Consider the following 230,686-nt stretch of genomic DNA (forward strand, 5'->3'; position numbering starts at 1 on the left):
GCCGTCGTTCCGTGGCGCCATGCTGCGCGAGTCGAACATGTGGGGGCTGACACCTGTGGACCAGATGATGTGCCGCATCATGTTCAAGCAGGCGCGCTACGAGGGAACACTGACGCCGCCGACGCCCGGGCGCTCCATCATCCTGGACCCGGGATATGGCGGTGGGATCAACTGGGGCAGTGTATCGGTCGATATCGACCAGAACGTCATGATCGTCAACTGGATGCGGATGCCGACCCGTATCGAACTGATGCCGCGCGCCGAGGCAACCGCGAGGGGTTTCCGCCGTTTCGATGGTAGTACCGGTCAAGGTACCCCACAGGCGCCAATGGAAAACACGCCGTATGCCGCGACCGTCAAGCCATTCGTGTCACCGCTGAGCATCCCATGCGTGAATCCGCCATGGGGGCTCATCACTGCCGTGAACCTGAAAACGGGCCAGGCCATCTGGAGCAAGCCATTGGGAACCGGCCGGGACAGTGGCCCATTCGGGATACGCTCCCGTTTGCCTGTCACGATGGGCGTACCCGGCAGTGGCGGTTCGGTGACGACGCGGGGGGGGGATCGTTTTTACCGGCTTTGCCGTCGACAGCATGTTCCGCGCCTTCGATACCGCAACGGGGGAACTGCTCTGGCAAGCAGATCTGCCCGGGTCGGGCATGGCGACGCCGATGTCCTATACGTCGCCGCGCAGCGGCCGGCAGTTCGTCGTGATCGCCGCCGGCGGCAGACCTGGCATGAGCGCAAGGCTCAGCACGAAAATCGTCGCCTATGCGCTCCCGAGGTAGCGCAAATTCCCTATTTGCCCTTCCGCCGCCCGAACACCCAGGCATAGACGAGCACATTGAAAACGATGACCGTACCGGCCAGTGCATACTGCGTATCCCGCGTCAGTCCTTCAGGATAGATCACCGACAGCAGCCAATGCTCGATGAAGCCGCCTTCATAGCGCGCCATGCCGGCCCGCGCGCGCAAGGCATTCTCCAGCGGCGTCAGCGGGCAGCCAGTACCTGTTGCCTCGACCGCGAAGCCCCATGCAGCGGCCGGGAGGTGGATGGCGATAGCCCAGCGGCGCCACGTGGCCAGCAGGCCGCCGAACAGCACGAAGACGATGAAGCCGAGGTGAACGACCAGTACCGCCGTGGCTGCGAACCCGTAGAACATGGCGCGATGCCGCTGCCGTCAGCGCTTTCCGGCCTGCCGCAGGATCCACCGCTGCTGCGTCGTGCCGTGGGCGGCGGACGTCAGGTGCACCTGTTCCGGCTCGATCACGATCTCGCGCGGCGCAGGAATCACGTTATAGACGGCGAACGTGGAAGTAGGCGGCGTGACGGTGTCGTTGTAGCCGGCGTAGAACAGCACCGGGGCGCGCAGCCGTTTCGCGAAATTCACGGTGTCGTAGTAGCCCGTGGTCTTCACTTTCGGCGCCAGGGGCTGGTCCTTCGCGTTGCCGGCATCGTCTTTCCGGAACAACCCCGGCCAGCCGCCTGCCCGGCCAGCCAGGTAGCCGGTGACATCCGCGTACGCGGGATATGAGGCGACCGTGGCCGTGACGCGCCGGTCCAGCGCGGCGGTCACGATGGCCAGCTGGCCGCCCTGGCTGCCCCCTTGCGTGACGAGCGTTGCACCGTCCCACTTCGGGTGCTGCGCGAGGTAATCGAGCCCGCGCAGCGCGCCCAGGTACACGCGGCGATAGTAATACGTGTCGCGGTCGTCCAGGTTGTAGCGGTTGTAGCTCTCCAGCGCGCCGTAGCGCAGCTGTTCATACAGTTCGTCCGGCAGGTTGACGGGGATGCCGTGGATGCCGATCTGCAGGGTGATCGCACCCTGTTCGGCCAGGTCGACGGCGCCCTTGTAGCCGCGCACGCCGGCGCCCGGCACGTGCAGCACGGCCGGATACCTGCCCTCGGCGCGCGGTACGGCCAGCACGCCATAGATCCGGGTTGGCCGGCCGCCCTGGCCCACGTTCTGGTAGTGGAGGTACGAGACTTCGACGGTCGCGGTCGACAGGTCCGGGGCGGGGGCCAGCGTCCACTGCGGATCGACCTTGGCCAGCTGTTCCTTCTGCGCGGCCCAGAAGGCGTCGAAGTCGGCTGGCTCGGCCTGCACGGGGCGGATGTCCAGCGGGCTGAATGCCGCGGTGGCGCTGGCTTTCACCTGCTTGCCGTCGACCGTCGCTTCGACGATCGCCCGCACGAAGCCAGGCTGCGCCTGGGCAGGCACAGGCAACGACACACCTTCCTTCGGCACCAGGATCGTGCGCTCCGGTCCTTCCAGCATGTCCGGGCCCAGGCGGTAGCGAACCGGGATGCCTTCTGCGGGGTACGGCTGCACGTCCAGGCGGATACGCACAGTGGCGCGGTCGCCGGTCTTGTAGGTCCAGTCGGGGCGGTCCAGCGTGACAGCCAGGGGGCTTGCGGCGGGTGCCGCGTTCAGCAGGCGGACTTCGGACGACGCCGCGGCGACGGTGACGGGAACGTGGCATGCCGCGACCAGTGCGGCGATGGCGAGCAGGCGGAAGGAATGACGGGTCATGGATCACCTTGGGGAATCGGAACGGTGATCGTAGAAGCGGAGTCCTGCAGCGTCAATCCCGGGCCCTGAAATAGTCAGGCCGCTGCGCATGGGGCGGCTCGATCAGGATCGTTGGCTTAAAAAAAACCGGTGTCTGACACCATTTCTGGGTGAATCTTCCAGAAATGGTGTCAGACACCGGTGTTCGGCGGCCGCGTGTTACAGCTGCGGCCATCAGTGAGAAGGGAGACCTGAACCCGTCAGCCCGCAGCCACCCGCTTCGCGATGTGCGCGAGCGCTTCTTCGACCTGGTCGATCAGCACGAGGCACAGGTCGCCCTCGCCCAGCCGGTCCAGCGCCGTGTCGATCGCGACGAACTCGCCGTTGATCTCGTCGACATTGCGGGTGCGCGGGGCGCCGTTCAGGCCCTGGCGCAGCAGCGCGATCACTTCGCCGCTGGCGCGGCCGCGCTGGCACTGGTCTTCATACAGCACCACATCGTCGAACGCCCTGCCGAGGATTTCCGTCTGCTGGCTGATGTCCTCGTCGCGCCGGTCGCCGGCACCGGAGATCACCACGGAGCGGCGTTTCGCCGGCATCGATTCGACCGCCTGCACGAGGGCGAGCATCGCATCGGGGTTGTGGCCATAGTCGGCGATCACGGTGGCGCCGCGGAAGTCGAATACGTTGAAACGGCCCGGTGCATTGTGGCTGTCGGTCGTGAAGGTCTTCAGGCCCAGGCGGATCGATTGCCAGTCGATCCCGGCGCCCCATGCCGCCGCCACGGCCGCCATGGTGTTCTCGACCTGGAAGCCGATGGTGCCGTTGCGGGTCAGCGGGACGTCGGCAAGCGCGATGCGCTGCACGGACTTGCCTTCCACGGCCACCAGGTCGCCCTTGTCGACATACACGGTGCGGCGGCCCTGGGCCACGTGCGTGGCCACGACCGGATGGTAGCGGTCGGCGCCGAAGAAGATGACCTTGCCCTTCGATGCGCCGGCCATGGCCGCCACGATCGGATCCGTGGCGTTCAGCACCGCCCAGCCGTTTTCATCGACGTTCTGCACGATCACGCGCTTGAGGACCGCGAGATCCTCGACCGTGGTGATGTAGTTCAGGCCCAGGTGGTCGCCGGCGCCGATATTGGTGACGACGGCCACCTTGCAGCGGTCGAACGCGAGGCCCTCGCGCAGGATGCCGCCACGCGCCGTTTCAAAGACGGCGGCATCCACGTCCGGATGCTGCAGCACGTTGCGCGCGCTGCGCGGACCGGAACAATCGCCGCTGTCGATCTGGCGGCCGTTGACGTACACGCCATCGGTGTTGGTCATGCCCACGCGCAGGCCGGACGAAGCGATCAGGTGCGCGATCAGGCGCACGGTCGTGGTCTTGCCGTTCGTGCCGGTCACGGCGACGACGGGAATGCGGCCATCTTCGCCCTCGGCGAACATCGTGCCGACGATGGCCTCGCCGATGGGCCGGCCCTTGCCGTACGACGGCGACAGGTGCATGCGCAGGCCCGGCGCGGCATTGACTTCGACCACGCCACCGTTCTGTTCCTCGATCGGGCGCAGCACGGAATCGACGACGACGTCGACGCCGCAGATATCGAGGCCGATCATCTGCGCCGCTTCCACGGCGCGGGCCGCCACCTCGGGGTGCACGTCGTCCGTCACGTCGGTGGCCGTGCCGCCGGTGGACAGGTTGGCGTTGTTGCGCAGGATGACGCGCTGGCCCTGTGCCGGTACCGAGTCGGCGTCGAGATCCTGCAGTTTCAGGCGTGCCAGCGCGATATCGTCGAAGCGGATCTTCGTCAGCGACGTCGAATGGCCGCTGCCGCGGCGCGGGTCGGCGTTGACGATGTCGACCAGTTCGCGCACCGAGTGCACGCCATCGCCCACGACGTGCGGCGGGTCGCGCCGCGCCGCGGCGATAAGCTTGTTGCCGATGACGAGCAGGCGGTAATCGTGGCCGGGCAGGAAACGCTCGACCATGATGTCGTCGCGGAATTCGCGCGCCGTATTGAATGCCGCGCGGGTCTGTTCCTCGGTGGTGATGTTGACGGTGACGCCCTTGCCTTGGTTGCCATCCTTCGGCTTGATCACCACGGGCAGGCCAATCAGCTGGGCCACCTGCCATGCTTCGTCGGCGCTGTCGACCGTGCGGCCTACCGGCACGGGCACGCCGGCGGCATCGAGCAGTTTCTTCGTCAGCTCCTTGTCCTGCGCAATGTTCTCGGCGATCGCGCTGGTGGTATCGATCTCGGCGGCCTGGATACGGCGCTGCTTGCTGCCCCAGCCGAAGGCCACCATGGAGCCCGACGTCATGCGGCGGTAAGGGATCTTGCGTGCCACGGCGGCGTAGACGATCGCCCCGGTGCTCGGGCCCAGGCGCACGTCCTCGTCGAGGTCGCGCAGCGCCGTCAGCGCGGCGTTCAGGTCGAACGGCGTGTCCTGCAAGGCGGCGTTGACCAGTTTTTCGGCCAGTTCCACGGCCAGCCTGCCGACTTCTTCCTCGGTGTACTCGACCACCATCTGGAAAATGCCTTGCTCGACCGTGGCCGTGGTCCGGCTGAACGTGACGGGGCACCCGGCTTCAGCCTGCAGTGCGAGCGCCGTCAGTTCCAGCACGTGCGCCAGCGGCACTGCGTCGGCATGCCCATGCGGCTGGAACTGGCCGATGCCGGGAAAGCGCGCGCGCAGTTTCACTTCGAAGCCGGGCAGCCTGTCGACCGCCAGCTCTTCCGGCGTGCACGAAACGATGGCTTCGATCGCGGTATGGTGGCTCCAGAGGTTCGGGCCGCGCAGCGCGCGGGTGCGGATCACTTCCATGTACTGATTCCTGTGTGGTGTTCTTCTTAGCGGGCACGCTTACGCGGCGGCCCGGTTCTTCCATTCGAACGTGCGCAGCGCCGCGGCGATCAGGTCCGGCGACAGGCCGAGGGCCCAGCCGGTGCCGATTGCGGCCAGCACGGCTTCGCGGCATTCGTCCGCGTCGTTCGGCAGGCAGCTGGCCGGCAGTTCCGCCACTTCGTCCGCGCCGATCGCCATTACGAACGAGCCGCCGCGGCCGAATACCACATGGCCGCCCTCGTTACGGTGCGCAACAAGCGCCGGCGCATCCTCATGCACGGCGTAGAACAGCACGCCGCCATCGCACAGCCGGGCCATGTCGGCAACCTGCTCGTCCCCGGCGTTCAGCACGGCCATGCCATCGGGAAGCACCACGTCGACCTGCGTGCGCAGCACGCGGAACATCTGCTCGGGATCGCTGATATAGAACTCGCCCAGCCTGTCGTGACCGCGCGTGTCGGTGACGACGCCGACCGTGCAGCGGTCATAGGCCAGGCCTTCGCCGAGGACCATGCGGTTGCCGTTGGCGAATACCGCAGATTCCACGTTCTTGTTCAGCAGCAGGCGCTGGCCGGATTCCCACTCGCTCAGCGGGCCGCGCGCGATCTTGCGCCCGTTCAGGTAGACGCCTTCCTCGCATGCCACGCCCACGTAGCGGCCGGAGACCTGCAATTGCCATGCCGTGAGCCGTGCGATCAGCGCCGTGTGGCACGTGCCGGCCACGCCGATGATCGGGATACGCCCCGTTTCGCCCGGGGCGAACATTTCGTCGACGATCGCCGCCCCCACGGGCCGCGGCGTGCCGCCCGGCGCCGGCTTCAGGTGGGCCAGCAGGCCCGGGCTGGCGTTGACTTCGATGATCGCGCCGCCTTGCTCTTCGAGGGGGCGGGAAATATCCTGCGCCACCAGGTCGATGCCGGCAATGTCCAGGCCCACGGCGCGCGCCGCCAGCGCCGCCATCTCGGCGACGGCTGGATGCACGAGGTCGGTCACGTCGTTGGCGACGTTGCCGTTGATGGCGATGAGCACCTTGCGGCCCGCGTCCGGCACCGAGTCATGCGCGAGACCCTGGCCCTGCAGGACCAGCTGCACTTCCGGCGACGTTTCCGGTTCCACCGGATTCAGCGGATGTTCCTCGTTCGGCCCGCGGCGCGGGTCGGAATTGATCTGCGCGTCGACCAGCTGCGTGATCGTCGACTGGCCGTCGGCCGTGATCCACACGGACTCGCCGCGCGAGGCGGCCACGACCTTGCGGCCGACGACGAGCAGCCGGTGTTCGTCGCCGAGCACGTAACGTTCGACGATCACCGACGAGCTGTCGCCCCGTTCAAGGGCGATTTGGAAGGCCTTGCGGACATCGGCCTCGTTGGTGAGGTTCAGCGTCACGCCGCGGCCATGGTTGGCGTCGGACGGCTTGACCACCACGGGCAAGCCGATGTCCTGCGCCTCTTCCCAGGCTTCGTCTTCGTTGTCGACCAGCGCGCCCTCGGGCACGGGAACGCCGCACGAAGCCAGGATGCTCTTGGTCATGTCCTTGTCGCTGGCGATGCCTTCGGCGATCGCGCTGGTATTGTCCGTTTCCGCCGTCCAGATGCGGCGCTGGCGGGCGCCATGGCCCAGCTGGACCAGGTTGCCGTCGGTCAGGCGGATGTGCGGCACGCCGCGGTCGGTCGCGGCATCGACGATGCTGTTCGTCGACGGACCGAGGCACAGGCGCTCGACCATATCGGTCAGCCGGTCGACCGTGGCCTGCAGGTCGTAGGGACGGTCTTCGATACAGGCCATCAGCAGGTCGCGGCCGGCGGCCAGCGCGGCGCGGCCGACGTTTTCCTGGCGGGTGCGGAAGGCCATCTTGTAGATGCCGCTGCCCTCGGCTGTCTGGCGCGTCTGGCCGAAGCCCGTGCGCATGCCGGCAAGGTTCTGCAGTTCCAGCACGACGTGTTCGAGGATGTGGCCGGCGTAGGTGCCGTCGCGCAGGCGTTCAAAGAAACCGCCATGTTCGCCGACGCCGCAACGGTGCTCGACCATGCCGGGCAACATCGTGGTCAATCTTTCGTACAAACCAGGGATTGTATTGGAAGGGAAGTTCTCAAGCTCGCCGATATCGAGCCAGGCTTCGATGACTGGGCGGTAGGTCCAGATGTTCGGGCCGCGCAGGTAAGTTACACGGAGAACGTCGATATCTTTCTTTTTTGTCATGTTTTTGCTCTAGTACCTCTTACGGTATACTCAACCCCACTCGAATGCATCGCCACCCACCAGGGTGTTCACGATAAGCGGCTTCCTCTTCCGAATCGTTCCCGAAGAATACAATAAATAAAATCCGGGTCCACTCTTCCGTGCGCTAATCGTGTCAGCGCACTGTTAGCCTGAACCGTTACATCCTGATATTTTCCCATCTATTTTACTTTCTTGCCAAACGGCAAAGCCGCAGGCAGGAATTCACGGAGCAATCCAGACAATGACAAGAACCGATCTTCCCCGTGGGCTGGCCCGCATCGAACTACCGGAACACTGGCGTTCGGACACGCAACTGCAGCTTGCCTCTGGGGAAAACGTGCAAAGTGCCCTGGAGGTTGACCTCGATTACAAACTGCATTTCGCCAAGGGCATCGTCGTACTGACGGATCGCCGCATCCTGGCCCGTGCGCCGAACGAAGGCTGGCAAGCCTGGCCTTACCGGCAAGGCATGACGCTGAAGCTGCATGACCATGCCGGCGTGGGCCACCTCGAACTGTTCGACGAGCATGGCCGGCTGGCCGCGTGGCGCTTCACGCTGGGCCAGAACCTGCACGCCATCAAGCTTTCCGAGCAGTTTGCGCCGCTGCTCGACGCGGCGCTCACGGGCCAGCCCGTGGTGCGCGCCGAGGAACATGCCTGCCCCACGTGCAAGGCGCCGCTCGAGCCGGACCAGGACGAATGCCCGATCTGCACGAAAGTCGTGCACACGCCGCCCTCGACCTGGACCCTGTTCCGGCTGTGGCGGTTTGCGCACCCGTACCGCTGGCCCCTGGCAGGCGGTTTCACGCTGATGCTGCTGTCCACGGCCGCGCACATGATTCCGCCTTACATCAGCATGCCGCTGATGGACAATGTGCTGATTCCCTACCAGAACGGCCAGCCGGTCGACACCAGCCTCGTGACGATGTACATGTCCGCGCTGTTCGGCGCCGCGATCCTGGCCTGGCTGCTCGGCTGGGGCAAGACCTATGTGCTGGCGCTCGTGTCCGAACGCATCGGCGCGGACCTGCGCACGTCCACGTATGAACACCTGCTGCGGCTGTCGCTCGAATACTTCGGCGGCAAGCGCACCGGCGACCTGATGGCGCGGATCGGCAGCGAGAGCGATCGCATCTGCGTGTTCCTGTCCCTGCACCTGCTCGATTTCGCCTCCGACTGCCTGATGATCATCATGACGGGCGTGATCCTGTTCACGATCGACCCGTGGCTGGCCATGGTCACGCTGGTACCGCTGCCATTCATTGCATGGCTGATCCACCTGGTGCGCGACCGCCTGCGCACGGGCTTTGAAAAGATCGACCGCGTATGGGGCGAGGTGACGAACGTGCTGGCCGATACGATTCCCGGTATCCGCGTCGTCAAGGCCTTTGCGCAGGAGACGCGCGAAGCGCACCGTTTCCGCATCGCCAACAAGCACAACCTGGCCGTCAACGACAAGCTGAACAAGGTGTGGTCGCTGTTCTCGCCCACCGTGTCGTTCCTGACCGAGATCGGCCTGCTGGTCATCTACGTGTTCGGCATCTGGCAGGTCTCGCAGTCGCACGTGACCGTCGGCGTGCTGACGGCGTTCCTCACGTATTCGACGCGCTTCTACAGCCGCCTCGATTCGATGAGCCGTATCGTTTCCGTCACGCAGAAATCGGCGTCGGCGGCCAAGCGCATCTTCGACATCCTCGACCATGTGTCTTCCGTGCCGGAGCCGGCCAACCCCGTCAAGCTGCCCAGGGTGGAAGGCAATATCACGCTGCGCGAAGTCGGCTTCCGCTACGGTAACCGGGCCGTCAACCGCGGCGTGAACCTGGAGATCAAGGCGGGCGAGATGATCGGTCTGGTCGGCCATTCGGGCTCCGGCAAGTCGACGCTGGTGAACCTGATCTGCCGCTTCTACGACGTGGCCGAAGGCGCGATCCTGCTCGACGGGGTGGATATCCGCTCGCTGGCCGTCTCCGACTACCGCCGCAATATCGGCCTGGTGCTGCAGGAGCCCTTCCTGTTCTTCGGCACCATCGCCGAGAACATTGCCTACGGCAAGCCCGATGCGACGCGTGCCGAGATCATGGCCGCGGCCCGCGCGGCCCATGCGCACGACTTCATCCTGCGCCTGCCGCAAGGCTACGATTCGATGGTGGGCGAACGGGGCCAGGGCCTGTCGGGCGGCGAACGGCAGCGCATCTCGATCGCCCGCGCGCTGCTGATCGATCCGCGCATCCTGATCCTGGACGAGGCAACGGCATCGGTGGACTCCGAGACCGAGAAGGAAATCCAGAAAGCGCTGGACAACCTGGTGGCCGGCCGCACCACGATCGCCATCGCGCACCGCCTGTCGACGCTGCAGCGTGCGAACCGGCTGGTGGTGATGGACCGCGGCAAGGTGGTCGAGGAAGGCCCGCACGAAGAACTGATGGCGCAGGAAGGCGCCTATTACCGCCTGTATCAGGCGCAGGCCCGCAACGTCGATACGGACCTGGATGACAAGGGAGCAGAACGCGATGACGACAACTGACTTTACGCTCCGGCGCGACCCGTTCGGCCGCCTGACCCTGACCGATGCGAACGGCACGGTGCACGACAACGTGGCGCCTGTGCGCGCCTTTCCGATCCAGGCGCCGGACGAAGGCCTGGCACTGGTGAACACGGATGGCAAGGAAGTGATCTGGATCGACCGGGTCGAGGACCTGCCGGCGGAAACGGCCGCCCTGATCCGGGAGGAACTGTCGGGTCGGGAATTCATGCCGGAAATCCGGCGCATCATCGATGTGACAAGCTTTGCCACGCCGTGCACGTGGACGGTCGACACGGACCGGGGCGCCGCCGATTTCGTGCTGCGTGGCGAAGAGGACATCCGGCGCATTGGCGCCGAAGCCCTCCTCATCTCGGATACGCACGGCATCCAGTTCCTGGTGCGGAATCAGTACACGCTGGACAAGCACAGCAAGAAGATTCTCGACCGGTTCATGTAAGGTGCCCGACTGCACCTACCTCGTTACTTCAAGGCGCCTGATCGCGCCTTGCCTCGTTACTTCAGATAGGGCGCACAGGCGGACAGCTTCTTCGCCGCGCCATCGCACACGGCGCGGCGGCATTCGACCGCGCCTGACTGGCCGGGGCCCGGGCAGCGCTTGAACACGGCACCGTAACCCTCGGAGCGGGCCGGTCGCGCGGGCGCCTGCTGCATCGCCTGGACAGGCACGGCCGCGGTGGCGATTGCCGGGGAAGCCGGCGGCGCAGCAGACTCGTCGCCGGAACCGCCCGACGTTTCCACCGTTCCCATTTCCGCAGCCACCCATTCCGGCAGGTCGCGCAGCACTGCCGCCGGCACGGGCTGGCCGGGCAGGACCAGGGCGGGCAGGCGATCCGCGGACACCGCGGCGGGCGCCGCCACCACGTCGGGCGCACGATCGGATGGCACCGCAGTTGCGTCATTACCCGACACGGCGGGCAGCGACCTCGCGGCAAGCGAGCTCTCCACATTGGCCAGGGTGCGGTTCGTCTGCCATGCCTTGGCGGCCCAGACAGCTGCGCCAACGGTGGCGGCCAGCAGCAGCACCGCGCCTGTCCACGCGAGCTTGCGGGAGAGGGAAGATTGTGCGAAGCCCTCAGATCCTTTCGGCGGGATCGGCTGGTCGAATTCGCTTGGGGGCTGTCCGCCATCGTATCCGCCATCGTGGTGGCTGTCGCGGCCCGCTTCGCGGGGGGTATCGGGTCGGGTATCGGATTGCATCGCGCGAGGATACCTCAACTTCGACGAGTTGGCACGTGGTGGCTTGGTCATTGTGCGGCTGCGCACCGACCGCCCGGCAGTGCCGCGCTACCGTTCGGCATCATCGAGGAGATACCATGAGCGAAAACGTCAAGGTGGAACCGGCGAACATGCCTGCGGGTGGCTGGGGATCGGTCAAGGAAGTCACCAATATCCTGTTCCATGAGCACGTGCCGCTGAAGGACAGCCGCCTGCTGCTCAAGCAAAACAAGCCGGATGGCTACGCCTGCGTGAGCTGCGCATGGGCCAAGCCCGCCAACCCGCACCCTTTTGAATTCTGCGAGAGCGGTGCCAAGGCGACCGCGTGGGAAACCACCAGCAAGGCTATCGGCGCCGAGTTCTTCGACCGCCATACGGTCACGGAGCTGGAAAGCTGGAGCGACCATGCGCTCGAAGACCTGGGCCGGCTCACGGTACCGCTGCGCTGGGACGCCGCCAGCGACAAGTACCGGCCCATCGACTGGGACACGGCCTTTGCCGAGATCGGCACGGCCCTGCAAGCCTGCGATCGCGACGGCGTGGTTTTCTACTCGTCGGGCAGAGCCTCGCTGGAGACCTCGTACATGTACCAGCTGTTCGCACGCATGTATGGCAACAACAACTTGCCTGACAGCTCGAACATGTGCCACGAAAGCACCTCGGTCGGGTTGCAGAAGACAATCGGCGTGGCTGTCGGCACGGTCGGCCTGAACGATTTCGAACATACCGACTGCATCTTCTTCTTTGGCCAGAACGTGGGCGTGAACAGCCCGCGCATGCTGCACCAGCTGCAGGAAGCGCGCAAGCGCGGCGTGCAGATCATCACGTTCAACCCGCTGCGCGAACGCGGGCTCGTCAGTTTTACCAACCCGCAATCGCCGCTCGAGATGCTGACCGGGCAGGAAACGCCGATCAGCACCCAGTATCACCAGTTGAAGCCCGGTGGCGATACGGCCGCCCTGATGGGCCTGTGCAAGGCCGTGCTGGCACAGGACGACGAAGCCCGGGCCGGCGGCGCGCAGCGCGTGCTGGACATGCCGTTCCTGCAGGAGCACACACACGGCTTCGCGGCATTCGAGCAGGCCGTACGCGACTGTTCCTGGGCGTCGATCGAGGCCGAAGCGGGGCTGACCCGCGCCGCGATCGAGGCGGCGGCCGACGTGTACTGCAAATCGGCGGCCGTGATGGGCGTCTACGGCATGGGCCTGACCCAGCACCGCCATGGTGTGCAGAACGTGACGATGCTGGTGAACTTCCTGCTGATGCGCGGGAATATCGGCAAGCCTGGTGCCGGCATCTGCCCTGTGCGCGGGCATTCGAACGTGCAGGGCCAGCGCACGGTGGGCATCACGGAAAAGCCGGAGCTGGCGCCGCTCGACAAGCTGAAGGAACAATACGACTTCGAACCGCCCCGCAAGCCCGGCATGAACACGGTGGAAGCCTGCGAAGCGATCCTGGCCGGCAAGGTGCCCGCTTTCGTGGCACTCGGCGGCAATTTCATCCGCGCGGTGCCGGATACGGTGCGGATGGAGGCGGCCTGGCGCCAGTTGCCGCTGACGGTACAGGTCTCCACGAAACTCAACCGCAACCACGTTATCCACGGCAAGGCATCGTATGTGCTGCCCTGCCTGGGCCGTATCGAAATCGACCGCCAGCGCGGCATTCCACAGTCCGTGTCGGTGGAAGACAGCACCGCGTGCATGCACGGTTCGCGCGGAATGGCCGAGCCCGCCGCCACCACCCTGCTCTCCGAGCCTGCCATCGTGGCGGAGCTGGCGAAGGCGACGCTGGCGCCGAATCCCAAAGTGGATTGGGATGCGTGGGTTGCCGACTACAGCCGGGTCCGGAACGCGATCGAAACCACCTACCCTGCCATCTTCAAGGATTTCAACGAGCGCATGTGGACACCCGGCGGTTTTCGCAAGCCGCTCGGTGCCGCGGAGCGCGTGTGGGATACGCCCAGCAAGCGCGCCGAATTCACGGTGCCGCAAACGCTGCAGGTCGACGCGGATACCGACAGCCGCGACCCGGCCGCGCTGCGCCTGTTCACGGTGCGCAGCGATGGCCAGTTCAACACGACCATCTACAGCAACGAGGATCGTTTCCGCGGGATCAGCGGCAGCCGCATGGTGCTGTTCATGTCGCGCGCCGACATGGCGCGCCAGGGGTTCGCGGAAGGCGATGTGGTGGACCTGGCCACCGCCGTCAGCGACGACGCGCCACGCCAGGTGCGAGGACTGTGCGTGGTGGGGTACGACATTCCGGAGGGCAGCGTGGCGGGATACTACCCGGAGTGCAACCCGCTGGTCCCTCTCTGGCACCATGCGCTGGAAAGCAAGGTGCCGGCCGTGAAATCGGTCGACGTGCTGGTGCGCAAGGCGGCAGCGCATTGATGGGCGTCCACCCGACAATGCGTGACCGTTGAGGTTCCACAGAAAAGCCGCAGGTTTGCCAGGTTGACAAATGATGCGCGGGGTCTAGTCTGGAGTGTAGCGTGGCGTGACTATCAGATCGGGTCGGCGCTTAGTTTGAGCCTGGGTTGATCCTGGGTTGATCCCGAGCTGATCCTGAGCAGGTTCGGTCCCAAGCAGGTTCGGTCCCGAACGTGCCAGGTCGTCCTGTCCAGGCTTTCATCGTCCGACTTCCCCCTGACAACCTGGAGTGATCATGCTTGCACCTGTGATGACTGGATTCTTCACGCGACGGCTCGCAACAAGGGCCGGGCCACGGCGCTTGCCGCGCTGCTGGCCGGACCGGCGTTCGCCGAAACCCAATCCGTTTTCTACGGCAACCTGATGGGTAGTGCCGTCGTCGCGCAGCCGCTCGGGCCCGGCGACAACCTGTTCATCGACACCTTCGTCAGCAGCCAGGGGCTTCTGACCCAGAGCACAACCTTTACACTCAGCGACTATGCCGACTTCAACGGCCTCGCCGGCTGGATCATCGATACTGCCGATGGCCAGGGCCCGCGGCTGGTCGGCGTCAATATCGATATTCTCGACAATTCGTCGACCGTGGTCGCCAGCGATGATTTCGCCGGCGTATTGGGCGGTTTTGCGCACTCGAGCTTCCTGGGCAGCCTGGGCCCGGGCACCTACACACTGATCGCAACCGGCAACGCGGTGCGCGATGCTTCGCTCGACATATCGCTGTCGTTCACCCAACCGGTTCCGGAGCCGGCAACGTACGGGATGCTGATCGGCGGCCTGGGCGTGTTGGGCTTGCTGGCACGACGGCGGCCCTGAGGCGCCTGGCGGCCTCCGGCCGATGAGGCGTTCCGGCATGTGCAAGGTGCGGAACCTTGGCTGACGGCGGCAGCATCCAGACAGCGAAATCTGCGGTATGGCGTTAGGGCGTCATGGCTCCGTGGCGGCAGGACGTCATGGCCTGCGCTCGAGGTAAGGCCGGCATGCGGGTTCCTTGCCGGCGCCACCGTTACAGATGTGCCAACGGCACATCACGGCGCCCTTCCTGCCCAGCGGCGGGCAACGCTTGAAGGTGCCGCTCGAGCGGGCCGTGCGCTTTCCACCGGCACGGTGCTCGGAAGACGCGTTCTGTTTGCTTGCCCGCGCAGTGCCTTTGCGCTTTTCAGCTTTCGCGCGCGCCGGCGTCGCGGCAACGTCGCCCTGCGTCGCGCCGGCGGTAAGTTCTTTCGGGTCGTCGCTTTGTATCTGCCCGGGTACGGCGCCCGCGACTTCGCCCGCCGAGCCGGCGCCTCCCTTGACTGCGGAAGCGGTTGCCGCATCGTTGAGGTTCGCCTGGGAAGCCATGCCCGGGCCTGCGGGAATACCCGCGCTCGCCATCGACTGTTGAACGCTCGGCTGACTCCCTGGGAGCACTGCGGGAGTACCGGCCGGCGTCGCCGGCGTTACCGGCGTTCCCGGCGGCAGGGACGCAAGATCGCGAGCCGGCATTACCGCTTGCTCCTGCTTTGAGACGGAGGCCGTGGCCACGCGTGCGACGGCATGCAATGCCTGGGAAGCACGGAAGTCGCGCACGAACGCGGCCCCGGCCACGGCTACCAGAACGGCCACCAGTCCAATGAACAAGCAGAGAAGGCCTTGCCGCAATCGTGCGGGCGAAATGATGTGGTCGGCGGCATCCGCGGGCGCCTGTGCACCGGCGCCAGGAATGCCGGGTGCATCCGGGCTGCCGAAATTGGGGTTGGTAAAGGCACCCGAATTTGTCGCCGCGTCGCTGCCAGGCGCGGGCGGGAAAGCGGTTGCGGATGGGTCGGCAGGTGGAATATTTTCACGCATACTGAAGAGTACGACGTTTGCGGGAAAAAGGGCGCAGCTTGCACAAGCAGGCGGACGATGCCGGCACCTCGGCAAGCCACGCGGGCTCGTCTATTGCTGCGGCGTGCGCGATGGTATCGGCGTTTCCGGCGGTATCAGGCCTTCGGCCAGCAGTTCTCGCCAGAAGCCTTCCGGTATCTCGATGGACAACAGGCTGGCATTGCGCCGCAAGTGCTCCGGGCTGCTCGCGCCGGGAATGGTGGCGACCACGACCGGGTGAGCCAGCCCGAATTGCAGCGCCGCCGCGGCCAGGTCGACCTGGTGGCGCGCCGCCACCTGCCGGAGGCGGTCGCGGTGCTCGTTCTGCGCCTGGTTGGCCGGACCATAATCATAGTTCGTGCCACCGGCAAGGAAGCCTGAATTGAAGGGCCCGCCCTGCACCACTTGCGCACCGCGCTCCGCGCACAGGGGAAACAACGCCTGCAGCGGCGTGGTTTCCATCAGCGTGTAGCGCCCTGCCAGCAGGAAAATATCCGGATCGGAATCCCGGAGTGCGCGCATGCATGGCTCGATCGTGTTGACGCCCAGCCCCCACCCTTTGATCAAGCCTTCTTGGCGCATCTTCACCAGGCCTTCGAACGCGCCGCCTGGGCCGGCGGCAATCCGGTAGTAGTGATCGAACTCGCCACCGAGGGCGTCGGGCGACAGGTCGTGCACGTACACGATATCGATGCTGCCGATGGCAAGTCGCTGCAGGCTGTCCTCGACGGAGCGACGCGCGCCGTCCGCCGTGTAGTCCAGCACCCGCCGGAACGGCAGGGAAGAAACAAAGGGGCTCTGCATGTCGCCAGCCACGTCGGGAACCAGCACGCGGCCGACTTTCGTCGACAGCGTGTAGTCGGCGCGCGAGCGCCGCCGCAGCGCGTGGCCGAAGCGCAGCTCGGACAGGCCGGTGCCATAGTGCGGCGCCGTATCGAAGTAGCGGATGCCTGCCTCCCAGGCCGCATCGACAGTGGCATTGGCCGCTTCATCGCTGGTGGCGTGGTACATGTCGCCGAGCCCGGTGCCACCCAGGCCGAGGCGCGTGATCGGTCGATAACGCTGGTTCACGTTGCGTCCCTTCTTTGGTTGATGGAGTAACGGCGACACTGCCGCGCGCTCATGCTACACCGCCGCCTTGGGCGCACGATTCAAGTGGCAGCGCGCAATGGGGAGCGCAGTGCGCGACGCTGTGATGCTGTGCGCTGACACAGCGCTGGCTACCGACGCAGGCTATCCGCGCTGCTTGCGGGCGGCGCTCAGATACGATTGCAGTGCGTGCGCCCGCGCCAGGCCGAGCCGCTTGCGCATCGCCTCTTCCGGCACACCGGCGTTCAGTTCTCCCACCGCGAAGCCATTGCGCAAGGTGCGCCCACCCACATGGGTAATTGCCACGCCCGCTTCCTTCATCGCGTTGCGGGCCTGGCGGTAGACCGTGCTCTTATGCAGCGGCCCGCCCTCCCCGTCCGCCGGGAACAGCAGCTCGCCGGGAATGCCGAGCTGCTCGCGGGTGGCGAGCCAGGCCAGGATTTCGTCCACGGCCGGTCCCTGGAGGAATGTTTCGTGTGGCCAGCTGGTGGGCTGCTTGCTCGCGGGCGTCAGCGTGATGCGCAGGGTACCGTCCTCCTCCGGGCGGGCGGCCACTTCGCCAACGAGCAGCCCGATCGCTTCCGCCACGCGCAAGCCGGCGCACAGCATCACGAGTTGCATGGCACGGTCCCGCTGGCGTTTCCACGACGTCTGTTCCGGCTTGCTGGCAATGAGACGGCCGGCCTGCTCCGGCGACAGGGCCACCATTTCACGGTCGTGCGCAGGCCGGTCCGCCGCCAGCATGGCGATGGCGGCACTGGCCGGATTGGGCAGGCGCCCGAGGTGGTCGTAGCAGCGCTCGAGCAGCCGCAGGTACCGGTAGGCGATCTTGCTGTGCAACGGGCGACCCCGGGCATCGCGCGTGGCCAGGAATTCCAGCAGTTCCGCCGGCTGCAGCCTGCTCAGCGAAGAGCCGCGCTCGCGCAGCCATTTGGCGAACCGGCCGAACATGAACATGTAGACCTCCGCCGAGGCAGTGGACAACGGCGGCGCCGCGCGCTTTGCCGTTCGCGCGAAGTCGGCACTGTGCAGGAACTGCTCGAAGGAAGCGACGGGATTGCGGTCCCAGGCTGAGATGGTCATGGTGCTGTGATTTTATCACCGCCCCGCTTCGTTTCTGGCTGCGCTGTGCCTCTGTTTTGCGTGCGTTTTGCGCTGTAGACGGAAGCTTGAGTGGCCTGAGCGTTTGATGTTGGTGTGTGTATGTTACGTTCGGTTAGTTGCATTTATATGAGATGAGTGAGAACGTGACCGGATCCTTGTGATGGTTATGATAGGGATCAATTTCCCGTTAATCTCATGTGTAGCACTGGAACGTTAACGGCGATGCGGGCGGGAGGCTATTTGCCCATGATGTGATCGAGTTTGCCAGTTCGGGCGCTGTATTCGATGCACGTGCACTTCGCGAACCATCAGCGCTGTGACCCCGAGGACGGCAGCGCCAAGCAGACTGTCCTGCCCTGCCCTGACTTTGGCCATGCCTGCCTTCCTCTGCCCGCCACGGTCAGATGGCGGTCCAGTTTCAACGTCACCACCCCGTGCCATATGGCGCCACGAGCGTGCGCCATTCCGAGCCATCAAAACTCATGACCCGGTGCAGGTCGGCGATCACGAGTATGCCGTTGTGCGCGTCCATGTGACCGCACATGGGAACGATGCCGCCGTCATGCGTCACACGCTCGATTCCCCCACTCGTGAAGTGGCAGAAATCGTCATCCGACGCCAGCCAGAGTTTGTCCTGGAACCATAAAACATCGTTCCACGACACGTTCGAATTGCCCTTGCACACGGGTTTCCACCTGGATTTAGCGCCGACCCACAGGCTGCCGCCCTCACCCGAAATGTAGACATTCCCATCGCCCGCGCAGGTCACGGTGGCCAGGCGGGCCTTATCCTGGAAATGCATCCGTTTCCAGCTCGTGCCATCGAAATGCCATACGTCCCCTTCGCCACCGACGGCATACATGTCATCGTCAGAGAACGCGTCGATATCCTGAAAGCCCATCTTGGGAGACTCCCCACTCTTCGGGAGCCCCGCATCGAATGGCACCCACCGGCCCAGGTCCACGCGCTTGTACAGCCCCCGTCCGCGAACCGCGGCGTAAGTAAAGCCGTTGATACACTTGAGGCGCTCGGTAATACATGGTTTGCGCGGGGCGATCTGCTCCAGGGGGCCTTCGATCCCGCCGCCACGCGGATACACGTCGCCGCCCCAACCCCTTGCCGCTACCAGTCCACTGGGGCGCGGGAACGGCGGACGCGAAACGCCAACCCGTGGTGACGTCATTCCGTCGATTTTTATGGAGCCACAGTTCTTGCCTGCCGGCCGGTCGGTGTACAGGACGACCAGCCGCGTCGGGATATCGGCATCGGACAACATCGATGCTTCCTCGAGGGGAATGGCCTGCTTCAGGCAGAAATGCAGCGAACGGTGATCGAGAACGGCTACATCGACAATGTCGTATCCCTTGAAAATGTCCCGCCAACACTCCTCATCCAGAAATATGTCCACAAACTTCCTTGGTGTATTTTGCGCGGCTGCAGCCATTCGCGGTCATTGTCATTGATAGTGCACTGTCAATCATTGTACGGATCCACCAGCCAGCGCCATGTCGAGCCATCGAAGCTCATTACCGAGTACAGGCTCGCGATCACCAGAATTCCGTCGTGCACGTCCATGTGCCCGGAAATCGGAACGGTTTCTCCTTCGTGCATGACGCGTTCCACATTACCACCGTTCAGCTGGCAGAACTGGTAATCGGATGCCAGCCAGAGCTTGTCCTGGAACCACAGCACATCGTTCCACAGCACGCTGGAGCCACCTTTATAAATCTGCTTCCAGCTGGATTTTTCCCCTAGCCACAGGCTGCCGCCTTCACCCGAGATGTAGACATTGCCGTCACCGGCACAGGTGACGGTGGCGAGCTGGTCTTTGCTCGGGAAGCGCATCTGCTTCCATGACTGGCCATCGAAGTGCCACACGTCACCGTGGCCGCCCACCGCGTACATATCGGTTTCCGAAAAGGCGTCGATGTCGCGGAAGCCCATTTTAGTGGTGACGTTCTCGGAGCCGGGGATGCCGTTGTTGAATGGCATCCACTTGCCGACGCCAATACGTTTGTATATCGCCCTTCCAACTCCAGGAGCATAGGTAAAGCCATTGATGCACTTGAGGCGCTCCGTTCCGGGCTGGCGGTTAGGATCAATCTGCTCCATCGGACCGTCGACACCGCCACCCCGCGGATACACGTCGCCATGTCTGTTCGCTGCAGCGACTAAACCGCTAGGACGTGGGAACGGAGGTCGCGATACGCCAACCATCGGATATCCCATTCCCGTCAATTCTGTGTAGCCACAGTTGGCTCCCTCCGGTAGATCTGTATAGAGCACTATCAGACGCGTGAGAATATCCGTGTCAAACAACATCGATGCCTCGTCGCTTGATACGCTCTTCTTAGCTACTATATGCAACGACCGCTTATCCAGAATAGCGATGTCTGCAATCTGGAAACCTTCGAAAACGTCCTGCCAGCATTCCTTATCTAAAAACACACTCATCATTGATTCCTGTTTCGTCAGTGACAGCGGTTCCCCCTGCTCACTTGACCCAATCGTGCTGCAGCAGACGGGCCCGGATACCAGGATCCGCCGCCTCGCCTTTCTCCTCGCTAGACGACATCACGTCAAGCGACGCGTGGACATGCAGGCAGCTCTGGAACCGAGCGCCACGGTACGAAACCAGCATCGGAAGATTGTCCGGAACGTAGTCGCCGATAAAATCCACGTGATCTTCCAAATCGAGCCACAACCACACGTCCGAGGGGTCGGCGCGTTTGGCCAGCTCATCGAATTGCGGTCGCAGCTCGCGGCACTTTGCGCACCAGCTTTCCGCACCAATTATCACGAACAGGTTGGCGTTCGGATTCGACAAGCGGTCGGCAAGAATGCTTGCATCGTCCCAAGGGTCGAGTTGCTTCGTCATTGGGCTCCCTCATCATCAGCGTGGCGCAATATTGAAAGTCGTTGGGTTATGCCGCACGAACGCACGCTTATGCGTTCCCCATCCGAGACGCGCAAGTGACCGGCGGCAATGCTGCGTACCGCCTGCGGCGCATCCATCAGCAAAGCCAGCGCATGTTTCCTGTTACGTGGTTGGCCGGCCAGGTAGCGGCGGCCTGGTTCGAGCCAGTCGACCGGATAGCGGGCAATGGCGTCGGCGTCAGGGACCGCCAGCGATGCCTCCCCGCCGGGGCCTGTCACAACGGGCGTGCCTGCTTTGCCCTCCGGTGGCTGTTCAGGCTCCGCCAATCCTGCTACTGCGATATCGACACCCGTAATGGTCTGCCAGACCCATCCCGCGTACCGGTCGACTTCCGGATGACGCATCAGCTCTACAACGTCGGACAGCAAGCCTGGATCCCCGTGCCAGGCGAAATACGTCAGCCTGGATTCCGGTGGCAATTCGTCGAGCGCGCGTGCCGTCCCGGGAAGATCCATCAGGGCCAGGTGCCGAACCCAGCGGGCTAACCGCCGATGCGCCTTTTTGGCAAACCAGCCAGTCGCCGTTTGTGTAATTGACGACTGCGACGCGACGCAATCCCACAACACTGCCACGCCATGGCCATGGTCGACACTGCCGGCGAGTGCCAGTGCGATAGCCGCTTCGGCGCGTACGGCAAGCGCCGGATCGGCAAGCATCGGTTCGAGGATCGCAATTGCGTCGTCCGCGTGGGCGGCGACGCGGCAGGCGGCAGCACGCACGTGTTCATCTGTAGACGCGAGAAGTACGGCAAGCGGTTGCGCTATCGCGTCGTTCACCTCGGCCCCGATCACAGCGGCTGCTCGTAGAGCGGCAACCTGCTCTACATTGTCGCTTTCCGGTTTCGTCCATTGCGCGACACGTTCGCGCGCGGCTGCAGGCGGTAGCCAAGCAAATGCGCTGATGACTCCGCGCAGCAGTTCCTGTGGCCGGGCCCGAACGTTTTTCATCAGGGCTTCCACCTGCGCAGGCTCGTCACTGGAGAGCGCAACCCAGGCAGACACGAAGGCTTCGGCAGGCTTTTTCCAGCGCACCAGCGCCTCATAGCAGTGCGGCCACGCATGCGCGCCAGCGCCACCAAGGGCCTCCAGGTGGGCACGCAGCAGGTGACTGAATCTCGTCAGCGCAGCGAGGCCGGCATGCGTCGACTGGGCTGACGTATCGTGCTGCGCCCAATAGAAGGCGGCATCTTCGACATAACGACGGACTAGAGGTTCAACGAATGCGGGCAATGACTGCTTCATCACGCGGATGTGGCCATCAGTCATCGTAAGATTCGATCAACCTGCGCCAGGTCGAACCATCGAAACTTCTTACCGAATAGAGCGTTGCAATAACAAGTAATCCGTCGTGCACGTCCATGTGACCGGACATCGGCACGGTTTCCCCTTCATGGATGACCCGTTCCACCTTGCCATCGTTCAGCTGGCAAAATTGATAATCGGAAGAGAGCCAGAGTTTGTCTTGGAACCAAAGCGCATCATTCCACAATACGCTCGACGTGCCCTTGTAGACTGATCTCCAAGTAGACTTACCGCCCACCCATAGACTGCCGCCTTCACCCGAGATATAGACATTGCCGTCACCGGCGCAGGTTACCGTGGCTAGCTGTACGTTGCTTGGGAAACCCATTTGTTTCCAACTCTGGCCATCGAAGTGCCATACGTCGCCATGGCCGCCGACCGCATACATGTCAGTATCGGAAAACGCATCAATATCGAGGAAGCCCATTTTCGTAGTGACTTCTTTGATCTTGGGGATACCTTCATCAAAAGGCACCCATTTGCCTACATCGACGCGCTTGTAAAGCGCTCTACCGATGCCAGGAGCATATGTGAATCCATTTATACATTTGAGACGCTCTATCCCGGGCGAGCGGCCTGATGGATCAATTTGCTCCATTGGACCTGATACCCCTCCGCCACGGGGATAGACATCCCCACGCCGATTCCGCGAAACCGCCATGCCGCTGGGGCGCGGGAATGGATGACGAGACACCCCGACTGAAGGATATGCCATACCGTCGAGTTCTATAAATCCGCAATTAACGCCCGCTGCCCGATCTGTATATAATACCACCAAACGGGTGGGAATATCACCGTCATACATTTGCGAAGCATCATCAGATGAAATGCTCTTCTTTGCAACGAATTGCAAGGAGTTCTTATCCAAAAGAGCGACGTCGACAATTTCGTAACCATCAAACACCTGTTGCCACCGTTTCTTATCCAAAAACACACTCATTTATTGACTCCTGTAGTTAATCGGGACCGTCCTCCGAAGCAACTGGCTTAGCTTGGGCATCAAGCATTATCGGTCTAGCGCTTGTGCTACAAATAGCGTTATAGTAATTAGCCAACTGAGTCCGTATGCATTTTTGAGAACATCTCGACAGTGAGAACGCCCGCTGATGTGAACGGGTGCCAGCATCTATAGCGTCACTCATCGACATTGTGGAATTTGCATCGACGCGTCCCGCGCGGTTCAGTGCTTCGTGCTCCCGTGCAAGCGCCACGTGCGCACGTTGATGACTACCATGGTTCTGGCTGACCCCTTCCACGCAGACGGTTGGCGCCGTGCCATGGTTGTACTTGGGGCACGTGCCTTCCAAAGACTTCTCAGGTAATAGATGGTGGCCGGTCTGGCCCTCGCAGCAACCACCTTTATCGCCAGTTGCGGGCTCCGTCCTAATATTCTTGTTCGGTGGCGCTTGAGTCTCTGAAGTATAGGGAACCAGATTGCACTTTCTCGCCCTAACGCAGTCATTAAGCGTGGCCAACGTGTCCTGAGCGTCTGCAGCCAGCTTCGTTAACTCTTTTTCCTGCTCCTTTGCGCTCAGGTTATCGAAATTCGCAAAGCGTTCACGAAGCGCATTAATCTCTGGCAGCCTCGACCTTAGAATATCCAGCTTCACCAGGGTTTCTGCAGCGACTTTCCTGATCTCGTAAACGTCCGCAATCGATGTCCCCGCATCGTAGATGGACCACAGCCCCATCGCAATGTTTCCGGCAAGCGGAACGGCACTGCCGCCAAGCTGCTTCGCACCAGCTTTCAAAGCCCACTTACCGCCAGCACGCATTGCAGCATGTTTAACCATATCCTCCAACTCAGCCTTCATTGCATCAAGGACTTTCAATTCTTTCGGAATCTCGCTAACAGCATGCTTCATGTCTTCGATATACTTTTTCGCGTCCACCTTCTTACCAACCGACATCTCCAGGCCATCGCAATGTTCCTTTGTCCAGTGTTCCTTTTTACCATCTGGCCTACGCTTACTTCGCAGCAGTCTCGCCAAGCTGCTCTTGCTCTTGATTTCCTTCTTGCTCTCCGAATGCTCCGACTCAGGGGCGCAAGCACGTTTTATCGCAGCTTCTTCCTTCTTACACGGGAACGAAGAAAAAAAACTACGCGAAATATACGGAAACAGCGGCGTATTCCCAGGCTGCGACCCATGATTGTGACTTACAAGGTCATCATTGCGCGGCACGCCAAAGCCCTCGAAGACCACGTCGAACGACCACTGCGTGAAATAGGCTTTGCCGGTAATGACCCCGGTTGCAACGCCCTTCCTGAATGCCCGGGTTGCCGGCTCATTGCCAGTACTGGTTGAAAAATACGACTGGTCCTCGATGGCGACCTCCTTACCGCAGACGAACACGGTGCTGGTACCGTTCGTGATGCTGTCCGCAAAGCAGGTGTTCGGGTACGGGATGACGATCGGACCGGCGGGCGGGCCCGGAGGGCTCCAGCATGGATCGGGAAAGGCTTGCGGAGAAACCCCGTCCGAGCCCGCCGCCTTGCATGCGATTTCCTGGTCATTGGCATACACATGAGTCTGCATTAATGCTCCTCTCAGTCAAATGGCCTGCTGCTCGCGCAGGCGGACCACCATGGCCGTACGCCCGCCATCATCGCCGGCGAAATGCAGCAGCGCAGATTTCCCGGGGCTAAAGAACGGATGGGCCATCAGCGAAGCGAGCCATGCAAGTGTCAGCACGGGACTGGCAGCGCCCGTCTCCCCAACGTTACGTGCCACCATCAGATGGGGGAACGCTTCCTTCTTGTGTTCCATGCAGCGCGCCAGCGCCATGCTCACTTCTTTGGCATACCAGCTCTCCCCCGTCATGCCGCTGGCGTGGAAGTCGAGCGACGCGAGCTGGCAATGGGCCGCTTCCGTGGCGTTACGGATCGCCTGCGTCAGCGCCGTGGCCCGCAGGGGCAGGTCCGAATCGAGTCGCCATGCTTCCTGTGTGACGGCGACTGACTCGATCCACAACGCCGGTGTCGGCTGCGCGGAGCTGGCGCGTTCGAGCAGGATGGCTGCGGCACCTTCTGCAGGGATGAAGCCGTCGGGATTGTTTGTGGTCGCGATGCGTTCCTGTTCCAGGAAGCTCTCGATGGCCCCGGCATCGAGCAGCGAATCGACCGCCACCAGCAGTACCTGCTCCGGACCGTCCGCGCCGGCGAGAAGCGAGGCTGCCTGGACCAGTGCCTTGCCCACGCCGCCCTTACCATCGGCCCGGTAACCGGAGTGCACGTGAAACTCGCCTCCCTCTTCCCGCAGTTCGGCCAGCAACTCACCGACGATGGCGGCCACGCGTTCGCTGTCCATGCCGGGCCGCTCCGCTTCCGCGCCCAGCACCAGAAGCGCCACCTTGCCCGTATCCATCCCCGGCTGACTGGTTATGATCTCGGCGATGGCGGCCCGCAGCATGAGGCCGAGGCGCTCGGCGCCCCAGGCGTCGACGCGATACAGGGCGGCGCCAACGATCCGCGAACCGCCCTCCATGAAATCTGTTTCCCTGAAATGATTGACGCGCGCATTGATGGCGGCGCTGGCCGCGGCCGCGTTGTGGCCCACTGCGCAGCACATCGCCCGTGCCGCAATGCGCAGCGGTGCCCAGCTGGCAACCTGCGGGGCCGTGCTGTCGTCCTTGGTGGAACGTAAACCCCAGATCATGCGCTCACCTCGTCGAGCTCGCCCTGGTCGCCGCCGCAGCCCGCACAGCCCGCGCCCTGCCCCAGTGTCTTCGCCTTCCACCAGCTGGCGCTGACGGGGCCGATGGCGACCGTGTCGAATTCCTGCTGCCGGCGCTTGATCGGTGTGCTGATCCGCCAGACGACGGAGAAGCGGTTTTCGTCGGGCTCGAAATACAGGGTGTCCGGCACGGCCTCCAGTACCTCGTTCGTGTAATCCGTGCGCAGGATCCGCACCGTTTGCCGCTTGATGGGCGGCAGGGAGAAGCGAACGTCGGGGCGGCCGGGCATCATGTTGCGCAGAATGACCGGCTCGCCGCCTTGCGGGTAATCCATCTGCTGGTCTTCCGGCGCGCACTGGTGGTAACGCTCGTCGAAATCCTCGGGCAGCAATGGGAACACGTCGCGCCGCCAGGTGTCATCGTAGGTGCCCGCATGGGCCTTGCGCGGCATCCAGTGCCGGCCAATGGCGGAAAAGGCGGCGGGGGCGTGCTTGCCCAGGGCGTTGCGGATCGGGTCGTCGAGTGCTTCCAGCCGCGGCGCCGGCGCGTCCCGCAGTTGCTTGCGCGTCGCGGGCCCCGCCCAGCCAATACCAGCCGGGTTTTCCAGGTAACTTTCGTACAGCTTCTCGCCATCGCCATCCTCGTGCGTGCGGGTGCCGCCAAAGGCGAATCCGTGGTGCAGCGGGAGCGTTGTGAAGGGTTCGGGCTTGCTCATTGTCAGGATGCCGATGTGACTGCGCCACACACGGGGGCCCAGCACGCGCAGCCCCTTGCGCACGGCACCCACCTGCCAGGCCACGACGATCTCGGGCACCGGCTCGCCATCGGGCGCGTGGGCGCTGGCGTTGAACAGGATGTCGCAGCGGGGCTTGAACCGGGCGAAGTCGGCGCCGTACAGCATCGCGCTCTGGCCCGGATCTCCCGCGTAAATATCGGACTGGACCAGCGGCTGCGGTATCTGGGGACGGGGCCGCTGACCGCTTGCGGGGATCGACCACGTGGCCTTGGCCACGACGACGAGGTGCTCCCGGCCGGCGGCATCGAGCGCGACAGCGGTATCCGCGGCCAGGTACTTGGAATCGATGACAACGTTCATGTTGGCGTTCAGAATGTCCGGGCCCATTTACCGGCACTGCGGATCGGTTCGCAACATGACCCGTGACCGTCGGGCGACCCCAGCCCATCCGCGATCGTAGCATATATGATAACTTTGCGGGCGCTCAATGCCGAGTTGGCGAATACAAGTTCACGTAGTGCCGGTCGAGCGGGGCACTGGACCATTCAGCCAGGCTAAAGCTGCATGCAAAAACAAAAAAGGCCTGCAACCGAACGTTGCAAGCCTTTGATATTCCTACGAATCCTGGTGGGAAGTGCAAGTTTCGAACTTGCGACCCCTGCAGTGTGAATGCAGTGCTCTACCCCTGAGCTAACCTCCCGAAGAAGCGCTATTATAGGTTCCGCCTTGCGCCAGGTCAAGGCCGAGTTCCGCTACGCCGGCGTGCGCCAGACGCACGTGCCCTTCACGGCCTTGTCCAGGCCATTGAGCAAGTCTTCATGCGCGGCCACTTCGTCCGCCGCTGCGCGCACGACGAGGATTTCGGCCAGGGCCACCTGCGCCAGGTCGACGCCGGACGTGACTTCTTCCACCTCGATGTCCATGCCCAGGCTGTTCTGCCCACGGGTCATGGCCAGGTACACGTCGGCCAGCAATTCGGCGTCCAGCAGTGCGCCGTGCAGCTTGCGGTGTGCATTCGAGATGCCGTAGAAGTCGCACAGGGCGTCCAGCGAGTTGCGTTTGCCGGGGCGCAGTTCTTTTGCCTGCACAAGCGTGTCGATGACGCCGCCGATGTGTTCGTCGAACGCCGGCAGGTTCAGCATCCGGAATTCATGGTTCAGGAAGCCCAGGTCGAACGGCGCGTTATGGATGATGACTTCGGCACCGCGGATATACTCGCGCAGCTCGTCGGCGATTTCACGGAAGCGCGGCTTGTCGGCCAGGAATTCGGTCGTCAGTCCGTGCACGGCGAGCGCGCCCTCTTCCGAGTCGCGGTCCGGGTTGAGGTAGCGGTGGAAGTTGTTGCCGGTCAGTTTGCGGTTGACGAGCTCGACGCAACCGATCTCGATGACACGGTTGCCCAGCTTGGGGTTAATACCGGTGGTTTCGGTATCGAGGACGATCTGGCGCATGGTTCAGGAAGCTTCTAGAAGACAGCCGCGCAGTATACAAGATCAACGACAAGACTTGCACTGCGCGGCAGGTTGAGGTTACTTGCGGCGCACGGCATCCACGCCGCGGTTGGCCAGCATGTCGGCCCGTTCGTTGCCGGGGTGGCCGTTATGGCCGCGCACCCAGCGCCAGTCGACCTTGTGTACCGACTGGGCCAGGTCGAGTGCCTGCCACAGGTCGGCGTTTTTCACGGGCTCCTTCGTCGATGTTTTCCAGCCGCGCATTTTCCAGCCGTGGATCCATTCGCTGATACCCTTCTGCACGTACTGGCTGTCCGTGTGAAGCACCACCTCGCAGGGCCGCTTCAATGCGTTCAGCGATTCGATGACGGCTTGCAGCTCCATCCGGTTGTTCGTGGTGTTCAGCTCGCCACCGAACAATTCCTTTTGCGCTTCGCCCGCCACCATCAGCGCGCCCCATCCGCCGGTGCCGGGATTTCCCTTGCAAGCCCCGTCCGTAAAAATCTCGACTTTATCCATGTTCCTTGTGTTTGTTCGTTGCAGGCACCGCCACGGGCGACTTTGCCTTTTTCCTGCTCCATGCGGGCCCGATCAGCCGCATGCCCTTGACCCGCTTGATCGCCTGGACGAGATACACGGCGCCGAAATACGGCCACCAGCGCTCGCCTGCGCGATCCATGAAGGCATACCGCGCCAGCCAGTGCTCGGTGCGGCAGGCCGGAGCATAACAGCCGAAGTGGCTGTGGCTGACACTCATGTTCAGCAATTTTAACCAGTCCTTCATGCGCGGCATGGAAATCTGCTCGCCGCGCGGCAGGTAACGCGTGCCGGTGACCCTGCCCCGCAGCTGCCGCAAGCCCCACAGGCTCGCCGGGTTGAAGCCGCAAATGATCAGCTGGCCTTCCGGGATCAGCACCCGCTCCACTTCGCGCAGCACCTGGTGCGGTTCGGTCGCATATTCCAGCACGTGCGGCAGCACGACCAGGTCGAGGCTTTGCGACGGAAACGGCAATTCGATCGGGTCGAGTGTCAGCGCAACGGGCCACGCAGGCGTTTCGATGGTGCGGCCTGGCAGCGTATCGGCCAGCCACTTGTGCGGCATGCGGCTGGCCGCCAGCGTATCGATCTGCGGCATGCCGATCTGCAGCGCGTTGTAGCCGAAAATGTCGGCCGTCAACGCATCGAGCCGGCTTCGCTCCCATGCGAGCACATAGCGGCCGGCCGGCGTTTGAAGCCAGCTGTCCAGCGCTATAATGGATTTTTCGGATGCGGCGCTATCCATGCGGTTCCTTGGCTGTACGTTCGCTTCGCTTCTTGCTCGCTTCTTGCTCGCTTATTGCTCGCTGATCGTTCTTGCGCTGCGTATTCTCTTTACTGTACTACATCGAATTCAACCAATGATTCCAGCTACTTCGCGACCCGGATCAACCGCTGCATCGCTGCAGGTGCTACCCGTGCCGGCCTTTCACGACAATTACCTGTGGCTGGTGCATGATGAACGCTACGCCGCCGTGGTCGATCCCGGCGATGCCGGGCCGATCCTGGCGATGCTGAGCGACCGTGGCCTGGTGCTTACCGCCATTTTACTCACCCACCACCATCGTGACCACATTGGCGGTGTGCCTGAATTGCTGCGCGAGTTCGATGTGCCGGTATTCGGCCCGCGTGCCGATGGCATCGCCGCCGTCACGCAACCGCTCGGCGAAGGTGACCGGATCACGGTGCCGGGCATCGACCTGGCGCTGCAAGTGCTCGATGTGCCGGGCCACACGCACGGCCATATCGCGTATGTCAGCGACGGTGCGGCAAGCGATGGGCGGCACTGGCTGTTTTGTGGTGACACATTGTTTGCGGGCGGTTGTGGCCGTCTTTTCGAGGGAACGCCGGCGCAGATGGCGGCATCGCTGGACAAGCTGGCGGCCTTGCCGCCCGAGACACAGGTTTTTTGCGCACACGAGTACACGCTGTCGAACCTGCGGTTCGCGCTGGCGGTCGAACCCGGAAACGGCGCGCTGCGGGCACGCATGGAAGTGGAAAGCGGCAAACGGGAGCGCGGTGAACCTACCGTGCCCAGCACGATTGCCATCGAACGCGCAACGAATCCCTTCCTGCGCTACCGCGAAGCGACCATTGCCCAGCATCTCGCGGCGGAAGGCAAGGCGCCGGACAGCGCCGCGCCGCTGACCGTGTTTGCAGCGCTGCGCGAATGGAAGAATACTTTTTGACGGAAATAACCATCACAGGAAAGCTCATGGAGAAAGTCCGCTTTTATTACGACCCGATCAGCCCTTATGCGTGGCTGGCAACGAAACAGATTGCCCGTATCGAAGCTGCGGGTGTGCATCTCGAAATGGAACCCGTGCTGCTGGCCGGGCTGCTGAAGGCCCATGGCACGAAAGGGCCGGCCGAAGTGCCGGCCAAGCGGGAATTCCTGTTTCGCGACGTGATGCGCATCGCCGATGCGCACGGTTTGCCGTTTCGCGGGCCGCCGGGCCACCCGTTCAACCCGCTGCTAGCCTTGCGGATGTGCCTGGCGATCGGTTCGCTGACGAGCCGGCGCCGCTTCACGTTCATGCTGTCGCAGGCGTGCTGGGAACGCGGGCTGGATATTTCCAGTCCCGCCGTATTGAAGGCATTGGCGGCCGAGTGCGACCTGAATGGCGAAGCCCTGGTGGCCAACGCGGCAGAACCGGCCATCAAGCAGGCGCTGATCGATGCCACGGAAAACGCCGCGGCGGCCGGTGTGTTCGGCGTGCCCACGTTCAGCTATATGGGCGAGCTGTTCTGGGGTGGCGACCGCATCGATCTGTTGCTGCGGCGGATCGCCGGACACCGGATCGACGAGGCGCAGCTGAAGAACTTCCTGGCCCGACCCGCGCTGGCCGTGCGGGAGGCCTAGCGGGTCATCGGGGAATGGCGTGGTGGTCGCCGATGAATCAATCGCGACATCTCGCGAAGCGATACGAAAATGCCCGGCAAAGCTGGCGCCTTGCCGGGCATTTCAACGCAGCCTCAGGGCCGCAGCATTGCTTGACTTCGCCGGATCATTCGACGCCCCCTGATGCAGGGCATCAGGCGGGGAATCGGATCTCAGATCTCTTCGTACAGCGGCAGCGTGAGGAACTCGGCGAACGATTCGGAGGTCGACATTTCTTCGAAGATCTGCGCGGCCCGTTCATAGTTCGGGCTTGCGCCGTCCGGTGCCGACTCCTTGATCTTCGGCAATTCCTCGGTGATCATCGTGCGCACGATCTCGGCCGTGACCTTGCGGCCATCGTCGAGCACGCCCTTCGGCGAGCGGATCCATTGCCACACCTGCGAGCGGCTGATCTCGGCCGTGGCCGCATCTTCCATCAGGTTGTGGATCGGCACGCAGCCGTTGCCGCCCAGCCAGCTGCCCAGGTAATGGATGCCCACGTTGATGTTATAGCGCAGGCCCGCCTCGGTGATCGGCGCTTCCGGCTGGAAGTTCAGCAGGTCGGCCGCCGTCACTTCCACGTCCGGGCGCTGCTTGCCGATCTGGTTCGGCGCGTCGCCCAGCACTTTGACGAATTCCGCCATGGCCGGTGCCACCAGGCCCGGGTGGGCAACCCAGCCGCCGTCGTAGCCGTCCGTCGCATCGCGGGACTTGTCGCCGATCACGCCGGCCATTGCCACGGCATTTTTCTCGGCATCGTTCTTGATTGGAATCAGGGCCGACATGCCGCCGATCGCCGGCGCATTGCGCTTGTGGCAGGTCTTCAGCAGCAGCAGCGCGTAGGAGCGCATGAACGGTGCCGTCATCGTCACCTTCGGGCGATCGGCCAGGCAGAAATCCTTGTCCATCTTGAACTTCTTGATGCAGCTGAAGATATAGTCCCAGCGGCCCGCGTTCAGGCCGGCGCTGTGTTCACGCAGTTCGTACAGGATCTCGTCCATCTCGAAGGCGGCAACGATCGTTTCGATCAGCACCGTTGCCTTGATCGTGCCCTGCGGCAGGCCCAGTTCGTCCTGCGTCATCACGAAGATGTCGTTCCACAGGCGCGCTTCCAGGTGCGATTCCATCTTCGGCAGGTAGAAATACGGGCCGGCACCGCGGGCCAGCTGTTCGCGGGCGTTATGGAACATGAACAGCGCAAAGTCGAAGATGCCGCCGGAGATGCGATTGCCGTCGACCAGCACGTGCTTTTCATCGAGGTGCCAGCCGCGCGGACGGACGACCAGCGTGGCCGTCTTGTCGTTCAGCTTGTACGACTTGCCGTTCTGCTCCAGCGCGATCGTCTTGCGCACGGCATCGATCATGTTGAGCTGGCCGGTGATCTGGTTGTTCCAGTTCGGCGTGTTGGAGTCTTCGAAGTCGGTCATGTAACTGTCGGCGCCCGAGTTCAGCGCGTTGATGACCATCTTGCGATCGACCGGGCCCGTGATTTCCACGCGGCGGCACTGCAGCGCCTGCGGGATCGGTGCAATGGTCCAGTCGCCGGCGCGGATGTGCGCGGTTTCTGCCAGGAAGTCCGGGCGTTCACCAGCATCCAGGCGCTTGGCGCGTTCCACGCGGGCAGCCAGCAGTTCCTGGCGCCGCGGCTCGAAGGCGCGCGACAGTTTTGCCACCAGGGCCAGCGCTTCCGGCGTCAGAACGTTTTCAAAACCGGGCGTGATGTCGCCCGTGATTTCCATACCTGCCGGTAACGTGATGCTCATGTCGATCTCCTTGTGCTCTGGTGAAATTGGATGCCTTGCAGTATATTGACTGCAAACTTATCTAAACAAGACAAATAATCACTTCATCTGTGCGAATTTGTCATAAATCGAAAGTATGGCTCAGTTCAAACAGATCTCCACTTTCGTGGAAGTGGTGGCACGTGGCAGCCTGTCCGCCGCGGCCCGCGCCGAAGGTATCGCACCGGCCGTGATCGGCCGCCGCCTCGATGCGCTGGAACAGCGCCTGGGGGTGAAGCTGCTACAGCGTACCACGCGCAAGCTCGCGCTCACGGACGAAGGCGCAGCGTTCCTCGAGGATTGCCAGCGCATCCTGGCGGATTTGGAAAGCGCCGAGGCGGCCGCGGCAGAACGTAGCGCACGCGCTACGGGCCACCTGCTCATTTCAGCCCCCGCCGGGTTCGGCCGGCGCCACGTGGCGCCGCTGATTCCGTCATTCGTGGCCGAACATCGCGACGTGACCGTAACGCTGAACCTGAACGACCGCGTGGTCGACCTGATCGGCGAAGGCGTGGACGTGGCGATCCGTATCGCCACGCTGGAAGATTCGAACCTCGTCAGCTTGAAACTGGCGGACAACCGGCGCGTCGTCGTCGGCGCCCCGGCCTACTTCCAGCGCCACGGTGTGCCCAAGACGCTCGATGACCTGACGCGCCACAACTGCATGGCGATCAGCAGCGCCGGCAGCCAGCGCGGCTGGACTTTTCGCGACGGCAGCAAGAATGTGACGTTGCGCGTGACCGGAAAAATGAGCTGCAACGACGGCGCCGTGCTGCACGACTGGGTCCTGGCCGGCAAAGGGCTGGGCTGGCGCTCGCTGTGGGAAGTTGGTGCCGACATCGATGCCGGCAGGCTCGTCACGGTGCTGGACGACTACACGGCGCCGGGTAATGACGATATCTACGCCGTGTTTGCCCAGCGGCGGCACCTGCCGCTCAGGATCCGTGCCTTCGTCGACTTCTTGCGGCGCACCTATTCGCAGCCCGGCTACTGGCCCAAGGGGTAAGGTTGCAACAAGTCAGCTTGTAACAGCTCAGGGTCGACGGGTTAAGGCAACCAGCAGAGGGGTAAGGCAACGAGGTGCGACGAGGCTTGGTGTGAGGAGGAAACGTGCATCATGCCGACGCGTTGCGCCTCGGAATCCGTGCGTTGCGTCCCGAATGCAGATTCGCTCGCAATGCGCGATGGACCTGCTATCTGCCGGGGGCACGCACCGGCTGCCACTCCGCATGCCCGCGACAGCCTGCGCTCCGAGCAGGTTCATCGGACGAGACGGACATCCACACTCCCCGGCGCTGAGGCTCTGCAGCACGTTCTAGATATTACCAACAAGACCCAGCCGATTCCAAACGTCAATATTACTTACCACTAGAGCCACTCAAAACAGGACGCCACAGCAAAATTCGGGCAAAAAAAAATCCTCGGAAACCGAGGATTTTTTGTGTCGTTAGATTCAGCGTATTACAGAGGCTGAATGTTCGATGCTTGCTTGCCCTTAGGGCCGGCGGTCACATCGAAGGATACGCGCTGGTTCTCTTGCAGCGATTTGAAGCCAGCGGATTGGATCGCCGAGAAGTGAGCGAACAGATCTTCGCCGCCTTCGTCAGGGGTGATGAAGCCAAAACCCTTCGAATCATTGAACCATTTTACGATACCAGTTGCCATTACAATTCCTATTACAGTTAAATGAGCTTGCGCCCGTGATATCGTTTGAAGCAAGTATGCAATGGCAGACAAACTGCACTACCCTTGAATCTAAACGATCCCGCATTATACCGAATACAGCGACAAAAGCACGTCGTGAGGCACGATTTCGCGAAAATATTCGCTACTGTCGAGTGAAAAGTGACGAGAATCACAGGAACCGCAGCAAAAAAGCCGTCAAATCGGGCTGAGAATGCTGCTGATCAATGAATCTCGACGCTTTCCCGACTCGGGAGACGACAAATCAAGAGACGACAATTCGAGGAACGATCCCCCTCAAAATGGCTGCCTCGCAAGAGTGCCCTCGCGTCGTACGGCATATGTGTAACTATAGACAATATCAGCCGTGACTGTTTGACTAAAATCAATCGTGCGCGGGAAAAGCCGTATTGCGGGCATCATTTCGCGCCCAATCGAGATAGTGTTGGATTTCCGGCACCAGTAGCTGCCAGCCGGGCCCGCCATCCATCACGCCACGCACCGCCTGTTCCAGCCGCCGGGCCTGTTCCCCAAGTACCGTGAAGCCAAAAGAGCCGGCCGAGCCGGCCACGGTATGCAGCGCATGGTGCAGCGTTTCCAGCTTCGCGCGGTCCGGCGACATGCCGGCGGCGGCCAGCGCATCGGCGATTGCCGCCATTCGCGTGGGAATGCTCGCAGCAAACATGTCGCCAAGCGCCTGCAGGCGGGCCCGGTAGTTCGGATCGAGCGGCGTGGCCATTCTTACTTGGTACCGAAGATGCGGTCGCCGGCATCGCCCAGGCCCGGAACGATGTAGGCGTGGTCGTTCAGGTGGGAATCGAGCGAGGCGCAATAGATCTTCACGCCCGGGTGCGCCTTCTGCACGACCTCGATGCCCTCTGGTGCCGCTACCAGCGCGAGGAAAATGATCTGGTCGTCGCCCACGCCGCGGTTCTTCAGCACATCGATGGCATGCACGGCCGAGTTTCCGGTGGCAACCATCGGGTCGCACAGGATGAACGTGCGGTCGACCAGATCCGGCAGGCGCACCAGGTATTCGACCGGGTGATGCGTTTCCGGGTCCCGGAATACACCGATGTGGCCGACACGCGCCGACGGCACGAGGTTCAGCAGGCCATCGCTCATGCCAATGCCGGCACGCAGGATCGGCACCACGGCAAGTTTCTTGCCGGCGATGACAGGCGCATCGACCGTCATCAAGGGCGTTTCGATCTCGCGCGTGGTCAGTGGCAGGTCGCGGGTGATTTCATAGCCCATCAGCAGCGTGATTTCCTTCAGCAGCTCGCGGAACGTGCGGGTCGACGTCGCCTTGTCACGCATGTGGCTCAGCTTGTGCTGGATCAGCGGGTGATCGGTAATGAAAAGGTTCGGGAAGCGCGGATCTTGTTTCATGTTGGCAGAAATACAGGCGGTTTGTGTCCCGCATTATCCCAGTCCCCGATGCGCGCTGTCCATGCCGGGCCGGAAAAAACTCCGGCGGGGGCGGTCCCCTCCCCCTTCGCGCCCCTGGTGCCTGCCCGAAGCAGCAGCATTTCCCCGGCTGGCTTGCACGCCCGCGTCCCGGTGATGTCAAACAGACTCGCCTGGCGCATCGGCGGCAGGCCGTTGCGCGTCTCGTCCGCACCGGCGCATTTGGTGTGCGCTGCCGTTGACGAACCAGCCCCCTTCGCCACCACGGCGGACATCGGTGCGGCACAAGAACGGCTGCCTGGCCATGTCGCAACATAAAAGCTGTACTGATTTTCAGTCGATAAAGCAACGTTTTTCCTGAAATGCCGCAAAATGTTGCCCTACCACATGAAAATCACGCCGCAAAGTGATACATTCACGGAAACATACCGGCGCCGCCATGGCATTCAGTCGCCCTATGTCCGTTTTGATCACGCCACTCCACGAATCACCAGACAGCCGACCGCCCTCCATGCTTTCCAGTTTACCAATGCCCCTGCCGAAAAACACCCGGCACGCTGTCGACGGCATGCTCGAGGAAGCCGGCGACATCGTGTTCCGGCTCGCCCCTGACGGCCATGTCCTGTTTGCCAGCCGTCGTGCCGCCACCCTGCTGGGTGCCGCGCGCCCCCTGGCCGGGCAATTGCTGGAAGTCTTCGTGTCCGACCTGGACCGGGCCGCCTTGAAAACCGCGCTCGCCACATTGCCGAGCAGCGGCGTCACCCGGCTGGACCTGCGCGTGCAGGCGGCGGACAACGAGGTATGGTACGACCTGCGCTTTTCCACGTTCGGCAACGCCGATGACGCGACGGAAGTGCTGGTGGTCGGGCGCGACCTGTCGGCGCAGCAAGCCACCGAGGAGCGCCTGCGGCACATGGCAACGCACGACGCGCTGACCGGCCTGCCCAACCGCCTGCTGCTGTCGGACCGGATCAGGATGACGATCGCGCAGGCGCGCCGCTCCGGCCAGGGATTCACCGTCGCGACGATCGGGTTGGACAGTTTCAAGAAGGTCAACGACGCCCTCGGTCACCCGGTCGGCGATACCGTGCTGCGTATGGCGGCCGCACGGCTGCGCAAGACACTGCGCGACAGCGATACGCTGGCACGCGTGGGCGGCGATGAATTCGTGGCGGTATTGCCGGGCACGTTCAACGAACAACAGGTGCGTCTCGTGACGGGTCGGCTGCAGGCCACCTTGCAGGCGCCGTTTGAAATCGATGCGCACACCATCTACGTGGGCGCTTCGCTCGGCGTGGCCGTCTACCCGCAGCACGCGGAGGACGAAGTGCGACTGGTCGCGCTGGCCGACGCTGCGCTGTCGCGCGCCAAGCAGACGGGCAAGGCCCGCTGCGTCGTCTACAACCCGCGCCACGACAGCTTGTCCGAGCACGATATCTCGCTGGAAGCGGCCATGTTCCAGGCGGTGCGCGACGGCGAGTTCATGCTGCACTACCAGCCGATCGTCGATGCGCGCACGCGCGCGATCGAAGGCTTTGAAACGCTGATGCGCTGGAAGCACCCCACGCTGGGCATGGTATCGCCGGCCAAGTTCATTCCGATCGCCGAGACCAACGGCCTGATCAACCTGCTGGGGGCGTGGGCGCTGAAGGCGGCCTGCGTGCAGCTGAAGCAATTCCAGGAGGCGGCCAAACGACCGTTGTACATGTCTGTTAATATCAGCCCCCGCCAATTTCGCAACGACAAGTTTCTCGACGTGCTAGACGATGCCATCTCCTATTCCGGTGTGTCCGGCGAACACCTCGTGCTGGAAATTACCGAAGGCACGCTGATGATCGACCCCACCCATGCCGAAACGATCCTCGGCAAGATGGCCGAGCGCCGGGCGCGGATCGCGATCGACGATTTCGGCACCGGCTATTCCTCGCTTGCCTACCTGAAGCGCTTCCCGATCTCGGTGCTGAAGATCGACCGCGCCTTCATCCGCGACTTGCCGGCATCGCAGAAGGATGGCGCGATCTGCAATGCGGTACTGGACCTGGCGCGCCACCTGTCGCTGTCCGTCGTCGCCGAAGGCGTGGAAACGGAGGAGCAGATGGCCTATATGAATGATCGGGGCTGCCGCTATGTGCAGGGCTACCTCACCGGCAAGCCGATGGCCGCGAACGTGGCGATCGCCGCGCTCACCGAAAGCCACTACGCCGACGTGGCAAGGGCCGTGCAATGAGCGCCGACAGCCATGTCACCGCCCTGGGCGAGCAGACGCTGGCCCTGCTGTGGGAACGCACGCGGCGCCAGGGCGACATGCCCGGGTTCGCGAAAGCGATTGGCGCCGTGCTCGGCGCGATGCGCGGCGAGGAGGACGGCGAATTCTGCATGACCGAAACGGTGCTGTCGGACCCCGTGCTCACCAACAAGGTGCTGCGCCTGGCGAACAGCAGCATGTATTCGGCATTCGGCCAGCATGTCAACACCGTCAGCAAGGCCGTACTCGTGCTGGGCACGGAAGCGATCGGGCACCTGGCCCTGGGGCTGAAGCTCGTCGAAGAGCTTTCCACCGGCGGCGCCGAGTCCACGCACGCGCACATCGAGATGGAAAAGGCCGTGCTGGCCGGCCTGGTCGCGCGCGAAATCGCCGCCACCGTGCACAGCCCGCAAACGGAACAGGCCGTCGTGTGCTCGATGCTGCACACGCTCGGCCGCATGATGGTCACCTTCTATCTCCCCGAGCACTGGGTCAAGCTGCAACAGTGCGGCGGTCCCGGCGGCGAGGATGCCGCGGCGCCGGCACTGCTAGGCCTCACGCTATCGGACATCGGCATGGCCGCCGCCGGCCGCTGGAACCTGCCTCGCAACCTCGTGGCGGGCATGCGCATCGTCGAAGCGGCCGGGCCGGACGAGGCGCCCGAACCGCTGGGCGCCGCCGACTGGGTAGCGGGCATTGCCACGCTGGCGCGGCACTGCGCCGCTTCGATGTGGCACGATGATGAAGCGGGCGCGGCCGAAATCGAACACGTCTGCGCCGCGTTTGCACCGCTGCTGGGCCTGGACCTGGAACAGGTGCGCGGCGCCATCGCCCAGGCGCGTGAAACGGCGGCCGAGGAGCTGGCCATCGCGCCACTGTCGAAACCGCTGGAACGCCGCGCCCGGACACTGGCCAGGACGCGCCAGCGCGCCGCCGGCAACCGCTTGCTGCAAAGCGGCCTGGCGGACATGCAGGACATGGTCGCCACCGCCAGCCCGGGCCAGATGGTGTCCGCGGCGCTGGAGACGGTCTACAAGGGACTCGATTTTTCGCGCGCCGTGGCCTTCGTGCGCAACCGCCGCGAAAACCGCTATGCGGCGCGCATGTGCTTTGGCCCCGTGCCGAAGGACCGGCTGGCGGCCATGGCGTTCGACGATGCCTACGAACCAAACGTGTTCCACGCGGCGCTGAACAGCGACCGCGTGATCTTCATCGAAAACGCCCGGGATCCGAAATTCGCGGCCAAGCTGCCGCAGTGGTGGAAGGCCGGCCTTGCCGAAGCGCGCAGCTTCGTCATCCTGCCGTTGTCGGCGAACGGCCAGCCGGCCGGATTCCTGTATGGGGACTGGGATGAGACATTCCCGCCGATCCAGTTGTCGCAAACGGAATTCGCACTGCTGAACGATTTGCGCGCGCTCGTGGTGAAGGCCATCGAACGGCGACACCAGCTTGAAATGATGAACAGCCGCGCCGCTTGACGGCGCGTCCTTTGCCTTGCCTCAGTGCTTGCCGGCGATATCCGGCGTGGCCACCCGCACGTCGCCGCACTGGGCGCGGTGCATCAGCGCGTGGTCCATCAACACCAGCGCCAGCATGGCTTCGGCGATCGGCGTGGCGCGAATGCCCACGCAGGGGTCGTGGCGGCCGAAGGTTTCCACCGTCACCGGGTTGCCCGCCTTGTCGATGGAACGACGCGGCGTGCGGATCGACGACGTGGGCTTGATCGCGATCGATACCGTGATGTCCTGTCCCGTCGAGATCCCGCCCAGCACGCCGCCGGCATGGTTGCCGACGAAGCCCTGCGGGGTCAGCTCGTCGCCATGCTCGGAACCGCGCTGCGCAACCGAGGCGAAGCCGGCACCGATTTCCACGCCCTTCACCGCGTTAATGCCCATCATCGCATAGGCGATATCGGCATCGAGCTTGTCGTAGATCGGCTGGCCCAGGCCCACCGGCACGTTCCTTGCCACCACGTCGATGCGCGCACCGATCGAATCGCCGGCCTTGCGCAGTTCGTCCATATACGTTTCCATCTGCGCGATCAGCGCCGCATCGGCGGTCGCCGCAAAGAACGGATTGGCGGACACGTGCGCGAAATCCTGGAACGGCACCGCGATATCGCCCAGCTGGCGCATGCAGCCGGCAAACTCGGTGCCGTACTGCTCCTTCAACCATTTCTTGGCGATCGCCGCGGCGCCCACCACGGGTGCCGTAAGCCGCGCCGACGAGCGGCCGCCGCCACGCGGATCGCGCACGCCATACTTGTGCCAATACGTGTAGTCGGCGTGGCCGGGACGGAAGCTTTCCACGATATTGCCGTAGTCCTTGCTGCGCTGGTCCTCGTTGCGGATCAGCAGTGCGATCGGCGTGCCGGTCGTGAAGCCTTCATACACGCCGGACAGGATCTGTACCGCATCGGGCTCCTGGCGCTGGGTCACGTGGCGCGACGTGCCGGGCTTGCGCCGGTCCAGTTCCGGCTGGATATCGGCTTCGGTCAGGGCCAGGCCCGGCGGGCAGCCATCGATCACGCAGCCGATCGCTGGTCCGTGAGATTCGCCAAAAGTGGTTACCGTGAACAGCTTGCCAAAGGAATTGCCGGACATGAGATCAATCTGAGTGAGCGGAGGAACTGGCAATTTTACCGCTTTAGCATCGGCTGATCCAGCCAATCGGCGAATAGCGCCTATCACGCCACAAATGTAACAATTTCTAGTCGGCAATTCCTATGCAGCTTATAATGCGGAAGTTGCGCCGGCATCCCGCCCAATCCGCTATAAAGGGACCGGACGACACGATCTGGAGAAGGACGCATGCCCCCTACGAGCACTCCCATCGGCACCGTCCAGGACGAACTGGTCTTCCTGGACGAGCCGCCCCAGCAGCCGGCCGCGGCGCCACGCCGCGCATGGCGGGTGATGATCGTCGATGACAATGCGGATGTGCATTCGACCACGACCTTTGCATTGGGTAACCTGGACATCCAGGGCCGCCCGCTCGAGTTCGTGCACGCCTACTCGGCTGCCGAAGCGCGCGACGTGCTGGCACGCGAGCCCGACATCGCCGTCATCCTGCTTGACGTGGTGATGGAACAGGATGATGCCGGCCTGCACCTCGTGCGCCACATCCGCGAGACGCTGAAACTGGCGGACGTGCGCATCATCCTGCGCACGGGGCAGCCCGGTTATGCGCCGGAGATCGACGCGATCCGCGATTTCGACATCAACGACTACAAGACCAAGTCCGAACTCACCCGCATCAAGCTGTACACGACGGTGACGGCGGCGCTGCGTTCCTACGAACAGATCCGCCGCATCGACGACAGCCGCCGCGGCCTCAACCGCATCGTCGATGCCGGCACCGCGCTGATGGCGCTGCATGGCGTGCGCAACTTTGCCGCCGGCGTTCTCGCCCAGGGCGCGGCCCTGCTCGGCCAGCCGGCCAGCGGCCTGGTGTGCGTGCAGGATGAAAGAGGCATGACGCAGGTGGTGGCCGCCTGCGGCGCGTGGCAAGCCTGCGAGGGCCGCCAGCTCGGGCCGGAGACCGATCCGCCGCTGCCGCCCGCCGTGGCCAGCGCGCTGGCCGGGCGGCGCAACGAGTATGGCGACGGCGTGGTGGCCCTGCACCTGGCCGGCAAGGCTTGCCGCGTGTTCGTCGCGTTGCTCGAGGTGGCGCGGCAACCGGACGAGCTTGAACGCAGGCTGCTCGACGTGTTCGCCGCCAATGTCGCCGTCGGCCTCGACAATGTCGAACTGATGTGGCACCTGCACGAGGCGGCGTTCTACGACACGCTGTCGAAACTGCCGAACCGGACCCGCCTGATCGAAATTCTCGACAGCACGCTGGCCAGCGCGGCGCGCGACACCACCACGCTGTGCCTCGTCGACCTCGACCATTTCGCCGAAACGAACGACGCACTGGGCCATGCCTTCGGCGACGGCCTGCTGGCTGCCGTGGCGGCCCGGCTGCAGGACAGCCTGGGCCGCCATCTGACCGTGGCAAGGATCGGCGGCGACATCTTCTGCGTCCTCGGCGATGCTGCCCAGGTGCATCCGGGCGGCATCCTGCCGCTGTTCCAGCAGCCCTTCGAGATCGACGGGCAAACCGTGCAGGTATCGGCCACGCTCGGCCTGGTGCGCCTGGCCGAGCACGACGGCAGCGGCACCGATGCCCTGAAGGATGCGGACATCGCGCTCAAGCGCGCCAAGTCGCAGCAACGCGCTGGCCATTTCTATTTCACCCGCAACATGGGCGTGGAAATCCGAGAACGGGTGCGCATGATGCATGCGCTGCGCACCGCGTTCAGCACGCATGAACTGTTCCTCGCCTACCAGCCGCAGATCGACCTGGCCACGCGCCGTGCCGTCGGCGCCGAGGCACTGCTGCGCTGGCGCACAGCGGACGGCAAGTTCGTGCCGCCGGACCGCTTCATTCCGATCGCCGAGTATTCGGGCCTGATCATCGATATCGGCGAATGGGTACTGCGCACGGCCTGCGTCGAGCTCGTCAACCTGCATGCCGCGGGGCACACCGACTTCACGATGTCCGTCAATGTGTCCCAGGTGCAGTTCCGCCACCCGCAGTTCCTGCAGATGCTGCGCCAGGCGCTGGCCGACACGGGCGCCCCGCCCTGCCACGTCGAACTGGAGATCACGGAATCGATGGCGATGGAGGAGCCCGAAACTTTCATTGAAATGCTGGCGCAAGTCAAGGAAACCGGCGTGCAGATCGCCATCGACGACTTCGGCACGGGCTTTTCATCGCTGTCCCACCTGCAGCGCCTGCAGGTCGACCGCCTGAAGATCGACCGCGCGTTCGTGACCGAGATCACCGGCGCCACGCGGGGCAGCAGCATTGCGGAAATGGTGATCCAGCTGGGCCGCAACCTCGGCCTGTCCGTCGTTGCCGAAGGCGTCGAGGACGAGCTGCAGGCCCGGGTGCTGCAACAGCTGGGCTGCCCGCTCGCGCAGGGCTTCCTGTTTGCCCGGCCGATGGCCGCCGACGACCTGTCCGGCTGGCTGGCCGGCGAGGCCCTGCAGCGGGCGTGACGGCCAGCGCAAGACGCCGTCCTGAAAATCTTCCCTATTTGATATTTAATCTAGCAGCAGGCCGATGTTGACTGAGGTCTGCTGCTGGCCGAACTCGGCCGTAGAGTGTACGACGGTTTCCGACCCAAACCGGCCTGTCACAACCGGTTGATTGTCTAGTGTACGACGGCTTTCGCCTCAACGCGGACGTTTTCAGTGCCTGTGATCAAGCCAGCTATTACTCATCAGTTTCCTGAGTGACGAGAAACCCCGCGTCTACGAGGCCAGGCAGTGTCTCTGCTCGTCGGAGTTCTGCGACCAATCCGAAATTGAACGATCGATTACCGGAGAAGATATTCATAAGATCGACGAGGCTCATCGCCTTGGCAAGGGGCGAAAGTTCGCGTAAGACTTTCAGTGCTTGCAGCGTGGGCTTGCCTTTGAATCTGACACTGAAGCGATAGCTGGAAGGACCCTCCTGTGAACCCGCTATCATGCACCCCTCGGCTACCCAAGTATTCAGGTCGGGCGCAATGACATCGAAGTCATCTGGATGCATTGATCCCTGGTCTACAAGATATACGGCACCAGGAGCCTTGCCAACTGCGATCACAATCGCTTGCCCGCCGCTGTCGTCTCCTATCGCGATGAAACCGGGACAATATTTTTTTGCCTCATTGGTTTCGTTTCTTTCGATGAGTTCATCGGAAGAATACAAACGAACTAGGTCGTTACAGAATTCGCCTCCGCGCATTCTTAGAAGGTCGAGATAATCGTCTGGAAGTTCCGCATCCGCCCATTTCATGAATGCGCAGACTGAAGCTGCCTTTGACATCAAAATCCTTTGTAAATATGGTTTCAGCGTCTGCTTCTGGCCGAACTCGTCCCTTCGCCGAAGCATAGCAGGTTGCCGAACCGGAAAGTCCCAGACTTTCACGACTGTCAGCTACCGCCCCGAAGCAGACGTCGCTGATTCATTAGGTAATCCTTTAGCTCCGCCGTGAGCAGGACAACGTTGCACGACAGAGCCACTCATCAAGCGTCCGCAGCAGGCGGGCTCTATTGTGCTTCACGACAGCTTGCTTTGGTATTCTGGCGAGAAAGTAGTGCAAATATCCGTTGGAAGCTGCTAGCTGTCGCTCCAGGACCCTGTCGCCAGCGACTCGGGCTCGCAAAGCCGTTAAGTATGTCGTGTTCCACGCCCACACGGTTCCGCCGTGAACCTCAACAGAAAAGTATGCGTCCTGGGGCCACTGGATAGCAGAAAAGCTATTACTACATACGGTGCAGGCTCCCTTGCCAAGTACATTTCCTTCAATCGGTATTTGCAGCAGGCTGTAACCGCCGGACTGCTCGTCTTTAGCAAACGTCTCCCGTGGTGTTATATAGAACTCGCATCTGCTCCGACATTTAGGGCAACGGACATCAGCAAGCGATGGGAGTGGATAAAGGCGGTACCGATGATCTAACGGCGTTCTAAAGCGGTGCTGACTACGCCACACTGCGTACATAAATTCTCCAAATAAGGTTCAGGACAGGTTTTACCTGCCGATCGCGCGACGTCCGCGTCTGGCCGAAATCTGCCTGTCACCTGAGGATAGCAGTTTGCCAGTGAGGAAAATCCGCAGATTGTCACGCAGGGCGGCATCCGACCTGAGCCGGACATTCCAAAGCCGATTTAGTCTTCGATTTCTCTGATGCAGTCAGCTACCCACGCCGAGAAGTTTAGATAAGCGTCGTACTCGGCTGCTTTTATTACTCCACGCGCGAACGCACTGACCGCATGTGCATCGACCCATGCAACCGCGCCTGAGGCGGTGTCCAAGAAAACGGTTCCAGCATCGTTTCGATCATCCAGAACACAAAGTGATTGGGCAAACCTACCGCTTTTCGATACCGAAGCACCGCCGATGACATGAATCGCCGCCGCCGAACTGGAAAAGTGTTTGCTCCGGAAACAGTCATGACGTCCTCTTGCCCAGGATGAGTAGCACCCGATAGTAAGCGAGCTGCCGAAAGACCATCCGCAACCGGCCCTGCCGACGCGCCATGGAAAAGATACCCAGGCCGTCGCAGCGTAAAAGCTAAGGCGAGATCAGGCAACAAAAAACGCTGCCGAGGCAGCGTTCTTGTTGTCTACGCATTTAAACCGCTCAGCTCGTGGTCTCGTCCTGCTCGGCCGGCCAGTCGCGGATATAGGCCTTCAGCATGCGGTTCTCGAAGCTCTGCGCCTCCAGCACGGCACGCGCCACGTCGTAGAACGAGATCACGCCCAGCAGCGTCTTGGCGTTCATCACGGGCAGGTAGCGCGCGTGCTTTTCCAGCATGATGCGGCGCACTTCGTTGACTTCGGTATCCGGCGTGACCGTGATCGGGTGGTCGTCCATGTGCTTACGCACCGTTCCGCCACCCACGGAACCTTCGTTCGCATGCAGCGCCTTGAGCACTTCGCGGAAGGTCAGCATGCCCACCAGGTCGCCATACTCCATCACGACGAGCGAACCGATGTCCTTCTCGGCCATCGTGGTCGCCGCGTCCACCAGCGGCTGGTCCGGTGTGATCGTGTAGAGAATGTTGCCCTTGACTTGGAGGATTTCTGAGACTTTCATGGTGGCCGTCCTGTCCGTGATTGGTGGTTTTTATCCTGTGCCTTCTGGCGCAATGTAGCGTATGCCCGGGAAAAAATCCAGCGCACGCGGGAATCGTCCTGGTATTTACTGCCGGAATGCCGCGTTACGACAGCGCGACCGGCACGTCGGCACGGTCGACCGCCGGGCCGAAGTGGTCCGCCAGCGACAGGCCGAGCCCCGCCTCGACGGCATCTTCGACATGGCGCGCCAGCCGGGCCGCGTCGCGCCGCGCCGCCACGTCGCGCGGGTCGTCCGACTCCTGGGCCACGCCGGCATTGACGGGCATGCCACCGAACACGAACAGCCGGTACACCTCGGCCAGGGTCAGCGTTTCCGGATTGGCCAGCAACACCCAGTTGTCGCCCGTATCGTTGACGTGCTTGCCGAACTGCACGCGGGGCGCCGGGTCCGTGCGTACTCTTCCCACCCATCCCTTGTCCTGCATCTGCTCCAGCAGCGTATCGAGCTCGTCTATACCCAGCCGCGTGCGGGTGCGGATCGCGCTCGACGAAACGAGGGCCGTGTCGCCGTAGCGGCTGGCACCATGCAGCACCTTCAGCACGGCCAGCGCGTCGACGAAAGCGCCGCCCGGCACCGGCTCGTACCACCAGCGCTCGTACTTGATCACCGGCAGTGCCGCGGCCAGCAGCGCGCCGAACAGCGTGATCAGCCACGACAGGTACACCCACAGCAGGAACAGCGGCAGCGCAGCCAGCGCGCCATAGATGCGTGAATAGGAGGGGAATTCCGTGATGAACACGGCAAAGCCGCGCTTGGCCAGTTCGAACGCGAGCCCGGCCAGCACGCCGCCGGCCACGGCGTCGCGCCAGTCCACCACCCTGGCCGGCACGACCATGTAGAGGAACGTGAAGCCGGCCGATGTCAGCACGATCGAAAGGATCGAATAGGCCAACGCGCCGAACACGTTGCCGACCAGGCTGGACGTGGCCGAGAAGAAGTCCGTGGACAGCGAGATCGACACACCGATCAGCAGCGGGCCCAGCGTGATCAGCGCCCAGTAGACGAGGATCCGGCGTGTCCAGCGCCGCTCGGCCTTCACGCGCCAGATGCGGTTGAACACGCGCTCGATCATGCCCATCATCGCCACCGACGTGGCCACCAGCGTGACCGCGCCCACCGCCGAGAGCCCCGTGGCCTGCGCCGCGAACGTGGTGAGATAGGAAAGGATGGTGTTCGAGATCGCCTTCGGCATCACGCTCTGGATGAAATACGCCTCCAGCGCCGTGCGGAATGCCATGAACATGGGGAACGTGGTGAAGATGGCCAGCGCGATCGTCAGCACCGGCACGAGCGCGAACACGGTGGTGAACGTGAGGCCGCCCGCGACCTGCGGCAGGCTCTCCTCGCGCAGACGGCGCCGCGCAAACAGGAACAGGTCGCGCACTTCGGCCCACGACAGCGAGCGCAGTTCAGCCACGCCGTCGCCGCAGCGATTGGCTACATAGTGGTATAGAGTCTTTATACGTTGCTTCAAATGATTCCGGCCCGTGGCCACCCTGTAAAGCGTTCTATAATACCAACGATGAACGCGCCCAACCTGACTATCCTTGTTTTGTTCTATTCCCGGCATGGCGCCACGCGCCGCCTGGCCGAGCTGATCGCCCAGGGCATCGAGAGCGTGCCGGGGTGCGATGCCCGGTTGCGCACCGTGCCCGCGGTCTCCACCGTGACCGAAGCCACCGAACCGGACGTCCCCCTCGACGGCGCGCCCTACGTGGAATTGTCCGACCTCGACGAATGCGCCGGCATCGCCGTCGGTTCGCCGACCCGCTTCGGCAACATGGCCTCGGCAATGAAGTATTTCTGGGATGGCACATCGAGCCAGTGGCTGTCCGGCAGCCTGGCCGGCAAGCCGGCCTGCGTGTTCACGTCCACCGGCAGCCTGCATGGCGGCCAGGAATCCACGCTGCTGTCGATGATGATCCCGCTGCTGCACCACGGCCTGATGGTCATCGGGCTGCCGTACACGCATCCGGACCTGATGACCACGTCGTCCGGCGGCACACCGTATGGCGCCAGCCACTGGGCCGGCGTCGATGGCCGCAAGCCGGTCACCGATGAAGAAAAGCGCATTGCCGTTGCCCTCGGCAAGCGCCTGGCCGAAACGGCCGTCAAGCTGCGGGGCAGGTAATGTACGGCGCGCGCCAGCAGGTGCTGTGGTGGGGGGCGCTGGCCAGCGTGGCTGCGCTGATCGTCTGGTGCCTGTTGTGGGAGACGGTGCTGGCGCCGCTCAAGCCGGGCGGGTCCTGGTTGGCCTTGAAAGCCGTGCCGCTGCTGTTTCCGCTGATCGGGGTGCTCAAGCGCGACCTGTACACGCTGCAGTGGTCGTCGATGATGATCCTGGCCTACCTGGCCGAAGGCGTGGTGCGCGGCTACAGCGACACCGTCATGCCCTGGCTCGGCTGGGGCGAGGCGGCGCTCGTGTTCGTGTTCTTCTGCTGCGCGCTGCTCTACGTGCACCCGTACAAGCGCGCCGCGAAGAAGGCCGCGCAGGAATTGCTGGACAAGGTCGCCCGCAGCCGCAACGGCCACAAGTAAGTGATGGATACAAGCAAGCCCATGGATACAAGCAAGCCCATGGATACAAGCAAGCCCATGGCCTCAAGCATGCCAATGGCCCCAAGCAGGCATCATCGGCCATGACGGCTTTCCTCGACCGGTGCCGCGCCATCGTCGGCGCCGCACGCATGCCCGATAACGTGCTCGATGCGCCGGCCGCCATGGCACCCTACCTGCGCGACTGGCGCGGCCGCTTTACCGGCAGCGCCCGTGCCGTGCTGCGGCCCGGTTCCGTCGACGAAGTGGCGCAGCTGGTGCGCCTGTGCGCGCAGGAGCGGGTGCCGATCGTGCCGCAGGGCGGCAACACGGGCCTCGTGCTGGGCAGCGTGCCCGATGCCAGCGGCGACGCCGTCGTGCTGTCGGTGGCGCGGCTGAACCGCATCCGCGCGCTCGATCCCGTGAACCGCACCGTCACCGTCGATGCGGGCGCCATCCTCCAGCACGTGCAGGAAGCCGCCGCGGCCGCAGGCTGCCTGTTCCCGCTGTCGCTGGCCGCCGAAGGCAGCTGCACGATCGGTGGCAACCTGGCCACCAACGCGGGCGGCACGGGCGTGCTGCGCTACGGGAACACACGCGAACTGTGCCTCGGCCTCGAAGTCGTCACGCCGCAGGGCGAGATCTGGTCCGGCCTGCGCGGCCTGCGCAAGGACAATACCGGCTACGACCTGCGCGACCTCTACATCGGCGCCGAAGGCACGCTCGGCATCATCACCGGTGCCGTCATGAAGCTGTACCCGGCGCCCAGGGCCTCGATCACCGCGCTGGCCGCGCTGGCGTCACCCGACCACGCGCTGCGCCTGCTGTCACTCATGCAGGACCGCGCCGGCGCCAGCCTGACCGGTTTTGAATTGATGTCGGCCTTCTGCCTCGGCCTGGTGGCGAAGCACTTTCCGCAACTGCCGCGCCCTTTCGCGGCGACGTACCCCTACTACGCACTGCTGGAAATCTCGAGCAGCGAATCGGAAGCCCATGCCGTGGCCTTGCTGGAAGGCGCAACGTCGGCCGCCTTCGATGCCGGCATCGTGCTCGACGCGGCCGTGGCCGCGTCGGTCGCCCAGTCGCGGGCGCTGTGGCAGCTGCGCGAGCACATCCCGCTGGCCCAGGCGGCCGATGGCAAGAACATCAAGCACGACATCTCGCTGCCCGTGTCCTCCATCGCCCGCTTCATCGCGCATACGGAGCCGTTGCTGCAGCAGGCATTCCCCGGCTTCCAGCTGGTGTGCTTCGGCCATCTGGGCGACGGCAACCTGCACTTCAATGTGGCGCCGCCGCCCGGCATCGGCAACGAAGCCTTCCTTGCCAACCAGGCAGCGGTCAACCGCGTGGTGCACGATGCCGTCGATGCCTTCGGCGGCTCGATCTCGGCCGAACACGGCATCGGCGCGCTCAAGCGCGACGAGCTAGCCCGCTACAAGTCGCCCGTGGAACTGAACCTGATGCGGGCCATCAAGGCCGCGCTCGACCCGCTCGGCATCATGAACCCGGGGAAGATCCTGTGATCCGCGCCGCCGCCTTCATGGTGTTTCCCCTGCTGGCCGCCCTGCCCGCACAGGCGCAAATGTACAAGTGCACGCACGGCAACCAGACCTCGTACAGCGAAGCACCGTGCGAGCGTGGCGAACAAACCGTGCTGCCGGCCCCCGATGCCCCCGCCGGTCAACGCAAGCCCGCGGATTTGACACGCCTGCAGGCGGAATCGGCGAAACTGCAACGCGAACGGCAGCATCGCGACGCGCAGCAGGACCGCGCCGATGCCCTGCACGACCGCCAGGCCGCGCGCCGCCGCGAACAGTGCGCGAAGCTGGAACTGGCGCATCGATGGGCCGAGGACGACGTGCGCCGCGCAACCCACGGCGCCGCCGAGGCGGCCCGGCTGAAAGCCCGGCGCGCGGCCGAACGCCATGCGGTCCAGTGCAAGTGACGCCGCTTCGCTCCCCGTCCCTGCGTACCCTTTCCCGGTGGCTGCTACTCGGTGAATGGCGCGCCCACCCGGTGCGCGCACTGACCGCCATCGCCGCGATCGCCATCGGCGTCGCCCTCGGCTTCGCGATCCATCTGATCAACGCCGCCGCGTTCAACGAATTCTCGGCCGCCGTGCAGAGTTTGTCGGGCCAGGCCGACGTGCAGGTCTCGGGCGCCGAACCGCTGTTCGATGAAGCCATCTATTCCCGGCTCGCCGAACGGCCCGAGGTGGCGGTGGCCTCGCCAGTCCTGGAAATCAACGCTTCGCTGCCGGGCGGCCAGGAGCCCCTGAAGATCGTCGGCCTGGACGTGTTCCGGGTCGGCTACATCACCCCCGACCTGATCGGCGCACCGGCCAGCGGCGAGCCCGGCGACACGCTGGCAAGCGATGCGCTGTTCCTGTCCCCCGCCGCACAGCAGTGGTTGCAGACGAAACCCGGCGCCCGCATCGAGTTCATGACCGGTACGGAAACGCTCGCGCTGCGCGTCGCGGGCTCCCTGCAGCGCGCCCGCGTGGGCCAGCGCCTGGGCGTGATGGACATCGGCGCCGCCCAGTGGCGCTTCGGCCGCCTCGGCAAGCTGTCGCGCGTGGACATCAAGCTGCGCGACGGCGTCGACCGCAACGCGTTCCAGGCAACGCTGGCCCGTGAACTGGCGCGCGACTACCCTGGCCGCCTCCGGGTCGGCCAGCCGAACGACGCGGACCAGGAAAGCCGCACAAGCAACATGAGCCGCGCGTATCGCGTGAACCTCAGCGTGCTGGCCCTCGTTGCGCTGTTCACCGGCGCCTTCCTCGTGTTTTCCACGCAGGCCTTGTCGGTGATGCGGCGCCGCAGCCAGTTCGCGCTGCTGCGCGTGCTGGGCTTCGAACGCCGCCACCTGTTGCGCCAGGTACTGCTCGAAGGCGCGGCCCTGGGCGTCACCGGCGCCCTGCTCGGCATCGCCGGCGGCTACGGCATCGCGGCCGCCGCGTTGCGCTTCTTCGGTGGCGACCTGGGCGCCGGGTACTTCGCCGGTGTGCAGCCGCAGGTGCAATTCACGCCGGTGGCCGCCATCGTGTATTTCAGCCTCGGTATCGGCGTCGCGCTGCTCGGCTGCGCCACGCCGGCATGGGAAGCCGCCCGCGCGGCACCCGCCGTGGCCCTGAAGTCGGGCGCCGATGAAGTGGCGCTGGGCCGTCTGTCCCGCCCGTGGCCGGCCATCGCCTGCCTCGTGCTGGCCGGGGTGCTGTCGCAACTGCCGCCCGTCACCGAACTGCCGGTCTTCGGCTACCTGTCGATTGCCCTGATGCTGGTCGGCGGCATCGCCCTGATGCCACGCATCGCCGCGCTGGCGTTCCGCTTCGCCCACGCGCGCTGGACCGCCACCACCGCGCACCGCACCGAGATCCCGGCAGTGCCGACACTGACGCTGGCACGCCTGGCCAACGCTTCCGGCCAGGCCGGCATCGCGCTGGGCGGCGTGCTGTCGAGCTTTTCGCTGATGGTGGCGATGGCGATCATGGTGGCCAGCTTCCGCGTCTCGGTCGACAACTGGATCCTGCAGGTGCTGCCCGCCGACCTGTATGCGCGCATCGCCAGCGCCGGCGGCACGGCCGGCCTCACGCCGCGCGAACAGGCGGCGATCCGCGGCGCGCCCGGCATCGCCCGCGCCGAGTTCCTGCGGCTGCGCTCCGTATCGCTCGCGCCGGACCGCCCGAACGTGGCACTGCTGGCCCGGGATATCGACCCGGCGCACCCGGAGAAATCGATGGTGCCCGTCGGCGAACAGGTCGCGCAGTCGCAGGACAGACTGCCGCGCGCGTGGGTTTCCGAAGCGATGGCCGACCTGTACCGCATCGCCCCCGGAGAAACGCTGCGGCTGCCGCTGGCCGGCACCGCCGTACCGTTCTTCGTGGCCGGCGTGTGGCGCGACTATGCCCGCGTCTCCGGCGCGGTGATGATCGAGCGCGCCGACTATGTGCGCCTGACGGGCGATGCCGACGTCAGCGACGCCGCGCTGTGGCTGGCGAAAGATGTCAGCACCGCCGATGCGACGGACGCCCTGAAACGCCTGCCGTTCGGCGCCACGCTGGGCATCGAGGCGCCGTCGGCGATCCGCGCACTGTCGCTGCGCATCTTCGACCGGAGTTTCGCCGTGACCTACCTGCTCGAAGCGATCGCCATCGTCATCGGCCTGTTCGGCGTGGCCGCCACGTTTTCCGCGCAAACGCTGGCGCGCGCCCGTGAATTCGGCATGCTGCGCCACATCGGCGTCACGCGTGGCCAGATCCTCGGTATCCTGGCCTTCGAAGGCGGCGCATTGACGGCGCTCGGCATCGCCACCGGCTTCGTGCTGGGCTGGGCGATCAGCCTGATCCTCGTGCACGTCGTCAATCCGCAATCGTTCCACTGGACCATGCAGATGCACTATCCTTGGCCGCTGCTGGGCGCCGTGGCGGTCGCGCTGCTGGTGGCCAGCATGCTGACCGCGCTGGTATCCGGCCGCCAGGCGCTGTCCGGCGGGCCGATCCGTGCCGTGCGGGAGGACTGGTGATGCGCATCCTCCTTCTCCTGCTGCTGGCGCTGTGCACGTCGCTGTTTGCCGCGCCGCCCGTCTTTTCGCCGGCCGTGCCGCTGGCAGACGGCAAGGCCCTGGTCTTCCCGCGCGACTTTGGCGCGCATCCGTCGTTCCGCACCGAGTGGTGGTATGCGACCGGCTGGCTGACGACGGCCGAGGGCAAGCCCGTCGGCTACCAGGTCACGTTCTTCCGCAGCCGCACGGATACGGACGACGCCAATCCCAGCCAATTCGCCCCAAAACAGCTGGTCATCGGCCACGCCGCGCTGTCCGACGCGGCGAACGGGAAGCTCCTGCACGACGAGCGCAGCGCCCGCGCCGGCTTCGGCCTGGCCTTCGCCAGCGAAACCGATACCGACATCAAGCTCCACGACTGGCGCATGACCCGCGGCGCGGACGGTCGCTACAAGATGACGATTCCGGCATCAGGCTTCACGCTGGAACTCGTGCTGGCGCCCACGCAGCCCGTGCTGCTGCAAGGCCGCGGCGGCTATTCGCGCAAGGGCCCGCAGCCGGACCAGGCCAGCTACTATTACAGCAAGCCGCAGTTGAAGACGAGCGGCACGATCGTCGGCGCCGACGGCAAGCGCACGGCCGTCACGGGCGTCACCTGGCTCGACCACGAATGGTCCAGCCTCGTGCTCGGCACCGAGGGCGTGGGCTGGGATTGGGTGGGCGCCAATCTCGACGATGGCGGTGCGCTGATGGCCTTCCGCGTCCGCGACCGGCAAAATGGTAAACTGTGGGCCCACGCGACGTGGCGCGACGCATCCGGTAAGATCACGCAGTTCGGGCCGCAGGACGTGACGTTCACGCCGCGCACGCGCTGGCGTTCGCCCCGCACGGGCGCCGAGTACCCGGTGGCCGTCACGCTCGACACGGGCGGCACGCGCTGGCAGCTCGACCCGCTGCAGCCCGACCAGGAACTCGATTCGCGCCGCTCGACCGGCGCCGTATATTGGGAAGGCGCCGTGACCGTCCGGCGCGATGGCCGGCAGGTCGGCCGCGCCTACCTCGAACTGACCGGCTATGTCCGGCCGATGAAACTATAAAAACCAACCATCCTCAGTATGAGCAACAGCACCACCAGCAGCGCCCGCGACACCGTGTCCGGCAAACAGCCCCGTGAACTGAAAAAAGGCAGCCTTGCGGCGTTACGCGGCCTGCTGCCTTTCCTGAAACCCTATCGCCCGCGGTTCGCCATGGCGGGCGTGGCGCTCGTGGTGGCGGCCGGCGCCACGCTGGCCATCCCGTATGCCTTCAAGCAGATGATCGACCTGGGCTTTGGCGCGAATGCCGGCGTGCACAGCGCCGCCCACGTCAATGCGGTGTTCCTTGCCCTGTTCGCCGTGGCGGCGGTGCTCGCGCTGGCCACGGCGGCGCGTTTCTATACCGTGTCATGGCTGGGCGAGCGCGTGGTGGCCGATATCAGGAGCGCCGTCTACGGTCACGTGGTGCGCCAGAGCCCCGCGTTTTTCGAGACCACCCAGACCGGTGAAGTGCTGTCGCGCATCACGACGGACACCACGCTGATCCAGGCAGTCGTCGGCACCAGCATCTCGATGGCGCTGCGCAACGCGCTGCTGTTCGTTGGCGGCCTCGTGATGCTGTTCGTGACGAGCCCGAAACTCACGGGCATCATCATCGGCCTGCTGGTCTTGACCGTGCTGCCGATCGTGATGTTCGGCCGCCGCGTGCGCAAGCTGTCGCGCGATTCGCAGGACCGCATCGCCGACGCCTCGGCCGTGGCCGGCGAGATCCTGAACGCGATGCCCACCGTGCAGGCGTTTACGCATGAAGACATCGAAACGCGCCGCTTCGGCTCGTCGGTCGAAGGTGCGTTCGCCACGGCGATGCGGCGCATCCGCGCCCGCGCCCTGCTGACGATGCTGGCCATCGTGCTGGTGTTCGGCACGATCGTGTTCGTGCTGTGGCTGGGCGCGCATGCGGTGCTGGCCGGCACGATGACCGGTGGCGACCTGGGACAGTTCATCCTGTATGCGTCGATCGTGGCGGGCGCCGTGGGCGCACTGTCGGAGGTGATGGGCGAGGCGCAGCGCGCTGCCGGCGCCACCGAGCGCCTGCTCGAACTGCTGTCCACGCAATCCGATATCCGCGAGCCGGCCCAGCCGCTGGCACTGCCGCCGCGGGCCGCCAACGGCGCCGCGCTGTCCCTGGCCGGCGTGACGTTCTCCTACCCGTCGCGCCCCGACACTGCCGCGCTGTCCCATCTCGACCTCGATATCCGCCCGGGTGAAACGGTGGCCGTCGTCGGCCCGTCCGGTGCCGGCAAGACCACGCTGTTCCAGATGTTCCTGCGCTTCTACGATCCGCAGCAGGGTACCATCCGCCTCGATGGCGTCGATATCCGCCACCTCGCGCTGCACGACCTGCGCGGCGCGATCGGCATCGTTCCGCAGGATACGGTGATCTTCTCGGCCGATGCGATGGAAAACATCCGCTATGGCCGCGCCGATGCGACGAACGAGGAAGTGATCCGCGCCGCGAAATTGGCCGCGGCGCATGAATTCATCGAACGCCTGCCGAACGGCTACCAGTCGTTCCTCGGCGAGCGCGGCGTGCGCCTTTCCGGCGGCCAGCGCCAGCGCATCGCGATCGCCCGCGCACTGCTGAAGAATCCGCCGCTGCTGCTGCTCGACGAAGCCACCAGTGCGCTGGACGCGGAATCCGAGCGCCTCGTGCAATCGGCGCTGGAGGCGGCAATGGTGGGCCGCACCACCGTCATCATCGCCCACCGCCTCGCCACCGTGCAGCGCGCCGACCGCATCATCGTGATGGAAGACGGCCGCATCGTTGAAACAGGCACGCACCGTTCGCTGGTGGCGCAAGGGGGCATCTATGCCAACCTGGCGGCGCTGCAATTCCACAATGTCCAGGTCGAGCACCGCCATGACTAACGTCGTTACCGAATCCGTTGCCGGAGCCGCTGCGGAAGCACACGGCAGTGAGGCGGCGCTGCGCCAGCAATGCACGGTCGTGTTGCCGGGCCACCGCCAGCAGACGCCCGCGCAAACCTTCGCGGCGATGGCCGCCTGGTGCGAGGAACAGGGCATCGCCCACGACGTGTATGGCGATGGAGAGCTGATTCAGTGCCTGGAGCGCAAGGTCGCCGCGCTGCTGGGCAAGGAAGCGGCCACGTTCTGCATCACGGGCACGATGGCGCAGGCCACCGCGCTGCGCCTGGCCTGCGCCGACCGGGGCAGCCGCCTCGTGGCGCTGCATGCCACCGCGCACATCCTGAAGCACGAGCGGGGCAATCACCAGTTGCTGGACCATTTCCACGCGCTGCAGGTCGGCAGTCCCCACCGCCCGTTCACGGCAGAAGACCTGGCCGCCATCCCCGACCACCTGGGCGCCGTGTCGGTGGAACTGCCGGCCCGCGAGATCGGCGGCCAGCTGCCAGCGTGGGACGAGCTCGAGGCAATCAAGGCCTGGTGCCGCGCCCATGATACGCACCTGCACATGGACGGCGCGCGGCTGTGGGAAGCGGCCGCCGGCATGGAGCGCACGCTGGCCGACGTGGCGGCCGGCTTCGATACCGTCTACGTGTCGCTGTACAAGGGCATCGGCGGCATCGGCGGCGCGCTGCTCGCCGGCAGCGCCGCATTCGTCGCGCGCGCCCAGGAGTGGTACCGCCGCCAGGGCGGCAGCGTCATCCACCGCACGCCCTATGTGGTGGCCGCGGCCATGCAGATCGATGCGCGGCTGGCCGCCATGCCCGCCTGTTTCCGCCGCACGCAATGGCTCGTCGACGCGCTGAGTGCCTACCCGCTGCTGCGCGTGAATCCGTCGCGACCGCACGCCAGCATCTTCCATGTGCACCTGCCGGTGGACCGCGACCGTGCGCTGGAGATCCGCAACCTGATCGCCCGCGAACACCGGATCTGGCTGCACAATGCCGCGCACCATGCACAGCTCGATGGCACGAGCTACGTGGAATGGTATGTGGGCGACAATCTGCTGGACCTGCCGAACGAACAGGTGCACGCGGCGCTGGCGGCCTGGCACGGTGCGCTGGCAAAGGCGGTCGCATGACGTTCCGTTCGCTGAAACTGATTGACCCGCTGCTGCGCGCGCTCGACGAGCTGGGCTACGACGACCCGACACCCGTGCAGCGCCAGGCGATTCCGGCCGTGCTGGCCGGCCGCGACCTGATGGCGGCGGCGCAGACCGGCACCGGCAAGACGGCCGGCTTCGCGCTGCCGCTGCTGCACCGCCTCACGCTGGAAGGCGCCGTGGCACCGCTCGGCGTGCGTTGCCTCGTGCTGGCGCCGACCCGCGAGCTGGCCGAGCAGGTCTATGCCAGCTTCCGCAAGTATGGTGCGCACGTGCCGCTGCGCTACGGCGTGGCCTATGGCGGCGTGCCGATCGAGCCGCAGATCAACAAGCTGAAAAAGGGGCTCGACGTGCTGGTGGCAACCCCGGGCCGCCTGCTCGACCTGCTGCGCCAGGGCACCCTCACCTTCACCCAGTTGCAGACGCTGGTGCTGGACGAGGCGGACCGCATGCTTGACCTGGGATTCGCCGCCGACCTCGACACCGTGTTCGCGGCGCTGCCGCCCGGGCGCCAGACCCTGCTGTTCTCGGCCACGTTCCCGGAGGCGATTCGCACGCTGGCCGGGCGGCTGCTGCGCGACCCGCTGTCCGTCCAGGCCAGCCCGGCCAATGCGGCGGCGAAGACCGTGCGCCAGCTCGTCATCACCACCGACAAGAAATCCAAGCCGGAACTGTTCCTGCACCTGCTTCGCGAGCGCGGCTGGCAGCAGGTGCTGGTCTTCGCCAAGACCCGCAAGGGCGTCGACCAGCTGGTCGGCGTACTGCAGCAGCAAGGCATCCGCGCCGACGCCATCCACGGCGACAAGCCGCAACCGGCACGCCTGCGCGCGCTGGCCCGCTTCAAGGCGCGCGACGTGGACGTGCTGGTCGCCACCGACGTGGCCGCGCGGGGCCTGGACATCGCCGGCCTGCCGCTCGTCGTTAACCACGACCTGCCCACCGTGGCGGAGGACTACGTGCACCGCATCGGCCGCACGGGCCGCGCCGGCGCCACGGGCGAGGCGATCTCGCTGGTGGCCGCCGATGAAGTGGACCTGCTCAAGGCCATCGAGACACTGATCAGGCAAGTGCTGCCGCGCGAGGAAATACCCGGCTTCGAAGCCGACCACCGCGTGCCGTCCACGGGGACGCCGGCCAGCGCGGCGCAGCCGGGTGCACGCAAGAGCGCGGCCAAGCCGAAAGGAGCGAAAGCGCCCGTGTCGCCGGCGGCACCGCGCCCGGCCGGCGGCTTCGGCCCCACCGCGCCGGACCGCGCCAGGCCCGCGAAACGCATCCCGCAGGGCAGCGTCGTCGTGGCGGCGGGCCGCGGCGCGAAGTCCACCGCCAAGACGGCGGCCAAGACCGTTGCAAAGACGACGGCCAGGCCATCGCCCCGCCCAACGAAGAAAAAATAGTGTTCCTGATAAAATTGCCAGTTTATAGCCGGAGAATCGCATGCAGCAGTACCAGCAACTGATCGAAACCGTTCTTGCCCAGGGCACCTGGCAGGACAACCGCACGGGCATCCGCACGCTGTCCGTGCCGGGCGCGATGATGCGCTTCGATCTGGCGCAGGGCTTTCCGGCGGTGACGACTAAGCGGCTTGCGTTCAAGTCGGTCGTCGGCGAACTGTGCGCCTTCCTGCGCGCATCGCGCAGCGCGGCCGACTTCCGCGCGCTCGGTTGCAAGGTATGGGACCAGAACGCGAATGAAAACGCGCAGTGGCTGGCCAACCCGTACCGCGAAGGCACCGACGACCTGGGGCCCGTCTACGGCGTGCAATGGCGCCAGTGGCCCGGCTACAAGCTGGTCGATGCGGCGAACACGGCGCAGCGCGAGGATGCCCACCGCAACGGCTTCACGGAAGTGGCCCCGCTCGTGGAAAACGGCGTCGAGAAAGTGCTGCTCTACAAGGCGATCGACCAGTTGCGCGAGTGCCTGGACACGATCGTCAACAACCCCGGCAGCCGCCGCATCCTGTTCCACGGCTGGAATCCGGCCGTGCTGGACCAGGTCGCCCTGCCCGCCTGCCACCTGCTGTACCAGTTCATTCCGAACGCCACCACGAAAGAGATCTCGCTGTGTCTTTACGTGCGCAGCAACGACATCGGCCTGGGCACCCCATTCAACATTGCTGAAGGTGCCGCGCTGCTGCACCTGGTGGGCCGGCTGACGGGCTACACGCCGCGCTGGTTCACCTACTTCATCGGCGACGCGCACATCTACGAGAACCATCTGGAGATGGTGCAGGAACAATTGAAGCGCGAGCCGTACGAAGCACCGCGCCTCGTCATCGCGGACCGCGTGCCCGACTTCGCACAGACCGGCACCTATGCGCCGGAATGGCTGGAAAAGATCGAACCGTCCGACTTCAGCCTCGAGGGCTACCGGCACCACCCGCCGCTGACGGCGCCGATGGCGGTGTAAGCCATCGCCGACGTCAGCTGTTTTTGCCGCCGGAAAATTCCCATCTCCTTCGCGATCCCAGCCCAAGCCGAGCATTGGGCTGGGATGTCGCATTCCGCGCATAATGCATCAAATATTTCCACGAAGCATTTACCGCAACACTGAACTCCGGGTATGCTAGTCGGTTCTGACCATCAGGAACGGATGGTCAACCGGGTTGACGCACCGCTTGGCGCACTCGGCGATGATCTGGCGTTCCGCGCATCGTTTATTCATCTAGATTTATTGATATGAAGTTGCAGAGAAACCATTTCAAAACCGTGCATGCCGAAGGCTTCACGCTCATCGAACTGATCGTTGTAATCGTCTTGATCGGGATACTGTCGGCGATCGCGCTGCCACGGTTCATGGACATGGGCCCGGCAGCACGGGCCGCATCGATTCAAGCCCTTGCTGGCTCCGTCAGGACCTCGATGACCATGTTCAGAGGTCAAACCCTGGTTTCAGGGGTGGGCACACCGGGCACGCAAGCCAATATCACGTATATCACCCTGAGCGATGGCTCGCGCGTCAGGCTCTGGTTCGGCTATCCGGATCGGTGGTGCGATGGCATCGCTGCAACCCAGCAAGACATGCCCGTGCCATCGGGCGGATGTTATCTCTCAACCGCCGCCTTTCGACAGGGAAGCTATACCTTCTACGGCTACGGCAACGACAAGCTTCCCGCCAGATCCGCGGGGTGGCGGATCGAAGAGGCGCCGACACCGATGCTGTGCTCCGTTCAATATATCTTCGATGGCACCGGCGTTCCGGTCGTCAAAGCCAATGTGGAAGGATGCTGAGGTTGAACTGGATTCGAATGCGATACGAATCAGATCCAGATAAATGCAGCCTGCCCGGATAAAGCGGTATGGTCCGCGTTCCGCTTAGTGCAGACAAGAGCCGGCAACGGCACTGATCAGGTACGCCGCGGCATGCCGGCGCACGCCGTCATCAAGTAAATTTCTCGGACTTCTGGCGTCGCGCATACGAGCCGATCACCGCCAATCCGGCCACCAGCAGGATGGCCCCCGCCGGCTCCGGCACGGCAAGCGCGACATCGAGCACGAGCCGCGAATCGGGATTGAACTGCACGCTGGCGCTGTTGATCATTACCGCATCGTGCAGGAACGTGACCCCGACCGGCGCGTAATTACTCAGCGGATTGATCGACACGCCCACGATGGCCGGCGCGCCCGTGAAGCGAAGGATATGCCCATTGAACGCGGCATTGCCGGCGATCTCGTTCGTGGAGTAACGCAGTTCGATCGTCGTGGCGCCGATATCGACGTCGACCGGGATCGGGTCGTAGAAGGCGCTGAGCGGCAGGAGAGTGCCGACAGGGAACTCCACGTCGTCACCAACGACGGCCATGCCGATCGTGGAAATCCTGCTCAACTCGTCAGGCGACGTGCAACAATACACCGCGGCCGTCACATCGGCGCCGGTGAGCACCAAGGGCGCCCCCACCCCTGGCGCACATGCCGCAACCAGGGCGGCGGTCAGCAGAAATCTCTTCATCACACTATTCCAGTCGGGTCAGTTGATTCCGAATTTCGCTGCCCCGGTGCATGCATCCGAAAAGATTTCCCGATGTTAGGCAAGGCGGGGCCCTGCAAGCTTACGCTCATCCCGCCTTGAAATGACATTATTTTTTTGATATCGGTCTGTCGTCGTCCGCCGTGTGGCGTATTCGCGTCAGGCCGGCGTGCGGCAGCAGCCGGTGCTCAGCGGCCGGCCGCCCCGAACGTCACCCGGTCGAGGTTCATCAGGCTGTCTTGCGAACTGCCGTGGAAGCGCAGGATCACGTTGTGCACGCCCGTGACTTTCCTGACCGGCGTGGTGACGGTGGCCCAGGCCTTGCCATCCGGCGCAGCGGGCATGACCAGTGATCCGATGACGTCACCGGCAACGTCGTCCAGCACGATTTCGATCCCCGCGCCGGGCACCGCCCCCATGACCGTCGCCGAAAAGCTCGTGGCGCCGGCGCTGCCGAAATCGACCCGGGAAAATTGCAGCCAGTCGAAATTGTTGATCGATGCGACATACGAGCGGCCCGTCGTGTCCACTTCGACCGACGTGCCGGCCGCCTTGCTTGCCTTCGATGCCTGCACCGGCTTGTAGGGATCGATCCTGGCGAGACTCTTCGAGTCGACCGGCTCCGGCCGCGTGGATTTCGCCGGCAATGGCGGCGGCGCGGCGCCCGGCGCGCCGGCCACCGTCACTTTCAGCCCTTCCTTGTCCACGGTGCCGTTCCAGTCCACCTGCAATTCGCGCGCATAGCCGCTGCCGGTGCGGCGGACCGGCAGCTTGCGCCCGTTCACCGTTACGGCGACTTCGTCGCCAAAGTCATCCGCCAGGTGCAGGGTACCCACGTGCAGCGGCGTGTCGGGCCTGAAGACGAGTTCCTTGTTCTGACCATGCCGCCCGCTGGTGGTGACGCTGACGGTGCCATAGCCCTCAGGCGACGCATACAGCGCATCGCGCATGCGACCGTTCATTTCCGGCAGCACGACGGGCTTCAGCCACAGCGCCTTGCTGCGTGCATCGCGGTGGTAGCCGACGATGTCATAGTAGTTGCGCCACAACGCCGGCATGCTGATGTACTGCTTCTTGCTGCGGATCTCGGTGGCGACCGGCACCGGCGTCTTCACCCGCGGCAGGATGTTCAGCGGGTGGTTGAACACGTGGTTGCGATCGAGGTACTGGCGCTCGTATGCATCCTTCTGCAGCACCGCCCATTCATTGGCGCGGCGCGTGTTGAGCAGCAGGCCACCGTAGTGCGTGACGAGGTATGGCGTCCACTCGTCATAGGTGCCGTCCGCGTAGCCCACGCCGCGGTAGAACGGCTGGTAATAATCGTTCAGCTTGCCCAGCACGAAATCCGTGTCGGCGGCGGACCAGATCTCGCCCAGCTTCATGTTCAGCGCCAGCCATTGGCCGCCGAAATATCCCTCGCTGTGCTTGCCCAGCTTGAAGCCGGCATCGGTCAGGTAGCGGGCACGGAACGACGCCACCACCGTGTCGTAGGCAAGCTGGTAGCGTGCCGCGAGCGCCTTGTCGCCCTGTTCCGTGGCCAGCCGCACCATCAGCTTGTAGGCCACGGCCGACAGGCTGGCATTGAACGGATTCGGGTCGCCGCCGGCATCGTAGGAGTTTTCGGAGTGGTCGAACGTGTACGGATACTCCTTGCTCCCGTACAGGTCCGCCTGGTCGAGGATACGTTGGGCGGCGCGCCGCACGTTCGGCCAGATCGCGTCGAAGCGGGCCCGGTCGTTTGTCGCCGCGTATGTCTCGTAGGCCGAGATGATGAAACCGGCGTTCAGGTCGACCCACTTGACGATGTTGCGGTAGTCGGCATGCTCGGTATCGTCCCAGCCGACCATGACGGAACGCAGCGCGCGGTCGGCGCCCACGTCCATCTTGTTCGTATCGTGGTGGATCTGGCCGCTCTTCATCTGCGTGCGCGCCCAGTACCGCAGTTCTTCCCACGCAAAGAACGGCAGCAGCTGGCCCACGATCTGGCGCGCATGCCACATCTGGTCCATCGTGCCGAAGCATGTCCATTGCCCCTCGGCAAACGCAACCCGGCCATCCTTCTTGTACATCGAATTCGTCGACAGGTTCACCAGCGTGTTCAGGGTCTGGTTCTTCAACCAGTCCGGCAGGTTCGACGCACGCATGCGGTCCACCAGTTCCACGGCATTGGCCTTGAGCGCATCGAAGTGCGCCAGGCCCGCTTCCGCGACCGTGGAAGAGTCTCGATGCTGGCCCAGGTACCACGAGCGCTCGGGATCGGAATCCTCGTACCACGCCAGCACGAACCGCACGCGCCGGCTCTCTCCCGGCGCCAGCGTCACCGTGACAACCGAACTGGCCGTTCCGCCGCGCTTGTCATGATTGTCCGCCTTGTCCGTGCCGGTCACCAGAGCCGGCTTGCCGTCCGCCGCGGCATACACCGACCAGGCCCGCGTGCTGAAACCTTTTCCGGCGATGTTCGTCACCGGCGCATTGCCCACGTCGATCCGCAGCGCCAGCGCGGTTTCCGCTACACCGCCGGCCACGTTGGTGACGGTGAACTCATAGAACGCATAGGGAAGGCTCATGCGGCCGGGATCGCTCCGGTCGAACGGGGCAAAGGCCGTCATGCTGACCGAGATGCCGTCGGCGGCGCCGAAATTGACGTGATGCAGCGGCCAGATTGCATCGTCATCCGGCTTGCCGCCGACCATCCTGACCTTCAGCACGGGCACGGTGGATACCTTGCCGCCCCGCCGCGTGGAGAGCGCGAATCCGGCGTTCTTCAGGCGTTCGAAATCGAACGCGTCGGCGGGCGGGCGCAGCATGGCCGCAAAGGTGCCGGTATTGGCATCGAACTTGACGGCGCCCGCACCGAAGCCGCCCAGCGGTGCGCCGGTGGTGCCGTTGACGGCATGGACGGGGATGGCCGCCGTGGCCGCATCCTGTGCAAGCAATGGGAATGAAAGGACAACGGCAACGAGCGCGCAACACGATTTCACGACAAGTGGCTTCATGGCGATCCAGTGATGGTGGCAGCACGCCGGCATGGCGCGCCGCACCGATTCTGCAATGTCGCCTGCGCGCGGGCAATTACGAAATTCGCCAATCGCCCGACAAAATTTGGCTAGTCGCCAGCCCCGCCCTGCTGCTGCGCTGGTGCCATCGACGCCACCAGCGCGTGGTACCACCGCTCCTTGCGTGTCTTGTGCAACTGGTACCACGCGCGGATGGTCTCCGGCCGCCACACCTTCAGCATCTTGAGCACCTCGGCCGTGAATTCCAGCGGCGCCAGGCCGGTGGCCGTCAGCAGGTTGTCGCCCCGCACGGCCGGCTCGTTGCGGTACAGCTTCTCGCCGCGATACGCGGGGCAGGATTGCTTGAGGAAACCCAGGTCGTTGCTGGTGTGCCGGCGCGCATCGAGCGCGCCCACGCTGGCCAGGCCATCGGCGGCGCCGCAAATGGCCGCCACATTGTGGCCCGCGTCCAGCGCATCGCGCGCGAATTCCAGGATCGGGCGCAGCTCGGACTGGTCCCAGCGTTCGCTGCCCGGCAAGATCAGCACGTCGCCTGATGCCAGCGCGAGGTCGGCCAGCGCCAGGTCGGGCACGTGCGTCACGCCGCCCATGCTCGTCACCTCGGCCGTAGTCAGCCCCACCTTGCGAAAACTGAAATCGGCCAGCGGGTTCGCGAAGAAACGGCGGCTGTGCAGCTCCGCCGTCAGATAGCCGATTTCCCAATCGGCCAGCGTATCGACCACCACCAGGTAAGCGTTCATGGCTCCTCCGTCAAGTTGGGCTTGCCAGTATAGCCGTTACGCCGCGCCCGGTCAGCGTGGCGGCACATTCTCCAGCACGCCGATCGGGGCGTTGACCAGCTTGCCATCGATCTTTTTCACTTCGCGGATATACATGTTCTGCACGATGTCGCGGGTGGCGGGGTCGATGCTGATCGGGCCACGGGGGCTGTTCCACTTCATGCCCGCCAGCGTCTTGATCGCCGCGTCACCGGTCACCTTGCCATCGAGCCGCCGCACCGTTTCAGCGATCATGCCCATGGTGTCGTAGGCCGCGACGGTAACGAAGGTCGCCGCCGGCCGCTGCGGGTTCGCCGCCGCGTAAGCCTTCAGGAAGGCGCGGTTGGCATCGTTATCCAGCGCCGTCGAGTAGTTCAGTACCGTCACGGCGCCCAGCGCGCGCTCGCCCAGCGCCGCCAGTGTCGGCGTGTCGCTGGTCATGTCGCCCACGCCCAGGAACTTGATGCCGGCCTTGTCCAGGCCCTTGTCCGTGAAGGCCTTCAGCAGCGCGGTGCCGTCTTCGGCGCCCGGCGCAAAGAAGAACAGCGCATCGGGCTTCTGGTCCTTGGCGCGCTGCACGAACGGCGAATAGTCGGGATTGGCCAGCGGCACGCGCGCCGAGCCCACCACCTTGCCGCCAGCCTCGTTGAACCCCTTGATGAACTTCGTTTCGGCATCGGCGCCGGTGCTGTAGTCGCTCACAAGGGTATAGACCTTGCCGATCTTGCTCTTGCCGGTCCAGGTGCCGAACGGTTCCGTCATCTGGTGCATCGTCATCGACGTGCGCACCATGTACGGCGATTTGTCCGTGATGCCGGTGGTCACGGCGTTCATCACGATCATCGGCGTCTTCGCGCGGGTGGCCAGCGGCGCCACGGCCAGCGCGCTCGGCGTGAGCGAAAAGCCGATCAGGAAATCGACCTTCTCGCGGGCAATCAGCTCTTGCGCGGCGCGCTTCGAATGGTCGGCGTTCGAGCCGCCGTCGTCGCGGTAGATCACTTCGATCTTCTTGCCGGCCACCTTGTCGCCATGCTGGTGCAGATACGTGCGGATGCCATCCTCGAACGGCTTGCCGATATTGGCGAACGGGCCGGTCAGGGCGGCGATCACGCCGACCTTGATCGTGTCCTGGGCCTGGGCCGCCAGCGGCAGACAGGCGATGGCAACGGCGCAGGCGATGGTGCGGGCACCTTTGCAGGCGCTTTTGCTGGCTTTGGTCCGAATATTCATGGTGTCTCCTCCATTTGTTTTATTCACTGCGCCCTGATCGTGGCGCCGTCGTCGTTGCCGTCTTCGTACATCGCCTGCACCTGCGCCGCCCTTCGGGCCAGCACGGCCGCCTGGTTCACGGAACCCTTGTCCGTCAGTTCCCGGTGGTCGATCGAGGGCGGCGCCTCCTGCAGCCGCAGCATCGCCACCGCGTTCGACGAGCCGGTTGCGTCGGCGTTCAGGCGCCGCAGCAGTCCCGCAAAGAAGTCGCGCACCGGTGCACTGGCCAGCACCTGCGCGGGCGTGACACCGGCGCCCAGGCCGGACAGCACCTGGCAGTGCTCCAACCGCGGGAACACAAGCAGGCCGATGGCATGCCGGTCGATGCCGGTGACGACCACATCGAGCACATACGGTGCGCCCATGCTGATCACTTTCGCCCGCAGCGGCCCCACGCTGACGAACGTGCCCGTGGCCAGCTTGAAATCCTCGGCGATACGGCCGTCGAACATGAACCCCAGTTCCGGCTGCGCGTCATCGGCAAAGCGCAGCGCGTCGCCCGTACGGTAATATCCTTCGTCGTCGAAAGCCTCGGCGGTGAGCTCGGGCATGCGCCAGTAGCCGGGCATCACGTGCGGGCCCTTGAAGCGCGCCTCGAGCTTGCCACCAACGGGCGCCAGCTTGACCTGGCAGCCCGGCGCCGGCACGCCCACGTAGCCGGCGCGCACGATCGGCCCGGTGCCGAACGTGCACGAGGGCGACGTTTCCGTCATGCCCAGCCCCGTCATGATGCGGATCGATTCGCCGCAATGGCGCACCGCGATCGCATCGAGCCGGTCCCATGCCGCCTGCGACAGGCCGGCCCCGGCGCAAAAGAACAGTTTTACACGCGAGAAGAAGGTGTCACGCAGCTGCGCATCCGACTCCAGCGCATCGGTCAGCATTTCCCAGCCCTTCGGGATATTGAAATAGACGGTGGGTGCGATCTCGCGCAGGTTGTCCAGCGTGCGCCGGAAATCCTGCGGCGTGGGGCGGCCATCGTCGAGATACAGCGTGCCGCCGTTGTACAGGGCGATGCCCACGTTGTGGCTGCCGCCGAACGTGTGGTTCCAAGGCAGCCAGTCCACCAGCACCGGCGGCGCCTCGCCGAAGAACGGGAACGTCTGCAGCAGCATCTGCTGGTTGCTGCTCCACATGCCGTGCGTGGTGACCACGGCCTTGGGTTTTTTCGTCGAGCCCGACGTGAACAGGAATTTGGCGATCGTGTCCGGCCCGACTGCGGCGTTGGCCGCGTCGACCGTGGTCGGCACCGTTTCCAGCAGCGTCGCGAAGCGCGTCGCCGTGACACCGCCAACGTCGCCGCCATCGAGGATCAGTTCCGCGCCTGGCGGCAATACGGCGGCGATGGCCCGACCGAACGCGCCGCCATCGGAAGCATAGACCGCGCCCGGCGTGAGATGGGCCACGAGTTCGTTCAGCCTGCCGTAATCCGTCGCCACCAGCGAGTACGCTGGCGACACCGGCACGTAGGGCACCCCGGCATACATGGCGCCCAGCGCCAGCTGGTAGTGCTGCAGGTCGTTCCCGGACAGGATCACGAGCGGCCGCTCGGCGGACAGCCCGCGGTCCAGCAGCGCCTGGCCGATGCGGCGGGCACGGTCCAGCATGGCGGCGTAACCAAGCCGTAGCCATTCGCCATCAGCGCCGCGCCGGGCGACCAGCGTGCGCTCCGGCCAGTCGCGAGCGCCGCGCACGAGGCAATCCGTGAACCGGCGTGGCACGTCGCCCAGCGGCGTTTGCGCATCCATGTACCACGTGTCTCCCGCGCGGCGAACGGCAACCTGCGGGCGGCCGATGGCGACGGGACGGCACCGCCCCGGCATCTGCGATGGGATCATGGGCCCTCCTCAGATCGGATAGTGGCGGGGGGTGGTCTGCACGGTGATCCAGCGCAGATCCGTGAACTCGGCGATCGCGGCCTTGCCGCCGAAACGGCCATGACCGCTCGCCTTGACACCGCCGAACGGCATCTGCGCCTCGTCGTGCACGGTGGGCCCGTTGATGTGGCAGATGCCCGATTCGATGCGCCGTGCCACGGCCATCGCCCGGCCGATGTCGCGACTGAACACCGCGGCGGACAAGCCATATTCGCTGTCGTTGGCAAGGCGGATGCCTTCCTCGTCGCCATCGAAGCGAAGGATCGATACGACCGGGCCGAAGGCTTCCTCGCGGTAGGCGGCCATCTCCGGCGTCACGCCATCGATGATCGCCGGCTGCAACAGGTTGCCGCTGGCGCTGGGCACTGCCGGCAGCACCGTCGCGCCGCGTTCGACGGCGTCGCGGATCAGTGCCTCCACGCGCTGCGCTGCGGCCGGGTCGACCATGCCGGCCAGCGGCGCATCCGCATGCGCCGCCTTCAGGCTCGCGGTCTTGGCCGCGAACTTTTCCAGGAACGCCGGGGCGATCTTGCGGTCGACGAGGATGCGGTCGGCCGACATGCAGATCTGGCCCTGGTTGAAGTACGACGAGAATGCCGCCGCTTCCACGGCGGCATCGATGTCTGCGTCGTCCAGCACCAGGATCGGGTTCTTGCCGCCCAGTTCCAGCAGCACCGGTTTCAGGTGCTTCGCCGCCTGCTGCGCGATGATGCGGCCCACATGGGTGGACCCGGTGAAATTGATGCGTCGCACCGCCGGGTGCGCAACCAGCGTTTCCACGACAGCCGCCGCATCCTGTGGCGCGTTGGTGATCACGTTGACCACGCCGGCCGGAAAGCCCGCTTCCTCGAACACGGTGCCGATCAGCCGGTGCAGCGCGGGGCACTGTTCCGAAGCTTTCAGGATGACGGTGTTGCCGCAGGCGAGCGGCATCGCCACGGCGCGAGTGGCCAGGATCACTGGCGCATTCCACGGCGCGATACCCAGCACCACGCCGCAGGGCTGGCGCACGCCCATGGCCAGCGAGCCTGGCACGTCGGACGGAATCACTTCGCCGGCGATCTGGGTGGTCATGCCGGCCGCTTCGCGCAGCATGTTGGCGGCCAGCGTGACATTGAACCCGTACCAGATCGGGCTGCCTCCGGCTTCCAGCACGCCGCGCGCAACGAATTCAGCCCGGTATTTCTCCATCGTGTCGGCCGCCTTCAGCAACAGGCCCCGTCGTTCGGTCGGCAGCATCGCCGCCCAGGCCGGGAAGGCGCGTCGGGCGGCATCGGCGGCGCGCTGCGCATCCTCGACGGTGGCCGCGGCGGCGCGCGTGGCGGTATCGCCGGTGGCGGGATTGCGGCGCTCGAACGTGGCGCCGTTCGAGGCGGCGGCCGCATGGCCGTCCACCAGCAAATCGGTGTCAAACATGGTGTCTCCTCTGCGTTCTCGGGGCCGGCGCATCGCTTGCGCTCTGTGGCCCCGCACTATAAGGGAAATGTGGCGCGGCGACGAAAACTCAGCCGCGCTTGTAGGCTTGCAGTCCCGGCTTGATCGTCTTGTCGTCCAGGAACTGCTTCAACCCTTCCTTGCGGCCCTTCTCGGGATCACGGTAGTTCGACTGGTCGGTCTTCGCATACAGGTAATCCTCGCCCTGCTCCCAGGTCAGCTCGCGCGCGCGCTTGAAGCCCTGCTTCGCGTAGCGCAGCACCACGGGGTTCTTCTCCAGCAGGTTGCGCGCCAGTGCCACCACCGCGTCGCGCAGTTCTTCCTTCGGTACGCTGCGGTTGACGAGGCCCATTTCCGCCGCCTGCCGGCCCGTAAACGTTTCGCCCGTCATGATGTAGTGCAGCGCCTGGCGGTGGCCCATCGTGTCCGCCACGGCCTTGCTTACCAGGTTCCCCGGCGGGATGCCCCAGTTCACTTCGGAGAGGCCGAACACCGCGTCATCGGCGGCGATGGCGAGGTCGCAGGCCACCAGCGGCGAGAACGCGCCGCCGAAGCACCAGCCGTTCACCATCGCGATCGTGGCCTTGCTGTACATGCGCAGCAGCTTCCACTGCCATTGCGAGCAGTCGCGGCGGATCCGTTCCTGGGTGATCTCCGGCTTGCCGTCGGTCTCGCGGAAGTACTCCTTCAAGTCCATGCCGGCGGACCAGGATTCGCCGGCCCCCGTCAGCACGATCACCTGGGCGTCATCGTCCAGCTCCAGCGTTTCCAGCACGTCGATCATCTCGCGGTTCAGCGTGGGGCTCATCGCATTGCGTTTTTCCGGACGGTTCAGCGTAATCCAGCCGATACCGTCCGCCACGTCGACCTTCACCGTCTGCCAGCGCGCTTCATATTTGGACATACATGTCTCCTCGATTCGTTGTATCAGGCTTCCTGATATAAGTTTCATACTAGACTGAATCAGGCAGCCTGACAACCTGTTTTTTGACTTTATTTCATCGGCACGCGAAACTGGCCGCGTCGTCGACGTTGCCGCCCGTATAAGTAGCCACTTTCGGCCAGCTGCACAGCGGTCGCGAGCGCCCGGCGGGGATGTTGCCCAGGCCCGGGTTGACGCTCGCGGTACGTGCCGTGGCGCGGATCGCTTCCGGTTCGACACCCTTCTCCACCCAGTCCACCAGTGCGCCCATCATGTCGAACTGGTCGGTCGCGGGGCCGCCGGAACAGTGGTTCATGCCCGGCACGGCGAACACGCGGGCGAACGACGCAGCATCGGCATAATTCGCCTTCAGCGCATCGAGCCACTTCACCGTGTCGTCGAACGAGAACACGGGATCGCTCACGCCGTGGAAGACCAGCACCTTGCCGCCGCGGCCACGCAGCGTGTCGAGCCGGCCCGGCGTCGCCGGCGTCATGAACGACATCGACGATTCGGTAAACCGGTCTGTCGTCGCGTAGATCTTGCGAGCATCGGTGTCGAAGTTGAAATGGAGCGCGTAGTCGAGCAAGGCCGTGCCGCCTGCCGTCAGCGCTGCCGGATCGGCCGGGGGCGTGGAAAAGATCAGCGCCATCGACGGCGCGCCCAGCGTGGCCGTCAGACCCGGCGCCGTCGCGCTGCCGAGCTTCCAGGCGCGCCAGCCGGGCGCGGCCAGGCCCGGGTCCCAGGACCAGCGCGCGTACAGCGCCGTGCCGGCCGAGTTCTTTGGGCCGTCATAGACCTTTTGCAGCGCGGCTTTCTGCACCGTGGTGAGGCACGAGCCGTCGGCCGCGCCCGTGCACGTCGGCACGTCCTTCTCCAGCGAGAACGTGGCCTGGCAGCGCGCCGTATCGGCCACCATGCCGTCGGTCGCGCCATCAAGCGCGTCGCACCGGGCCAGCACCCGGTTCGCCACCAAAGCCAGGTCGGGATTCGAGAAGCCGGCGCCGATGTTCGGGCGCCCGTCGGGGCCACGCGGCGCGGCGCTGGCCAGCGCCTGGGCGTCCCACATCTGCGTGACCGCCGCCTGTGGCAGGTTGTACCCCGCCGCGCCGGCCAGCACGCCGTCGTACTGGTCGCCGTAGCGGCTGGCCGCCACGAGCCCATGGCGGCCGCCGTTCGAGCAGCCGACGATGTACGAGCGGTCCGGCCCCTTGCCGTAGGCAGCCTTGATCAGGTTCTTCGCCATCGGCGTCAGCTGGCCCACCGCGTTGTAGCCGTAATCCAGGCGCGCCTGCGGATCGAGGCCATACACCTGGCCGGCGATCGCGCCGGGCCGTGTCGCGTCAGGCACGTGGCCCGCGTCGGAACTGATGACGGCATACCCCTGCAGCAGGGCGTTGCTCACCGGCCCGCCACCCGGCAGGTTGCCGAAGGCCGCGTTGCCACCGGTGATGCTGCCATCGTTGCCGCCATTGGCCTGGTAGAAGAAGCGGCCATTCCAGTCGCGTGGCAGGCGCATTTCAAAGCCGATCGCATATGGCCGGCCATCCACGCCCGTGCGCTCGTTCATCTTGCCCAGCACCACGCAGTGCTCGGGCATCGGCGTGGCCACGCCGTTGAGCGTTTGCGTCACGCTGCCCGCCGGCGCCAGCGTGGCCGAGGTGATCGAGGTATTGGCGAACGTCGCGCTGCCGGCGAGCTCGGTGCAGCTTGCAAGCCTGGCGCCGCTGGCTGGCCCGAGGTGGGTGGACACGGCGTTTGGCGTGCCGCTGCCGCCGCAGGCGGTCAGTGCGGCGGCAAGCGCGGCGGCTGTCAGCGCGGGGCGGAAGGATGGATCGTGCATGCGGGTCTCCGGTTATTATGAGGTTAATATCAGGCGTCCTGATATTAACCTCATGGTAACGCCTGAGATGGTGTCGTGACAAGCGGGACTTCGACAACACCGGGATCCGTGCCTGCCATACCGTATGCGATACTTTTGGAGAGGATTCGCGGCGGGGTCGCGTGCTAGCATCGCCCTGTCATGCACAACGGAGCAGACCGGCAATGATCCCCATGCGCGCTGGACCCGGCAACCTGTCAGCCGTTCTCTCCGGCGTCGCCGCCAACCTGTTCCTCGGCTTTTCCTCGCTCTTCTGGTGGGAACTGGCGGCGCTGCCGCCCGCCACGCTGCTGGGCTACCGCATCCTGCTGTCCCTGGCCACGCTGGCCGTCGTCATGGCGATGCTGGATCGCTTCCGGGGCCTGGGGGCACGGCTGACGGGGCGCGTGCTGGCCATCCATGCGGCGGCAGCCGGCCTTGTCGTGATCAATTGGGGCACATTCATCTGGGCCTCCATCCACGGGCACGTCGTCGAGAGCGGGCTGGGGTACCTGATCGCTCCCTTCGTTGCCATCGCCGTGGGCGCCGTCGCCGTTGGCGATCCGACGAGCTGGATACGCAAGGGCGCACTGGCCGTCATCGTCGCCGCCGTCTGCGTAATGGTCCAGCGCAGCGGCGAGTTGCAGCACTGGGTGTACCTGGTCATCGGCGCCACGTGGGGTGCTTACGCATGCCTGAAGAAGCTCACCACGCTCGATGCCTTCAGCGGCTTGCTGTGCGAGACTGTGGTGCTGGCCGCCCTGCTGGCCTTGTCGCTGGCGGTATCGGCCACGTCACTGCGCCTGCCCGCACCCATGGCCGACCCGGGCCTGTTGGTGTTGCTGGCCCTGTGCGGCGTGGTATCGGTATTGCCGCTCTGGCTGTTTTCACTGGCCGCGGCGCGCCTGCGGCTGTCGGTGATGGGGCTTTTCCAGTTCGTGCTGCCCACCACGCAGTTGTTCGTGGCGCTGGTCTTCTACCGCCAGGCCGTGTCGCCCAATACCTTGCTGTGTTTTGCCGTGATCTGGATTGCGCTCGGTGTGCTCGTTGCCGAGCCGGTGGTCAGCCGCGCCCTTGGCGCTCGCCCGGCGGCCTAGCCAGCGGGGTCGCCACCGCCATCGCGCGCGTAATGCCCTGTTCGAGCCCATGTAGCGTGCTCGCATCGGCATCGCCATGCCGCCCGGCGGAACCGCTCGCACAGGCGCGGCCGGCGAATGCCGCGATTGGTTCTACAATACCGCCCAGTCCGACATTTTCCGTTCTCCCATCCATGCCACTGCAAAACGATACGCCCGGCCGACCGTCCGGACTTGCCTACCTCGTGGGCCGCCTCGACCACGTGCTGAGCCGCCGCCTGCGCGAGAGCCTCGCACCGCTCGGTCTCACCGTCACCCAGTACACCGCCCTGTCGGTGTTTCGCGCCCAGGGTTCGCTGTCGAACGCACAGCTGGCTGAACGCACGATGGTGTCGCCGCAATCGGCGAACGAAATGGTCAAGGCGATGGAAGGACAAGGCTGGATCGAACGCCGCCCGGACCCGTCGCACGGCCGCATCATCCAGATCAGCCTGACGATCGCCGGCCACGCGGTGATGGAACGCTGCGATGCCGAGGTGGTGAAGCTGGAGGCGCGCATGTTCGCCGGTCTCACGGCCGAGGAGCGCGGCGCCCTGCATGGGGCATTGCGCGGGGCGGTGCGGGCGCTGAACGACAACTGAGCGCTCCCGTCTCGCGCGTCACACGGCTGAAGCAAAAATCGCCGATAATGGCGGCCTTTCAGAATGCATAATATGACGCAACTTTCCATCATCGTCGCGATCGACCGCCAGCGCGGCATCGGCGTGCGCAATACGCTGCCGTGGCACCTGCCGGAAGACCTGGCCCATTTCAAGCGGCTGACGACCGGCCACCCGATCATCATGGGCCGCAAGACCTTCGATTCGATCGGCCGGCCGTTGCCGAACCGGCGCTCCATCGTCATTACGCGCGATGCGCGATGGCGGCGCGACGGCGTCGAGGCGGTGCACTCGCTCGACGAAGCGGTGGCCCTCGTCGGCGACGCGCCCGCGTTCATCATCGGCGGCGCCCAGGTATTCGACGCATCGCTGGCCATCGCGGACCAGCTGATCGTCACCGAGATCGATGGCGAGTTCGAATGCGACACGTTCTTCCCGCCGATCGACGCCGCCACCTGGAACGAGGCGGAACGCACGCGGCACCAGTCCGCAAGCGGCGTGGCGTTCGATATCGTGCGCTACCGGCGCGCCGGCCGATGAGCATTTTCCTCCCCGCTCAGGGTGGCGCCGCCGCCCATGCACATTGAGTAAGATTTTTCCACCTGAGCGGTGCAATTTCTGCGAGAATCGCGGACTTTTATCGACTCGCACCCAGACCGCCCCGGTTCTCAGCTACCCCGGGCGGTTCTTCTTTTTGGAGACATCATGAAATTTCGTTTCCCCATCGTCATCATCGACGAGGACTTCCGTTCCGAGAACTCTTCCGGCCTGGGTATCCGCGCCCTCGCCGCGGCGATGGAAAAGGAAGGCATGGAAGTGCTGGGTGTGACCAGCTACGGCGACCTGTCGCAGTTCGCCCAGCAGCAGTCGCGCGCTTCCGCCTTCGTGCTGTCGATCGACGACGAGGAGTTTGGCGCCGGTTCGAAGGAAGAAACGGACCACGCGCTGAAATCGCTGCGCGCGTTCGTCGAAGAGATCCGCTACAAGAACGCGGACATCCCAATTTATCTGTACGGTGAAACGCGCACCTCGCGCCATATCCCGAACGACATCCTGCGCGAACTGCACGGCTTCATCCACATGTTCGAGGACACGCCGGAATTCGTGGCGCGCCACATCGTCCGCGAAGCCAAGAGCTACCTGGACGGGCTGTCGCCGCCCTTCTTCCGCGCGCTGGTGCACTACGCGAACGACGGCTCGTATTCCTGGCACTGCCCCGGCCACTCGGGCGGCGTGGCCTTCCTGAAGTCGCCGATCGGCCAGATGTTCCACCAGTTCTTCGGCGAGAACATGCTGCGCGCCGACGTGTGCAACGCCGTCGAGGAACTGGGCCAGCTACTCGACCACACGGGCCCCGTGGCCGCTTCCGAACGCAACGCCGCGCGCATCTACAACGCCGACCACTGCTACTTCGTCACGAACGGCACGTCCACGTCGAACAAGATGGTATGGCATTCGACCGTGGCGCCGGGCGACATCGTCGTCGTCGACCGCAACTGCCACAAATCGATCCTGCACTCGATCATCATGTGCGGTGCGATCCCCGTGTTCCTGATGCCGACCCGGAACCACCTGGGCATCATCGGTCCGATCCCGCTGGAAGAGTTCACGATGGAATCCATCCAGCGCAAGATCGACAACAACCCGTTCGCCCGCGAGGCCAAGAACAAGAAGCCGCGCATCCTGACGATCACGCAATCGACCTACGACGGCGTGGTGTACAACGTCGAGCTGCTGCGCGAAATGCTGGACGGGAAGATCGACACGCTGCATTTCGACGAAGCCTGGCTGCCGCACGCCACGTTCCACGACTTCTACAAGAACATGCACGCGATCGGCAAGGACCGCCCGCGCGCCAAGGAGTCGCTGATCTTCTCCACGCAGTCCACCCACAAGCTGCTGGCGGGCCTGTCGCAGGCGTCGCAGGTGCTGGTGCGCGATTCCGAGACCGTGAAGCTGGACAAGGACATGTTTAACGAGGCGTACCTGATGCACACGTCGACGTCGCCGCAGTATTCGATCATCGCCTCGTGCGACGTGGCCGCGGCCATGATGGAAGCGCCCGGCGGCACCGCGCTGGTCGAGGAATCGATCCTGGAAGCGCTCGACTTCCGCCGCGCGATGAAGAAGATCGACGAGGAATGGGGCAGCGACTGGTGGTTCAAAGTCTGGGGCCCGGACACGTTCGCCGAGGAAGGCATCGGCACGCAGGACGACTGGATCTTCAAGGAAGAAAGCCAGGAGTGGCACGGCTTCGGCAAGCTGGCGCCCGGCTTCAACATGCTCGACCCGATCAAGGCCACGATCGTCAACCCGGGCCTGTCGCTGCAGGGCCAGTTCGCCGAGACCGGCATTCCCGCATCGATCGTCACCAAGTACCTGGCCGAACACGGCGTGATCGTCGAGAAGTGCGGCCTGTACTCGTTCTTCATCATGTTCACCATCGGCATCACGAAGGGCCGCTGGAACACGCTGCTGACCGCGCTGCAGCAATTCAAGGATGACTACGACAAGAACGCGCCGCTGTGGCGCATCCTGCCGGAGTTCTCGGCGAACAACCCGCGCTACGAACAGATGGGCCTGCGCGACCTGTGCCAGCAGATCCACGATTTCTACAAGGCCTATGACGTGGCGCGCCTGACGACGGAGATGTACACGTCGAGCATGGTGCCGGCGATGAAGCCGTCCGACGCATTCGCCAAGATGGCGCACCGCGAAATCGAGCGCGTGGCCATCGACGAACTCGAAGGCCGCATCACGTCGATCCTGCTGACGCCCTACCCGCCGGGCATCCCGCTGCTGATCCCGGGCGAACAGTTCAACCGCACGATCGTCGACTACCTGCGCTTTGCGCGCGATTTCAACGAGCGCTTCCCGGGCTTTGAAACGGACGTGCACGGCCTCGTCAAGCGCGAGGTGAATGGCAAACGCGATTACTTCGTGGACTGCGTGAAGGAATAAGCTGGAGAACCCGGCAGTGAAGCGGCCCGTGTGGCCGCTTTTTTTACAAGCGGCCGCGGTTTCCGGCCGTGGCCGCGATCAGCCTGGCGGATACAGGCGCCGTACCAGCTGCCGGTCGCTTTCCGAGAGATCGGTCGCACCGCCGATCGCCACGCCGCCCGTCTGACTGGCAGGAAAGGCGAACGTCATGATCGATCGTGGATCGAAGTCGCGGTACTCGCCCACCTCGCGCAGCGGCACTTTCCTGAATACCTTCTCCTCGATCTGCGCGACCGACCAGAAATTGGGCGGCCCCGTAAGCTCTTTCATGATCTCGTCCTTGTTCCAGCGAATCGTGGCGCGCGGATTCTGGTGCTCCTCGATCAGGCCGATGGCATGCCCGAACTCGTGCAGGACATTCTCCCGCCTAACCCAGCCCAGATTCATGGTCGGCGCGGTCTTCGCCACGCCCAGGGCGTCGGTCCCGACGAAGGACCAGGAACCGGCAGAGGATTCAAACGCGATCCGCACATCGGCGTCGCCCGATTCCACGAACTGGAAATGCAGGTTGGCATGTTTCGTCCAGTCGACGGCGGCCTGTTTCACGATCTCGCGCTGCTTGGCCGAACCACCGATAAAGGCAATCCGGATCGTGGCGCCAATCGCCCAGTACTTGCCGGTGCCGCGTGCCTTGTTCGTCTCGGTGGCCTTGGCCTGGCTCAGCACCTGTTCCTGGACCGGGTTGAGCTTTCGGATCGATACGACCGCCGCGATCGCGTCATCGTGCTGCGCATGGATTTCGCCGAGCGTCTTCTTGGCTTCGGCGAGCACCAGCTGCACATTCGTTTCCAACGTTGCCACCGTCGTCTTCGCCGCCAGCAATTCCACCTGCGATTTCTTGAGCTCTTCTGAGGCTTTCTCGACCTCGGTTTGTAGCGCACCGAGCTTTTCAACCGATGCTTCGAGCTTGAATCCGAAAAAATAGGCGCCGACCACGATGAAAACGGCCAGTACGGCCGCAGTGAACTTGGCGAACCGGATCAGGTCCCTGTCTACGACGTAGGTCACATGCCTGCCGTCTTCCGGCGCGGGAGCCGGTGGCTGGACAGACAACAGGTTCGCCTGGCAGTACCGGCAGCGTATTGCATCGCCGTGCACTTCTTCCCTGCAGAACGGACACGTTTTCATCATGGCCTGGCAATGGTTTCCCATGCGATCGACGCGTCTCGGCGGCGGCTGAACGGATACCGCATCGCTTGACAGTCGCAGGCATGCGGCGACGCTGCGCAACCGTGCGTGCACGGCCTTTCGTGCAGGGCAAGCTCACCGCAGTCTACGCCTGCGCAAGCAGCCTGGTAGACTTTCTTTCTGCAGGTTGCGAAAGCGCTACGGCCGGGGCGTCAGGCCACCACGGCCACCGTCAGCGTCGCCACGTAGCCATCGGTGGCATTGCCCGTCACCGTCGCCAGTTGCAACGCGTAGCCATCGCTGAAGATGTTGTCGGTCGCAAAACTGATCTGCGACAGGTTGCGCACGCTGGCGCTGTAGCCGGACGTCGCATACACCTGGTTGCAGATATCGGTCGGGAACGCGAACTGCGACGTCTTGATGCGGTTCGATGCGATTGCCGCCTTCGCCAGCGTGGCATACACCTCGAAGTGCACATGCGGCATGCGGCCCGCGTAGCATCCGGGGAAGACCGTGGTGAACGTGATGTCGCCGTTCGCATCCGCCTGCTGGACGCCGCGCAGGTAGTTCTGGTTCGTCACGCCGCCCGAGTACAGCGAGTAATTGCCTTCGCGGTCGCAATGCCACAGGTACACCGCAAAGTTGCCCGCCGCCGCGCAGCTGTTGTTGGCGTTGACGATGTGCAGCCTGATCGTCAACGGCACACCGGCCGCCGTGCCGCTCATCGTGCCGAAGCTGCCGCGGATATCGCTGCGCACGACACCGCTCTGCGTCAGGACGTTGACGACGCCGCTCCCGTTGCTGTTGGTGCCATCGGCTGGGTAAGGGCCGCCGGTTTCCTCGGGAATCACCGAGCAGCTGCCGCTCGTGGTCGTCGTCCCCGTCGTGCCGGTGGAGGTGGTGATGCCCGTGCTCGTGGTCCCGGTCGTGGTCGTACCGGTGTCCGCGCTGGTGCTGGTGCTGCCTTCGGTATCGGAAGAACCGCCGCACCCGAGGATGGGCAACGTTGCCGCGCCGGCCAGCAGCCAGCGCAGCGACTGGCGCCGTCCGGCCGTGGTATTCAGCATCGTTTGCAGGTCTTCTTCCAGGCTGTGCCCGTGATATGCCATCGCTTGCTCCTGTGGTGATGGGGTTACTGGGCGCCGGGGTGGCCGGGCTCGCGGTCGCCATCCTGGCGTGGCGAACGCACGGTCTTGCGCTCGTCCAGTGACTTGCGCTGCTCGGCGGTCAGCACGCCCAGCACTTTCTGCTCGGTGCGCAGGTGCGACAGCGTGACGTTGGCGTCCGCCTGCGCCGCGGCCTGGGCCAGTTTCACCGCGGCGGCATCGTCGAACTTCGCGGCACCGTGCAGCGCGAACAGCGCACGGTCGGCTTTCTCGCGCGCCTTCGCCTGTTCGCGCAGGTACGGCACTTGGCCATGCACGATGGCGAAGATCTTGTCCCGCTGGGCTTCGCTCAGGTCGATGCCGCGCAGGTAAGGCGGCACGTTGTCGAAGCCGGGGCCTGGACCGAAGCCGGCCCCCTCCCCACGCGGGCCACGCGGGCCGTCGTCATCCTGCAGGGCCGGGCCCGGGCCGCGGCGCTCGTCCATCCGCGCGCTGTCCGCGTGGCCGCCGCGCGGCCCATCATTGCGCTCTTCGTCGCCGTTGCCTTGCGCGAGCGCCGCCAGCGGCAGCGCCAGTGCGGTGGCAAGGAGGAGTCGTTGCAAGTTTTGTATTGTGTTGTTCATCAGCGGTCCTTCAGTGACAGGGGAGCCGCCATTTTCTTGCCGGGCCGTGTAAAGCGCGGTTAGACGGGGGTAAATCCGTGTAAAGGGCGCCGCTGTAAAAGCGGGTAAAAGACCGTGCGGCAAAGGCCAATGCCCTACAGGCGGCTGCTATCATGGCCCTTTGCCGACTGATGATGAAGTGATGAGCAAGGTTCTGTTGATCGACGACGATGTCGAACTGGTAAGCATGTTCCAGGAATACCTGGAGCAGGAGGGTTTCGAAGTAAAGACGGCGCACGACGGCGAAGCCGGCGCCGCCACGGCGCTGACGGGCCAGTACGCGATCGCGATCCTCGACGTGATGATGCCGCGGATGAATGGCCTGGAAACGCTGCGGCGCATCCGCGCGGCCAGCCGCATGCCGATCCTGATGCTGACCGCCCGCGGCGACGACACCGACCGCATCGTGGGCCTGGAACTGGGGGCGGACGATTACGTGACCAAGCCCTGCACGCCGCGCGAGCTGACGGCGCGCATCCGCGCGATCCTGCGCCGCACGGCCGGCACGCCGATGGACCAGCTGGCCTCGGCGCCGCTCGTCGTCGGCCAGTTGACGATGTGGCCGGAACAGCGGCGCGCCGCCTGGGCCGGCGCCACCGTGGAACTGACGAGCACTGAATTCAACCTGCTCGAAGTGCTTGCGCGGCACGCGGGCAAGCCGGTCAGCAAGAACACGCTGTCCGAGCAGGGCCTGGGCCGGCCCATGGCGCGCTTCGACCGCAACATCGACGTGCACCTGTCCAGCCTGCGCCACAAGCTTGGCACGCTGGCCGATGGCCGCTCCTGCCTGCAAACCGTGTACCGGATGGGTTACCAGCTGATCAAGGATTGACGTGGGCCGCCTGTTCTGGAAATTCTTCCTGTCGATCCTGCTGGCGCAGGTCGCCGCCACGGTGGGCATCGGCGGCGCCCTCTGGCTGAAGAGCCGTGCCGCCGAACAGGAACAACGCCCCGCCATCGATTTCAGCCCGCCGGCCGCGATGGCGATCGAATCGGCCGCCGCCACGCTGGAATTCGGCGGCCCGCAGGCGTTGAAGCGCCTGCTGGAGAACATGGACCGTCATCGCGTGTTTGCCGTGGACGACCTGGGCAAGGAATTGCTGGGCCGGATCGTCAACCCCGTGCAGGTTGCGGCGGCCCGCGCCGTGCTCGACAGGGGCGATATGCGCGTGGTCCGCCGCATGACCCTGCCGAACGGCCGCCGCTACCTGCTGTTCCTGCCCGCGCAAGACCGGCTGACGCCGATGAATACCGCCGATGCCCGCCTGCTGCTGGCCGGCGCCGGCATGCCGATGGCGGACATGGGGCCGCGCGGGCCCGGCTTTCAGCCAAACCTTCAGCCGAACTTTCAGCCCTATTTCCAGCCCGGCCTGCAGCCTGATTTGCCACCCGGCCCCGCCGGCCGGGCCGAAGCACGCATGGGGCCCGGCCCCGGCCCCATGGAGCCGAACGGCCCGCGCGGCCGCTTCCAGCCACTGACACCGTTCATTCCGCTGGCCGCCGCGCTGGTGGCGAGCCTGTTGTTCGCCGCCCTGCTTGCCTGGTATTTCTCGCGCCCGATCCGCTCGCTGCGGCAGGCATTCGAAGCCGCATCGGTTGGCGACCTGGCGCCGCGCTTCGCCGGTGCCGGCAAGCGCGGCGACGAACTGACGGACCTGGGCCGCGATTTCGACCGCATGACGGCGCGGCTGCGCAACCTGATGGATGGCCAGCGCCGCCTGCTGCACGACGTGTCGCACGAGCTGCGCTCGCCGCTGGCGCGGCTGCAGGCCGCGATCGGCCTGGCGCACCAGAATCCGGCCCGCATGGCGGCCTCGTTCCAGCGCATTGAACGCGAAAGCGTGCGCATGGACAAGCTGGTCGATGAGTTGCTGACGCTGTCGCGACTGGAAGCGGGCGCGCTGGCTGGCGCGCGCGAGGAGATCGACGTGGGCGAGCTGCTGCACGGGATCGTCGGCGATGCGCAGTTCGAGGCCACGGCACAGGGGCGCACTGTTGCCGCGCGCGGCAGTGTCGACGTGCTGCTGCTCGGCCAGCCGGACCTGCTGGCGCGCGCCATCGAGAACGTCGTGCGCAACGCCATCAAGCACAGCCCGGAAGGGGAAACGATCGTCGTCGACAGCGCCGTCGATGCGGCCACGCTGCGCATCCGGGTACTCGACCGCGGGCCCGGCGTGGCGGCGCAGGACCTGCAGGCGATCTTCGAGCCGTTCTTCCGCAGCAGCGGCACGGAGAAGGACGTGGAGGGGCATGGCCTGGGCCTGGCCATCGCGCGGCAGGTGGTGCAGCAGCACGGCGGCACCATCGGCGCCGTCAACCGCGACGGCGGTGGCCTGTGCGTGGAGATCGCGCTGCCGCTCGATTGAGCGCCTCAGGCACTCTGCGGCGTCATCGGTGATGATTGCAAAAACAACAAAATGCCTGATAATCGTGGTTGAACCCAACCGCGAACCGACCAATGCCAACGTCCCCGCTGCCCGCTCTTCTCGTCGCGCTGTCGTGCTGCCTGCTCAACGCATGCAGCCTGGTCAAGGTCAACGGCGATGCGCGCACGTTTTACTCCTCGACCGTGCTGGTCGGCCGCGTGGCCAGTGCGGCACCCCCGCATGTTCCCCTCGTGGTTGCCGCCTTCAGCCGTGACCATGGTGCGCTCGTTCCTGTCCACCACGCGGTACTGCACGAGGCCGGGGGATACGAACTGCTGGTGCCAAAGGGCGACTACATCGTCGCCGGATTTGCCGATGCCAACGGCAACCTGCGGCTCGACGAGGGCGAAGCGGCCGGCCAGTTCCGCCCCGGGCCGGTCGTGGCAAACGGTACCGGCACCGTCGTCGAGCTCAATTTTTCGGTGGGCGGCCAGCCGACCGATCTCCCTGTCGGCACCGCTGTCGGCGCCGCACCGCCCGGCACGCTGCACAGCACCCAGGCCGGCGCCATCGCCGACCTCGATGCCCCGGTGTTTTCCGCGCAGTTCGCCCGCACCGGGTACTGGACGCCCACCGAATTCTTCCGCACCGCCGGCGGCAATGTCTACTTCCTGGACAAGTACGACCCGGCCAGGATTCCGGTGCTGTTCGTGCATGGCGTCGGCGGTTCGCCGCAGGAATGGCGCTACTTCGTCGAGCACCTCGACCGCAAGCGCTATCAGCCATGGTTCTTCTACTACCCATCCGGCGCTTCGCTCGATTCCATGTCCTACCTGCTGTACTGGAAGCTGATCAACCTGCAGCGCACGCACCACTTCCGGCGCATCGTCTTCACCGCGCACAGCATGGGCGGTCTCGTCGTGCGCAATTTCCTGTCGAACTACGGCGCGCAGCTGCCGGCGGAAAAGACGTTCGTGTCGCTGTCCACGCCCTGGGGCGGCGATGCCATGGCCGACCGGGGCGTGGCGCATTCCCCGGCCGTGGTGCCGTCGTGGAACGACATGCAGGCGGGCGGCCGCTTCATCCAGTCGCTGTACCAGCGCCCTCTGCCCGGCAACACGGACTACTACCTGTTCTTCGGCCATGCGGGCGGCTACAGCTTCCTGCATTCGGCCAATACCGACGGCGCTGTCACGCTGGCCAGCGAGCTGCGACCGCAAGCCCAGGCGGAGGCGCGCATGATCTACGGCTTCGACGAGGACCACACCAGCATCCTGCACTCGCCGCAGGCCTTCGCGCGTTATGCGGCAGTGCTCGACACCGCCACGGCCGGCGCCGGCGGTGCGCCGGCCGCGCCAGGCGGCCATGTGCGCGTGGCCCTGCACTATGGCGGCGCCGGCGGACTGGCACCGGCCGAGCCCCTGCTCGTGCTCACGCCCGCCGACGGCGCGCAGGGGCGCATCGTGGTGCCCATCCTTGCGGGCGACCGCGAGCGCCAGCTGGGCCCCTTTGCCGCGGGTGTGTATGAGGTCGCGGTCATCTCGCACGGCTTCACCGCGCTGCCGGCACGGCGGACGGTAACGATCGCCGCGGGGCAGGTGCCGGATCTGGACATCGCGCTGTCCCCGGTCGGCACGCTGTTCGGTTACATCGGGGCGGAAGTGACGGCGGGAGAAAACCCCGCGGGGAGCTTCCGCAAGCCGCACCCCGGCATCGACATCGATGCCATCACCCTGTCCAATGGCCACGTCCGACGCACCCTCGTGCCCGATCGAAGCCGCACGGAATTGGGCATCGACAGCCACCTGGCAGGCAGGGATGACGCGGCCAGGGCCATGTTTTCCTTTGTGGGCCTGGCCGATGGCGACTACGAACTGGCGATCACCGCCGAAGGGTACCTGCCCTATCGTGCGACGCGTACCGTGGTCGCTGGCAGGACCGGCAAGGTCGAACCGATCGTGCTGACGCGGCAGTAGCCCGCGCGCCGGCCTGCACCCGCGCCGGAGAACCCCGGAAGTGGCGGCGTCGACAAACGGCGCTGCGCAAACGGCGAGGCCCCCCGCGCCGGAACGCGGGAGGCCTCGCTGCCAAGCTCGTTGCAACGCCCGGCTACAGCCTGGCGCCGCGCCGCTTCGTCGTCACGCCTTCGGCAGCGTGACGCCGTGCTGGCCCTGGTACTTGCCGTTGCGGTCCTTGTACGACGTTTCGCATTCCTCGTCGCTCTGGAAGAACAGCACCTGCGCGCAGCCTTCGCCGGCATAGATCTTGGCGGGAAGCGGCGTCGTGTTCGAGAACTCCAGCGTCACGTAGCCTTCCCATTCCGGTTCGAACGGGGTGACATTGACGATGATGCCGCAGCGCGCATAGGTGGACTTGCCGAGGCAGACGGTCAGCACGTCGCGCGGGATGCGGAAATATTCGATGGTGCGGGCCAGCGCGAACGAGTTCGGCGGGATGATGCAGACGTCGCTCTTGACGTCCACGAACGAGTTGGAATCGAAGTTCTTCGGGTCGACGATCGTGCTGTTGATGTTCGTGAAGATCTTGAATTCGTCCGCGCAGCGGATATCGTAGCCGTACGACGACGTGCCGAACGAAATGACCTTGCGGCCGTCCACTGTCCTGACCTGCCCCGGTTCAAAGGGTTCGATCATTCCGGTCGATTCCGCCATCCGGCGGATCCATTTGTCGCTTTTAATCGTCATCGCAAAGGCTTTAGAAAGTCTGTTGGTGGGTGGTGCGGCTGCGCCGCGTGGGCGCGATTCTACGCGAACTCGCCTTTCCCCTGAAGCATTTTGCGCGATTTCACGCCGGCTGGGCTTCCTTGCACAGCGCCAGTTCGCTACCGGTGAGCTCGCAGACCATGTCGCGCACCGCCTGCGCCGTCAGCACGGGAAACTCCATCGGGAACAGGTGCCCGCCCGGCATCAGCCGGAAGTTGCGGCCCACCAGCGCCTTGGTCGCGGCCAGGCCGGCCTGCCGGTTTTCGATCGAGATGCGGCCGGCCAGGTAACCGACCGGCACCGGGAACTCGCCGGCCACGAGGTGCCCGATATGGTGCGGCAGCGTCCGGTAAACCGCGGTCTCGACGTCGCGCGAGAAGCGCAGCTGCACGCCTTCGGGATGCGGCACCAGCCCCGCGTGCAGGTAATCCTGCAGCACGCCCGGCGCCCACGCGGCAAACAGTTCCTTGCTGGCGAAATGGCGCAGCGCATCGGCTTCGGTGGGCCACACATTCCTGCGCCGCACCGACAGGCGCGAGGGCGAATAGCGGTCCTCGGCATTGAAGCGCTTGACCAGCCGCCACGCGAACGCGCGCCAGCCCGCCACGACCGGCGAGTCGAGCAGCACCACGCAGCGCGCCAGCTCGGGGCGCCGGGCGGCCGCCATCAGGCTCAGCATCCCGCCCAGCGAATGACCGACGAGGATCACCGGCTCGCCGCGATAGCGCGCCACCAGCTCGGCGATCAGCTCATCGACCAGTTCATGCCAGCCGTCGCGCACGGGAAATGCCGGATTGTGGGCATGCATGTCGAGCGCCTGCACATCGAAGTCCTTGTCGAGCTGTTCGAACAATTGGCGGTACGTGCCGGCGGGATAGCTGTTGGCGTGCGAGAAGTGCAGGATGGGTTTCATTGTGAGGGGCGCCAGGGCACCGGAATTTCGGGCGTGGCGATGTTAGCGGGTGAATCTTAGGTTGGCCTTACTTCAATAATATTAACATACGGAAAAGCCTGTCCTGCCGCGAGGGGATCGGCGGCGCCCCCCCATATCCTTCATACGGACAGCCCATACCGCCACCGACGTGACGACCGGCGCGTTGCCTGCTACGCTGGCGTCATGGACAGACTCTCGACACCCGGCCAGGTGGCCCTCGCCCGCCCAGGCATCACTTCTCCCGCCGAATGGCAAACCCGCGTCGATCTCGCCGCCTGCTACCAGCTGTGCGCGCTGTATGGCTGGGACGACGGCATCTACACCCACATCTCGGCAGCCGTGCCGGGCGAACCGGGCCACTACCTGATCAACCCGTTCGGCATGCGCTTCAACGAAGTGCGGGCGTCGAACCTGGTCAAGGTGGACGGCGATGGTCACGTTGTGGGCCCGTCGCAGTACACGGCGAACCGGTCCGGCTTCCGCCTGCACGGCGCCGTGCACAAGGCGCGCCCCGATGCGGCGTGCGTCATGCACCTGCATAACCTCGCCGGCATCGCCGTCGGCATGCAGGAAACCGGCCTGCTGCCCCTGTCGCCCTACGCGCTGCGCTTCTACAACGAGCTGGCGTATCACGACTATGAAGGCATCGCCATGGAGGAAGACGAGCAGCGGCGCCTGGTCCACGACCTGGGTTCGCGCCACGCCATGCTGCTGCGTAACCACGGCAGCCTGACGGTGGGCCGCACGATTCCCGAAGCGTTCGTGCTGATGGAAACGCTGGACCGCGCCTGCGACGCGCAACTGCGCGCCCAGGCGGCCATGGTGCCGCTGCGCCAGCCGCCTGAAGCCATGTGCCGGAAAGTCCATGAGCAGTTGCTGGGCGATCATTCGCCGGAAGGCGCGCTCGAGTGGCCGTCCCTGCTGCGCCGCCTGGATGCGGAAAGCCCGCAGTACCGCAGCTGATACCGTACCGTTTCACTTTTTCGAGGAGATGCAAAGCATGCCGACCATTAATGTCCAGCTGTTCGAAGGCCGTACCCCGGAACAAAAGCGCGCCTTCGTGCAGGCCGTCACCCAAGCCACCGTCGAGACGCTGGGCTCGTCCCCTGAATCCGTGGACATCATCCTCCACGAGGTCAAGCGCGAGCACTGGGCCACGGGCGGCAAGCTGTGGTCCGAGGAATGAACACCGCCGCCTGAGCGGCCCCGCCTTACTTCACCGTCCCTTGCCGAACATCCTTGATTCGGCCGCCAGCGCGAGCAGATTCGGATCGCGCTCGCGCGTCTTCGGCAGCAATAGCGTGATGACCTGGTGCGACGCATACGGCCCGGCGAGGGCGATCAGCTCGATGCGCGCGCTGTACTCGGCCACCCGGGCTGGCAGCAGGCTGTAGCCCATGCCGCTGCCGACCAGATTGATGAGCGAAAAGATGTCGCTGACCTGCATGGTGGTTTCCGGCACGAAGCCGGCTTGCCGGAACGCGTGATTGAAACTGTCGGATGTCACGAACCCGCCGCCCAGCGTGATGAACTGTTCGTTGCGCAAATCCTTCAGGTCCACGGCGGCCTTGCCCGCGTAGGGCGACCCCAGCGGCGCGGCGAGGCGCACCTCATCCTCGAACAGCGGCACGGCCACCAGGTTCGTGTTATCGGACGGCGCCTGCAAGCCGATGACGACCGCGTCGAGCCGGCCGTCCGCCAGGCCCTGCAACAGATCCTTGTTCGAGCCCAGCGTCAGGTCGACGTGCAGGTCGGGCCGGCGCAATTTCAGCCCCATCAGCAGGTGCGGAATGCAGCGCAGCGTCAGCGAATACAGCGAACCGATGCGCAGCCGGTTGCTGTTGAAGCCAGCCAGTTCGCGCACCTTGCGGATGCCCTCCTCCGTTTCCGCCACCGCCCGCTGCGCATGGCTGGCAAACGCGAACGCGGCCGGCAGCGCCGTCAGCTTGCGGCCTTCGCGCTGGAACAACTGGCAGCGCAAGCCTTCTTCCAGCGAATGCAGCGCGCGGTGCACGCTGACGATGCTCTGCCCCACTTCCTCGGACACGCGCGCCAGGCTGGACAGGCGCATGAACGCCAGGAAGATTTCCAGCTTCTTCAAGGTGATTTCTTCGTCGATCATGGTGCCAGAATACTGCAATATTTAACTTCATAGTAAACATCGGCACCCTCCGGTTGATTGAATGGCCCTCCTGGCAGGCCTATGCTTGGCCTTACCCGACAAGCAACAAGCTAGGAGACAGCATGAACGGCACTCCCCCGCTCCAGGGGCAAACACGGCAGGCGCAACCTCGTCAATGGGATACACGGCGCCAGGAAAAGCGCCGGCGCATCGATGCGGTCCGCCACCTGAGCGACGGCCGCGTTCTCGGCACGGATGCCATCGTCGACGCGTTACAGCTGCTGGTGGCCAGCGGCGACCGCGTCGTCCTCGAGGGGAACAACCAGAAACAGGCCGACTTCCTGGCCCGGGCCCTGGTCCGGCTCGATCCCGACAAGGTCAACGGGCTGCACCTGATCATGCCCAGCGTGAGCCTGCCCCAGCACCTGGACCTGTTCGAGCAAGGCATCGCGAGCAAGCTCGATTTCGCGTTCGCCGGCGCGCAAAGCCTGCGCATCTCGCAGCTGCTGCAGGATGGCGTGCTGCAGGTGGGCGCGCTGCACACCTATGTCGAACTGTATGCGCGCCTGTATGTCGATCTCGTGCCGAACGTGGTGCTGGTGGCCGGCTACAAGGCCGACCGCGACGGCAACCTGTACACGGGCCCGAGCACCGAGGACACGCCGGCCCTGGTGGAGGCGGCCGCGTTCCGCGATGGCATCGTCATTGCCCAGGTCAACGAGATCGTCGACGATCCGGCCGGCCTGCCGCGCGTGGACATTCCCGGCTCGTGGATCGACTTCGTGGTGCAGGCCGACAAGCCGTTTTATATCGAACCGCTGTTTACCCGCGACCCGCGCCTGATCAAGCCCGTGCACGTGCTGATGGGGATGATGGCGATCCGCGGCGTCTACGAGCGCCACAACGTCCAGTCGCTGAACCACGGTATCGGCTTCAACACGGCCGCGATCGAACTGCTGCTGCCGACCTACGGCGAGCAGCTCGGGCTGAAGGGCAAGATCTGCCGCAACTGGACACTGAATCCCCACCCCACGCTGATCCCGGCGATCGAAAGCGGCTGGGTCGACAGCGTGCACTGCTTCGGCGCGGAACTGGGCATGGAAGCCTACACGGCGGCCCGGCCGGACATCTTCTTCACGGGCCGCGACGGCTCGATGCGCTCGAACCGCCTGCTGTGCCAGATGGCCGGCCAATACGCGGTCGACCTGTTCATCGGCGCCACCTTGCAGATGGATGGCGCGGGCAACTCGTCGACCGTCACGCACGGGCGCCTGACGGGGTTCGGCGGCGCCCCGAACATGGGCCACGATCCGCACGGCCGCCGCCACGCCACGCCGGCGTGGCTCGACCTCATCGAAGGCGACGACCCGCTGTCACGGGGCCGCAAGCTGGTGGTGCAGATGGTCGAGACTTTCCAGGACGGCAGCCAGCCGACCATCGTGGAATCGCTCGACGCGGTCGAAGTGGGCAAGGCATCGGGCATGCCGCTGGCGCCCGTGATGATCTATGGCGACGACGTCACGCACGTGCTGACCGAAGAAGGCATCGCCTACCTGTACAAGGCCCGCTCGCTCGAAGAGCGCAAGGCCATGCTGGCCGCCGTGGCGGGCGTCACGCCGGTCGGCCTGCGCCACGATCCGAAGCAGACGGCGAAGATGCGCCAGGAGGGCCTGATCGCGCTGCCGGAGGATATCGGCGTGCAGCGTTCGCAGGCCACGCGCTCGCTGCTGGCGGCGAAAAGCATCGCCGACCTGGTGGACTGGTCGGATGGGCTGTATGACCCGCCCGCGAAATTCAGGAGCTGGTGATGACGACACTGAACCCACTGCAGCACATTCGCATTTCACCCCCCTCCTGCGCGCGGCAACTGGCCGGCCTGGCCGTGGCCGCGCTGGTCGACGAGGCGATGCTCACGCCGAAGCCCGGCCTCGTCGACATGCGCGGCAGCGGTGCCCACCGCGACCTGAGCTGGCTGCTGATGTGCCACTCCGCGCACGCGCTGCGGCCGGCTTTCGAAGCCATGGCCCATGCCGGCGCGACAATCCATGACCTGCCGGCGCTGCGGCGCCGCATCGGTGCCATCGGCCGCGACGCGGAAGCAACCATGATGGCGGCGACGGGCGGCGTGAACACGCACCGCGGCGCCATCTGGGCACTGGGCCTGCTCGTGACCGCCGCGGGCCAGGTGGCTGGTGGCGCCACGCCGGCGGCGATCGCGTCCCGGGCCGGCACGCTGGCCCGGCTGGCCGATGCCGGCGCGCCGGCCTGCACGGGGAATAAGGGGGAAACGGCGCGCTGGCAATATGGCGTTGGCGGCGCGCGCGGCCAGGCCGAAGCGGGCTTCCCGCACGTGACGCGTGTCGCGCTGCCGATGCTGCATGCCGCGCGCGGGCGTGGCGATCCGGAAAGCGCGGCGCGCCTGCAGGCGCTGCTGGCCATCGTTGCCGATCTCGACGATACATGCCTGCTGGCGCGCGGCGGCCGGTCCGCGCTGCTGGCCGCGCAGGCCGGCGCACAGGCCGTGCTCGATGCCGGCGGCGTGGCCACCGGGCCGGGCCAGGCCGCCTTGCGCGCACTGGAGGCGGACATGCTGGCACGGGGCACCTCGCCAGGCGGCGCGGCGGACCTACTGGCGGCAACGCTGCTGCTGGACAGCATCGCCCAAGAACAACGACAGGAAATGGAGGGACACGATGGAACGACTGCAGTTTGAATTCGCCGCCGGCCAACCCGCCGCATCGCGCACGGTGACGGGCGTGGTGGCCTCCGGCGACCTGGAAGTGCTGCTGGAGCCGCAGTCGGGCGGGCGCACGAACGTGGCCGTGCAGACGTCGGTCGACGGCTACGGCGGCACCTGGACGGCATTGCTGGAGCGCGTGTTCGCCGACCCGGCGCTGCCGGCCGCGAAGATCGAGATCAATGACAACGGCGCCACGCCCGGCGTGGTGCGCATGCGCATCGAGCAGGCATTCGAGGAAGCGGCGCTGGGAGGCCGGCCATGAACATCGAACAGCTTCTCCAGCGCGACAGCTTCATCGAACGCAATGCCCGCAACCGTGCCCGCGGCCTGCTCGACGCCGGCTCCATGCGCGAGCTGGTCGGTCCGTTCGACCGCGTCACGTCGCCGTGGCTTGCACGGCAGCACATCGTCACGCAGGCCGACGACGGCGTGGTGGTGGCCAAAGGCACGCTGGACGGCGTGGCCACCGTCATCCTTGCCATCGAGGGCGCGTTCCAGGGCGGCAGCATGGGCGAAGTGGGCGGCGCGAAGATTGCCGGCGCGCTGGAACTGGCGGCACGCGACAACCGCAACGGCACGCCCACGCAGGCCGTGATCCTGTTCGAGACGGGTGGCGTGCGGCTGCAGGAAGCCAACCTGGGCCTGGCCGCCATCGCGGAAATCCAGTCCGCCATCGTCGACCTGCGGCGCTACCGGCCCGTGATCGGCGTCAGCGCCGGCACCGTAGGCTGCTATGGCGGCATGTCGATCGCCGCCGGCCTGTGTTCGTACCTGGTGCTCACCCGTGAAGCCCGCCTGGGCCTGAACGGGCCCCAGGTGATCGAACAGGAGGCCGGGCTGGCCGAATTCGATTCGCGCAACCGTGCACTGATCTGGGGCCTGACGGGCGGCGAGCAACGCTGCGCCACGCACCTGGCCGACGTGCTCGTGGACGACGACACCGTGCAGGTGCGCACCGCGGTGGCCGGCCTGTTCCACGCCGGACCGCCGGCCATCCACCGCAGCGAACGCTACGCGGACTTCCTGGCAAGCCTCGCGCAAGTCGATACCGCGCAGCAGCCGGCACCGGCCGACGTGCGCGCGCTCTATGGAAAGGGACTGGGATGAACACGACTCCAACGCGCTCGAACGGCGCGACATGGCTGGAATCCCTGGCCGGATCGGCCGCCGTGCACGACTGGCCCGCCGTGCGGGTCGTCGACGCCATGCTGGCGGGCGCCCCGGCCCGCTTCATCGCCGTGGTGCCGGACGCGGACAACCGCTTTCCCCGCGCCCGCAACGGCGAAGTGGGCCTCGTCGAAGGCTGGCAGCTGGCCCAGGCCGTGCAGGAAACCATCGAGGCCGACCGCGATGCCCCACACAAGCGCCCGATCGTCGCCGTCATCGACGTGACGAGCCAGGCCTACGGACGCCGGGAAGAAGCGTTCGGCATCCACCAGGCGCTGGCCGGCGCCGCCGGCGCCTATGCCCAGGCCCGCCTGGCCGGCCACCCCGTCATCGGCCTGATCGTCGGGCTGGCGATGTCCGGCGCCTTCCTCGCCCATGGCTACCAGGCCAACCGGCTGATCGCACTGGAAGACCCGGGCGTGATGGTGCACGCGATGGGCAAGGCCTCCGCCGCGCGCATCACGCTGCGCTCCGTCGAGGCGCTGGAAGCGCTTGCGCAAAGCGTGCCACCGATGGCCTACGACATCGGCAGCTATGCCTCGCTCGGCCTGCTGTGGAAGGTCTTGCGGCCATCGAGTGCCGCGACACCGTCGGCGGACGACGTGGCGCTGGTGCGGACCACGCTGGAAGCGGCGCTGGCCGATATCGCGGCCGAGCCGGAGCGCGACCTGTCGGGAAGGTTCGATGGCGAGCACCGCGCCGCGTCGCGGCGTGTCCGCGAACTGCTGCGAACGCAATGGGATGGACATTGATGGCATTGCATTGCTGGCCGTGCGCCACCTGCCCGGGCCCTCGCGGCCGTCGTTCGCCGCCCACCCGCGCGTGGCGCAAGCGATGAAAACGCCGCCCTACCGCCCCCATGACCTGCTGTTCCTGCGGCTGCCGGACCGCTTCGATGCGGGCGGCCCGTGGCCGGCGTGGCTCGATGCCGCCTGGCTGGCCGGCGCGCCGCTGGTGGTGCGGCGCGAGGCGGCGCCGGGCAGCCTGGTGCCCGTGGGCGCCCGCGGCACCAGCCGCAGCCAGCGCTGCAAGGGTTATGTGCAGCGCGCCGCCGTGGCCCGCCGCGTCACGCCGGAAATGCTGGCCCAAACGCCCTTGGCGGAAGACGCCACGCTGCCGCCGCTGCGCGCACTGGCCAGCCTCGCGCCCGCGCTCGATGCGCTGGGCCTGGCGTGGGGCCCCACGGGCGGCACCGGGTTCTACCTGGCCAGCGGCTTGCCCGTGCTGCGTCCCGACAGCGATCTCGACCTGCTGGTGCGCGCACCGGCCCCGCTGGCCAGCCGTATCGTGGAGGAGCTGATGCGCCTGCAGCATGGCGCGCCCTGCCGTGTCGACATCCAGGTCGATACGGGCAGCGGCGGGTTTGCACTGGCCGACTACGCGCGCGGCGGACGTGTGCTACTGAAGACCGCGCATGGCCCGCTGCTGGTTCCCGACCCGTGGCGCCCGCACACCGAGGCGGCATGACGATCCTGTTCACGTTTCCCGGCCAGGGTGCGCAAAAGCCCGGCATGCTGCACGCGCTGGCGCCGCATCCCGAGACGGCGCGTACCCTCGACGAGGCCGCCACCGTGCTGGGCACCGATCCGCTGGCGCTCGACACGGCGCAGGCGCTGCGGTCCACGGTGGCGGTGCAGCTTTGCCTGCTGGTGGCCGGCGTCGCCACGGCGCGCCACCTGGCCGCGCTCGATGCCCGGCCCGACATGGTGGCGGGCCTGTCGATCGGCGCCTACCCCGCCGCCGTGACGGCCGGCGTGCTGGCATTCGCCGACGCCGTGCGGCTGGTGGCGCAACGCGCGCGGTCAATGGAACAAGCCTACCCGTCCGGTTACGGCATGACGGCCGTGACGGGCCTCACGGCGGCGCGACTGGCGCCGCTGATCGCGCAGGTGCACGGCGATGCGCACCCCGTCTATCTCGCCAACCTGAACGGGCCACGCCAGCTGGTGCTTGCCGGTGCCGATGCCGCCATGGCGGCCGTCGCCGATCTGGTGCATGGCACAGGCACGGGCGCGAAGGCCGAGCGGCTGGCCGTGGCCGTGCCGTCGCACTGCGCCTTGTATGCCCCCCAGGCGCAGGCGCTGGCCGGGGCGATGGCGACCGTGCCGCTGGCCCGGCCCCGTGTCACGTACATCAGTGGCAGCGTGGCCCGCGCGCTGTTCGACGGTGCCGCCATCGGCGCCGACCTTGCCCACAACATGGCGCGGCAGGTGCGCTGGCACGACACGATCCGGCATGCCTGGGAACGGGGCGCCCGGCTCGCCGTGGAGATGCCGAGTGGCAGCGTGCTGACGAAGCTCGCGCAACCTGTGTTCACGGACGGTGTGGCCGTCACCTGCGCCACCGCGTCGCCGGATGACATTGCCCGGCTGGCCACCCGCTTCCGGCAAGGCTCATGAAAGGCGCCGTGGGCTGACTTCGCCGAGTGCGGCAACGAGCTTGGCGACATCGACGGGCTTGACGAAATACAGGTCGAAGCCCGAGGCGACCGCCGCCGCGCGGTCGGCTGCCTGGCCGTAGCCCGACAGGGCGATGAGGCGCGTCTCGCGCGTGCGGGGATCGGCCCGCAGCTGCCGGGCGAGCTCGAGACCATCGATGTCCGGCAGGCCGATATCGAGCAGGCACACGTCTGGCTGCAACTGCACGGCGCAGCGCACCGCGTCGCGCGAACTGGCCAGGCTGACGACCCGGTGCCCCAGCGACGACAGCAGCATCTCCACCATCGCCAGCGCATCCTCGTTGTCGTCCACCGCCAGCACGCGCAGGGACGTGGCGCCGTGCGCCGGTTCCCAGGAACGGGGGGCCACGGCGTCGTCCGCGTTGTCGGCAAGCGGCAGGCACACGGTGAAGCGCGTTCCCTTTCCCTGCCCCGCACTGTGCGCGTGCACCGTGCCGCCGTGCAGTTCCACGAGGCTGCGCACCAGCGCCAGGCCAATGCCCAGGCCGCCCTGCTTGCGGTCCGGGCTGCGCTCGCCCTGCACGAACATGCCGAACACGGGTTCGAGCATGTCGGGGGCGAGGCCGATGCCGTTGTCCGACACGCAGGTGCGCACGTAATGGGTGTCGATCGCCAGGTCGATCCCGATCGAGCCGCCCTCCGGTGTGAACTTCGCAGCGTTGCTGAGCAGGTTGGCGAGTACCTGGACCAGCCGCTTTTCGTCGCCCGCCACGGGCGCCGGCGAGGGCGGCTGGGTCACGTGCAGCATGTGGCCGCGCACCTCGAGCGCCGGGCGTGCCTGCTCGACGGCCTGGGCAACGACGCGCTTCATGTCCAGCGGTGCCTTGTCGAGGGTGATCAACCCGCGCGTCACGCGCGCCACGTCCAGCAACTCGTCGATCAGGCCGCTCATGTGCGCGACTTGCCGGTGGATCACGGCCAGCGTCTGTTTTACCTGCTTTTCGTCGCGCTGGCCCATCGACAGCAGGGCGGCCGCCGCACTGATCGGTGCCAGCGGATTGCGGAGTTCATGCGCCAGCATGGCCAGGAACTCGTCCTTGCGGCGGTCGGCCACGATCAGCGCCTTCTCTGCTTCGACGCGGTCCGCGATGTCCATGGCGATCGCCGCGGCGCCGGCCGGCTTGCCCGCGCCGTTCACGACAGGCGCCGCCGACACCAGCACGGTGCGGCGCGGATGGCCCGGGTCGAACGATTCCACCTCGAGCAGGCACTTGTCGACCGTCTCCCCGGCCAGCGCCCGGTACAGGGGCCAGTCGTCCGGCCCCAGCTTGATGCCCTCGCCACCGGGGCTGGAGGTCCAGCCCTGCCACGCCGAGAAGTCCAGCTTGCCGTCGATGCACGGGATCGACGCACCGAACAGCGCCTCGTTGGCCGGGTTGGCGTGCAGCAGCCTGCCCTGCTCGTCGAGCATCATGATGCCCACCGGCGCCGAGCGCAGCACGGCGGCGAGGTAGGCACGGCTGGCTTCCGCGCTCCTGGCGCTGCGCACGGCATCTTCGCGCGCGCCCCGAAGGGCCCGCTGCGCCAGCACCTCGGCCGTCACGTTGATCGCCGTGTGCGAGATGCACACGAGCTGCCCCGCGTCGTCGAAGATCGGCGTATTGGTCGAGGTCCAGTACATGTCCTCGAACCAGGTCTTGCCATCCTTCGTCATGCGGACCGGGTAGCGCTGGGCCGGCATCATCTGCGGCGTGCGCGTCGCGATCGCCGTGGCGATGGAACGCCCCAACGGGCCCACACCCGTATCGCCCATGTCAGCGGGGTCCTCGGCGAATGCCTCGAACAGCGGCAAGCCCAGTACCTCTTTGCGGCTGCGGGCAACGGTTTTCAGGAACGCGTCGTTGACCGCGATGATTTCCAGCCTGTCGGTCGGCGCAAGCAGGTACTGGCCGATCGGCGAGGTGTGAAATGCGGCGGTGAAGAGCGCGTCCATCAGGCGATTCCGGCGAATGAAAAGCCCGATTGTGTCATCGCTCGCCCGCGCACGGCGCCCGGAACGGTCGCGCACGCACGCAAACGGCCCCGGCGGGCTATCATGGCGCACGGTACTGCCGGCTCCCGGGCCGACACGCCGTCTTTTAACAAATTAACCAGGAGAAACGCCAATGGCCTATACCTTGCCTCCCTTGCCTTACGCTTACGATGCGCTCGAACCGCATTTCGATGCGCGCACGATGGAAATCCACCACACGAAGCATCACCAGGCCTACATCACCAACCTGAACAACGCGCTTGCCGAAGCGGGTGTCGACGCGGGGCCGGTGGAAGAACTGATCACGGCGATCGACAAACTGCCGGCGCACATCCAGACGGTGGTGCGCAACAATGGTGGCGGACACGCCAACCACGCACTGTTCTGGACCGTGCTCACGCCTGCCGGGTCCTCGCCATCGGGCAAGCTGGCGCAGGCGATCGATGCGGACCTGGGCGGCTTTGAAAAATTCCGCGAAGCCTTCACGAAAGCCGCGCAAACCCGTTTCGGCAGCGGCTGGGCATGGCTCACGGTCGATGCGAACGGCAAGCTGCTGGTTGAAAGCAGCGCGAACCAGGACAGCCCGCTGATGGGGCAGTTCGCCGGCATGTCGGGCGGTACGCCAATCCTCGGCCTGGACGTGTGGGAGCATGCCTATTACCTGAACTACCAGAACCGCCGCCCCGACTACATCGCGGCCTTCTTCAACATTATCGACTGGGATGAAGTGGCGCGCCGCTACGCAGCCGCCGTGAAGTAAGCTCCGCCAGCCCCGCAGTTCTTTCTTACCCGGACCAAGTCAGCCGACTGCCAGCCCGTTCCGGTTTCCCTTCCCTGCCATCCACGAAGCTCCCGCAGCGCGCCACAGCCGCCCGCTATTGCATTCGCGCATCCGTTCGGTGCAGGCCGCGCATGTTATTGGGGCACTTCCGCCACGCCGATTGTCGACAATCCTGCGCAAAGGTGTGGACACTGACGCTGCGTCCGGCAACGTCATCATCGCCTGAAACCCGCATTCCAGGCGCTTTGTGTGGCTGTAACCCATCCGCATTGTCGACATTCCGCTTGCGTGGCATGCCGCTTGCTTAGCAATGGATGAGCCAACCAGACATCCGCCCCATGCCCGCTGCACCATCCTCTGTTCCATCGATCGCCACCGCTCCGGAAGAGCGCATGTATGTCGACGTGTACGACGCCATCATGGCGCACCGCCTGCACGCCGGGACGAAGCTTACCGAGCAGGGGTTGGGCGACATCTACGGCCTGGCGCGCCATCACGTGCGCCGCGTGCTGGTTCGCCTGGCCGCGGACGGCCTCGTCGATCTCGAGCGCAACCGCGGCGCCCGCATCGCCAGCCCCGGTGCGCGCGAGGCGCAGGACATGTTCGAGCTGCGCCAGGTGCTCGAAGCAAAAGTGATGGACAAGCTGGCCGGCCATCTCACCAACGCCGACGGCGCCGCCCTGCGCGACATGATCGCGCGTGAACGCGACGCCTGGATGCGCGGCGACCGGCCGCTGTGGGTCCGTCTCTCCGCCGACTTCCACATCGAACTGGCGAAACTGGCCGGCAACGCATTGATCGTCGATGCGCTGCGCCGGCTGGTTTCACGCACCACGCTGCTCATCTCCAACCTGGACACCGCCGGCCGGCAACCGTGCTCGTTCGACGAACACGCGGCCGTGATCGATGCGCTGCGGGAGCCGGACAGCCGCCACGCCCGGGCGCAAATGGCGCAGCACCTCGACCAGTGTGCCTGTCGCCTGCTGGCCCCCGCTCCCGCGCACTTCGACCTGCGCAGTGCCCTGGGCAAGGCATGACCATTTTCACGGCGGCCGCCCCGCCGCTTACACCACCGAAAGGAAGCACCATGCGTTCTCCCACCCTCTCCTTGTTCTCTCGCCGCTTTTCGCGGATCGCCGCCGCCCTGGCGATGGGCGTGTTTGCCCTGCCCGCGCTGGCCCAGGACACCAAGATCAAGTTCCAGCTGGACTGGCGCTTCGAAGGCCCGTCCGCGCTGTTCCTCGTGGCGAAGAGCCGCGGCTACTTCGCGCAGGAAAAGCTGGACGTGACGATCGACGCGGGCAGCGGCTCGGGCAACGCCGTGAACCGCGTGGCTTCGGGCGCCTACGACATGGGTTTCGCCGACATGGCGGCGCTGATGGAATTCACGGCCAACAACCCGACCGCGCCCGGCAAGCCGGTCGGCGTGATGATGGTGTATAACGACACTCCGGCCGCCATCATGGCGTTGAAAAAGTCCGGCATCAAGTCGCCGGCCGACCTGGCCGGCAAGACCCTGGGTGCCCCCGTCTTCGACGCGGGGCGCCGCGCCTGGCCGCTGCTGGCCAAGGCCAACGGCCTCGATCCGGCAAAATCGAGCTGGACGAGCATGGAGCCGGCGCTGCGCGAAACGATGCTGGTGCGGGGCGACGTGCAGGCCATCGCCGGCTTTTCGTTCACGTCGGTGCTCAACCTGAATGCGCGCGGCGTCAAGGATGCCGATATCGTCGTGATGCCGTATCCGCAGTATGGCGTGCGGCTGTACGGCAATGCGATCATCGCCTCGGATGCGCTGATCAAGCAGAAGCCCGAAGCGGTAAAAGGCTTCCTGCGCGCCTTTGCGAAAGCGGCCCGCGACGTGATTGCCGATCCGGAACGCGCAATCAAGAGCGTGAAGGAACGCGATGGCCTGATCGATGAGAAGCTCGAACTGCGCCGCCTGAAGCTGGCCATCGCCAGCGCGATCGCCACGCCGAGCGCCAGGGCGGAAGGCTTTGGCCAGGTCTCCGCGCCGCGCCTGTCGCTGATGGCCTCGCAAGTATCGGACGTGTATGCCACGAAGACGCGCGTCGACCCGAAGGCCGTCTGGGTTTCCACCTTCCTGCCCTCGGCGGCCGAACTGAACGTGTTCCCGAAATGAGCGCCGTGCCAGACACCTTCGCCGGCGATACTTTCGTCGACTTCCGTGAAGTCTTCCTCGCCTACGACAATTCCAGCGAATGCGCGGTGGAAGACATCACGCTGCAAACGCAGCCTGGCGAATTCATCGCCATCGTCGGCCCTTCGGGCTGCGGCAAGTCGACGTTCATGAAGCTGGCCACGGGGCTGAAGGCCCCCACGCGCGGCACGATCCACATCGGTGGCGAACCGGTGACCGGTCCGCTGAAGTTCGTCGGCATGGCATTCCAGGCGCCCACGCTGCTGCCCTGGCGCACCACGCTGGACAACGTGCTGCTGCCGCTGGAAATCGTCGAACCTTATCGCAATACGTTCAGGAAAGACCGGCCGAAGCATGTGGAGCGCGCGCTGGCGCTGCTGAAGACCGTGGGCCTGGACGGCTATGCGGACAAGTATCCATGGGAGCTCTCCGGCGGCATGCAGCAGCGCGCGTCGATCTGCCGCGCGCTGATCCACGAACCAAAAATGCTGTTGCTGGACGAGCCGTTCGGCGCGCTCGACGCCTTCACGCGCGAGGAACTGTGGTGCGTGCTGCGCGATCTGTGGACTGAGCGCCGCTTCAACGTCATCCTCGTCACGCACGACCTGCGCGAAGCCGCCTTCCTGGCCGACACGATCTACGTGATGAGCAAGCGGCCGGGCCGGATCGTGGCCCGTCGCGCCAACCCGCTGCCGCGGCCACGCGACCTCGATACCACGTACACCGAGCCGTTCAGCGCCCTCGTGCACGAATTACGCGAGCACATCGGCCGCGTCCGCAGTACCTGAATGACATTGGCAACTGAAGGATTCACCATGAACAGCAAGACCATCAAGACCTTCGCACCGTGGCTGCTGCTGCTCGCGATCCTGCTGCTGTGGCAGCTTATCTGCAGCGCGTTCGACGTTTCGGAGTTCATCTTCCCCAGCCCCGCCGCGATCGGCGCCGCGCTGGTTGAATTCGCCGGCCCGATCGCGGGGCACGCATGGCACACGTTCTGGGTGACGATGACCGGCTTCGCCATCGCCGTCGCCGTCGGCGTGTCGCTCGGCGTACTGGTCGGCTCGTCGCCGGTGATGTACGCGGCCGCGTATCCGCTGATGACGGCGTTCAACGCGCTGCCCAAAGCGGCGTTCGTGCCCATCCTCGTCGTCTGGTTCGGCATCGGCGCCGGCCCGGCGATCCTGACCGCGTTCCTCATCTCGTTCTTCCCCATCATGGTCAACATCGCCACGGGCCTGGCCACGCTGGAACCGGAACTGGAAGACGTGCTGCGGGTACTGGGCGCGCGCCGGCTGGACGTGCTGCTGAAGGTTGGCCTGCCGCGCTCGCTGCCGTATTTCTTTGCTTCGCTGAAAGTGGCGATCACGCTGGCGTTCGTCGGCTCCACGGTGTCCGAAATGAACGCGGCGAACGAAGGCATCGGCTACCTGCTCGTCTCGGCCGGCTCCTCGATGAAGATGCCGCTGGCGTTCGCGGGGCTGGGCGTGATCGGCGCCATGGCGATGGCGATGTACGAACTGTTCGCCGTGGTCGAGCGGCGTTCCACGGCCTGGGCGCACCGGGGAGCGCGCTAGTCTCTATAACGTTTCGCTCATCGGATTGATCGCTTCCGTCTTGACAGCGCCGGCCGGGCCGCATCTACTGGCTGGCAGCGGTTCACGACAATACGGAGACAACGATGAGCACGATGCGTACCCTGATGGCACTTTTGGGGGGATGTTGCGCGGCGATGCCCGCGCAGGCGGAAGCACCAGCGCAGCATGTAGTGGTGCGGCACATACCGGCGCAGCAATACCGGAACCCGATCCTGCATGCCGATTATTCCGACCCGGACGTCATCCGGGTCGGCGAGGATTATTATCTCGTCGCCTCCAGCTTCCACTTCTCACCAGGCTTGCCCGTGCTGCACTCGAAGGACCTGGTGCACTGGAAGATCGCCGGCCATGTGCTGCCAAGGCTGGACTTCCACCCTTCCTACGACATGGGGCAGCCGTACACGCTCACCGACAGCATCTCGAAACCGGTCGGCCCGGGCCTGCGCTATGCCGGCGGCGTGTGGGCGCCGGCCATCCGCCATCGCAACGGCACCTTCTACGTGTACTGGGCCACGCCGGACGAAGGCATCTTCATGAGCACCGCCACCTCCCCGGCCGGGCCATGGTCGCCACCGGTGACCGTGCTGGCCGGGGCCGGCTACGAAGACCCGTGTCCGTTCTGGGACGACGATGGGAAAGCATGGCTGGTGCATTCAAAGGTCGGCGCCGGCCCGATCATCCTGCACGCGATGACGCCGGACGGCACCAGGCTGCTCGACGCGGGCAAGACGATCATCGAGGACAAGGTCAACCTGCCGGTGCTCGAAGGCCCGAAAGTCACCAAGCGCGACGGCTGGTACTACATCTTCGCGCCGATTGGCGGCGTGGGTACCGGCCCGCAGGCCGTGCTGCGCTCACGCACGATCCAGGGGCCGTACGAACACCGCACCGTGCTCCATCCGGGCAATGGCCTGAAAGGTCCGCACCAGGGCGGCTATGTGGAAACGCCGAACGGCGAAGGCTGGTTCATCCACTTCAACAGTACCGGCGCGTTCGGCCGCATCGCGCACCTGCAACCCGTCACGTGGCAGGATGGCTGGCCGATGATGGGGCACGGCGGCCTGCCGGCGCTGGAGCATGCCGTGCCGATCACCGCTGCCCGGTCGCCCGATTACCGCCTGCAGGACTCCGATGAATTCTCCGGTACCACGCTCGGCCTGCAATGGTCGTGGAACCACAATCCCGACCCGGCGCGGTGGAGCCTTTCACAGCGTCCCGGCTTCCTGCGCATCGAGGCCAGCCGGGCCAGGTATCTGGTGGGCGCGCGCAATACGCTGACGCAGATCCTGCAGGGGCCCGCCGCCGAGATCACCACGCGCATCGAACTGGGCGGCCTTGCGGAAGGCCAGCGCGCCGGGCTCACGCTGTTCGGCGTGAAGGTGCCGTGGATCGGCGTCGCGCGCGAAGGCGGCATCAACTACGTCACCTATGCCAACGCGGGCGCCGAAACGCGCGGCCCGAGGATTACAGGCAACGCCATCGTGCTGCGCGCCAGCGTACGCGACGACCAGACCGTGCAGTTTGCCTGGGCGGTGCGCGAGGGCGAGGCGTTCACGGATCTCGGCCCGGTGACGGAGCTGGCAAAGTTCTCGTGGTGGAAAGGCAGCCGGCCATCGGTGTTCACGTACATCCGCTCCGAAACCGATGAGGCCAGGGTGGAACGGCCGCTCGACCAGATCGGGGGCAACCACCTCGACGTGGACTGGTTCAGGGTGCGGGTGTTGAGATAGAAAGCTGGCTGCTGTTTTTTCATACTGGAAAGTAGCATATATTGATCCTTTCTCTTTGAAAGGATTCATAATGAATGTGGTTCTTCGTGCGGTCTTGACGCTGCTGTTCTGGAGCGCCGGTATGTTCGGGCTGTTCAATTTCGACGCCGTGGCGACGGAAGTCCGCGAGCTCGGCTTGCCGCAGCCCGCATTGCTCGCCGGCGCGACGATCCTGCTGCAGTTGGGAGGCTCCCTGCTGGTCATCACGAATTTCAGGAAACTTGGCTGGATGGGGGCGTTCGCCCTGGCAGGCTTCACGCTGTTGACGATCCCGCTCGGCCATGCGTTCTGGACTTTCCCTGAGCCGCGCCGGACGGCCGAACTGCATATCGCGCTGGAGCACATCACCGTCATCGGTGGACTCTTGCTGGCTGCATACCATTCGAGGCGCCATGACTGAACCCAGGCGCGGCCGCGGAAGGCCCAGGAAGCTGGAGGCTGCGGATGCCCTCCTGGACGCCGGGCGTGACCTGTTGCTCACCCACGGCATGCGCGTGACGGTGGACGCGATCGTGGCAAGGGCCGGCGTGGCGAAGACCACGTTCTATACGTACTTCGCCGACAAGGAAGCGTTCATCGAAGCCGTCATGCTGCGGGAATCCGCCCGGACCATCTCGGACCAGCAATTTCGCGATGCACTGGACGGCGAAGTGCGGGAGACGCTGGTGCGGTTCGGCAGCCAGTACCTGGCTTTCGCGAACGAAGTACGCTTGAGCGCCTGGGACCGGCTGATCGCATCGGCCAACGACATTTATCCCGAACTCGCACGTCGCCTGTACGACGCCGGCCCCGGTCGCGGTTACAGGCTGCTCACCGACATCCTTCGCGAGGCCGACAGGAAAGGCGTCCTGCTGATACCGGATCCTGTTGCCGCCGCCGAGGAATTGACGGGGATCTGGTATGGAACCACCATTTTGCGCGTCAATCTGAAGGTCATGCCCCCAATGACGCCGGAGGAGATCCAGCGACGCGCGGTGCGGGGCGTCGAGGTGCTGTACCGCCTGTATGGTTCGGCGCAATAGCGTGACCGCACTGCCGCATGATCCGTAATCCGGTCACTCCGCCGGAGCGGCGTCGCGGAAGGCCGCTGCGGAAGCATTACCGCCGCGGCGCCGGCGCCTACAGGCGCACGTTCAGCGTGGCAAAGAACGTCCGCCCCAGCGCATCGTAGCTGGCCGACACCGAATTGTTCGATGGCAGCTGGGTGGAGCCCAGCACCGGTGGATCGCGGTCGGTGGCGTTGCGGATGCCGGCCGTGACATTGACTGACTTGCTGACGTCGTAGCCGGCCGTGAGGTCGAGATACGTGTACGACCCGATGCGCGGATTGGTCAGCGATTCATACGCGGGTGGCGTCACGCCCCGGCGCTGCGGGACCAGGTAGGCATCCGTCGTCACGCTGCCGCTGTAGCGCGCCCGCGCGGACAGCATCAGCTTCCCGCTGTTCATCGTCACGCGCGCCGTGCCCTTCCACTTCGACACCGGCTGGCCGCACGTGCCGCCCCACGTGCCCACGCATTCGTTCGTCACGTCGGGAATGTCCTGGATCGGCGTAAACGTCAGCTCGTCGACATAGGTCCAGTTCGTGTCCAGGTTCCAGCGCGTGCCGGCGCCAAAGAGACCCCTGGCGGTGTTGAAACCGTAGTGCGCCGCCAGGTCCACGCCGCGGGTCTTGATGCCGCCGATGTTCGCGGCCGTCGTCATCACGTAGGTCGGCGCGGCGATCTGGCCGGTGACGGGATCGCGGTTGATCGCCCGGCAGTACACGCTGTCCACGTTCTGGATCGTCAGGTAGCACAGGTCCAGCACGGACTGGATGCCGCCGCCGCCCAGTGTGGAGATGGCGTTGTCGAGCGTGATCTTGTAGTAGTCGAGGCTCACCTGCAAACCGCGCACCGCCGTGGGGGCGAAGACGGCACCGATGGTGGTGGTATGCGACGTTTCCGCCGTCAGGTCTGGGTTGCCACCGAGGATCTGCGTGAGGAACTGGGTCGGCTGCACGGATGCATCGAACACGAGGCCGCCGGGCACGCCGGTGGCTTCGCAAAGCGCGCGCACGGCGGCGGTCTGCTGGCCCGCCGGGGCGCGGCTGGAGCACGGGTCGATCGCGGTCGGTCCGTTACGGCCCTGGCCGCCGAACAGTTCGCCCACGTTCGGCGCGCGGATCGATTTCTGTTTCTGCACGCGGAACGTCAGGCTGTCCACGGGTGCCCATTCCGTGCCGATCGAGTTCGTCCATACCTTGCCAACGGATTCCACATCGTAATCGGAACGGCGGAACGCGCCGCTCACGCTGAGGCTCTTCGCGAATGCACGGTCCTTCAGCAGCGGCACGCGCGCCTCGCCGAAGAACTCCTTCACGGTCGCCTCGCCCTCGGTCGGCCGCGCCGCGTTCCAGCCCGACACGTCGCCCGAGGCCAGGAAGGCATCCGGCGTGTACTTGCTGTACGAATGGCGCCGCTCGAAGCCCGCCGAGAAGTCCACCGGCCCGGAAGGCAGCTCGACGAGCTTGCCCGTCACATTGCCCGCCACGACCTGCTGTTCGGCGACGATGTCCGAGTTCGACGAAATCAGGATCGCGTCGCGCGCCGTGGGGCTCAGGTTCTGGCCGAAAGGATTGAGCACCGGCGCCGCGCCGTTCTGCGACAGCAGCGCATTCTGGAAGCGGCTCAGCGAGATCGAGCCGGCCTGGTACTGCGATTCCGTGGTGCGCGCGTTCGTGTAGTACACGTCGTATTTCATGTCGCTCAGGTAATTCTCCGACACGCCCGGCAGCTCGCCCTTCAGCCCGATGGCGACGCGGACCACGGAATGGTCGGTCTCGGCAAAGCGCGTGCCCAGGTCGGACAGGCGGCGGTTCAGGTTGACGAGCGCCAGGCCGTCGCCCGCCACGGTGCTCAAGGTCTGCGACCCGTTCGTCGCGCGCAGCGTGCCGCTTTCACGCAGGTCGAGCTGGCGCAGGACTTCCTGCATCGGCCCGCCCAGGTAGGGATTGTTCGTGTTGACGAGGAAGTTGCCGCTGGCGCTCGTCGGCCCGATCTGCACCTGGGCGACGTTGCTGCTGTAATGCATCTCCAGGTAGCCAGTGGCGCGTTCGCTGAAATCATAGTGGGCAAACGCGTTGCCCATCCAGCGCTTCTGCGGCGTGACGACATACGACAGCGGGCCGATGTCGAAGGCATCGTCGGGTGCCACGTATGGCCGCACTGCCCTGCCGCTCGCATCGAAGATGGCGCCGAGGGTGCCCATGCCTTGCAGGCCGGCGGCCCGAAGCGCCGCATCGAGCGCCGGGTTCGATGCGGCCGAGCCGATCACCGGCAGGTTGCCGATGCGCCCGGTGGGCACGGTGGACGAACCGCTGTAGATGAGGCCCGGACGACCGCCGGCGGACAGGCACGTCTGCCCTGCCGGTACCGGCAACGGTGTGCCGGGCCTGGTGGCCGACCACGAGGCGGGCGTCACGCAGCCGTCGCCCATGGAGGGCAGCGCGTAGCCGCCCAGCTCGGCGCGCGTCATGCCTTCGCGGTTCATGTAGTTCAGCGACAGCACGGCATTGCCCCGGTTGTTGGCGAAATTGCCGCCGACCGTGAGGTCGACGCTGTTCGTCGGCGTGCCGGTCGGCTGGTCGCGCGTGTGCTGGGCGTTGATTTCCACGCCTTCGAAATTGTCGCGCAGGATGAAATTGACGACGCCGGAAATGGCGTCCGACCCATACACGGCCGACGAACCGCCCGTCACGGTTTCGATGCGCTGTACCAGCGCGGCGGGGATGGCATTGATGTCGCTCGTGAAATCGGGGCCGGTGATCGCGAAGCGGCGGCCGTTTACCAGCACGAGGTTGCGCGTGGGCCCCAGGTTGCGCAGGTTCAGCGTGGCCGTGCCGGATGGCTGGCCGGCCTGCATGGTGTTCGCGGTGGGACTGCTCAACTGGTTGGCCGTGAACTGCGGCGTATCCGTGAGCAACGTTTCCAGGTTCTGCGTGCCGGTGACTTTCAGCTCCTGCGCATCGAGCACGGTGACGGGCGTGGGCGCGAGAAAGCCGCGATTGACCAGGCGGGTACCGGTGATGACGACCTTGGTTTCCTCGGCCGCGGGGGCTACCGCCTCCTGCGCCCCGGCGATGCCGGTCGTGAAAGTGGACCAGGTGGCGATGAGTGCCACCGAAATCGAACGCCGTTGCCGGACTTGTTTCCTCTTGCCGCGCTGCTGATGTGCCATCCTGTCGCCCCCAGATCGAAAATGAAAGTTTCGCCATCCGATATCCCGGCAGTTCCTGGAAAGTGCCTTGCTGCCGTGAACGTAACTGATGGTATGAACCTTCGTTCGAAGGCGTCAATGCGCGAACTGCTCAAGGAAATGACCAATGTTGGCGCAGTCACGAAACTGCGCCGACCGGCCGGATGCGTTCCGAATCCGGTCTTGCCGATCACACGTAATGATTGCCAGGCCGGGTGATCTGAGCGAATGCCGGTACCGTACGCAGGATGTTGACCAGCCGGTCGGGCGATCGATCGTGGCAGTGGCGCGGACGCGACAGGCGATCTCGGGGCATCAGGGCGCGCCCCGCCCGCCTGCGGGGTTACTCGTGTGGGCCAGCACCAGCCAAAACGCGTACGGATCGCGGCGATCGGTCAATAGCCGTGCCCTGAGGCGGTGCAGCGGCCGAAGCATCGCTCGCGCGAGTCACCTCAGCCTGTAGAATATTGCCTTTTTCGCATTCCATGACCGTACATCCCTTCGCTGACCTCGAACAGGCTGGCATTATCGACGCGGCCCAGCACATGCAGGCGCTGGCACATCCGCAGTACCGCTTGCTGCCTACCACGGCCAGCGCAACCGAACAGGTCAGCTGGCTGGTCGAGCACGACATCATCGACGACGAGGACCTGGAACGTGCCAGGGCCCATATCGTTGCAACGCAAACCGGGGAGGACCAGTCGCGTTATACCGCCGCGATCGACGCCGGCCTCGCGATGTTTGTCGACGACCTGAAGGAACTGAACAGCCCCGGCTTCGACGTGCTGGTGGAGGAAGGCTTGATCACGCCCGGGGAGCGCGAAGCTGCGATGGCGCACCTTGGACAGCACGCGCTGCTGGCCATGTCCCCGGCAGGCCTGGTGTTGTGGATGAGGGCCGAGGGCATCATCGACAATGCCCGGCTGGCCGCCATCGGAAAGACGCCCGGCGGCGGCAGCGTGCGCGGCGCGGCCATTCTTGCCGAGCTGGACGAATTGACAGCGGCCGGCTCGATGATCGTTGTCGACACCACTGCGCCGCGACCGTCATCGTCGCTGCCATGGCTGTTCGGTACGCTCGCGGTGTGCGGGATGGCGGCCGGGCTGGTGGGCTGGCTGGTGCTGCGCGAGCCGGCGCCGCCCGCAGCGCCGCCGAAGCTCGCTGCTCGCGCAGTAGCGCCGGAATGCACCGACAAGGATCTGGCGGCCAGACTGAATGCACGCCTGGTATCGAACTACCTGCTTGAACTGGGCGCCGCGCCCGCCGGGGTGAGGCCCGACCGCGCCACGCTCGAGGATATCCGGGAGGTCGGATACGAACGCGCGCGCGATGTGCGCGCATGCGCAGGCAAGCTGCGCTCCAGCTACGGGGAACAGGACTACGCCTTTACGCTGGAACCCGACGGCGAGAATGACTACATGAGTATCCCGGTGCACCCTGTGCTGCTGCATGAGCGCTATCGGCAGGACGTAGCCGACCGTGGCAGCCCGTTGGGACGAACGGCGCTGGACGAGGCATTCCGCGCCGGCATCGAACGCTGGCGTGAAAGCGGTGGCGGCGGAATGGCCTGGAGCGTGCGGCCGTCCCGTGACAAGCCGCAGCCCCCGAATCCAGATGTAAAAGCGCGTCGCACCTGGGAGCGCAGTCGCACCATCGCGGAGATCGAACCGCTCGCGCCCTGCGTGGCGCTCAAGCCGGGCAAGACCTATCGCTGCACGTTGATGATCGAACGCCACAACGGCATGGGCTTCGCCTCCGACGATGGCCCCACCCGCATCATGCAGGGCGAATTCACGTTCGAGCGCGCAGGCGAGGACCAACCATGGCAGACGACGGCCAAGTTTCCCTCGGAGTATGGCGATGCCGTGCTTGCGGGAATGCAGGCCGAACAGGCCGGCAACTGACTGCTGCACGGAACAGTTACGCCGTTACTCATGCCAGTAGCGTGGACGCGACAGCCGATACCGGTCCACGCGCAGCGGCGCGGCCAGGTCGATACGGATGGCGCCCACGGCATCGGTGCGCAGCATCGCGACATCACGCTTCTCGTACCGTTCCACGACTTCACGCTTCGGATGCCGGTAGCGGTTGCGATATCCGACCTGGAACACGGCAATCGCCGGCTGCACGGCATCGAGGAAGGCGTCGGTGGACGACGTGCCGCTGCCATGGTGCGGCACCAGCAGCACGTCCGACCGCAACGCACCCGCCGAGCGGCCGAGCAGTTCCGCCTCCTGGCGCGCCTCGATATCGCCGGCCAGCAGCACGGCCTTGCCGTCGGCGACGATGCGCAGCGTGCAGCTGCGGCCATTGGTTTTCAGCGACGCATCGGCATAGCTGGCGGCGGTCGGGTGCAGCATCTCGAAGCGCACGCCATCCCATTCCCAACGCTGGCCGGCAACGCACTGGCGGTGCATGGATGATGCCATTGCCACGGGGTGCGTTCGCGGCAGCGACGACAGCGTCCACCCGTCCCGGATTTCCTTCAGCACGGCCAGCGCACCGCCCACGTGGTCGGCATCGCCGTGGCTGACGACGATGCCGTCCAGCCGGCCGATGCCGCGCGCCCGCAGGTAGGGCACGATCACGCGGCTGCCGGCGTTTGCGTCGATACCGTAAGCGGGTCCCGTGTCGTACAACAGCCGGTGGGTCGCCGTTTCGATGAGCACCGCCATGCCCTGCCCGACGTCGAACGCGGTAATGCGCGCCGTGCCGTGCGGCGGCGCGTCGGGTTGCGCTGCCAGTAGCGGCAGCCACGTGAACGCGCCCAGCCAGCGGATTGGCCAGCCGCGTGGCGCCAGCAGCCACAGGGTGCCGAACAAGGCAAATGCGAACAGCCACCATGGCGGCATCGGCGCATGCCACACGGCCAGCGGCGCCGCGCTGAGCCATTCCAGCACCAGGGCGAGCCAGCGCATCAATGCATGGGCCAGGAGCAGCAGTGGCGTCGCCAGCGGTTCCGGCAGCAGGCCGCCCGCCAGCGCCAGCGGCGTGACAAGCAGGCTGACGACGGGAATGGCGATTGCGTTGGCGAACGGGCTGATGACGGACACCTGCGCGAACAGCAGCATGGTCAGCGGCACCAGCCCGAGTGTGACGGCGTATTGCGTGTTGACCGCGGCCAGGAGCGCCGCAACGATCCGCTGACGCCGGGTCAGCGGCGACGCCCGTCGGGCATCGGGGTCGATGGCTCCGGCATCCCCGGGATTCTTGTGGACCGCCGTGCGACCCACCGTCGCATACAGGATGATGGCCACCGCACCGAACGACAGCCAGAACCCGGGCCACATCACGGCCCATGGATCGAGCAGCACGACCAGCCCCGCCGCCAATGCGAGCACGTGCGATACGCAGGCGATGCGGTTCATCCACAACGCCACCGCCACCACGCACAGCATGTACAGCGTGCGCTGCGCAGGCACGCCGAAGCCGGCCAGCAGCACGTACAGCAAGGCCGCCACGATGCCCGCCAGCGCCCCCACCTTTTGCGCCGGCAACAGCAGCGGCAACTGCGCACGGCGCAGGAAGAACGAGCGCCGCCACAGCGCCGACGCCGCCCATGCAACCAGCCCTGCAATCATCGTGATGTGCAGCCCGGAAATGGACACAAGGTGACTGATGCCCGTGCGGCTGAACACTTGCCAGTCATCCTGGTCGATGCCGCGCTGGTCGCCGACCACGAGGGCGACGATGACTTCGGCGTACTGGCGGCCGTCGAGCGCGCGCCGGATCTTGTCGCGCAAGCCGTGGCGCAGGCGTTCTACGGCATTGCGCCCGCTGAACACGAATTCGTCCAGCCGTTCGTGCGGCCCATCGGCGCGCACGTAGCCGGTGGCGCGGATGCCCTGCTCCAGCAACCACAACTCATAGTCGAAACCGTGCGGGTTGGCATTGCCGTGCGGCCGCTGCAGCCGCACCTTCAGGCGCCACCGTTCGCCTGGCCGCAGGTCCGGCAAGGCTTGTGTCTCGCCGCGAAAGCCGGCATACCACGACAGGGCGATACGAGGCGGTACCGGCCCCCCTTCCGATCGTTCGACCGCGAAGAAAAAGCGGGTGAACTGGGCGGTGCGATTCGGCAAGTTGTCGACCGTGCCGGTAACGATGACGTCGCGGCCTTCGTCGGCTTTCGCCAGTTGCGGCGCGAGCGCCTGCGCCGCCATCGCTGCCGCCCAATAAAAGCCGAGGCCGGCGCCGCATGCCATGCCGGCGACCAGCCGCATCCTGCCACGCATGCGCCAAGATGCGAGCACCGCCACCATGGCCAGCGCGGCCAACAGCAAGTACGGATGGGAAGGAAGCGACGCCTGGGTTTGCAACACCGCCGCACCGCCGACGAAGCCGAGAATCGCGCTGCGCATGCCACCTCCTCGCGAGAGCGGCACGCGCGGCGTACCGGAACGCTACAGGCCTGTCAGGGCCCGCAGCCGAGGCATTACGATATGCGCGTTCGCCGTCGTGGCATCTTGAAGTTCGTCAACGGATATGCCGCGCAGCTGCGCCAGTACTGCGGCAATACCGGGAACCTGGTCCGGCGTATTGACGCCCGGATGCAGCCAGTGCGGCGCGATATCCGGCGCATCGGTTTCCATCACGATGGCCGACATCGGCAATTGTTCCGCCAGCCGCCGGATCTGCAATGCCCGTGTAAACGTGAGGTTGCCGCCGAAGCCCAGTTTGAAACCGATGTCGATATAGCCCTGCGCCTGCTGGAAACTGCCGTTGAACGCATGGGCGATGCCGCCGGCCGGCGGGATCTGCCGCACGTGTTTCAATACCTGGTCCTGCGACTTGCGAACGTGGGTCAGCACGGGCAAGCCGAACTCCCGGGCGATTTTCAATTGTTCGCGGAAGAACAGCACCTGCTTGTCGCGCATTTCCGGCGTGCACAGCTGGGGAAGGAAGAAGTCCAGCCCCACCTCGCCGATGGCCACGAAGTTCGGATCGTCGAGCGCAGCGCGCACCGTGTCGCGCATGGCCGCGAGATCGCCCTCGGTGGCGTTGGGCACGCAGATCGGGTGGATGCCGATCGCATACGACGCATTGCCGGCGGCGGCGCCGAGCGCACGTACCGCATCCCAGTTGCTGCGGTCGATCGCCGGGATCACGATCATGCCGACGCCCGCCTCCAGCGCACGGGCGGCCACGCCGAGCGAGTCTCCGCCGAATTCGCGCGCATCGAGGTGGCAGTGGGTATCGATCCACATGGTGTTATTCCGGCCGCAGGCCTTCATCCGTCAGCCGCAGCACGCGGTCGCAGCGGCGCGCCAGCTCCGGATCGTGGGTGACGATCACGAAGGCCGTGCCCAGCGTGCGCGACAGCTCCAGCATCAGGTCGAAGATCGCTTCGGCTGTGGTGTGATCGAGGTTGCCGGTCGGCTCGTCGGCCAGCACGCACGCCGGTTGCGTGACAAGAGCCCGCGCCAGCGCCACGCGCTGCCGTTCGCCGCCGGACAGTTCGCCCGGCACGTGCGTGACGCGCTTGGCCAGGTTCACGCGGGCCAGCATGGCCTGCGCCGCTTCCTCGGCCTGCGCGCGTTTCATGCGGCGGATCAGCAGCGGCATCGCCACGTTGTCCAGCGCCGAGAATTCCGGCAGCAGGTGGTGGAACTGGTAGACGAAGCCCAGCGCGCTGTTGCGCAGGTCGCCCCGCGCCGCCTCGGACAGTGTGGCGAAATCCTTGCCCTGCAAGGTTACGCTGCCGGTGGTGGGCGTGTCGAGCCCGCCCAGCAGGTGTAGCAGCGTCGACTTGCCGGAACCGGAGGCGCCGATGATGGCCACGCGCTCGCCGCGCCGCACCTCGAAGTCGATGCCCTTCAACACGGGCACCGCATAGCTCCCCTGCGTAAACGTCTTGCCGAGGTTGCGGCAGGAAAGGACGGGGGGTTCATTCATGGCGTGCAGGGTTTCACTCATAGCGCAGCGCCTCCGCCGGTTTCACTTGCGAGGCCCAGCGGCTCGGCCAGATCGTGGCCACAAAGGCCAGCAGCACGGCGATCGTGCCGATCGTGGCGACGTCCGGCCAGCGCATGTCCGATGGCACGGTGGTGATGTAATAGATATCCTTCGACAAGAACTGCACTCCCAATATTTGTTCGATGAATGGCACGATGACGTCGATGTTCGATGCCACCAGCACGCCGCCGCCCACGCCCAGCACGGTGCCGAGCAGCCCGACCAGCGCGCCCTGGATGACGAAGATCTTCATGATCGACCGGGGCGACGCGCCCAGTGTGCGCAGGATCGCGATGTCCGGCTGCTTGTCGGTCACCGTCATCACCAGCGTGGACACGAGGTTGAACGCGGCCACGGCCACGATCAGCGTAAGGATGATGAACATCATGCGCTTTTCCGTCTGCACGGCGGCGAACCAGTTGGCGTTCAGCTTCGACCAGTCGCGCACTTCGAGGTTGGCCGGCATGAGTTGCTTGAGTTCCTCGGCCACTTGCGGCGCGCGGTGCATGTCGGCCAGGCGCAGGCGCAGGCCGGCGGGGGCCGCCATGCGCAGCATGCGCTGCGCATCTTCCAGGTGGATGAAGGCCATGCCTGCATCGAATTCCTGGTGCTGCGCGGCGAAGATGCCGACCACCCTGAACGAACGCATGCGCGGCACCAGGCCGGCCGGTGTGACCGTGCCCTGCGGCAGTACCATCGTCACCTTTTCGCCGATGCCCGCATTCAGCGAGCGGGCCAGGTCGATGCCCAGCACGATGTTGAATTCGCCGGGCCGCAGCGCCGTGAAGCTGCCCATCCGGATGTGCTTCGTCACGTCGGACACGGCCGGCTCCTGCTCCGGCAACACGCCGCGCACCATGGCCGGGCGCAAGGCTTCGCCGCCATGCATGAGGCCCGCCTGCGTTTCCGAGAACGGTGCGGCGCCTTTCACTTCCGGATGGCGCAGCGCGTTCTTCGCCTGCTGCTGCCAGTCGGGCATGCCGCCGGCCTTGTCGAACACTTCCACGTGCGCCAGCACCGACAGCATGCGGTTCGTCACATCCTTCTGGAAGCCGTTCATCACGGAGAGGATGATGATCAGCGCGGCCACGCCGAGCGCAATACCGGCCATCGAGATCAGCGAGATGAAGGAGATGAAGCGGTTGCGCCCGCCGCGCTTGCCCGCGCGGGTATAGCGCAGGCCGACCTGCCATTCATACGGAAGATTTTTAACGAAGCTCATCGCTCACCATGCATCGAGGGAGCCGAAGTGTGCCACAAAGCGGGCCTGCTCATGGACGTCTTCATGCGATTACTCATACCGCAGCGCCTCCGCGGGTTTCACCCGTGCCGCCCACCAGCTGGGATACAGCGTGGCCACGAACGCCAGGCCCACGGCCGTGCCGCCGATGGCCGCCACGTCGCCCCAGCGCAGGTCCGAAGGCACGGCGCTGATGAAATAGATATCCTTCGACAGGAACTTCAGGCCAAGCACGCTTTCGATGGCGGGCACGATCACGTCCACGTTCAGTGCCAGCAGCACGCCGCCGGCCACGCCCAGCGCGGTGCCGATCACGCCGACCAGCGCACCCTGCACCATGAACACCTGCATGATCGAACGGGGTGATGCGCCGAGCGTGCGCAGGATGGCGATGTCGGCCTGCTTGTCCGTGACCGTCATGACCAGGGTGGCGACGAGGTTGAACGCCGCCACGGCGATGATCAGCGTGAGGATGATGAACATCATGCGCTTCTGGGTCTGCACGGCGGCGAACCAGTTGGCGTTCAGCTTCGACCAGTCGCGCACGAGCAGGTCGCCCGGCATCGACTGCTTCAGCTGGAACGCCACCTCGGGCGCCTGGTTCATGTCTTCGATCTTCAGGCGCAGGCCATAGGGGCCGGGAAGATTCAGCAATTGCTGGCCATCGGCCAGGTGCACGTAGGCCAGCGAGGAATCGAATTCGTTGTGGCCCGCCTCGAAGATGCCGACCACGGTGAAGGTGCGCATCGCCGGCGCACCGCCGGACAGGCCGCCTTCGGACAGCGCCATGGCCACCTTGCCGCCCACCTTCACTTCGAGTGCCTTGGCCAGCTCCACGCCGAGCACGATGCCTTGTTCGCCCGGCTTCAGGCCCGCCAGGCTGCCCGCCTTCACCTGGCGCGGAATGTCCGACACCTTGCCTTCTTCCTCCGGCAGGATGCCGCGCACGATCGCCGGGCGCAGCACGTCGCCGCCATGCGCCAGCAGCGCCTGCAGCTCGACGAAGGGCGCGGCGCCCTTCACTTCCGGATTGGCGAATGCGCTGCGGGCCGTGGCGTGCCAGTCGGTCATCGGGCCACCCATCTGGTAGACCTCGATATGCCCCAGCACGGAGAGCATGCGTGTGGTGACCTCTTTCTGGAAGCCGTTGTACACGGAGAGGACGATGATCAGCGCGGCCACGCCCAGGCCGATCCCCGCCATCGAGATCGCGGAAATGAACGAGATGAAGCTGTTGCGGCCGCTGCGCCGGCCGGCGCGCGTGTAGCGCAGGCCGACTTGCCATTCGAACGGCAACTTGTGCGTGAAACTCATGGAGAAGGATGGCTCGTGGTGCAAAGTGCGCAGTTTGCCATATAAACAGCATTGCCGGAGATACAGCTGAGCAGCGCAGGTGGGTGGCCAGGCGGCCCGGGGCGTGGCGCGCGCCGATCTTCTATAATGTCGCATGGCTTCCACGACCCTTGTTTTACCCTTCGGCCTACCGCAGGCCGAAATGGCGCCGGACCTGGTCCGCGCCCTGCAGGCCCCGGCCCTGGCGACTTTACTTTCTCGCAACTCCACGCACACCGTCCACGCGTTCGACGCCGACACGCGCTTGCTGCCGCACGAGGCGTGGCTGGCGCACGCGCTGGGCCTGGCCGGCGATCCCTCCGACCGGCCGGCCGCGCCATTCGCGCCGGCCGTGATGCGCGGCCTCGGCCTGGCGCCCGATGCGGGCCACTGGTTCCTGTTCCACCCCGTGCACGTGGTCGTGGGCACGCACCTGATGATGCCGGACCTGCGCGGCCTGCGCATCACCGATGACGAGTCGCGCGCGCTGTTCGCCGCCGCGCTGCCGCTGTTCGAGGAGCTGGGCAAGACGCTCGTCTACGGCAACGCCACGACGTGGTTCCTGCGCGCCGACGACTGGGCCGGGCTGGCAACGGCCTCGCCGGACGCCGCTACGGGCGACAACCTGCACCCGTGGCTGCCCGCGGGCGACGCGGCGCGCGACTTCCGCCGCCTGCTCAATGAAGTGCAGATGCTCTGGCATGCGCACCCGGTGAACGAAGCGCGCCGGCAACCCGTCAATTCGTTCTGGCTGTGGGGCGGCGGCCCGGGCTCCCAGCCGCGCCCGGAACTGGCGCTGGCCACCAGCGCCTCGCCCGCCTGGGTGAACGCGCTGGCCACGCCGGAACTGCGCGACGCCACCTGTGTCCAATGGCTGACAACGAAAGACCACGAGCGCACCGCCGTGCTGGGCCACCTGACGGCGGCCGGGCTGGCCGAAGACTGGCCGGGCTGGCTGGAATCGATGCGGCAGCTGGAAGACCAGTGGTTCGCGCCCCTGCTGGGCGCGCTGCGCTCGGGGCAAACGTCGGCCGTGCGCCTCGTGCTGGCGAACCGGCGCGGCTGGAGCGATACCACCACCACGAAACTGGCGCTGAACAAGTTCTGGCGCCATGAAAATTTCAAGAATCTGCTGACATGATTCCTCACCCGAATCCATTCGCCCGAATTTTTCACCCGCAACTGCTCACCTGCCTGGACCAAGCCGACTCATGACCCGTATCACCCACCGCCCCTGCCCGTTCCGCGAATCGGAAATGCTGCGCCAGGGGGGCATTCATCCCGTGCTGGCACGCCTGTTCGCGGCGCGCGGCCTGACCGATCCGAAGGAGCTGTCGTCCGAACTGTCGGCGTTGATCCTGCCCTCGGGCCTGCTGCACATCGATGCCGCGGCCGTCTTCCTGGCGGATGCGATCGCCGCGAACAAGCGCATGGTGATCGTGGCCGACTATGATTGCGACGGCGCCACGGCCTGCGCCACCGCGCTGCGCGGCCTGCGCGCGATGGGCGCGAATGTCGACTTCATCGTGCCGAACCGTTTCGAGTATGGCTATGGCCTGACGCCCGAGATCGTGGCGCTCACGGCGCGCGAGAAGTCGCCGGACATCATCCTCACCGTCGACAACGGCATCGCCAGCATCGATGGCGTGGAAGAAGCCAAGCGGCGCGGCATCGAAGTCGTCGTCACCGATCACCACCTGCCGGGCGACCGGCTGCCCGATGCGCGCGTGATCGTCAACCCGAACCAGCCGGCGTGCGGCTTCCCGTCGAAGAACCTGGCCGGCGTGGGCGTGGTGTTCTACGTGCTGCTGGCGCTGCGCGCGGAACTGCGCCGGCGCGGCGTGTTCGATGCGCAAACCCAGCCCAAGCTCGACTCGCTGCTCGACCTGGTGGCACTGGGCACGGTGGCGGACGTGGTGAAGCTCGACTCCAACAACCGCATCCTCGTGGCGCAGGGCCTGAAACGCATGCGCGCCGGGCGCATGCACGCGGGCGTGGCCGCCCTGTTCCGCGTGGCCGGCCGCCAGGCGCGCAGTGCCACGCCGTTCGACCTCGGCTTCGCGCTCGGGCCGCGCCTGAACGCGGCGGGCCGGCTGGAAGACATGTCGCTGGGGATCGAATGCCTCGTCACGGACGATGAAGGCCGCGCCTGGGCATTGGCCCAGCAGCTCAATGAGATCAACCTGAAGCGGCGCGAGATCGAGGCGGAAATGCAGGACACGGCGCTGCTGCACCTGGACGATTTCCAGCCTTCGCAGAGTTCCACGATCAGCGTGTTCGACGAATCGTGGCACCAGGGCGTGATCGGCATCGTGGCCTCGCGCCTGAAGGAAAAATTCTACCGGCCCACGATCACGTTCGCGCCGGCCGGCGATGGCTGGATCAAGGGTTCGGGCCGCTCGATCGCGGGCTTTCACATGCGCGATGCGCTGGACCTGGTGTCGAAACGGGCGCCGAGCCTGATCGACAAGTTCGGCGGGCACGCCATGGCGGCCGGCCTGTCGATCCGTGCGGATGCGTTCGAGGCGTTTTCAGAGGCGTTCGAGACGGTCGGCCGCGCGTGGCTCACGGAGCAGCAGCTCGAACGGATCGTGGAAACGGACGGCCCGCTGGAAGATGGCTATTTCACCACGGACTTCATCGAATTGATGGATGGCATCGTGTGGGGCCAGGGCTTCGCGCCACCCGTGTTCTGCGACGAATTCCGCGTGATCAGCCAGCGCATCCTGAAGGATCGCCACCTGAAGCTGCTGCTGGAACGAAACGGCGCGCGCTACGATGCTATCTGGTTCGGCCGCACCGATGCGCTCGGCGACCGCGCCCGCATCGCTTTCCGGCTCGACGCCAATGAATACAACGGCACCACCCGTGTGCAGTTGATGGTCGAGCACGCGGAGCCGGCCTGAAGAACCTAGCAAAGCCGGCCATTGTCCTGAGAGCAGAAGGCCATTGAGGACACCCCCCAGATCGAAATAGACGTCTACATCCCTGGTTTCCGCGCCTTTGCAGGAAATGGTGGTGGCGAGATCCTCGCGGTCGATCCAGCCGGCGCCATGTACATTATTCCGTCGATAGGATTGGCGGCAGAACATGCCATCGGAATTGCTGGCCCGCTCGCCGGATGCGCGCACAAACGTTTGAACTGGACACTGATGACGGGATTGGGGTGTGAGCGGCCCAGCCACATAAATCTCATTACCGCTTGACGTTGACGTTACGTCAGCCAATACAATGAAATTATGGCTGATCTACTTGACATCACTGAAGTCACCCGCATGACGGGCCTGACAGCGCGGGCGCTCAGATTCTATGAGGCCCGAGGGCTTTTGCAACCTGTGCGAGATTCCTCCGGACGCCGACAGTACGGGACAGCGCAGCTCGAAGCGCTACACCGCATCATGGCAATGAAACGTGCCGGGTTAACGCTGGCGCAAATTCAATCCATGACTGCAGGCCCGCGCCCCGACTTGCATTCGATCGTGGCTGCCCAAATCCAGGTACTCGAGGCGCGCGAGCGCGAAGTCGCGGCCGCAAGAGAGTTGCTTGCATCCATTTTGTCCCGCATCGAGCGTAACGAGCCAATCGATGTCGCGACATTCTGCTCGCTGATACGACAAGGAGAAAACGCGATGTCTCAAGTAAAACTCGATGCATTGGCTTCCCAATACATGAGCGCCGAGCAAAACCTGGCGTTCAAGGAAGCAGTGCAAGCGCTGCCGGCCGACTTCGATGCCGAAGTCCATGACAGGAAATGGCAGGCGCTCAGTGCGCGGATCAAGTCAGCGCTTCCACTCGATCCAGGAAGCCCTGCTGCCCAGGCCTTCCTTGATGAATGGAATGAATTGGCGGCGCCCTACATCGCAGCGTGTTCAGCAGAGGCGTTAAAGGGCGTCAGCAACATGCATGAGCACATCGAGGAATGGGACCGCGAAGTCGACGGGCCATTCGATGCGGAAGTGTTCAGGTTTCATCAGGCGGCGCAAAGGGCACGTGACGCCATGCACGGACCTGCGGATCGGTAGGGGCCCAAAATGCGTAATACATTAAGCAGCCTTGTAGCAGGCCTGATAGCCTTATGTTTCCGTTCCAACGTCCGCTTTGGGGCGGGCGCTGCCTGTCTGGACAGTCTGTAACTTTTCCAGTTCGGCAACCTGCTATGCTGGAGCGAACGGTCTGGTTCGGCCAGGAGCAGCCATCGGAGAGATGATGAATTGGGAACCAATTTCAGAAGCATGCTTGTGCGACGAAATCAGAAGTGCAGAAGGCCGAATGAGTCCCCGGGTCCTCCGCCTACGGGAAGCCATCAAAATTCCTCCTGAAAAGTGGGTTGAACCAACATATGGCACCGTTGGCGGAGGCTTTTGGGTTGTGGCCATCATCGGCAACAGGGTTATTTGGTTCAACGATATCGAAGTTGGTTTTAACTGTTCTTTATACGTGGCCGCCGGTCAGCTTGCCGAGTATTTTTGCAACCAGGATCAGCTTGAGATAGCCGTTCAAAATGTCCTGGCGATCATCGAAACGGGCAAAGATTCGATCGCGCGGTGCTCCGCCCCCGTTCCAAGAGAATGGCAGTAAAAGTCAAATATCGAAGGTCCGGTGTGGGGCGGAACCGACGTCATCATGAGGGTTCCGGACAGTGGTGATCCTGCCCCGGATTTCAACAGCCGATATACCCGCAGGTAGACTCGCGTGGGATCAGGCAGTGGGAGACAATTGCGCCAGCGATTCCGGCACCGGTGCCGGGCTGGAATGGGCAGCGATCCAATCGCTTAGTTCGCGGCCAAAAACACGCAGGCGGGCAGTCTCGACCTGCCGGCGCTTGTAGGCCTCGTGGCTGGACGGACCGGACATGCTGCGCTGATGGCTTTCCTTGTCCATCAGTTGCAGCTCATAGTCGAAGAAAAAGCCAACGTCATACTCCTGGCCCGCCGTTTCAGGATAGCCTTGTTCGGCCTGCAAATGGATCATCTTGCGCACGGTCACTTGAATGCTGCTGAAATCATCGCCGCTGTGGGGATTGTCGGCGCGAGTCTGGCGCTTGGCGACGGCCAGCAGTTCCGCGTCCATCCTTTGCAAAAGCTCTGTCGGATAATCGTGGCTGCGCTCAAGCATCAAGCGGTATTTCACGAAAATTTCCTTGGCAGCTTCCAGGTCGAGCAATGTATTGCGGGTGCGGTTGGACTCGATGTTGGTGATCGAAAGGATGTGCGCGCGCTGCAGGGTCTCCAATGCGAGCAAGCATTCAAAACGGGTACCGAACACGAGGCGCACGCCCAGGTGGTCGTAAATGTCCTGCGCGAGATAAGCGGCCTTTTGTAGAAGCTTGAGCAGGATACTGTTGCGGCCCTTGTTTCGCTTGCGTTCAAGATGGTGCAGTGGCAGGCATAGTTCGCCGTCGGACAGGAAATAATGACCCGTGTCGTCTTCGTGGATCACCTCATCCAGCGTTGCAAAGACTTGATCGCGAATCGTATTGAAGTGGCGCAGCTCCAGGTTGTTGTCGATGTAGAAAATCGCATGCATCACCTTCAGAATGGCACACGACCACATGCGCTGTTCGCAATTATGCTGTGCGTGGTGGGATGCGTAGACCAGCAGCTGGACTGGATCGTCCGGCGCGTACACATCGCGCGGAATGAGCTTTTCCTGGCCCGGTTGCAAAAAAGTGCTTCTGATGAAATCGACTGCCTCGCTGTGGCAGTTGCGGATGATGTCGCGGGCGACCGGCTGGTTCAGGTCATAGCCGTATTCGCGCACGAATTCGCGCGCGTCATGCAAGTTGCGCAACGCGAGTGATCCCAGATCGATCGCCGAGCGGCCACTGGCCATGGCCCCCAGATAGCCCCAATTCAACGAAAACTTGCGCTTGCTCTCGAGCGTAGGCCGAAATTCGCTCATGTCTACTGCCTTGATTTGCTGTCTTCGATCAAGTATCCGGCTGTTCGGTATCGAGGTCAATCAATATCTGATGCATCGGTGTATCAAATCTGGCCGCTGGCCAAGTATTTCCGACACCCTGCGTATCTTCATTTCCGTGAATTGCGCACTGTTACACGCAAACAGCCAGCATAGGTTCGTTCGCATCTTCCTGCATGCCTCTGCCGTGCGCGGTGCCAATCATGCAGCACTTGCAGGCGATCCGGAAACGGAGTATAACGACTCCAGATACGGAGGAATTATGCATTTACCCCTTGCCCAACACAACGGTTTTCCCTATATCTATCCAACATCGCGCTACGAGCCCGTTGCGCCCGTCGACCTGAATGACCGGGAACAGCGCGAGCGCCTCTCGCAGTCGGCCCTGAAGGGCTTCTTCAAGCTGAAGGATGCATGGAACGTGCGCGACGACGATGCCCGCGAGCTGCTGGGCGGCCCGTCCAGCAGTGCCTTCTATGAATGGAAGCGCAATCCCGCCCGCGTCCTCGAAGTGGACCGCATCACCCGCATTTCCTACCTGCTCGGCATCTACAAATCCCTGCACATCATCTACGGCGACAAGCTCGCCGACGAATGGGTGCACCTGCCCAACAAGAACGCCATTTTCAAGGGCAGCACGCCACTGGCCTACATGCTGGCCGGTGGGCTGCTGGCGATGCAGACCGTCCGCAAGCTCGTCGACGCGCGCCGGGGAGGCCTGTAATTGCCGGCCACCACGGTGTTGCCCGTGCCGCCGCTGCGGCAGTTGCGCCAGTTCGATACCTGCCGGCTGATTCCGTCGCGTTTCGCGGACGTGGAAGATTCCGTGCTGGCGCCGCTGGCCGACAACGAAGGCGAACTGGCCGACCTGTTCGAACTCGATAACGCCACGAATGCCCGGCTGCTGGCCGAACACGGCGGCGCACCCGGCATCGGCGTCGATGAACTGCTGTCCCGCGTGCCGAATTTCCGGATCGTCAATGCCGCGTTCACGTACCCCCGGCCGGAAGGCAGCCGCTTCAACGATGGCGAGCGTGGTGCCTGGTACTGCGCGTTCGAGCCCGAGACGGCGCTGGCCGAGGTCATCTTCCACAAGACGGTCGAGTACGCTGAGATCGACCGTTTCGACGACAGCGTGAGCTACCAGGCCATGCTGGCCGATTTCACGGCCCCGTTCCACGACATTCGCGGCTTGCCGGAGTTCGCGCCCTGCCTCGCGCCCGACAGTTATGAAACGTCGCAACTGCTGGCCGAGCGACTGCTGGTGGCCGGCGCGACCGGCATCATCTACCCCAGCGTGCGCCGTCCCGCCGGCACCTGCCTCGCGTGCTTCCGGCCCGCGCTGGTCGGCAATGTTCGCAAAGGGCTGGCCTATCGGTTAACATGGCAAGGTAGCCCGGTGCCCGTCGTCGAGCCGCGCACCCCCTGAAATCCCAACAAATTCCAGCAAATTCCAGAAATCCGGCAGAACCCGGCAAACCCAGCATGCAATTGAATCCTGACAAAGATATCGAACTCCGCCAGAAGGTAAACCGCGAAACGGGCCGCCTGCCGTGGACCGAACTGATGCGCCACTTCGCTTCCGGCAACGTGGTGTGGATCGCGGACGAGATGGACCTCGTGGAAGTGGCCGTGCGCATCGCCCATGACGACAAGGCCAGCGTGGGCCAGTGGATGGCCGCCGGCCAGATCGCCAAGGTATCGGACCGGCAGGCACAGGAATGGCTGGAGGCAGATGCCTCGCTGTGGGCCTGCGTCATCAGCCCGTTCATCCTCGTCCAGCAGCAAAAAAAGCCGCACTGACGGGCCGGGCGCACCGATGCTCGCTCCGCTCGACGCCCACCTGACCGATGCCCGGCCGCGCCAACTCCGGCCGGTCCTCCGACCGCTCGTCGAGTTCCTGTACTTCGGCATCAAGGAAGCCCGCGCGTGCCTGTTCGCAGGCCTGTTCTTCCTCGCCATGTTCTGCATGCCGCGCGCCGGCCTGTTCGGCATTCCCCGCTACGATGCGCTGCTGGTCGTGGCCCTCGCCATCCAGGCGTGGATGCTGGTCACGCGCCTGGAGACATGGGATGAAGTGAAGGCCATCGGCCTGTTCCACGTGGTCGGTTTCGCGCTCGAAGTGTTCAAGACCCAGGTCGGCTCCTGGACCTATCCGGACTTCGGCTACACGAAACTGTTCGGCGTGCCGCTGTTCTCCGGCTTCATGTACGCGGCCATCGGCAGCTACATCATCCAGGCCTGGCGCCTGCTCGACCTGCGCATCCGGCACCACCCGCCGTATCCGATGGCGGCCGCGATCGCCATCCTGATCTACGTGAATTTCTGGACGCATCACTACATCGGCGACTATCGCTGGTACCTGGCCGCCTGCGCGCTGGGGCTGTACGCGCGCACCACGGTGATCTTCCGCCCGCTCGATCGCGACCGCAGGATGCCGCTGCTGCTGGGCTTCATGCTGACCGGCTTCTTCATCTGGGTGGCCGAGAATCTGGGCACGTTCATGGGCGTGTGGCGTTATCCGAACCAGCTGGGCGCCTGGTCCGTCGTCCACGTGAGCAAATGGAGCGCCTGGTCGCTGCTCGTCATCATGACGTTTACCATCGTGGCCAACCTGAAGCACGTGAAGGCGCGGGTGCACGTGCCGGAATAAGCAGCCCGAGGGCGCCCCGCAATCACCCGCCGGCTGCGGAGGCGACAGGCAGGCGCGCCTCCGACTGCTTCGGCGGATACCAGCGCGACCGCAGCCGCATGCACGGCGACTCCACCGCCCGATACAGCAGCCAGCCTCCGAACATGCCTGCCGCCATGACGCCGACAATCGTCGCGGGCGCCTCCGTGTCGATGCCCCTCGATACCAGTTCGGGGCGCAACGCCATGAACACGGGCTTGTGCATCAGGTAGATCGCGTACGACCACAAGGCCAGGCTGGCCGCACCGGGAACACGCAGGCGGTACAGCAGCGACGCGGGGCTGAGCGCCGCACAGGTCAGCAAGGCAAAGCTGGCGGCGAGCAGCGAGAACCCGAAGGTGGAGGCCAGAAAAGCATTCGGCGTCTCGTTCATCGCACCATACAGCACGCCGCCTGCTGCAGACAGGCCGGCAGCCAGCAACGCATTCCCGTACCGAAGCACGCGCGCAAACGACGCGGGATGGAAATTCTTCAGCATCGCGATGGCGACACCCGGCAACAGTTCATCGAAGCGGCACAGCGTCGCGTAATACACGGGCGCCGCGAACATGTCCTTGCCGTCCATGAAGGCCATGCCACGCACCGCCATGCCGGCGGCGATCGCGGCAAGCAGCGCACACCACAGCAGGCGCGGCGACCGGCTGGTGCCGACCAGCGCCAGTACCGCAAGCGGCAGCGCCACATAGAACTGCTCCTCGATGCACAGCGACCAGGAGTGCGTAAACGTCTGGCCATACTCCAGGCCGATGTTCTGCGTGAAGGTCAGATACCGCCACAGCGGCGCCATGGTGCTGCCGGCGATCGGGCTGTGCGGCAGCAGCACATACATGGCCAACACCACGTAATAGTTCGGCAGCGTGCGCAGCAGGCGACGCGCGAAAAATGTCTTCAGCGCCAGTGTCTCCCCGCGGCTCGCCGGCGCCAGCAACTGATTGCCGATCAGGTAGCCGCTCAGCACGAAGAACAGGTCGACCCCGGCCCAGCCGATGCGGCCGGCGACGCCGAAGGTCGGCGCGTGGCTCACAAAGCCGTGATAGTGGGACATCAGCACCAGCACGATGGCCATGGCGCGCAGGGTATCGAGCCCGGCCAGCCGGGGATTCGGGGCGAGATGGGTCATGCGGTAAGTGGTGCCAAGACTACGGCGAGGCGGAAGGGATCGAGGCGTGGCAGGCGCATGGGAAGTCGCTGGGGAAAGCCAGCACTCTATGCGGCGATCGGCTGGCGGTCCAGCGCCATGCGGCAGGCCGTGCATGCCCGGCGGTGGAGCGGTACGGCAAGGCGCTGGTTCTGCTCGACGCAGAGAGCGCGATGGTGCTTGCAGCCGTGACGCGTGCAAGGCACCTGTAGCGGAATCAGTCTCCCGTAGGCTTACCAGCGGCCTTCCGGATCAGCGCGCCGTTCAGGCGGAATGCCCTCCTCGAAGCCGGCGACGAACAGCATGAGCAAGTCGTTGGCAACTTTCTCGTTTCCGGCTTCCAGCAAATTGTTCGCGATCCTCGTCACCTCGACCGGGGTGGCCTTGGCGTCCATGTTGTCGATTGCATGCCTCGTTACCTTGCCAAGCTGGAACGCCAACTCGGCAACCATCGTTTTTTCAGCGGAACTCATGTCTATCCTTCGTTTGGCGCGCGGTGATCCACGCATGCTGCTGTCGCTGGCCGAATCGGGCCGTTCGCCGCAGGATAGCATGTTGCTGTTTCGGGACGTCACGCGTCCCCGACGGCGGTACACGCCCGCTTCCCGCCAGCTGCCGTTGTCCATGACATTCATGCGTTGTGAACAAAGCAGGCGGCTCATAGATCAGGCGCACTCCGGCGCCGCATTTTCCTTCCGCCAACCGGCTTGAAGCCATGCTGCTGGTAGAAGTGCAGACTGCGTGCAAACTCTGGCAGCGGCGGCGTGCATAATTCCATGCACACCCACCCCTTTTGCGGCGCCAGCGTAAAGGCCGCGTTCAGCAAGGCACTGCCGACCGCGCCGTTGCGCCAGGCCGGCACGACATAGCATTCCTGGATGACCCCGATCTTTCCTTCGGCATACAGCGCATGGGTCTGCGCGATGGCTGCCACGCCGACGGGCAGCTTCTCGCCGTCCACGTAAGCCAGAAGCACGGTATAGATCCCCTCTTCGATCCATCGCCGACACAGCGCCTCCGTCATCGTGACGTCGTGATTGAACTGGGTATCATCCTTCAATACGGCGCAGATTTCCCGTGTGAGCGCCTCGACCATTGACGCAACTGTCGCAGCATCTCTCGGTGTTGCCGGAACGATTCGAATGTTCAATGCTTCTCTTGATGATGTCGATGCCTCAAGCTGACGAGCTATTCCGACAGGCTTCACAGCACTATCTCCGCCACCATCTCGCCAAGCGCATCGATACCAGTTTCGGCAAACCCCAGTGAGGCATAAAACCGGCGTGCAGTGGCATTCTCGGGCTTGTAGCAGATCGTAATCCGACGGGCATCCGCGCAAGCGCGTATCTCCGACAGTATTAGCGCCATTGCCCGGCGCCCTATTCCCTGGTTTTGGCGAGGATAATCCACCATCAACCTGTAGATTGCGTAATGTCCCGGCTCGTCATTGCCTGTCACATCGTATAAAGCGAACCTGGCCGGGATGCCGTCACAATAGATTGCGCGTGGCCGCCAATCGGCATAGTAGTGCGCCTGTGCGATCGAGTAAGCATTGCTGGCAAGGTAGCGCGCCTGCTCCGGCGGCAGCTCCATGTCCATCAGGACTTCAAAATTATCGATCGTTACCGATTCCAGCGTGACATGCATGGACTTTCCTTCGATGGTTTGATTGCCGAAACTGTTGAAGACGCTGGTCGATTTGACTGGACAAAAGATTCGCCGTGTCGCTGTCAGACATCGTCGATATTTCCCGCATCCCGACCCGCAGGAGTTCTCGCTGTCGCGATGACGGCATTGGCAAGTGGCGGCGCTCCCGTCCGGAATATGCTTGGCCAGCAAGCCATCCGCCAATTGGCCCCGCTGTCATCGCCCATGTTTCAGCGCATGCGCCGAGGTCTTCAGCAATGCGCTGGCACGTTCGCCGTCCCCGGCCTCGTGCGACATCTGCGCAAGCTGTTGCAGCGCGCCCGGGTGTTCACGCGCGGCGGCACGCTCGAGCCACGCATGGCCGCCAACCGGGTCGGCCGCGCCGCCCTCGCCCGCGATCAGCATATTGGCCAGCACGAACATGGCGTCGGGCACGCCGCCTTGGGCGGCCTGGGTCAACCAGCCGAGGGCGGCGGCGCTGTCCGGCGCCGTGCCTTTGCCATTGCGGGCCATCAGCCCGGCCCAGTACGCGGCGCCAGCGTCACCGGCCCGCGCGGCGCCCTGGAACGTCGCCAGTGCCGGTGCCCAGGCGGAAGGCGGCCCGGCCAGCGCCGCGCGCGCCGCCGCCAGGTCGGCCGCGAACGCCGGTGCGGTGAATAGCAGCAGTGCAGCCGCCGCGAGAACGCAACGCTTCATCGGGCCAGGTCGATCGCATACAGCGCGAAACCCTTGCCCCCGCCGTCGTCGGCACGCAGTTCGCGCACATTGCCCAGGCCTGCTTCCCGCGCCAGCGCCAGTTTTCCGGGCGCGGAATGGAATACCACGGCCCCCTGCGTGGCCGCGCGGGCGAAGCGCCAGCTGCGGTGGCTGCCGTGCGCGGCGCGCGTCAGCGCACCCTGTTTGCGGATGTATTCGATCAGCACGTCGCGGTTGTTGTCCGGCGCGGCCACGACCGTGCTGCTGCCATCGAGCCCCGGGAAGGCACCGCCGCCGCTGGCGCGGTAGTTGTTCGTCGCCACCAGGAATTCCTGGGCCGGACCCACCGGGGCGCCGCGGAACCGCAGGTTTTTCACGCGCTGGCCCGGCGGCCGGGTGATGTCGATTTCGTATTGCAGCTCGGCGCTGGACGGCATGTCGAAGTTATAGCCGGGAAAGCCGGTATTCACCAGTTCCTGCGGCTCCGTGCGCCGCGGGTCGATCGTGTTGAACCGTTCCGCCGCCTTCTCCAGCCACGCTTGCAGGCCCGTGCCGGTCACTTTCACGCCATACAGCGCGTTCGGATACAGGTACAGGTCGGCCGCGTTGTTCAGCGCGATCGCGCCGGCCTGCACGTCCGTGTAGTCCGTCACGCCGGCCGAGCCGGACTTGAACGGCGACGAGACGGACAGCACGGGCAACTGCGCGAACTGCGGCAGGTTCGCCTTCACGTAATCGCGCAGGTAATCGGCCTGCGCCTCGTTGACGACCTGGATCGCGCTGACGTCGCCCGCATCGGCGAAATACGTCGACATGCGGAAGCCGGTCTTGCCGATCGGCGTTTTCACGTAGCGGATCGTGGCCTCATGCTCGGCCTGCACCAGTGGCGCGATGGCGGGATCGCCGGCCACGGCCTTGCGGCCAGCGGCGATCGGCCGCGCTTCGACCGTGGTCCGTGCCTTGTCGATCACCCAGGCCTTGCCGTTCCACGCCATGTTCAAGCCGATCACGCCGAGGTGCGTGCCCCACAGGCCCGCCATCACGGTCGGCACGCCGTGCACGAGGCCTTTCGCCTTGTCGACACCCGGCAGGTCGAACTGCGACACCGTGCTGGCCGCGTTCGGGAACACCTGGTGCGAATGGCCGATCAGCATCGCGTCGATGCCCGGCACCTGCGCCAGGTGCCAGCTGCCGTTCTCCATCGTCGGCGAATAGGGTGCCGCATCGAGGCCGCCGTGCGAGATCGCCACCACGATGTCCGCCCCCTTCGCGCGCATCTCGGGAACGTAGCGCTGCGCGGTCTCGCGCAGGCCTTCCGTGTAGACCCTGCCTTCCAGCCAGCGCTTGTCCCACGTGAGGATCGTCGGCGGCGCGAACCCGATGATGCCGACCCGCAGCGTGGCCGGCACCTTCGTGCCGTCCGGCGCGCTGGCGACGATGCGCTTGTCGATGATCGCGTATGGCGCGAACAGCGGCTGGCGCGACTTCGCGCTATACACGTTGGCCAGCACCTGCGGGAACTTCGGGCCGGCGCATGGCTGCGTGGCTGTGACGCCGTCGACGTCGAAGCGGCTGCCCGACACCTGGTTCAGGTAGGCAAGGCCGTAGTTGAAGTCGTGGTTGCCGATGCCCGTGCCATCGTAGCCCAGCGCATTGAACACCTTGTAGATGGCCAGCGTTTCGCTGCAATCGAGCGGCTGCACGATGGCCTGGTAGTCGGCCAGCGCGGTGCCCTGGATCGTGTCGCCGTTATCGAGCAGCACGTTGTTCGGAAACTGGCCACGTGCCTGGCCGATCAGCGTGGCCGTGCGCTCCAGGCCCAGCGACGGTTCGGGCGACAGCTTGTAGTAGTCGTAGCTGACCACGTTGCCGTGCAGGTCCGTCGTTTCAAGGATGGCGACCGTCGCCTGGGTGCCGACGGGTACGCCGTGGGGAATGCTCGCGCAGCCGGCCAGCACGAGCGGAAGGGAAATCAGGACCGATTTTTTCATTACTGAAGCAGGAAAGGAAACGGCCATGATACGCAAGGGATGGGGACGCGGACAAGAGGCGGCAGCGAAGACGTGCCGGTCAAGCCATGTTCCGTGTTCATGACGAAAAAACAGCAAACTGAGCAAGAAAATAGTGGCAACGTGATAACCTGAATATTGCTCTACCAGGGCAGCATGTCGACAACTACCAACTCACGGGCACACAATGAAACTGAAGCAATTCCTGGGCACCACCGCGGTCGCAACGGCACTTCTGTTCACGGGCGCAGCAAACGCCGAGCTGTACCAGTTCACCGTCACGGGTGACTATTCCGCGACCTGGCAACTCGATACGGACGTGGAACCCGACGTGGTGATCGAACAGCTTGGCCTTACCTACTATGACGTGGCCGGCTCGTACGACGGCGCAGCCTCCGGTTACGCCCACGTATCGTTCTTCTACGGTGGCTTCGGCGGCGGCCTCAGCCTGGAAGACAGCGCCACTGGCGAATACCTGGTGGTAGCGGATGGCCCGCAAATCTATGCCGGCAACGGGCTCACCCCGTCGTACACGGTCGGCACGTATGCGCTGACCGAGTATGAGGGAGGCGGCGCCTACACATTGACGATCTCGGCGGTACCCGAACCGGCAACGTACGGCATGCTGCTGGCCGGCATGGGCATGCTGGGCATCGCGCTGCGCCGCCGGCAGCATTGACGAACGGCGCCGTTCGCCCGGATGGCGCCGGCTTGCGCCCCTGTCAATAGCCGACGCGTTCGGCGTAGGCAAGGATCCGGTCTCCGTAATTCCCGCCCCACTGGTACGTGTACCGGCTCTCCGCCCCGATCTTCATGATGTCGTACTGCTTGCCCGCGCCCGGCGGCTTGTCGGTCGGCTGGCGGCCGCAGAAGAAGCCCGTATCCGTGGCTAGGTCATAGAAGCGGTACCAGGTCGTCGATCCAGGCCGGCGCACGAACGGGTCTGCGCCCGTGGGCCGCGTGGCACGCGGGTCGAACGCCGTGTCGCGCATCTGCACCGCGCCGCGGCGGTACCAGGCCACGCCGGCCTTTGCGGCGGCTGCCACGGCGGGGGTCTGCGGGCGGCTCATGAGGAAGGCGATCACGAGCACGGATTCCAGGCCGCTCTTCGACGGCAGTTCGAACGAGCGGCCGGTGACCGGCGCGTGTGTGACAGGGTCATGCTGGGCGCACCACACGGTCTTCACGCCATCCTGCACGATCTGCGCTTTCAGGATGAAGTCTTCGGCGCGGCCGATGGCTTGCTCCATCCGCGTGCGCTGCTGGGCCGTGAAGACGTCGCCCGCGAACGGCGGTCGTTGCCTGGCCGCGTCGTCCAGCAGTTTCAATACGCGGACCATCGCATTGTCGTTGAAGGTGGCGTTGTTCGAATAGACCGTGCCGGTGCGTGCCGGGTAGACCTGCGGGTAGCCGCCGGACGGGTATTGCATCCGCAACAGGAAGTCCATTGCCCTCCGCGCGGCGTCGCGGTGGACCGTATTGCCGCCGCGCCCGTACACGTCGGCCAGCACGCAGATCTCGGAAACGGTGGCGCCATTGTCGATCGTGCCCAGCTCGGTGCCGCCAGCGCCAAACCAGCCCGAACGTGGCGCCGTGCCGTTCCACGCAGCGGCATACCACTTTGTCTCCTTGTAGAAACCGCCGTGCGCCATCTGCCAGGAAACGATGTGGTCGGCCAGGCGCCGGTCAGCGGCCAATGCCGTGGCGGCGTCGGCGTTGCCGCTTAGCCAGCGGCGATAGGACGCCAGTTCGCCGTTGAGTGGATTGCCTTCCTGCGACAGCATGGGCGCCGCTTGCGCGCCACCCGGCGCACTAGCACAACCGGCGGCCGACATAGCCAGCGTGGACAAGGTGATGAGGCAGGTTCTTCGCTGCATGGGCGCCCTCGTAAGGTTGCCGTTGATTCTAGTTAATAGTTTAACTCCGGTAAACAGTTGCGGGCCGATTCGCAAATTTCGCACGCCATGGTGGTGATTTTGGTGACGGTCATGCCGGCGGTATCCATGCAGCAACCTTCGTTGCAAGAATATGATGCCGCGCAGTGCCTGGGCGCCTGGACGCCCGCATACTCGCCCTCCCCGCCGGCACTGCCGGTCACTGCATGGAGGCCGTATGTTTGTTCGCCAATGGTGCGCCCCGTTGACCGGCGCGATCACGCTTCTCTATTTTCTCCTCGTCTATGTCGTCACGACGAACCCGAGCCCGGGCGCGTTGATGAAGGCGCTCGCCATGCCGGGGGTGCTTGCCATCATCCTCGGCACGCCGCTGATGAAACAGTTTGGCCTGGCCGAATGGGGCTGGATGGGCTACATGCCGACGGATGCGGGGTGTGTTGTTCTCGTCGTGCTGTACACGTTCGCGCTGTCGTCCCTGGCCGGATTCCTGGCCACGTTCACGCGGCGCTGACGGGCCGGGCGACGTACCCGGGCATGGGTGGCCCGGGCGCGTCGCCTCCTAAGGTATAATCGGAGGTTTGATCGCCCTCAAGAGACATAAAAATCATGGAAGCAGAACGCATCAATTCCCTCGCCGCCCAGCTCGCTGACCTGACGGCCCGCGAGAACGAACTTCGGAGGTATCTTTGACTTCGATGTGAAGTCGGAGAAACTGGAACAACTGAACGCCGAACTCGAAGATCCGGCGGTCTGGAACGACCCGAAGAAAGCCCAGGACATGGGCCGCGAAAAGAAAGCCCTGGAAGCCATCGTCGACACGCTGACGAAGGCGAAAAGCGACCTGGCCGACATGGCCGAGCTGTTCGCGATGGGCAAGGAAGAAAACGATGACGACACGCTGGAATCCGTCATCGGCGATACGGCGGAAATCGCCAAGGTCATCGAAGGCCTGGAATTCCGCCGCATGTTCAACAACCCGATGGACCCGAACAACTGCTTCGTCGACATCCAGGCCGGCGCCGGCGGTACCGAGGCCCAGGACTGGGCGTCGATGCTGCTGCGCCAGTACGTGCGCTATTGCGAGCGCAAGGGCTTCAAGGTCGAGGTGATGGAACAGTCGGACGGTGAAGTCGCCGGCATCAAGACGGCCACGCTGAAGGTCGAAGGCGACTACGCCTACGGCCACCTGCGCACCGAGACGGGCGTGCACCGCCTGGTGCGCAAGTCGCCGTTCGACAGCGCCAACGGCCGCCACACGTCGTTCACGTCGCTGTTCGTCTACCCCGAGGTCGATGATTCGATCGAGATCGAGATCAATCCGGCGGACCTGCGCATCGACACGTACCGCGCATCCGGCGCCGGTGGCCAGCACATCAACAAGACCGACTCCGCGGTGCGCCTGACGCACGCGCCGTCCGGCATCGTCGTGCAGTGCCAGAACGACCGCTCGCAGCACCGCAACAAGGCCGAGGCGATGGAAATGCTGAAGGCCAAGCTGTTCGAGCAGGAACTGCGCAAGCGCATGAGCGAGCAGCAAAAGCTGGAAGACTCCAAGACCGACGTGGGCTGGGGCCACCAGATCCGTTCCTACGTGCTGGACCAGTCCCGCATCAAGGACTTGCGCACCGGCTTCGAAACGGGCAACACGAAGAACGTGCTGGACGGCGACCTGGACGACTTCATTGCCGCCTCGCTAAAGCAAGGGGTCTGACGCATGGGCCACCACGCTCCCCGCGCCTTCATCTTCGACATGGATGGCACGATCGTCGACAACATGGCCTTCCACACGAAATCGTGGGTGGCCTTTTTCGAGCGGCGCGGCCATGCGATCGACGCGGACGATTTTTTCCGCGCCACCGCCGGCCGCCAGGGCCATGAAATCATGCGCAGCTATCTCGGCGCGGACCTGACGAACGAAGACACGGTGCTGCTCGACGCGGAAAAGGAAGAGCTGTACCGCGAACTGTACGCGCCGCACCTGGAAACGGTGGCGGGCTTCGAGCAGTTCATCGAAGCGGCGCAGGAGCAGGACGTGCGCCTGGCCGTGGCCACGGCCGCGCCGCCGGCCAACATCGTGTTCACGCTCGATGGCCTGGACCTGCGCCGCCACTTCGACGCGGTGGTAGGTGCGGCCGACGTGGCGCGGGGCAAGCCGAATCCGGACGTGTTCCTGCTGGCGGCCGAGCGCTGCGGTGCGGCACCCGAGCACTGCATCGTGTTCGAGGATGCGCCGCTGGGCGTGGAAGCCGCGCGCCGCGCCGGCATGCGGGCCGTGGTGCTGACCACCACGCTGCCGGCCGAGGCGTTTGCCGAATTCGACAACGTCATCTGCGTTGCGCGCGACTTCTCGGAGCTGGACATCGCCACGCTGTTCGACACGACCAACAACATTCAACAAGCACAGTAATCATGACGACCGAAAACCAAGCGGAACCCCAGGACCAGGCGCCGGGCCTCGACGACAACAAGATCATCGCCGAGCGCCGCGCCAAGCTGGCCGCCATTCGCGAACAGGGCATCGCCTTCCCGAACGATTTCCGCCCCGAGCACAAGGCGGCCGACCTGCAGGCGCAATACGCCGGCAAGTCGCGCGAGGAACTGGAAGCCGAACCCGTGCCCGTGGTACTGGCCGGCCGCATGATGCTCAAGCGCGAAGCCGGCAAGAAGGCCGCGTTCGCGACGCTGCAGGATTCGTCCGGCAAGGCCTGCGACGGCCGCATCCAGATCTACGCGACCCTGGACGCGACGGGCGAAGCGGCGATGGAAGCATTGCGCACCTATGACCTGGGCGACATCCTGGGCGTGAAAGGCACGCTGTTCAAGACCAAGACGGATGAATTGACCGTCAAGGTGAGCGAGCTGCGCCTCATCACCAAGTCGCTGCGCCCGCTGCCGGACAAGTTCCACGGCCTGGCCGACCAGGAAACGAAATACCGCCAGCGCTACGTGGACCTGATCATGAACGAGGACACGCGCCGCACGTTCAAGGCCCGCACCGCCGCCATCTCGTCGATCCGCCGCTTCATGCAGGAAAACGAGTTCATGGAAGTGGAAACGCCGATGCTGCACACGATCCCGGGCGGCGCGGCGGCCAAGCCGTTCATCACGCACCACAACGCGCTGGACATGCAGATGTTCCTGCGCATCGCGCCCGAGCTGTACCTGAAGCGCCTCGTGGTGGGCGGCTTCGACCGCGTGTTCGAGATCAACCGCAACTTCCGCAACGAAGGCGTGTCGATCCGTCACAACCCCGAGTTCACGATGATGGAGTTCTACGCGGCGTACACGGACTACCAGTGGATCATGAACTTCACGGAAGCCGTGATCCGCCAGGCAGCGGTCGATGCACATGGCTCCGCGGTGCTGACGTACGGCGGCCGCGAGCTGGACCTGTCGAAACCGTTCCACCGCCTGACGATCGTGGGCGCGATCAACAAGTTCGCGCCGCACTACACGAACGAACAGCTCGACGACGCGGAATTCATCAAGGCCGAACTGAAGAAGTTCGGTGTGAAGCCGCATGCCCATTCGGGCCTGGGCGCGCTGCAACTGGCGCTGTTCGAGGAAACCGCCGAAGCGCAGCTGTGGGAGCCGACGTTCATCATCGACTACCCGGAAGAAGTATCGCCGCTGGCGCGCGCATCGGACACCCGCAAGGGCATCACCGAGCGCTTCGAGCTGTTCATGGTAGGCCGCGAGATCGCCAACGGCTTCTCGGAGCTGAACGACGCGGAAGACCAGTCGGCCCGCTTCCTGGCCCAGGTGGCCGCCAAGGAAGCCGGCGACGACGAAGCGATGTTCTACGACGCAGACTATATCCGCGCGCTGGAATACGGCATGCCGCCGGCCGGCGGCTGCGGTATCGGCATCGACCGTCTCATCATGCTGCTGACCGATTCGCCGAACATCCGCGACGTGCTGCTGTTCCCGCACCTGCGCAAGGAAGACTGACGTCTCCCTGCCCTCCCCTGAAAAACGCGCGGCTTCCACCGCGCGTTTTTTTATTCCGCGGCTTTCGAAGCTACGGTGTCAGACACCATTTTCCGAACGATTCACCGGAAAATGGTGTCTGACACCGGTTTTCCTCTGCGCTCGCCACTGTCAAAAACCATACCTCTCTTTCCCCGTTTTCGCATTGTCGCTGAAATCGTTTTCAGCTAGCCTGCCACAGCCTCGACAATAATGATCCGGAGACAGCACGTGACCAATCAATCCCGCCGCAACGCCTTTAAAACCATCCTCGCCAGCACCGCCGCCCTGCCCGCCGCGCAAGTGCTCGGCCAGCCGGCGGTTGCGCCGCAATGTGCGCCGGCGGCCCCAAGGTGGGCCCGCGGCATCGAAGGCCAGCGCAAGGCCGACCGGGGCGACGGCACATACATCAACCCGATCATCCCAGGCGACCATCCGGATCCCACGATCCTGAAGGACGGCGACGATTACTACATGACGTTCTCGTCGTTCTATTCGTACCCCGGCATCGTGATCTGGCATTCGACCGACCTGGTGAACTGGGCGCCCGTCGGGCCCGCACTGAAAAAGCCGCTGGGCACGATCTGGGCGCTCGACCTGTGCAAGCACGACGGCCGCTACTTCATCTACATACCCGCCGCACCGGACGGCAACGCCTGGTCGATCTACGCCATCTGGGCCGACCGCATCGAAGGTCCGTGGAGCGATCCGGTCGACCTGAGTATCGCCGGCTGCATCGATCCCGGCCACATCGTGGGCGAGGATGGCAAGCGCTACCTGTTCGTCAACGGCATCCGCAAGATCCGGCTCACCGACGACGGCCTGGCCACGGACGGCAAGCTGGAGGAAGCCTACAAGCCATGGCGCTATCCGGAAGACTGGGTGGTGGAAAACTTCGCGCCGGAGGGCCCGAAACTGCTGCGCCACGGCGACTGGTTCTACCTGGTCACCGCCGTGGGCGGCACGGCTGGACCGGTCACCGGCCACATGGTCATCGCGGCGCGCGCGAAATCGATCCACGGCCCGTGGGAGCATTGCCCTCGAAATCCGCTGGTGCGGACCGTCAGCACGCAGGAGCCATGGTGGTCGCGTGGTCACGCCACGCTGGTCGAAGGCCCGGCAGGCGACTGGTGGATGGTCTACCACGGCTACGAGAACGGCTACCGGACGCTGGGCCGCCAGACCTTGCTGGAACCGATCGAATGGACGGCCGACGGCTGGTTCCGCGCGAAAGGCGGCGACCTGTCGAAGCCGCTGGCGAAACCGCGCGGCAAGGGTGGCCGGCACATCATGTTAGGCCCGAACGGCCAGATGCTGTCGGACGATTTCACGCGCGACCGCTTCGGCGTCCAGTGGAGCTTCCACGACCCGAAGCCGGACGAAATGGATCGCGTGCGCTACCTGAAGCCGGGCTTGCGCATCCAGGGCAAGGGCATGTCGCCCGCCGACAGCGCGCCACTGACGTGCGGTGTCGGCGACCGCTCATACCAGGCCGAGGTGACGCTGGAACTCGACGGCCAAGCCGAGGCGGGCCTGCTGCTGTTCTACAACCACAAGGCGTTCGTCGGCGTGGGCTTCACGCCCGACGTCATCAAGACGTGGGAATACGCGGAAGAACAGCAATGGATGCGCGTCGCGCGCACGACACGGCGCGTGCGCGTGCGGCTGACCAACGTCGACAACGTGGTCACGTTCCATTACTCGTACGACGATGGAAAAAGCTGGCTGCTGCACGGGCTGCGGATGGAAGTCTCGGGCATCCACCACAATGTGTTCGGCGGCTTCCTCAGCCTGAAGGTGGGCGTGTACTGCGCCGGCGAGGGATCGGTCACGCTGCGCGATTTCCGCTATCGGGCGTTATGAACGCTTTTACGGTCTCGCCAGTGCCGTCAAGTCAGCACTCGGCCGGCACGTCGATCCGCATGGAGAATCCCAAAGCCAAGGGCTGGGGTCAGACCCGGCGGGTCTGACCCCGGATCTTGCGCCTGGGGTATGCCTGAATGACGCCGGTTCGGACACCGGCTCAGAGGAGAACGACTACATCACCACCCGGTAGCAAGGCACATACGCCTTGCCCGGCAACTTCATCCGGCTCTGCGCCACGAACGATGCCAGCAGCCGGTCCATCGGTTCCATGATCGCCGCGTCGCCGTGGATCTCGAAGTTGCCGTGCGCCTCGATGGCGCGGATGCCATCGGCCTTCACGTTGCCGGCCACCACGCCTGAGAAGGCGCGCCGCAGGTGCGCGGCCAGCAGGTGCACCGGCTGGTTCCGGTGCAGCTTCAGGTTGCGCATGTTTTCATGGGTGGGCGCGAACGGCCGCTGGAATTCCTCGTCGATGTGCAGAGCCCAGTTGAAGTAATACGCATCGCTGCGCGCCTTGCGGTATTCGCGCACCTGCTTGATCCCTTCCTGCATCTCGCGCGCGACCGATTCCGGATCGTCGACGATGATCTTGTAGCGCTTCTGCGCTTCCTCGCCCAGCGTGACGCCGATGAACTCGTTGATCTGCGCGAAGTAGTCGCGCGACGATTCCGGCCCGTGAAGATCAGCGGGAACGGGATCTCGGCATTTTCCGGATGGAGCAGGATGCCGAGGATGTACAGGATCTCTTCCGCGGTTCCCGCGCCGCCGGGGAACACGATGATGCCGTGGCCGGTGCGCACGAATGCCTCCAGGCGCTTCTCGATGTCCGGCATGATCACCAGGTCGTTGACGATCGGGTTCGGCGATTCGGCGGCGATGATGCCCGGCTCGGTGATGCCGAGGTAGCGGCCATTGGTGAAGCGCTGCTTGGCGTGGCCGATCGTGGCGCCCTTCATCGGGCCCTTCATCGCGCCGGGGCCGCAGCCCGTGCAGATATCGAGCGCGCGCAGGCCCAGTTGATAACCCACTTCCTTGGAATAGTTGTATTCGGCGCGGTTGATCGAGTGGCCACCCCAGCACACCACCAGGTTCGGATTGGTCTGCGGGCGCAGCACGTTGGCGTTGCGCAGGATATGGAAGACCGCGTCGGTAATGCCTTCGGTGCTGGCAAGGTCGAACTTTGGATTGTCGGTGACTTCGTTGCTGACGAAAACGATATCGCGCAGCACCGCGAACAGGTGCTCGTGGATACCCTTGATCATCTTGCCGTCGACGAAGGCGATCGCGGGCGCGCCCTTGATCTCGAGCTTGATGCCGCGCTCGCGCTGCATGATATTGATGTCGAACGACTCGTAACGATCCAGCAGTTCCTTGCCGTCGTCGATGGTGCTGCCGCAATTGAGCACGGCCAGCGCGCATTGGCGGAAGGTTTTATACAGGCCGCCTTTGCCGCTATCGAGCAGTTTTACCACTTCCGCTTTCGACAGCACTTCGAGCTTGCCTTCGGGTGAAATCAGGGTATCGACAAAGCCTTGTTCCATGGTGCGTACATCCTTTATTAAGTGAATACGTATTGCCCCCGCATAGCTGTCAATATACGACATCGGCGTCGTAAAAGGATGGCAATCTTTTCAAACGAACCATATTGCTGCGCCGCACCACATGAATCCGTCGACAATTTTTGTCGCTCCATTACAATGGCGGATTTTTTTCAGGAGATGCCGCATGAGCGGTTCAAGCAAGGCAGTAGACACGGCCATCCCCGAATTCAAACAGATTTTGGGCATCCCGCTCCACTGTGGATGTTGTTCATGACGGAGTTCTGGGAGCGCTTCGCGTTCTACGGCATCCGTTGGGCGCTCGTGCTGTATATCGTCGCCCAATTCCACGGTGGTGCGGCTTCCGGTGAGGCCGACGCAAACCTCACCTATGGTTCGTATCTCGCGCTCGTCTATGCGGCGGCGCTTTTCGGCGGCTATGTAGCCGACCGAGTGCTCGGCTACCAGCGTTCCATCCTCGTCGGCGCAGCTTTCATGGCGGCCGGCCTGTTCATGATCGCACTGCCCGATCCCACCATCTTCAAGGTGGGCCTGGCCACCATCATCACGGGTAACGGCCTGTTCAAGCCGAACATCTCGACGATGGTCGGCAAGCTGTATGCCGCGGCGGATTCGCGGCGCGACAGTGGCTTCACGATTTTCTACATGGGCATCAATGCCGGCGCGTTCATCGCACCGATCCTGACCCAGCACCTGGCCCAGTATGTATTCAACACGGGCGACATGCCCGAGTACAAGGTGGTGTTCATCGCCTCGGGCATCGGCATGCTGATCTCGCTGGTGTGGTTCTTCATCGGCCGCAAGGAGCTGAAAGGCATCGGCATGCCGGAACAGCACGCCGCGAGCCCTGCCCGCATCCTGTACGTGATCGCGGGCTGCCTGGCCACCATCCCCGTGGTGTTCGCGCTGCTGGCAGTTGGCGCGCAGCAGCTGCAGGGCGTGCTGACCGTGCTGTTCATCCTGCTGGCGGTGATGCTGCTGGTCGAAGGCTACCGCAATGGCCCCGTGGCGCGCGATAAAGTTTGGGCGATGATGATCATCTTCGCCTTCAACATCCTGTTCTGGATGTTCTTCGAACAGGCCGGCAGTTCGTTCACGTTCCTGGCCGAGAACATCGTCAACCGCGCCTTCGGCGGCTGGATCTTCCCCACCGCCTGGTTCCAGAGCGTGAACTCGATCGCCATCATCACGTGCGCGCCGATCATCGCGGCCATCTGGATCTACACGGCGCGGCGCAACGTCGAACCGTCGATCCCTCGCAAGTTCGGCCTGGGCCTGATCTTCAACGGCCTGGCGTTCCTGCTGCTGGTGTTCGCGCTGAAGACGATGGTCGTCGATGGCAAGATCCCGTTCTGGACGCTGTTCATGGTGTACGTGATTCAGTCCATCGGTGAGCTGTGCCTGTCGCCGATCGGCCTGTCGATGGTGACGAAGCTGGCGCCAACGCGCCTGGTCGGCCTGGGCATGGGCGGCTGGTTCCTGTCGACCGGCATCGGCAACAACCTGTCCGGCATCTTCGCCTCGCACGTGTCCGGCGAATCGGGCATGTCGGTGGAATCGGCGCTGTCCGGCTACAACTTCGGGTTCTGGTCGCTGGTGATCGGCGGCGTGCTGCTGTTCCTGCTGGCACCGCTGATCCAGAAGCTGATGCATGGCGTGAAGTGATCGCGCAGCGCACCTGATAAACGGCAGCCCGCGGGCTGCCGTTTTTATTTGGACGCCGCTTTCGCCGGGAGCGGATGCGCGCCCAGCCAGGCATCCAGCACGGCCGGCGCATCGGGCGGCAAATGCAGGCCCAGCTTGGTGCGCCGCCACAGGATATCGTCCGCCGTCACCGCCCATTCGTGCCGGCGCAGGTAATCGAGTTCGGCCTCGTACAGCCCGGGCAGCACCTGTTCTCCCATGTCGACCATCGCCGCACGGCCCTGCAGCAGCGTGTGGATGCGCGTGCCGTAAGCCCTGGCGTAGCGGGCGATCAGCGGGCAATCGAGCCAGCCATACTGCACTTGCAGGCGCGAGCGCCAGCCATCGAATTCCAGCACCGAGCGGCTGTCCGGCACGGCGCCGAACAGGTCGCCTCCGGGCAGGCAGGCACCGGCCGTCCATGCCCCGGCGCGGTGGCCGAGGGCCTTGCAGACGAGATCCGCGGCCCCCTCCGCCAGCTTGCGGTAGGTGGTCAGCTTGCCGCCGAAGACAGTCAGCAGCGGCGCCCCTTCGTCATCCATTTGCAGCCGGTAGTCGCGCGTGACGGCGCTGGCCTTCGCCGATGCGTCGTCGAGCAGCGGGCGCACGCCGGCAAAGCTCCACACCACGTCCGCCGGTGTGACGGGCGCCTGGAAATAATGGCTGGCCACGCCGCACAGGTAGCGGATCTCGCCTTCGTCGATCGCCACCGCCGCGGGATCGCCCACGTACTCCACGTCGGTGGTGCCGATCAGCGTGAAGTCCCGTTCGTACGGAATGGCAAAGACGATGCGGCCATCGTCGTGCTGGAACAGGTAGGCATCGTCGTGATCGAAGATGCGCCGCACCACGATATGGCTGCCTTTCACGAGCCGCAGCTTGGTTGGTGCCCGTGCAGCGCCTGTCGCGTGTACCGCGCCGTCCAGGAACGCCGCTGCCCAGGGCCCGGCCGCATTGACGATGGCGCGCACGGCGATCTGCTTGTGCGTGCCGTCCGCCTTGCGCAGCGTGACGCGCCAGGCACCGTTCTCGCGGCGCGCTTCGGTGCACGCCGTGCGGGTCAGGATGCAGGCGCCCTTCTGCGCCGCATCCACTGCGTTCAATACGACGAGGCGCGCGTCGTCGACCCATGCGTCCGAATACACGAACGCCTGCCGGAACGCGGGCCGCAACGCGCGGCCGGCCGGGTGTGCCGGCAGTTGCACGCTTTCGGAACCCGGCAGCAGCTCGCGGCGCGCCAGGCGGTCATACAGGAACAAGCCGGCACGGATCAGCGCCGCCGGGCGTTGCCCCGTGTGCGGCATCACGAACCGCAGCGGCCGCACCACGTGCGGCGCGGCGCGCAGCAGCACTTCGCGCTCGGCCAGTGCCTTGCGCACGAGGCCGAACTCGTAATGCTCGAGATAGCGCAGCCCGCCATGGATCAGTTTTGTCGAGGCCGACGACGTGTGCGACGCCAGGTCGTCGCGCTCGCACAGCGCCACGCACAAGCCGCGGCCCGCCACGTCGCGGGCGATTCCCGCGCCATTGATGCCGCCCCCTACCACTAATACGTCGCAATCGACGTCCTGCCTTGCCGCTGCCATCGGATCCCCGGCTCTTTCATTTTCCTTGAAGATACGACAGTTACGGCCCACAGTGCAAGCACCGGCCACCTTCATTCGTCTTCGGAGCGCCTGTCGACCTGCTCGTCCGGATTTTCCATCCACGCTTCATTGCGCTTCCTGTTCCGCTTCTTCACCGTGTCGGACTGTTCCTGCGCCGGCTTCGTCGCGGGCGGCGGCGCCACCGGCATCGGAAAGCCGAGGAACACCATCACGAGGAAGATGGGCAACAGCAGGTAGAACAGCGGTCGTTTCCAGTTGAGTTTGGTCTTGAACATGCGTCCAAGCTCGGCGCGGCGATGCCGTTTTCAAGTATGCAAGCGATGTTTTTTCAATAGCGTGGCAACGGAACGACAGCCGGCCGCCAGGGTGCGCTGTTCTATAATGGCCCGCGCTTTTGCAACCCCGACACCATGGAATCCACGTCTTGAGCAAGCTCCCACACTGGCTGAATCGCCGCACCGTCGCCATCGGGGCGATCGTCGCCGGCGGCCTCGCCCTCCTCTGCGCCTTTGCCCTGCTGGGCTACCTGTTCCTGGTGGTGCGGCCACGGCTGCCGGAGCTCGACGCCGTCATCGACTACAAGCCGAAGATCCCGCTGCGGGTGTATACGGCGGACAAGGTGCTGATCGGCGAATTCGGCGAGGAGCACCGCGACTTCGTGCCGGTCAACAAGATGCCGGACATGATGAAAAAGGCCGTGCTGGCGATCGAGGACACGCGCTTCTACGAGCACGGCGGCGTCGACTGGGTGCGCACGCTGGGCGCCGTGAAAGCCAACGCGACCGGCGGTTTCCGCCAGGGCGCGTCGACCATTTCGATGCAGGTGGCCCGCAATTTCTATCTCACCCGCGAGAAAGTCATCTCGCGCAAGCTCAACGAGGTAATGCTGACCTATAAGATCGAAGCGGCGCTGACGAAGGACGAGATCCTCGAGCTGTACATGAACCAGATCTACCTGGGCCAGCGCTCGTTCGGCTTTGCCGCGGCCGCGCAGACCTACTTCGGCAAGTCGCTGGGCGAGCTGTCCGTCGCCGAGATCGCGATGCTGGCCGGCCTGCCGAAGAATCCCGCGCGCCACAATCCGGTCACCAATTTCAAGCGCGCCAAGGCACGCCAGCAGGTGGTGCTGCGCCGGCTGCACGACCTGAACTACATCACCGACGCCCAGTACGAAGAAGCGGTGGACGAGCCCCTGCACGTCAACCGCAAGGGTCAGTCGTTCGACACCCATGCGGAGTATGTGGCCGAACTCGCACGCCAGGCGGCCTATGCGCAATACCAGGAGGCGGCCTACACGCGCGGCATCGTGGTCCGCACGACGATCTTCAGCAAGGACCAGGAAGCCGCCTATGAAGCCGTGCGCCGCAACGTCATCGCCTACGACCAGCGGCACGGCTACCGCGGCCCCGAGGCGTTCATCGCGCTGCCGGCGGACGAGGAGGAACGCGAGGAGGAAATCGACCGCGCCCTGTCGCGCCGCCCCGGCAGCGACGGCCTGATCGCCGCCGTCGTGCTGGCCGCGAGCCCGCGCGAAGTGCGCGCCGAAACGGCTGACGGCATCGACGTGACGATCAGTGGCGACGGCCTGAAGCTGGCCACGGCCGCGCTGTCGTCGAAAGCCAGGGACACGCTGCGTATCCGCCCCGGCGCCATCATCCGCGTGGCGCACGACAGCCGGAAAGGCTGGGCGATCACGCAGGTGCCGGCGGTGGCCGCGGCCTTCGCCTCGATCGATCCGGCCACCGGCGCCTACCGCTCGATGGTCGGCGGCTTCGACTACAACCTGCAGAAATTCAATCACGTCACCCAGGCGTGGCGCCAGCCCGGTTCGGCGATCAAGCCCTTTGTCTACTCGGCGGCGGTGGACAAGGGCTATGGCCCGGCCACGCTGATCGACGACGTGCCGCTGGAACTGCCCGGCGGCGCGAACGGCGAACCGTGGCGGCCGCAAAACGACGACTTCGTGTTCGACGGCCCCATCTCCATGCGCATCTCGCTGGCCAAGTCGAAGAACGTGCCGTCCGTGCGCATCCTGCGCGCCGTCACCGTGCCCTATGCGCACGGCTTCCTGGAACGCTTCGGCCTGGACCTGTCGAAGCACCCGCAGAACCTGACGATGGCGCTGGGCACCGGTGCCGTGACCCCGGAACAGATGGCCGGTGCCTATGCGGTCTTCGCCAATGGCGGCTACCGCGTGCAGCCATGGCTGATCGCCAGCATCGAAGATGCCGACGGCAAGGTGCTGCATGCCGCAAAACATGCGTCTCAGCCCGACGAGTCGGCCCGCGTGCTCGATCCGCGCAACGCCTTCATCATGGACAGCATGCTGCACGAAGTGGCGCGCACCGGCACCGGCGCGGCGGCCGTGCAGCGCATCGGCCGCCCCGACATCGCCGGCAAGACAGGCACCACGAGCGACGCGTTCGACGGCTGGTTCGGCGGCTACGGCGGCGGCATCGTGGCCGTGGCGTGGATGGGCTACGACGAGCCGAAATCGCTGGGCGGCCGCGAATTCGGCTCCACGCTGGCGCTGCCGATCTGGATCGACTACATGCGCACCGCGCTGGCTGGCCGGCCCATCGTCGAGCGGCCGGTGCCGGAAGGCGTGGTGCAGGTCGACGACGACTGGATGCTCGAGGAATACGCGAACGATCCTACCGTGCGCACGATCGACATGGAGCCGGGTCTGCTGGAAGGCGCCGAACCCGGCTTGCCGGAAGATGGCGCAGAGTCCCCTCCAGGCCCCGCGCCTGCCCCCGCTCCCGTTCCTGCCCAGCCGGAGCCCATGCCGTCGCCCTATGTAAATTGAGCGGCCGGCGCGCACGGCGGTCGTTCCCGATGGAGCCATTGTGCTAACCTGCACGAGGGCCAGCATGCGGCCCGCGGCTCCGGCTCGCCGGCCGCACCAACTCACCGCGGGAGGCATCTTGGGCAGCTGGAAGCAGTTATCGCCATCGCAGTACCATGCGCTCGGCCTCGGCACGGCGTTCGGCGTCACCGACGTGGGCAAGGTGCGCACATCGAACCAGGACAATTTCCACATCTCGCCCGAACTGGGCCTGCTGGTGGTGGCGGACGGCATGGGCGGCCACGAAGGCGGTGAAATCGCCAGCACCGAAGCGATCGGACAGCTTTGCTGCTTCATTGCCGCCGCGCGTGGCCAGGCGTCGACCGCGCCCTACGATGCCGATGCCACCGCCGCGGTGTTCCGCGCCAGCGCGTTCGATCCGGTCGCCGCCGATCCGGACGCGACCTGGACCGACGCGACGATGAAGGCGATGATCACGCTGCACGACGCGGTGGAATTCGCCAATGCCCGCGTGTATGCGGAGAACATCGCGCGGCACCATGCCGATGGTACCGGCATGGGCACGACCCTGACGGGCATGTGGCAACCCGCGCCGCGCGGTCCCGTGTTTCTCTTCCACGTCGGCGACAGCAGGCTGTATTGCTGGCGCGGCGGCCGCCTGGAACAACTCACGCGCGACCAGACCCTGTACCAGCAGGCGCTCGATCTCGGCATGCCGGGGCCGCTGCCGCCACGCAACCTGCTGCTGCAGGCGCTCGGCCCCACCGCCACCGTCAAGCCGGAACTGCTGACGCGCACCGTGGCGCCCGGCGACGTGTACCTGCTCTGCAGCGACGGCCTGTACGGCGATGCCGCGCCGGACGCCATCGCCGCAATCCTTGCCCGCGCGCGCGACGACAACCTGGATGCCTGCTGCGCCGACCTGGTCGCGATGGCCACGCAGAACGGCGGGCGCGACAACATTACCGCTGTGCTTTTGCGCTGTCCGGACTGACCGCCACCGGGCTGCGGCCGCTGCGGCTGGCGCACAACACGCGCCGTGACACGGGGTGGCGCGGCACGTACACTGGCTCATGGCCCGGCACCGACTGGACGCGGCACCCATTTCCTTGGCGAACGTTGTGTTGCATCGCGCCGCTGCAACGCGCTCCAATAACGCGCGGTGATAGCGCGCTGTTTCGAAGAACCGTTACGCCATCCATACGTCGATCGAACCGGACAGGAGATTCGATGGCAACCAGGCAAACGCATCATGGCTGCGCGGCACTGCATGAGCGGGGTCGCAGGAGCGGGGCGCCATGAGCGGCCCGCGCGGTAACAGGGGCGCTTCCTTCGCCCGCAAGGCTGGCCCCGCATCGCTCGACAATGCGCTTGTCGATGCGCTGCGGCGTGCCATCGACGTGCATCGCCAGGGCAATCCCGTGCAGGCGGCGCAGCGCTACGAAGCGATCCTGAAGGCGGCCCCGGAGCACCCGGATGCGCTGCACTACCTGGGCGTGGCCCGTCACCAGCTGGGCCAGCACGAACAAGCGCTGGCGCTGATCGGCCACGCGCTGGACGTGGCCCCGGGCTATGTCGATGCGCGCAACAACCTCGGCAACGTGCAGAAGGAACTGGGCTGCACGCCGAGGCGGAACGGTCGTACCGCGCCGTGCTGGCGGCCCGCCCGGGCTTTGCCGCCGGCCACAACAACCTGGGCGTCGTGCTGAAGGAACAGCGGCGTTACGACGAAGCGGCCGCCTGCTATCGCCGCGCGCTGGACTGCGCACCCGATTTCGCCGATGCCTGGATCAACCTGGGCCACATGCAACGAAAGCTGGGCGACATGGACGCCGCGTTGACCGCCTACCGCAATGCGCTGCTGCTGCGCAAGGACGACATCGAAGCCTGCCGGTACCTGGCGCGGGCGCTGGTCGCGTATGGCCGGCCCGCGGAAGCCCTGGACGTTTACCGGCAATGGGAAAGGATCGCGCCGGACGATCCCACGGTCCGGCACCACATCGCCGCTTGCGAGGGCGCCGCGCCGGCGCGCGCGTCGGATGCCTACGTGCAGGCCACCTTCGACCGTTTTGCCGGCAGCTTCGACGATGTGCTGGCGCGGCTGGAATACCGCGCCCCCGCCCTGTGCGCCGGGCTACTGGCGGAACTGCTGCCGGCGCCGGGCGCGGCGCGCGACGTGCTGGATGCCGGCTGCGGCACCGGCCTGTGCGGCCCGCTGCTGAAACCCCACGCGCGCACGCTGGCGGGCGTCGACCTGTCGCCGGGCATGCTGGCCAAGGCAGCCGAACGTGGCCACTACGATACGCTGCACGAGGCCGAACTGACCGCGTGGCTGGCCTCCCACCCCGCTTCATACGACCTGATCGTTTCCGCCGATACGCTGTGCTATTTCGGCGCGCTCGATGGAGTGATGCAAGCCGCTGCCGGCGCACTCCGCCCCGGCGGGTATCTTGTCTTTACAGTCGAAGGCGCCGGCGCGCCCGCCAATGCGGAAGGCGGCGCGCCGTTTCCTCCCTATGTACTCCACCCGCATGGCCGCTACAGCCACGCCGAACCCTACGTGCGTGCCATGCTGGGCGAAGCCGGCCTGGCCGTGATCGAGGTCCGGCCCGTCACCTTGCGGCAGGAAGCACAGCAACCGGTCGCCGGCCTGCTCGTGGCAGCCGTCCGAGCGCCACTTGCCGGGCCGGCGGTGGCAAACCCGTCCTTGTCCTGAGGAGCGACGGCGGGAAGATGCTTCGACTATAATGTTGCCTTGCCGCCCAGCGGCTTCCCGGTCAGCCTTATCAGTCCGCAGTCACGTCAGCCTTCCTGCCGCATGCCCTTCGACTTCACACGAGCACTTCCCAAACCCGGCAACCGCTTCGCGCTGCCCGCGCTGTACGGTTCCGCCGATTCCTATGCGCTGGCACAGGCGGCGCTGCAACTGAAGAGCCAGGGCCGCATGCTGGCCATCGTGGTGGCGCAGGCCAGCGACGGCCAGCGGCTGCTGGACGAGATCCCGTGGTTCGCCCCCGCCCTGCGCTGTCACCTGCTGCCGGACTGGGAAACGCTGCCGTACGACGCGTTCTCGCCGCACCAGGACCTGGTTTCCGAGCGCCTGGCCACGCTGCACGAAATCCGCAGCGGCGAGTGCGACGTGATGCTGGTGCCGGCAACGTCGGCGCTCGTGCGCATGGCGCCGCCATCGTTCCTGGCCGCCTACACGTTCTTCTTCAAGAAGGGCGAGTCGCTCGACGAGGCGAAGCTGAAGGCGCAACTGACGCTGGCCGGCTACACCCACGTGACGCAGGTGATGTCGCCTGGCGAATACTCGGTGCGCGGCGGCCTGATCGACCTGTTCCCGATGGGGTCCGCGCTGCCATACCGCCTCGACCTGTTCGGCGATACCATCGAAACGATCCGCACGTTCGACGCCGACACGCAGCGTTCGCTGTATCCGGTCAACGAGGTGCGGCTGCTGCCGGGCCGCGAATTCCCGATGGACGAGGCGGCGCGCACCACGTTCCGCAGCCGCTGGCGCGAAACGTTCGAAGGCGATCCTTCGCGCGCCGTCGTCTACAAGGACATCAAGAGCGGCATCGCCTCGGCCGGCATCGAATACTACCTGCCGCTGTTCTTCGAAGATACTTCCACGCTGTTCGATTACCTGCCCGAAGGCGCCGCGCTGGCGCTCGTCGGCGACATCGATGGCGCGATCCGCCGCTTCTGGGCCGACACCGAGAGCCGCTACAAATTCCTGAAGGCGGACCGCGAACGCCCGATCCTGCCGCCCGAGGCGATCTTCCTGCGCGACGAGGCGTTCTTCACGTGCGCCAAGCAGCATGCCCGCATCACGATCGGCAAGAGCCTCGATGGCGAGCCTTCCGAACTATCGGCCCCGATCCCGAACATCGCTGTCAACCGCCACCAGGACGATCCGCTGACGAACCTGCGCGCCTACGTGCTGCGCCCGGACCTGCGCGTGATGATCTGCGCCGACTCGGCGGGCCGCCGCGAAACGCTGCAGCAGTACTTCGCCGAGTTCGACCTGCACCCGGCCCTCGTCGACGGCTTCGGCGGCTTCCTGGCTTCGCACGACCGCATCGTGCTGGGCGTGGCGCCGCTGCAGGCCGGCTTCGAGCTCCATGCTGGCGACGAGACCCTGGTATTCATCACCGAAACCGAGATCTATGCCGGCTCGGGCCGGCGCGTCGGCAAGAAAAAGCAGGAAGCCGTCACGCAGGTCGAATCGATGGTGCGCGACCTGTCCGAGCTGAAGATCGGCGACCCGGTGGTGCACATCAACCACGGCATCGGCCGCTACATGGGCCTGGTGAGCATGGACCTGGGCGAAGGCGAGACGGAATTCCTGCACCTAGAATACGCCAAGGACACGAAGCTGTACGTGCCCGTGTCGCAGCTGCACGTGATTTCCCGCTACTCGGGCGGTGCGCCGGAAGATGCGCCGCTGCACGCGCTGGGCTCGGGCCAGTGGGACAAGGCCAAGCGCAAGGCAGCCGAGCAGGTGCGCGACACGGCCGCCGAGCTGCTGAACCTGTATGCGCGCCGCGCCGCGCGGCAGGGCCACGCATTCGAATATTCGTCGCACGACTACGAGCGTTTCGCCGAGAGCTTCGGCTTCGATGAAACGCCCGACCAGGCCGCGGCCATCCTGAACGTGATCCGCGACATGACGTCGGGCAAGCCGATGGACCGGCTCGTGTGCGGCGACGTGGGCTTCGGCAAGACCGAGGTCGCACTGCGCGCCGCCTTCATCGCCGTCATGGGCGGCAAGCAGGTGGCGATCCTGGCACCCACCACGCTGCTGGCCGAACAGCACGCGCAAACGTTCGCCGACCGCTTCGCCGACTGGCCCGTGAAGATCGCGGAAATGTCGCGCTTCCGCACCGGCAAGGAAATCGCCAGCGCCATGAAAGGCATGGCCGACGGCACGCTCGATATCGTGATCGGCACGCACAAGCTGCTGTCGAGCGACGTGAACTTCACGCGACTGGGTCTCGTCATCATCGACGAGGAACACCGCTTCGGCGTGCGCCAGAAGGAAGCATTGAAATCGCTGCGCGCCGAAGTGGACGTGCTGACATTGACCGCCACGCCGATCCCGCGCACGCTGGGCATGGCGCTCGAAGGCCTGCGCGACTTTTCCGTGATCGCCACGGCGCCGCAGAAGCGCCTCGCCATCAAGACCTTCGTGCGCAGCGAGGATGGCTCGATCATCCGCGAAGCGATCCTGCGCGAACTCAAGCGCGGCGGCCAGGTGTACTTTTTGCACAACGAGGTGGAAACGATCCAGAACCGGCTGGCGCAGCTCGTCGAGCTGGTGCCGGAGGCGCGCATCGCCGTCGCCCACGGCCAGATGCACGAGCGCGACCTGGAAAAGGTGATGCGCGACTTCGTGGCGCAGCGCTACAACATCCTGCTGTGCACGACGATCATCGAGACCGGCATCGACGTGCCCACGGCGAACACGATCATCATGCACCGCGCCGACAAGTTCGGCCTGGCCCAGCTGCACCAGCTGCGCGGGCGCGTGGGCCGCTCGCACCACCAGGCGTATGCCTACCTGCTGGTGAGCGACCTGCAATCGCTGTCGAAGCAGGCGCAGCGCCGGCTCGACGCGATCCAGCAGATGGAAGAACTGGGCAGCGGCTTCTACCTGGCCATGCACGACCTGGAAATCCGCGGCGCAGGCGAGGTGTTGGGCGAAAGCCAGTCCGGCGAAATGCTCGAAGTGGGCTTCCAGCTGTACACCGACATGCTGAACGAAGCCGTGCGCGCGCTGAAGGCCGGCAAGGAGCCGGACCTGGCAGCGCCGCTGTCCACCACCACCGAGATCAACCTGCACGTGCCGGCGCTGCTGCCGGCCGATTTCTGCGGCGACGTGCACGAGCGCCTGTCGATCTACAAGCGCCTGGCCAACTGCACCTCGCAGGAAGCGATCGACGGCCTGCAGGAAGAACTGATCGACCGTTTTGGCAAATTGCCCGAACCGACGAAGGCGCTGATCGAAACGCACCGGCTGCGGATTGCCGCAAAGACCGTCGGCATTGTTAAAATCGATGCCCATGGTGAAGCAGCGAACCTGCAATTCATGCCACAACCGCCCATCGACCCGATGCGCATCATCACCCTGATCCAGAAGCACAAGCACATCAAGCTGAACGGGCAGGACAAACTGAAGATCACCGCGAGCATGCCCGACCTGGCCGCACGCGTCGCGCAGATCAAGACCGCCATCAAACAACTGACTTCCGCGTGATGCCACGCCTGACGAATTAAGCAGATGAATCAAGTACAAGACATGACCATGAACCTCGTCCTGCAGGGCCTGGACGATTGCCAGCCACGCCTGGAGCGCATCGCCGCGCTGGCGGCCCCGCAGCGCACCGTGCGCATCAGCGATACGGCCCTGCGCTGCGAAGGCATCAGTTTCTCGCCGGCGCTGCGCCAGACCATCGAGGTGGCCGCCCATGCGGCCGAGCTGGATGCCACCTACATGATGGGTTCCCAGCAACTGGCCGACTACCGGCTGGTGGCGATGGACATGGATTCCACGCTGATCACCATCGAATGCATCGACGAGATCGCCGACATGCAGGGCCTGAAACCGCAGGTGGCCGCGATCACCGAGGCGGCCATGCGCGGCGAACTGGATTTTTCCGAAAGCCTGCGCCGGCGCGTCGCCCTGCTCGAAGGGCTCGAGGCCTCCGCGCTGGAACGCGTGTATGAAGAGCGCCTGCGCCTGTCGCCCGGCGCCGAGCGCATGCTGCAGGCCGTGCAGGCGGCCGGCCTGAAAACGCTGCTCGTGTCCGGCGGCTTCACCTATTTCACCGACCGGCTGAAAGCACGCCTCGGCCTGGACTTCACGCGCGCGAATGAACTTGAGATCGTCGAAGGCAAGCTGACCGGCAAGGTGGTGGGCGACATCGTCGACGCCGAAGCCAAGCGCGCCACCGTCGAACAGGTGTGCGCCACGCTGAGCATCACGCCGGACCAGGCCATCGTGATGGGCGATGGCGCCAATGACCTCAAGATGATGGGCATCGCCGGCATGTCGGTGGCGTTCCGCGCCAAGCCGGTCGTGCGCGAACAGGCCACCGTGGCGCTCAACTTCGTCGGGCTGGACGGCATCCTGAATCTGCTGAACTGAGCTGCCTCTCTACTGCACCGCGCCGTCCGCGCGCAGCCGGGCGATATCGGCCGCCGTCATGCCCAGCTGCGCCAGCACGGCATCGGTATGTTCGCCCAGTGCCGGCCCCTGCCAGCGCACCGCGCCCGGCGTATCCGACAGTTTCGGCACGATGCCCGGCATCGCCACCTCGACACCATCGGGCAGCGTGTGGCGCAGGATCATGTCGCGCGCCTGGTAGTGCGGGTCGGCGACGATGTCGGCCACCGAATAGATGCGGCCGGCCGGCACGTCGGCCGCCTCCAGCTCCGCCAGCACGTGCTCGATCGGGTGGCGCGACGTCCAGCCGGCGATCGCGGCGTCGATCAGCGCGGCTTGCGCGGCGCGGCCGTCGTTCTGCGCGAACTGCGGGTCGTCGGCCAGGTCCTGCCGGCCGATCACGGCCATCAGGCGCTTGTAGATCGGGTTGCTGTTGCCGGCGATGACGACATAGGCACCGTCGCGCGTGGGGTAGGTGTTCGATGGCGCAATGCCCGGCAGCGCGCCGCCGCTGCGCTCGCGCACATGGCCCAGCAGATCGTATTCCGGCACAAGGCTTTCCATCAGGTTGAACACGCTTTCGACGAGCGACACGTCGACGACCTGGCCATCGCCCTGCCCCGTCTTCACGCGCAGCACCGACATCAGCGCCCCCATCACCGCGTGCAGCGATGCCAGCGAATCGCCCAGGCTGACGCCCACGCGGGCCGGCACGCCGCCCGCCTCGCCGGTGGTATAGCGGATGCCGCCCATCGCCTCGCCGATGGCGCCGAAGCCCGGCCGGTCCTTGTAAGGTCCCGTCTGGCCATAGCCGGAGATGCGCACCATCGTCAGCTTTGGATTCAGCGCGTGCAGCACGTCCCAGCCCAGGCCCAGCTTTTCCAGCGCGCCCGGCTTCATGTTCTCGATGAGGACGTCGGCATCCTCGAGCAGGCGCTTGACGATGGCGATGCCGTCCGCGCTCTTCAGGTTCAGCGCGATCGAGCGCTTGTTGCGCGACTGCAGATACCACCACAGCGACGTGCCGTTGTGCAGCTTGCGCCATTTGCGGATCGGGTCGCCGTCGCCGGGCGCCTCGACCTTGATGACGTCGGCGCCGAATTCGGCCATCAGCCGCGCCGCGAACGGCGCCGCGATCAACGCGCCGATTTCAATGACCTTGATGCCAGCAAGTGGTCCGCTCATAGTGCCTCCTCCAATGCAATCCGATGAATCCGGGGAGCATAGACAAGCGCGGGGCTGCCGTCCAGGGAAGCGGTCGAATAAACAGCGCTTTCTTAACCCAGCAGGTGATGATTGCGCTGCCAGCAGGCGAATGTAAGCGCGCTGGCGAACGTGACCCATGCCAGGTAGGGCAGCAGCATCAGGCCGGCGATACGGCGCGCCTTCCAGAACGCGACCGTGGTGGCCAGCACCAGCGCCCACAGGATGAGCACTTCGGCGAACGCGGCGGCACCCAGGTGCCAGCCGAAGAACAGCCAGCTCCACAGCGCATTCGCGGCCAGTTGCACGAGATAGAGCCAGAGGGTGCGCGGCGCCGTGGAAAACCCGCGCGTGCGCCAGACCAGGAAGGCGGCAAGCGCCATCATCAGGTACAGCACCGTCCACACGGGCCCGAACACGCCCGCTGGCGGCGCCCAATCGGGCTTGTTCAGCTGCGCATAGAACTGCGGCGCGTCCTGCGATGCCCAGGCGCCGAGCGCCGCGGCGGCGAAGGTGACCAGCAGCCAGCCGGCGAGGTGTTTGACGTTGTCGGCGAGACGGCGAGTGTCCATGAAGCAAGCGCATTGTTGGAGGAATGCCAACTGTAGCAGGCGCGCCCGGTGGACGGCGCACGAGCGGCCGCGACGGGTCTATAATCGGCGCATGAGACGATCCGGGCCTGCCTTGACTTTAACGCTGCTGATACCGATGCTGCTCGCCATTCACCCCACCGCGCATGCCAACGCCGCTGCAAAAGCGGCTGCCAGCGCGCCTGCCAGCACCGTGGTCGGCGACCCGAAGGCCGGCGCGGCCGCCTTCCGGGTATGCGCCTCGTGCCACCAGGTGGGCCCCGGGGCCCGCAACGCATTCGGCCCGCACCTGAACGGCCTGTTCGGCCGCCGGGCCGGTGCCATGCAATATGCCTATTCCGCCGCGATGAAGAAATCGCCGGTCATCTGGAACGACAAGACCCTGGCCGCGTTCCTGCGCGACCCGGACGACGTCGTGCCGGGAACGAAGATGCGCTTGTGGGGCTTTTCCGACGAGCGCAAGATCGCCAACCTGCTTGCCTACTTGCGCCAATACCAATAGCCATGTCCACCACGATCACGCACCGCCGCACACGCATCGTCACCCTCGACGCCGGCGAGGAACCCGGTACCCTTTGCCGCCCGGCGACATCGCCATCCAGCAGGTCGAAGGCGGCTGGACGCTGTGGTTCATCGGCGACGACGGCAGCATCGAAGGCTACGATGAACCGTACCCCTCGCAGAAGGAAGCGATGTGGTCCGCCAAGGCTGCCGCGGAGTATGCCGGCAGCGATCAATCCTGAACCCGGAGGAACCATGCTGTACAAGGGAAGCTGCCACTGCGGCAACGTGGCGTTCGAAGTCGAGGGCGCGATCGACGGCGCATTGTCGTGCAACTGCTCGATGTGCCAGCGCCGCGGCTCGCTGCTGTGGTTCGTGCCGCGCGCCCGCCTCGCGCTGGCCACGCCGGAAGAGAACGCAGCCACGTACATGTTCAACAAACACGTGATCAAGCACCGCTTCTGCCCCGCCTGCGGCATCCATCCGTATGGTGAAGGCGTCGATCCGGCTGGGAATGCGATGGCCGCGGTGAATCTGCGCTGCATCGACGGCATCGATCTCGACGCCATTCCGGTGCAGCACTATGACGGTCGCAGCCACTGAGCTGGGCGGTATCCGGACACCGGGCTTGGCAAATTTGCTATAGACTGGGCCTTCCTTTCATTTCAAGACAGGGAGTGCAAATGGTCCAGGACCTGGTTCACGATCCCCGCACCGACTCGGCCAAAAGCTGGGCGCAGGGGCTGTACATCGCGCATGGGGTGTGCCTGCTGTTCACGCTTGGCACGCTGTCGTTCATTCCGCTGATCTTCAACTACGTGAAGCGGCCCGAAGCCGCGGGCACGTTCGTGCACACCCACCACGACTGGCAGATCCGCTCGTTCTGGTGGTACGTGGTGTGGGTGGTCGTGGGCTGGATGCTGGTGTTCACCTTCATCGGCATCCTGGTCGCGTGGATACCGTTCCTTGGCGCGTGGCTCTGGAAGGCCTACCGGATCATCCGGGGCTTCATTGCACTGAACAATAACGAACCGATTCCCTGATACGCCGGTGCCGGGCCGCGCCCTGGCCCGGCACCCGTCGGCCCTACAGGACCCGCAGGAACGCCACCAGGTCGGCCTTCTCGCCGTCCGTCAGCTTTGTCTCCAGCACGAGGTTGAAGAATTCCACCGTATCTTCCAGCGTGATCAGCCGGCCATCGTGCAGGTACGGTGGCGACTCCTTGATGCCGCGCAGCGGGAAGGTCTTGATCTTGCCATCGCCGACCGCCTTCATGCCGTTCACCATTTGCGTCTTATAGAACCGCTCCGTCTTCAGGTCATGCATCAGGTTGTCCGTGTAGTACGGCGCCGCATGGCACGTCACGCACTGGCCCTTGCCGTTGAAGACCGCCTCGCCGCGCAACTCCTGCGCGCTGGCCTTTTTCGGATCGAGCTTGCCCAGCACGTTCAGCTTCGGCGCCGGCGGAAAGTCCATCAGCGCCTGGAACTCGGCCATGAAATGCACCTGGCTGCCCCGCTCGAGCACATTGACACCCTTCTTCGTGGCGATCACCGGATCGCCGTCGAAGTACGCGGCACGCTGTTCGAACTGGGTGAAATCCTCGACGGTCTTCAGCGCCCGCTGGGAACCGAACAGGCGCTGCACGTTCAGGCCACGCAAGGTGGGCGTTTCGATGCGGTGTCGCAGTTCCTGCGGGCGGATATCGCCGACCAGGTGCGTGGAGCCATTCGTATGGCCATTCGAGTGGCAGTCGAAGCACGATACGCCCATGCTGGGCCGCGCCGAGCGCCGGTCTTCCGTCTGGTTGAACTGCTGCTGCGGGAAGGGCGTGAGCAGCAGGCGCAGGCCCTCGATCTGCTTCGGGTTCAGCAGCCCGTTGAAGAGTTCGTAGTAGTTATCGATCGTCAGCAGCCGGCCCTTCGACACGTCGCCCATCTCAGGGTGCGTGGTCAAAAAGATCGGTGCCGGAAACTCCGGCAGGATGTGATCGGGCAGGTCGAACGACAGGTCGAAGCGGTTCAGGTCGCGCCGTTCCTGGCGCAGGATCTCGTCGATGTGGAACTGCGGGAACAGCATGCCGCCTTCCGGATGGTTCGGGTGCGACAGCGGCAGGAAGCCGGCCGGGTACAGGCCTTTCGCCTTCACGTCGTCGGGGCTCATGCCGGCCAGTTGCTGCCACGTGACGCCCCTGGGCAGCTTCACGCGCACGCCCTCCTGCACCGGCTTCCCGCGGAACATCGTCACGCCTTGCGCGGGACGGTTCGCCAGGTCGTAGCGCTGCGCCAGCAATTCCTGCTGGCGGCGCTCGATCGCGGGCCGGGCCGCCTTCATCCGGTCCATCGTGACCTGGAACGGCTCCGTGATGTCGACCTTCATGTAGCTCGTGGGCGTTTGCGGCGGCGGCTTGGGCTTGCCGTCCTGCGTCCACACCAGCGCCGGGGATACGGCGAACGCGGCGGCGACCGCGGTCCTGGCAAACACCGTCGAAGCTTTCATGACTCTTCCTTGTCGTTATTGATGAAGGGCTGGCAAGACTTCTCCCTTCATTAAAGCAGCCGGAGTCATGTATTGAAAGGCCGGACTCGATTGTATTGATTGATCGGCCGGATAGGCAGCGACTAAGACTGCAGCAACGCTAGCGCCGCCTCGATATCGGCAATCAGGTCGTCCGGGTCTTCGAGGCCGATGTTGAAGCGCACGAGGATGCCGGCATCGGGCCAGCCGCGGCGCATGGCCTGGATGCGATACGGCACGCACAGGCTGTTCGGGCCACCCCAGCTGAAGCCGATCTTGAAGAGCTTCAGGGCATCGACAAAGCGGTCGGTCTGTTCCTCCGAGTAGCGCGCGTCGAACAGCACCGAGAACAAGCCGCCAGCGCCAGTGAAGTCGCGCTTCCACGTGTCGTGTCCCGGACAATCCTCGAAGGCCGGATGCAGTACCTTCGTGATCTCGGGCCGCGCCTTCAGCCAGGCGGCGACCTTGCGTGCGCCGGCGTCGTGCGCATCGAAGCGCAGTTTCAGCGTCGGCAGGCCGCGCATCACGAGGTAGGCATCGTCGGCGCCGACACCGTAGCCGAGCCGCATGTGCGACAGCGCCAACCTGTCGTGGAGAGACTTGTCCTGTGTGATGACGGCGCCCATCAGCACGTCGGCGCCGCCGGACTGGTACTTCGTCAGCGCCTGTACGACGATGTCGACGCCCAGGTCGAATGCCCGAAGCGCGATGCCGGCCGACCACGTGTTGTCCAGGGCAACCACGACGCCCTTGTCTTTCGCGGCGGCGCAGATGGCTGGCAGGTCCGGCACTTCCATTGATACCGAGCCGGGTGCCTCGGCCCAGATGAGCCGCGTGTTCGGCCGGATCAGCTGGGCGATGCCGGCACCGATGAGCGGATCGTAGTAGCGCGCCGTGATGCCCATCGTGTCCTGCAGCCAGTTGCCCAGCACGCGGTTCGGGTTGTAGATGTTGTCTGGAAGGAGGATGTCGTCGCCCGTCTTCAGCAGCGCGAAGTCGACCATCGCGATCGCCGCCAGCCCTGACGGCGCCAGCAGGCAGTCGCTGCCGCCTTCGATTTCCGCAAGCCGCGCCTCCAGCGTGAACGTGGTCGGCGTGCCGTGCAGGCCGTAGGTATAGGCACTCTTGTCCTTCCAGTCGCCCGAGCGCAGCGCGGCCACGTTCGGGAACAGCACGGTCGACGCGTGGTGGATGGCCGGCGGGAAGGCGCCGAAGCCGGCGGGCGGGGTGTAGTCGGAGTGGATCAGCGAGGTCTGCGGGGATTTTTTGGTCGTCATGTTCGTCAACACTGCGCGAAATAAAAAAGGCGGACCATCATGGTCCGCCTTGTATTGTAGCCGTGACGCGCCTTACTGCGCCTCGCCCCATAAGTCATGCGCGTCGGAGCGCGTGATCTCGACGTCGAAGAACTGGCCCACGGCCAGCTTCTTGTGCGGATCGAACGGCTTCTTCACGTGCACGACACCGTCGATCTCGGGGCATCGGCAGCCGAGCGGCCGATCGCACCGGACGGGGTCAGCTCGTCGACCAGCACCTTGATGGTCTTGCCGACCTTGGCCTTCAGGCGCGCCTTGGAGATCTCTTCCTGCAGCAGCATCACGCGGCCGCGGCGCTCTTCGCGCAGTTCGGCCGGCACCGGATTGGCGATGTCGTTGGCGGTCGCACCTTCCACCGGCGAATACGCGAAGCAGCCGAGGCGGTCGATCTGCGCTTCCTTCAGGAAGTCCAGCAGGTATTCGAACTCGGCTTCCGTTTCGCCGGGGAAGCCAGCGATGAACGTGGAGCGGATCGTCAGGTCCGGGTTCATCTGGCGCCATTTCAGGATGCGCTCCAGGTTCTTTTCGCCGGACGCCGGGCGCTTCATGCGCTTGAGCACTTCAGGATGGGCGTGCTGCATCGGGATGTCGAGGTAAGGCAGCACATGGCCGCCGCTCATCATCGGGATGATTTCGTCCACGTGCGGGTACGGGTACACGTAGTGCAGGCGCACCCAGGCACCGTACTGCTTCGCCAGCTGACCCAGCGCGTCGGTCAGTTGCGTCATGTGCGTCTTGACCGGGCGGCCGTTCCAGAAGCCGGAGCGGAACTTCACGTCGATGCCATAGGCCGACGTGTCCTGCGAGATCACCAGCAGTTCCTTGACGCCGGCCTTGAACAGGTTTTCCGCTTCCATCATCAGCTCGCCGATCGGGCGCGACACGAGGTCGCCGCGCATCGACGGGATGATGCAGAACGAGCAGCGGTGGTTGCAGCCTTCCGAGATCTTCAGGTAGGCGTAGTGCTTCGGCGTGAGCTTCACGCCCTGCGGCGGCACGAGGTCGATGAACGGCTCGTGCGGTTTCGGCAGGTGCGTGTGCACTTGCGACATGACTTCGCCCACGGCGTGCGGGCCGGTCACGGCCAGCACCTTCGGGTGCACCTTCTGGATCAGGTCACTGCCGTCGGCATCCTTCTTCGCACCGAGGCAGCCGGTGACGATGACCTTGCCGTTCTCGGCCAGCGCCTCGCCGATCGCATCGAGCGATTCCTGCACGGCCGCATCGATGAAGCCGCACGTGTTGACGATGACGAGATCGGCGCCCGCGTACGACTTGGCGGTCTCGTACCCTTCCGCGCGCAGCTGGGTCAGGATCTGTTCGGAATCGACGAGCGCCTTCGGGCAGCCGAGCGAGACAAAGCCCACCTTGGGTGGTGCCGAACCTTGTGCTGGCGAACCAGGTGCTGGCGTTCCATCGGCGGGCTTGGTAAGACGGGAAAGTGGCTGAGATTGCATGTTCAAGTGTCAACGAAAGTTCGGACCAATCGATTATTTTACCTGAATGCACAAGTCGGCGACAGTCATACTTTCTCAAAACAAAAACTGGGGACAGACCCTGGTTTCCAGGAAATTTCCTGAAAACCAGGGTCTGTCCCCAGTTTCATGTTTCCGGATTCAGGTCAGAGCCGAGTAGTGGTGGCAGCGTCGAACAGCGATACCTTGTCCGGCCGCAGCGCGAAGGCGCCGCCGGGGCGGTCGTCGGGGACGATGGCGGCCACTTCCCGGCCGTGGAAGCGGTGCCACAGCACCCGGTGGGCGCCCATCGCCTCGACCAGCGTGACGGGTGCCCGGCAGGGGCCGTCCGGGCGGACGTCGACATCTTCCGGCCGCACGCCCAGCACGACGCGCTGGCCGTGCACGGGCGGCTGGCGGAACGGGTAGCCCGACACGTCGAGCGCGAGGTGCTCGTTGCGGAAGGCGATGCCGCTGGTGGTGTCGAGCTGGCCGTCGAACAGGTTCATGCCCGGGGAGCCGAGGAAGGTGGCGACGAACAGGTTTTCCGGTGCGCGGTAGATCGCATCCGGCGTGTCGAACTGCTGGATCGCCCCGCCCTGCATCACGGCCATGCGATCGGCCAGCGTCATCGCCTCGACCTGGTCGTGCGTCACGTAGATCATCGTGGCGCCCAGCCGCCCGTGCAGGTGTTTCAGTTCGCGCCGCAGTTCGGTGCGCAGCTTGGCGTCCAGGTTCGACAGCGGTTCGTCGAACAGGAACACGTCGGCCTCGCGCACGATCGCGCGGCCGATCGCCACGCGCTGGCGCTGTCCGCCCGACAGTTGCCCGGGCTTGCGCCGCAACAGCGGTTCCAGTTGCAGCATTTCGGCCGCGCGCGCCACCCGCCGCGCGATCTCCGCCTTCGGCGTGCCGTTGATGCGCAGGCCGAACGACATGTTCGCTTCCACGTTCATCGTTGGATACAGCGCATACGACTGGAACACGAGCGCGATGCCGCGGTCCTTCGGGTCGGCATAGGTCATGTCATGCCCGCCGATACGGATGCTGCCGGCGGCCGCGTCGTTCAGCCCCGCGATACTGTGCAACAGCGTCGACTTGCCGCAGCCCGATGGCCCCAGCAGCACGATGAACTCGCCGGCCCGCACGTCGAGGTCCAGGGCGTCGATGATGGTATTCGCGCCCATTTCAATGCGCAGGTCGCGGATGGATACACTGGCCATGACTACCCTTTCACTGCGCCGTTGGCGATGCCGCGCACAAACCAGCGGCCGGAGAAGAAATACAGCGCCAGCGGCACCAGCGACGTGAGCAGCGTGGCCGCCATGTTCACGTTGTACTGCCGCTCGCCGGTGGTGGTGTTGATGATGTTGTTCAGCTGGACCGTCATCGGCAGGTTGTCCGACCCGGCAAAGACGAGGCCCAGCAGGAAATCGTTCCAGATGTTCGTCACCTGCATGATCGCGGCGACGACGATCACCGGCAGCGACATCGGCAGCATCAGTTCGAAAAAGATGCGCCAGAAGCCGCCGCCGTCGATGCGCGCCGCCTTGAACAGCTCCTGCGGCAGCGATGCATAGTAGTTCCGGAACAGCAGCGTCATCATCGGCATGCCGAAGATCACATGCACGATGACGATGCCCGGCACCGAGCTGTAGAGGTCCAGCGCCGCCAGCGCCCGCACCAGCGGGTACAGCATCACCTGGCCGGGGATGAACGCGCCCACCATCAGCACCGCGAACAGCATGTTGGCACCGCGTGGCCGCCAGAACGACAGCGCATAACCGTTCACGGCGCCCAGCGCGATCGACAGCAGCACGCTCGGCACGGTGATCTTCACGGAATTCCAGAAGCCGCCACGGATGCCTTCGCATTCCAGCCCCGTGCACGCCGCCTGCCACGCGTTGTGCCACGGCGCGAGCGTGGGCGCGAGCGGCAGCGCGAAGATATTTCCGAGGCGGATTTCGGCCATCGGTTTCACGGACGTCACGAGCATCACGTACAGCGGCACGAGGAAGAACAGCGCCGCCGTCAGCAGGAACGCATAGATGCCGAGGCGCCCGGGCGTGACCCATGGCTTGCGGCGGCGGGCACGGACGCTGGATGACGACGCGGCCGGCAGTACAGCCACTGCACAGTCGCGCTTCATGCCCGGCTCCTTTCCAGCGCCCGGCTGCGCGCATAGTACAGCGGCGCCACGATCGCCAGCACCGTCAGCAGCAGCACGATCGACGCGGCCGAGGCCAGGCCCACGTTGGCGCGGCCGAACAGGTAATCCATGATGAACTTCGCCGGCACTTCGCTGGCCGTGCCGGGGCCGCCCTGCGTCATCGCCACCACCGCGTCGAACAGCTTCACCACCATCACGAACAGCAGGATCAGCGCCGTGGACACGGATGGCCACAGCATCGGCAGCACGATCGACACGTAGACGCGCCATTTCGGGATGCCGTCGATGCGCGTGGCCTTCCACAGTTCCTCGTCGATGCCGCGCAGGCCGGACAGCAGCAGCGCCATCACCAGCCCGGATGCCTGCCACACGGTGGCGATCACGATCGTGTACAGCACCGTGTCCTGCTGCACGATCCAGTCGAACGTGAAATCGTCGAAGCCGAGGTTCCGCGCCACCTGCTGGATGCCGAGCCCGGGGTTCAGGATCCACTGCCAGACGAGCCCCGTGGCCACGAACGACATCGCATACGGGTACAGGAATATCGTGCGCAGCATGCCCTCCCCCGCCACCTGCTGGTCGATGAATACGGCCAGCAGGAAGCCGAGCACGAGGCAGAGCGCAATGAACAGCACGCCGTAGACGGCCAGGTTTTCCAGCGACAGCAGCCAGCGCGCGTTGCGGAACAGGCGCTCGTACTGGCCAAGGCCCACGAAATCGCCGGTGGGGAAGATGCGCGCCGAGGACAGCGACACGCGCGCCGTCCACAGCATCGTCAGCACATAGGCGCCGAGCGCGACGAGCGCCATCGGCACCAGCGCAAGGTAGGCGGGAATGCTGACGGCCAGCCGTGTCGGGCGCCGCGCCGCTACCACGTGTTGTCCTTCATCGCCTGCGCGAATGCCTGCTGCGCCCGTTCCGGCGTCTCGTTGCGGTTCCAGTAGTTGGTCAGCACATCCTGCAGCGCGCCGTTCAGGTCCGGGTCGAGCAGCATTTCCGTGTTCGGCAACTGCCGCGTCTTGTCGGCCATGATCTCGATGCCCATGCGCGCGCACAGGTCCAGCTTCGATACGTCGACATCCGGCCGGATCGGGATCGATCCCTTGCGGGCACTGAACTCCACCTGGGGGCCCGGCGCCGTCATCACGGTGGCGAGCAGTTTCTGCGCCTTGACCACGTGCGGCTTGCCTGTTTTCGGGAACACAAAGGCGTCGCCGGCCACCACATAGGGCGCCTTCGGGCCAAAGCCGGGGAAGCAGCCGAATTCGCGGCCGGCCACCTGCCCGGCCGTCGTGAATTCGCCCTTGGCCCAGTCGCCCATGATCTGCACCCCGGCCCGGCCGGACACCACCAGCGCCGTGGCGTCGTTCCAGTTGCGTCCCGGCGCGCCGGGATCGGTATAGGCCCGCAGCCGCTTGAATTTCACGAGCACGTCGCGAAACGCCGGCGAATGCACGGCCTTCACGTCGCGGTCGCGGTAGATCCTGAGATACAGGTCCGGCCCGCCGACGAGCGCGAACACGGCGTCAAAAAGGATCTTCTCCTGCCATACCTGGCCACCGAATGCGAGCGGTATCAGGCCAGCGCGTTTCAAGCGGTCGAGGTGGCCCATGAATTCGTCGAACGATGCCGGCTCGGCCTTGATGCCGGCCTTCGCGTAAGCCGCCTTCGAGTAGAAGAACCAGGCGGGCATGTGGATGTCCACGGGCGCCGCGTAATAGTGGCCGTTGATCTTGATGGCGTCGATGATCGTCTGCGGCAGGATGCGGTCCCAGTTGCCACGCGCCGCCACGTCGTCGACATCGTTCAGCAAGCCCTGGTCGACGATGTCGCGAAACTGTTTCGACGTGTTGAACTGGGCCGCCACGGGCGCATTGCCACCGACGATGCGGTTGATCGTGGAGGCGCGCGACTGGTCGGCGCCCGCCACCGCCTGGTCGATCCACTGGCCACCCGCGCGCGTGAAGGCGTCGGCAAACTGGCGGATCGCCGCCGACTCGCCACCCGATGTCCACCAGTGCGAGACGGTGGCCTTCAGCGGCGCCGCCGGTGGCGTGCCGTGCGCGGGCACGGCCAGCGCCAGCGCCAGCGCGACGGCGACCGCCCTGCCGGCCGCGCCTGTCATAGCGTTGCTCATCTTGTCTCCGTGGCACCTGTGGTGCCTTATTGGTATGCGCTTATGATAAGTGAAACGGCCTCCTCCGTAGAAGGCTTTGCCATCGCCGCCAGCACAGCGTGGAATGGAATCGATTCCACATCGACATCCATACTATCAGTGCGGTAAAAGCGGCGTCAACTGCATCATGGGCGTATTACACGGGCGGCCGTGAGACCGTGCATGAGGAAGGCGGCAAGAAAGATGCTGGAAAGGCTGCGCGGGAGCGATGCGCGAGAAAGGTGGTGGAGCAAGGGAACGGGCAGCACAGCCGAAAGAACCGGTGCCAGCGCGGTGCCCTGGACAGGGTACCGGCACCCGGGGTTGGCACATCGGTGCGCGACATGCGGCTGCGGGTGGCGCAGCCGCGAACGGCTTATTTCTTGTCGGTGGGCGTGGTCACCGGCGGCACGGCGAACGGGAACGCGCCGAACAGGTTCTTGCTCTGGTTTTGCATCTGTTCCTGCATCTGCACGAACAGGCTCTTGCTCTGGTCGATGTAGTTGTTCATCATGCCCTGCATGATCGGCGCCTGCACGTTCATGAACTGGGTCCACATCTCCGGGCTGAACGTCTTGCCGTCGAAGTTCACGGCGCCGGTGGTGAGACGGCGCTGGATGTCGGTGAACGCCTGGATGTTCTTTTCCAGGTAGGAACCCATCATGCCCTGCATCGCGTGGCCGTAGTAGCGGATGATCTGCGACAGCGCGTCGGTGGAAAACATCGGTACGCCGCTGGCCTCTTCCTCGAGAATGATCTGCAACAGGATGCTGCGCGTCAGGTCCTCGTTCGATTTCGCATCCACCACGGTGAACGGTTCGTTGTCCAGCACAAGCTGCTTCACGTCGGTCAGCGTGATGTAGGAACTGGTCTGCGTATCGTAGAGTCGGCGGTTGGGATACTTCTTGATCAGGCGTTCGGCAGTTTTCTTTACACTACTCATCACAAGTTCCGTTTTTTGCGCCGCAGCGCATTCCTCATAAACTTCAAAAAAAGGCCGCGAAAAAAAAGCGAACGTAGAGTTCGCTTTCACTAGCCCTGCTCACCCTATTATAGAGTGAAAGATTCACGGAATGTATGCCTCGTTATGAGAAACCGTGATGAATCGGGCAAGTCGGCAGGAATTGAACTGGCACAAACGGGACAGAAACCGGGCAAGAACGGGGCTTAGTGCATTGCAACGAAAGCCTGCGATCCGCAGGCTCGCACGATGGCAGAACTCAAACCGCCTTTTCCTTGACGTAACGCCCCGGCGCCGGCTCGACCGGCTGGTAGGTCGCGCTGCCCAGTTTCACGCGCGCCTCGACATCCTTGCCGCCATGCTCGGCCAGGAACGCGGCCCACAGCGGCCACCAGCTGCCCGGGTGTTCGACGGCATCGGCCATCCACGCTTCCGCCTGTTCGGGCCGCCCGTCGTTGACCCAGTAGCTGCGCTTGTTCTTCGATGGCGGGTTGATGACGCCGGCAATATGGCCCGAAGCGCCCAGCACGAAGCGGTTGGCCTCGCGCTGCGCCGGGTTCAGGATATTCATCGAACCATAGGCGGACGTCCAGGGCACGATATGGTCTTCGCGCGAGCCGTAGATGAACGCAGGCGCGTGGATCGCCGTCAGGTCGACTTTTTCCCCGGCGACCGTCAGGCGGCCCGGCTCCTTCAGCTTGTTCTCCAGGTACGTGTTGCGCAGGTACCAGCAGAACATCGGCCCCGGCAGGTTCGTGGCATCGGAATTCCAGTACAGCAGGTCGAACGCGGCCGGGTCGTTGCCCTTCAGGTAGTTCGACTGCACGTAGTTCCAGACGAGGTCGTTGGGACGCAGGCTGGAGAACGTGCTGGCCAGGTCACGCCCCGGCATCAGGCCGCCGTGGGCCAGCGCCTGCTCGCGCAACTTCACCTGCGGTTCGTCGATGAATACGCTCAGCACGCCGGTATCGGAAAAGTCCAGGAACGTCGTCAGCAGCGTGAGGCTGGCCGCCGGTTGCTCGCCCCGCGCGGCCAGCACGGCCAGCGCGGTCGACAGCAGCGTGCCGCCCACGCAGAAGCCGAACAGGTTCAGCGTGTCTTCGTTTGTGATCTCCTGCACGGCGTGGATCGCCCGGATCACGCCCTGCTCGGTGTAGTCGTCCCACGACGTTTTCGCCAGCGACGCATCCGGATTGCGCCATGAAACGAGGAACACGGTATTGCCCTGCTCGACCGCGTAGCGCACGAGCGAATTGCTTGCTTGCAGGTCGAGGATGTAGTACTTGTTGATGCATGGTGGCACCATCAACAGCGGCCGCTGCCGGACGGTGTCCGTCAGCGGCTTGTACTGGATCAGCTGGAACAGCGGCGTTTCCAGCACGATCTCGCCTTCGGTCGTGGCCAGGTTGCGGCCCACTTCGAACGCCTTGTCGTCGGACAGCGAGATCTGGCCCTTCTGCATGTCGGCCAGCATGTTCTTCAGGCCGCGGGTCAGGCTTTCGCCTTTCGATTCGAGCAGCGCCTGCTGCGCCTCGGGATTGGTGGCCAGGAAGTTCGCCGGCGACATCGCATCCACTACCTGCTGGATGGCGAAACGGATCTTCTGCTTTTGCTGCGTCGATGCCTCGACGGCGTCCGCCATCGCCAGCAGGAATTTCGCGTTCAACAGGTAAGCGGCCGCGCTGAACGCGGTCACGGGATTGGCGGTCCATGCCGGATTGGCGAAGCGCCGGTCGCGGATCGCGGGCGTCTTGCCTTCCAGGAGCTGCTGCCACAGCGCTCCGAACTCGGCCATGTATTCGTTCTTGAGGGTTTCCAGGACGTCGGGCTTCACCGTGGCGCCGGCTTCGCGCAGCAGCGCGGCACCGGGCAAGGGAATGTTCGCCAAAGCGTCAGGGTTGGGCATCCAGGATTTCCACTGGCTGGGGTCCATCCAGCCGGCCAGTGTCTGCGCGTCGGGCATATTCATGTATAGTCCATTGAGAATTGTTTGTGATTCCAACCGAAACTACCGATGCTGATCGTTGCTCTTGCCTGGATTTACGTCGTGCTGCTGATGTCGCTGACGGAGCCGACGGTCGTCGCAGGCATCATGACCTTCCTGCTGTACTGCGTTATTCCTCTTGCAATTTTACTCTATGTGACGGGCGGCTTCCGGCGCATCGGCCGGCGCCGGCGCGAAGAACGCGAACGGCAGGAAGAACGCGAGCGGCAGCGCGCCGAAGCGGCTGCGCGCGAGCCCTGATCCATCCACCCGCGACTACTTCAACCAGATCAGGCTGGCCTGCCGCCCCGTGACGCCATCGCGCCGGTACGAGTAGAAGCGACCGGAATTGGACACGGTGCAGAAATCGCCGCCCCACACCCGGCGCACGCCGACGCCGACCAGCGCGATGCGGGCCAGCGCATACAGGTCGGCAAAATATTTGCCTGGTTTCAGGCCGAAAGGCGCGAACGCGCTGCGGATGGCCGCCTCATCCACGCCGGGGCGGCGCAGGAAAGCATCCAGCACCTCCGGCCCCACTTCGAACCGGTTGGGGCCGATCGCGGCACCCAGCCAGGCCATCAGTTCCCCGGCGCCCGCGTCGCGCATCGCCGTCACCGTCTGTTCCATCACGCCATCGGCCAGGCCGCGCCAGCCCGCATGCACGGCAGCCACCATGCGCCCTTCGGCGTCGCACAGCAGCACCGGCAGGCAATCGGCCGTGAGGACCGCGCAGACCACGCCGCGTTCGCGGGTAAAGCTGGCATCCGCGATCGGTGGTTCCGCATCGTGGTGGACCACCCCGGCGTCGAGCACGCGGGTACCATGCACCTGCGTCAGCCACACCGGTTCGGCCGGCAGTTCGGCGCGCAGGATATCGCGGTTGCGTTCGACGCATTTGGGCGCGTCGCCCACGTGCGTGCCCAGGTTCAGGCCGCCCTTGCCCTGGCCATCGTCATAGGGCGCGGGGCTGACGCCACCGCGACGCGTCGTGCACAGCACGCCGACGCCCGCAGGCAGGTCGGGCCAGTCGGGAACCAGCCATTGGGTCACGTTCGGTGCGTTCATTCGTCGTCGTAGTCGTCGTCATCGTCGAACGCGCCGTCTTCCGGCTCCTTCTGCAGCGATGCCTCGTCGATGCCGCATTGCTCGAGCAGTGCGCGGAAATCGTCGGCCAGCGGGATTTCCCATTCGCAGGGTTCCCCGGTGGCCGGATGCACGAGGCCCAGGCGGCGTGCCTGCAGCGCCTGGCGGTGGAACACGCCGGTGAGGTGCGGCTTGCCATACACATAGTCGCCCACCAGCGGATAGCCCAGGTGCGCCATGTGCACGCGGATCTGGTGCGTGCGGCCCGTTTCGAGGCGGCATTGCACGAGGCTGACGGGCCGGCGATCGAGCTCGCCCGCTGCCAGTCGCTCGTAATGGGTGATCGCCGGCTTCGCGCCGAAGCCGGTCGACACGGCCATCTTCACGCGGTCGCGCTGGTGGCGGCCCATCGGCGCATCGATCGTGCCGGACAGCCGCGGCGTGCCCCATGCCAGTGCCCAGTATTCGCGCTTGACGGTGCGCGCCTGCAGCTGGCGCACGAGATCCGTTTGCGTCGGCAAATCCTTGCCGATGACCATCAGGCCACTCGTATCCTTGTCCAGGCGGTGGACGATGCCGGCGCGCGGCACGCCGCCCAGTTGCGGCCAGCGGTGCAGCAGGCCGTTCAGCAGCGTGCCGGACCAGTTGCCGGCACCCGGATGCACGACGAGGCCGGCCGGTTTGTTGATGACGATGAGGTGCTCGTCCTCGAACACCACGTCGACATCGATCGGTTCCGGCGCGAAGGCAACGTCTTCGGGCGCGGCCTGCGGCAGCACGACGATCTTTTCGTCGCCATACACGGTGGCGCGCACCTTGGCCGGCTTGCCATCCACGGTGACGAAGCCCTCCTCGATCCAGCTCTGCAGGCGGCCGCGCGAGAACTGCGGCACCAGCTTGGCGATCACCTTGTCGAGGCGGTCGCCGCACACGTCGGGGGTGAGGTGCAGTTCGATCGGAGCGAGCGGGTTGGCGAAGCCTGCGGCTTCGACGACTTCGTCGCCGTCGTCGGCGAGCAGGTCGCCGTCCAGGTCGGTCTCGAGATCGTGGTCAAGGGGTTGTTCGGCCGGATTCGGCTCAGGATTCAATATCACAGCATTCCCATCGGCTATAATCAGCCAGGTCGTATCTTGTTTAAACGTCTTCTTGCACGAGAACATGCAAAAAAAATTGAAGGTAGTCGCAGCATCCTTGCTATTGGCCAGTGTCTCGGCTTGCAGCCTGTTACCAGAGCAGTCGGATGAGACCAAAGGCTGGTCCGCTTCGAAATTATACTCGGAGGCCAAGGAAGAATTGGCCGGACAGCATTACGAGCGGGCGATCCAGCTGTTCAACCGCCTGGAAGCAAGCTACCCGTTCGGTGTCTACGCGCAGCAGGCGCAGCTGGAAGTGGCTTATGCCTATTACAAGGCGCAGGACCAGGCCCAGGCGCTGGCCGCCGTCGAACGCTTCATCAAGCTGCACCCGAACCACCCGAACGTCGACTACATGTACTACCTGCGCGGCCTGATCAACTTCAATGACCAGATCGGCCTGCTGAACTTCGTCTACGAACAGGATCCGGCCGAGCGCGACCCGAAAGCCACGCGCGAAGCATTTGCCGCCTTCAAGGCGCTGGTCGACAAGTTCCCGGAAAGCCGCTACACGCCGGACGCGATCGACCGCATGAAATACCTGATCAACGCGATGGCGGCGTATGAGGTCTATGTGGCGCGCTATTACTATCGCCGCGGCGCCTACCTGGCCGCCGCGAATCGCGCGATGGATGCCGTGCGCGAGTACGCCGATTCGCCGGCGATCGAGGAAGCGCTGTGGATCATGGTGCGCAGCTACGACAAGCTCGGCAACGTAGCCCTGCGCGACGATGCGATGCGCGTCTTCAAGCGCAATTTCCCGTCCAGCAAATTCCTCGACGAAGGTGCGCCGAAGCCCGAACGCAAGTGGTGGAAATTCTGGGGCGCCACTTCGTAACCCACCACGCTTAGAGCCGAGCCCGTGTCCACCGTAGGGCCAGGCCCGTTTTCGGACACGAGCTCAGCCCTGAAGCGGCATTAATGGCTCAGTTCGTGTCCGATTTCGGGGTTGAAAGGGATAATGCCTTGCATGGCATTATCCCTACGCAGGCAAGGAGCGATGCTCCTCGAAACCCCTGCTGCGCCCCCATGGTGGACACGAGCTGGACTGTATTGCGTCAGGCCGCTTTCCGCCTGAATACCCATCGCGCGTCGTTCGACGCGTCGGGCGCGAACGCGTAGCCGTCCGCGTCGAAGTCCTTCAACCGTTCCGGGTCGGTGATGCCGTTCACGGCCGCGTAGCGGGCCAGCATGCCGCGTGCGCGCTTGGCGTAGAACGAGATGATTTTGTACTGGCCGTTCTTGTACTCCTCGAACACGGGCGTGATGACGGGAACGTCGAGCTTTGCCGCCCGGACCGACTTGAAATACTCTTCCGACGCGCAATTGACGAGCCACCGGGCGCCCTGCTCCCTGGCGGCGCCGTTCAGTTCCTGCGTGATCAGGTCGCCCCAGAACGCGTACAGATCCTTGCCGCGCGGGTTTTTCAGCCGCGTGCCCATTTCCAGCCGGTGCGGGTGGATCAGGTCCAGCGGGCGCAGCAGGCCGTACAGGCCCGACAGGATGCGCACGCGCCCCTGCGTGTAGTCGAGCTGTGGCGCGGAGAGGGTGCGCGCATCGAGGCCGTCGTAGACGTCGCCGTTGAATGTCATCACGGCCTGGCGCGCATGCGTGGTGTCCATCGTCCAGGAAGCATAGCGGCCCACGTTCAGCGCGGACAGCGCATCGGACAGGTCCATCAGTTCGGCCAGCTCGTGCGGCGAGAACTCGCGCATCCGCGCGATCAGTTGCGCCGAATGGTCGAGGAAGGCGGGGCGGGTGGCGATGTCGGTGGTGGGAGGGGTGTCGAGGTCGAGACTCTTTGCGGGGGAAAGCACTATCAGCATATGATTCGAAACTGGTTCACTCAAAAATATTTTCCCGCATGATACCTGCAATTCTCGAAGTAAAGTCCGCTGAAGCAACGTCCACTGGGGCAACGTCCCCTGTTGCAACGGGTGCGCTGCAGCGCATCGTCATCGACACCAATGTGTGCCTGGACCTGTTCGTCTTCCGCGACCCGCGCTGGGCCGGCCTGCTGGCGGCCATCGAGAGCGGTGCCGTCGAAGCCGTCACGCGCGCCGACTGCCGCGACGAATACCGCATCGTGCTGCACTACCCGCACCTGCCGCTGGACGACACCACGCGCCCGGCCAGCGCGGAGCGCTTCGATGCGCTGATCAAGGTGATTTCTCCGCCGGAATCGGGCGTGCGCCTGCCGGTCTGCACCGACCCCGATGACCAGAAATTCCTGGAACTGGCGCGCGACGCGGGCGCCCACGTGCTGATCACGAAGGACAAGGCGCTGCTCAAGCTGGCCCGCCGCCTGCGCAATGCCGGCATGTTCGCCGTGATCCCGCCGGAACAATGGGCGCTCCCCACGCCGGCCGGTGCCGCGCTAGAATAAACCGTGTCCAACCCGACCGCCCGCGAGGCCTCGATGACCAGTTCCTTCCCGCATGCCGTCACGCCCGCGCTGACGACCCGCCTGCCCGCCGTCGGCACCACTGTCTTCACGCGCATGTCGGCGCTGGCGGCGCAGCACGATGCCGTCAACCTCGGCCAGGGGTTTCCCGATTTCGCCTGCGATCCGCGGCTGGTCGACCTGGTCGCCGAAGCGATGCGGGCCGGTCATAACCAGTATCCGCCGATGACGGGCGTGCCGGCGCTGCGCCAGGCAATCGCCGGCAAGATCCGCGCGGTGTACGGCCACGCCTACGATGCCGATACCGAGATCACCGTGACCGCCGGCGCCACCCAGGCGCTGACCACGGCCATCCTCGCTGTCGTCCATCCGGGCGACGAGGTGATCGTCATCGAACCGGCCTACGACAGCTACATGCCGGCCATCGAGCTGGCCGGCGGCACCGTGGTGCCCGTGCAGATGGCGCTCGACGATGCCGGCTACCACGTGCCGTGGGAGCGGATCCAGGCCGCCGTGTCCACGAAAACGCGCCTCATCGTCATCAACACGCCGCACAACCCCACCGGCAGCGTGCTGCGCGACAGCGACCTCGAGGCGCTGGCGGGCATCGTGCGCGGCACGGAAATCCTCGTGCTGTCCGACGAAGTCTACGAACACATGGTGTACGACGGCCAGCAGCACGCGTCGATGAGCCGCCACCCGGTGCTGTCGGCGCGCACGTTCGTGGTGTCCAGCTTCGGCAAGACGTATCACACCACCGGCTGGAAGATCGGCTACGTGGCCGCGCCCGCGTCGTTGATGGTGGAGTTCCGCAAGGTCCACCAGTACAACGTGTTTTCCGTGAACGCACCCATGCAGCACGCCATCGCGGGCTACCTGGCCGATCCGGCGCCCTACGTACAACTGCCGGCGTTCTACCAGAAAAAGCGCGACCTGTTCCGCGCCGGCCTGGCCGGCAGCCGCTTCGAACTGCTGCCGGCGGACGGCACGTATTTCCAGTGCGTGCGCTATGGCGCCATTTCCGCCATGCCCGAGGCCGCCTTCGCGGAATGGCTGACGAGCGAAATCAAGGTGGCGGCGATCCCCGTGTCGCCGTTCTACCGGCAGGCGAAGGAATCGGGCATCGTGCGCTTCTGCTTCGCCAAGCGCGATGAAACGCTGGCGCTGGCGCTCGAGCGGCTGGCCCGCATCTGACCCGGGCCGCCCATGCTTCCCCACGAATCCCCCCGCGACGTGCAGGACACCGGCGAGTCCGAGGCGCCGCCCACATTGCCATCCGTGCTGCGCGCACTCAATGCCGTGCAGCAGCGCCTGGAAAACGCCGCGCACGCACGCGGACACGGCGACCCGGCCGACCTGCGCGCCACCGCGCGCGAACTGCTGCATGCAATCGACCTGTCCGCGGACGTGGCACTGGCCTGCGTGCTGCGCAACCAGGTCGCCGGCAGCTACGCGATGCGGCACAGCATCGAGACCGCCGTTATCGCCGCGCTCGTGGGGCGCCACCTGAACATGCGGCCGTCCCACCTGTTGTCGCTCGTGACGGCCGCGCTGGCGCTGCATGCGACGGGGCGCCACGCGGAAGGCAACCGCCCTGCCGACGCGCAGGTGCTGCACGTTCCCCGCGGCCCCGAGCCGGATTGGGCCGCCAGCCTGCTGCAGGACCACGCACCGGACGCCATTGCCGGTGGCGGCACGCATGCCTGCATCCACCTGCTGAAAATGGCCGACCGGTACTGCGCCGGCGTCTCGCCACGCAACTACCGCCGTGCCCTCCTGCCGGACGATGCGCTGGCGCGCGCGCTGGAAATGTCGCCCGACGCCGAACTGACCGCCGCATTCCACCTTGAAATCGGCGCCTATCCGCCGGGTACCGTGGTGCGCCTGGCCAGCGGCGAGATCGGGGTCATGGCGCACCGCGACGACGGCCAGCCGGAAGTGCTTTGCCTGCGCGATGCGGAGGGACGCCTGTTGACGATGCCGCTGCCGCGCCGCGTGGGCCAGGCCGGCTGCGCGATCGCCAGCGCGCTGGGCGAGGACGACATCGACATGCCCGTGTCGATGAAGCAGGTATGGGGCCCGCTGGCCAGCCTGTAAGATCACGGCAGCAACCCGGGACAGTTCCTGGTGCCGCGTAGATAAGGCGAGGTCGAACGTGCATGCTGCGCTCGAGCCGCTGGTGTCGGACACCTTCAGGTGTCGGACACCGGTTTTCCCCGCAAAACGCGCTACAGCTAATTGAGTTGCGCCAGCCGGCGCTCGACGAAGGCCTGCAGTTCGGGCGACAGCCCGGCATCCCTGGCTTTCTCGAATGCCTCGCGCGCAGGCGTGCGCAGGTTTTCCGCCTGGCGTGAGATGCCGAGCCCCATCCACCAGACGCCGTTATCGGGTCGCAGGCGCAGCGCCGCTTCGTACTGCGCCGCCGCGTCCGCATGCCGGCCCTGCTTTTGCAGCACCGCGGCCAGGAACCCCAGGTAATCGGCATTGCCGCCCGCGTGCGGCAGCGTGCGGAGCAGCGTTACGTCGGCGGATCCGCCCCGCTCCAGCTGCAGCCGTGCCAGCACCATTGCCAGTTGTGGCTGGTTGGCCTCCAGCGCCAGCCCCAGTTGCGCGTGGCGCATCGCCTGCTCCGCGTGGCCGTTCTCGACCAGCAGGCCCACCAGCGTTTGCCGCGCCGCTTCATGGCGGGGATAGACCAGCACCGCGTCTTCCAGCGCCGCGATGCCTTCGTTGACGCGGCCCACCTGCAGCGCGGCCAGCGCGCGGCGGTAGGCGTTCTCGCCCTGCTGGCGCGATGTCAGCGTGGCGCCTTGCCCGGCCGGCACTTCGGCTGCCCGCTCCGGTACTGGCACGGCCGCTGAAGCGGGTTCCGTGCGCGGCGGCCGGGGCCTGGCGGGGCGCGGTGCCGGCGGAGCGTCGGCGCGCGGCCCTGCCGCGGCAGGCGCTGCCTGGACGGGGACGAGCACGGCTGGGGCGGGCGCCGGCGCCGCCTCTTCCGCTACCGATGCGGGCGGCGGAGGCGCGGGCTGGGGCGCAGCCGGCGCCACGGGCACGGGAGCGGGCGGCGCGGGCGGTGTGACAGCGGCCGGCGCGGGCGCGGCCACGACGGCCACAGGGGCGGCCGGCACCCGGTTCAGCGCATACCAGGCACCCGCGCCGGCGGCGACGATCAGCACGCCCACGCCGGCGCCGACCGCGATCGACGTGCGCGCCGTGCGTGCCGTGCCTGCGGCCCCGACCGGCCGCACGTCGGCACCGGCCGCCGGGGCCCGGGTGCCGCCGCGTGCATCGAGATCCTGCAGCATCTTGTTAATCAGGCTCATCTGTCAGGCTCACCTTGTCAACGCGAGGGCAATGCCGCCCGCGGCGGCCAGCGCGGCGGCGCAGGCCAGCCATGCCCAGCGCAGGCCGCGCGCGGGCCGGGTGCCGATCGTGTCGCCGGCGGCCAGCGCCACGTGGCGCTGCTCCACCATGTGGCGCCCCTCGCCATACGCCAGCATCAGCGCCTTGTGCGCCACGATGTTCACGAGGCGCGGAATGCCGCCCGTGGCGCGGAACATGCGCCGCACGGCACGCGCGCTGAACAGCCGCGCCCCCGTAAACCCGGCCACGCGCAGCCGGTGCGCCAGGTAGTAATCGAGATCGTCGCGCTGCAGCGCGCCCAGGTGGTAATGGAACGTGATGCGCTGCGCGAGCTGGCGTATCTTCGGACTGGCCAGGTGGGCATTCAGTTCCGGCTGGCCGAACAGCACGATCTGCAGCAGTTTGCGCTTCTCCGTTTCCAGGTTGGTCAGCAGCCGCAGGGCTTCCAGGCTTTCCAGCGGCAGCGCCTGCGCCTCATCGAGGCACAGCACCACGTGCTGGCCGCGCACCGCCAGTTCCAGCAGCCGCATCGTCAGCGATTTCACGAGCTGGTGCTGGTCCACGTCGCGCGGCAGCACGATTTCCAGTTCGTCGGCCAGCGCCATCATCAGCGCGCGCGGCTCGAGGTACGGGTTCGGCACGTAAGCCGTGACGAAGCCATCGCCCAGCATGGCCATGAACTTGCGGCACAGCAGGGTCTTGCCGGTGCCCACTTCACCGGTGATCTTGATGAACCCCTCGCCGCTGCGGGCCGCCACCAGCAGCGTGTTCAGTCCCTCCTGCGAATGCGGGCTGCCGAAGAAGAAGCTGGTGTCCGGCGTGATGGAAAACGGCAGCTCGGACAGGCCGAAATGGGATTCGTACATGGTCAGCGCCGCTGGAAGGCGTCGTTCGGCGCGATCGCCCGCATGCGGCGTTCGACACCCTGCAGGTCCTCGTTCCAGCCGCCGGCGGCGTCGACGATGGTCGGCCTGATCAGCACCACCAGTTCGCGCTTGTCGATCACATCGGCCGTGTTGCGGAACAGCGCGCCCAGCACGGGAAGGCTGCCGGCACCGGGTACCTGCGAGCGGTCCGACGACGTGGCTTGACGCATCAGGCCGCCGATCGCGACGACCTGGCCATCCTGCCCGCGCACGATACTGTCCATTTCGGACGTGACGGAGGCCGCCAGCGGCAGGTTCAGCGACCCGGCGCTGCCCAGGTTGATGCTCTTCGTCACGGTCGAGACCTGGCTCACGGACGGATGCACGTGCAGCGTGATATTGCCCGCGTCGTCGATCTGCGGGGTCACGTCGAGCACGACGCCGCTGAAGAAAGGCTGCAGCGTGACGTTCGGCGTCACGGTGCCGCCACCGCCGGAGTTCGTCGTCGTGGTGGTGCTGACGCCGGTCACGAAGAATTCGTCGGTGCCAACCTTCAGCACGGCTTTCTGGTTGTTCATGGTGGCGATGCGCGGGCTGGACAGCACGTGCACGGTGCCCTGCTCCTCCAGGAAGGAAATCAGCGCGGCAAAATTACTGGTCTGGAACGCCAGCCCGAACAGCGAGCCGGCCGCCTCGGCCGCGGCACCGAGCGCGTGGCCGCTCTGCGCCACGATCCCGGCGGGGCCCGTCGTGCTGATCTGTGGTGGCGCCACGCCGGGCGTGCTGCCGGCCGGCAATCGCCCCAGCGTCGTGCCCGGCTGCAGCATGCCGGCCGACAGCCTGCTGTTGGCGTTGCGGGCAAATGCGGCCCAGTTGATGCCGCTCTGGTAATTGCGGTTGAGCTGGACTTCGAGGATTTTCGCTTCCAGGATCACCTGCCGTTCCACCGCCAGCTGCGTGGCCTTCAGGTAGCGCTCCACGTTGCGCAATTCCTCGGGCATCGCGCGCACGAGAATGACGCCCGACTGCGGCGTGATGATCACGTTGCGCCCGCCCTCCTTGCTGCCGACGATCGCTTCCAGCGATTGCCGCAGGTCGGTCCAGAAGTCGTTATGCGATACCGTGGTCACGCTGGAGGAATCACGCAGGCGGCCGCCGCTGCCATCCTGCGAGTCGCTGCCCTGCCCGCCGTTGTTGCCGCTATTGCCGTTGCTGCCAGTCTGGTTGCCGCTGCCACTTCCGTTGCCGCTGCCGTTGCCGCCATTACTCTGGTTGTTGACCTGGTCGGCCACCGATGTCGACGATACGCGCAGATTCGACATGCCCATCCGCTGCGCGGTCAGGTAGTTCACCTGGAACATGCGGGTCTGGATCGTCAGCGGCCGGATCGAGATCCGCGTGCCCTCCACCCGGTAGTCATAGCCGTACAGCTCGCGCACGGCGTCGAGCGCCTCGAACAGCGTCACATCCTTCAGGTTGGCCGAGATCGTGCCGACCACTTCGGGCGACACCAGCATGTTGTAGCGGGTGCCCGTCACGAGGGCGGTGAAGAACTGCTGCGCCGGCACGTTGTTGAACGCCACGTTGAAGCGTTCCTCCAGCACCGTGCGCGCCTTCGGCATCTGGCCGGCAAGCTGGCTGGCAGGCGGCAGCAAGGCGTCGGCCACGGCCTGCGGTGCCGCCGGCGCCGCGGCCTGCGGCTTGCGCACCGCGGCAAGTTCGGCATTGATCGCGTCGTAGGTGTCGCGCCGCGGCACGCTGCAGGCGGCCAGCGAGATCGACAAGCCGGCAACGATCGCGGCCTTCAGGGTGTTGTGCATGGTTGTTCTCACGGATGCTTCGCCGGCGGCTTGCCGGCCTGCGGATACAGTTTCAATTCGGTCGTGCGGCGGCCTTCGCGCAGGATGACCCGGTCGCCCCGTATATCGGCCAGTATGGCACGGCCGACACGTTCGCCGCGTCGCACGATACGGCCGTCGATCACGGCCACTTCGCGGCCGCTGCCCGGGCCGACCAGGACGGACTGCAGCGTGGGCTGGCGCGGCGCAGCCGGGGCCTGCACCGCTTCAGCCGGCAGCAGCAGCGAAGCGGCCGGCGGCCGGGTCGGGTCCTGCAGCGCCTGCGCCCAGCTTGGCAGGGCCACGAACAGCATAGCGTAAGGCAACAGTCTCATAGTGTCATCCACCGCTCGTCGAGGCTCAGCGTGTACAGCGTCAGCGTCAGTTGTGCCTGCGGATACGCCAGCGCGGCAAGTTCGACGCGGCCCCAGAGCAATTGCGTGGGCAGCGCATGCACGGCGTCCATGTAGTCGATCATGTGCAGGTAACTGCCCTGCAGGACGAGTTCGACGCCGTGGCGGTACAGCACTTCGCGCGGCGCACCGGCCGGGCGCGCTGGTGCTGGTGAAGGCGCGAGTGCCGTGCCTGGCGCGACGGGTTCGACGGCCGGCGTGGGCCGGACCGCTTCGCTGAGCCCGCTGACGGGCAGCGATCTCAACGAGACCAGCTTCAGGTTGCGGTTCGCCGCCACGAGGCGCTGCAACGTCGGCACCATCTCTTCCGAACTCACGAGGCCGGTACGCAAGGACTGCAGATCGCTGCGCAACCGGTCGCGATCCGTGCGCAGTGCGGCAAGCCGTGTCAGCGCAGCCGCGTTCGGGTCGGTCTGGTGGGCACGCAGCTTCGCCGCGAGCTCTGCTTCCATGGCCTGCATCTCGGCCTGCTGCGCCGCCAGTTCGGCACGCAAGCGTTCCTGCCGCGCCGCGATCGGCGCCAGCAACAACCACGAGGCATATGCCAGCAGTGCCACCGCCGCCAGGAACACCATCAGGCGCTCGCGCAGCGCCAGCGCATCCATGCGTGCCGCCAGTTTCAGCCATTGCTGTTTCATGGCGCTTGCTCCACACGGGACTGCAGGGTGAACTCGACGAAGCGCGGCGACGCGGGCGGCTCGCCGGGCGTGCCCACGGGCGTGCCGGCGGGCGGCACATCGGGCGCAGCGGGCGGCGCGATGGACAGTGCCGCGAAGGTCTTGCCCCGGAAGGCCGGCCTGTCCTGCAATTGCGCGATATAGCCGGGAATGGCTGCCGCCTGCAGCGCACGGCCGCGTACCTCGATGTCATGGCCGGCACCGGCAATACGCAGGCCCGTCAGCCATACCCCTGGCACGGTCTGCTGGGCAAAGGCGCGGAAATAGCCGGCATAGCCCGCATGGTTGCCGATCTGGCCGGCACGCAGGATACTGTCCGCCTCGCGCAACGACGCAATCTCGGCCTGCATCTGGACAAGCTGGGCATCGAGCCCCGGGTCCTTCTGCCGCGGGGCGAGCCCTGCAATCGTCTCGGCCTGCGCGGCCTGCTGCTGGTCGAGCAGGGCCTTGCCGCTGGCGACGCTGCGCTCGAGTTTTGCCACGCCACGATGGCCGATGACCGCCGCAATGCAGATGGTCACCACAATGGCGCCCAGCAGAGTGGCCAGCAGTTGCGCCGTAAACTGCTTTCTCGTTGTCCGGAAGGCCGGATTGAACAGGTTGATCTGCTGGCTCAACGCTTCACCTCCTCCACCCGCAATGCCGCGCCCAGCGCCAGGAAGCACTGTTGCTGCTGCACGGGATCCTGCGCATCGGCCAGGCCGGTCAGGTCGAACAGTTCGGTCAGGTCGAGCTGGTCGACCGGGATATACAGGTTTTCGGCGAGGCATTCGAACAGCCCCGCGACGCCGGTCGGCGCGAGCGTCAGCCGTGCCGTCGTAATGAAATGGAACTGCCGCTCGAAGTTATCGAGTGAACGCTGCAACTCGAGCGTGATGCGGTCATAGGTCGCCTGGCGCCGCTCTTCGGGCGCATCGCGCAACTGTTCCAGCGTGATGTCGATGCGGCGCGCCAGGTAGAGTTCGCCCTGGTAACTGATCGTCAGCAGGCCGCCCTGGCTGTCGAACGACAGCATGGCCTGCCCCCGCCCCTCGCGCTCCAGCAACGCCGACACGTTACGCTGTGCCAGCTCGGGAATGTCGATGACCGCCAGCCGGAAGCCGGCACGGTGAAAGAGCCGTTGCCGTTCACTGACCAGGCTGTTGCGCGCCGCGACCGCGAACAGGGAAAGCGTCTGCGCGGTCGCCGCACGGTCCACCGGGATATCCAGGAAATCGACCGTCGCTTCGTCGATGGGAAAGTCGATCATGTCTTTCAGGCGCCAGCGCACTGCCGTCCTGACTTCCTCCTGCGGCACGTTGGGCGCCTCCACCGACAGCAGCTGGTATTCACCCGGCAAGAGCAGCGTCGTGCCGCGGTAGCGCGAAGCCCCGAGCTCCTTGCCGAGTTTTTCCAGCGCCGCCGGCCGTTCCGCCGGCTCGGCGGCGGCGAACTTCACCATTGCGGCCGGCTTGTCCAGCACGGGCGTGCGGACAACGACGGCCTGGATGCCGTCGCTCGACAACGTGACGACCAGAACGCCTTCTTGTTTTCGTGCCCTGGAGAATAATCCCATTCCTGCGAGCTTCAACTGCATCAGTTGAGCCATTGGTTGTGAAGACGGGCCATCTTAGCCGCTATAGGGGAAATTCGCCATTCCGCAGGCGGAAATCCCCTGATGTGTGCAGGCATGTGTCGCATACTGGATGCGCACCAATATTTCCTTACGGCATTGTCTTGACAATTTCAGAGCGCGCATGCTTTGATTTGGCATGTATCTACTGCACCGTTACCGTTCCTGGCTGCTTCTGCTTTGCATGACCGGCTGGGCCCTCGCTGTCCAAGGCGTGACGCCCACTCCCACCGCACAGGCGAAGATATTCAACCTGCCTGCGGATATCAATAAAGTCTTCAGCAACCTGCAATATCCGTGCACTGCCTCGGGCTCCACCTACACGTGCCAGGGCAACCCCGCGATCCACAACGAAAGCATCCTGAACATCACTGCGCCGATCACCTTGCGCATCGCCGGCACGCTCAGTGTCAACGCCGCCCTGTTCATCAGGGTGCCGTCCCAGGCGAAACCCTTTTATTTCCAGGTCGACGGCAACGTCAACACGAACGCGCCGATGGACATCAGCGCCGAGTACTTCGACGTGGGCGGCACGTTCTCGACGGACCGGGATGTGACCATCACGGCCAATATTCGGGTCGGCGCCCAGATGGCGATCCGGTCCGGAACGATCGTCTACGGCAACGTCACAGCCGGCAGCGAGATCAACATCGAAGGGGACTCGATCGTCTACGGCACTTGTACCGCGCCGTACGGCAATTACCGGCCACGATGCACGGGTGGCCCCGCGCCACCGGCAAGCGGGCTGCACCACGTGCGCCTGGTGCACACCGGCAGCGCGGCCACCTGCGCCCCCGCGGTCATCACCGTGCGGGCCTGCTCCGGCGCCGACACGAGTGGCAGTTGCACGGCCTTTACCGGCGGCGTCAGCGGCACGGTCACCGGCGGCGGCGTATCGGCGCCCTTCACCATTGCCTCGGGCTCGTCATCCGCCACGGCATCGCTTGCCATCACCTCGCCGACCACCGTCACACTGGCCGCCACCGGCTTCACGGCATCGTCGTCGCCTGTGTATACGTGCTGGAACGGCAGTGCGGCCAGTTGTTCGATGGCATTCGCGGACAGCGCACTGCTGGTGACGATCCCCGACCACAAGGCTGGCACGACCGTCGAATTCACCATCAAGGCGGTCAGGAAAAGCGACAAGGCCGGCGTGTGTGCGCCGGCCTTCAAGGGCGAGCGCCAGATCACCTTCAGCTGTGCCTACAGCAATCCCAGGACCGGCACGAAACCGCTGACGGGGGGGCCGAGGGGCGGCCCCACGGGGCCCCTCGCATGCGGTACCGGCACATCGCCGGCGGTCGACGTGGACTTCGACGACACGGGCAGTGCGCCGGTAACGCTGAGCTACGCCGACGTCGGGGCCCTCACGGTCACCGTCACGGATGCCAAGCTGGGCATTTCGGGCACCGATACCTTCGTTGTGGCGCCCTACAAGTTCGCCTTCACGAAGACACCCGCGACCACCGTCCCGGTCCTGGCGGGTACGCCGTTCGCGGTGAACGTGGCGGCGCAGACCAGCGGCGGTGTCGCCACGCCGAACTTCGGCAAGGAGACCCCGGCCGAAACCGTGACCATCCGGACCGTCGTGGCCAAGCCCACCGGCGGCGCTGCGGGCGAGACGCTCAATGCCGTCAGCACCAGCGTGGCCACGGGAGTCGCCACGGCAGCCCCCTCGTGGACCGAGACCGGTATCGCCACACTGACGGCGGCGCTGACATCGGCCAACTACCTGCAGTCGGCCCAGGTTCCCGCCGGCGCCACCACCGGCGAAGTGCTGTATTCGATTCCCGACCACTATGACGTGGCGGTCGCGCCAACCGAGGACCGCAACGCCGCCGTGCCGAAGGATGCGGCGACCACGCTGCCCTGGTGGTACGCGCGACAGCCGATCGCGAACGTGACGATCACGGCACTGGAACGCGGTGGCCGGATCACGACCAACTTCGGCAAAACGGTCAAGACGGGCTCGGAGGGCGTGGTCACGCTGACCGCCGCGCCCGCCGCCACGCTGGCGGGCCACACCGTGGACGCCAGCCGGTTCGCCGCCGGCACCGTCCCCGGCGTCGCCACGCTGACGCCCACGTACACGTTTGCCGCGGCGCAGACCGCACCCGCCATTGTCGTGTTCGGTGCCGAGGGCACCGGGGCACTCGACACGAATATCGCGGGGGCCACCGGCCGCGTCAACATCCGCAGCGGACGCCTGCTGTTCTCGCGCGCCACCGCCGGTTCCCTGGCGACCAGCGCGAGCATGCCCGTCACGGCGCAGTACTGGAGCGGCACGTCCTGGGTGAAGAACGACGACGACAGCTTTACCCGCCTACCGGCCGGATCCGCCGCCGTGTCGCAGAACGGCGCCGCGCTGGCCGGCGCGGGCAACAGCAACCTGCTGCTGGCCGACGGCAGCGGCTATCTCACGGTCACCAGGCAGGCCACCGGCAAGGCCGTGCTGAACGTCGCGCTGAACCTGGGCACGGGGGCGGGAACGGCCGACGTGTCCTGCCTCGCCATCCACCCCGGCAGCAACGGCGCCGGCCTGCCGTGGCTGCGCAGCGTGTATGGCGACTGCGGGGCGCAGGCGGACCCGTGGGCGGCCGTGGTCTTCGGTACCGCCAGGCCGGAAAGCCAGGCCGTGGTGCACGTGCGGGAGGTCTACAATTGAACGCCCGCGCCCAGGGCTTCACACTGGTCGAACTCGTCACCGTGATGATACTGATCGGCGTGCTTGCGGCCGTGGCCGTACCGCGGCTCATCGGAAGCGGCGGCGTTGCCAGCACGGGATTTCGCGCCGACGTCGTCAGCGCGCTGCGCTATGCGCAAAAAACCGCGGTCAGCCACCGCCGCACGGTGTGCGCGACGGTCTCCGCCAGTGCCGTGACGCTGCGGATCGCCAGCACCAACCCGCCCGCCGCCGGCAACCCAACCCTGACGTGCGATACCGACCTGCCCAGCCCGGACGGCACGCCATACGCGAGCCGTAATGCCAACGTGACCGCGGGGGACTGCTGGGCACGCTGTATTTCCAGCCGAACGGCACCGTCATCAACGCCGGCGGCACCATTGCCGGCACCATCACCATCACCAGCGAGGCGGCAGTGCGGATCGACGGCCTGACCGGACATGTGGAATAGGCAGGCACAGGGCATGACCCTGGTCGAACTGATCGTCGCGATCGTCATCATCGGCATCGGCGTGGGTGGCGTGATGATCGCGTTCACGTCGGCCGTGCGCAGCAGCAGCGACCCCGTGGTGCGCAAGCAGATGATGGCGGTCGCCGAAGGCCTGTCGGAAGAAATCCGCCGCATGCCCTTTGCCATCGAGGCACCGGCACCGGCCGCCGGCTGCGCGCGCAAGGCGTTTAACGACATCCGCGACTACAACGGCTATGCCTCGACCGGCATCTGCGATATCAACGGCACGGTGGTCCTGACGGGCATGAACGTGCGTGTCACCGTGGCCGATGCCGCGGAATTGACCGGGATCGGCACGACCGACAGGCTGAAGTTCACGGTGACCGTGACACGCGGCCAGGACACGGTCAGCCTGGTTGGCTGGCGCACCAACTTCGGGAAGCTCCAGCAATGAGACAGCGCGGATTCACCCTTGTCGAGCTGGTCGTGGTCATGGTGGTCACCGGTGTGCTGGCCGCCGGCCTCGTGGTTTTTTTCCGGCCGGCGCTCGAGAATTACGCCATGGCGACGCGCCGCGGCACGCTGACCGACCTGGCCGACGGCGCGATGCGCACCATGATGCGGGACGTGCGTTCCGCCGTGCCCAATTCCATCCGCCAGCCCAATGCCCAGTGCTTCGAGGTGGTGCCCACGTCGGACGGTGGCCGCCTGCGCATCGCCCCCGACATCCAGTCCGGCGGCGCCAGCAAGCCGCTCGACACCTACCAGCCGACCACGCAGTTCGACGTCATCTCGCCGCTGCTGGCTGCCCCGGTGATCGGCGACTGGATCGTGATCGGCAACCAGGTACCGGAAAACATGTACAGCCTGGCCAGCGCCAGCCGCATCTCATCGGTCGCAGCGCCGCCGGCATCGACCTCGCCCTACGCGCTCGGCACCTGGCGCATTGGCATCCAGACCAAGCAGTTCCCGCCAGGCTACGAAGGCGGCCGGTTCGTGGTGGTGCCCGATGCGCAGAAGGCCGTGTTCTATACCTGCCAGAATGCCGGGGTCGATGCGAACGGCACCGGCACGGGCACCTTGTACCGTTTTTCCGGCTACGGCTTCGACGCCGCCGCGCCAACGGCGTGCAAGGTGCCGCAGGCCGATACCGCCGTGCTCGCCAGCCGGATCGCCCGCTGCGAATTCACGTACGACCCGAACCCGGGCTCGGAGCAGGCAGCCGGCTACCTGCAGATGCGCCTGCGCCTGTCCGAGGGCGGCGACGACGTCGACCTGCTCTACGGCGCCTATGCCGACAACCTGCCATGACCCCACCACGTTTTCAGTCACGTTTCCGCCCGCCCGCCCGCCAACGCGGCTTCGGCTATATCGCGGCGCTCCTCATCGTCGTCGCGCTGGGTGGCCTGTCCCTGGCGGTCATGCGCATCAACAATACCCAGCAGGTCACCGGCATGATGGACCTGCAATCGGCGCATGCCGACCAGGCCGCGCGCGCGGGCATCGAATGGGGCCTGTACCGGGCGCTGGTCAGTGACACCTGCGCGGCGGGCGTGATCGACCTGACCGGCGTGGCGGGGTTCCGCGCCGCCGTGACGTGCGAGCGCAGGGTCTTCAGCGAAGGGGAAACGGCGGCCGGCGAGCCAATCTTGAAGAACCTGTACCGGATCACGGCGACGGCCTGCAACGCCGCTACCTGTCCGGGCAACGCGGCGGCCGTGGCGACACCGGGCTACGTGGAACGAAAAAGGTCCGCCGCGGCATGTGCCGTGGCGGACCCCGTCAGGAGTGCCTGCTATTGAGCAGGCGTTTGCAATCAGCAGCCGGTGGCGGCCGGAACTGCCGTGATGACCGGCGGGGCAGACGTCGTCGCCGCCGTGTACTTGATGAAGCACGTTGCCGCGGTGGCGGTGCCCTGCACGCTCTTCGGCACGACAGCGATCTCGGTGCTGCTGGTGACAGGGCCGGTCGTACCGGCGGTACTATTGCCTGGGTTGACCACGACGAAATCCTCGTTCAGGCCGGCCGCGGTGATGAAAGCCGTGCTGGCGGCGGGGTAGCCGTTTTCAATGCCGACAGTCGTATTCTCGGCTGCATAGGTAGTGCCGCCCTTCACCAGGAACTGGCCGCGACCCAGCGAACTGGCCGCGGCGATCGCGCCACGTGCGCCGCCCAGTGCAGCAACCCGCGCATCCGCGCCCATGCTGACGAACTTCGGCAGCGCGGTCGCTGCGAGAATGCCGAGGATGACGATCACGACGATCAGTTCGATCAGCGTGAAACCACCCTGGCGTTGTTGGGAAATGCGGGCGTAGGACTGCTTGTTCATAGACTTTCTCCGTGTTGCGCCGGGCTGGCGGTGCGAATTGATAAATGTCAGGCAGTTCGCTGCCCGGCGGCTTTGATGTATCCCCAAAGCAAGTTAATTGTACTGCGAAAGCTCAAACACTTTCCACACTGCACGATAAATTTCACGAATTTCGCGTGATTTTTCGCCGTTTCGCAACGCGACAGTAAGAGTCTTTGCACAACGTCATCGCCCCGGCGAATCTCCCCGACTGCGTGCCGTTTCAGCGCCGGCTCAGCGCCGCGTCGCGACCTGCCCGAGGTCCCAGATTGGCAGGAAGATGCCCAGCGCCAGCATCAGCACCATCGCGCCCAGGAAGACGATGAGGATCGGCTCGATCTGCGCGGACAGTGTCTTGAGTTCATAGTCGACCTCGCGCTCGTACATCTGCGCGATCTCGTCCATCAGGTCGTCGAGCGCCCCCGTTTCCTCGCCCACGGCGATCATCTGCAGCACCACGGGCGTGAACACGTTGGCGGCCACGGCGGTGCGGAAGATGCTGTCGCCCCGCTCCACGCCATCGCGCATCTGCTCGATGCGGTATGCCAGATAGGCGTTGTCGGCTGTCTGCGACACCACGGTCAGCGTCTGCACGATCGGCACGCCGCTGCGCGCGGACAGGGCGAAACCGCGCGCGAAACGGGCCATCGTTGCCTTCAAAATGATCTTGCCGGCGATGGGGATGCGCAATTTGAAGCGGTCCCAGTCGAAACGCCCTTTCGTGGTCTTCAGCCAGGACCGGAATCCCAGTGCGGCCAGCACGACGGCGCCGGCCATCGTCGGCCAGTGCGTCACCGTGAAGTTCGACGTGCCGAGCAGGATGCGTGTCATCAATGGCAATTCGGCGTGCAGGCTGGCAAAGACCTGGGCAAACGACGGGATCACGAACAGGTTCACCACCGCCATGGCGACCACGATCGCCACGACCACGAAGGTCGGGTAGCGCAGCGCCGCCTTGACGCGCTGGCGCATGTCGCGGTCGAACTCGAGATGGTCGAACAGGCGCAGGAAGACGGCATCGAGCCGGCCCGTCATTTCCCCCACGCGCACCATCGACAGGTAGAAGTTGTTGAAGACACCCGGATGGCGCCGCATCGCGGCCGACAGTTCGCGCCCGGCGTCGAGCGATTCGCGCAGGTCGCGGATGATCTGCGCGAACGACCGGTTCACGGCCGACTCTTCGAGCCCGGCCAGGCCGCGCATGATCGGCACGCCGGACTTCAGCAAGGTATACAACTGCCGGCTGAAGAGCTGCACGTCCATGTCCGTCACTTTTGGCCGTGTCAGGCGGGTCCACAGCCCGTCACTGCCGCCGCCTTCCTTGGCGGGCGCACGGGTGGCCGTGATCTCGACCGGAGTGACACCCGAACCCATCAGTTGGTCGGCCACGGCGGCCGAATCGGCGCCTTCCAGCACGCCCTGCATCAGCTGGCCCTTCAGGTCACGCGCCTTGTACGCAAAATAAGGCATCAATCCTCTTGCTGGTTACTGATCCGCATCGCCTCGGCGATCGTGGTGCGGCCCTGCACCACCAGCTGCACGCCATGGCGGCGCAGCGTGTGCCCCGCCATCTCCTTTGCCGCCACCTTCAGGAAATGCGCCGGATCGGGGTCGTTGGCGGCATCGACGACGGCGTTCGTCATTTCCAGCAATTCATACACGCCCGTCCGGCCCCGGTACCCCATGCCGTTGCAATGCGAACATCCCTTGCCGTGGAAATACTTGGCCATGTCCACCTTGTCGTTCAGCTCCAGGCTCAGCCATTCGCGCTCCGTGGGCGTCGGCGTGTAGGGTTCCGTGCAGCTTTCGCAGATCACCCGCACGAGGCGCTGCGCGAGCACGGCCTGCAGCGAGCTGGCGACCATGTAGCGCGGCACGCCCATGTCCATCAGCCGCAGCGGCGTGCTGGCCGCGTCGTTCGTGTGCAAGGTCGACAGTACCAGGTGGCCCGTCATTGCGGCGCGCAGGCCGATCTGCGCCGTTTCCTGGTCGCGCATCTCGCCGACCAGCACCACGTCGGGATCCTGGCGCAGCGCGGAACGCAGCACGCGGGCAAAGCTCAGCTCGATTTTTTCGTTGACCTGCACCTGGTTGATGCCCGGCAGACGGTACTCGACGGGGTCCTCCACGGTGATGAGCTTTTTTTCCACCGAGTTCAGTTCGGCCAGCGCGCTGTAGAGCGTGGTCGTCTTGCCGGAACCCGTGGGCCCCGTCACCAGCACCAGGCCGTTCGGCCGCTGCACGATGGCGCGGAACTTTTCCATCAGCGGGCGCGGCATGCCGATCGCATCGAGCCGCAGGCTGGTACTGCCCTGCGACAGCAGACGCATGACGATCGATTCGCCGTACTGCGTCGGCATCGTCGAGATACGCACGTCGATCCGGGTGTTTTTCACTCGCACGGCGAAGCGGCCGTCCTGCGGCAGGCGTTTTTCCGAGATGTCGAGCTCGGACATCAGCTTCAGGCGCAGCGCCAGCGCGGCGGCGATCTTGATGTCGGCCTGGGTCTGCAGGTGCAGCACGCCGTCGATCCGGAAGCGGATGTGCAGGCGGGCCTCCTGCGGTTCGATGTGGATGTCCGACGCGCGCACCTGGGCGGCATCGTCGAACACGGATTGCAGCAGTTTCACGACCGGCGCTTCCTCGAGCCCCGGGTTGACCGCCAGCGCGCCGAAGTCGACGGACACGTCCCCCATCTCCTGTTCGAGCTCGCGGGCCAGGTCCGTGATGTCCTCGGTGCGGCGATAGATGCGGTCGATGGCGGCCATCACCTCGGTCTCGTTGACCACGGCCAGCTCGACGTTCTGCCGGACGATGCGGGCGATCTCGTCGTAGGCGAACAGGTCGGTCGGGTCGGAAATACCGATCAGCATGCCCGTGTCTCGCTGCTCGAGCACGAGCGCGCGGAACCGTCGCGCCTGCGTTTCGGGCAGCAGGCGCACGAGTTCCGGATTGATGTTGTAGAACTTGAGGTTGATGTACGGAATGTTCAGCTGGCGCGCCAGCGCGCCGGCGATCTGCTCTTCCGTCACGTAGCCGCTGTCGATGAACACGCGGCCCAGCTTGCGCCCGCTGCGCTTCTGTTCCGTCAGTGCCAGGCCGAGCTGCTCCTCGGACAACAGCTTCTGCTGCACCAGGATTTCCCCAAGCCTTACTTTTTCCGGCCTTGCCATAAGCGCGCTTCTCCCATTCTGCGATCCATCAACGATTGCGACCCGACTGCGACCCAACCCGTGATTGTAGATCGAAATATTGCCCGTGGGCTAGAAAATACCCTCCCAGCACTGGCGTGCGGCGTCGGTTCTTTGCTACAGTGGCGGATCATCCATGTCGAATCGCCAACGAATGCCCGAACCCGCCTTGTGTTTCCGCCTCGTTGCCAGACGCCAGGGTGGCCGCGTCGTGCTCGACGGCGTCGACCTGGCGCTGGCGCCCGGCGAAATCCTGGGCCTGGCCGGCGTGAACGGCGCCGGCAAGACCACGTTGCTGCGCTGCCTGCTCGACTTCTGCACGCCCGACAGTGGCGACATCGCCATCTTCGGCGTGCCCCACGCGCGGCCGGCCGCCCGCCGGCCGCTGGCCTACCTGCCGGAACGCTTCCATCCGCCCGCCCACCTGACCGGCGCCGAATTCCTCGCCCAGGTGCTGGCCCTGCACGGCCAGCGGCCCGCGCCGGCGGCAACGGCTGCCATGCTCGAGGCGCTGGAACTCGACGCCGCCGCGCTGCGCCGCACCGCCCGCCACTATTCCAAGGGCATGACCCAGAAACTGGGCCTTGCCGCCACGCTGCTGCTCGACAAGCGCCTGTATGTGCTCGACGAGCCGGCCAGCGGCCTCGATCCGAAGGCGCGCGCCCTGTTCAAGCGGGCCGTGCTGGCAAGGCGCGCGGCCGGCGCGGCCGTACTGCTCACCTCGCATGCGCTGGCCGACATCGGCGAACTGTGCGACCGCATCGCCATCCTGCATGGCGGGCGCATCCGTTTTGACGGCACGCCGGCGCAGTGCATCGCGCGGTTTGCCGCCCCTGCCGCCGCTGCCGGGGCCACGACATCCGACGCCACGGCTGCCGGCGCCGCCCGTCCCGGCGCGCCCGGCGATCTCGAGCAAGCCTTCCTGAGTGTGGTCGCCTGACATGTACTTTACCCACTTCGGCCTGCGCCAGGCGCCGTTCTCGATCACGCCGGATCCCCTGTTCTTTTACGGGGCAATACGCGCGGCGACATGCTGGCGGCCCTGCTGTATGCGGTGGCCCAGGGCGAAGGCATCGTCAAGGTCACGGGCGAAGTCGGCAGCGGCAAGACGATGCTGTGCCGGATGCTGGAGCGCCGCCTGCCGCCGCATGTCGATGTGCTGTGGCTCGTCAACCCCACGCTGGCGCCGCACGAGGTGCCGTACGCGATCGCCGCCGAGCTGGGGCTCGATGCGTCGGGCCGGCGCGGCGACCAGGTGCTGCGGCAGTTGAACGACGAGCTGATCGCCCGGCATGCGGCTGGGCGGCAGGTGGTGCTGCTCGTGGAAGAAGCGCAGGCCATGCCGCTGGACTCGCTGGAAGCGGTGCGCCTGCTGACGAACCTGGAAACGGCGCGCCACAAGCTGCTGCAGATCGTGCTGTTCGGCCAGCCGGAGCTCGACGCCCACCTGGCCTTGCCACGCATGCGCCAGCTGGCCGAGCGCATCACGCACAGCTTTTTCGTGCCCGCCCTGCCGCCGGACCAGGTGGGGGCGTTCCTCGCATTCCGCCTGCGCGCCGCGGGCCATGCCGGGGGCGCGTTATTTACCGCCGCGGCAACGCGGCGCATCGCGCGCGCCTCACGCGGTATCATTCGTCGTATCAACATCCTCGCGGACAAGGCGCTGCTGGCGGCTTACGCGGACGACGCGCCGGCCGTGCTGGCGCGCCATGTGCGCCAGGCCGAGCACGAATGCGGCTTCGCGCGCATCGCGCCCGCGCTGCGTCCGGCGCGCCGCCTGCTGGCAGCCGCAGCCGCAGCGGCCCTGGGCCTGGCGGTGCTGATGGTGGTGATCGCCCTGTGGATCGCGTCGCCGGCACTGGCGCAAACCAGCCAGCCCGATGCGGCCGCATTTGCACATCTGTTCAATCTGTAAGATTATTATCGCCCCTGCAAACTCACTACCGGCAAACAGATCAATGAAGAAAGTCGCGGCAACCATGATTTGTTCCCTGCTCGGCGCGTGCGCCGCGCCCAAGCTGCCTGTCTCGCCGGGCCACGTCACCGAGGCGCCCCGCGCCGCCGGGGCGATTCCCGACCCGGTACAGCAAAGCGCCGTGCTGCCGCCCCCGCAGCCGGCCGCGCGGGCCGAGACCTTCAGCGTCGCCGTGCACCGCGCACCGGTGGAATCGGTGCTGTTCGCGCTGGCACGCGACGCCGGCATGAACGTCGACGTGCACCCGGCCATCGCGGGCACGGTCACGTTGAACGCGCTCGACCAGACCTTGCAGCAGTTGCTGGACCGGATCGCCAGGCAGGTGGACATGCGCTACGAGCTCGATGGCGGCACGCTGCTGGTGCTGCCGGACGAGCCGCACTGGCGCAACTACCGCATCGATTACGTAAACATCGCGCGCGCCACGAACAGCAACGTCAGCATCGCCACCCAGATCTCGACGACGGGCACGCCCGGCGCGAGCAGTACCACGGGCTCGAATTCCGGCACGGGCACGATTTCCTCCGCCGGCAACGCGCTTTCTTCCGGCAGCAACAATTCGACGACGTCCGTGGCCAACCGGGCCGACAACAATTTCTGGTACAACCTCGAGAAGAACATCCGCGACATGCTGCGGCCGACGAACCTGAACGACCCGCTGGCCGACCCGCTTGCGCAATTGCGCGAACAGACGAACGCCATGAGCCAGCAGGGCCAGGTCCAGCCCGGCCAGAGCGGTGGCCAGCAGCCGGGGCAGCAGGCCGGCATGCCGCAAGGCGGCGGCTACCAGCCGGCGTTTACGCCCGCCGCCGGCGCCACGCAGCCTGCCGATCCGAACTCTCCGAATCCGGGCGCGCAGGCTTCGGCCGCGCAGGGGCGCGCGGCGGCGCAGCGCGTCGCGCCGTCCGTGATCGTCAATCCGGAGGGCGGCATCGTCACCGTGCGGGCCACCAGCCGCCAGCACGACAAGGTGCGCGAATTCCTCGATACGCTGCAGGCGTCGGCCAAGCGGCAGGTGATGATCGAGGCCACGATCCTCGAGGTGCGCCTGTCCGACCAGTACCAGCAGGGGATCAACTGGCAGCGCATGGCCAGCGGCGGCGCGATCTTCGGCCAGGGCAACCCCGACCTCTCGGTCCGGCCGCTGACCGGCACGGGCGCCATCGACCCCGGCATGTTCAGCCTCACCTACTTCAATCCGATGAGCGCCATCGGCAACATCAGTACGGCGATCCAGCTGCTCGAATCGTATGGCAAGGTGCAGGTGCTGTCGAGCCCGAAGCTTTCCGTGCTAAACAACCAGACGGCGCTGCTGAAGGTCGTCGACAACAGCATCTTCTTCACGATAAAGGTCACGCCGGCCGTCACCAATTCCTCCGGCGGGTGGCGTCGCCGGCCACGTATGAATCGCGGGTGGAAACCGTGCCGGTCGGCTTCGTGATGAGCGTGACGCCGCAGATCTCCGACGAGGGCGAAGTGACGCTGAACGTGCGGCCCACCATCACGCGCATCGTCGACTCGGTCGAAGACCCGAATCCCGAACTCAAGCGTGCCGGCGTCACCAGCAGGGTACCGGTGATCCAGGCCCGCGAACTGGAGTCGGTGATGAAGCTGCACAGCGGCCAGACCGCGGTGATGGGTGGGCTGATGCAGGATTCCGTCGACAATGCCAGGGATGGGCTGCCCTGCTGACGCGCGTGCCGCTGCTCGGCAACCTGCTGTCCTACCGCAACGAGAACGTGTCGAAGACCGAACTGGTGATCTTCCTGCGTGCCGTCGTGGTGCGCGATGCCAGCATGGAAGGCGACTACAAGGATCTGCGCTATCTGCTGCCGGGCAAGGAACCCCTGAACCGGCAACCCTATGGACCCACTTCGCCGGGACTGTCGCGATGAGCCTCCTGATGCAAGCGTTGAAGAAAGCCGAGCGCGCACGGCAAAGCGGCCTGCAGGAAGAGGACGTGCCGGACGGCGTCTACGAGCTGGGCGAAGACCGGGGAGATGGCCGGGAAGATGATCCGGGCCGCGAGCGGGCGGAGCCATTGCCGGGCGCCGACGCCACCGGCCAGCGTGCGCCGGCCACGCCCGATCCGCACGTGTCGGCACCGTCGGCCGGCGGATTGCTGGAATTGAGCCTGGCGCCGCTCGACGAACGGCCCGGGCCGCCGGCCGGTACCGGGCTACCGCCGCGCGCCGAGCCGCGCGTGCGCGCGGAACCGCCAACAACACCGCCGCCCATCCAGCCAGCCATCGAGGCAACGCACAATCCGGTGCCGCCGCAAGCGCGCCACGAGGGCGCGCGCACCCCTGCGGATATGGGAGAGATCCCCGTCGCCGATGCGCGCGCGGCGCCCCGTCCAGCCAGCGCGGCCATGGGCGAGCGGCGTGGTCCGGGCGCGCCCGAGCGCCGCGCCATGCCGCGCACCGCCGCCGCGCAGGTCGACAAGGCGTCCGGTATCGACATGGGCCGGCTGCGCGTGGCCGGCCTGGGCGCGCTCCTCGTGATCGTTGCCGGCACGTTCGGCTACCTGTACTGGCAGGGCATCAGCGGCCCGGGCCCGGGCGCCAGCCTGCCGATGGTGCCAATGCCGCCGCCGAGCGCCACCGGCGCCACGGGCGCCCTCCCTGGCGGCGACGGGGGCATCGTCGTGCCTCCTGCCGGCCCCCCGTTCGGGCCGCTCGGCGCGATCGAAGCGGGCGATCCGGCCACTGCGCCGCAGCCGGCCGCCATGCCGGCCCAGCCTGCCATGCCCGAGCCACCGGCTGCCGCACCGGTGCCGCCGGCGCGCGCCGCCGCCGCGCCGGCGACGCGAGACCTGCGCAACCAGCTGCCCGCCGGGCCGACAGCGGCCGAACTGGCCGCCATCGAAGACCCCGAGGCGCGCGCCGAAGCCATGCGCGTCGCGGCCGAACGGTCCGATCGTGCGATGCGCCAGCAAGCCGCGGGCGGCGGCATGCCGCCGCCGATCCCGGATTCGCCGCCGCACCCTCCCCACAGTCCGCACTGTCTTCACCGCCCGCCGCCGGCGGCGACGTGCAGGTGACGCGCGGCACCGCCGCGCCAGGCATCAGTCCGGCCGTGCAATCCGCCTATGCGGCCTTCGGCGCCGGCGACCTGGCGACTGCACGCCAGCGTTACGCCACTGCGCTGCGTGAAGACCCCAACAACCGCGATGCGCTGCTCGGCAGCGCGGCCGTGGCCCTGCGTGACGGGCGCGGCGAGGATGCCGCCAGCCATTACGCCCGCCTGCTGGCGCTGGACCCGCGCGACGCCGACGCGATCGCCGGAATGACCGCGCTGCGGCCGGGCGGCGGCGGCGAGCGTGCGGAGATCCAGCTCAAGGGCGCCCTGCGCGGCAATCCGGACGCCGCGCCCGTGCACTTCGCGCTCGGCAACCTGTATGCGCGCCAGGGCCGCTGGCAGGAAGCGCAGGGCGCCTATTTCCGCGCCTGGACCGCGGCGCCCGCCAATGCCGACTATGCCTTCAACCTGGCCGTGGGCCTCGACCGGCTGAACCAGGCGCGGCTGGCGCGCGAGTACTACGAGCGCGCGCTTGCCCTGTCCGCCGGCGGCGCGGCAGCCTTCGACCGCGCTGCCGCGCAGCGGCGCCTGCAGGAGCTGGGCGGCACGGCGGCGGCCACGCAGGCGCCCGCGCCCGCGCCTGCCCGCACACCGGTGGCGCCGGCAACGCCGCCCGTCGCGGGGAACTGAGCACGATGGCGGAATGGGTCAAACAGCCGATCGGCAAGCTGCTGATCGACAAGGGCGTCATCAGCGAAGACCAGCTGCGCATCGCGCTCATCGAACAGAAGCGCGAGCGCGAGCCCCTCGGCAAGCTGCTGGTGGGGATGGGCTTCGTCACCGAAGCAACGATCCGCGAAGCACTGTCGGAAAACCTCAACACGCAGTCGGCCGACCTGAACAGCCTGGTGGTCGACGCGATCGCGCTCAAACTCATTCCCAAGGATGTCGCCAAGCGCTACAGCGTGTTCCCGATCGTGTACGAGCGCGACAAGGACAACCTGGTGCTGGCCATGTCCAACACCAGCAATATCGTGGCGCTGGACCAGATCCACGCGATGCTGGTCAAGGGCATCACGATCACGCCGCTGCTGGTCAACGATTCCGATATCGCGCGCGCGATCGACCAGTACTACGGCTTCGAACTGTCGATCGACGGCATCCTGCAGGAGATCGAAACGGGCGACGTGTCCTACCAGGGCACGTCGGACGAATACAGCCACCCGATGGTGCGCCTGATCGACGCGCTGCTGGCCGATGCCGTGCAGAATGGCGCCTCCGACGTGCACTTCGAGCCGGAACAGAGTTTCCTGCGCATCCGCTACCGCATCGACGGCATCCTGCGCCAGATCCGCAGCCTGCACAAGTCGTACTGGCCGGCGATGGCCGTGCGGCTGAAGGTGATCTCGAACATGAACATCGCCGAAACGCGGGCGCCGCAGGATGGCCGCATCGCCATCAAGTTTTCCGGCCGCCAGATCGACTTTCGCGCCAGCGCGCAGCCCACCACGCATGGCGAGAACTTCGTGCTGCGCGTGCTCGACCGCCAGAAGGGCATCGTGCCGCTGGACGGGCTGGGCCTGGCCGAGCACGAGCTCGACCTGCTGAAGCTGATGATCGCCCGACCGGACGGCCTGATCCTGGTGACAGGCCCCACGGGCAGCGGCAAGACCACCACGCTGTATTCGATCCTGAACCACATCAACACGGAAGGCGTCAACATCATGACGCTGGAAGACCCGGTCGAATACCCGATGAACATGATCCGCCAGACGTCGGTCAACGAATCGGCCAAGCTGGGCTTTGCGGACGGTATCCGCTCGATCCTGCGCCAGGACCCGGACGTGATCCTGGTCGGCGAGATCCGCGACCAGGAAACGGCGGACATGGCGCTGGCCGCGGCCATGACGGGCCACCAGGTCTATTCGACGCTGCACACCAATTCGGCCGTGGGCGCGATTCCCCGGCTGCTGGACATCGGCGTCATCGCCGACGTGCTGGCCGGGAACATCATCGGCATCATCGCCCAGCGCCTCGTGCGCCGCCTGTGCATGCACTGCAGGGAGGCGGTCGAAGCCGACGACCTGGAGCGCCGCCTGCTGGGTCTGGACGAGGACGCCCCACCCGCGACCATCTACCGGGCCGTGGGCTGCCAGCGCTGCACCCACCAGGGCTACAAGGGCCGCGTGGCGATCATGGAACTGCTGAAGATGAACGCCGAGCTGGACGAACTGGTGGCGCGCCGCGCGGCGGTGCGCGAACTGCGCGCCGCGGCCCGCGCGGCCGGCTTCCGCTCGCTGGTCGACGACGGCATGCGCCGCGTGCTGCAGGGCGTCACCACCATCGAGGAAATCTCCCGCGTGGTGGACCTGACCGACAGGCTGGCCTGACATGCCGCAGTATATCTACCGCGCGATGGATACGGCCGGCCAGATCGTGCCGGGCAATATGGATGCGCTGAACGTGCCCGACCTGGAGCTGCGCCTGCACCGGATGGAGCTCGACCTGATCGATTACCGGCAGTCGCGCCAGAAGGTCATCGCGTTCGGCCGGCGCAGCATCGACCGGCGCGACCTGATCAACTTCTGCTTCCACATGGAACAGATGGCGAGCGCCGGCGTGCCGATCCTCGACGCCCTGAACGACCTGCGCGAATCGATGGACCATCCGCGCTTTCGCGAGATCATCACCGACCTGATCGAGAACATCGAGGGCGGCGTGCCGCTGTCGGACGCGCTGGGCAACTACCCCGAAGCGTTCGACCGGACGTTCACGAGCCTGGTGCGCGCCGGCGAGGAAAGCGGCAAGGTCAACGAAGTATTCCGCAACCTGGCCGACAGCCTGAAATGGCAGGACGAGCTGGCGGCCCAGGCCAAGAAGATCGTCACCTATCCGGCCATCGTGTTCGTGGTGGTCACCGCCGTCACGTTCTTCCTGATGATCTACCTGGTGCCGCAGCTGACGAGCTTCATCCGCAACATGGGCCAGGAACTGCCCCTGCACACGCGCGTGCTGATCGCCGTGTCGAACGTGTTCATCGATTACTGGTTCCTGCTGCTGGCGGCGCCGGTGGCGTTGTGGTTCGGCGGCCGCTGGTGGCTGCGGCGCAACGAGCGCGCCGCATTCGCCTTCGACCGTATCAAGCTGCGCGCCTGGCCCGTGGGGCCGGTGCTGCACAAGATCATCCTGGCCCGCTTTGCCACGTTCTTCGCGATGATGTACGGCTCGGGCATCACGATCCTCGAATGCATCCGCCTGTCCGAGGGCATCGCCGGCAACCGCGCCGTGGCGGCGGCGCTGCGCCGCGTCGCCCAGCTCATCTCGGAAGGCCACAGCGTCAGCGGCGCGTTCGGTCACACCGGCCTGTTTCCGCCGCTGGTGGTGCGCATGCTGAAGGTGGGCGAAGCCACCGGCGCGCTCGATGGCGCCCTGCGCAACGTGGCGTATTTCTACAACCGCGAAGTGCGCGAACAGATCGAACGGGTGCAGGCCATGATCGAGCCGACGATGACGGTGGTGCTCGGCCTGCTGCTGGGCTGGATCATGTTGTCCGTGCTCGGCCCGATCTACGACACGATCTCCGCGATCAGGATCTGACATGTTGGCGAAACAGCTTTTCTATCTCACCAGCGACCAGCTGCATGCCTGGCAGTTGCAGCGCAACACGCTGGTCGGCCCGCGCATCTTTCCCGCCACGCGGGCCGGGCTGAACGAGTTCCTGGCCTACCTGGATGCGCACGGCAACCGGCCCGGCTACCTGTTGACCGACCTGATCGAAGAGGATTACACCCGCCTGCTGCTGCCCCATGTGCGCGGGCGCGCAGGGCGCGCGCTGCGCGAGCGGCGCCTGGTACAGCACTACCGCGACACGCCTTACCGTTCCGCTATCGTGCAGGGGCGCAGCACCGAGGGCCGGCGCGACGACGAAGTGCTGTTTACCGCGCTGACCAACCCGTTGCTGCTCACGCCATGGGTGGACGCGATGGAGTTGATGCAGACACCCCTGGCCGGCATCTATTCCTGCGCCATGCTGGGCCGCGACGTGTTGCAGCGGCTGGCGATACGGCACGGGCACGTGCTGCTGGTCAGCTGGCATACGGCCGGCCTGCGCCAGACGTACTTCCGCGGCGGCATCGTGAAGTTTTCCCGCCTCGTGCAGGCCAAGCCCGAGGACCAGGCGGTCCACGCCTTCGCGGCGCAAACGGGCAGGACCCAGCAATTCCTGCACAGCGTGCGGCTGCTCGACCGGGGGACGTGCTGCACGTGGTGGTGCTGGCCGCCGCCGACCAGGTCGACCAGCTGGTCGCGACCTGCGAGAACGGCGCGGAAACGATCTATCATATCGTGCCGCTTGAAACGGCGGCGACGGCACTCGGCGCAGCCACGTCCGCGCCGGGCGGGGCCGCGCACGTGGGCGAACCGATGCTGCTGTCGCTGCTGGGCCGGCACGCGCCGGCCACCCACTTCCCGACCGGCGACGCGGGCAATTACTACCGCCTGCTGCAGGCCAGGCTGTCGCTGTATGCCTCCAGCGCCGTGGTGGCCACGGCCGGCGTGATCTGGTCGGTACTGAACCTGGCCAGCTACGCGCTGGCGAACGACGGCGCCGCGGCGTTCCGGTCGGAGACGGCGCATTACCGGGCCAATTATGCCCGCAGCATGTCGAGCATGCCGCCGGCGGCCGACAAGACGGCCAATATGCGCGCCGCCGTGGTGATCGAGCGCACGGTCGTCAAGCAGGGGCCGTGGCCGATGGCGATGATGAGCATGGTCAGCACGGCGCTGGAGGGTTCGCCGCAGATCCGCATCCTGCAGCTCGACTGGAAAGCCGTCGTGCCGGGCCCGGCGAGCGGGCCGGCGGCAGGTGGCGCTCCCGGCACGCCGGCCCTTGCCGCGCCCACGTCGTCGCTCGCGCTGGGCATTCCCAAGGCCCCGCCGCAAACGCTGCGCCTGCAGGCCGAGGTGCTGTCGGCGCCGGACGACTACCGCAAGGTGCTGGGCGCGATGAATGCCTTCGCCCAGCGGCTCGCGGGCATGCCGAAGGTATCGGTGGAGATCGTGCAACTGCCGTTCGACATCCGGCCCACCGTCAAGCTGTCCGGCACGGTCGGTGCGCCCGTTCCGGGGCAGGAACAGAACAAGTTCACACTGGACATCACATGGAATCCATGAGTTCCCGCGCCCCGGTCAGGCGGACCGGGCACGCCTGCCGCTGCCCTTCTGGGTACGCGACTTTGCGCTGATCCGGCCTGCCGTCATCACGTTCATCGTCACGGCAGGCATCAGCTTTACCTGCGTGCTGGCCAGCCACCTGCAGCTCGGCCAGGCACGCCGCGACGAGCAGGCGGCGCACGCCCAGCGCGATGCCGCGCGCAGCCGGTTCCTGTACGCGGAATCGGAAAAACAGGAGATCCGCGCCTACCAGCCGCTGTTCGTCGACCTGCGACGACGCCGTTTCGTGGGCATGGAAAACCGCCTCGACTGGGTCGATGCGATCCGCCGGATCAGCGAGAACCGCCGGCTGCTGCCGCTGGCCTATGAAATCGACGCACAGCAGCCCTACAAACTCGAGAGCAGGCTGGCCACGGGCGACTACCAGCTGCGCGGCAGCCGGATGACGCTGCACATGGACATGCTGCACGAACTGGACCTGTTCTATTTCCTCGGCGACCTGCGCCAGCATGGCGTATTCACCGTGGAGCAGTGCACGATGCGGCGCGCGGCCAGTACGGAAGCCGGCGCCAGGCCGGCAGTCCTGTCGTCCGACTGCACGCTGAACTGGCTCACGCTGACCCCGGGCCCGCGTACCGGCGGAGCCGCCCGATGATGCCGCGCCCCCGGATGCCGCGGTCCCTGTCCATCCTGCTGGGCGTGCTGGCCGCTGCCACCGTGCCGCATGCCGTTGCCCAATACATGGAACCGGCGCTGGGGCGCCTGTTCACGACACCGGAAGAGCGGATGAGCCGGGAGCGCAACAGGGAAGTCGCCCCGGCGGCGCCCATGCAAGCCACAACGCCGCCGCCAACGGCACCAGCGGTTCAGGCACCGCCCGTGGCACCGCCCGCGCCGGTGCGCCTGACCGGCGTGGTCCGCCGCAGCGACGGCCGTGCCACCGTGTGGATCGACGACACGCCGCGGGAAACCACGCTGCGCCACTACCGTCCCGGCAGCCCGCTTCCCATCGACACACCGGCCGGAAGAGTGCTCGTCAAGCCCGGCCAGAGCTATGACCCGAACGATGGTGCCATCCGCGACCCGCGCTGATCTGCGCCCGCTGCGCCGTTCTCGCCACCCGCGCCGCCAGCGTGGCGCCGCCCTGCTGATGCTGCTGGCCGTGACCAGCGTGGGTTTTGCCGCGCTGCTCATTTCCGCATTCGGCCGCAGCGACGTGGAACGCGTGCGGGAGCGCCGCACGCTGGCCGTGCTTGCCCACGCCAGCGACGCGCTGGTGGGGTTCGCCAGCACGCACGGGCGGTTGCCGCGCCCGGCCGTCTCCGCCATCGACGGGCGCGAGCGCCCCGAACCCTGTGCGAGCGAGGCCGACTGCAGTGGCTTCCTGCCCTGGGTGACGCTGGGCGTCGATGGCGCCGACAGCTGGGGCAAGCGGCTGCGCTACAGCGTCACGCCGGAATACACGGCCGCCCCGATCCGGCGCCTGTCGGCCGTGGCCACGAAGCAGGTGCTGACGCGCGATGGCAACGGCGCCCTGCGCTACGAGCTCGGCCAGGCGGAGTGCCTGATCTATGCGCAATGCCGGCCGGCCGTCGTCTACTCGCACGGCCGCAACAACCTCGGCACGAGCATCGCCGGGCTGTCCCAGGCCAACGGGGCGCGCAACAACGTCGATGAAATCGCCAACGACAACGCCATCACGGGCTTCATCCAGCGCCCCGCCACCGCCGATCCGGCCGTGCCGGGCGGCCCGTTCGACGACCTGCTGGTTGCGATTCCCCTTGACACGCTGTACGAAAGGATGGCCGCGGCACGCACGCTGCCCTGAGCCCGACACTATCGCCCATGAGAACCGATCCGAACACCTCTTTCCGCGCCCCGCGAGGCTTCACGCTGGTCGAGATCTCGATCGTGCTCGTCGTCGTCGGCCTGCTGATCGGCGGGCTGATCACGCCACTATCCACCCAGCTGGACCAGCGCCGCGTGACCGATACGCAGCGTGCGATGGAAGACGCGCGCGAAGCGCTGGTCGGCTTCGCAGTGCGCAACGGCCACCTGCCCTGCCCCGCCATCTCCGCTGCGAACGGCCTGGAAGACCGTGACGGCGACCGCTGCAGGAACGAGCGCCGCGCCGGCTTCCTGCCATGGGCCACGCTGGGGATGCCCAAGCTCGACAGCTGGGGCCGCGTGTACCTGTACAGCGTGAGCCCCGACTTTGCCGACAGCGTGGCGCGTTTTCGCCTGGCGACCCCGCGCGACATCACGGTGGCCACGCGCGACGCGGCGGGCAACGTGGTCGCGGCCACTGCGCCGAACGATATTCCCGCCGTGATCGTTTCAACCGGCAAGAACGGCTATGGCGGCTTTTCGGACCTCGGCGTGCGCGCGCTCGATGCCGGTGCCGGCAATGTCGATGAGAAAGTCAACATGAACGCGGCCGGTACGGCCTATATCGCGCGCGGCGCCAGCGACAATGCGGCCGCGCCGGGCGGCGCCTACGACGACCTGGTGGTGTGGCTGTCGCCGAATATCCTGTTCAACCGCATGGTCGCCGCCGGCCGCCTGCCATGAACCCGCGACAGGCCTGACATGGGCACCGCCATCCTGGCGATCGCCACCGGCACGCTGAAGGAAGCCTTGCGCAGCCGGCTGCTCTGGCTGCTGGCCGCGCTGGCGCTCGGCGCCGTCGGCCTGGCCGGCTTCCTGCAGGCCGTGCTGCCCGCGGGCAGCCGCGCCACGAACACGGCGCTGCTGGCCGCGCTGTTGCGCCTGGCCGGCACCGGCATGGTGGGCATCTTCGCGGTGACGGCCCTCGTGCGCGAGTACGGCGACAAGCAGGTGGAACTGATGATCGCGCTGCCTTACCCGCGCGCGGCATGGCTGCTCGGCCGGCTGGCCGGCTGCGGCCTGCTGGCGCTGCTCCCGGCCGCCGTGGCGGGCATGTTGCTGGCGTTCGCATCGCCGCCCGCGCAGGCGGCACTGTGGGCCGCCTCGCTGCTGGGCGAGCTGTGGATCGTGGCCGCCTTCGCCGTCTTCTGCACGCTCACGCTGCAGCACGCGCTGCCGTCGCTGTGCGCCACGGCCGGCTTCTATCTGCTGGCGCGCAGCGTGACCGCGCTGCAGGTGGCCGGCCATGGCACGGGCGGCGACGCGGGCCAGCGCGTCATCGCGGCCGGCACCGACGCGCTCGCATTGTTGCTGCCCCGGCTCGACGCGTTCGCCCGCAGCGAGTGGCTGCTGTACGGCACCGGCACCATGGCCGATGCCGGCTTCGTGGCCGGGCAGAGCGCCATCTATGTGGCATTGCTGGCCGCCTGCGCGCTGTTCGACCTGTACCGCAAGGAATTCTGATGGCCCGCCGTGCGCCCGCCGCCATCGTGGCCTTGCTGCTGGCGGCGATCACCGCCCAGTGCGCGCTGCATGCCGTGGCACCACCTGCCTCAACGCGCGCGGCCGCGTTGCCGGCCGCCCCGCCCACCGCAGCGCTGCGCATGGCCAGCCTCGGCGACGGCCCGGCGGCGGCACGCCTCGTGCTGCTGTACCTGCATGCGTTCGATGCCGGCTTGCCCCTTCGGGAACTCGACTATGAGCGCACCACCGGCTGGCTCGAGGCCGCCCTGGCGCTCGACCCTCGCAGCCGCGAGCCGCTCGTGGCGGCGCAAGTGTACGCCGCCGTGGCCGATCCCGGCCGCGTGCGCATCATGCTCGGCTTCGTCGAACGGGCCTTCGCCGCCGATCCGGCACGCCGCTGGCCGGAGATGGCGCAGGCCACGCTGGTCGCCCGACACCGCCTGCACGACATGGCACTCGCACGGCGCTATGCGCAGGCGATCCGCCTGCGCGCGCCAGCGGCACCGGCCTGGGCCCGCCAGCTCGAACTGTTCATCCTGCAGGACATGGATGAACTCGACAGCGCACGCGCCGTGGCCGGCGCCCTGCTGGCCGGCGGCACGATCACCGATCCGGCCGAAGTGCGTTTTCTCGAACGCCGGCTGCGGGAACTTGAATGTGCGGCGGGAATGGGCGACGCCGAGGCGACACACGGCTGCGACCGGCAGGTGCGTTAACGGCACCGGCGCTGTAAGATGCTGGCAACGCCAAGCATCAAGGAGTATCAATCTTGCAACCATTATCCACACTGCGGCGCCAGCGCCGCGCGCGCGGCTTCACGCTGGTCGAGATCGCGATCGTGCTCGTCATCATCGGCCTCCTGCTGGGCGGTGTGCTGAAGGGCCAGAGCCTGATCGACAATGCCAAGGTGAAGAACGTGATCCAGCAGTCGACATCGCTGCAGGCGGCCGTCAACGCCTACCAGGACAAGTTCCGTGCCCTGCCCGGCGACGATGCCCAGGCCACCGCGCACGTGCCGGGCACCAGCGGCAACGGCAATGGCGACGGCCAGATCGCCGAATACCAGTTGGCGCCCCAGCACCTGGCGCTCGGCGGCTTCATCACGGGTTCGTTCAATGGCACCACCGATTTCATGACGAGTGCCCATGGCGGCGCGGTCTACGTGTTCAACGACGTGGTGGCCGGGCGCGGCGGCAACGGCATCCGCTTCGACAACCTGCCCGACAGCTTCGCCGAACAGCTCGACGCCAAGCTCGACGACGGCAAGCCGGACACCGGCGCCGTGCGCGCCACCGGTCCTTATACGAACAACGGCACGATCGTCACGCGCACGGCCGTATTCTTCTGAAGTACGTGACGGCAGGCCACGGCTGCGCTGCAAATTGCCGCAGGTAATAGTCGATATCCCCGGCCATTAGCCTGATCGCCGCCGGCGGCGTCTACCAGTACGCTACCAACCTTTCGTCGATGAATCTTGTGTTGGCACGCAATCGCACGTCTTGCTGCAAGTGCACGCTGGCTAGCCGCCGCATCGCAGGCCTTGACCGCAAAAACGGCGCCGCGGGTCGACTCGACAAGCAATTCGCTAAGCGCCCGTTAAACCCGATCCATTCAATCTTCACCAACGACGTTCCACTCAGGGCATTCCTGTTTTCTTCTCGATCGATTGTGCGCAGCATCGTCAGAGCCAGCGCCATCAGAACGATCTAAACCGGAGCCACCGCTAACTCGAGAAGTGGATACCCTGCGCCGGTCGGCTCCAAGCGTCCGTCCATACTCAGGGAACGCAGCTCAGTAGCTCCCATGCTGATAAGCATGAACACGATATTGCGCAGCCCGAGCCCAGGAGTTGACCTGCTTTGATCCTAGCTTATAGCAGAGGGAGACCCAAAGTAGCTCGACATTGAGGCTTACCCTGCAAGAACGCTCATTGTCAGGAGCACTTTGCACGGCAACGTATTTGAGCAACGTCTACCGAAAGGACAGAGAAACGTTCTACTGCACCAGTAAGTCGACAGTTCTCCGTGTGGCCCAGACCTGGATTGCGCACTGGTCGAAGCCAGATATAGCCTCGCTGTCAATCGCATTGCTTTTGCGAAGCTTGCAAACAGCGCACGCGAGAACGGCATATCGGGGGATAGTTGTAAAAAAGATGCATTTTCCTAAGCGGATGCATATCAGCAATGAAAGGGCTCCATCCGGCGAAATGGCCGGAGTAAGATGGTTAGAAACTTCTATAAATATTCGACTTGTGCGCGTGAGTGAGCAAGTGACGCTGAGCTCGCAACTGTAAAGGGCATTTATGGAAACGATCGTGGACGTATTCCTTGCTTACAACGAACGCGAGAAGGATCGAATCAGGCCGATCGCTGATTGGTTTACGTCACACGGCATATCAAATCATTTTTTTGATCGTGACCGGCCCTACGGTGCCTCTGTCGAGGATACGCCGGTCATGGAGTTAGCTGAGGCAGTTGTCGTTTTTTTGGGTACAGCGGGCTGGGGACCAAATCACCTGCTCATTGTCGAGAAGGCGTCGGCTCTCAAGAAGCCAGTATTCCCTGTTCTTATCGGAAAGATTGATGAAAAAGACGCTCAATCCGCCGGCCGCTTGTTTGAATCGACCAGGTGGCTAGATCTTCGCGATGGCGATCTAGAGCGCCTTCACGACTTAACCTCGCAAATTAAAAAGCTGAGCGTGCCAAGTAATTTTGAAGTCGACGCGATGGTCAAGAGTTTAGCGCGCGAGGCAGATTCCAAACGCCGCGTCATCCTTCATCGGATCACGGATCCGGAATTCCGTTACCGGAAGGCATTAGGCGCAGCACTCATTCGTGAGTTGCGCGCCCATGACATATCGACCGCGACCTCGAGTAGCACCAGCGACCAAGCCATCGATCCGCGCGTTTCGGCGCGTAGTTGGCTGCGTGCGGCATTGATACACTGTCAACCCGAGGAGCCGACAGTCAAGGATATTGCTGAGCGAGGCGTTAATCCCATTTCCGAGCCAGTGCACTTTGTACGATTCTGGACGCTTGCTGCTTTGGTCAGTGTACGAGCAAGTTACTTGGGCCCAATTGCACGGCAGGCTGCAACCGACCCGGCCTGGGATGTTGCGTTGTTGGCGCAAGCATTACTTGGCGCCGGTTCGCCCGGCTTGGTTGCTGAAATGCGATCGGCACTGACCAGTGGAGACAAGTCGAAGACGCATGGCGCACTGCGCGCCTTGCGGATCGTCTCGATCCCAGAAGTTGCGCCCGAACTTGCCGCTTTGCTGCGATGGAATTCTTCCGTCGATATGCCAGCTTATGACGTCTTCCATGCGCTGGTCACGCCCGATATGGTTGTACCCGCAGCAAATACACTCACATCGGACCCCGGCATAGAGACAGTCGTTGGCAAGATGGTCCAGGCAGCGGCTTGGATCGACAGCTCAACGGCGTACATGTTCGCTCGGCTGCTGGCAGCCATGGACCCACGCCGGTCCGAAGAACTCCTTCGGGAACGTGAGTCATTTCCTGAACTGCAAGGAAGCGTAAAAGTTCTGTTGGAAAGCCTCGGGGCAATATCGGCTAAGGAAACCGAAATGCACCGACAATTGCCCGGATTTTCACCTGACACGATTGATGGGCAAGTCGACCAGCTCGACATCCAGTCCGAGGTGAACACGCTCACCGCGATTATGATGGCAAAAAATACAACGCCGCCGCTTGCAATCGGGCTCTTTGGGGAATGGGGAGCCGGCAAGAGCTTCTTCATGTCGAAAATGGAAGAAGCCGTCAAGTTGATGATTGAGCGCGCGACTCATGCGAAAGGATCGCTATTTTGTGCGGACACTGTGCAGATAAGATTCAATGCTTGGCATTACGCGGACACCAGCCTGTGGGCCAGCCTCGTCAGCGTAATCTTCGAGAATCTGGACAAACACCTCCGCGACAGCGCGGATTCACGAGATGAGCGCGACTCACTGGCCGAAGAACTCCTTGCAGCCATCGCCGCGAAGGACAATGCTCTCGTTGAAGATACGCGTGCCCAAGAGCGGCTGAGACAGGAGGAAGCGCGCCTGGCAGTTTCGGCTTCCGAGCGCGAGGCCAGGCTCGCCGCCCTGTCCAGACTGCAAGCGAGGGATGTCGCCTCCATGTTCCAAAACCATCCAACTTTCAGAAAAGACGCCGAAAAAGTACTGCGTGACCTCGGCTTGCCGGGACTAATGAGCGGCATCGGCGACTTAAATCGCGCGCTGGAAGAAGCGCGTAGTCTTTCTCGCCGTACTATCGCCATGTTTTCGGCATTGTCACGCGATCCGGCAGGCCGGCTCTGGTTTTGTTTTTTATTACTAGCACTGCTTGCCAGCCCCGGCTTGCTGTACTTGATCCACCGTTACCTCAGCCCCGGCAGTCTCATCGGTGCCACCATCAGCACGATCTTCATGGAGAGCGTGGCCTTCATAGCAAGCGCTACTGCCTTGCTACGACGAGGCTCGTCCCTTTTTGCCAAAGCTTTGAAACCGCTGGAGGATGCCAAGAAAGAAGCAGACGCCTTACTTGCGAAAAAGCGTGAAGCTGCGGACATCGAAGAAAAAAGCTTGCAAGATCTGGTCGACAAGCTTAGGAAAGAAGAACAAGAAGCACACGACAGGCTGAACAAGGCTGTCCAGCAAGCTGCCGCAGCTGAACAGCGACTCAATCAACTTGACCAGAGCCGGACACTCGGTTTTTTCGTTGCCGAACGCCGAGCGTCCAGTGATTATCGCAAGCACATGGGGCTGATTTCAGTAGTGCGACAAGACTTCGAACTTCTTGTCGATCGCATCGATACAAACAACAAAGACATAACAAGCGGAAAAAAACTCGAACGCATCATTCTTTATATCGATGACCTCGACCGCTGCCCGTCCGACAAGGTTGTAGATGTTCTTCAAGCCGTGCATCTGCTGCTTGCCTATCCCCTTTTTGTTGTTGTAGTCGGCGTCGACCCGCGATGGCTGCTTAATTCGCTCACTCTTCATTACAAGGAGCTTGGAAAGCCCGGGCATAACACTGGCGCCCGTTCTCCGGAAAACCAATCCGCTAGCCCACGGCACTATCTCGAGAAAATCTTCCAAATTCCCTATGCGCTGCGCCCTATGAACCGAAATGGATATGGAAAGCTGGTTGCGCAATTGATGAGCAATGGGGCACCATCATATCCGACAGAAGCCAGCGATTACGATACCACGTCGACGATGGCGGCTTCGCCATCAACTGCAGAATTGAATACTGCCACGCAGCTTGACGAGCGGAATAGTGGAACGTCATCGTCCCACCTGCACGATTCCGCCGGATTGCCAGATCAAACCGCTCACTACGAGGCCATCGCAACTCCAAAGGAATACTCACCGCCTGAATGGGTGGAACGCGCGTTGATCATACAACCGTGGGAAGTAGAGTTCGCACAAAAACTGGACGGCTTGATTCCTTCACCTCGGTCCGTGAAGCGCCTCGTCAACGTATACCGCGTTTTGAAAGCTGGCGTTCATGGCACCCAATTGGCGCAGTTCGAAGGAGTTGAGGATTCTCCTGGTGATTTCCAGCTCCCCTTGCTTCTTCTTGCCGTTCAGATTTTCGATACAAGCGCGGCAAACCTTTGGTTCACCGAACTTGTGAACCCACGAGGTGCTGCGGGTAACGCCACACTGCCTGCTGTTCTGAGCAGGCATTGGCCGGGCATCGCCACCGGAGGCGTACCGCTCAGCCTTCCAATTGGCGACATTATCGACGAGCCGTCGTTTCCGCAAGACCCGGGCCTCCTCGCATACTGGGTACCGCGCGTCGCTAGGTTATCGTTCCATGCCTGGTATGGCGAGATGAGGAATTGACCGGCGACGCAGGTCACGCACTAAATAGCGCTGCGTTCGCTACGTGTAACTTGCGGACTGCGAGCGCGGAGCACATCTGCCTGCTCCATATGCCCGCTCAACTTGATGAGTGCTTCAATCCACTGGATTGACACTCATCCGCGCCCTCCCGATACTCGAATCCCACCCAAGTTGCAAAGGTGGCAGCACGGCGCACCGTGCCGCGCGCCACTGGCAAACATGCGTCCACCAGGCGCATGCGGCGTGACGGCCGGCCCCGGCTCCACCACGGCCTCGGCGCGAGGAGACGCGCCGGCGAAGCAAGCACCTGCGCGGCACGGATGGGCACCCGTCCGGGCGGCGCGTCCATCGTCTGTCGACCACCAAAAAGAATGGGGAATCAATGAAACGTACCTTTGCACCGATCGCCTTGCTGACACTCGGGCTGCTGCAGTCCGCCTACGCCGATCCCGGCAGGAAGCTGGAAAAACTCGATCGCGGCGCTGTCGCCATCGCCGCCGGCGCCAATGTCTTCGTCAGCTGGCGCGTGCTCGGCACCGATGACCCCGGTACCCGGTTCAACATCTACCGGGACGACGTCAAGCTGAACGCCGAACCGCTGGACGTGAGCAATTTCACGGACAGGGCAGGCACGGCGGGTGCGCGCTACCTGATCCGCCCCGTCGTCAAGGACAAGGAAAAGAAGGGTCAGGAAGACTATGCGATCCCTACCTGGACCGAATCGGTGCTGCGCATCCCGCTGGACAAGCCCGCCGACGGCGTGACGCCCACCGGCCAGGCCTACAGCTACGAGATGAACGACGGCACCCCCGCCGACCTGGACGGCGACGGCAAGTACGAGCTCGTGGTCAAGTGGCAGCCTTCCAATGCCAAGGACAATTCGCAGAGCGGCTACACGGGCAACACGTACATCGATGCCTACCGCCTGGACGGAAAGAAGCTGTGGCGTATCGACCTGGGCCGCAATATCCGCGCCGGCGCCCACTACACGACGATGGTCGCCTATGACCTGGACGGCAATGGCAAGGCCGAAGTGATGCTGAAGACGGCCGACGGCACCGTGGACGGCCGCGGCACGGTGATCGGCGATGCCGATGCCGACTACCGCAACAGCGCCGGCTACGTGCTGAGCGGCCCGGAATTCCTCACCGTGTTCGACGGCCGCACCGGCAAGGCGCTGGCCACCACCGATTACCTGCCGGCGCGCGGCACCGTCAGCTCGTGGGGCGACAACTACGGCAACCGCGTCGACCGCTTCCTGGGTGGCGTCGCCTACCTCGACGGCACGCGGCCGAGCGCGATCTTCTCGCGCGGCTACTACACGCGCGCCGTGATCGCCGCATGGGATTACCGCGATGGCCAGCTGACGAGCCGCTGGGTATTCGATACCAACAACGAAGGCGCGGAAGCGCGCGGCCAGGGCGCGCACTGGTTCTCCGTGGCGGACGTCAATGAGGACGGCAAGGACGACATCATCTACGGCGCCGCCACGATCGGCAGCGACGGCCACCTGATGTACAGCACGGGCCTGTGCCATGGCGACGCACTGCACGTCGGCAAGCTCGACCCGGCACGCCCCGGCCAGCAGATCTACATGGTCCACGAGAGTCCTTCGTGCTACAAGGGCAATGGCGCCAGCTTCCATGACGCCGCCACCGGCGCCCTGCTGTGGGGCGCGCCGGCCACCGTGGACGTGGGCCGCGGCGTCTGCTACGACATCGATCCCGCCTATCCGGGTGCCGAGTGCTGGGCGTCGCGCGGCGGCCTGTTCAACGTGAGCGGCCAGCAGATCTCGACCAACCGCCCCGGCAGCATGAACTTCGCCAGCTGGTGGGACGGCGACCTGCTGCGCGAATCGCTGGACAACGTGACGATCGCCAAGTGGAACCCGGCCGCCTTCGCTTTCGAGCCACTGCTGACCGGCGCGACCTGGAACGCGGCGTCGAACAATGGCACCAAGGCCACGCCGGTGCTGTCGGCCGACATCGTGGGCGACTGGCGCGAGGAAGTGGTCTTGCGCACGGCGGACAACACGGAACTGCTGGTGTTCTCCACCGCGATCCCGACCACGCACCGCATTCCAACGCTGATGCACGACGCGCAGTACCGCGTGCAGGTGGCGGGCCAGAATGCCGGCTACAACCAGCCGCCGCACACCAGCTTCTACCTGGGCGAAGGCGCCGCCGCGCCGGCGCAAACCCCGGTGCAGGTTGCCGAGTAAGCGCGCCATCGGCCCGGCCTGATGCGGGGCCGCCACGCTCAGCCGTTCGTGCGCGCGTGGCGGCTCCCGCGGTGTTACAGTTGGTCACCATGACCGAAACGACGATTTCTCCCGACGCACCGCTGTACATCGTGCTCAATGCCGGTTCCGGCGCCGCCGAAAAGGACGAGCGCCGCGCCGCCATCGAGGAAGTGCTCACGGCCGCGGGGCGCCGCTTCCACCTGCACCTGGTGGAGGATGGCGGCGAGCTCGACGACGCCGCCATCGCCCACGCCGGCAAGGCTTGCGCCAATGGCGGCATTCTTGTCGCGGCGGGCGGCGATGGCACGATCAATGCCGTCGCTCGCCAGGCCGTCCAGCACGGCTGCCCGTTCGCCGCCCTGCCGCAAGGCACGTTCAATTATTTCGGCCGCACGCACGGCATTTCCGAAGACCTGACCGAAGCCGTGCAGGGAATGCTCGCGGCAACCGTGCGCCATGTGCAGATCGGGTCCGTCAACGGCCGCATCTTCCTCGTCAACGCCAGCATCGGGCTGTACCCGAAGTTGCTGGAAGAGCGCGAATCGGACAAGAAGCAGTATGGCCGCAGCCGCGTCGTCGCGTTTTTGTCGGCGCTGAAGACGATCTTCCTGCCGCATCGCCGCCTTCGGCTCACGCTGGAGGCGGAGGACCGCACGCTGCAGCTGCGCACCCACACGCTGTTCGTGGGGAACAACCGATTGCAGATGGAACAGGTGGGCCTGACGGACCAGGCGCCGGATGTCGCCGATGGCGAACTGGCCGCCGTGGCGCCCAAGCCCGCCGGCAAGCTCGGCATGCTCGGCATCGTGCTGAACGGCGCGCTGGGCCGGCTGGGCGACACGGGCGACGTGGTCACGTTCGGCTTTCGCCGCATGACCGTGCGCACCCCATTCTATGGCCGCCGGCGCATCAAGGCCGCCGTCGACGGCGAAGTGCTCACGCTCTCCACGCCACTGCATTTCGAGGCGCTGGACGGGCGGCTGCGGCTGCTCGTGCCACCAAGTTCACCGCCGGAAACATTGCCGTAAAAATGGGGACGTACCCCATTTTTCAGGAAATGTTTCTCGGAAAATAGGGCCGCCGGAACGCCATACCGCCCCAATTTTGCTGGGCCAATGGCTATTCGACCGTGATCGGCAGGTCGCGCCCTTCCACCGCCACGTTCCCCGCAAAGTCCGCGGCGTGGATGCGCAAGGTGTAGTTGCCGGGCGCGATGCCTGAAACGTCCCAGGTGCCCGGCCTGGCCTGGCCATCGGCCAGCGTGTTGTTCAGCGCATAGGCGAACTGGGTCGACTTGCTGCCGTACACGGTGATCCCGCTGCTGGCCGAGTAGACCAGCTTGACCGCATCCTGGTTGCGCGGCAGCCGGTCGTACACTTGCGTGATGCGCGGGCGTTCGTAGCCGGGTGCCGGCGTGCCGTCTTCGCGCAGCAGCTGGTAACCCAGCTTGTACAGGCCGAGCCGGCGCCGCGCCAGGTTGCCGTCCATCTGGTCCCACGCGTCGACGACGATATCGACCTCGCCCAGGGCGCGGGGCACCGGCACGCGCTTCCGTGGCGGCGGCGCCTTGGCCTTCCTGCCTTTGCCGCCACGCGCTGGTGGCGGCGCCCCGAGCCGCTTGCCGCCATCTGCCAGCAGCACGATGCCCTGGATGCGCGGCGGTACCGTATCGCGCAGGCCGACGAATGGCAGCGTCAGCGGATTTTCCACGCCACCGGTCGGGAAGTAATCGAGGTGCACGTGCGCCATGGCGTTGATGGTGCCGAGCTTGTCGCCCACGGCGAAGCGCGCGCCGCGCCGCACGCGCACGCGTTCGGGCGTGCCGCCGTCGCCGGCCAGCAGCTGGAAGCGGTCGTCCAGCGGCTTGTCGCGGCGGTCGCGGCCCACCTTCATGTGGATGTACGACAGCGTGCCCACGCTCATGCCTTCGCTCAGCGTGGCGTAGCCCCAGTTCGGATAAGGGTCGGTGACCTTTGCGGCCATGACCGCCACGACGGGCGCGCCCACGTCGGCCCGCACGTCGAGGCCCATGTGGAAGTGATCGCGGCTGTCGCCTTCGTAATTGCCGCGCACCTCGCCCATCACGCCCACCACTTCATGCGGCGCATCCTGGGGCAGCACGGGCCATGGCATCGGCTGGTCGCGGCGCGGCGTGTGCGCCCGGACACGGTGCGCCGGCGCCGTCTGGCCTTCCATGGCCGGGGCCAGGCGCACCACCGCGAAGCCGAGCCCCTCGGCCACGACGACACTGCCGTCGCGCGCCACGGCCACGCCGCGCGGCCCGGACAGGTTCACGGTGCCGTCGCTGCCGTAGCCCGGTTCGGCCGGCCGGTCGAAGTCGCCCAGCGGCCGGTACTCGCCCTCGGGCGCGACCTGCAGTACGCGGCCGGAACCCGTGGTGACATACAGGAAGCTGTCGCGCGTGACGGCGATACCGACCGGCCGGCGCAGCGGCGAGCGCCGCTCCCCCTGTGCCGGCACCGCCACGGTCGACACGGTGCCGGCGGTATCGATGCGCCGCACGGCATGGTTGCCCGTATCGGCAACGAACAGCGTGCCATCCGTGGATACGGCCACGCCACCCGGCGTATCGAACCGCGCGGACAGGGCCGGGCCATCGACGTTGCCCGGCCGGCCACCGCCCGCCACCGTGGTGACGGTGCCGTCCGGCGCAACACGGCGGATGCGGTCGTTATAGGTGTCGGCCACGAACACGTTGCCGGCGTCGTCCACCGCGATGCCCACCGGGCCGTCGAAGCGCGCGGCAGCGCCCTGGCCGTCCGCAAAACCGGGCTGGCCATTGCCGGCGAGCGTGGTCACGGTACCGTCCGGGGCTACCTTGCGCACCGCGTGGTTGCCGGTGTCGGCCACGTAAAGATTGCCCGCATGGTCGAGGGCGACCGCCGACGGCGTGTGGAACATCGCCGCGGCGCCCTTGCCATCGGCGTAGCCTTCACGGCCGCCGGCCAGCGTGGCCACCGTGCCGTCGGGCGCGATCGCGCGGATGCGGTTGCTGTCGCCGCCGTCCGCCACGTAGACGGTGCCGCGCGGCCCCGTCGCCACGCCGAACGGATCGCTGAACGCGCTGCGCGCCGCGGACCCGTCGGCGAAACCGGCGGCACCGCTGCCACCCAGCGTCGTCACGCGCGCGGTCCAGAAACGGGTGGTCGCGGCCTGGGCGGGTGTCAGCACGGCAAGCGCCGCGGCCGGCTTTCCATCGGGGCCCGATGCCGGGCGAAGGGTGTAGAACCCGGTGCCGGCACCGGCCAGCAGGACGGCGCCGGACAGCGCGCCAACGATGAGTTTTCGATTCACGGATGCCGTTCTTCATTGCGGGAAGCGCAAGCTTAGCAGGAACGCCCGCCGGCGCACCACAGCGGTGGGCCCGGTCGCCCTGGAACAGGGGCGAAATTGCCCAGGCCTGGGCAGGTCCGTGCCGGCACGGATCGGGCATGCCGCGCGCCGGGGCTCGGGGACGCCGACTAGAATGTGTCCGCCCCAAAAGGAATCATTCATACTGAAAGGAACGCCATGAGCAACAAGCCCACTTCAGAGGAAACCGGCGGCGAGCGCCCCGTGCTCACCACCCGCCAGGGCCATCCGGTGCGCGACAATCAGGCGCTGCGTTCGGTCGGCGAACGCGGCCCGGCAACGCTGGAAAATTACCAGTTCATCGAAAAGATCACCCACTTCGACCGCGAGCGCATCCCGGAGCGCGTGGTGCACGCGCGCGGCACCGGTGCCCACGGCTACTTCGAAGCCTACGGCAAGATCGGCAACGAACCGGCGAGCAAGTACACCCGCGCCCGCGTGCTGAACGAAACGGGCGTACAAACACCCGTGTTCGTGCGCTTCTCGACGGTCATCGGCGGCAAGGATTCGCCGGAAACGGCGCGCGACCCGCGCGGCTTCGCCGTCAAGCTCAAGACCGTCGACGGCAACTGGGACCTGGTCGGCAACAACCTGAAAATCTTCTTCATCCGCGACGCCGTCAAGTTCCCGGACATGATCCATGCGTTCAAGCCCGACCCCGTGACGAATCGCCAGGAACCGTGGCGCTTCTATGACTTCGTCAGCAATTCGCCGGAAGCCCTGCACATGGTCACGTGGGTCAAGAGCCCGTGGGGCATCCCGGCCAACTACCGCGAGATGGAAGGCTCGGGCGTCAACACCTACAAGCTCGTCAACGACGAAGGCGTCGCCCACCTCGTGAAATTCCACTGGGTGCCGAAGCAGGGTGTGCGCAATCTCACCGCCGCGCAGGCAGCCGAAATCCAGGCGCACGACACGGGCCATGCCACGAAGGACCTTTACGAGGCGATCGAACGCGGCGATTTCCCCGAGTGGGAATTCTGCGTGCAGGTCATGAGCGACGACGACCATCCGGAACTCGACTTCGACCCGCTGGACGACACCAAGCGCTGGCCGGAAGACCAGTTCCCGCTGCTCCCTGTCGGGCGCATGGTGCTGGACCGCAACCCCGACAATGTGTTTGCCGACACCGAACAATCGGCCTTCGGCACCGGCGTGCTGGTCGATGGCATCGATTTTTCGGACGACAAGATGCTGCAAGGCCGCACCCTCTCCTACTCCGACACGCAGCGCTACCGCGTGGGCCCGAACTACCTGCAGCTGCCGATCAACGCGCCGCAGGAACGCGCGCGCGCGCGCACCAACCAGCGCGACGGCCAGATGGCGTACAGCGTCGACGACGGCGGCGCGAACAAGCACATCAACTATGAACCGAGCAGCCTGGGCGGCTTGCGGGAAGCGCCGAAGCCGGCAAAGGAGTATCGCCAGTGGGTGGAAGGCCACCTGGGCCGCTACCAGACGTCCCGCACGCTGGACGATTACCGGCAGGCAGGCGACCGGTGGTGCACGTTCGAGGACTGGGAGCGCGACGAGCTCGTGAAGAACCTGGGCGACGACCTGCGCCAGTGCCCGGAACAGATCGCGCTGCGGATGGTGTGGCACTTCTGGCATTGCGACGAGGACTATGGCCGCCGCGTGGCCGAAGCGGCCGGCATCGACGTCGACAAGGCACGCGCCCTCGCCCCGCTGCCGGGCAAGCCCGCGCCGAATGCCCACCGCGAAGTGCCGACCTACACGGATGGCGCTGTGGAAGAACGCGCGCCGCGGGAAGCCGCTCCGGCGAAGTAGTAGCGGCCTGTCGCCTGATGTTGCCGAATTCCTGAGCGGAAAACCGGTGTCCGACACCTGAAGGTGTCCGACACCAGCGGCTCAAGCCCTACCTGAAAGTCAGTCCAGCAGATCCTCGATCTTCACCGGCAGCGACCGGATGCGTTTTCCGGTCGCGTGGTGCACGGCGGCGGTGATCGCCGGGGCCACGCCGACCAGTCCGATCTCGCCCACGCCACGAGCGCCGTAGGCGTTCAGCGCCGCGTCCGGGTAGTCGAGGAAGGTCACGTCGACGGCCGGCGCATCCGCGTGCGTGACCATCAGGTAGTCGGCCAGGCTGGCGTTGACCGGGGCGCCGTAGCGGTGGTCGTAGTGCGTTTCCTCGAACAGCGCCATGCCCACGCCCATCTGCACCGCGCCCTCGATCTGGTTGCGCGCCGTGCGGGCGTTGACGATCCTGCCGCCGTCGATCACCGAGACCACGCGGCGCACCGCCAGGCGCGCGATCGCCGGTTGCCAGGCCACCTCGACGAAGTGCGCACCGAACGATCGGATCGACACGGCCCTGGCCTGCGGGTCGGACGAACTGCCTTTCGAGATGCCCTGCCCTTCGACCCGTTCCACGCCCGCGCGCCGCAGCACCTCCGCGAACGCGAGGCCGCCGGGCATGACACGCCCCGCTTCGAACGCCAGTCCGCGGCCGTCATCCAGGCGGCCGGCCACGTCCAGCAACTGCCGGATCGCGTGCTGCGCGGCCATGATCACGGCCGGCACCAGCGAAGCCGTGGCCATCGAGCCCCCGGAGGTCGGCCCCGGCGGCAGATCGGTATCGCCGATCTCCACCTTGACCCGTGCCACGTCGACACCCGTTTCATGCGCCGCCATCTGCGCCAGCACCGTGTACGTGCCGGTGCCGATATCCTGCGTGGCCGAGCGCACGCGCACCGTGCCGTCGTCATGCAGGCTCAGGGCCACCTGTGCCTTCGTACGCATGCCGGGCCACGTGGCACTGGCCATGCCCCAGCCGAGGATCGTGCCGCCTTCGCGCATGGCGCCGATACCCGGATCGCGGCGCGACCAGCCGAACCGCTCCGCGCCCGATTCGAGGCATTCGCGCAAATGGCGCGACGAGAACGGCACATCCTTTGATTCGTCGCGCGCCGTGTCGTTGAGCAGGCGCAGGGCCACGGGGTCCATGCCTAGGCGGTCGGCCAGTTCGTTCATCGCCGACTCCACCGCATACATGCCCGGCACCACGCCCGGGCCGCGCATGGCCGTGTTGACGCCGAGGTCGCGCCGGCACGCCGCGCCCGTCACGCGCAGGTTCGGCGTGCTGTAGATATAGCCGGTGGCTTCGCCGCACGATTCCTCGGAAACGCCGGCGCGCGAGTCGTGGTACAGGAAATCCTGCCGCAGCGAGACCAGCCGGCCATCCGCGCCGGCGGCGAGCCGGATGCGCTGCTGCGTATTGGTGCGGTGGCCGACGTTCCGGAACATCATCTGCCGCGTCACCACCAGCTTGACCGGCTGGCCAGCCACCCGCGCCGCCTGGGCCGCCAGCAGCGAATGCGTCCACGGCCACAGCTTGCCGCCGAAACCACCACCCAGGTACGTGGTCACGACGCGCACGCGTTCCTCTGGCAGCTGCAGCATCGCGGCCAGCACGCCGCGGTGGTTGACGACCGCCTGCGTGGTCTCGTAAACCGTGAGCCGGTCGCCTTCCCAGCGGGCCACGGTGGCGTGCAGTTCCATCGGATTGTGCGTCTCGACCGGCGTGCAGTAGGTTTCATCGACCTGCACGGCCGCTGCTTCGTACGCCCGCTCCGGGTCGCCCCGTTCGGTGGCCACTTCCGGCTCGTCGTCCGGGCTCAATGCCATGCGCACGTCCGGCGTGGCCGCCGCATACTCGACGACGACCGCGCGGGCGCCATCGCGCGCCTGCTCGAACGTGTCGGCCAGCACCAGCGCCACGAACTGGCCGTAATAGCGCACTTCGTCGTCCTGCATGGGCGGCACCTTCTCGTCCATCTCCAGCCGGCTCTTTTCCGGCAGGCGGGCGATGTGGCCGATGGTTTCATGCGTGTGGATCGCCCGCACGCCGGGCATGCCCCGCGCCGCGTTGCAATCGATATGGCGCACCGTGCCGACGGCAATCGTGGCGCAGACCGGCACGGCCACCAGCATGCCGGGGAAATGGTGGTCGGCCGTGTAGCGCGCATGGCCCGACACCTTCTGCGGGCCTTCCACGCGTGGCAAGGCCGCGCCCAGAATATCCTGCGGCAGGGCCGCGCCGCTGATTTCCTTGCTCATTGCAGGTCCTCCCCCGCCACGTTCCTGATCGCCTGCACGATGCAGCGCCGCGCCAGCTCCACCTTGAAGGCATTGCCGGGGCGCGGCTGCGCGCCGGCCAGCGCGGCCGCCGCCGCCGCCTCCACATTGGCCAGCGTCAGTGGCTGGCCCGCCAGCAGGTGCTCGGCCGCCACCGCGCGCCAGGGCCGCGTGGCCACGCCGCCCAGCCCGATCCTGATCTGTTCCACCTTGCCATCGGCCACCCGCAGCACGATGGCGCACGACGCCAGCGCGAATTCGTACGAGGCGCGGTCGCGCAGCTTCAGGTAGCCGGAGCGTGTGCCGTCGGGCAGCGGCGGCAGCGTCACGTGCGTGACCAGGTCGCCGGCTACGAGGGCGGTCTCGATATGCGGCGTGTCGCGCGGCAGCAGGTGGAAGTTGGCGATCGCGATCTCGCGCTTGCCGTGCAGGCCCGTGACGTGGACGCGCGCGTCGAGCACGACGAGCGCCACGTTCATGTCCGACGGATTGGTGGCGATGCAGTGCTCGCTGGTGCCGAGCAGCGCGAGGTTGCGGTGATAGCCTTCCATCGCATCGCAGCCGCTGCCCGGCGCGCGCTTGTTGCACACCATGTGCGGATCGCGGAAATACACGCAGCGGGTCCGCTGCAGCAGGTTGCCGGCCGTCGTCGCCATGTTGCGCAACTGGCCGGAGGCCCCCGACAGGAGTGCTTCGGACAACACCGTGTAGCCCTTGCGCACCCGCTCGTCATGGGCCAGGTCGCTGTTGCGCACGGTGGCGCCAATCGACAGGCCACCGTCGGGCGCCCCGTCGATGCGGTCCAGGCCGAGGTGGGCAATCTGCACCACGTGGGCGGGATGCTCGATATCGAGCTTCATCAGGTCGAGCAGCGTGGTGCCGCCCGCCAGGTAGCGCACGGTGGCGCCCTGCTGCGCGGTGGGCGACGCTGCGCCCAGCAGCACGGCATCGTCCACGCTGGCGGCGCGGCGCAGTTCGAATGGCCTCATTTGCCGCCCTCCCCGCGCACCTGCTGGATCGCCGCCACGATGTTCGCGTACGCGCCGCAGCGGCACAGGTTCCCGCTCATGCATTCGCGCACCGCGGCATCCCCCGTGCCGCACGGTTCGTCCAGCAGCGCCACGGCCGACATGATCTGGCCGGCCGTGCAGTAGCCGCACTGGTAACCGTCGTGCTGCACGAAGGCCGCCTGCATGGGGTGCAGCCGCTCGGGCGACCCCAGGCCCTCGATGGTGGTCACCTCGTCGTCCTGGTGCGCCATGGCCAGCGCCAGGCAGGCATTGATACGCCGGCCGTTCACGTGCACCGTGCAGGCGCCGCACTGGCCGTGGTCGCAGCCCTTCTTCGTGCCGGTCAAATGGAGGTGGTCGCGCAGGTAATCGAGCAGCGTGGTACGCACGTCCACCCGCATCGTGTGCTCGACGCCATTGACGGTGATGGCGGGCCCGATCGGCGCCGCCGGCTTGATGGATTGCATGCGAGTCCTTTCCGCCCGGCGCGCCAGGCTGCTGAAACTCGACTACACGCAAAAACACCGGCCAATGGCGCACGATTGCCTTCATAGCAACATTTCTTCAAAACAGGGGTCAGACCCTGGTTTTGAGGAAATTTCCTGGAAACAGGGGTCTGACCCCTGTTTGTGGGCAATGTTGCAGGCAAAAAAAAGCCCGCCAAGCTGGCGGGCTGAAGTCTATTTCCTTGGAGGAGAATAGAGGAGACGGGTCAATTATGCTGCGCCGCGCCATATTCCGCAACACTCTTGTAGTGATACTAGATATTGCTGAGCTCTATAACTGCAAATAGTCACGGATCTGAGCGAAAGGTGCGCCGCCATAAAAAAGGGGAGCCCGAAGGCTCCCCAGACGTCATCCCTGCCGGGAATGATCAGCGGTCCGGCGTGTACGGCAACACGCGCGAGGCAAGTCGGGTATCGGTTTTCAGCAGGCTCACTTCGTCGGCCATGATGTGCACCGCTTCGAGCAACAGCACGTCCTTGGCGTTCTTCGCGGCCTTTTCCGCTTCGAGTTCGGCAGCCAGCGAGCGCTCGTCACCCTGCAGGCCATCGTCGGTGCGGCTGACGCCCTTCACGGCGGCGGCGGCAGCCTGCTTGGCCTGCTTGGCGCCGGCCGGTTTCGGCGTGACGGCATTCTTCACAGTCGGATCGGGAACGAGGATCGGATCGTCCGCGGACGGCGCGGCCGCCAGGCGGGCTTCCCGCAGCTTGGCGCGCGCCTCCTGCTCGTCACGCTCCTTGCGGCGCTCCTTCTCGTTCAACGAAATGAGATTGTCCTTGCGCTGCTTTTTCACATAGTTCACGTCATCGACCAGGAACTGGAAATCCTTGTCCTTCAACACGCGCGCCTCGTGTTTCTTTGCAAGCAGCGGAACGATATCCTTCACTTCGCCGGCCGGGATATAGACGGCCGGCTTGATCACCGTGTACGGCAGCGCATTGTCGTAGCTCGACTCGCCGAAATTCTCGGCATCGGAAAGCTGCGGCAGCTTGATGTCCGGCGTCACGCCGCGCAACTGCGTGGTGCCGCCATTGATGCGGAAGAATTGCGCCACCGTCATCTTCAGTTCGCCCAGGCGCTGCTTGTCCTGCGCGAAGCGGTCCAGGCTGATCAGCGTCTGCACGGTGCCCTTGCCGAAGCTCGGTTCGCCGATGACGATGCCGCGGCCGTAATCCTGCACGGCGGCCGCGAAGATCTCCGAAGCCGATGCGGACCCACGGTTGATCAGCACGCCGATCGGACCGTCCCACGCCAGGCCGGCGATCGTGTCGTTTTCCACTTCGACGCGGCCTTCGGCGCTGCGCTGCTGCACCACGGGCCCCTTGTCGATGAACAGGCCCGTCAGCTCGACAGCCTCGGTCAGCGAACCGCCGCCGTTGTTGCGCAGGTCGATCAGCACGTTGTCGACCTTGTCCTTCTTCAGCTCGGCCAGCAGGCGCGCCACGTCGCGCGTGGCGCTCTTGTAATCCTTGTCGCCGCGGCGGCGCGCCTCGAAGTCCTGGTAGAACGTGGGCAGCGAGATCACGCCGATGCGGCGCTTGACCGTGCCATCCTTCACTTCCATGATCGTCTTCTTGGCCGACTGCTCTTCCATGCTGATCTTCTTGCGCACCAGCGAGATCATGACGGGCTTGGCATCGGGGCCGGCATCGCCCGGCAGCACCTGCAGGCGCACCTTGGAATCCTTCGGGCCGCGGATCTGCTGGACCACGTCGTCGATACGCCAGCCCAGCACGTCCGTGACCGGGGCATTGTCGCCCTGCGCAACGCCGACGATCTTGTCGCCCACCTTCAGCTTGCCGGACATGCCGGCCGGGCTGCCCGTGACGATCTCGCGGATCACCGTGTATTCGTCACGCGTCTGCAGCACGGCGCCGATGCCTTCCAGCGACAGGCGCATCTGGATGTCGAAGTTATCCGACGCACGCGGGCCCAGGTAATTGGTGTGCGGCTCGATCGACATCGCATAGGCGTTCATGAAGATCTGGAACACGTCCTCGCCATTGAGCTTGCGCGAACGCGACAGGTAGTTTTCATAGCGCTTGTCCAGCGTTTCGCGAATGGCCTTGTCGTCCTTGCCGGCCAGCTTCAGGCGCAGCCAGTCGTTCTTGACGCGCTTGCGCCACAGGTCCTTCACGTCCGCTTCGCTCTTGGGCCACTCGGCCTTTTCGCGGTCGTACTGGTAGCTTTCGTCCAGCGTGAAATCGGGTTTGGTCTTGAGCAGTTCGCGCGCATACGCGATGCGGTCGTTGAAGCGCTGCTGGTAGAGATTGTAGATGTCGAACGGCATCTGCAGGTTTTCGCCGACGATCGCATCGTCGAGCTTGGCCTTGGCACCGGCATATTTATCCAGGTCGGCTTGCACGAAAAACAGCTTTTCCGCATCCAGCGACTTGAAATAGCGGTCGTAGATTTTCTCCGACATCGCATCGTCGAGCGGCGTGGCCTTGTAGTGGTAGCGGGACAGCACACGGGACGCCCACAGGGCGGCCTGGGTCTGCTGCGCGGCAGGCTTGATCTGCTCGACGGCAGCCTTGTCGGCGGGCGCAGCGTGACCATAGGCGGACAGGATAGCCAGCGACATCGCGGCCAGCAGCATTTGCTTCTTCATCGGCACACTCCGGATTCTAAAATGACGATTTGCGGACACGCACAGCTTATTCAAGTCCGCGTGCGGTTTATTCTACAGGACAGAATGCGATGATTTGGCACTCACGCTTAAGTGCGCATTAAAGATGGCGGGACAAAGACGTTTTGAATGACCGGATTGCAAAGAATTGTAAATCCGGCACCCTGAAAGATAAATAAACGTTAACGCGCGCCGTCAGTGGCCGCCACTGTAGAAGCAGCGCCCGCACGCCTGACGGTAGCGCTCATTCCCGCCGATGGCGATCTGCGCGCCTTCGCGGATGCGATTGCCGTGTTCATCGACGCGGATATTCATCGTCGCTTTCTTGCCGCACGTGCAGATATTCTTGAGTTCCTCGATCGTGTCGGCCAGCGCCAGCAGGTAGACCGAGCCGGGAAACGGTTCGCCGCGAAAGTCGGTGCGCAAGCCATAGCAGATCACCGGCACGCCCTTCACCTGCGCCAGCTGGTGCAACTGCTGCACCTGCGGCACGGAAAGGAACTGCGCCTCGTCGACGAGCACGCAGGCCACCTTGTCGATGTCGAGGAAGTTGGTCGCGGCATCGAACGTTTCCACTTCCCGCTGCAAGCCCAGGCGCGACGTGATCCGGCCCACGCCGAAACGGTCGTCGATCGCGGCGGTGAACAGCCGCACGGCCTGGCCCTGCTCTTCGTAATTATGGGCGACCTGCAGCATCGCGGTGGATTTGCCTGCGTTCATCGCAGAGTAACGGAAGTAGAGTTTTGCCACTGCTGACCTGCTGGAAAAAAATGGAATCCGCGATTATAAGACAGCACCGGATGCCACCGGTCCGCCCGTGCTGGCACCTGCCGGGGTTTCGGCGCATACTGCCACGACACCGTCCGTTCCCGCACCACCATTGCGCAACGACATTTTCGCGATTTTTCGATCCCACGAGGAAAGACCATGGCGAGCACTCCTTCTACCCTCTCTACCGCCCCTGCCACGCCCCCGGCGCTGTACGGCTTGATCGGCAACACCCCGCTGGTCGAAGTGACCCGCATTGATACCGGCCCGTGCCAGCTGTTCCTGAAACTCGAGAACCAGAACCCCGGCGGCTCGATCAAGGACCGCATCGCCCTGTCGATGATCGACGCGGCCGAGCGCGATGGCCGCCTGCGGCCGGGCGGCACGATCATCGAGGCCACGGCCGGCAATACGGGCCTCGGGCTGGCCCTCGTCGGCCGCATCAAGGGCTACCGCGTGGTGCTCGTGGTGCCGGACAAGATGGCCACGGAAAAGGTGCTGCACCTTAAGGCCCTGGGCGCCGAGATCCACATCACCCGGTCGGACGTGGGCAAGGGCCATCCCGAGTATTACCAGGACCGGGCTGCCCGCATCGCCGCCGACATTCCCGGCGCCTTCTACGCGGACCAGTTCAACAACCCCGCCAATCCGCTCGCGCATGAAACCACCACCGGCCCCGAGCTGTGGCAGCAGGCCAGCCAGCAGCTCGATGCGATCGTCGTCGGCGTGGGCTCGTCCGGCACACTCACCGGGCTGTCGCGCTATTTCGCCAAGGCCAATCCCGACCTGGAATTCGTGCTGGCCGACCCGAAAGGCTCGATCCTCACCGAATACCTGCGCACGGCCCGCGTGCCGGAAACAAGTGGCTCGTGGGCGGTGGAAGGCATCGGCGAGGATTTCGTGCCGTCGATCGCCGACTTTTCACGCGTCAAGCATGCATACACGATCACCGACGCGGAGAGTTTTGCAAGCGCCCGCGCCCTGGTGCGGGCCGAGGGCATCATCGGCGGCTCGTCGACGGGCACCCTGCTGGCCGCGGCGCTGAAGTATTGCCGCGAGCAGACAACGCCGAAGCGCGTGGCCACGTTTGTCTGCGATACGGGCACGCGCTACCTGTCGAAGATGTACAACGACGGCTGGATGTTCGACCAGGGCCTGATGGAACGTCCCCCGACCGGCGACCTGCGCGACCTGATCGGCCGCCGGCACGATGCCGGCGAGGTCGTCAGCGTGGCACCGACGGACACGCTGCTGGTAGCCTTCAACCGCATGCGCGCGGCCGACCTGGCGCAGCTGCCGGTGCTTGCGAACGGCCGGCTGGTCGGCATCATCGACGAATCCGACCTGCTGCTCCACGTCGGCAACGAAGCGCCGGCCTTCGCCGGCCTGGTGGGCGACACGATGACGGCGCGGCTGGAAACGCTGCAGCCCGGCGACAGCCTGCAGGCGCTGCGCAGCACGCTCGACCGGGGCCTGACGGCCGTGGTGGCCGATGGCCAGCGGTTCTACGGCCTGGTCACCCGCTACGACCTCCTCAACCATCTCCGCAGGAAGCTATGAGCACACCGGACAACGCACATGACGTTCAGGACGACCACCGCCAGCAGCTCGCCACCCGCGTGATCCACGCGGGCCAGGCCCCCGACCCCTCCACCGGCGCGATCATGCCGCCGATCTATGCCACGTCCACATTCGTGCAGCAAAGCCCGGGTGTGCACAAGGGCCTGGACTACGGGCGCTCGCACAACCCCACGCGCTGGGCATTCGAACGGTGCGTGGCCGACCTGGAAGGCGGCGCCCAGGGCTATGCGTTCGCCTCCGGCCTGGCCGCCATCTCGACGGTGCTCGAACTGCTCGATGCCGGCTCGCACATCGTGGCCGGCGACGACATGTATGGCGGCAGCTACCGGCTGTTCGAGCGCGTGCGCCGCCGCAGCGCCGGCCATGAGTTCACGTATGCCGACCTGACGAACCCGGAAAACCTGCTGGCCGCGCTGCGCCCCGAAACAAGGATGGTGTGGGTGGAAACCCCCACGAACCCGATGCTGAAACTGGCCGACCTGGCCGCCATCGCACGGATCTGCCGCGAGCGCGGCATCATCGCGGTGGCGGACAACACGTTCGCCAGCCCGATCGTGCAGCGCCCGCTGGAACACGGCTTCGACATCGTGGTGCACTCGGCCACCAAGTACCTCAACGGGCATTCCGACATCATCGGCGGCATCGCCGTGGTCGCCGGCGAGGAACGGCAGGCGGCGTGGCGCGAGCAGCTGGGCTTCCTGCAGAATTCCGTTGGCGCGATCCTCGGTCCGTTCGACAGCTTCCTCGCCCTGCGGGGCGTGAAAACGCTGGCGATCCGCCTGGAACGCCACTGCGCCAGCGCGCTGGACCTGGCGCAATGGCTTGACCAACAGCCGAAGGTGCGCAAGGTGTTTTATCCGGGCCTCGCCGGGCACCCGCAGCATGCGCTGGCGCGGCGCCAGATGCAGGGCTTCGGGGGCATCATCTCGGTCGACCTGGCCACCGACCTGGCTGGGGCGCGCCGCTTCCTGGAACGATGCGAAGTGTTCGCGCTGGCCGAAAGCCTGGGCGGCGTGGAAAGCCTCATCGAGCACCCGGCCCTGATGACGCATGCCACGATTCCGGCCGCCCAGCGCGCCCAGCTGGGCATCGGCGATGGACTGGTGCGGCTTTCGGTCGGGATCGAGCACGTGGACGATCTGCGCCGGGATCTCGCCAACGCACTGGCCGCCATCTGAGGGATCACGCCCGCGCCGAGCTTCAACAGCTCAGTCACGCCGTCGTTTCGACTCGTCGGTCCGGAACAGGCGCTGGACGAAGTTTTCCAGCGCCTGGAATACACCCTCCACACCGAAGCCGGCGATGAACGACAGCGCCGAACCCGACAGCGCCCAGGCATCGAGCAGCCCCTTGGATTCGCCGGGTGCCGCGCCGGAAGGGCTGATGAAGAGGCCAATGCATGCGCCGATCGTGCCGCCCAGCGCCAGTTGCAGCAGCGCCAGCGTGGAGTCGCGCGGCGACAGCATGCTTTCGCGCATCCGTTCCCACAAGCGCCGCACCACCGCGGCACCCGCACCCAGCACGCCATAGGCCAGCGGCAGGAACGATGTGCCTACCACGAGCGTGACGATGCGCGCCATTTCCTCCGTGCCGCGCCGGCGCACATTCAACTCTTCCGGATCGGTCGTGGGCACCGGCTCGGCGTCATGGAACAAGCCGTAGAAACTTCGCCAGGGGGCCAGCCATTCGCGCAGGTTCAGCCGCACGGCGCGGCGCTCCTCCCGCAGGGCGTCGGCCCGCTGGCAGACCTGGTACTCCTCGGTGGTACGGTAGCGCGGCTTGCCGTCCGGCCCCGCCAGCGTGCAGAAGCGCACCGGTTCCGGATCGCGCGCCAGCCTGCCCTTGGCCTCGGCCGCCATCAGCCGCGCGCGCTCGTCGGCCGCGTACTTCAGCTCGGCGGTGGAAATCTCGGCGCGCAACGCGGTCGTGCTGGTGCGCACCGCATCGAGGTGCTCGAGAATGACGTTGCCGGCCGCCACGTGCCACGACAGCGCGCACGTCAGCGTCAATGAACCCAGCAGGAACAGCACGAGCCACAGCATGCGGCGGTTGAAATTGATGGCCACGCCGATCAGGCCCGGATACGCATAGCGCGCCAGCGTGACGCGGGTGGGCTTGTCCCACAGCGGGCCGCCCTGCCCCGCTGCGCCGGCGCGGCCGGGGCCTCGTGGTCATGCCGCTTGAAGAGATCGCACAGCAGGCGGCGCAGCGCGTTCATCTTCTTGCGCCGGTCTTCCTCGCCCACCACGAGGATCGTGAACGCCACCGACAGCCCGGTGGCCGGGCGCGCCACCGCGTTCAGCATGTCTTTCGCGCGCATCAGGGCCACGGCTTGGCTCAGGCGCAGCTCGGGGTCGGTGGCGGGCGCCAGTCCGATCTCGCAGATGGTGCGGATGATCAGCGCCGGGTCGGCGCCCGTTTCGTCGCGCAGGCTCTTGTCCCAGCGGCCGGAGATATGGTCGAGCAGGAGAAAGACTTCATACAGCTCGCGCACGAAGATGAATTCCTCGAGCCGCAGCCTTTCGCCGCCGCCCTGCGCTCCGCCGGGTACGCGCTCGTCGTCGGTTGCGGCCATGGCATCCTCCACCGTGCTGGTGGATCGATTCTACGCCTGGCTTCCACTTCAAAACCGGTGACAGACGCAATGCCATGCAGTTAGCAACACTGGATGCTGCCAGCGTTGTTACCGCGCTGGTGTCAGACACTTTTTCCGGATGTATCTCCCGGAAAAGGTGTCTGACACCGGTGTTCGCATGATGTTGCTGTTTTTGCACGGAGAACCGGTGTCGCACACTTTTCCCGGATAAATCGACCGGGAAAAATGTCCGACACCAGACACGAATCGGCACGGCCCGGCGCCATCGGATTTTAAGTCCGGTGCGTCTCCCTATTCGGCCACAGTCGTCACAACCGGTTCTCGTCCACCCTCAAAGCCCCGGTTGGTACTGCCGCTCCAGGTTCTTCAGCACGTCTTGCTTATAGAACAGCACGTCCTTGAACTCGCCCCGCGCATACATTTCCGCCTGGTCGTTGAAATGCGGCGATGCGGGATCGCCACTTTGCCCGCCAGCCAGGATGCTCTTCGCGCGGATCCGCGGCCCGAACTCGACAGCGGCCACGAAACTGTTGCCGCGCTCGCCATAGATGCGCTTCGTGGTCTGCTGCGACGTCATCCCGTAGGCCGCCAGCGCCCCCCAATTGCCGGAGGCATACGGCACGGGGATGCTCGGCTTGCTGTCGTCGAACGGCTGCACAATATCCCCCGTAAGGCGCTGGAAACGGTTGATCTCACCCCATGGCGTGCGCCAGGTCCCGAAGGCGTTCTGCAGTTTGGCCGACGCACGCGTCAACGCCTCGAGCCGCTGGATGGCGGTCAGCCGCCGTTCGACGTATTCAAGCACGGGCATGCCGGCCTCCTTGGCCGCCACGTCATAGGTCTTGACGAGATCCTGCAGCCAGTAGATGCCGAGCGACGTCGCCACGGAGGTCAGCGAATAGCGCATGTCCCAGTCGCGCAACTCGGCGATTTGACTGCCCAGGCCAGCCTTTTGCAGCGCGCTGGCCGGCGTTTCGTCGTAGGCGCGCAGCAGCAGCGGCAGCAGCGGTTCGAACGCCGTCAGCTTGCTGTCATAGGCCGCCGCGATCAGTGACTCCAGCGTGAAGTCCGCCTTGTTCTCCAGCACGCGCACGGCATGAATGCCGCGCGCATTTTCCGGATTCATCGACATATAGGCCGGATAATCCTGCTGGCGCGGGCTGTAGGGCCCGGCCGCCGAGTAGGGCCAGTTGTTCGTGTTCTGGATCCAGCCATTCTTCGGGTTGAACAGGCGGATGGTCTCCTCCACCGTGTGCAGTCCCTTCCAGTCGGTGGCAGGGTCGCTGCCGTCGACAGGCTTCGTGAAATCAAAGCGCGGATCGCGCTTCGGCACGAAATTGCCGTGGAAGTAGGCGATATTGCCGTCCGCATCCGCATACACGGTGTTGTTCGACGAATTGGTGCGCAGTTCCATCGCCTTCCAGAAGGCCTTGTAGTCGCGCGCCTTGGTGCGCAGGTAGGACTGCTGCAGCGCCTTCAGCGGCTCGTTCATCAGCGCGACCGACACCCACTTGTCGCCCTCGCGCCGCACGACCGGCCCATGGTGCGTAAAGTAGGCGGTGACCTTCTTTTCCGCCATTCCGCCCGCCACCTTGAATGGCAGCGTGATCGCGACTTCCTTCACCGGCCGCAGCTCGCCGCCATACTTGTACCAGTACTTGCCATCTTTTTTGATGACCGTCTCAAGGAACTCGTCGATGACGTCGCCGCCGCCGGACGTGTGCATCCACCCCAGCCGGTCATTGAACCCCTGGTAGACGAAGAACTGGCCCCACGTGACGGCGCCATAGGCATTCAGGCCCGCCTCGCTGACCACATGGATCTCGGGGCGGAAATAAAACGACGTGTGCGGGTTGATCATCAATAGCGCATTGCCGCTCTTGCTGATCTTCGGCGCGATGGCGAAACCGTTCGAGCCGCCGGGTTCCTTCATGAGAGAGGCAGCGGGGCGCGCTTGCGCCATCACGGGTATGTCCTCGTAAAACATCTTGAGCAGCTTGACATCGACTTCCTCGATGTCGCCGCCGATGCTGCCTTCCGAGAAACTGAGCGCCATCCACGGCTCGAAGCGCGTGATCAGCGCAGGGCGCACCTGCGGATGCGTGTGCAGGTACCAGTTCAAGCCATCGGCCCACGCGGTCATCAAGGATTTGAGCCACGCGGGGCTGGCCTTGTACTGCGCCTGCAGCTCGTCCGGCCGGATGAAAAGTTTCATCCGCAGGTCGTCATACAGCGCCTTTTCGCCCTCGACCTCGGCCATGCGGCCCAGCGCCGTAATGAAATTGCGCTCGACGCGCCGGAAATCGTCTTCCGCCTGCGCATAGAGCATGCCGAATACCGCATCCGCGTCCGTCTTGCCATACACGTGCGGGATGCCCCATTTGTCGCGCAGGATCGTCACCCGCTTGGCCTGCGCCTGCAGGCGCAGCACCTCGGCGGCATCGAGTTTTGCGGCCGGCTGGCCGGCCGGAGCCGCCAGTACGGTCGCAGACATTGAAGCAAACGTCACGCATGCAAGTACGGCGGCGGTTCTCGGCATATCGGGCCTTTCGATGGTTGGTTACGACGCGTCGACGAGCTGGTCGATGCGCTCGCGCAGCTCGGCGTTTTCGGCCCGCAGCGCCGCGTTCTTCGCCTTCAGCTCGGCGACTTCGGCGCGCAGGTGTTCCACTTCGGTCAGCGGCTGGTCCGGCTGCGACGGCGGTTCACCGCCGTCTTCCCACGGCGCCGGCTTTGCCGGCTTCACGGGGCGCGACGCCGCACGCTGCTCGCGCACTTCCTTCGCAGCCTGCTGCAGCGACTTCTTGCCGCCGGCGACCGCATTGACCTGCTCTTCGGCCGGCAGCGTTGCGACGGTGGCAGCCGCATTGATCGAGATGGTACCGGTGCGAACGGCTTCCACGAGTTCCGGCGTGGCCGTCTTCTGAATCTTCTCGATCTGCGAAATGGTATTGCTGGACAAGCGCGCGGCGCGGGCGATGTCCTCGCGCGACGTACGCACCTTCGGCACGGCTGCTGCATCGATGTCGGAATCGGGCGGCGTGATGGCCGCATCCTCGGCCTTGATGCGCGCGGCATCTTCCTCGATGCGCTTGGCGAGGATGTCCTTCTTGCGCAGCGCGAGCACGCCGCGCTGGAAGTCCGACACGCTGCGCCGGCCCAGGTGATTATCGATCATCCACAGCATCACGTCTTCCATACTCTGGAAGCGCTCGTTCTGCACGACCTTGAAGGGAATGCCGTGCTGCTGGCAGATGGCATAGCGGTTATGGCCGTCGACGAGCACGTCGCCCCACAGCACGAGCGCATCGCGGCACCCTTCGGCCAGCAGGCTGCGCTCCAGCGCCTCGTGCTCGGCCTCGGTGAGGGGCTCGATGTACGCGCGCAGCATGTCATTGATCTGGATTTGCATGATTGGTGTTCCTTGAAAAAGCAAGCGGCACGCGCGAGGCGTGCCGTTCAGCATGCTACACCAATTGAAAGGACTTGCGAAAGCCCTTCAATTTCCAGCACTTTTGCGATACCGAATATTGCCGGGAAAGTGCGGAGAGGGCCGGGCTTGTGGCGCCCTGGCTGGAATCGAATCGGCACGACCTTGCGGTCGATGGATTTAAAGGTGTGCAATTATTTCATGCAAAGGGCAATACAAATACAACTTGCAACACTTTGTGCTGATCAACGGCAACCGCGCGCACTTTTTACGTATAGTTACAGCTTGATTTACCTGCAAGCTAATTCCATCATGAAAGTCATTCGCGGAGATTGATTATGAGAAACTACACCAATCAGCTGGCATATCTTATTGCACTGTCGACACCAATGCTCGCTTCAGCAACGACAACAATGGCCCTGACGAGCAGCCCGCTTCAGTTT

The 230,686-nt window shown here is 65.4% G+C and carries 198 protein-coding genes, 1 tRNA gene and 2 pseudogenes (2 of these 201 only partly in view); 106 read left to right on the plus strand and 95 right to left on the minus strand.

Going from position 1 to position 230,686, the window contains the following annotated elements:
- Positions 1 to 835, plus strand: partial view of an outer membrane protein assembly factor BamB family protein gene (locus tag EWM63_RS33195; RefSeq protein ID WP_207221187.1) — the final stretch only. The gene continues 1,613 nt to the left of window position 1, outside the view; 835 of the gene's 2,448 nt are visible here — the last part of the coding sequence; the start codon falls outside the window, past its left edge; it ends in the stop codon at positions 833 to 835.
- Here EWM63_RS33195 and EWM63_RS29105 read toward each other — a convergent pair.
- From EWM63_RS29105 to EWM63_RS29120, 4 genes are all read right to left on the minus strand, one after another.
- Positions 799 to 1,164: a DUF2784 domain-containing protein gene (locus tag EWM63_RS29105; protein WP_130189631.1), complete on the minus strand. Its 366-nt coding sequence runs from the start codon at positions 1,162 to 1,164 to the stop codon at positions 799 to 801. The two genes, EWM63_RS33195 and EWM63_RS29105, sit on opposite strands and share 37 nt — an antisense overlap.
- An 18-nt stretch (positions 1,165 to 1,182) precedes the next feature.
- Entirely contained in the window at positions 1,183 to 2,535 is a 1,353-nt protein-coding gene (locus EWM63_RS29110) for an acetylxylan esterase (RefSeq protein ID WP_130189632.1), read from the minus strand.
- A 239-nt stretch (positions 2,536 to 2,774) separates the two neighbouring features.
- The gene (gene cphA / locus EWM63_RS29115) at positions 2,775 to 5,345 is read right to left on the minus strand and encodes a cyanophycin synthetase (RefSeq protein ID WP_130189633.1); all 2,571 of its coding nucleotides are present in this window, start codon (positions 5,343 to 5,345) and stop codon (positions 2,775 to 2,777) included.
- A gap of 39 nt (positions 5,346 to 5,384) precedes the next feature.
- On the minus strand, positions 5,385 to 7,565 hold the full coding sequence (locus EWM63_RS29120) for a cyanophycin synthetase (protein ID WP_130189634.1): 2,181 nt from the start codon (positions 7,563 to 7,565) through the stop codon (positions 5,385 to 5,387).
- A 262-nt stretch (positions 7,566 to 7,827) separates the two neighbouring features.
- Here EWM63_RS29120 and EWM63_RS29125 point away from each other — a divergent pair, with 262 nt between their 5' ends.
- Both EWM63_RS29125 and EWM63_RS29130 read left to right on the plus strand, forming a co-directional pair.
- Positions 7,828 to 10,110, plus strand: a complete 2,283-nt coding sequence (locus EWM63_RS29125; protein WP_130189635.1) for a cyanophycin metabolism-associated ABC transporter — start codon at positions 7,828 to 7,830, stop codon at positions 10,108 to 10,110.
- Positions 10,097 to 10,567: a cyanophycin metabolism-associated DUF1854 family protein gene (locus EWM63_RS29130; protein ID WP_130189636.1), complete on the plus strand. Its 471-nt coding sequence runs from the start codon at positions 10,097 to 10,099 to the stop codon at positions 10,565 to 10,567. Before EWM63_RS29125 ends, EWM63_RS29130 begins: the two co-directional genes overlap by 14 nt.
- Positions 10,568 to 10,623: 56 nt before the next feature.
- On the opposite strand, the gene EWM63_RS29135 is transcribed toward EWM63_RS29130, so the two are convergent.
- The gene (locus EWM63_RS29135) at positions 10,624 to 11,328 is read right to left on the minus strand and encodes a hypothetical protein (RefSeq protein WP_130189637.1); all 705 of its coding nucleotides are present in this window, start codon (positions 11,326 to 11,328) and stop codon (positions 10,624 to 10,626) included.
- A gap of 116 nt (positions 11,329 to 11,444) precedes the next feature.
- On the opposite strand from EWM63_RS29135, the gene EWM63_RS29140 reads away from it, so the two are divergent.
- Together EWM63_RS29140 and EWM63_RS32185 are read left to right on the plus strand one after the other, a co-directional pair.
- Positions 11,445 to 13,739 (plus strand): FdhF/YdeP family oxidoreductase, encoded by a 2,295-nt coding sequence (locus EWM63_RS29140; RefSeq protein WP_165390987.1) that lies wholly within the window; start codon positions 11,445 to 11,447, stop codon positions 13,737 to 13,739.
- Positions 13,740 to 14,090: 351 nt separating this feature from the next.
- Positions 14,091 to 14,591, plus strand: a complete 501-nt coding sequence (locus tag EWM63_RS32185; protein ID WP_259772521.1) for an FxDxF family PEP-CTERM protein — start codon at positions 14,091 to 14,093, stop codon at positions 14,589 to 14,591.
- 135 nt (positions 14,592 to 14,726) lie between these two features.
- Here the strand turns inward: EWM63_RS32185 and EWM63_RS29150 are convergent, their stop codons facing one another.
- The 15 genes from EWM63_RS29150 to EWM63_RS29220 all read right to left on the minus strand — a co-directional run bounded on the left by EWM63_RS29150 (position 14,727) and on the right by EWM63_RS29220 (position 29,199).
- Positions 14,727 to 15,605 (minus strand): hypothetical protein, encoded by an 879-nt coding sequence (locus tag EWM63_RS29150; RefSeq protein WP_130189638.1) that lies wholly within the window; start codon positions 15,603 to 15,605, stop codon positions 14,727 to 14,729.
- Positions 15,606 to 15,695: 90 nt separating this feature from the next.
- The gene (locus EWM63_RS29155; RefSeq protein WP_130189639.1) at positions 15,696 to 16,694 is read right to left on the minus strand and encodes an aldo/keto reductase; all 999 of its coding nucleotides are present in this window, start codon (positions 16,692 to 16,694) and stop codon (positions 15,696 to 15,698) included.
- Positions 16,695 to 16,856: 162 nt separating this feature from the next.
- Positions 16,857 to 17,795: a tyrosine-type recombinase/integrase gene (locus EWM63_RS29160; protein ID WP_130189640.1), complete on the minus strand. Its 939-nt coding sequence runs from the start codon at positions 17,793 to 17,795 to the stop codon at positions 16,857 to 16,859.
- 445 nt (positions 17,796 to 18,240) lie between these two features.
- Complete coding sequence (locus EWM63_RS29165; protein WP_130189641.1) at positions 18,241 to 19,260, minus strand: beta propeller repeat protein; 1,020 nt, start codon at positions 19,258 to 19,260, stop codon at positions 18,241 to 18,243.
- A gap of 29 nt (positions 19,261 to 19,289) precedes the next feature.
- The gene (locus EWM63_RS29170) at positions 19,290 to 20,273 is read right to left on the minus strand and encodes a beta propeller repeat protein (protein WP_130189642.1); all 984 of its coding nucleotides are present in this window, start codon (positions 20,271 to 20,273) and stop codon (positions 19,290 to 19,292) included.
- A 37-nt stretch (positions 20,274 to 20,310) separates the two neighbouring features.
- On the minus strand, positions 20,311 to 20,694 hold the full coding sequence (locus tag EWM63_RS29175) for a YbbN family protein (RefSeq protein ID WP_130189643.1): 384 nt from the start codon (positions 20,692 to 20,694) through the stop codon (positions 20,311 to 20,313).
- Positions 20,691 to 22,019 carry a hypothetical protein gene (locus EWM63_RS29180; protein ID WP_130189644.1) on the minus strand — a complete coding sequence of 443 codons (1,329 nt, stop codon included), beginning with the start codon at positions 22,017 to 22,019 and terminating at the stop codon, positions 20,691 to 20,693. The genes EWM63_RS29175 and EWM63_RS29180 overlap by 4 nt, the downstream gene beginning before the upstream one ends.
- Positions 22,012 to 22,995: a beta propeller repeat protein gene (locus tag EWM63_RS29185; protein ID WP_130189645.1), complete on the minus strand. Its 984-nt coding sequence runs from the start codon at positions 22,993 to 22,995 to the stop codon at positions 22,012 to 22,014. Before EWM63_RS29185 ends, EWM63_RS29180 begins: the two co-directional genes overlap by 8 nt.
- Positions 22,996 to 23,011: 16 nt before the next feature.
- Positions 23,012 to 24,592 (minus strand): PAAR-like domain-containing protein, encoded by a 1,581-nt coding sequence (locus tag EWM63_RS29190; protein WP_130189646.1) that lies wholly within the window; start codon positions 24,590 to 24,592, stop codon positions 23,012 to 23,014.
- A gap of 15 nt (positions 24,593 to 24,607) precedes the next feature.
- Positions 24,608 to 25,711, minus strand: a complete 1,104-nt coding sequence (locus EWM63_RS29195; protein WP_130189647.1) for a hypothetical protein — start codon at positions 25,709 to 25,711, stop codon at positions 24,608 to 24,610.
- The gene (locus tag EWM63_RS29200; protein ID WP_130189648.1) at positions 25,708 to 26,826 is read right to left on the minus strand and encodes a DUF2169 family type VI secretion system accessory protein; all 1,119 of its coding nucleotides are present in this window, start codon (positions 26,824 to 26,826) and stop codon (positions 25,708 to 25,710) included. The genes EWM63_RS29195 and EWM63_RS29200 overlap by 4 nt, the downstream gene beginning before the upstream one ends.
- Positions 26,827 to 27,091: 265 nt before the next feature.
- Positions 27,092 to 27,166: transfer RNA gene (locus EWM63_RS29205), tRNA-Val, on the minus strand.
- Positions 27,167 to 27,218: 52 nt separating this feature from the next.
- The gene (dnaQ, locus tag EWM63_RS29210; protein WP_130189649.1) at positions 27,219 to 27,917 is read right to left on the minus strand and encodes a DNA polymerase III subunit epsilon; all 699 of its coding nucleotides are present in this window, start codon (positions 27,915 to 27,917) and stop codon (positions 27,219 to 27,221) included.
- Positions 27,918 to 27,995: 78 nt separating this feature from the next.
- Complete coding sequence (rnhA, locus tag EWM63_RS29215; protein WP_130189650.1) at positions 27,996 to 28,436, minus strand: ribonuclease HI; 441 nt, start codon at positions 28,434 to 28,436, stop codon at positions 27,996 to 27,998.
- On the minus strand, positions 28,429 to 29,199 hold the full coding sequence (locus tag EWM63_RS29220) for a class I SAM-dependent methyltransferase (protein ID WP_130189651.1): 771 nt from the start codon (positions 29,197 to 29,199) through the stop codon (positions 28,429 to 28,431). Before EWM63_RS29220 ends, rnhA begins: the two co-directional genes overlap by 8 nt.
- Before the next feature lie 115 nt (positions 29,200 to 29,314).
- On the opposite strand from EWM63_RS29220, the gene gloB reads away from it, so the two are divergent.
- Positions 29,315 to 30,142, plus strand: a complete 828-nt coding sequence (gloB, locus tag EWM63_RS29225) for a hydroxyacylglutathione hydrolase (RefSeq protein ID WP_130190681.1) — start codon at positions 29,315 to 29,317, stop codon at positions 30,140 to 30,142.
- Between the two features lie 26 nt (positions 30,143 to 30,168).
- On the plus strand, positions 30,169 to 30,816 hold the full coding sequence (locus EWM63_RS29230; protein WP_165390988.1) for a 2-hydroxychromene-2-carboxylate isomerase: 648 nt from the start codon (positions 30,169 to 30,171) through the stop codon (positions 30,814 to 30,816).
- Between the two features lie 191 nt (positions 30,817 to 31,007).
- On the opposite strand, the gene aceB is transcribed toward EWM63_RS29230, so the two are convergent.
- Positions 31,008 to 32,597 carry a malate synthase A gene (gene aceB / locus EWM63_RS29235; protein ID WP_130189653.1) on the minus strand — a complete coding sequence of 530 codons (1,590 nt, stop codon included), beginning with the start codon at positions 32,595 to 32,597 and terminating at the stop codon, positions 31,008 to 31,010.
- A 115-nt stretch (positions 32,598 to 32,712) separates the two neighbouring features.
- Between aceB and EWM63_RS29240 the strand changes: the two genes are divergently transcribed.
- The gene (locus EWM63_RS29240; protein WP_130189654.1) at positions 32,713 to 33,621 is read left to right on the plus strand and encodes a LysR family transcriptional regulator; all 909 of its coding nucleotides are present in this window, start codon (positions 32,713 to 32,715) and stop codon (positions 33,619 to 33,621) included.
- Positions 33,622 to 34,076: 455 nt separating this feature from the next.
- Here the strand turns inward: EWM63_RS29240 and EWM63_RS29245 are convergent, their stop codons facing one another.
- The 3 genes from EWM63_RS29245 to upp form a co-directional block, all read right to left on the minus strand.
- The gene (locus EWM63_RS29245; protein WP_130189655.1) at positions 34,077 to 34,280 is read right to left on the minus strand and encodes a cold-shock protein; all 204 of its coding nucleotides are present in this window, start codon (positions 34,278 to 34,280) and stop codon (positions 34,077 to 34,079) included.
- 403 nt (positions 34,281 to 34,683) lie between these two features.
- Positions 34,684 to 35,037, minus strand: a complete 354-nt coding sequence (locus tag EWM63_RS29250) for an Hpt domain-containing protein (RefSeq protein ID WP_130189656.1) — start codon at positions 35,035 to 35,037, stop codon at positions 34,684 to 34,686.
- Positions 35,038 to 35,039: 2 nt separating this feature from the next.
- Complete coding sequence (upp, locus tag EWM63_RS29255) at positions 35,040 to 35,690, minus strand: uracil phosphoribosyltransferase (protein ID WP_130189657.1); 651 nt, start codon at positions 35,688 to 35,690, stop codon at positions 35,040 to 35,042.
- A gap of 547 nt (positions 35,691 to 36,237) precedes the next feature.
- On the opposite strand from upp, the gene EWM63_RS29260 reads away from it, so the two are divergent.
- Positions 36,238 to 37,935, plus strand: a complete 1,698-nt coding sequence (locus EWM63_RS29260; RefSeq protein ID WP_229487570.1) for a putative bifunctional diguanylate cyclase/phosphodiesterase — start codon at positions 36,238 to 36,240, stop codon at positions 37,933 to 37,935.
- On the plus strand, positions 37,932 to 39,431 hold the full coding sequence (locus EWM63_RS29265; protein ID WP_130189659.1) for an HDOD domain-containing protein: 1,500 nt from the start codon (positions 37,932 to 37,934) through the stop codon (positions 39,429 to 39,431). The genes EWM63_RS29260 and EWM63_RS29265 overlap by 4 nt, the downstream gene beginning before the upstream one ends.
- Positions 39,432 to 39,452: 21 nt before the next feature.
- Here the strand turns inward: EWM63_RS29265 and aroC are convergent, their stop codons facing one another.
- Positions 39,453 to 40,556 carry a chorismate synthase gene (aroC, locus tag EWM63_RS29270; RefSeq protein WP_130189660.1) on the minus strand — a complete coding sequence of 368 codons (1,104 nt, stop codon included), beginning with the start codon at positions 40,554 to 40,556 and terminating at the stop codon, positions 39,453 to 39,455.
- 207 nt (positions 40,557 to 40,763) lie between these two features.
- Between aroC and EWM63_RS29275 the strand changes: the two genes are divergently transcribed.
- Entirely contained in the window at positions 40,764 to 42,998 is a 2,235-nt protein-coding gene (locus tag EWM63_RS29275) for a putative bifunctional diguanylate cyclase/phosphodiesterase (protein WP_130189661.1), read from the plus strand.
- Positions 42,999 to 43,215: 217 nt separating this feature from the next.
- Here EWM63_RS29275 and EWM63_RS29280 read toward each other — a convergent pair whose 3' ends face one another.
- From EWM63_RS29280 to EWM63_RS29290, 3 genes are all read right to left on the minus strand, one after another.
- Positions 43,216 to 43,914, minus strand: coding sequence for an SMI1/KNR4 family protein (locus EWM63_RS29280; RefSeq protein ID WP_130189662.1), 699 nt, complete (start codon positions 43,912 to 43,914; stop codon positions 43,216 to 43,218).
- Positions 43,915 to 45,130: 1,216 nt separating this feature from the next.
- Positions 45,131 to 45,586: a CBS domain-containing protein gene (locus tag EWM63_RS29285; protein ID WP_130189663.1), complete on the minus strand. Its 456-nt coding sequence runs from the start codon at positions 45,584 to 45,586 to the stop codon at positions 45,131 to 45,133.
- A gap of 124 nt (positions 45,587 to 45,710) precedes the next feature.
- Positions 45,711 to 47,036 carry a YihY family inner membrane protein gene (locus EWM63_RS29290; RefSeq protein WP_371861264.1) on the minus strand — a complete coding sequence of 442 codons (1,326 nt, stop codon included), beginning with the start codon at positions 47,034 to 47,036 and terminating at the stop codon, positions 45,711 to 45,713.
- A 114-nt stretch (positions 47,037 to 47,150) separates the two neighbouring features.
- Here EWM63_RS29290 and wrbA point away from each other — a divergent pair, with 114 nt between their 5' ends.
- The 11 genes from wrbA to EWM63_RS33005 all read left to right on the plus strand — a co-directional run bounded on the left by wrbA (position 47,151) and on the right by EWM63_RS33005 (position 60,012).
- Positions 47,151 to 47,759 (plus strand): NAD(P)H:quinone oxidoreductase, encoded by a 609-nt coding sequence (wrbA, locus tag EWM63_RS29295; protein WP_130189665.1) that lies wholly within the window; start codon positions 47,151 to 47,153, stop codon positions 47,757 to 47,759.
- On the plus strand, positions 47,759 to 48,166 hold the full coding sequence (locus tag EWM63_RS29300) for a DUF2069 domain-containing protein (protein WP_130189666.1): 408 nt from the start codon (positions 47,759 to 47,761) through the stop codon (positions 48,164 to 48,166). Before wrbA ends, EWM63_RS29300 begins: the two co-directional genes overlap by 1 nt.
- A gap of 101 nt (positions 48,167 to 48,267) precedes the next feature.
- Positions 48,268 to 49,686 (plus strand): FAD-binding oxidoreductase, encoded by a 1,419-nt coding sequence (locus EWM63_RS29305; RefSeq protein WP_130189667.1) that lies wholly within the window; start codon positions 48,268 to 48,270, stop codon positions 49,684 to 49,686.
- A complete protein-coding gene (locus EWM63_RS29310) occupies positions 49,683 to 50,108 on the plus strand; it encodes a DUF4124 domain-containing protein (protein ID WP_130189668.1) in 426 nt (141 codons plus the stop codon). Before EWM63_RS29305 ends, EWM63_RS29310 begins: the two co-directional genes overlap by 4 nt.
- A 71-nt stretch (positions 50,109 to 50,179) precedes the next feature.
- Positions 50,180 to 52,684, plus strand: a complete 2,505-nt coding sequence (locus tag EWM63_RS29315) for an FtsX-like permease family protein (RefSeq protein WP_229487572.1) — start codon at positions 50,180 to 50,182, stop codon at positions 52,682 to 52,684.
- The gene (locus EWM63_RS29320; protein WP_130189670.1) at positions 52,684 to 53,760 is read left to right on the plus strand and encodes a lipocalin-like domain-containing protein; all 1,077 of its coding nucleotides are present in this window, start codon (positions 52,684 to 52,686) and stop codon (positions 53,758 to 53,760) included. The genes EWM63_RS29315 and EWM63_RS29320 overlap by 1 nt, the downstream gene beginning before the upstream one ends.
- Before the next feature lie 18 nt (positions 53,761 to 53,778).
- Complete coding sequence (locus EWM63_RS29325) at positions 53,779 to 55,626, plus strand: ABC transporter transmembrane domain-containing protein (RefSeq protein ID WP_130189671.1); 1,848 nt, start codon at positions 53,779 to 53,781, stop codon at positions 55,624 to 55,626.
- Complete coding sequence (locus tag EWM63_RS29330; protein WP_130189672.1) at positions 55,619 to 56,764, plus strand: threonine aldolase family protein; 1,146 nt, start codon at positions 55,619 to 55,621, stop codon at positions 56,762 to 56,764. The genes EWM63_RS29325 and EWM63_RS29330 overlap by 8 nt, the downstream gene beginning before the upstream one ends.
- Positions 56,761 to 58,179 carry a DEAD/DEAH box helicase gene (locus tag EWM63_RS29335; protein WP_130189673.1) on the plus strand — a complete coding sequence of 473 codons (1,419 nt, stop codon included), beginning with the start codon at positions 56,761 to 56,763 and terminating at the stop codon, positions 58,177 to 58,179. The genes EWM63_RS29330 and EWM63_RS29335 overlap by 4 nt, the downstream gene beginning before the upstream one ends.
- Positions 58,180 to 58,219: 40 nt before the next feature.
- Positions 58,220 to 59,191, plus strand: coding sequence for a thymidylate synthase (locus EWM63_RS29340; protein WP_130189674.1), 972 nt, complete (start codon positions 58,220 to 58,222; stop codon positions 59,189 to 59,191).
- A gap of 269 nt (positions 59,192 to 59,460) precedes the next feature.
- A complete protein-coding gene (locus EWM63_RS33005; RefSeq protein WP_130189675.1) occupies positions 59,461 to 60,012 on the plus strand; it encodes a type II secretion system protein in 552 nt (183 codons plus the stop codon).
- A gap of 151 nt (positions 60,013 to 60,163) precedes the next feature.
- On the opposite strand, the gene EWM63_RS29350 is transcribed toward EWM63_RS33005, so the two are convergent.
- From EWM63_RS29350 to EWM63_RS29385, 8 genes are all read right to left on the minus strand, one after another.
- Complete coding sequence (locus EWM63_RS29350; RefSeq protein WP_130189676.1) at positions 60,164 to 60,730, minus strand: PEP-CTERM sorting domain-containing protein; 567 nt, start codon at positions 60,728 to 60,730, stop codon at positions 60,164 to 60,166.
- A 206-nt stretch (positions 60,731 to 60,936) separates the two neighbouring features.
- Positions 60,937 to 63,744, minus strand: coding sequence for a carbohydrate-binding protein (locus tag EWM63_RS29355; RefSeq protein WP_165390989.1), 2,808 nt, complete (start codon positions 63,742 to 63,744; stop codon positions 60,937 to 60,939).
- Positions 63,745 to 63,854: 110 nt separating this feature from the next.
- Positions 63,855 to 64,505: a DJ-1/PfpI family protein gene (locus EWM63_RS29360; RefSeq protein WP_130189678.1), complete on the minus strand. Its 651-nt coding sequence runs from the start codon at positions 64,503 to 64,505 to the stop codon at positions 63,855 to 63,857.
- A 51-nt stretch (positions 64,506 to 64,556) separates the two neighbouring features.
- On the minus strand, positions 64,557 to 65,753 hold the full coding sequence (locus tag EWM63_RS29365) for an ABC transporter substrate-binding protein (protein WP_130189679.1): 1,197 nt from the start codon (positions 65,751 to 65,753) through the stop codon (positions 64,557 to 64,559).
- Positions 65,754 to 65,776: 23 nt separating this feature from the next.
- Positions 65,777 to 67,630 carry a feruloyl-CoA synthase gene (locus tag EWM63_RS29370; protein ID WP_130189680.1) on the minus strand — a complete coding sequence of 618 codons (1,854 nt, stop codon included), beginning with the start codon at positions 67,628 to 67,630 and terminating at the stop codon, positions 65,777 to 65,779.
- Between the two features lie 9 nt (positions 67,631 to 67,639).
- Positions 67,640 to 69,085 (minus strand): aldehyde dehydrogenase, encoded by a 1,446-nt coding sequence (locus EWM63_RS29375; protein ID WP_130189681.1) that lies wholly within the window; start codon positions 69,083 to 69,085, stop codon positions 67,640 to 67,642.
- A gap of 88 nt (positions 69,086 to 69,173) precedes the next feature.
- Positions 69,174 to 70,007 (minus strand): p-hydroxycinnamoyl CoA hydratase/lyase, encoded by an 834-nt coding sequence (locus EWM63_RS29380; protein WP_130189682.1) that lies wholly within the window; start codon positions 70,005 to 70,007, stop codon positions 69,174 to 69,176.
- Positions 70,008 to 70,101: 94 nt separating this feature from the next.
- Positions 70,102 to 71,868, minus strand: coding sequence for a tannase/feruloyl esterase family alpha/beta hydrolase (locus EWM63_RS29385; RefSeq protein ID WP_130189683.1), 1,767 nt, complete (start codon positions 71,866 to 71,868; stop codon positions 70,102 to 70,104).
- Between the two features lie 203 nt (positions 71,869 to 72,071).
- Between EWM63_RS29385 and EWM63_RS29390 the strand changes: the two genes are divergently transcribed.
- The 4 genes from EWM63_RS29390 (at position 72,072) to EWM63_RS29405 (ending at position 76,582) form a co-directional block, all read left to right on the plus strand.
- Positions 72,072 to 72,983, plus strand: a complete 912-nt coding sequence (locus EWM63_RS29390; protein WP_229487573.1) for an EamA family transporter — start codon at positions 72,072 to 72,074, stop codon at positions 72,981 to 72,983.
- A 173-nt stretch (positions 72,984 to 73,156) separates the two neighbouring features.
- Positions 73,157 to 73,603: a MarR family winged helix-turn-helix transcriptional regulator gene (locus tag EWM63_RS29395; protein WP_130189684.1), complete on the plus strand. Its 447-nt coding sequence runs from the start codon at positions 73,157 to 73,159 to the stop codon at positions 73,601 to 73,603.
- Positions 73,604 to 73,675: 72 nt separating this feature from the next.
- On the plus strand, positions 73,676 to 74,161 hold the full coding sequence (locus EWM63_RS29400) for a dihydrofolate reductase (RefSeq protein WP_130189685.1): 486 nt from the start codon (positions 73,676 to 73,678) through the stop codon (positions 74,159 to 74,161).
- A gap of 165 nt (positions 74,162 to 74,326) precedes the next feature.
- Complete coding sequence (locus tag EWM63_RS29405; protein ID WP_130189686.1) at positions 74,327 to 76,582, plus strand: arginine/lysine/ornithine decarboxylase; 2,256 nt, start codon at positions 74,327 to 74,329, stop codon at positions 76,580 to 76,582.
- 78 nt (positions 76,583 to 76,660) lie between these two features.
- Here EWM63_RS29405 and EWM63_RS29410 read toward each other — a convergent pair whose 3' ends face one another.
- From EWM63_RS29410 to EWM63_RS29420, 3 genes are all read right to left on the minus strand, one after another.
- Positions 76,661 to 77,863, minus strand: coding sequence for a M12 family metallopeptidase (locus EWM63_RS29410; protein ID WP_130189687.1), 1,203 nt, complete (start codon positions 77,861 to 77,863; stop codon positions 76,661 to 76,663).
- Positions 77,864 to 77,961: 98 nt separating this feature from the next.
- The gene (locus EWM63_RS29415; protein WP_130189688.1) at positions 77,962 to 78,858 is read right to left on the minus strand and encodes an intradiol ring-cleavage dioxygenase; all 897 of its coding nucleotides are present in this window, start codon (positions 78,856 to 78,858) and stop codon (positions 77,962 to 77,964) included.
- Between the two features lie 23 nt (positions 78,859 to 78,881).
- Positions 78,882 to 79,457, minus strand: coding sequence for a Spy/CpxP family protein refolding chaperone (locus EWM63_RS29420; protein WP_229487574.1), 576 nt, complete (start codon positions 79,455 to 79,457; stop codon positions 78,882 to 78,884).
- A gap of 202 nt (positions 79,458 to 79,659) precedes the next feature.
- Here EWM63_RS29420 and EWM63_RS29425 point away from each other — a divergent pair, with 202 nt between their 5' ends.
- The 3 genes from EWM63_RS29425 to EWM63_RS29435 all read left to right on the plus strand — a co-directional run bounded on the left by EWM63_RS29425 (position 79,660) and on the right by EWM63_RS29435 (position 83,859).
- Positions 79,660 to 80,349 (plus strand): response regulator transcription factor, encoded by a 690-nt coding sequence (locus tag EWM63_RS29425; protein ID WP_130189690.1) that lies wholly within the window; start codon positions 79,660 to 79,662, stop codon positions 80,347 to 80,349.
- A gap of 1 nt (position 80,350) precedes the next feature.
- Positions 80,351 to 81,883 (plus strand): sensor histidine kinase, encoded by a 1,533-nt coding sequence (locus EWM63_RS29430; protein ID WP_130189691.1) that lies wholly within the window; start codon positions 80,351 to 80,353, stop codon positions 81,881 to 81,883.
- 92 nt (positions 81,884 to 81,975) lie between these two features.
- Positions 81,976 to 83,859 carry an alpha/beta hydrolase gene (locus EWM63_RS29435; RefSeq protein WP_130189692.1) on the plus strand — a complete coding sequence of 628 codons (1,884 nt, stop codon included), beginning with the start codon at positions 81,976 to 81,978 and terminating at the stop codon, positions 83,857 to 83,859.
- 162 nt (positions 83,860 to 84,021) lie between these two features.
- Here EWM63_RS29435 and dcd read toward each other — a convergent pair whose 3' ends face one another.
- Both dcd and EWM63_RS29445 read right to left on the minus strand, forming a co-directional pair.
- Positions 84,022 to 84,588, minus strand: coding sequence for a dCTP deaminase (gene dcd, locus EWM63_RS29440; protein ID WP_130189693.1), 567 nt, complete (start codon positions 84,586 to 84,588; stop codon positions 84,022 to 84,024).
- 100 nt (positions 84,589 to 84,688) lie between these two features.
- Positions 84,689 to 85,519 carry an alpha/beta fold hydrolase gene (locus EWM63_RS29445; RefSeq protein ID WP_130189694.1) on the minus strand — a complete coding sequence of 277 codons (831 nt, stop codon included), beginning with the start codon at positions 85,517 to 85,519 and terminating at the stop codon, positions 84,689 to 84,691.
- 204 nt (positions 85,520 to 85,723) lie between these two features.
- Here EWM63_RS29445 and EWM63_RS29450 point away from each other — a divergent pair, with 204 nt between their 5' ends.
- Both EWM63_RS29450 and EWM63_RS29455 read left to right on the plus strand, forming a co-directional pair.
- The gene (locus EWM63_RS29450) at positions 85,724 to 86,503 is read left to right on the plus strand and encodes a class II aldolase/adducin family protein (protein WP_130189695.1); all 780 of its coding nucleotides are present in this window, start codon (positions 85,724 to 85,726) and stop codon (positions 86,501 to 86,503) included.
- Positions 86,504 to 86,531: 28 nt separating this feature from the next.
- Entirely contained in the window at positions 86,532 to 86,726 is a 195-nt protein-coding gene (locus EWM63_RS29455; RefSeq protein ID WP_371861159.1) for a 4-oxalocrotonate tautomerase, read from the plus strand.
- Positions 86,727 to 86,756: 30 nt separating this feature from the next.
- Here the strand turns inward: EWM63_RS29455 and EWM63_RS29460 are convergent, their stop codons facing one another.
- Positions 86,757 to 87,662, minus strand: a complete 906-nt coding sequence (locus EWM63_RS29460) for a LysR family transcriptional regulator (protein ID WP_130189697.1) — start codon at positions 87,660 to 87,662, stop codon at positions 86,757 to 86,759.
- Between the two features lie 122 nt (positions 87,663 to 87,784).
- Here EWM63_RS29460 and mdcA point away from each other — a divergent pair, with 122 nt between their 5' ends.
- The 7 genes from mdcA to mdcH are packed head-to-tail and all read left to right on the plus strand — an operon-like array spanning position 87,785 to position 93,968.
- Positions 87,785 to 89,470 (plus strand): malonate decarboxylase subunit alpha, encoded by a 1,686-nt coding sequence (gene mdcA / locus EWM63_RS29465; protein ID WP_130189698.1) that lies wholly within the window; start codon positions 87,785 to 87,787, stop codon positions 89,468 to 89,470.
- Complete coding sequence (locus tag EWM63_RS29470) at positions 89,470 to 90,375, plus strand: triphosphoribosyl-dephospho-CoA synthase (protein WP_130189699.1); 906 nt, start codon at positions 89,470 to 89,472, stop codon at positions 90,373 to 90,375. Before mdcA ends, EWM63_RS29470 begins: the two co-directional genes overlap by 1 nt.
- Positions 90,356 to 90,664: a malonate decarboxylase subunit delta gene (locus EWM63_RS29475; RefSeq protein WP_130189700.1), complete on the plus strand. Its 309-nt coding sequence runs from the start codon at positions 90,356 to 90,358 to the stop codon at positions 90,662 to 90,664. Before EWM63_RS29470 ends, EWM63_RS29475 begins: the two co-directional genes overlap by 20 nt.
- Positions 90,661 to 91,509, plus strand: a complete 849-nt coding sequence (locus tag EWM63_RS29480) for a biotin-independent malonate decarboxylase subunit beta (RefSeq protein WP_130189701.1) — start codon at positions 90,661 to 90,663, stop codon at positions 91,507 to 91,509. Before EWM63_RS29475 ends, EWM63_RS29480 begins: the two co-directional genes overlap by 4 nt.
- The gene (gene mdcE, locus EWM63_RS29485) at positions 91,506 to 92,321 is read left to right on the plus strand and encodes a biotin-independent malonate decarboxylase subunit gamma (protein WP_130189702.1); all 816 of its coding nucleotides are present in this window, start codon (positions 91,506 to 91,508) and stop codon (positions 92,319 to 92,321) included. The genes EWM63_RS29480 and mdcE overlap by 4 nt, the downstream gene beginning before the upstream one ends.
- Positions 92,311 to 93,036, plus strand: coding sequence for a malonate decarboxylase holo-ACP synthase (locus tag EWM63_RS29490; protein ID WP_229487575.1), 726 nt, complete (start codon positions 92,311 to 92,313; stop codon positions 93,034 to 93,036). Before mdcE ends, EWM63_RS29490 begins: the two co-directional genes overlap by 11 nt.
- Positions 93,033 to 93,968: a malonate decarboxylase subunit epsilon gene (gene mdcH / locus EWM63_RS29495; protein ID WP_130189703.1), complete on the plus strand. Its 936-nt coding sequence runs from the start codon at positions 93,033 to 93,035 to the stop codon at positions 93,966 to 93,968. The genes EWM63_RS29490 and mdcH overlap by 4 nt, the downstream gene beginning before the upstream one ends.
- On the opposite strand, the gene EWM63_RS29500 is transcribed toward mdcH, so the two are convergent.
- Positions 93,963 to 95,960, minus strand: coding sequence for a PAS domain-containing hybrid sensor histidine kinase/response regulator (locus EWM63_RS29500; protein WP_130189704.1), 1,998 nt, complete (start codon positions 95,958 to 95,960; stop codon positions 93,963 to 93,965). The two genes, mdcH and EWM63_RS29500, sit on opposite strands and share 6 nt — an antisense overlap.
- Before the next feature lie 172 nt (positions 95,961 to 96,132).
- On the opposite strand from EWM63_RS29500, the gene EWM63_RS29505 reads away from it, so the two are divergent.
- From EWM63_RS29505 to EWM63_RS29540, 8 genes are all read left to right on the plus strand, one after another.
- A complete protein-coding gene (locus tag EWM63_RS29505) occupies positions 96,133 to 96,759 on the plus strand; it encodes a superoxide dismutase (protein WP_130189705.1) in 627 nt (208 codons plus the stop codon).
- Between the two features lie 335 nt (positions 96,760 to 97,094).
- Complete coding sequence (locus tag EWM63_RS29510) at positions 97,095 to 97,817, plus strand: GntR family transcriptional regulator (protein WP_130189706.1); 723 nt, start codon at positions 97,095 to 97,097, stop codon at positions 97,815 to 97,817.
- Positions 97,818 to 97,930: 113 nt separating this feature from the next.
- Positions 97,931 to 98,920, plus strand: coding sequence for an ABC transporter substrate-binding protein (locus tag EWM63_RS29515; protein ID WP_130190684.1), 990 nt, complete (start codon positions 97,931 to 97,933; stop codon positions 98,918 to 98,920).
- Complete coding sequence (locus EWM63_RS29520; protein WP_130189707.1) at positions 98,917 to 99,726, plus strand: ABC transporter ATP-binding protein; 810 nt, start codon at positions 98,917 to 98,919, stop codon at positions 99,724 to 99,726. Before EWM63_RS29515 ends, EWM63_RS29520 begins: the two co-directional genes overlap by 4 nt.
- Positions 99,727 to 99,753: 27 nt before the next feature.
- Positions 99,754 to 100,515 (plus strand): ABC transporter permease, encoded by a 762-nt coding sequence (locus EWM63_RS29525; RefSeq protein ID WP_130189708.1) that lies wholly within the window; start codon positions 99,754 to 99,756, stop codon positions 100,513 to 100,515.
- Between the two features lie 104 nt (positions 100,516 to 100,619).
- Positions 100,620 to 102,266, plus strand: coding sequence for a glycoside hydrolase family 43 protein (locus tag EWM63_RS29530; RefSeq protein ID WP_207221190.1), 1,647 nt, complete (start codon positions 100,620 to 100,622; stop codon positions 102,264 to 102,266).
- A gap of 70 nt (positions 102,267 to 102,336) precedes the next feature.
- Complete coding sequence (locus EWM63_RS29535; protein WP_130189709.1) at positions 102,337 to 102,705, plus strand: DoxX family protein; 369 nt, start codon at positions 102,337 to 102,339, stop codon at positions 102,703 to 102,705.
- Positions 102,698 to 103,327, plus strand: coding sequence for a TetR/AcrR family transcriptional regulator (locus EWM63_RS29540; protein WP_165390990.1), 630 nt, complete (start codon positions 102,698 to 102,700; stop codon positions 103,325 to 103,327). The genes EWM63_RS29535 and EWM63_RS29540 overlap by 8 nt, the downstream gene beginning before the upstream one ends.
- A 97-nt stretch (positions 103,328 to 103,424) precedes the next feature.
- Here EWM63_RS29540 and EWM63_RS29545 read toward each other — a convergent pair whose 3' ends face one another.
- Positions 103,425 to 106,466 (minus strand): TonB-dependent receptor domain-containing protein, encoded by a 3,042-nt coding sequence (locus EWM63_RS29545; protein WP_207221191.1) that lies wholly within the window; start codon positions 106,464 to 106,466, stop codon positions 103,425 to 103,427.
- 560 nt (positions 106,467 to 107,026) lie between these two features.
- On the opposite strand from EWM63_RS29545, the gene EWM63_RS29550 reads away from it, so the two are divergent.
- Positions 107,027 to 108,445, plus strand: a complete 1,419-nt coding sequence (locus EWM63_RS29550; RefSeq protein ID WP_130189712.1) for a hypothetical protein — start codon at positions 107,027 to 107,029, stop codon at positions 108,443 to 108,445.
- Between the two features lie 24 nt (positions 108,446 to 108,469).
- Here EWM63_RS29550 and EWM63_RS29555 read toward each other — a convergent pair whose 3' ends face one another.
- The 5 genes from EWM63_RS29555 to EWM63_RS29575 all read right to left on the minus strand — a co-directional run bounded on the left by EWM63_RS29555 (position 108,470) and on the right by EWM63_RS29575 (position 115,047).
- Entirely contained in the window at positions 108,470 to 110,899 is a 2,430-nt protein-coding gene (locus EWM63_RS29555; protein ID WP_130189713.1) for a DNA internalization-related competence protein ComEC/Rec2, read from the minus strand.
- 42 nt (positions 110,900 to 110,941) lie between these two features.
- Positions 110,942 to 111,745: a TatD family hydrolase gene (locus EWM63_RS29560; RefSeq protein ID WP_130189714.1), complete on the minus strand. Its 804-nt coding sequence runs from the start codon at positions 111,743 to 111,745 to the stop codon at positions 110,942 to 110,944.
- A gap of 4 nt (positions 111,746 to 111,749) precedes the next feature.
- Complete coding sequence (gene lolD / locus EWM63_RS29565) at positions 111,750 to 112,433, minus strand: lipoprotein-releasing ABC transporter ATP-binding protein LolD (RefSeq protein WP_371861160.1); 684 nt, start codon at positions 112,431 to 112,433, stop codon at positions 111,750 to 111,752.
- 13 nt (positions 112,434 to 112,446) lie between these two features.
- Entirely contained in the window at positions 112,447 to 113,715 is a 1,269-nt protein-coding gene (locus EWM63_RS29570; RefSeq protein ID WP_130189716.1) for a lipoprotein-releasing ABC transporter permease subunit, read from the minus strand.
- A 69-nt stretch (positions 113,716 to 113,784) separates the two neighbouring features.
- Positions 113,785 to 115,047, minus strand: coding sequence for a lipoprotein-releasing ABC transporter permease subunit (locus EWM63_RS29575; protein WP_130189717.1), 1,263 nt, complete (start codon positions 115,045 to 115,047; stop codon positions 113,785 to 113,787).
- 133 nt (positions 115,048 to 115,180) lie between these two features.
- Here EWM63_RS29575 and EWM63_RS29580 point away from each other — a divergent pair, with 133 nt between their 5' ends.
- The 4 genes from EWM63_RS29580 (at position 115,181) to EWM63_RS29595 (ending at position 119,643) form a co-directional block, all read left to right on the plus strand.
- The gene (locus tag EWM63_RS29580) at positions 115,181 to 116,206 is read left to right on the plus strand and encodes a hypothetical protein (RefSeq protein WP_130189718.1); all 1,026 of its coding nucleotides are present in this window, start codon (positions 115,181 to 115,183) and stop codon (positions 116,204 to 116,206) included.
- Positions 116,207 to 116,276: 70 nt separating this feature from the next.
- A complete protein-coding gene (gene recJ / locus EWM63_RS29585) occupies positions 116,277 to 117,971 on the plus strand; it encodes a single-stranded-DNA-specific exonuclease RecJ (protein WP_130189719.1) in 1,695 nt (564 codons plus the stop codon).
- 333 nt (positions 117,972 to 118,304) lie between these two features.
- A complete protein-coding gene (locus EWM63_RS29590; protein ID WP_130189720.1) occupies positions 118,305 to 119,087 on the plus strand; it encodes a MerR family transcriptional regulator in 783 nt (260 codons plus the stop codon).
- 181 nt (positions 119,088 to 119,268) lie between these two features.
- A complete protein-coding gene (locus EWM63_RS29595; protein ID WP_229487577.1) occupies positions 119,269 to 119,643 on the plus strand; it encodes a hypothetical protein in 375 nt (124 codons plus the stop codon).
- A 120-nt stretch (positions 119,644 to 119,763) separates the two neighbouring features.
- Here the strand turns inward: EWM63_RS29595 and EWM63_RS29600 are convergent, their stop codons facing one another.
- Positions 119,764 to 120,966: a TIGR04552 family protein gene (locus tag EWM63_RS29600; RefSeq protein WP_130189721.1), complete on the minus strand. Its 1,203-nt coding sequence runs from the start codon at positions 120,964 to 120,966 to the stop codon at positions 119,764 to 119,766.
- Positions 120,967 to 121,246: 280 nt separating this feature from the next.
- Between EWM63_RS29600 and EWM63_RS29605 the strand changes: the two genes are divergently transcribed.
- Genes EWM63_RS29605 through EWM63_RS29620 form a run of 4 tightly spaced genes read left to right on the plus strand, consistent with a single transcriptional unit; the run spans position 121,247 to position 123,637 of the window.
- Entirely contained in the window at positions 121,247 to 121,708 is a 462-nt protein-coding gene (locus EWM63_RS29605) for an antitoxin Xre/MbcA/ParS toxin-binding domain-containing protein (RefSeq protein ID WP_130189722.1), read from the plus strand.
- Complete coding sequence (locus EWM63_RS29610; RefSeq protein WP_229487578.1) at positions 121,709 to 122,413, plus strand: RES family NAD+ phosphorylase; 705 nt, start codon at positions 121,709 to 121,711, stop codon at positions 122,411 to 122,413.
- A 56-nt stretch (positions 122,414 to 122,469) separates the two neighbouring features.
- Positions 122,470 to 122,787, plus strand: a complete 318-nt coding sequence (locus tag EWM63_RS29615; protein ID WP_130189723.1) for a DUF2288 domain-containing protein — start codon at positions 122,470 to 122,472, stop codon at positions 122,785 to 122,787.
- Between the two features lie 16 nt (positions 122,788 to 122,803).
- Positions 122,804 to 123,637: a DUF817 domain-containing protein gene (locus EWM63_RS29620; RefSeq protein WP_130189724.1), complete on the plus strand. Its 834-nt coding sequence runs from the start codon at positions 122,804 to 122,806 to the stop codon at positions 123,635 to 123,637.
- 22 nt (positions 123,638 to 123,659) lie between these two features.
- Here the strand turns inward: EWM63_RS29620 and EWM63_RS29625 are convergent, their stop codons facing one another.
- The 6 genes from EWM63_RS29625 to EWM63_RS29650 all read right to left on the minus strand — a co-directional run bounded on the left by EWM63_RS29625 (position 123,660) and on the right by EWM63_RS29650 (position 129,148).
- Complete coding sequence (locus tag EWM63_RS29625; protein WP_130189725.1) at positions 123,660 to 124,796, minus strand: acyltransferase family protein; 1,137 nt, start codon at positions 124,794 to 124,796, stop codon at positions 123,660 to 123,662.
- A 251-nt stretch (positions 124,797 to 125,047) separates the two neighbouring features.
- The gene (locus EWM63_RS32720; RefSeq protein WP_229487580.1) at positions 125,048 to 125,476 is read right to left on the minus strand and encodes a hypothetical protein; all 429 of its coding nucleotides are present in this window, start codon (positions 125,474 to 125,476) and stop codon (positions 125,048 to 125,050) included.
- Complete coding sequence (locus EWM63_RS29635) at positions 125,473 to 125,964, minus strand: GNAT family N-acetyltransferase (RefSeq protein ID WP_130189726.1); 492 nt, start codon at positions 125,962 to 125,964, stop codon at positions 125,473 to 125,475. The genes EWM63_RS32720 and EWM63_RS29635 overlap by 4 nt, the downstream gene beginning before the upstream one ends.
- A 53-nt stretch (positions 125,965 to 126,017) precedes the next feature.
- Positions 126,018 to 126,461, minus strand: coding sequence for a GNAT family N-acetyltransferase (locus EWM63_RS29640; protein WP_130189727.1), 444 nt, complete (start codon positions 126,459 to 126,461; stop codon positions 126,018 to 126,020).
- A 216-nt stretch (positions 126,462 to 126,677) separates the two neighbouring features.
- Positions 126,678 to 127,157, minus strand: a complete 480-nt coding sequence (locus tag EWM63_RS29645; RefSeq protein ID WP_130189728.1) for a tetratricopeptide repeat protein — start codon at positions 127,155 to 127,157, stop codon at positions 126,678 to 126,680.
- Positions 127,154 to 129,148 (minus strand): bifunctional 2',3'-cyclic-nucleotide 2'-phosphodiesterase/3'-nucleotidase, encoded by a 1,995-nt coding sequence (locus EWM63_RS29650; protein WP_130189729.1) that lies wholly within the window; start codon positions 129,146 to 129,148, stop codon positions 127,154 to 127,156. The genes EWM63_RS29645 and EWM63_RS29650 overlap by 4 nt, the downstream gene beginning before the upstream one ends.
- A gap of 205 nt (positions 129,149 to 129,353) precedes the next feature.
- Between EWM63_RS29650 and EWM63_RS29655 the strand changes: the two genes are divergently transcribed.
- Positions 129,354 to 129,845: a PEP-CTERM sorting domain-containing protein gene (locus EWM63_RS29655; protein WP_130189730.1), complete on the plus strand. Its 492-nt coding sequence runs from the start codon at positions 129,354 to 129,356 to the stop codon at positions 129,843 to 129,845.
- A gap of 43 nt (positions 129,846 to 129,888) precedes the next feature.
- Here the strand turns inward: EWM63_RS29655 and pelA are convergent, their stop codons facing one another.
- Positions 129,889 to 131,043, minus strand: a complete 1,155-nt coding sequence (gene pelA, locus EWM63_RS29660; protein WP_130189731.1) for a pectate lyase — start codon at positions 131,041 to 131,043, stop codon at positions 129,889 to 129,891.
- A gap of 235 nt (positions 131,044 to 131,278) precedes the next feature.
- Between pelA and EWM63_RS29665 the strand changes: the two genes are divergently transcribed.
- The 5 genes from EWM63_RS29665 to EWM63_RS29685 all read left to right on the plus strand — a co-directional run bounded on the left by EWM63_RS29665 (position 131,279) and on the right by EWM63_RS29685 (position 136,893).
- A complete protein-coding gene (locus EWM63_RS29665; protein ID WP_130189732.1) occupies positions 131,279 to 131,572 on the plus strand; it encodes a hypothetical protein in 294 nt (97 codons plus the stop codon).
- Between the two features lie 95 nt (positions 131,573 to 131,667).
- Positions 131,668 to 132,772, plus strand: a protein-coding gene (prfB, locus tag EWM63_RS29670) for a peptide chain release factor 2 (protein WP_130189733.1) whose coding sequence is annotated in 2 segments (ribosomal slippage) — positions 131,668 to 131,748 and positions 131,750 to 132,772 — 1,104 coding nt in all. Because the reading frame shifts where the segments join, the coding sequence is not laid out codon by codon here.
- Positions 132,773 to 132,775: 3 nt separating this feature from the next.
- Positions 132,776 to 133,468: an HAD family hydrolase gene (locus EWM63_RS29675; RefSeq protein ID WP_130189734.1), complete on the plus strand. Its 693-nt coding sequence runs from the start codon at positions 132,776 to 132,778 to the stop codon at positions 133,466 to 133,468.
- A gap of 2 nt (positions 133,469 to 133,470) precedes the next feature.
- Entirely contained in the window at positions 133,471 to 135,012 is a 1,542-nt protein-coding gene (gene lysS / locus EWM63_RS29680) for a lysine--tRNA ligase (protein ID WP_130189735.1), read from the plus strand.
- Positions 135,013 to 135,261: 249 nt separating this feature from the next.
- Complete coding sequence (locus tag EWM63_RS29685; RefSeq protein ID WP_130189736.1) at positions 135,262 to 136,893, plus strand: family 43 glycosylhydrolase; 1,632 nt, start codon at positions 135,262 to 135,264, stop codon at positions 136,891 to 136,893.
- Between the two features lie 174 nt (positions 136,894 to 137,067).
- On the opposite strand, the pseudogene ppnN reads toward EWM63_RS29685, so the two are convergent.
- Positions 137,068 to 138,437: pseudogene (ppnN, locus tag EWM63_RS29690) on the minus strand (nucleotide 5'-monophosphate nucleosidase PpnN).
- 270 nt (positions 138,438 to 138,707) lie between these two features.
- On the opposite strand from ppnN, the gene EWM63_RS29695 reads away from it, so the two are divergent.
- On the plus strand, positions 138,708 to 140,120 hold the full coding sequence (locus EWM63_RS29695; RefSeq protein ID WP_229487582.1) for a peptide MFS transporter: 1,413 nt from the start codon (positions 138,708 to 138,710) through the stop codon (positions 140,118 to 140,120).
- A 44-nt stretch (positions 140,121 to 140,164) separates the two neighbouring features.
- Here EWM63_RS29695 and glpD read toward each other — a convergent pair whose 3' ends face one another.
- Complete coding sequence (gene glpD / locus EWM63_RS29700; protein WP_130189737.1) at positions 140,165 to 141,724, minus strand: glycerol-3-phosphate dehydrogenase; 1,560 nt, start codon at positions 141,722 to 141,724, stop codon at positions 140,165 to 140,167.
- 71 nt (positions 141,725 to 141,795) lie between these two features.
- A complete protein-coding gene (locus tag EWM63_RS29705) occupies positions 141,796 to 142,020 on the minus strand; it encodes a hypothetical protein (protein WP_130189738.1) in 225 nt (74 codons plus the stop codon).
- Positions 142,021 to 142,169: 149 nt separating this feature from the next.
- On the opposite strand from EWM63_RS29705, the gene EWM63_RS29710 reads away from it, so the two are divergent.
- The 6 genes from EWM63_RS29710 to serB all read left to right on the plus strand — a co-directional run bounded on the left by EWM63_RS29710 (position 142,170) and on the right by serB (position 151,707).
- A complete protein-coding gene (locus EWM63_RS29710) occupies positions 142,170 to 144,554 on the plus strand; it encodes a penicillin-binding protein 1A (RefSeq protein ID WP_130189739.1) in 2,385 nt (794 codons plus the stop codon).
- A gap of 118 nt (positions 144,555 to 144,672) precedes the next feature.
- Positions 144,673 to 145,548, plus strand: a complete 876-nt coding sequence (locus EWM63_RS29715) for a PP2C family protein-serine/threonine phosphatase (RefSeq protein WP_207221192.1) — start codon at positions 144,673 to 144,675, stop codon at positions 145,546 to 145,548.
- A gap of 304 nt (positions 145,549 to 145,852) precedes the next feature.
- Positions 145,853 to 146,263, plus strand: coding sequence for a tetratricopeptide repeat protein (locus EWM63_RS29720; RefSeq protein WP_130189741.1), 411 nt, complete (start codon positions 145,853 to 145,855; stop codon positions 146,261 to 146,263).
- Positions 146,206 to 147,270: a class I SAM-dependent DNA methyltransferase gene (locus EWM63_RS29725; protein ID WP_130189742.1), complete on the plus strand. Its 1,065-nt coding sequence runs from the start codon at positions 146,206 to 146,208 to the stop codon at positions 147,268 to 147,270. The genes EWM63_RS29720 and EWM63_RS29725 overlap by 58 nt, the downstream gene beginning before the upstream one ends.
- A gap of 102 nt (positions 147,271 to 147,372) precedes the next feature.
- The gene (gene mfd, locus EWM63_RS29730) at positions 147,373 to 150,816 is read left to right on the plus strand and encodes a transcription-repair coupling factor (protein ID WP_130189743.1); all 3,444 of its coding nucleotides are present in this window, start codon (positions 147,373 to 147,375) and stop codon (positions 150,814 to 150,816) included.
- A 48-nt stretch (positions 150,817 to 150,864) separates the two neighbouring features.
- Positions 150,865 to 151,707 (plus strand): phosphoserine phosphatase SerB, encoded by an 843-nt coding sequence (gene serB, locus EWM63_RS29735; protein WP_130189744.1) that lies wholly within the window; start codon positions 150,865 to 150,867, stop codon positions 151,705 to 151,707.
- A gap of 9 nt (positions 151,708 to 151,716) precedes the next feature.
- On the opposite strand, the gene EWM63_RS29740 is transcribed toward serB, so the two are convergent.
- Both EWM63_RS29740 and EWM63_RS29745 read right to left on the minus strand, forming a co-directional pair.
- Positions 151,717 to 152,910, minus strand: a complete 1,194-nt coding sequence (locus EWM63_RS29740; protein ID WP_130189745.1) for a CaiB/BaiF CoA transferase family protein — start codon at positions 152,908 to 152,910, stop codon at positions 151,717 to 151,719.
- Between the two features lie 92 nt (positions 152,911 to 153,002).
- Positions 153,003 to 153,500 carry a TspO/MBR family protein gene (locus EWM63_RS29745; RefSeq protein ID WP_130189746.1) on the minus strand — a complete coding sequence of 166 codons (498 nt, stop codon included), beginning with the start codon at positions 153,498 to 153,500 and terminating at the stop codon, positions 153,003 to 153,005.
- A gap of 136 nt (positions 153,501 to 153,636) precedes the next feature.
- On the opposite strand from EWM63_RS29745, the gene EWM63_RS29750 reads away from it, so the two are divergent.
- The 4 genes from EWM63_RS29750 (at position 153,637) to EWM63_RS29765 (ending at position 155,062) form a co-directional block, all read left to right on the plus strand.
- A complete protein-coding gene (locus EWM63_RS29750; protein WP_229487583.1) occupies positions 153,637 to 154,020 on the plus strand; it encodes a c-type cytochrome in 384 nt (127 codons plus the stop codon).
- 73 nt (positions 154,021 to 154,093) lie between these two features.
- Positions 154,094 to 154,261 (plus strand): hypothetical protein, encoded by a 168-nt coding sequence (locus tag EWM63_RS29755; protein ID WP_229487584.1) that lies wholly within the window; start codon positions 154,094 to 154,096, stop codon positions 154,259 to 154,261.
- A gap of 13 nt (positions 154,262 to 154,274) precedes the next feature.
- On the plus strand, positions 154,275 to 154,622 hold the full coding sequence (locus tag EWM63_RS29760) for a GFA family protein (protein ID WP_130189748.1): 348 nt from the start codon (positions 154,275 to 154,277) through the stop codon (positions 154,620 to 154,622).
- An 80-nt stretch (positions 154,623 to 154,702) separates the two neighbouring features.
- Positions 154,703 to 155,062, plus strand: coding sequence for a DUF4870 family protein (locus EWM63_RS29765; RefSeq protein ID WP_130189749.1), 360 nt, complete (start codon positions 154,703 to 154,705; stop codon positions 155,060 to 155,062).
- 43 nt (positions 155,063 to 155,105) lie between these two features.
- On the opposite strand, the gene EWM63_RS29770 is transcribed toward EWM63_RS29765, so the two are convergent.
- From EWM63_RS29770 to phaC, 9 genes and pseudogenes are all read right to left on the minus strand, one after another.
- On the minus strand, positions 155,106 to 156,518 hold the full coding sequence (locus EWM63_RS29770) for a cytochrome B6 (protein ID WP_130189750.1): 1,413 nt from the start codon (positions 156,516 to 156,518) through the stop codon (positions 155,106 to 155,108).
- Positions 156,519 to 156,640: 122 nt separating this feature from the next.
- Positions 156,641 to 157,813 (minus strand): cystathionine beta-lyase, encoded by a 1,173-nt coding sequence (locus EWM63_RS29775; protein ID WP_130189751.1) that lies wholly within the window; start codon positions 157,811 to 157,813, stop codon positions 156,641 to 156,643.
- Between the two features lie 72 nt (positions 157,814 to 157,885).
- Positions 157,886 to 159,219 (minus strand): annotated as a pseudogene (gene rimO, locus EWM63_RS29780) (30S ribosomal protein S12 methylthiotransferase RimO).
- A gap of 254 nt (positions 159,220 to 159,473) precedes the next feature.
- Positions 159,474 to 160,529: an ABC transporter ATP-binding protein gene (locus tag EWM63_RS29785; protein WP_130189752.1), complete on the minus strand. Its 1,056-nt coding sequence runs from the start codon at positions 160,527 to 160,529 to the stop codon at positions 159,474 to 159,476.
- Positions 160,530 to 160,531: 2 nt separating this feature from the next.
- Entirely contained in the window at positions 160,532 to 161,455 is a 924-nt protein-coding gene (locus tag EWM63_RS29790) for a carbohydrate ABC transporter permease (protein WP_130189753.1), read from the minus strand.
- Positions 161,452 to 162,285, minus strand: a complete 834-nt coding sequence (locus EWM63_RS29795) for a carbohydrate ABC transporter permease (protein WP_130190690.1) — start codon at positions 162,283 to 162,285, stop codon at positions 161,452 to 161,454. The genes EWM63_RS29790 and EWM63_RS29795 overlap by 4 nt, the downstream gene beginning before the upstream one ends.
- 59 nt (positions 162,286 to 162,344) lie before the next feature.
- Positions 162,345 to 163,613 (minus strand): ABC transporter substrate-binding protein, encoded by a 1,269-nt coding sequence (locus EWM63_RS29800; RefSeq protein ID WP_229487585.1) that lies wholly within the window; start codon positions 163,611 to 163,613, stop codon positions 162,345 to 162,347.
- 394 nt (positions 163,614 to 164,007) lie between these two features.
- The gene (gene phaR / locus EWM63_RS29805; RefSeq protein ID WP_130189754.1) at positions 164,008 to 164,574 is read right to left on the minus strand and encodes a polyhydroxyalkanoate synthesis repressor PhaR; all 567 of its coding nucleotides are present in this window, start codon (positions 164,572 to 164,574) and stop codon (positions 164,008 to 164,010) included.
- A gap of 277 nt (positions 164,575 to 164,851) precedes the next feature.
- A complete protein-coding gene (gene phaC / locus EWM63_RS29810; RefSeq protein WP_130189755.1) occupies positions 164,852 to 166,561 on the minus strand; it encodes a class I poly(R)-hydroxyalkanoic acid synthase in 1,710 nt (569 codons plus the stop codon).
- 45 nt (positions 166,562 to 166,606) lie between these two features.
- Here phaC and EWM63_RS29815 point away from each other — a divergent pair, with 45 nt between their 5' ends.
- Complete coding sequence (locus tag EWM63_RS29815) at positions 166,607 to 166,837, plus strand: hypothetical protein (RefSeq protein ID WP_130189756.1); 231 nt, start codon at positions 166,607 to 166,609, stop codon at positions 166,835 to 166,837.
- A 15-nt stretch (positions 166,838 to 166,852) separates the two neighbouring features.
- Here the strand turns inward: EWM63_RS29815 and pgeF are convergent, their stop codons facing one another.
- Together pgeF and EWM63_RS29825 are read right to left on the minus strand one after the other, a co-directional pair.
- Positions 166,853 to 167,644 (minus strand): peptidoglycan editing factor PgeF, encoded by a 792-nt coding sequence (gene pgeF, locus EWM63_RS29820; RefSeq protein ID WP_130189757.1) that lies wholly within the window; start codon positions 167,642 to 167,644, stop codon positions 166,853 to 166,855.
- Positions 167,641 to 168,756: an RluA family pseudouridine synthase gene (locus EWM63_RS29825; protein WP_229487586.1), complete on the minus strand. Its 1,116-nt coding sequence runs from the start codon at positions 168,754 to 168,756 to the stop codon at positions 167,641 to 167,643. The genes pgeF and EWM63_RS29825 overlap by 4 nt, the downstream gene beginning before the upstream one ends.
- 64 nt (positions 168,757 to 168,820) lie before the next feature.
- Between EWM63_RS29825 and EWM63_RS29830 the strand changes: the two genes are divergently transcribed.
- Positions 168,821 to 169,633, plus strand: coding sequence for an outer membrane protein assembly factor BamD (locus EWM63_RS29830; RefSeq protein ID WP_130189759.1), 813 nt, complete (start codon positions 168,821 to 168,823; stop codon positions 169,631 to 169,633).
- Between the two features lie 220 nt (positions 169,634 to 169,853).
- On the opposite strand, the gene yaaA is transcribed toward EWM63_RS29830, so the two are convergent.
- The gene (yaaA, locus tag EWM63_RS29835; RefSeq protein WP_130189760.1) at positions 169,854 to 170,621 is read right to left on the minus strand and encodes a peroxide stress protein YaaA; all 768 of its coding nucleotides are present in this window, start codon (positions 170,619 to 170,621) and stop codon (positions 169,854 to 169,856) included.
- 38 nt (positions 170,622 to 170,659) lie between these two features.
- Between yaaA and EWM63_RS29840 the strand changes: the two genes are divergently transcribed.
- Genes EWM63_RS29840 through EWM63_RS29850 form a run of 3 tightly spaced genes read left to right on the plus strand, consistent with a single transcriptional unit; the run spans position 170,660 to position 173,296 of the window.
- On the plus strand, positions 170,660 to 171,181 hold the full coding sequence (locus tag EWM63_RS29840; protein WP_130189761.1) for a putative toxin-antitoxin system toxin component, PIN family: 522 nt from the start codon (positions 170,660 to 170,662) through the stop codon (positions 171,179 to 171,181).
- A gap of 33 nt (positions 171,182 to 171,214) precedes the next feature.
- Positions 171,215 to 172,393 carry a pyridoxal phosphate-dependent aminotransferase gene (locus tag EWM63_RS29845; protein ID WP_130190692.1) on the plus strand — a complete coding sequence of 393 codons (1,179 nt, stop codon included), beginning with the start codon at positions 171,215 to 171,217 and terminating at the stop codon, positions 172,391 to 172,393.
- 12 nt (positions 172,394 to 172,405) lie between these two features.
- On the plus strand, positions 172,406 to 173,296 hold the full coding sequence (locus EWM63_RS29850; protein WP_130189762.1) for an HD-GYP domain-containing protein: 891 nt from the start codon (positions 172,406 to 172,408) through the stop codon (positions 173,294 to 173,296).
- A 137-nt stretch (positions 173,297 to 173,433) separates the two neighbouring features.
- On the opposite strand, the gene EWM63_RS29855 is transcribed toward EWM63_RS29850, so the two are convergent.
- Genes EWM63_RS29855 through pilM form a run of 7 tightly spaced genes read right to left on the minus strand, consistent with a single transcriptional unit; the run spans position 173,434 to position 179,911 of the window.
- Positions 173,434 to 174,522 (minus strand): tetratricopeptide repeat protein, encoded by a 1,089-nt coding sequence (locus EWM63_RS29855; RefSeq protein ID WP_130189763.1) that lies wholly within the window; start codon positions 174,520 to 174,522, stop codon positions 173,434 to 173,436.
- A 9-nt stretch (positions 174,523 to 174,531) separates the two neighbouring features.
- Positions 174,532 to 175,428 (minus strand): ExeA family protein, encoded by an 897-nt coding sequence (locus EWM63_RS29860; protein ID WP_130189764.1) that lies wholly within the window; start codon positions 175,426 to 175,428, stop codon positions 174,532 to 174,534.
- A gap of 2 nt (positions 175,429 to 175,430) precedes the next feature.
- Entirely contained in the window at positions 175,431 to 177,248 is a 1,818-nt protein-coding gene (gene mshL / locus EWM63_RS29865) for a pilus (MSHA type) biogenesis protein MshL (RefSeq protein WP_130189765.1), read from the minus strand.
- Positions 177,249 to 177,256: 8 nt separating this feature from the next.
- Positions 177,257 to 177,601, minus strand: a complete 345-nt coding sequence (locus EWM63_RS29870) for an MSHA biogenesis protein MshK (RefSeq protein ID WP_229487587.1) — start codon at positions 177,599 to 177,601, stop codon at positions 177,257 to 177,259.
- The gene (locus EWM63_RS29875) at positions 177,598 to 178,317 is read right to left on the minus strand and encodes a type II secretion system protein M (RefSeq protein WP_130189766.1); all 720 of its coding nucleotides are present in this window, start codon (positions 178,315 to 178,317) and stop codon (positions 177,598 to 177,600) included. The genes EWM63_RS29870 and EWM63_RS29875 overlap by 4 nt, the downstream gene beginning before the upstream one ends.
- Positions 178,314 to 178,973, minus strand: coding sequence for a PilN domain-containing protein (locus EWM63_RS29880; RefSeq protein WP_130189767.1), 660 nt, complete (start codon positions 178,971 to 178,973; stop codon positions 178,314 to 178,316). Before EWM63_RS29880 ends, EWM63_RS29875 begins: the two co-directional genes overlap by 4 nt.
- Complete coding sequence (pilM, locus tag EWM63_RS29885; protein ID WP_130189768.1) at positions 178,970 to 179,911, minus strand: type IV pilus biogenesis protein PilM; 942 nt, start codon at positions 179,909 to 179,911, stop codon at positions 178,970 to 178,972. Before pilM ends, EWM63_RS29880 begins: the two co-directional genes overlap by 4 nt.
- A gap of 241 nt (positions 179,912 to 180,152) precedes the next feature.
- On the opposite strand from pilM, the gene EWM63_RS29890 reads away from it, so the two are divergent.
- The 5 genes from EWM63_RS29890 to EWM63_RS29910 are packed head-to-tail and all read left to right on the plus strand — an operon-like array spanning position 180,153 to position 184,904.
- On the plus strand, positions 180,153 to 182,633 hold the full coding sequence (locus EWM63_RS29890; protein ID WP_130189769.1) for a polymer-forming cytoskeletal protein: 2,481 nt from the start codon (positions 180,153 to 180,155) through the stop codon (positions 182,631 to 182,633).
- Entirely contained in the window at positions 182,630 to 183,085 is a 456-nt protein-coding gene (locus tag EWM63_RS29895; RefSeq protein WP_130189770.1) for a pilus assembly FimT family protein, read from the plus strand. Before EWM63_RS29890 ends, EWM63_RS29895 begins: the two co-directional genes overlap by 4 nt.
- Before the next feature lie 6 nt (positions 183,086 to 183,091).
- Complete coding sequence (locus EWM63_RS29900) at positions 183,092 to 183,556, plus strand: prepilin-type N-terminal cleavage/methylation domain-containing protein (RefSeq protein ID WP_130189771.1); 465 nt, start codon at positions 183,092 to 183,094, stop codon at positions 183,554 to 183,556.
- On the plus strand, positions 183,553 to 184,413 hold the full coding sequence (locus EWM63_RS29905) for a prepilin-type N-terminal cleavage/methylation domain-containing protein (protein WP_130189772.1): 861 nt from the start codon (positions 183,553 to 183,555) through the stop codon (positions 184,411 to 184,413). The genes EWM63_RS29900 and EWM63_RS29905 overlap by 4 nt, the downstream gene beginning before the upstream one ends.
- Positions 184,410 to 184,904: an MSHA biogenesis protein MshP gene (locus EWM63_RS29910; RefSeq protein ID WP_130189773.1), complete on the plus strand. Its 495-nt coding sequence runs from the start codon at positions 184,410 to 184,412 to the stop codon at positions 184,902 to 184,904. The genes EWM63_RS29905 and EWM63_RS29910 overlap by 4 nt, the downstream gene beginning before the upstream one ends.
- Before the next feature lie 14 nt (positions 184,905 to 184,918).
- Here the strand turns inward: EWM63_RS29910 and EWM63_RS33010 are convergent, their stop codons facing one another.
- The 3 genes from EWM63_RS33010 to EWM63_RS29925 all read right to left on the minus strand — a co-directional run bounded on the left by EWM63_RS33010 (position 184,919) and on the right by EWM63_RS29925 (position 188,622).
- The gene (locus EWM63_RS33010; protein ID WP_130189774.1) at positions 184,919 to 185,431 is read right to left on the minus strand and encodes a type II secretion system protein; all 513 of its coding nucleotides are present in this window, start codon (positions 185,429 to 185,431) and stop codon (positions 184,919 to 184,921) included.
- Positions 185,432 to 185,683: 252 nt separating this feature from the next.
- Positions 185,684 to 186,919 carry a type II secretion system F family protein gene (locus EWM63_RS29920; protein ID WP_130189775.1) on the minus strand — a complete coding sequence of 412 codons (1,236 nt, stop codon included), beginning with the start codon at positions 186,917 to 186,919 and terminating at the stop codon, positions 185,684 to 185,686.
- Entirely contained in the window at positions 186,919 to 188,622 is a 1,704-nt protein-coding gene (locus tag EWM63_RS29925; RefSeq protein ID WP_130189776.1) for a GspE/PulE family protein, read from the minus strand. The genes EWM63_RS29920 and EWM63_RS29925 overlap by 1 nt, the downstream gene beginning before the upstream one ends.
- Positions 188,623 to 188,776: 154 nt before the next feature.
- Here EWM63_RS29925 and EWM63_RS29930 point away from each other — a divergent pair, with 154 nt between their 5' ends.
- The 9 genes from EWM63_RS29930 (at position 188,777) to EWM63_RS29960 (ending at position 197,233) form a co-directional block, all read left to right on the plus strand.
- A complete protein-coding gene (locus tag EWM63_RS29930; protein WP_229487588.1) occupies positions 188,777 to 189,580 on the plus strand; it encodes an ABC transporter ATP-binding protein in 804 nt (267 codons plus the stop codon).
- 90 nt (positions 189,581 to 189,670) lie between these two features.
- Positions 189,671 to 190,555, plus strand: coding sequence for an ExeA family protein (locus EWM63_RS29935; protein ID WP_229487589.1), 885 nt, complete (start codon positions 189,671 to 189,673; stop codon positions 190,553 to 190,555).
- A 64-nt stretch (positions 190,556 to 190,619) separates the two neighbouring features.
- The gene (locus EWM63_RS29940) at positions 190,620 to 192,056 is read left to right on the plus strand and encodes a pilus (MSHA type) biogenesis protein MshL (protein WP_229487590.1); all 1,437 of its coding nucleotides are present in this window, start codon (positions 190,620 to 190,622) and stop codon (positions 192,054 to 192,056) included.
- A complete protein-coding gene (locus tag EWM63_RS32730) occupies positions 192,029 to 192,307 on the plus strand; it encodes a secretin GspD/PilQ domain-containing protein (RefSeq protein ID WP_229487592.1) in 279 nt (92 codons plus the stop codon). Before EWM63_RS29940 ends, EWM63_RS32730 begins: the two co-directional genes overlap by 28 nt.
- 5 nt (positions 192,308 to 192,312) lie before the next feature.
- Positions 192,313 to 192,510 (plus strand): type II and III secretion system protein, encoded by a 198-nt coding sequence (locus EWM63_RS32735; protein ID WP_229487594.1) that lies wholly within the window; start codon positions 192,313 to 192,315, stop codon positions 192,508 to 192,510.
- The gene (locus tag EWM63_RS29945; RefSeq protein WP_130189777.1) at positions 192,507 to 193,658 is read left to right on the plus strand and encodes a hypothetical protein; all 1,152 of its coding nucleotides are present in this window, start codon (positions 192,507 to 192,509) and stop codon (positions 193,656 to 193,658) included. Before EWM63_RS32735 ends, EWM63_RS29945 begins: the two co-directional genes overlap by 4 nt.
- Positions 193,655 to 194,326 (plus strand): tetratricopeptide repeat protein, encoded by a 672-nt coding sequence (locus EWM63_RS29950; RefSeq protein ID WP_130189778.1) that lies wholly within the window; start codon positions 193,655 to 193,657, stop codon positions 194,324 to 194,326. The genes EWM63_RS29945 and EWM63_RS29950 overlap by 4 nt, the downstream gene beginning before the upstream one ends.
- Before the next feature lie 5 nt (positions 194,327 to 194,331).
- Positions 194,332 to 196,026, plus strand: a complete 1,695-nt coding sequence (locus tag EWM63_RS29955; protein WP_130189779.1) for a GspE/PulE family protein — start codon at positions 194,332 to 194,334, stop codon at positions 196,024 to 196,026.
- Between the two features lies 1 nt (position 196,027).
- Complete coding sequence (locus tag EWM63_RS29960; RefSeq protein ID WP_130189780.1) at positions 196,028 to 197,233, plus strand: type II secretion system F family protein; 1,206 nt, start codon at positions 196,028 to 196,030, stop codon at positions 197,231 to 197,233.
- On the opposite strand, the gene EWM63_RS29965 is transcribed toward EWM63_RS29960, so the two are convergent.
- A complete protein-coding gene (locus tag EWM63_RS29965; RefSeq protein ID WP_130189781.1) occupies positions 197,223 to 197,864 on the minus strand; it encodes a hypothetical protein in 642 nt (213 codons plus the stop codon). The two genes, EWM63_RS29960 and EWM63_RS29965, sit on opposite strands and share 11 nt — an antisense overlap.
- A gap of 26 nt (positions 197,865 to 197,890) precedes the next feature.
- Here EWM63_RS29965 and EWM63_RS29970 point away from each other — a divergent pair, with 26 nt between their 5' ends.
- The 11 genes from EWM63_RS29970 (at position 197,891) to EWM63_RS30020 (ending at position 211,286) form a co-directional block, all read left to right on the plus strand.
- The gene (locus tag EWM63_RS29970) at positions 197,891 to 198,808 is read left to right on the plus strand and encodes a hypothetical protein (RefSeq protein WP_130189782.1); all 918 of its coding nucleotides are present in this window, start codon (positions 197,891 to 197,893) and stop codon (positions 198,806 to 198,808) included.
- Entirely contained in the window at positions 198,747 to 199,463 is a 717-nt protein-coding gene (locus tag EWM63_RS29975) for a hypothetical protein (protein ID WP_229487596.1), read from the plus strand. Before EWM63_RS29970 ends, EWM63_RS29975 begins: the two co-directional genes overlap by 62 nt.
- The gene (locus EWM63_RS29980) at positions 199,460 to 199,900 is read left to right on the plus strand and encodes a hypothetical protein (protein WP_130189783.1); all 441 of its coding nucleotides are present in this window, start codon (positions 199,460 to 199,462) and stop codon (positions 199,898 to 199,900) included. The genes EWM63_RS29975 and EWM63_RS29980 overlap by 4 nt, the downstream gene beginning before the upstream one ends.
- Positions 199,863 to 200,636: a hypothetical protein gene (locus tag EWM63_RS29985; protein WP_229487598.1), complete on the plus strand. Its 774-nt coding sequence runs from the start codon at positions 199,863 to 199,865 to the stop codon at positions 200,634 to 200,636. The genes EWM63_RS29980 and EWM63_RS29985 overlap by 38 nt, the downstream gene beginning before the upstream one ends.
- Before the next feature lie 17 nt (positions 200,637 to 200,653).
- On the plus strand, positions 200,654 to 201,379 hold the full coding sequence (locus EWM63_RS29990) for a type II secretion system protein (RefSeq protein WP_130189784.1): 726 nt from the start codon (positions 200,654 to 200,656) through the stop codon (positions 201,377 to 201,379).
- Positions 201,380 to 201,397: 18 nt separating this feature from the next.
- Positions 201,398 to 202,159: an ABC transporter permease gene (locus EWM63_RS29995; protein ID WP_130189785.1), complete on the plus strand. Its 762-nt coding sequence runs from the start codon at positions 201,398 to 201,400 to the stop codon at positions 202,157 to 202,159.
- Positions 202,159 to 202,875: a hypothetical protein gene (locus EWM63_RS30000; RefSeq protein WP_207221193.1), complete on the plus strand. Its 717-nt coding sequence runs from the start codon at positions 202,159 to 202,161 to the stop codon at positions 202,873 to 202,875. Before EWM63_RS29995 ends, EWM63_RS30000 begins: the two co-directional genes overlap by 1 nt.
- Positions 202,876 to 202,928: 53 nt before the next feature.
- Entirely contained in the window at positions 202,929 to 203,507 is a 579-nt protein-coding gene (locus EWM63_RS30005; protein WP_229487599.1) for a prepilin-type N-terminal cleavage/methylation domain-containing protein, read from the plus strand.
- A 966-nt stretch (positions 203,508 to 204,473) separates the two neighbouring features.
- Positions 204,474 to 208,016, plus strand: coding sequence for a P-loop NTPase fold protein (locus tag EWM63_RS30010; RefSeq protein ID WP_165390992.1), 3,543 nt, complete (start codon positions 204,474 to 204,476; stop codon positions 208,014 to 208,016).
- A 382-nt stretch (positions 208,017 to 208,398) separates the two neighbouring features.
- Positions 208,399 to 210,237, plus strand: a complete 1,839-nt coding sequence (locus EWM63_RS30015; protein WP_130189787.1) for a rhamnogalacturonan lyase — start codon at positions 208,399 to 208,401, stop codon at positions 210,235 to 210,237.
- Positions 210,238 to 210,326: 89 nt separating this feature from the next.
- Entirely contained in the window at positions 210,327 to 211,286 is a 960-nt protein-coding gene (locus EWM63_RS30020; protein ID WP_130189788.1) for a diacylglycerol/lipid kinase family protein, read from the plus strand.
- Positions 211,287 to 211,377: 91 nt separating this feature from the next.
- Here the strand turns inward: EWM63_RS30020 and EWM63_RS30025 are convergent, their stop codons facing one another.
- Positions 211,378 to 213,573 carry an NHL repeat-containing protein gene (locus EWM63_RS30025; protein WP_130189789.1) on the minus strand — a complete coding sequence of 732 codons (2,196 nt, stop codon included), beginning with the start codon at positions 213,571 to 213,573 and terminating at the stop codon, positions 211,378 to 211,380.
- 216 nt (positions 213,574 to 213,789) lie between these two features.
- On the opposite strand from EWM63_RS30025, the gene EWM63_RS30030 reads away from it, so the two are divergent.
- Positions 213,790 to 215,418, plus strand: coding sequence for a catalase (locus EWM63_RS30030; protein WP_130189790.1), 1,629 nt, complete (start codon positions 213,790 to 213,792; stop codon positions 215,416 to 215,418).
- 99 nt (positions 215,419 to 215,517) lie between these two features.
- Here EWM63_RS30030 and EWM63_RS30035 read toward each other — a convergent pair whose 3' ends face one another.
- The 5 genes from EWM63_RS30035 to EWM63_RS30055 form a co-directional block, all read right to left on the minus strand.
- Positions 215,518 to 217,707 (minus strand): xanthine dehydrogenase family protein molybdopterin-binding subunit, encoded by a 2,190-nt coding sequence (locus EWM63_RS30035; RefSeq protein ID WP_130189791.1) that lies wholly within the window; start codon positions 217,705 to 217,707, stop codon positions 215,518 to 215,520.
- Positions 217,704 to 218,714, minus strand: a complete 1,011-nt coding sequence (locus EWM63_RS30040) for an FAD binding domain-containing protein (protein WP_130189792.1) — start codon at positions 218,712 to 218,714, stop codon at positions 217,704 to 217,706. The genes EWM63_RS30035 and EWM63_RS30040 overlap by 4 nt, the downstream gene beginning before the upstream one ends.
- A complete protein-coding gene (locus EWM63_RS30045) occupies positions 218,711 to 219,202 on the minus strand; it encodes a 2Fe-2S iron-sulfur cluster-binding protein (RefSeq protein WP_130189793.1) in 492 nt (163 codons plus the stop codon). Before EWM63_RS30045 ends, EWM63_RS30040 begins: the two co-directional genes overlap by 4 nt.
- Positions 219,203 to 219,609: 407 nt before the next feature.
- The gene (locus tag EWM63_RS30050) at positions 219,610 to 221,850 is read right to left on the minus strand and encodes a carboxy terminal-processing peptidase (RefSeq protein WP_130189794.1); all 2,241 of its coding nucleotides are present in this window, start codon (positions 221,848 to 221,850) and stop codon (positions 219,610 to 219,612) included.
- Positions 221,851 to 222,063: 213 nt separating this feature from the next.
- Positions 222,064 to 222,618: a thymidine kinase gene (locus EWM63_RS30055; protein ID WP_130189795.1), complete on the minus strand. Its 555-nt coding sequence runs from the start codon at positions 222,616 to 222,618 to the stop codon at positions 222,064 to 222,066.
- 177 nt (positions 222,619 to 222,795) lie between these two features.
- Between EWM63_RS30055 and EWM63_RS30060 the strand changes: the two genes are divergently transcribed.
- Positions 222,796 to 224,196: a pyridoxal-phosphate dependent enzyme gene (locus EWM63_RS30060; RefSeq protein WP_130189796.1), complete on the plus strand. Its 1,401-nt coding sequence runs from the start codon at positions 222,796 to 222,798 to the stop codon at positions 224,194 to 224,196.
- Entirely contained in the window at positions 224,193 to 225,395 is a 1,203-nt protein-coding gene (locus EWM63_RS30065) for a trans-sulfuration enzyme family protein (RefSeq protein ID WP_130189797.1), read from the plus strand. Before EWM63_RS30060 ends, EWM63_RS30065 begins: the two co-directional genes overlap by 4 nt.
- Positions 225,396 to 225,425: 30 nt before the next feature.
- On the opposite strand, the gene EWM63_RS30070 is transcribed toward EWM63_RS30065, so the two are convergent.
- The 4 genes from EWM63_RS30070 to EWM63_RS30085 form a co-directional block, all read right to left on the minus strand.
- Positions 225,426 to 226,283: a hypothetical protein gene (locus EWM63_RS30070; RefSeq protein ID WP_130189798.1), complete on the minus strand. Its 858-nt coding sequence runs from the start codon at positions 226,281 to 226,283 to the stop codon at positions 225,426 to 225,428.
- 5 nt (positions 226,284 to 226,288) lie between these two features.
- Positions 226,289 to 226,792 carry a hypothetical protein gene (locus EWM63_RS30075; RefSeq protein ID WP_130189799.1) on the minus strand — a complete coding sequence of 168 codons (504 nt, stop codon included), beginning with the start codon at positions 226,790 to 226,792 and terminating at the stop codon, positions 226,289 to 226,291.
- 352 nt (positions 226,793 to 227,144) lie between these two features.
- Entirely contained in the window at positions 227,145 to 229,307 is a 2,163-nt protein-coding gene (locus EWM63_RS30080; protein ID WP_165390993.1) for an acylase, read from the minus strand.
- Between the two features lie 66 nt (positions 229,308 to 229,373).
- The gene (locus tag EWM63_RS30085) at positions 229,374 to 230,225 is read right to left on the minus strand and encodes a hypothetical protein (protein WP_130189801.1); all 852 of its coding nucleotides are present in this window, start codon (positions 230,223 to 230,225) and stop codon (positions 229,374 to 229,376) included.
- 356 nt (positions 230,226 to 230,581) lie between these two features.
- Between EWM63_RS30085 and EWM63_RS30090 the strand changes: the two genes are divergently transcribed.
- Positions 230,582 to 230,686 carry the beginning of a PEP-CTERM sorting domain-containing protein gene (locus EWM63_RS30090; RefSeq protein ID WP_130189802.1) on the plus strand. It continues 681 nt past the right edge of the window, so 105 of the gene's 786 nt are visible here — the first part of the coding sequence; the start codon lies at positions 230,582 to 230,584; the stop codon falls past the right edge of the window.

The sequence above is a fragment of the Pseudoduganella lutea genome, assembly GCF_004209755.1.
Classification (GTDB): domain Bacteria; phylum Pseudomonadota; class Gammaproteobacteria; order Burkholderiales; family Burkholderiaceae_D; genus Rugamonas; species Rugamonas lutea.

What these genes read in the sequence shown, in the direction of transcription:
- EWM63_RS29105 (WP_130189631.1), bottom strand. Translation starts at nt 1,164, where the DNA reads ATGTTCTACGGGTTCGCAGCCACGGCGGTACTGGTCGTTCACCTCGGC.
- EWM63_RS29110 (WP_130189632.1), bottom strand. Translation starts at nt 2,535, where the DNA reads ATGACCCGTCATTCCTTCCGCCTGCTCGCCATCGCCGCACTGGTCGCG.
- cphA (WP_130189633.1), bottom strand. Translation starts at nt 5,345, where the DNA reads ATGGAAGTGATCCGCACCCGCGCGCTGCGCGGCCCGAACCTCTGGAGC.
- EWM63_RS29120 (WP_130189634.1), bottom strand. Translation starts at nt 7,565, where the DNA reads ATGACAAAAAAGAAAGATATCGACGTTCTCCGTGTAACTTACCTGCGC.
- EWM63_RS29125 (WP_130189635.1), top strand. Translation starts at nt 7,828, where the DNA reads ATGACAAGAACCGATCTTCCCCGTGGGCTGGCCCGCATCGAACTACCG.
- EWM63_RS29130 (WP_130189636.1), top strand. Translation starts at nt 10,097, where the DNA reads ATGACGACAACTGACTTTACGCTCCGGCGCGACCCGTTCGGCCGCCTG.
- EWM63_RS29135 (WP_130189637.1), bottom strand. Translation starts at nt 11,328, where the DNA reads ATGCAATCCGATACCCGACCCGATACCCCCCGCGAAGCGGGCCGCGAC.
- EWM63_RS29140 (WP_165390987.1), top strand. Translation starts at nt 11,445, where the DNA reads ATGAGCGAAAACGTCAAGGTGGAACCGGCGAACATGCCTGCGGGTGGC.
- EWM63_RS29150 (WP_130189638.1), bottom strand. Translation starts at nt 15,605, where the DNA reads ATGCGTGAAAATATTCCACCTGCCGACCCATCCGCAACCGCTTTCCCG.
- EWM63_RS29160 (WP_130189640.1), bottom strand. Translation starts at nt 17,795, where the DNA reads ATGACCATCTCAGCCTGGGACCGCAATCCCGTCGCTTCCTTCGAGCAG.
- EWM63_RS29165 (WP_130189641.1), bottom strand. Translation starts at nt 19,260, where the DNA reads ATGGCTGCAGCCGCGCAAAATACACCAAGGAAGTTTGTGGACATATTT.
- EWM63_RS29170 (WP_130189642.1), bottom strand. Translation starts at nt 20,273, where the DNA reads ATGATGAGTGTGTTTTTAGATAAGGAATGCTGGCAGGACGTTTTCGAA.
- EWM63_RS29175 (WP_130189643.1), bottom strand. Translation starts at nt 20,694, where the DNA reads ATGACGAAGCAACTCGACCCTTGGGACGATGCAAGCATTCTTGCCGAC.
- EWM63_RS29180 (WP_130189644.1), bottom strand. Translation starts at nt 22,019, where the DNA reads ATGACTGATGGCCACATCCGCGTGATGAAGCAGTCATTGCCCGCATTC.
- EWM63_RS29185 (WP_130189645.1), bottom strand. Translation starts at nt 22,995, where the DNA reads ATGAGTGTGTTTTTGGATAAGAAACGGTGGCAACAGGTGTTTGATGGT.
- EWM63_RS29190 (WP_130189646.1), bottom strand. Translation starts at nt 24,592, where the DNA reads ATGCAGACTCATGTGTATGCCAATGACCAGGAAATCGCATGCAAGGCG.
- EWM63_RS29195 (WP_130189647.1), bottom strand. Translation starts at nt 25,711, where the DNA reads ATGATCTGGGGTTTACGTTCCACCAAGGACGACAGCACGGCCCCGCAG.
- EWM63_RS29200 (WP_130189648.1), bottom strand. Translation starts at nt 26,826, where the DNA reads ATGAACGTTGTCATCGATTCCAAGTACCTGGCCGCGGATACCGCTGTC.
- dnaQ (WP_130189649.1), bottom strand. Translation starts at nt 27,917, where the DNA reads ATGCGCCAGATCGTCCTCGATACCGAAACCACCGGTATTAACCCCAAG.
- rnhA (WP_130189650.1), bottom strand. Translation starts at nt 28,436, where the DNA reads ATGGATAAAGTCGAGATTTTTACGGACGGGGCTTGCAAGGGAAATCCC.
- EWM63_RS29220 (WP_130189651.1), bottom strand. Translation starts at nt 29,199, where the DNA reads ATGGATAGCGCCGCATCCGAAAAATCCATTATAGCGCTGGACAGCTGG.
- gloB (WP_130190681.1), top strand. Translation starts at nt 29,315, where the DNA reads ATGATTCCAGCTACTTCGCGACCCGGATCAACCGCTGCATCGCTGCAG.
- EWM63_RS29230 (WP_165390988.1), top strand. Translation starts at nt 30,169, where the DNA reads ATGGAGAAAGTCCGCTTTTATTACGACCCGATCAGCCCTTATGCGTGG.
- aceB (WP_130189653.1), bottom strand. Translation starts at nt 32,597, where the DNA reads ATGAGCATCACGTTACCGGCAGGTATGGAAATCACGGGCGACATCACG.
- EWM63_RS29240 (WP_130189654.1), top strand. Translation starts at nt 32,713, where the DNA reads ATGGCTCAGTTCAAACAGATCTCCACTTTCGTGGAAGTGGTGGCACGT.
- EWM63_RS29245 (WP_130189655.1), bottom strand. Translation starts at nt 34,280, where the DNA reads ATGGCAACTGGTATCGTAAAATGGTTCAATGATTCGAAGGGTTTTGGC.
- EWM63_RS29250 (WP_130189656.1), bottom strand. Translation starts at nt 35,037, where the DNA reads ATGGCCACGCCGCTCGATCCGAACTACCGGGCCCGCCTGCAGGCGCTT.
- upp (WP_130189657.1), bottom strand. Translation starts at nt 35,690, where the DNA reads ATGAAACAAGATCCGCGCTTCCCGAACCTTTTCATTACCGATCACCCG.
- EWM63_RS29260 (WP_229487570.1), top strand. Translation starts at nt 36,238, where the DNA reads ATGCCCCTGCCGAAAAACACCCGGCACGCTGTCGACGGCATGCTCGAG.
- EWM63_RS29265 (WP_130189659.1), top strand. Translation starts at nt 37,932, where the DNA reads ATGAGCGCCGACAGCCATGTCACCGCCCTGGGCGAGCAGACGCTGGCC.
- aroC (WP_130189660.1), bottom strand. Translation starts at nt 40,556, where the DNA reads ATGTCCGGCAATTCCTTTGGCAAGCTGTTCACGGTAACCACTTTTGGC.
- EWM63_RS29275 (WP_130189661.1), top strand. Translation starts at nt 40,764, where the DNA reads ATGCCCCCTACGAGCACTCCCATCGGCACCGTCCAGGACGAACTGGTC.
- EWM63_RS29285 (WP_130189663.1), bottom strand. Translation starts at nt 45,586, where the DNA reads ATGAAAGTCTCAGAAATCCTCCAAGTCAAGGGCAACATTCTCTACACG.
- wrbA (WP_130189665.1), top strand. Translation starts at nt 47,151, where the DNA reads ATGAACGCGCCCAACCTGACTATCCTTGTTTTGTTCTATTCCCGGCAT.
- EWM63_RS29300 (WP_130189666.1), top strand. Translation starts at nt 47,759, where the DNA reads ATGTACGGCGCGCGCCAGCAGGTGCTGTGGTGGGGGGCGCTGGCCAGC.
- EWM63_RS29305 (WP_130189667.1), top strand. Translation starts at nt 48,268, where the DNA reads ATGACGGCTTTCCTCGACCGGTGCCGCGCCATCGTCGGCGCCGCACGC.
- EWM63_RS29320 (WP_130189670.1), top strand. Translation starts at nt 52,684, where the DNA reads ATGCGCATCCTCCTTCTCCTGCTGCTGGCGCTGTGCACGTCGCTGTTT.
- EWM63_RS29325 (WP_130189671.1), top strand. Translation starts at nt 53,779, where the DNA reads ATGAGCAACAGCACCACCAGCAGCGCCCGCGACACCGTGTCCGGCAAA.
- EWM63_RS29330 (WP_130189672.1), top strand. Translation starts at nt 55,619, where the DNA reads ATGACTAACGTCGTTACCGAATCCGTTGCCGGAGCCGCTGCGGAAGCA.
- EWM63_RS29335 (WP_130189673.1), top strand. Translation starts at nt 56,761, where the DNA reads ATGACGTTCCGTTCGCTGAAACTGATTGACCCGCTGCTGCGCGCGCTC.
- EWM63_RS29340 (WP_130189674.1), top strand. Translation starts at nt 58,220, where the DNA reads ATGCAGCAGTACCAGCAACTGATCGAAACCGTTCTTGCCCAGGGCACC.
- EWM63_RS33005 (WP_130189675.1), top strand. Translation starts at nt 59,461, where the DNA reads ATGAAGTTGCAGAGAAACCATTTCAAAACCGTGCATGCCGAAGGCTTC.
- EWM63_RS29350 (WP_130189676.1), bottom strand. Translation starts at nt 60,730, where the DNA reads ATGAAGAGATTTCTGCTGACCGCCGCCCTGGTTGCGGCATGTGCGCCA.
- EWM63_RS29355 (WP_165390989.1), bottom strand. Translation starts at nt 63,744, where the DNA reads ATGAAGCCACTTGTCGTGAAATCGTGTTGCGCGCTCGTTGCCGTTGTC.
- EWM63_RS29360 (WP_130189678.1), bottom strand. Translation starts at nt 64,505, where the DNA reads ATGAACGCTTACCTGGTGGTGGTCGATACGCTGGCCGATTGGGAAATC.
- EWM63_RS29365 (WP_130189679.1), bottom strand. Translation starts at nt 65,753, where the DNA reads ATGAATATTCGGACCAAAGCCAGCAAAAGCGCCTGCAAAGGTGCCCGC.
- EWM63_RS29370 (WP_130189680.1), bottom strand. Translation starts at nt 67,630, where the DNA reads ATGATCCCATCGCAGATGCCGGGGCGGTGCCGTCCCGTCGCCATCGGC.
- EWM63_RS29375 (WP_130189681.1), bottom strand. Translation starts at nt 69,085, where the DNA reads ATGTTTGACACCGATTTGCTGGTGGACGGCCATGCGGCCGCCGCCTCG.
- EWM63_RS29380 (WP_130189682.1), bottom strand. Translation starts at nt 70,007, where the DNA reads ATGTCCAAATATGAAGCGCGCTGGCAGACGGTGAAGGTCGACGTGGCG.
- EWM63_RS29385 (WP_130189683.1), bottom strand. Translation starts at nt 71,868, where the DNA reads ATGCACGATCCATCCTTCCGCCCCGCGCTGACAGCCGCCGCGCTTGCC.
- EWM63_RS29390 (WP_229487573.1), top strand. Translation starts at nt 72,072, where the DNA reads ATGATCCCCATGCGCGCTGGACCCGGCAACCTGTCAGCCGTTCTCTCC.
- EWM63_RS29395 (WP_130189684.1), top strand. Translation starts at nt 73,157, where the DNA reads ATGCCACTGCAAAACGATACGCCCGGCCGACCGTCCGGACTTGCCTAC.
- EWM63_RS29400 (WP_130189685.1), top strand. Translation starts at nt 73,676, where the DNA reads ATGACGCAACTTTCCATCATCGTCGCGATCGACCGCCAGCGCGGCATC.
- EWM63_RS29405 (WP_130189686.1), top strand. Translation starts at nt 74,327, where the DNA reads ATGAAATTTCGTTTCCCCATCGTCATCATCGACGAGGACTTCCGTTCC.
- EWM63_RS29415 (WP_130189688.1), bottom strand. Translation starts at nt 78,858, where the DNA reads ATGGCATATCACGGGCACAGCCTGGAAGAAGACCTGCAAACGATGCTG.
- EWM63_RS29425 (WP_130189690.1), top strand. Translation starts at nt 79,660, where the DNA reads ATGAGCAAGGTTCTGTTGATCGACGACGATGTCGAACTGGTAAGCATG.
- EWM63_RS29435 (WP_130189692.1), top strand. Translation starts at nt 81,976, where the DNA reads ATGCCAACGTCCCCGCTGCCCGCTCTTCTCGTCGCGCTGTCGTGCTGC.
- dcd (WP_130189693.1), bottom strand. Translation starts at nt 84,588, where the DNA reads ATGACGATTAAAAGCGACAAATGGATCCGCCGGATGGCGGAATCGACC.
- EWM63_RS29445 (WP_130189694.1), bottom strand. Translation starts at nt 85,519, where the DNA reads ATGAAACCCATCCTGCACTTCTCGCACGCCAACAGCTATCCCGCCGGC.
- EWM63_RS29450 (WP_130189695.1), top strand. Translation starts at nt 85,724, where the DNA reads ATGGACAGACTCTCGACACCCGGCCAGGTGGCCCTCGCCCGCCCAGGC.
- EWM63_RS29455 (WP_371861159.1), top strand. Translation starts at nt 86,532, where the DNA reads ATGCAAAGCATGCCGACCATTAATGTCCAGCTGTTCGAAGGCCGTACC.
- EWM63_RS29460 (WP_130189697.1), bottom strand. Translation starts at nt 87,662, where the DNA reads ATGATCGACGAAGAAATCACCTTGAAGAAGCTGGAAATCTTCCTGGCG.
- mdcA (WP_130189698.1), top strand. Translation starts at nt 87,785, where the DNA reads ATGAACGGCACTCCCCCGCTCCAGGGGCAAACACGGCAGGCGCAACCT.
- EWM63_RS29470 (WP_130189699.1), top strand. Translation starts at nt 89,470, where the DNA reads ATGACGACACTGAACCCACTGCAGCACATTCGCATTTCACCCCCCTCC.
- EWM63_RS29475 (WP_130189700.1), top strand. Translation starts at nt 90,356, where the DNA reads ATGGAACGACTGCAGTTTGAATTCGCCGCCGGCCAACCCGCCGCATCG.
- EWM63_RS29480 (WP_130189701.1), top strand. Translation starts at nt 90,661, where the DNA reads ATGAACATCGAACAGCTTCTCCAGCGCGACAGCTTCATCGAACGCAAT.
- mdcE (WP_130189702.1), top strand. Translation starts at nt 91,506, where the DNA reads ATGAACACGACTCCAACGCGCTCGAACGGCGCGACATGGCTGGAATCC.
- EWM63_RS29490 (WP_229487575.1), top strand. Translation starts at nt 92,311, where the DNA reads ATGGACATTGATGGCATTGCATTGCTGGCCGTGCGCCACCTGCCCGGG.
- mdcH (WP_130189703.1), top strand. Translation starts at nt 93,033, where the DNA reads ATGACGATCCTGTTCACGTTTCCCGGCCAGGGTGCGCAAAAGCCCGGC.
- EWM63_RS29500 (WP_130189704.1), bottom strand. Translation starts at nt 95,960, where the DNA reads ATGGACGCGCTCTTCACCGCCGCATTTCACACCTCGCCGATCGGCCAG.
- EWM63_RS29505 (WP_130189705.1), top strand. Translation starts at nt 96,133, where the DNA reads ATGGCCTATACCTTGCCTCCCTTGCCTTACGCTTACGATGCGCTCGAA.
- EWM63_RS29510 (WP_130189706.1), top strand. Translation starts at nt 97,095, where the DNA reads ATGAGCCAACCAGACATCCGCCCCATGCCCGCTGCACCATCCTCTGTT.
- EWM63_RS29515 (WP_130190684.1), top strand. Translation starts at nt 97,931, where the DNA reads ATGGGCGTGTTTGCCCTGCCCGCGCTGGCCCAGGACACCAAGATCAAG.
- EWM63_RS29520 (WP_130189707.1), top strand. Translation starts at nt 98,917, where the DNA reads ATGAGCGCCGTGCCAGACACCTTCGCCGGCGATACTTTCGTCGACTTC.
- EWM63_RS29525 (WP_130189708.1), top strand. Translation starts at nt 99,754, where the DNA reads ATGAACAGCAAGACCATCAAGACCTTCGCACCGTGGCTGCTGCTGCTC.
- EWM63_RS29530 (WP_207221190.1), top strand. Translation starts at nt 100,620, where the DNA reads ATGAGCACGATGCGTACCCTGATGGCACTTTTGGGGGGATGTTGCGCG.
- EWM63_RS29535 (WP_130189709.1), top strand. Translation starts at nt 102,337, where the DNA reads ATGAATGTGGTTCTTCGTGCGGTCTTGACGCTGCTGTTCTGGAGCGCC.
- EWM63_RS29540 (WP_165390990.1), top strand. Translation starts at nt 102,698, where the DNA reads ATGACTGAACCCAGGCGCGGCCGCGGAAGGCCCAGGAAGCTGGAGGCT.
- EWM63_RS29550 (WP_130189712.1), top strand. Translation starts at nt 107,027, where the DNA reads ATGACCGTACATCCCTTCGCTGACCTCGAACAGGCTGGCATTATCGAC.
- EWM63_RS29555 (WP_130189713.1), bottom strand. Translation starts at nt 110,899, where the DNA reads ATGCGCAGCGCGATTCTCGGCTTCGTCGGCGGTGCGGCGGTGTTGCAA.
- EWM63_RS29560 (WP_130189714.1), bottom strand. Translation starts at nt 111,745, where the DNA reads ATGTGGATCGATACCCACTGCCACCTCGATGCGCGCGAATTCGGCGGA.
- lolD (WP_371861160.1), bottom strand. Translation starts at nt 112,433, where the DNA reads ATGAATGAACCCCCCGTCCTTTCCTGCCGCAACCTCGGCAAGACGTTT.
- EWM63_RS29570 (WP_130189716.1), bottom strand. Translation starts at nt 113,715, where the DNA reads ATGAGCTTCGTTAAAAATCTTCCGTATGAATGGCAGGTCGGCCTGCGC.
- EWM63_RS29575 (WP_130189717.1), bottom strand. Translation starts at nt 115,047, where the DNA reads ATGAGTTTCACGCACAAGTTGCCGTTCGAATGGCAAGTCGGCCTGCGC.
- EWM63_RS29580 (WP_130189718.1), top strand. Translation starts at nt 115,181, where the DNA reads ATGGCTTCCACGACCCTTGTTTTACCCTTCGGCCTACCGCAGGCCGAA.
- recJ (WP_130189719.1), top strand. Translation starts at nt 116,277, where the DNA reads ATGACCCGTATCACCCACCGCCCCTGCCCGTTCCGCGAATCGGAAATG.
- EWM63_RS29590 (WP_130189720.1), top strand. Translation starts at nt 118,305, where the DNA reads ATGGCTGATCTACTTGACATCACTGAAGTCACCCGCATGACGGGCCTG.
- EWM63_RS29595 (WP_229487577.1), top strand. Translation starts at nt 119,269, where the DNA reads ATGATGAATTGGGAACCAATTTCAGAAGCATGCTTGTGCGACGAAATC.
- EWM63_RS29600 (WP_130189721.1), bottom strand. Translation starts at nt 120,966, where the DNA reads ATGAGCGAATTTCGGCCTACGCTCGAGAGCAAGCGCAAGTTTTCGTTG.
- EWM63_RS29605 (WP_130189722.1), top strand. Translation starts at nt 121,247, where the DNA reads ATGCATTTACCCCTTGCCCAACACAACGGTTTTCCCTATATCTATCCA.
- EWM63_RS29615 (WP_130189723.1), top strand. Translation starts at nt 122,470, where the DNA reads ATGCAATTGAATCCTGACAAAGATATCGAACTCCGCCAGAAGGTAAAC.
- EWM63_RS29620 (WP_130189724.1), top strand. Translation starts at nt 122,804, where the DNA reads ATGCTCGCTCCGCTCGACGCCCACCTGACCGATGCCCGGCCGCGCCAA.
- EWM63_RS29625 (WP_130189725.1), bottom strand. Translation starts at nt 124,796, where the DNA reads ATGACCCATCTCGCCCCGAATCCCCGGCTGGCCGGGCTCGATACCCTG.
- EWM63_RS32720 (WP_229487580.1), bottom strand. Translation starts at nt 125,476, where the DNA reads ATGAGCCGCCTGCTTTGTTCACAACGCATGAATGTCATGGACAACGGC.
- EWM63_RS29640 (WP_130189727.1), bottom strand. Translation starts at nt 126,461, where the DNA reads ATGCATGTCACGCTGGAATCGGTAACGATCGATAATTTTGAAGTCCTG.
- EWM63_RS29645 (WP_130189728.1), bottom strand. Translation starts at nt 127,157, where the DNA reads ATGAAGCGTTGCGTTCTCGCGGCGGCTGCACTGCTGCTATTCACCGCA.
- EWM63_RS29650 (WP_130189729.1), bottom strand. Translation starts at nt 129,148, where the DNA reads ATGAAAAAATCGGTCCTGATTTCCCTTCCGCTCGTGCTGGCCGGCTGC.
- EWM63_RS29655 (WP_130189730.1), top strand. Translation starts at nt 129,354, where the DNA reads ATGAAACTGAAGCAATTCCTGGGCACCACCGCGGTCGCAACGGCACTT.
- pelA (WP_130189731.1), bottom strand. Translation starts at nt 131,043, where the DNA reads ATGCAGCGAAGAACCTGCCTCATCACCTTGTCCACGCTGGCTATGTCG.
- EWM63_RS29665 (WP_130189732.1), top strand. Translation starts at nt 131,279, where the DNA reads ATGTTTGTTCGCCAATGGTGCGCCCCGTTGACCGGCGCGATCACGCTT.
- EWM63_RS29675 (WP_130189734.1), top strand. Translation starts at nt 132,776, where the DNA reads ATGGGCCACCACGCTCCCCGCGCCTTCATCTTCGACATGGATGGCACG.
- lysS (WP_130189735.1), top strand. Translation starts at nt 133,471, where the DNA reads ATGACGACCGAAAACCAAGCGGAACCCCAGGACCAGGCGCCGGGCCTC.
- EWM63_RS29695 (WP_229487582.1), top strand. Translation starts at nt 138,708, where the DNA reads ATGACGGAGTTCTGGGAGCGCTTCGCGTTCTACGGCATCCGTTGGGCG.
- glpD (WP_130189737.1), bottom strand. Translation starts at nt 141,724, where the DNA reads ATGGCAGCGGCAAGGCAGGACGTCGATTGCGACGTATTAGTGGTAGGG.
- EWM63_RS29705 (WP_130189738.1), bottom strand. Translation starts at nt 142,020, where the DNA reads ATGTTCAAGACCAAACTCAACTGGAAACGACCGCTGTTCTACCTGCTG.
- EWM63_RS29720 (WP_130189741.1), top strand. Translation starts at nt 145,853, where the DNA reads ATGAGCGGCCCGCGCGGTAACAGGGGCGCTTCCTTCGCCCGCAAGGCT.
- mfd (WP_130189743.1), top strand. Translation starts at nt 147,373, where the DNA reads ATGCCCTTCGACTTCACACGAGCACTTCCCAAACCCGGCAACCGCTTC.
- serB (WP_130189744.1), top strand. Translation starts at nt 150,865, where the DNA reads ATGAACCTCGTCCTGCAGGGCCTGGACGATTGCCAGCCACGCCTGGAG.
- EWM63_RS29740 (WP_130189745.1), bottom strand. Translation starts at nt 152,910, where the DNA reads ATGAGCGGACCACTTGCTGGCATCAAGGTCATTGAAATCGGCGCGTTG.
- EWM63_RS29745 (WP_130189746.1), bottom strand. Translation starts at nt 153,500, where the DNA reads ATGGACACTCGCCGTCTCGCCGACAACGTCAAACACCTCGCCGGCTGG.
- EWM63_RS29750 (WP_229487583.1), top strand. Translation starts at nt 153,637, where the DNA reads ATGCTGCTCGCCATTCACCCCACCGCGCATGCCAACGCCGCTGCAAAA.
- EWM63_RS29760 (WP_130189748.1), top strand. Translation starts at nt 154,275, where the DNA reads ATGCTGTACAAGGGAAGCTGCCACTGCGGCAACGTGGCGTTCGAAGTC.
- EWM63_RS29765 (WP_130189749.1), top strand. Translation starts at nt 154,703, where the DNA reads ATGGTCCAGGACCTGGTTCACGATCCCCGCACCGACTCGGCCAAAAGC.
- EWM63_RS29770 (WP_130189750.1), bottom strand. Translation starts at nt 156,518, where the DNA reads ATGAAAGCTTCGACGGTGTTTGCCAGGACCGCGGTCGCCGCCGCGTTC.
- EWM63_RS29775 (WP_130189751.1), bottom strand. Translation starts at nt 157,813, where the DNA reads ATGACGACCAAAAAATCCCCGCAGACCTCGCTGATCCACTCCGACTAC.
- EWM63_RS29785 (WP_130189752.1), bottom strand. Translation starts at nt 160,529, where the DNA reads ATGGCCAGTGTATCCATCCGCGACCTGCGCATTGAAATGGGCGCGAAT.
- EWM63_RS29790 (WP_130189753.1), bottom strand. Translation starts at nt 161,455, where the DNA reads ATGAAGCGCGACTGTGCAGTGGCTGTACTGCCGGCCGCGTCGTCATCC.
- EWM63_RS29795 (WP_130190690.1), bottom strand. Translation starts at nt 162,285, where the DNA reads ATGGCGCTCGTCGCGCTCGGCGCCTATGTGCTGACGATGCTGTGGACG.
- EWM63_RS29800 (WP_229487585.1), bottom strand. Translation starts at nt 163,613, where the DNA reads ATGAGCAACGCTATGACAGGCGCGGCCGGCAGGGCGGTCGCCGTCGCG.
- phaR (WP_130189754.1), bottom strand. Translation starts at nt 164,574, where the DNA reads ATGAGTAGTGTAAAGAAAACTGCCGAACGCCTGATCAAGAAGTATCCC.
- phaC (WP_130189755.1), bottom strand. Translation starts at nt 166,561, where the DNA reads ATGAATATGCCCGACGCGCAGACACTGGCCGGCTGGATGGACCCCAGC.
- EWM63_RS29815 (WP_130189756.1), top strand. Translation starts at nt 166,607, where the DNA reads ATGCTGATCGTTGCTCTTGCCTGGATTTACGTCGTGCTGCTGATGTCG.
- pgeF (WP_130189757.1), bottom strand. Translation starts at nt 167,644, where the DNA reads ATGAACGCACCGAACGTGACCCAATGGCTGGTTCCCGACTGGCCCGAC.
- EWM63_RS29830 (WP_130189759.1), top strand. Translation starts at nt 168,821, where the DNA reads ATGCAAAAAAAATTGAAGGTAGTCGCAGCATCCTTGCTATTGGCCAGT.
- yaaA (WP_130189760.1), bottom strand. Translation starts at nt 170,621, where the DNA reads ATGCTGATAGTGCTTTCCCCCGCAAAGAGTCTCGACCTCGACACCCCT.
- EWM63_RS29840 (WP_130189761.1), top strand. Translation starts at nt 170,660, where the DNA reads ATGATACCTGCAATTCTCGAAGTAAAGTCCGCTGAAGCAACGTCCACT.
- EWM63_RS29845 (WP_130190692.1), top strand. Translation starts at nt 171,215, where the DNA reads ATGACCAGTTCCTTCCCGCATGCCGTCACGCCCGCGCTGACGACCCGC.
- EWM63_RS29850 (WP_130189762.1), top strand. Translation starts at nt 172,406, where the DNA reads ATGCTTCCCCACGAATCCCCCCGCGACGTGCAGGACACCGGCGAGTCC.
- EWM63_RS29855 (WP_130189763.1), bottom strand. Translation starts at nt 174,522, where the DNA reads ATGAGCCTGATTAACAAGATGCTGCAGGATCTCGATGCACGCGGCGGC.
- EWM63_RS29860 (WP_130189764.1), bottom strand. Translation starts at nt 175,428, where the DNA reads ATGTACGAATCCCATTTCGGCCTGTCCGAGCTGCCGTTTTCCATCACG.
- mshL (WP_130189765.1), bottom strand. Translation starts at nt 177,248, where the DNA reads ATGCACAACACCCTGAAGGCCGCGATCGTTGCCGGCTTGTCGATCTCG.
- EWM63_RS29870 (WP_229487587.1), bottom strand. Translation starts at nt 177,601, where the DNA reads ATGAGACTGTTGCCTTACGCTATGCTGTTCGTGGCCCTGCCAAGCTGG.
- EWM63_RS29875 (WP_130189766.1), bottom strand. Translation starts at nt 178,317, where the DNA reads ATGAAACAGCAATGGCTGAAACTGGCGGCACGCATGGATGCGCTGGCG.
- pilM (WP_130189768.1), bottom strand. Translation starts at nt 179,911, where the DNA reads ATGGGATTATTCTCCAGGGCACGAAAACAAGAAGGCGTTCTGGTCGTC.
- EWM63_RS29890 (WP_130189769.1), top strand. Translation starts at nt 180,153, where the DNA reads ATGACCGGCTGGGCCCTCGCTGTCCAAGGCGTGACGCCCACTCCCACC.
- EWM63_RS29900 (WP_130189771.1), top strand. Translation starts at nt 183,092, where the DNA reads ATGTGGAATAGGCAGGCACAGGGCATGACCCTGGTCGAACTGATCGTC.
- EWM63_RS29905 (WP_130189772.1), top strand. Translation starts at nt 183,553, where the DNA reads ATGAGACAGCGCGGATTCACCCTTGTCGAGCTGGTCGTGGTCATGGTG.
- EWM63_RS29910 (WP_130189773.1), top strand. Translation starts at nt 184,410, where the DNA reads ATGACCCCACCACGTTTTCAGTCACGTTTCCGCCCGCCCGCCCGCCAA.
- EWM63_RS33010 (WP_130189774.1), bottom strand. Translation starts at nt 185,431, where the DNA reads ATGAACAAGCAGTCCTACGCCCGCATTTCCCAACAACGCCAGGGTGGT.
- EWM63_RS29920 (WP_130189775.1), bottom strand. Translation starts at nt 186,919, where the DNA reads ATGCCTTATTTTGCGTACAAGGCGCGTGACCTGAAGGGCCAGCTGATG.
- EWM63_RS29925 (WP_130189776.1), bottom strand. Translation starts at nt 188,622, where the DNA reads ATGGCAAGGCCGGAAAAAGTAAGGCTTGGGGAAATCCTGGTGCAGCAG.
- EWM63_RS29930 (WP_229487588.1), top strand. Translation starts at nt 188,777, where the DNA reads ATGTCGAATCGCCAACGAATGCCCGAACCCGCCTTGTGTTTCCGCCTC.
- EWM63_RS29935 (WP_229487589.1), top strand. Translation starts at nt 189,671, where the DNA reads ATGCTGGCGGCCCTGCTGTATGCGGTGGCCCAGGGCGAAGGCATCGTC.
- EWM63_RS29940 (WP_229487590.1), top strand. Translation starts at nt 190,620, where the DNA reads ATGATTTGTTCCCTGCTCGGCGCGTGCGCCGCGCCCAAGCTGCCTGTC.
- EWM63_RS29945 (WP_130189777.1), top strand. Translation starts at nt 192,507, where the DNA reads ATGAGCCTCCTGATGCAAGCGTTGAAGAAAGCCGAGCGCGCACGGCAA.
- EWM63_RS29955 (WP_130189779.1), top strand. Translation starts at nt 194,332, where the DNA reads ATGGCGGAATGGGTCAAACAGCCGATCGGCAAGCTGCTGATCGACAAG.
- EWM63_RS29960 (WP_130189780.1), top strand. Translation starts at nt 196,028, where the DNA reads ATGCCGCAGTATATCTACCGCGCGATGGATACGGCCGGCCAGATCGTG.
- EWM63_RS29980 (WP_130189783.1), top strand. Translation starts at nt 199,460, where the DNA reads ATGATGCCGCGCCCCCGGATGCCGCGGTCCCTGTCCATCCTGCTGGGC.
- EWM63_RS29985 (WP_229487598.1), top strand. Translation starts at nt 199,863, where the DNA reads ATGACCCGAACGATGGTGCCATCCGCGACCCGCGCTGATCTGCGCCCG.
- EWM63_RS29990 (WP_130189784.1), top strand. Translation starts at nt 200,654, where the DNA reads ATGAGAACCGATCCGAACACCTCTTTCCGCGCCCCGCGAGGCTTCACG.
- EWM63_RS29995 (WP_130189785.1), top strand. Translation starts at nt 201,398, where the DNA reads ATGGGCACCGCCATCCTGGCGATCGCCACCGGCACGCTGAAGGAAGCC.
- EWM63_RS30000 (WP_207221193.1), top strand. Translation starts at nt 202,159, where the DNA reads ATGGCCCGCCGTGCGCCCGCCGCCATCGTGGCCTTGCTGCTGGCGGCG.
- EWM63_RS30015 (WP_130189787.1), top strand. Translation starts at nt 208,399, where the DNA reads ATGAAACGTACCTTTGCACCGATCGCCTTGCTGACACTCGGGCTGCTG.
- EWM63_RS30020 (WP_130189788.1), top strand. Translation starts at nt 210,327, where the DNA reads ATGACCGAAACGACGATTTCTCCCGACGCACCGCTGTACATCGTGCTC.
- EWM63_RS30030 (WP_130189790.1), top strand. Translation starts at nt 213,790, where the DNA reads ATGAGCAACAAGCCCACTTCAGAGGAAACCGGCGGCGAGCGCCCCGTG.
- EWM63_RS30035 (WP_130189791.1), bottom strand. Translation starts at nt 217,707, where the DNA reads ATGAGCAAGGAAATCAGCGGCGCGGCCCTGCCGCAGGATATTCTGGGC.
- EWM63_RS30040 (WP_130189792.1), bottom strand. Translation starts at nt 218,714, where the DNA reads ATGAGGCCATTCGAACTGCGCCGCGCCGCCAGCGTGGACGATGCCGTG.
- EWM63_RS30045 (WP_130189793.1), bottom strand. Translation starts at nt 219,202, where the DNA reads ATGCAATCCATCAAGCCGGCGGCGCCGATCGGGCCCGCCATCACCGTC.
- EWM63_RS30050 (WP_130189794.1), bottom strand. Translation starts at nt 221,850, where the DNA reads ATGAAGAAGCAAATGCTGCTGGCCGCGATGTCGCTGGCTATCCTGTCC.
- EWM63_RS30060 (WP_130189796.1), top strand. Translation starts at nt 222,796, where the DNA reads ATGGCGAGCACTCCTTCTACCCTCTCTACCGCCCCTGCCACGCCCCCG.
- EWM63_RS30065 (WP_130189797.1), top strand. Translation starts at nt 224,193, where the DNA reads ATGAGCACACCGGACAACGCACATGACGTTCAGGACGACCACCGCCAG.
- EWM63_RS30075 (WP_130189799.1), bottom strand. Translation starts at nt 226,792, where the DNA reads ATGGCCGCAACCGACGACGAGCGCGTACCCGGCGGAGCGCAGGGCGGC.
- EWM63_RS30080 (WP_165390993.1), bottom strand. Translation starts at nt 229,307, where the DNA reads ATGTCTGCGACCGTACTGGCGGCTCCGGCCGGCCAGCCGGCCGCAAAA.
- EWM63_RS30085 (WP_130189801.1), bottom strand. Translation starts at nt 230,225, where the DNA reads ATGCAAATCCAGATCAATGACATGCTGCGCGCGTACATCGAGCCCCTC.